Genomic DNA, 164,799 nt, shown 5'->3' on the forward strand with positions numbered 1-164,799 from the left:
TTTTTTGCTGATTCATCAGTTTAGATATTTTGTCACTCTCATTAATAAGCTTGTTGACTCTCCAGTTTTCGATTCGGTGCGTCAAAGTCCTAAAGACCCGACTTAGAAATATGGGAACATTACCTGTCGGGTCGATCTGATTCACTGGGTCTCCCAAGCAATACGCGTATGAGTTAAACCCACCATTTTCAAATGGACTCAAACTGTCTGGGCTGCCAAACCGCATCAACCATGGATAAAACGCTCGATAACCATTCCCCAACAAATAACTCCCCGTCACCGGATCCGGCCGTTCGCCGTTAAAACCCAGCAAACTGGCGAAGGCATTTTCGGGAGGACGATTGCCATACGGCGAATGGGCAATTAGCTGACGCTGTTGATTGGCATTAAGCGTGGCTAATACCGAGCGTTGTAGGTCGGTGGCTAACAAAGATGTAACTCGTGCACCACTCTCGCTTCGATTTTCCGCCAGTAACTGGTCGCCATGCTGGAAAATTGAATGATGCAGCGCATCCTCTATTTCGGTGGACAGGCGGCTTCTGCAGTAAAAAAGTTGACGCTCTGAACTACCTGGCAATGTGTGGCTGGTCAATCGATCCAGAGAATCATAGCCATAACTGCAGAGCACGGTTTGGGGTAGAAGTTGCATCGCACGTGCTCCGAGAGTTAACAGTACTGGCAGACAGTATTGGCGGTTTCGCGGAGGGTGGGAACTATCAGAACTGCTAGGGTTGCGATGTATTTGTGCTCACTGGAACTCTGTAGGAGCGAGCTTGCTCGCGAAGAACCAGAGGGCGCCGTTGGGCATCTGGTTTTACGCGTTATCGTTCACGACCTTCGCGGGCCAGCCTCGCTCCTACGGATTTGGCGTTGCCAGTATTGGTTGTGGCGATGCAAGACCTGTAGGAGCACGGCTTGCCGGCGATGGCGTCCTTGAGATCGCTATCGCGAGCAAGCTTTGCTCCTACGGGGTTGGGGTTGGCTTTACTCGGTCGGGTCGAGTTGGTCCAGCGCGCGGTTTACCGCCAGCTCGCCGAGCATGATGACTTGGGCGATGCCCAGCAGGGTGTTGCGATGCGTGCCTTCCAGAAAACCCGCCAGATCATTGGTCATCACACTGGCCGAGGCCAGCGATTCGCAGGCGTGGGCCAGCAGGGTTTCGGTATCGATGTCGGGGTTGATGGTGAACATAGTGGAGGGGGTGTGTGGCGTGGCCATGATGTTGGCTGCCGAATCGGTTTCTGGCGGGTTAGGCGTAGGCTTGAACATGGATGAAGCTCCTGGAATATAAATGAGGAGTCATCACCCTTCGCTACCAAACAAAGGGTGGTGGCCATACACAGGTTGGTAGACCGGTCCAGGAACCCGGCGCGTCCGAAGACGCCCTGCGCATGGCCACCATAAAAAACAGAGTTGAATTAGCCTCTGCAAAAAGTGGCACTGCGCACCTGAAAAAACCGGGCTACCAAACCCGATCGCTGTTTTTTTCAGCGACCGGCAAACGATAAAACCCAGCCCCAAGGCGCACAAGCCGGCGGATTCTGGCGTAACCGTAGGCAACGACGCAAGACACTGTAGCTTTCAGGAAGTAAATCTGACTCCCGTTAAACAAGCGCTTCCACACGGGCTTTTCAGCGAGCACAAAACCTATGTACAACACCCATCAAATGTGGAGCGGGCTTGCTCGCGAAAGCGGTGTGTCAGGCAATATATGAGTCGACTGACATTCCCTCTTCGCGAGCAAGCCCGCTCCCACATTTGTTTTGTGTTGGCCCGTAGATCTTCACCTACAGGTCTGCGCGTCTTGAATAGGTTATTGCCAGAAGCCCACACGAGGCAAAGGCGATGCCGACCACCGCCAACCCCTGCCAGCCAAAGTATCCGGCAGCGCTTGAACCGAGTGCCGAACCCAGCGCCCCACCGGTGAAGTAAGTCACCATAAACACCGTGTTAAGTCGGCTCACTGCATCGGGCGCCAGGGCCAGGATGCGTGCCTGGTTGGCCAGTTGATTGGCGCGGTTGCCGATGTCCAGCGCCGTGGCGCAGATCAGGATCAGCCACCAGAACCCCGCCGCACCGCCCAGGTATAAGGCCACAAAGGCCAACAATACCGCGCCGGTCCCCAGGTAGCTGAGCTTGATGCCGTAGTGCAGGGTCAGCCGTCCGAGCCAGGACGCGGCGAAAATCCCGGCAATCGCCGAGAGCCCGAACAAGCCGGCTTGACCGCTGGAATACAGATACGGCTCCAGCGCCAGTAGCGACGCCATCGAACCCCAGAACACGTTCAACGCGCCGAAGATCAGCCCGCCAGTCAATGAGGAGCGACGCAAGGTTGGGTGATCGCGGACCAGTTTCCACAGCGATTTCATCAGCTCGAAGTAGGGCAGGGTGCTGGACGGCGCGGTCGCCGGCATGCGCATCAGGATCGCCAAAAACAACAACACATTCATGGCGGCTGCGGCGAAGAACATCCCGCGCCAGCCGATCCAGGTACTGACCGCGCCACTCAATGCTCGCGCGAGCAAACCGCCGGCGGACAGGCCGCTGACCATCATGCCCAGCACGCTGCCGCGCTGGTCCGGGTGTGCGAGGGCGGTGGCGGCGGGAATGATGATTTGCGCACTGACCCCGGACAGGCCCAGCACCACGCTGGCCAACAGCAGCAATGAATAGCTCGGCGCGATGGCGGAGGCGATCAGGCTGAGGAAATTAAGGCTCAGCATGCCGAGGATCAGCGAGCGCCGGGTGAGCCGGTCACCCAGCGGCACGAATAGCAAGAGGCCTAGGGCGTAGCCGAGCTGAGTCAGCATGGCGATCTGGCCGACATGGGCGCCGGAGATGCCGAACGTGGCGCCAATCAGCGGCAGCATGGTCTGGTTGTAGTAGATGGTGGCGACGGAAAAGCCGCAACAAATGGCCAGTGTCACCGCGACGCTGGCGGGCAACCCGGTTTTGCTGTCAGGCATCGGAAATTTCCCCGGTTAAAAGACGTAAGAGTCGCTGTTGTAGTTTGTAGAAGGGAGAAGGGTCAAAGCACAAAATAGCAGGCCTGCTTGAGCTGATCTCACATGTGATTTTTGGGTTGTATCGGCCGGCCCCTTCGCGAGCAAGCCCGCTCCCACAGTAAAACCGCGTTCACCTGTGGGAGTGGGCTTGCTCGCGAAGGGGCCGGTGGCTTCCATGCGGATGTCGGTCGCCAGTGGGTGATGCTCAGGCAATGCCAGCAACATCGGGTCGTCCAGCACCTGAAAACTTAGCAGGTCGGGATCGTCATCGGTCGGCGGTTCACTGACCAGTGCGATATCCAGACTACGCTGACGCAGGCCTTCGAGTTGTTCGCTGGAGTGGAGGTTGTATCGACAAGGTCGAGCAAATCAAACGTATCGCCGCCGCCCACGGTGTCGATATCAAAGCGGCTGCGTTGCAGTTCTCATTGGCTAACCCGGCGGTTGCGGCGGTGATTACGGCCACCTTCTGGCAGGCGATGCGTGACGCGAAGCCGGTATCCGAGCGCGCCCCGTTGCCAATCATTGGAGCTTGAACATGAAAATCGATCTGAGTGGAAAACTGGCGATTGTCAGCGGCAGCACTGCTGGCATTGGTCTGGGCATCAGCAAGGCGTTGGCCGAATCCGGCGCTACGGTGGTGGTGATCGGTCGCGAGACGGCCAAGGTCGAGCAGGCACTGGCGAGCATCCGCCAGCAAGTGCCCGGCGCTCAACTGCGAGGGCTGACGGCTGACCTGGGTACGGCTGAAGGTGCACAGAAGCTGTTCGCCGCCGAACCCCGCGCTGACGTCCTGGTAAACAACCTCGGGATCTACAACGATGTGGACTTCTTTGACACCCCGGACAGCGAGTGGACGCGTTTCTATGAAGTCAACGTGATCTCCGGTGTACGCCTGGCCCGGCATTACGTGCCGGACATGGTCAAGCAGGGCTGGGGCCGGGTGATTTTCCTGTCTTCGGAATCCGGTGTGGCGATTCCCGCCGAGATGATCAACTACGGCGTGACTAAAAGCGCCAACCTGGCGGTGTCCCATGGTTTGGCCAAACGTCTGGCGGGCACCGGGGTAACGGTCAATTCGATCCTGCCGGGCCCGACCCTGACCGACGGGGTGGAGGCAATGCTCAAGGATGCGATCGCTGCCTCTGGCCGCAGCGTGCGCGAAGAAGCCGACGCCTTCGTGCGCAAGGCGCGGCCCACTTCGATCATTCAGCGCGTGGCGGATGTCGAGGAAGTGGCGAATCTGGTGGCGTACATCGCTTCGCCGCTGTCCTCGGCCACCACTGGCGCAGCTTTGCGGGTCGACGGCGGTGTCGTCGACAGCCTGGCAATCTGAACATTTATCAGGGTGGGCTTGAGGCGTTGCGGGCCAACTACCCAGCCTGACAGACACCACAATTCCCCTGTGGGAGCGGGCTTGCTCGCGAAGGCGGAGTGTCAGGCGCCATCATTGCCGACTGGAAGTCCGCTTTCGCGAGCAAGCCCGCTCCCACATTGGATCGTCGTTGTTATGGAGATCGTGTCATGTCTGGGTAATCAAACTCTGCCGACAATCCAGCACCAGCCGCGCTCCACCCAATTCACTCGTACCCACCTCCAGCGTAAACCCATGCAAGCTGACAATCGCCGCAACGATCGACAGCCCCAGCCCGAAACCGCTTTTCAGATTACCCGCCTCGGCGCGATAGAAGCGCTGGAACACCGCCACCCGTTCAGACTCGGGAATACCTGGGCCTGAGTCGAGCACTTCGATGCGGGTATGTCCGTCCTCGTTAACCCCACGCAAAATCACCTGGCCACCGGGCGGGGTGAATTTGATCGAGTTGCTCAACAGATTCGCCACCGCTTCAAACAGCAAGGCGCGATCGCCATTGAGCGACGGCAATGTCGCCGGCAATTGCAGTTCGAACGCCAGCCCGTCGTCTTCCGCCAGCGGCAGATAAAACTCGTGCAGTTCCTGCAGCAACGATATCGGGTCGAGTTGCACAAAACCGGAACGACGCTGACGGTCCTCCAGTTCGGAGATCCGCAGCAACCCACGAAAACGCGCCATCAGCGTGTCGGCCTCGGCCAGCACAAAGTCCAATTGCGCAGCTTGCGCGGAGCCTTCGCCGGCCTGTTGTTGCATGCGGTAAAGCTGCGCGCGCAAGCGGGTCAGCGGGGTACGCAAGTCATGGGCGATGTTGTCGCACACCCCTTTGACCTCATGCATCAGGCGTTCGATGCGTTCGAGCATGGCGTTGACGATGGCGGCGAGCATGTCGAGTTCATCGCGGCGGCTGGACAGCGGCAGGCGCCTGGTCAGGTCGCCGGCGACGATGGCTTCGGCGCTGGCCTGAATCCCGCGAATGCGCCGCAGCGGTCGGCGGCGTAGCAGGTGCCAGCCGACGATGCCCGGCAGGATGGTCAAGGTCACGCCCCAGAACAAGGCGTGGAGGATGATCCGGGTCACGGCGAACAACGAACCGTTGTCCCGTACCAGCACCAGCCAGCGGCCATCTTTGGTCTGGGTGGCCACGGCGTCACAGCTGTCAGCGGGCAAGGTCGGGTCGTCGGATTCGGTGCAGTCGCTGAGCATGTGAATCTTGCCGTCCAGCGGCAGGCCTTCGGGGATGTGGCGCAGGGCACCGTTGAGGTAACGATGCTCGGCATCGAACAGGCCATAGGCGTCGATGCCGCGAATGTCGAAGGTCATGCTGACGGCGAGGGCGTCCACCAGCTGTTCGCCCTGAAAGCGCGAAAACAGATGCTGACGTTGCATCAGCGAATGTTTGGCCAGGTTGTCCAGATAATCGGACACCTCGTAATACATGACCCCCATAAGAATGCCGCTCCAGGCCACGAATAAGGCGCTGTAGAGTGCCAGCAGGCGACTGCTGGAAGAGCGCCAGCCTTTAGACGGGTTCGGCAATGACATAACCCGAGCCTCGCACCGTCCGAATCAGTGGAACATTGCCAGGTGGATCAATTTTCTTGCGCAGGCGGCCGATGTGCACGTCGATCAGGTTGGTGCCAGGGTCGAAGTGATAACCCCAGACCTCTTCGAAAATCATCATCCGCGACAGGATCTGCCCGGTGTTGCGCATCAGGAATTCCAGCAGCTTGTATTCGGTAGGTAGCAGCGTGAGCAACTGACCGTCGCGGCTGGCTTCGTGGCTGATCAGGTTCAGCTCCAGACCCGCCACCCGCAGCGTGGTGGCCTGGGCGGTCCCGGTGGTCTGCCGACGCAGCAGGACTTCGACCCGGGCGGCCATTTCATCGGTGGCGAAGGGTTTGGTCAGGTAATCGTCGCCGCCGGCACGCAATCCGCGCACACGCTCATCAACGTCGGAAAGGGCGCTGATCATCAGGATCGGCGTGGCCACGCCCATGGTCCGCAACGTGGTGACGATCGCCAGGCCGTCGAGCTCGGGCAACATGCGGTCAAGGGTGATCAGGTCATAGTTGCCGCTGACCGCACGCTCCAGTCCCTCGCGCCCATTGTTGACCCAATCGACGTCGAGGCCGTGGCTGCTTAATTCGGCGACGATTTCCCTGGCGGTCACAGCGTCGTCTTCAATGGTCAAGATGCGGGTCATAGGGCGGGCCTGATTAGGTGTTCACAACGATAGGCGGCATTTTGCCAAGAAACGCTTGCAGGCTTTCTAAATAAAAGTTCATGGACTTTTCGAACACCAGTCAATGCAGAAAACCCGCTGAGCATAGCCTTACGTTGCATATTGCATGGAACTGGGAAGTTCAATCTTTATAAATGGCTGACCTACAACGCTTTATTCAAACCCCGCGACTGGCACGCTGACTGCAACTGTTTATTCGAAGAGTTGTAACACCGCCTTTCTGCCTGGAGCGACATAACAATGAATACATCCTCTGATGGTTTCTATCCCGCCATAGATGAGTCGACCACGCTCTCTGGCGTGTCGTGGGGCGCGATCTTCGCCGGTGCCGCGGCTGCGGCGGCGTTGTCGCTGATTCTGATACTGCTTGGATTCGGCCTTGGTTTTTCCGCGGTGTCGCCGTGGGCCAATGAAGGCATAAGCGCCAAGGGGCTGGGCATTACGACGATCGTCTGGCTGGCCTTCACACAAATCGTGGCGTCCGGGGTCGGTGGCTACATCGCCGGTCGGCTGCGGGTGAAATGGACCTATATGCATGGCGATGAAGTCTACTTTCGCGACACCGCCCACGGCTTTCTGGCCTGGTGCGTGGCGACGTTGGTGACGGCCACATTGATAGCCGGTTCAGTCAGCAGTCTGGTCAGCGGGGGTGTACAGGCCGGGGCGCAGGTAGCCGGTGGTGCCGCCAATGCCCTGACCCAGGTCGCGGGCAAGGCTGCTGCCAATACCGACAGTGATCAGTACGGCTACTACATCGACAGCCTGTTTCGCAGTGACCGTCCGGATGCCATCAATGATGATGCTGCCCGAGGCACCGTGACGCGTATCTTTGCCCGCTCCTTGAGCGATGGTCAGTTGGCTGCTGAAGACCGTACTTACATTGCACAACTGGTCGCGCAGCGGACCAACATGACCCAGGCCGACGCGGAACGTCGTGTCGATGAAGTCTATGCCCGCACGCAAAAAGCCGTGGCCGACGCCAAACTGGCAGCACAACAAGCTGCCGACAAGGCCGCCAAAATCGCCGCCTGGACCACGTTGTGGATGTTCGTTGCACTGTTGTTCGGTGCGTTCTTCGCCAGCCTCGCCGCAACCTACGGCGGCCGTCGTCGGGATGCCGTGGTGTATCTGGAAACCGACACTTACGTGACCACCGCACCTGTTCGCTAACCCAGGAGAATCATCATGCGTTCATTACTGCTGTTATTTCTCGGTGTACCGATCCCGATCATTATCCTGATCGCGCTGTTTATGCACTGATACTTGCGGGGCTTGTGCCTGCGCCGCTTCTGCCTTTGGTAGAAGCGGCATTTTTAAGTGTGGGATTTTTTTTTACATTGATATTGCCTGTTCTGGCCTCTTCGCGAGCAAGCCCGCTCCCACATTACATTTTCAGCGAACACAAAATCTGTGCTCGACAAAGATCCAATGTGGGAGCGGGCTTGCTCGCGAAGAGGCCAGATCAGGCGCAGCAAAAACTGTCAGTCAATCGGAGTGTCTACAAACTCCTCGAGCCCCTCTGCATAGTTGGTGAATGCAGCGATCCGTGGAAACTGCGCATTCGACACCTGATCCGGTACCACGAAGTTGGTAAAGCTCCATGCCACGGCCAAGGTGATCCCAGCCTGGTCAATCGCTCCCTCAGTTCTCAACGGTTGCTTCTCCAGCTCCCGCTCCAGCGCGATATACGCTGCGACCAATTGCCCTTCGACCCGATCAACCCAAGGTTGGTATTGAATCTCCTCCGGCCGCAAGTTGCGCTCGTAATAAAGCTGCACCGACTTTTCGCACGCCGCCAACGCCAGGCCAATCAGACGCAATGAACGCAGGCGTTGCTCGATACCGGTGGGCATCAAACTGCGTTCCGGGCCGGACAGCGTTTCCAGGTAATCGATGATCAAGGTTGAATCCATCAACACTTCACCGTCATCCAGCACCAGCGTGGGCGCCTTGACCACCGGGTTTATCTGCTGGAACTGTTCGAAGGTCCTGAACACCGACACCGATTCGTGCTCAAGCTCGATGCCCAGGCGTTTGGCAGAAATGGCGACGCGTCGTACAAAGGGTGAATCCAGCATACCGATCAGCTTCATTTAACCGCTCCTTGAATTTCCATTTCGGGAGGGGACAACCTTAGCTGAGCCTTCGGGACCTGCAAACGGGGCTCCACTGCGCAGCCGTCTGTCTTCTATATACCTCCACTCGATTGAATTTCTTGCTATAAACGCACTCCGATTACCGCCTGGATGCCTGCCATAGAGCATTTTCGAGGCCTTGTCGGACAAATTCGCTGTCTTTTCAGTTGCTGAGGCCTCAAGTCGGCCTTAGACTGCCGCCCCTCGTAAATTGAGTGCCGGGTGGCGCTTGGAACAAACTGCGCCTTTCCGATGGCCTGCCCAGGTCCGCCGGAACGCTCCCTAATTCGCCTTAATGCACGTTTTTTATAGAGATATCAATGACAAAGGACAAGTTGCTGGCCATGCCGGCGGATGACTACATGAATGCCGAGCAACACGCTTTTTTCTCCGAGCTGTTGCAGAACATGAAAGTCGAAACCCATGCGCGCATCGAACAGAACCGCATCGCCATTGAAAGCCTGGACACCCCGGCTGACCCGGCTGACGCGGCTTCCGTCGAAGAAGAGCGCACCTGGCTGGTGAACGCGATCGATCGCGACCAGCGCATGCTGCCTCAGTTGGAACAAGCCCTGGAACGCATTAAAGAAGACAGCTTTGGCTGGTGTGACGACAGCGGCGAGGCCATCGGCCTCAAGCGCCTGCTGATCAGCCCGACCACCAAGTACTGCATCGAAGCTCAAGAACGTCACGAGCAGATCGACAAGCACCAGCGTCAGGCCTGATTCCGTAGCGCGCCCATCGCGGGCAAGCCCGCTCCCACAGGATCATTGTGAACCTTGTGGGAGCGGGCTTGCCCGCGATGCTTTTTGTCGTCCAGGAAATCTTCTGTTGATCTGCTGCAACGCCCTCGACTAAAGCACCATAGATAATGGCTTTACAGTGGCGTTGAATGCGAAGACAACAATTAGAAGATTTGCGGGGTGACGAAGATGATAAGAGACGGGTCTATGGCTGTGCCTGCGCCAGTGCTGTTGCCAAAAAACCGCTGGCTGACGCCTACGCTGCAAAGCATCGCCCTGACGCTATTGCTGTGTGGCATGGCACTCGGGAGCTGGTCGCTTTATGTTGGCCTGCCGCTGGCTGTGTTGATTGTCTGGCTGCCTCGCCTGCGCTCACGCACGATCCCCGATGCCGCTCCTGTCGATACGTCTGGCGCCATCTCTGCGTTGACTCGCGATCTTTCCTACACCACCAGTCATAACGCATTGTCTGCCGCTGGCGTGGCCTTTTCGGTCAAACAGCTGGCCGACAAACTTCAATCGCAACTTGGCGCTGCGGCACAAATCGTCAGCAACGCCGAAGTGATGATCGTTACCGAACAAGCCACCTCGACCCTCAGTCGCGAGGCGCTGAGTGCTGCGAGCGAGGCGCATCAGAGCGGCGCGGCAGGTCACACCGAGTTGATCGAGTCGATCGCGCGGATGCATCAGCTCAGCGAACGGGCCAACAGCAGCCGTGAACTGATCGAAGCCCTGAGCCTGCGCAGCGACGATATCCAGCGTGTGACCCTGGTGATCCAATCCATTGCCAGCCAGACCAATCTATTGGCCTTGAACGCGGCGATCGAAGCGGCGCGGGCCGGGGAACACGGTCGCGGCTTTGCGGTGGTGGCCGACGAGGTTCGCGGTCTCGCCGCACGCACGGCGACCGCGACCGGCGAAGTCGGGGAGATGGTGGCCGATATCCGGCAACGCACTGCACAAGTGGTGGAACAGATCCGCCAGCTGTCCAGTGACCTCGACACCGGCGTCGAGCAGGTCGAGCACACCGGTCAGCATCTGGAAAACATCGCCCGTCTGGCGGGCAGCGTCGAACGTCAGGTCGGGGAAATTGCCCGCGGTGCCGAGACCAATCGTGAACAACTCGACAGCCTGTTTCACGCCATCGAACAGATGCGCAGTGACCTGGCCGTCAGCGATCAACAGACCCGGCACCTGGCCGAAGCTGCGGTGCAGATGGAAGGCCAGGCGGAAACTATCAGCGAACGTCTGGCGGAAGTCGGGCTGGACGACTATCACCAGCGGATTTATGACTTGGCCCGCGAGGGCGCGAGTCAGATCGCGGCGCGTTTTGAAGCGGATGTTGACGCTGGCCGTGTCAGTCTCGACGATCTGTTCGACCGCAATTACCAAACGATTCCCGACACCAGTCCGGCCAAGTACCAGACGCGGTTCGACCGCTACACCGATCAGGTTTTGCCGGCGATCCAGGAACCGATGCTGCCGCGTCATGAAGGGTTGGTGTTTGCGATTGCCTGTACTCAGCAGGGGTATGTGCCGACCCACAACAAAGTCTTCAGCCAGCCGCTGACCGGTGATGTGCAGGTCGATGCTCTGCAAAACCGCACCAAACGCAAGTTCGCCGACCGCACCGGGATTCGCTGTGGCAGTCATCAGCAGGCGGTGCTGTTGCAGACCTATACCCGTGACACTGGGGAGCTGATGCATGATCTTTCGGTGCCGATTTTAGTGAAGGGGCGGCATTGGGGTGGGTTGCGGTTGGGGTATAGGCCGCAGAAGCCTCGCTAGCAGTGGATTTGGATTGGATTGCATTGGCGTACTGATAGTTCCTACGCTCTGCGTGGGAACGATCAGAATAGCCGACCTGATTTTTGCGGATGTACTCGTTCCCCTGTAGGAGCGAGCCTGCTCGCGAAATACATCCGGCCAACTCGATCCTTCAGACAGGGCGCGTTATCGTTGACGTCCATCGTCGGAACGCCGCCCGGAGCCGGCTCGCTCCTACAGGGTATCGAATGCATCTGAAAAATCTGGTCGGTTGTCAGGCCGCCTCGCTTTTGCTTTTCGCGGTAGACGCCCCCGAACCCGCAGATTGTTACAACTTTGGCAACGGAGCTCTACAAAGTCGTTATTGTTTCCGCCCATCGTGACTCATTACCATATCTACATAGTTAGGTTGCTAACGGAGTTCGAAGAGCAACATGCAAAGCAAAGTGGATGTGGCTGTGATGATTGGTAGCGGTGTGCCCGCCAGTTTGCGAGCCTTGGGCCAGAGCGTGTGCTGGGTGGTGCTGCTGAACGGCGAGCGCCGGGGCACGGCATTCTCCAGTCGCCATGAAGCGGAGGAGTGCAGGGCTGCCTGGGTGGCGCAATTGAACGTCGAAACGCCAGACAGCCTGCATTGAACGAGGTCAGTGCATCTGGTGCATGCGCAGGTTCAGGTCGTCGACCACCCGCGCCCAGTCGGCATCTTCACGTAGTTGTTCTTTCAGGAAACCTGCCTGTTGCGGCGTCCAGAACGCGGCATCGATGAGTTTCTTGTCGTCGGGCAGCGGTGAATGATTGGCAATGAAATCGTCGATAGCTTTCTGGTTGGAGTCCAGGCCGAGCTGGTCGAACAAACCTTTCAAGTCGTGGGTTGGTGATTCCATTTTCATCTCCTGGCAGGGGTGAATCGAGTTCGAGGTCTGAATTACGGCTCCAATACTTCTGAGAGAGCCGCGCGTCAGGAGTTCGAAATCAATATTCAAACGCAGAAGTGAGCATAGACCGCAAACCTGACTATCAGGCTTTCAATGCACCGCCATCGACAGCCGCCTTGAGCTCCTTCGCGGATTCCTGGGCGGCGAGGGCGGCAACGTCCGATGTCTTGAACCAGCGGTCTTTCTCGACCTGGTGATAGGTCACGGTTTTGAGCGGTGGCTTGGCGCGCATGACAATCACGGCCTGGTACTCGCCGTCGACCTCTCTGGCTTCGCCCCGGATAAAAAATTCGCCAATATCAAATTCCGTCACGTAGCAGCCTTCTCTTGGAAAATATTGTTATGTTCAGCGACGCCCCACATTGGCGAGGCGCGTTTGACTGGTCGGGCAGTATGGCAGTAGTTGCTTGCCGGCGGCTGAGTTAAGTCGCCGGCATGACGAATCGTTACATGAATGAGTGAGGCGCGTTGAGTCAAATCCGAGACTCAAGCAAGCGGGCGAGGGCGCAGGCTTCGTTATGATCGCCGCGGAAACCTCTTACATGCCCTGTGGAAATTTCTTTGATATGGAAGAACGCATTGCCGGCCAGTATCACCTGAAACCTCAGAAAAACGGGGACCTGAGGCTGAAGTTCAGGGCATTTCAACATCTTCGGATGTGGAACCGATGAAGGTGCCAGAGGGTGAGCGAAGTGAGTCAGCGTGCACATATGAAGTCCTTTTCGTTGTTTTACCGACGTATGCACGTCGGTATGGGTAGTCTAGGCGAGCATGGCTGCTCTAGAATCACCCTCACTGGTGGGTGATCGATGATTATCTAAAGCAATTTTTGGCTGGCGATCTGTCAGAAAAGTGATTTTTTTTAAGAGTTTTTTCCCTGAAGTTGATAGTCCGTACTTTCTCTGGCCGTAAGAAGGGTGTTTTCCTTCAACCTTTGACGAATGCCAGGCAAGACGAGGCGAGTGGCGTCCAGTAGTCTGCTCAAACCTCGTGATGGATGAGTCCTCTGCTCGTTCAGGATCTCGACCCGGGTTTATTTGGCTTCACCTTCGGCATTGCCGCTTTTTTCGGCTGTGCGCTTTTTATGCGTGCGGCATCATTTTCAGATGTGGGGATGGTTCCTTGGCAGTAAGTAATCTCGATATGCATGCTTTGTTCGTGTTGGGTGATTTGCGCGCAAAGCTGGTTAAACAATTCCAGTCACGTTTCGTTTACATCACCGAGCAGAACGCCGAAGGCATCTACATCGCCGAAATCGACACAGAATCGGCGCTGGTGGTGGACGACAAACCGGGGCTCAAACTCAAGGTCGGCGATCATTTCAGCGCCTCGGTCTTGCCCAGTCGCGAAGGTGGCAAGCTGGAAATCCGGTTCCGCGAAATCAAACTGACGGTCTACGGCCTGGGCGACTATGCCTTTGTGACCACCGCCGACGGCGAGGCCATCGTGTTCAAGGAAGGCCACAGCGCGGTGACGGTGTTCGCCGCCCACCAGCAGTTGCAGGAAGGCCTGACCAAGACGCTCAAAGCCGTGACGGGCAAGGCCGCCAAATGGCGCAAAGGCGAACTGGTGACGTTCAAGGCCAGCGAGTAATGAGCCTGCCCCGCGCCGATTTCCACCAACAGAACCAGGCCAGCGCTCAGGCCCAAGCCCGGCAATTTTTGAGCAGAAGGCTGTTCTGCGAGGAGCCTGGCTAAATTGGGTGGCGTCACAGATCTACACTTTGCGCCCGGCGGAACACGCCAGCATGGTCAGAAGAGAGCTTGGGCGTTTGCAGGAAATTTCCGAAAATTAATCCAGATCCCTCGAAAGCAGGAACCTCTACTACAGTCAGATGACTGAAGTTTCAGAGGCTTTGCGGTCTTCTGCCAAGCCATCCTGCTATTGCTGTGAACAGCACGAGGTGCAAAAGCATGAAAGCTTTTCGACGGTTGCTGGCTGCTGTCCTGGCCACTTGCGGTTTGTTGGCGTCACCCGCTGCGGTGCTTGCCGCCCAGACGCCGATCCATTTCGCCGATCTCAATTGGGAAAGCGGCAGCCTGATCACCGACATCTTGCGGATTATCGTCGAGAAGGGCTACGGGCTGCCGACCGACACGTTGCCGGGCACCACCATCACTCTGGAAACTGCACTGGCCAACAATGACATTCAGGTCATTGGCGAAGAGTGGGCCGGTCGCAGCCCTGTCTGGGTCAAGGCTGAAGCCGAAGGCAAGGTCGTCAGTCTCGGCGATACGGTCAAGGGCGCCACCGAAGGCTGGTGGGTGCCGGAATACGTGATCAAGGGCGACCCGGCCAAGGGCATCAAACCGCTGGCCCCGGACCTGCGCAGTGTCAGCGACTTGCCCAAATACAAGGACGTGTTCAAGGACCCGGAAGCGCCGAACAAGGGGCGTTTCCTCAACAGCCCCATCGGCTGGACTTCGGAAGTGGTCAACAAGCAGAAGCTCAAGGCATACGGACTGGACGACAGCTACGTGAATTTCCGCAGCGGTTCGGGTGCGGCGCTGGACGCCGAGATCAGCTCGTCGATTCGCCGGGGCAAACCGGTGCTGTTCTATTACTGGTCGCCCACACCGTTGCTCGGTCGCTTCAAACTGATTCAGCTGGAAGAACCGCCCTTCGACGCGCAAGCGTGGAAAACCCTGACCGACGCCGACAATCCGAATCCGAAACCCACCCGCTCGCTGGCCTCCAAGCTATCCATTGGCGTGTCCGCACCGTTCCAGAAGCAGTATCCACAGATTGTCGATTTCTTCACCAAGGTCGATTTCCCCATTGATCCGTTGAACCGGGCGTTGGCGCAAATGAGCGAAAACACACCGCGCCGCGTCAGGCAGCGGAGGCGTTCATGAAGGCGCACCCGGATGTGTGGAAGGCTTGGGTGCCCAAGGATGTGGCGGACAAGGTGTCTGCCGGTATGTAATTGGATGGACTCGCCCAAGCCAAGGCGTCAATGCGCCACGGTGGCAGTCTAAACAGCCAACGACAGCGAGGGCGAGTCCATGAAAAGCATACTTCGATTGATCAATCCGTGTCTTCTTCCGATTTGTCGGCCTGGGCACTGGTGGCCAAGGAAACCAAGCCTGAGCGATTTCCCAATGCCCGCAAGTTTGCCGCGTACTTTGGCATGGTGCCTGACCAGTACAGCAGCGGGCAGACGGTCCGGCTGGGGGACATGACCAAGCGAGGCGATGTGTATTTACGCAGCCTGATGATCCAGGGAGCCCATGCGGTGCTGCAACAACTACGACCTGATTCCCAGCAACCCGATGACCGCCGCTTGTTGCGCTGGATGAGCCGGCTGGGCCGTAAGGAGGCTGCGGTCAGGCTAGCCAACCGCAACCTGCGAATCGTCTGGGTGCTTCTCCAGAATGACCAGACTTATCGTCGCCAGGCTGGTGATGGCCAGCAAGCGACGATGAGCCACTGAGCGACAGAGTTCTGCCACCGAGGTACTAACTGTCCGGCCCTTTGCTGAAAAAAATTGACCCCAGGTAAGACCGGCGTGGATTGATGCCTTAGCTCCTACTGGCCTTCGAGGCCTGACTGTAATCGGCATACCACGAGCTCTTCCAATTTTGGCCAGAAGCCGAAGACGGCTTCCTCGAATAGGCCTAATACATAGATGCAACGGGGCGGCGGTTTTTCAAAAGCGGGTAGACAGTGGGGGCGAGTCCATACATAGGAGCTGGCTTGTCGGATCGCCGCACTGCAGCGAAAGCGGTTTGTCAGGCGACATCAATGCAAGATGAACGACCGTCTTCGCTGCGGTGCGGCGATCCGACAAGCCAGCTCCTACAGAGAAGTGGACTGGTTCAGAACCGCGTCTGTACCGCCAGCTCGAAGGTGCGCGGTGTGCCCAGGTAATACGCCGGCGATACATGGGCAAACTCGGCATACACTTCATTGGTCAGGTTACGTACCCTGCCAGTTATGGTGGTGTGCCGGTCGACCTTGTAACTGAGAAACGAGCCGAAAAGCGTGTACGACGGCACGGTCATGGTGTTGGCGCTGTCGGCGAACACCGACGCCACGTAGCGTGCATCCACACCCCTTGCCATTGCGGCGCGAAATCATAGGTCAACCACAGATTACCGACCCGATCCGGCACGTTGGTCGGCGTGTTGCCCTTGCGGGAAACCACTTGGCCGGCCGCATTCTTTCGGTGAATTCGTCGTACTGGGCATCGACCCAGGCAAAGTTGCCTTCGACCAAAAGCTTGTCGGTGATCCGCAGCGAACTGGCCACTTCGATGCCTTTGGAGCTTTGCTGACCCACCGGAATGCTCAGGGTCGGGTCCTGCGGGTCGGTCACCGCAAAGTCCTTGCGCTCAATGGTGTACGCCGCCACCGTCGCCGCACCACGACCGTCCAGATAATCGAACTTGCTACCGATCTCCCATTGCTTGCCCGTGGACACGTCGAAGTCTTGCGTGCCATTGGGCTGCTCGGCGGCGGTGCTGTATTGCGCGTAGACATTCGCCGAGGGAATGAACTGATAAGTCAGACCGACCCGCCCGGTCACCGGCTCCCAACTGCGCTTGAGGTGCCGCGGATTGCTGGCGGTCACGACGCGGTGGTTGGTCACGTCCAGATCGATGTCGTCATAGCGCAGGCCGGTGAGTAGCGACAGTTTGTCGGTGAGGGCCAGGCGGTTCTCGACGAACAGGGCCTTGGTGGTGACCTCGTTGGTCTTGTCGCTGACGAAACCCTGTTGTGTACCCGGAATGTCGTAGAAGTGGCCTGGCTGATAGTTATCCGGATCGACAGTGCTGGCGCCTTTGACATTCAGTGGCGAGTTGGTGGTCTGGTTGACCTTGTACTCGAAACCGCCGGACCAGGTGGTCGCAAGCCCCAGCAGCGTGTTGTCGTGGCGCAGTTCGAACTGGTTGCCGTTCTGCTCGCCCTGATGCCGCACCTGATACGCCGTGGATCGGTTCACCGCCGTGTTGTCGGCGTTGTACTGATAGGTTTCCAGGTTGCGGTAATCGCGCTGGCTGTCGAGGTGGTAAAGCATGTTGCGCAGGGTGGTGCTGTCGTTGATCCGGTAGTCGATGATCGAGCGCACCCAGATCGTCCGTTGCTCGTAGCGGCCGTCCTCGACGTTGTAGTTGTTGAAGCGGTTGTGTTTGTCGATTTCCAATTCGCCGGCCTTGGGATTTAAAACCGGCGTGGCCCAGTAGGGGCTGTCTTCGTGTTCGTCCTGGTATTCCAGGGCCAGGGTGTGGGACAGGTTCGGTGTCAGGTCGCTGAGCAACGAGAACGCTACGCTCCAGGCATCGCGTTGCTGGCGGTCGATGTAGCCGTTGCCGGCATTGTGGCTGACGTCGAGGCGCGCGTAGTGCTGCACGTCCGAACTGGCGTCGCTGAGTGCGTGATTCAAGCCGAAGGCGGTTTCGGTGGTGTCGTAGGTGCCGTAGCTGACCCGGCCTTCAAGCGCCTGCTCTTCACGAGTCGCCAGTTTGGTCACGTAGTTCAGCGAACCGCCCACGGAGCCGGCGCCATTGATCAGCGACGAAGGACCGCCGACCAGTTCCACCCGATCATAAATCCACGCATCCACTGGCCGGGCGAGACCGCCGGACACATTGACGCCGTTGAACATCTGGGTGATCTGGCTGCTGGTGAAGCCCCGATAGGAGACGAAACCACCAAAGCCGGGCGGCGCGCTGGCATTCACGCCGGGCAAGGTGTTGGCGGCGTCCTGGAAGTTCTGTGCGCCGTGGCGCTCGATGTCGTTGCGGTTGGCGATGGCCACCGAGGCCGGAGTTTCCCGCACGCTCAACCCCAGGCGCGAGGCCATGCCGCTGGACTGGTCGAGGCTCAGGCCGGGTTCTGCGTTTTGTTCGCCATCAATGGTGATCGGGGCCAGATCGATTGTGGATTGCGCCCATGTATTAACGGACAGGCAGCCGAACAGGCTTGCCAGTAGAGGAAAGTGTTTCATCAATGAATCCTGAATTCTTGGTTAGCAAGCAGCGCACACGCAAACGCCTCGCGTTGGCGAAGTGAGCTGATCGTTGAGGCAAAGAGATTCAGGCGAGCGGCGGCGCGCGCGGATTGGCCGAGGGCCAGGTAAAGCGGGCAGGAAGGTCGGCACTGGCGATCGGCGCCAGTGGCGGGCTGTGTTGCTCGGGGAGGTTTGCCAGGGTCAGGCTGGAATTGAAGGCCGGGCCCATGCCCCCGGTGGAGCACAGCGGACAGCCGAAGGCCTTGGACAGCGTCGGCAGTTGTTCTTCGGAGGAGTTGGTCGAGACCGGTGCCTGGGTGGCGGGGTCGACCGTACAGAACTGACCGCCGATGCCATTGAGCTGCATCCCGACCATTTGCCCGTGACCGATGCTGCAGGCGAACACATTGAGCAGAACGCAGCAATAGAGCGTCCAGGCCAGCAGTGAGCGATCGGTGCGGGAGAATTTCATGGGGCGGCACTTTACTCCTCCGCCGACCGGTCGTGCACTTCAAAAAATGCCGACTAGGATGATTCTGTCCAAATCTCTTTCAAGGATCTTCAACCATGACCTTTGCGTTGGCTCAATGGCTGGTGACGATATTTGCAGCGATCAGTTTGGTGCACGTGTATTGGGCGTTAGGGGGTGAATGGGCGGCGGTCGCGGCCGTGCCGCAGGTGCCGATGGAGGACGGTGCACAGTTGCAGCCAGCCTTTGAGCCGCAAGGCTGGATCACCTTGCTGGTGGCTGCAGCTTTGCTGATGATTGCCCTGTTGGTGTGTTTGCGGGTCGGCTGGTGGCTGCCGCAGGTGCAGCATTGGGTGCTGCAATGGGTGATCAGTGCGATTGCGATACTGTTGTTCGCCCGGGCGATCGGGGATTCGGAGCTGGTGGGGTTTTTCAAGGAGGTCAAAGGCTCCAGGTTTGCCCGACTGGATACCTGGGTTTATTCGCCGTTGTGTGTGGCGTTGGGGCGGATTATTAGCAGTGGCTTGGGTGTGAAACTGACCTCCAGTTGTAGGAGCGAGCATGCTCGCGATGGTCGTCAACGATAACGCTGGCAGCCTGACACCCCGCGGTGTTCTGTCGTCCATCTCGCTCCTACAGGTTCTCCGTCCTCCGGCTGCTGACTTCAGCCGGCACATCGTCCCCGGCCATGCGCTTGCGGAACAGCGCCGCCCGTGCCAGCAGCAGCGTGGTCACCGGCACGGTGATTGCCAGCAAAATCGGAATCAGCCACGCATGCAACACCGGCGCGGACTTGAGTGCCGAAAAGTAGATGATCGAGGCCAGCGCCACGCACCAGGCACCCAAGGTCGAGGCCAGGGCCGGCGGATGCATGCGCTGGAAATAATCCTTCATCCGCACCAGGCCGATGGCGCCAATCAGCGCAAACAGACTGCTGGACACCAGCAGAATCGCCACCGGGATCTCCACCCACAACGACAGTTCAGCATTCATTCGATCACCTCGCCGCGCAGCAGGAATTTCGCCAGTGCAAACGAGCCGACGAAGCCGAACAGCGCGATCAGCAGCGCCGCCTCGAAGTAGGTATCACTGGCATAGCGAATGCCCAAGGCCAGCATCATCAGCATCGCAATGATGTACAGGTAGTCCAGCGCCAGCACCCGGTCCTGGCCGAAGGCCCCCTGAACAGGCGGATCAGCGTCAGGATCATCGCCACGGAAAACAGGAACAGGCTCAGCACAATCGCATTCGACAGCAAGGCGCTCATTCGAATATCTCCATCAACGGGCGCTCGTACGTCGCCTTGAAGTGCTCAATGAAGAGCATCTCGTCATCCAGATCGAAGACGTGCAGCAACAGAATGCTGCGATCCAGTGCCAGTTCCGACCAGACCGTGCCGGGCACTACCGTGCAGATCATTGACAGCGTCGCCAGGCCGTTGGCATTGCGCAGGTCCAGCGGCACCTTGATGAACTGCGAGCGCGGCGGGCGGCGGTCGGCGTTGAGCACGCCCCAGGCCACGGCGAGGTTGGACGCCAGCACATCACGACCGACCACCAGGAACAGGCGCAGGATCACCCCCGGCCGACGAATACGGATCGGCAACGGGCGCAACTTGCGCATCATCAACGGCGCGCAGAAACCCAGTGCGGCGCCCAGCAGCAGGTTGCCGGGGCTCATTGACAGGTTCAGCACCAGCCACAACAACCACAGGGCCAGCGACAGCCACGGCGCAGGAAACAGACGCTTCATGGTTGCACCTCCAGCAGCGCGGCCCTGGCTTCGGGGCTCGGCACCGCCCGGGTGCCGAGCACGGCCATTACGTATTGCTGCGGGTTGTTCAAGGCATCGGCGGCTGCCTGGGTGTAGCGCAACAGCGGTTCGGCCTTGAAGGTCAGCGCAATGCTCAAGCCCAGCAGTGCAAAGATCGGCACGCATTCCAGTCGACGCAGTACCGGCGACGGCCGTTCTGCCGGCGTCCAGAAACGCTGGATGCCCAGGCGCGAAAACGCGACCAGCGAGGCCAGACCGGAAAGAATCAGCAGCGCCAACAGACCCCACGCCGCGTTCGAAATCGGCGCTTCACTGCCATTGCCAAGACCCAGCGGATTGAGCAGGGCGCTGAGCAGACCGAGTTTGCCAATGAACCCGGAGAGCGGCGGCATGCCTATGATCAGCAGTGCGCAGGCAATGAAGCTCAAGCCGAGGAAGGCCATGGTCCAGGGAATCACCTGGCCGACCACGGCTTTCTGATCGTCGTCGAGGTTGACGCCCTTGGCCGGATGCAACGATTCCAGCGGCCGCGGCAACATCTCGTTTCATCCTCCAGCGGGACTTCGTTGGCCGAGCGCGAACGTTCGATCAACTCGGCCAGCAGGAACAGCGCGCTCAAGGCCAGGGTCGAACTGACCAGGTAGAACAGCGCCGCGCCAATCAGGTTTGGCTGGGCGAAACCGATGGCTGACAGCAGAATCCCCGCCGACACCAGAATGCTCAGGCTGGCCATGCGTTCCAGGCGCTGCGCGGCGAGTATCGCCACGGCCGCGCAGACGATGGTCGCCATGCCGCCGTAGATCAGCCAGTCGCCGCCGAAATACGCCGATGCCCCGGCCTGACCGGAGAACAGCAGGGTCCACAGGCGCAGCAAGGTATAGATGCCGACCTTGGTCATGATCGCAAACATCGCCGCCACCGGTGCGCTCGCCGAGGAGTACGCCGGCACCAGCCAGAAGTTCAGCGGCCACATCCCGGCCTTGGCCAGGAACGCGACCGCCAGAATCCCCGCGCCGGCATGTAGCAGCCCGCGGTCAGCTTCCGGCACCAAAGGGATTTTCAGCGCCAGGTCGGCCATGTTCAGGGTGCCGGTGACGCCGTAGATCAGCGCCGCGCCGATCAGGAACAGGGTCGAGGCCAGCAGGTTGATCGAGATGTAATGCAGCCCTGACGACACCCGCGCCCGGCCCGAACCGTGCAGCATCAGTCCATAGGAGGCGGCCAGCAGCACTTCGAAGAATACGAACAGGTTGAACAGGTCAGCAGTCAGGAATGCGCCATACAAGCCCATCAACTGAATCTGGAACAGCGCATGAAAACTAGAGCCGGCACTGTCCCAGCGCGCCATGGCGAACAGCAGGGCGCTGACGCCGATGATCCCGGTCAGCACCAGCATCAGCGCCGACAGGCGATCGACCACCAGCACCAGGCCGAACGGCACTTGCCAGTTGCCCGGCAGGTAAACGCCAATGGAGCCGGGCACGCCGGTGGTTTGCGTCCATTGCAGGAGTAGAATGGAGATACCCAGCCCCAGCAGGCTGGAGAACAGGTTGATCCTGGCTTTGAGTGGGCGATGTTTCTCACCGAGCATCAGCATGATGGCGGCGGTCAGCAGCGGCAGCAGGATGGGAGCCGCGATCAGGTGCGTCATCGCATTCATTCTTTAGGCTCCCGGCCATCCACATGGTCGGTGCCGGTCAGGCCCCGGGAGGCCAGCAATACCACCAGGAACAGCGCGGTCATGGCGAAGCTGATGACGATCGCGGTCAGCACCAGCGCTTGCGGCAACGGGTCGGTGTAATGCAGAAGATCCTGCGGCACGCCGTCCTTGATGATCGGCTCCTTGCCGATAAACAGGCTGCCCATGCTGAAGATGAACAGATTGACGCCATACGACAGCAGGCACAGGCCATGACCACCTGAAACGTCCGCGGGCGCAGGATCAGCCAGACACCGGACGCGGCCAGGACGCCGATGGCGATTGCGATGACTTCTTCCATCAGACGGCCTCCTTCATGGCGACGGGTTTGGCTGGGCAGCGGTCTTGTGGCCCCGCACCGATTGGTGGGCGAGGGCGGTGAGGATCAGCAGCGTCGAACCGACCACCACTGCGTACACGCCAATGTCAAAGAACAGTGCGCTGGCGAGGTGAATGTCGCCCAACAGCGGTAGGTCGAAATGCCAGGTGTGGGTGGTCAGGAACGGATAGCCGACCGCCATCGCGCCCAGGCCAGTGACCGTGGCGAACAGCAGGCCGGTGCTCATCCAGCGCAACGGTCGCAGGCTCATTTGCGCCTCGACCCACTGGGTGCCCGCCACCATGTATTGCAGGATGAACGCCACCGACATCACCAAGCCCGCGACAAAACCGCCGCCCGGTTGGTTGTGCCCGCGCATGAACAGGTAGAACGACACCACGAAGGCAATCGGCAACAGCAGGCGCACCAGCACCGCCGGGACCATCATGAAGCCGAGTGCGGTGTCGCTGGCGTGACGCGGGTTGACCAGATCGGTGACCACGTCGGGCGCGAGCAAACGCTGCTGGGACGGTAGTTGCAGGCTTTCTTTGGGTGGGCGGAAACGGCGCAGCAGGGCGAACACGGTCAGGGCCACAGCCACCAGCACGGTGATTTCGCCGAGGGTGTCGAAGCCGCGGAAGTCCACCAGCATCACGTTGACCACGTTGCTGCCGCCGCCCTCGGGCAAAGCGCGACTGAGGTAGAACGAGGAAATGTCGTTCGGCGTCTGGCGCGTCAGCATGGCATATGCCAGCAACGCCATGCCGCCGCCGACCACGGTGGACAGCAGCAAGTCGCGGATACGCCGGATTCGCGCCTTGCGCAAGCTGCTCGGCAAGGGAACAACCTCTTCGATCCGTCGTGGCAGCCAGCGCAGGCCCAGCAGGATCAGCACCGTGGTCACCACTTCGACCACCAGTTGCGTCAGGGCCAGGTCCGGCGCCGAAAACCAGACGAAGGTCACGCAGGTCATCAGGCCGCAGACGCTGACCATGGTCAGGGCGGCGAGACGGTGATACTTGGCCTGCCAGGCAGCGCCGAGGGCACAGGCAATCGCCAGCAGCCACAGGATGACGAACACGATCGAACCCGGAATCTTCGGCCGGTCGCCCCAGTGCAGGCTGCTGTGGAGCATCGGGATCAACCCGGCCAGCACAGCGGCGAGCACCATCAGGAACAGTTGGGTCTGCAGGCGCCGGGTGCTGACCCGCCGCTCCAGGCGACGGGCCAGACGCATCTTGATCATTAAAGCGCGCTCGAACAGACGCTTGCCGTTGAACCGGCCAATCAGCGGTGGGTAGAGGAAACGCCCGCGCTTGAACTGATTGCGCAGCAGCAGATACAGCACGATGCCTCCGGACATGGCGATCAGGCTCATGATCATCGGCGCGTTCAAGCCATGCCAGATCGCCAGGCTGTATTCCGGCAGGGTTCCGCCCACCACCGGCAGCGCGGCAGCGGCAAGCAGCGGGCCGACTACTTGCGCCGGGAAGATCCCGACCACCAGGCAGGTGAACACCAGTAACTCGACTGGCGCGCGCATCCAGCGCGGCGGTTCGTGCGGGGTATGGGGCAGGTCGGTGGCGGTCGGGCCGAAGAACACGTCTACGGTGAAGCGCAAGGAATAGGCGACGCTGAAGGTCCCGGCGATGGTCGCGACGATCGGCAGCGTGGTTTCGATCCAGGCACTGGCGTTGATAAACACGGTTTCGGCGAAGAACATTTCTTTCGACAGGAAGCCGTTAAGCAGCGGCACGCCGGCCATGGAGGCGCTGGCGACCATGGCCAGGGTGGCGGTGAATGGAATGAGTTTGATCAGACCGCTGAGTTTGCGGATGTCGCGGGTGCCGCTTTCGTGGTCGATGATGCCGGCGGCCATGAACAGCGAGGCCTTGAACGTGGCGTGGTTGAGGATGTGGAACACTGCCGCTACGGCAGCCAGCGGGCTGTTCAGGCCCAGCAGCAGGGTGATCAGCCCCAGGTGGCTGATGGTCGAGTAGGCCAGCAGGCCCTTGAGGTCGTTCTGGAACATCGCGCAATAGGCGCCGAGTAACAGGGTGCAAGCCCCGGCGCCACTGACGATGTAGAACCATTCTTCGCTGCCGGACAGCGACGGCCACAGCCGTGCAAGTAGAAAGACCCCAGCCTTGACCATGGTCGCCGAATGCAGATAGGCCGAGACCGGTGTCGGCGCGGCCATGGCGTGGGGCAGCCAGAAATGGAAGGGGAATTGCGCACTTTTGCTCAGGGCGCCGATCAGGATCAGGGGTAACAGGATGGGGTAGAGGGCATGTGCGCGAATCAGATCGCCGGCGGCCAGGACCTTGTCCAGGTCATAGCTGCCGACCACATGGCCAAGCAACATGACCCCCGCCAGCAGGCATAAGCCGCCGGCACCGGTGACCATCAGCGCCATGTAGGCGCCACGCCGCGCATCGGCGCGATGGTGCCAATAGCCGATCAACAGGAATGAGAAGAGGCTGGTCAGCTCCCAGAAAAACACGATCTGGATCAGGTTGCCGGAAATCACCAGCCCGAGCATGGCGCCCATGAAGGCCAGGAAAAACGCGAAGAAACGCGGTACCGGATCGTCCGGCGACATGTAGTAGCGGGCGTACAGCGAAACCAGTGTGCCGATGCCCAGCACCAGCATCGAGAACAGCCAGGCGAAACCGTCCATGCGCAGGACGAAGTTCAAGCCCAGGCTTGGCAGCCAGAAGTATTCTTCGCGGATCACGCCGCCATGGGCGATTTGTGGGTACAGGAGGGCGACCTGGACGGTGCCAATCAGGGCAACGAGGCCAGCGAGCAGGGATTCGGTATTACGCGCGTTGTGTGGCAGTAGCGCTGCCAGACAGCTGCCTATAAAAGGCAGAAGCAGTAGAACTATCAGGGACATAGGCTTCTAATCTGCGGAGGTTTGTGAAGCATCATACGTGCCAGCTCCCGGATCACCAAACGCCAAGCTGTCGCAGAATCCTACAAGGTAGACGGAAAATCCTTGTTTAACATTGTTTCAAAGAAAGAGGTTGGCAGGTCCGGCCCCTTCGCGGGCAAGCCTCGCTCCTACAGAGGTACGCATATCCCTGTAGGAGCGAGGCTTGCCCGCGAAGGCGATCTATCAGGCGCAACAAATGCTGCGGCTTATCTTTGTGTTTCCCGCTCCAACTCTTCCTCAGCCGCAGCACCCTTACCCTTACCCTTGGTCTTCAACTCACTGACAATCACCGCCGCCACAATCAACCCCGCACCGACCAGTGCAATCGCCGGCAACCGCTCCCCGGCGATCCGCCCGACAATCCCCGCCCACACCGGCTCGCCGGCATAGATCAAGGTCGCCCTAGTTGGCGAAACACTCTTCTGCGCCCAGTTCATCGCCACCTGAATCGCCGCACTCGCCGCGCCCAGCCCCAGAGCGCTGCACAGCAGCAACCAGGAGAACTCCGGAATCCGTTCCTGGGTCGGTACCACCATCAGGAACGACAGCAACGACGTGACGGCCAATTGCACCACCGTCACCCGCTTCACATCGACCTGGCCGGCAAAGTTGCTGATCAGAATGATCTCTGCGGCAATGGCGATGGCGCTGATCAACGTGGCGATTTCACCGGGGCTGAAATTCAATGCCGCGCCGGAAGGCCCCGACAGCAGCATCAGCCCGGTAAACGCCAGCATGATCCCGATGCTTGGCATCAACCCAGGGCGACGCCCCAGCACCAGCCATTGCAGCAACGGCACGAAGGGCACGTACAACGCGGTGATGAACGCCGACTGGCTGCTGGGAATGCTTTGCAAACCGACGGTCTGCAAGCCGTAGCCGAGCATGATCGCCACGCCGATAAAGGCGCCGGCCTTGAGTTCGAACAGGGTCATTTCCCGCAGGCTGCGCCAGGAAAACAGGGCAACGATGGTCGCGGCGGCGGCAAAGCGCAGGCCGACGAAAAACATCGGTCCGCTGACAGTCATCGCATGCTGCACCAACAAGAAGGTCCCGCCCCAGACCACGGTGATCAGCACCAGCACACACTCAGCCTTGCTGAGCCGCAGGAAACGGGAGGAAGCCTGGGAGGAGTTCACCGACGTCATGATCTTGCACACTATTTGAGGGGGACGCACAATGCGCCGGAAGTTGGGCAGTATACTGCGCAATACCACCAAGTGAGCAATATAGTGCACAAAGATTCCACGCAACGGGCTTCGGTCCTGCAGCACGTCAGCCAGAACGTCCGTCGTCTGCGCCATGCCGCCGACATGAGCCAGACCGCCCTGGCGGAAAAATCCGGCGTCAGCCGCCGCATGCTGGTGGCCATCGAGGCCGGCGAAAAGAACGTCAGCCTGACCACTCTCGATCGTGTGGCCGAGGCTCTGGACGTGGCATTCAGCGACCTGATCCAGGCCCCTGACGTGCGCGACCATAGCCGCATCAATGAACTGGCCTGGGCCGGGACGATTCCCGGCAGTAAAGCTGTGTTGCTGGCCAAGGCCAACGCCAGCCGTGAAGTCGAGCTCTGGGAATGGCGCCTGGAACCTGGCGAGCACTACCCGTCGGAGCCGGATGCCGATGGCTGGAGCGAACAGTTCTACGTCTTCGAAGGTTGCCTGACGCTGATGGTCGGCGATGTACCGCACCGCATCAGCGCCGGCGAGTTCTTCATGTTCGCCAGCAACCAGCCCCATTCCTATCGAAATGAGGGCCGGTGGCGGTGCGGTTTGTGCGTAATGTGGTGATCTGAACTGTTGGCTAATCAACAGCGGAGAAACACTTTGCTGTTCCCAAGATGTAAGTGTTTCTTGAAGTACTGTCTAAGCTACTGAAATTAAACGAATTTAATAACAGGCACGACTCCTGCAAACGCACTGGGTATTCATCCCCAAAGCTTTCGGAGTGCCGTTTGATGGCCCGTGAAATTCGTCTCAACGCTTTTGACATGAACTGCGTCGGCCACCAGTCGCCGGGGCTGTGGGCGCATCCGCGGGATCGCTCCTGGCAATACAAGGATCTGGAGTACTGGACCGACCTGGCGAAAATCCTTGAGCGTGGCAAGTTCGACGGGTTGTTCATTGCCGATGTGCTGGGCATCTACGACGTCTACAACGGCAACGGTGATGCGGCGATTCGTCAGGCGGCTCAGGTGCCGGTCAACGATCCGCTGCAACTTATCCCGCCGATGGCGCTGGTTACCGAGCATTTGGGTTTTGGCCTGACCGCGTCGCTGTCGTTCGAGCACCCGTATCCGTTCGCCCGACGCCTGTCGACCCTCGACCATCTGACCAAGGGCCGCGCCGGCTGGAACATTGTCACTTCTTATCTGGAGAGCGGCGCGAAAAATCTCGGGCAGAAGAACCAGACCGAGCACGACGCTCGATATGACTTCGCCGAAGAGTATCTGGAAGTTTGCTACAAGCTGTGGGAAGGCAGTTGGGAAGAGGGCGCCATTCTGCGCGACCGTGAGCGTCGGGTGTTCAGCGACCCGAGCAAGATCCACGAGATCCAGCACGTCGGCAAACATTTTCAGGTGCCGGGCATTCACCTCTGCGAACCTTCGCCGCAACGCACCCCGGTGCTGTATCAGGCCGGCGCATCGAGTCGCGGCAAGCAGTTCGCGGCAGAGCATGCCGAATGCGTGTTCGTCGCCGCGCCATCGAAAGTGCTGCTGAAGAAAACCGTCGCCGATATCCGTCGTCGCGCGGCGGAGGCCGGGCGCGATCCGTCGAAGATTCTGATCTTCAACCTGCAAACGGTGATCCTCGGCGAAACCGACGCCAAGGCCAAGGCCAAGTTCGAGGAATACAAAACCTGGGTCAGCTATGAAGGCGCCATGGCGTTGATTTCCGGCTGGACCGGCATCGATTTCAGTCAGTTCAAACCGGATGAACCGCTCAAGCATGTGCACACCAACGCCATCCAATCGGCGGTGGAGGCGTTCTCCACGGCGGATCCGAACAAGGTCTGGACGCCCAACGAACTGGCGGACTGGGTGGGTATAGGTGGGTTTGGCCCGCTGTTTGTCGGCAGCCCGGAAACCGTCGCCGATCTGTTGCAGGAATGGGTCGATGAGACCGATGTGGATGGCTTCAACCTGGCGTACGCACTGACCCACGAAACATTCATCGATGCCGTGGAATTGCTGGTGCCGGAGTTGCAAAAGCGTGGCGTGTACAAGACCGAGTATGCACCGGGGACGTTGCGCGAGAAGTTGTTTGGCGAAGGGCCGCGCTTGCCGCAGATTCATCCGGCAGCCGGTTATCGCGACTTGGCGGGGTTGCGGCAGCAGGAGAAGAGGTGGTGTCAGTCTGAACGATTTATATCCAGCACATACTTCCACAGGAGGTCGGAGTCGTACACAAATACTGGGCTCGACAAAGATCCAATGTGGGAGCGGGCTTGCTCGCGAATGGGCCGTCACATTCAACATCTTCATTGACTGTTACACCGCCTTCGCGAGCAAGCCCGCTCCCACAGGGGCATTGGTGTTTTAGCAATTGCGTTAACCCTTTGGCCGGCGGACCCCGCACGCTTTTGCCCATGAACAGGAGGTCACCCATGAGCGTGCACGAACTCAAACGTCCGCCGATTGCGGACACCACCCAGTGGCGGGTCAATGCTCCCCAGGCGCTGGAGCAATTGCGTCATTGGGCGCAGGTCAGTCCATTGCAGCCGGCATTGCGCCACAAGCGTCACGGGCAATGGTTTGTCTGGCGCTGGATCGATGCCTTGCGTGATGTCGAGCGTCTGGCTGACGGCTTGCGGCAGCAGGGTTTCACTGAAGATTCGCGCCTGGCCGTCAGCGGTGCCTTCGAGCCGAACCTGTTGCTGCTGGCCCTGGCCGCACTGCAGCTGGGCGGTGAACTACTGGCCGTCGCGGACAACCTCGACGCGCCAGCGTTGCATACCGTGCTGTGGCGTAGCGGTCCTACCCATGCCTTTGTGCAGGGTCGGCAGACGCAGCAACTCTGGCTCAACCACGGCCAGTCACTGCTCGACTTCACCGAGCTGCTCGGCCCCACGGAGCCTCCGCAACGCCTGCGGCTGGGACTCTGGGGCGCGCAGCTGTGGAGCGAGGAGGGCACGCAGTGGCAGGGCGGCCTTACGGTGTTGTTGGAGCATTGGCTGAGCAGCGGGCAAACCCTGGCCTTCCCGGAGAGTCCAGGCAGCGCCAGTCGCGATCGCGGTGAAGTGGCACCTTCGGGCCTGCTGCTCTCCGCCGAACGCCTTCATCTGTTGGCGACGGAAATCGACAGCCGTCTCGCCGCGCCGGGAACCTGGCGCCGACGTCTCTGCGACTGGGCGATTGCGGCGCTCAAGTAAACATCACAGGCCTACGTCTTCGACCTTGGCCGGGTAGTATGATCGGGCAGCGCCGAAACGCTGCATGAGCGTGGTTATCTGCACGTTTTTCAATTAGGCAAACAGTGATCAGTGAGAACGGCATGAGTGAAATCCAAAGCGGACAGGCGACCGACGCCATCCGTCACGCGGACATCCTGATTGTCGGTGGCGGCCTCAGCGGCACGATGCTGGCGGCGCAATTGTTACGCCTGCCGGGCCGGCGCTCGGTGCTGGTGATCGAACCCCGCGCCGAGCTTGGCCGGGGCGAGGCCTACAGCGCCGTGGAGTTGGGCCATACGCTCAACGGCAACGCGGCGCGCATGAGCGTCGATCCGGACAACGCCGACGACCTGACCCAATGGTTGACCGACTACATCGCGGCGGGTGGCTGGCCGGAGTCGGATGAACAACACGTGCCGATCAGTGAGTTGTTCCCGCCACGGGGAATTTTCGGCTTGTACGTGCAGCAGCGTCTGGCGCAAGCGCAGGCGGTGGGCGCGCTGAACGGTTCGACGGTCGAGCACGTGCGGGCCGAGGTGGTGGATCTGCAGACCGATGACGATTCGGTGCGCCTGACATTGAGTGACGGTCAACGCTTGCAGGGTGATTTTGCTGTGCTCGCCACCGGTATGTTTCCCGCGGCGCGCACACCGCAAACCGAATCCAGCGGCTTGAACGCCGCGGCGCTTGATCCATGGGATGTGGCGGCCATGCAGCAACTTGATCCGCAGTCCACGGTGCTGATCATCGGTTCGGGCCTGACCATGGTTGATGCCGTGGTGTCGCTGGAGCAGGCCGGGCATCGCGGGCCGATCGAGGTGTTTTCCCGTCACGGCCTGTTGCCTCATGTACGGCGGCAGCCGCCGGCCTGGGCGGATTTTCTCGCCGAGGATCACAGCATTCGTACACCGCGACAACTGGTGCGCGAACTGCGTCGGCATTGCCGAGACGCCATCGCCCAGGGTATTGACTGGCAGGCGCCGCTGGACACGGTGCGGGCGCACATCGCTCGCTTGTGGAGTCAGGCCACGGACGTGCAACGCCGCCAGTTTGTACGGCATGTGCGACCGTGGTGGGAGAGTCATCACCACCGTTCGCCGCCGTTGAGTGCCGAGCTGGTGGCGCGCTTGCACGGGGAGGGGCGGTTGCGGATTCAGGCGGCGTCGTTCAAAGGGCTTGAGCCTTCGGTCAACGGTGAGGTGAGTATCCGCATTCGGCGTCGCGGTGAGGCGCAAACCACCGTTGTCAGCGGCGCGGCTTTGATCAACTCCAGCGGTATTGAGTATGACTGGCGCCGGGTTGCCCGGCCGTTGCCACAGCGGTTGTTGGCGCACGGGTTGATCAAACCCGGGCACTTGGCGTTGGGGATTGCGGCCGAGGTTGACGGTGCGGTGCTGGATGCTGATGGGCGGGCGGCCAGTCGGCTGTTTGCCATGGGACCGCCGTTGCGGGGGATGTGGTGGGAGAGTACAGCTGTCACTGATGTGGCGAGTCAGGCCAAGGCGCTAGCCGTGCGAGTGGCAACATCGTTGACCCTGTAGGAGCTGTCGAGCCTGCGAGGCTGCGATCGGCTGCGCAGCAGTCGTAAAACCTGCAGCCGCAGTTCCTGAAACACCGCATCATCCGATTTCACGACCGCTTCGCGCTCCTGACGATCAATGCCGACAGTGTTCACGTTCAGCGTGGCCGGTTGGCTGACTTTTACCGCCGCAACGATGTTCAACGGGGCGTACTGTTGTTCAGCCAGCGTTGCTTGATCTGTTCCAGGAGGCCATCACGGGTCATCTCGTCCAGCGCTTTTTGCCAGCGTGCGACCTGGCGCGCATCGGTCTGCAGGGAAAACGCGATGTAGCTGCCTTGCTGCATCAGCGGCATCTGGTAGTGCAGCTGGCTGGGGGCCAAACCTTCTTCACGGGCCAGTGTGGCGATGGACAACGTGTCCGACACCACGAAGTCGGTACGGCCCATGCGCGCCAGGCGCATCATCTGTTCGGGCGAGCCGACGCCGTACAGGTTGGTCAGACCCTGCTGCTGCAAGTAGCTGTAGACCAGCCATTTACGCGGCACGACAATCCGGCCCAGACTGCCGGCTTCGAGCAAATTGTGGACCGGTGGCCGGGAGCTGTCGGCGGAGTACAGCGCGGTTTCCACTTCCAGCAACGGCCCGACCCACTGGTAGCGCCCATCGCGCTCGGCGGTGCGCAATACGGTAAAGACCCCGGTGGCCGGTTCAGTACTGGCCACGTGCAAGGCACGCAGTAAAGGCAGTTGTTGCAGGTTCACGTGATCGCCGGTGCGCTCGGCCAGCGCCCGCACCACATCCACGCCGAATCCCACCAGTTGGCCACCTTGCTGGAAATGCAGGGGCGGATGGTTGTCGGTGAGCATGTTCAGATCGGCCGCGGGCGCATTCAGCGTCAGGAAATACAGCAGGCAACCGGCGATGCGCTTCATGAATCGTCCTTGATGTAATGAAGCGCAAATCTTAGTACGGGCACTGTGCCACTGTCCCGGACTATCTCCGGGGCTTTTGTGTCAGAGATGAGGATTTATGGGGATGTCAGGCTGTTGCGGAAAACTGTGTCTGGATCGGCTTTTGCGTATCCCGACGGGATTCCTGTACAGACGGATACCAAACCCTGGAAAAATGCTCACACCTGTGCATCGAGCATTTCCACCGGGTAGGAAAACACGTAGCCCTCGCTGCGCACGGTCTTGATATAGGTTGCCTCCCGGGAATCATCCTTCAACCGTTGGCGCAGGCGGCTCACCAGCAAGTCTATGGAGCGGTCGAACAGGTCGGCGTCGCGCCCCTGGGTCAGGTTGAGTAGCTGGTCACGGCTCAATACCCGTTGCGGGTGATCGAGGAACACCCGCAGCAAGCGGTATTCGGCGCCGCTGAGGGCCACCAGGGTGCCGTCTTCGTCGAGCAAGTGACGGGCTGTGGTGTCCAGGCGCCAGCGGCCGAAGCCGAGCATGCGGCCACTTTCGGTGATCAGCAGGTTGGGCGGCAGCATCCGGGTGCGGCGCAGCACCGCGTTGATCCGCGCCAGTAGTTCACGGGCGGCGAAAGGTTTGGTCAGGTAGTCGTCGGCGCCCATTTCCAGGCCAAGGATGCGGTCGGTTTCGTCATTGCGCGCGGTGAGCATCAGGATCGGCGTGGCCTTGTGCTTGCCCGAGCGCAATTCGCGGCACAGCACCAGACCGTCGTCGCCGGGCAGCATGATGTCCAGCACGATCAGGTCTACTTGGTTGGCATCCAGAAAACTGCGCATTTGCCGGCCGTCGGCGACTACGGTGGTGCGCAGGCCGTTTTTCTTCAGGTAGTTGCCGACCAGCTCACGAATCTCGCGGTCGTCATCGACGATCAGGATGTGGTTGACGTGGTCCACTGGTCGATCCTCTTGTTATTCGCGTTCGATCGTTCCCACGCTCTGCGTGGGAATGCCTCAAGGGACGCTCCGCGTTCCAGCTCTAGAAAGGGACGCAGAGCGTCCCGGGCTGCATTCCCACGCGGAGCGTGGGAACGATCATAACAACCCTTCAGTGTGCTATCAGGCCACCACTCGATAACACGGCACATACGCCGCGCCACCCGGCAGTTTCATCCGGTGTTGGGCGACGAAGGCCTTGAGCAGTTGATCCAGCGGTTGCATGACCGCCGCATCGCCACGGATCTGGTAAGGCCCGTGCTGTTCGATCAGGCGGATGCCCTTGTCCTTGACGTTGCCGGCGACGATGCCGGAGAACGCGCGGCGCAGGTTGGCGGCCAATTCGTGGGGCGGCAGGTCGCGGCTCAGTTTCAGGTTGGCCATGTTTTCGTGGGTCGGGTCGAAAGGGCGCTGGAAGCCTTCGTCGATTTTCAGCAGCCAGTTGAAGTGGAACGCGTCGTTGCGCTCGCGGCGGAACTGTTTGACCGCCTTGAGGCCCACGGTCATTTGCCGTGCTACTTCCGCCGGATCGTCGATGATGATCTGGTAATGCTTCTTCGCCCCTTCACCCAGGGTGGCGCCGACGAAAGCGTCGAGTTGCTCCAGGTACGGCGCGGCATGTTTCGGGCCGGTGAGGACGACTGGGAAGGGCAGACCCTCGTTGTCCGGGTGCATCAGGATGCCGAGCAGGTACAGGAACTCTTCAGCCGTACCGGCGCCGCCCGGGAAGATGATGATGCCGTGGCCGACACGGACGAAGGCTTCCAGGCGTTTTTCGATGTCCGGCAGGATCACCAGTTCGTTGACGATCGGGTTCGGCGCCTCGGCGGCGATGATTCCCGGTTCAGTCAAACCGAGGTAACGGCCGCCATGGATACGCTGTTTGGCGTGGGCGATGGTGGCGCCTTTCATCGGGCCCTTCATCACACCGGGGCCGCAACCGGTGCAGACGTCCAGGCTGCGCAGGCCCAGTTCGTGGCCGACTTTCTTGGTGTATTTGTATTCTTCGGTATTGATCGAGTGGCCGCCCCAGCACACCACGATCCTGGGCTCGACGCCGGGGCGCAGGGTGCGGGCGTTGCGCAGCAGGTGGAACACGTAATCGCTGATGCCCTGGGAAGTGCTCAAGTCGATGCGTTGGCTGTCGAGTTCGTTTTCGGTATAGACGATGTCGCGCAGGGCGCTGAACAGCATTTCACGGGTGCTGGCGATCATTTCGCCATCGACGAAAGCGTCAGCCGGGGCGTTCAGCAGTTCCAGGCGTACGCCGCGGTCTTGTTGGTGAATGCGGATTTCGAAGTCCTTGTAGGCTTCGAGGATGGTCTTGGCGTTATCGACGTGGGCGCCGGTGTTGAGGATGGCCAGGGCGCATTGGCGGAAGATGTCGTAGGTGCTGCCGGATCCGGCTTCGCTCAGTTGCTGGACTTCCCGTTGGGAGAGTGTTTCCAGGCTGCCTTTCGGGCTGACCGAAGCGTTGATTACTTGTCGTTGGGTCATTCAAAGATCCTTAAAACGATGTCATTCCACAGTAACAACGAATGACATCCGAATAGTGTGTATCCAGGAAAGAAGATGGCACTAATTACGCGGTCTCGCCATGTCCCCATTTGACGATGAAAAGTTGAAAAGCAGCCCCAGCATAGCTAAATCCTTCGCAGAGGCGATAATGCCCGCACTCTTTTTACCAGCGATTGAAGGAAACCCGACGTAATGTTCGAAATCCAGCCGATGAACGCCCAGACCTATCGGCAACAGACACGGCGCAGCACGCTGATGATTGCGCTGATTTTCCTGGCGCTGGCGATGGTGCTTTCCACCTCCGCGGTGGCGTTGTTCGGTGAGCCTGGCGCAGACAATTTGCGCTTCAACATCGGCGGCGTGTTTGCCGCGGTACTGGTGATGGCGGCGCTGATGCGCAAGCTGTTCTGGACGCAGGCGTGGATGGCGCCGGCGGTCTATAGCTGGCAGCTCAAGCGCAGCCTGATGAGCGTCACCAACGTCATGCACCACGTCACCGCCGCCGTAGAAGCGGGCGATCCGAGCGCCATGAAGCTGTTGCGCTTCTATCACCTGGGGTTGAGCCAAATGCACCAATTGGACGGGAACTCCAGCGACCACGGGCAATTACGCCGGGAAATGGAGCAACACGAGGTGCGGATGCAAGCGCTGGGCATCGACACCGAGCAGACGCGACTGGATCCGGCGTGGCTGGAAGCGGTGAAGCAAACGCGGACCTGAGCCGTCTCAAACCCGCAGTCGTAGCGTCTCGAAGAGTTTCCTGTCTTCCTTTTTCGCCGAACGGGCATGGCGTCGAATGACCTGCAACAGGCAATCGGTGAAGCAAAGCGCCGCGTTGCTCAGGGCACCATTGCGGCGTGTCACGATGCTCAGCTGCCGGGAATCGAATTGTTCGGTCAGGTCCAAGGAAACCACGCGGCCGAGGAAGGGCGGGGCAATGCTGACGATGGAAGGCCCCCAGGTGCACATGTCAGCGCGCTCGACCATCATCTGCAAAATAGCCAGTGAGTGAGCCCGCACGATTCGGTTCTCATCGATCTGCGCGCCGTGTTTCCAGAACAGCTCCTGCATCAAGCCATCGTGGCCGTCCGGCGCATAGTTCAGGGTCCAGTTCTGCTCAAGCAGTTCATGGATCGAGCGCGCATGCTGTTGCGCATGGCCCTCGCGGACCAGCACCGAGGTCTGGTAATCGAGCAAGGTTTCGCAGGCAAATTCCTGGGTCGACTGCGCCGGATGCAGTTGGCCGATCGCGAAATCCATGCTGCCGTCGCGCAACAACGGTTGAGCCACGGCCATCAGGCTTTCGTAAAGCTCCAGTCTGATTTGCGGCATCCGTTCGCGAAACGCCAACACCACTTCGGGCAGGAAGGTCAGGGCGATCCACGGCGTAATCCCGACACACAGCCGGCCTTGAGCCTTGCCGCGCATGTGATCGAGTTCGGTCTGAGCATGTTCGAGTTGCTTGATCACCAGCCGGGCGTGGGTCAGCAAGACTTTTCCGTATTCAGTGAAACTCAGGCCGCTGGGCGTGCGGGTGAACAACGGCAACTGCTGACTGGTTTCCAGCTCCCGCAACGCCTTGGTCACCGCCGCCTGGGAAATCTCCAGTGAACGGGCGGCGGCGCGGATGCTGCCCGTCTCGGCGCTGGCAATCAGTGCTTGTAATTGATGCAGTTTCATCTGCTTACCCTTCAGACAACCATTGGTTGTCATCATAACCAAACTGGGGCTCCCCAGCCCATGCTTGCGTTACCTAAGATCGGTCCCACAGTGCTGTCGCAAGCGCTGCGTCCCTATCGAAGGAGAACAACAATGGATGCCAGCCACGTGCTGCCAGGTATTGCAGCGATACAAGATGAAATGATCGCGTTACGTCAGCGTATTCACGCGCATCCCGAGTTGGGTTTCGAAGAGTTCGTCACCAGTCAGCGGGTTGCCGAGTGTCTGCTGCAGTGGGGTTATGAGGTCAGCACCGGCGTGGGCAAGACGGGGGTGGTCGCCACTCTGAAGAATGGCGAGGGTCGGTCTATCGGCTTGCGTGCAGACATGGATGCGCTGCCGATTCAGGAATCCACCGAATTGCCTTACGCCAGCCGGATCGACGGGGTCATGCATGCCTGCGGCCACGACGGTCACACGGCAACCTTGCTGACGGCCGCCAGGCATCTGGCCCACACCCGGGCGTTCAACGGTACGCTTGCGCTGATTTTCCAACCGGCTGAAGAAGGTTTGGGCGGCGCCCGTAAAATGCTGGAGGAAGGACTGCTCGAACGCTTTCCCTGCGATGCGATTTTCGCCATGCACAACGTTCCGGGTTATCCCGTCGGACATCTGGGCTTCTACAGCGGGCCGTTCATGGCGTCGGCCGACACGGTGAACATCAAGGTCATCGGCAAGGGAGGGCATGGCGCAGTGCCGCACAAGGCTATTGACCCGGTGGTGGTGTGCGCTTCGATCGTGATCGCCCTGCAAAGCATCGTCTCGCGCAACGTCAGCCCGCAGGACATGGCGATTATCACCGTGGGCTCCATTCATGCCGGTAGCGCCTCGAATGTCATTGCATCCAGCGCCGACATGAGCCTGAGCGTGCGTGCACTGACGCCTGAGGTTCGCCGGTTGCTGGAAGTCCGGATTACCGAACTGGTAAACGCCCAAGCCGCGAGTTTTGGTGCCCAGGCACAGATTGATTATCAGCATTGTCATCCGGTGTTGATCAATGACCCCGAGTCGACCGCGTTCGCCCGGGAAGTCGCCCGGGATTGGTTGGGAGAGGACCGGTTGATTGATGACTTGCGCCCCTTCACCGCGAGTGAGGACTTCGCCTTCATCCTTGAGAAATGCCCCGGCAGCTATCTGGTGATCGGCAATGGCGACGGCGATACCGGTTGCCAGCTGCACAACCCCGGCTACGACTTCAATGATGCTTGCCTGCCGATCGGGGCGAGTTACTGGGTCAAGCTGGTGGAAAGTTTTCTGCGTTGAGACGCCGCAATGTCGAGCGTCAATCTGTACAAAAATCGTCTGCGACCTGGAGAGGAAAATAATGAACAAGATAATTGCGGCGGTTTCACTGGTGTTCCTGACGGCATCGGGCATCGCTGGAGCGGCCGACTGGTCCGGTAAGGTCTTGAGGTTGGGTGTAGACCCCACCTATCCACCTCTGGAATACAAAAACCAGGACGGCACGCTGACCGGCTTCGGGGTCGACATCGCCGAGGCACTCTGCGCCGAGTTGCACGCCCGCTGCGTTTGGGTCGAAAGCAGCTGGGACGGAATGATCCCGGCGCTGCTGGCACGCAAGTTCGACGCCGTGGCGTCGTCGATGACCGTCACGCCCAAGCGCCAGGAGCAGATTGCCTTCACCGACAAGGTGTCCAACGCCCCGGCACGTCTGGTCGTCAAGCGTGGGTCGGGTCTGCAGCCGACCCTTGAATCACTCAAAGGCAAACGCGTTGGCGTGGAACAGGGTTCGACGCAGGAGGCCTATGCCAAAGCGGTGTGGGGCTCCAAAGGCGTGGACATTCTGTCCTACCAGAATCAGGACCAGGTGTACGCCGACCTGGTGGTGGGGCGACTTGATGCCTCCGTGCAGGGCTCCATCCAGGCCAGTTACGGGTTCCTGAACACGGCACAGGGCAAGGATTATGAGTTCGCGGGCGCGACCCTGGATGATCCGCAGTTTTTCGGCGTGGGTGATGGCATTGGCTTGCGCAAAAAAGATGTCGAGTTGCGCGAGGACTTGAACAAAGCCCTGGCGACGATTCTCGCCAATGGCACTTACGAGCGGATCAACAAAAAGTACTTCGATTTCGACGTCTACGGCGCGAAATAACACCCCCCTGCTTCCTGTAGGAGCGAAGCTTGCTCGCGAAGGTCGTGAACGATAACGCGTAAAAACCAGATGCTCCGCGGCGCCCATTGGTTTTTCGCGAGCAAGCTTCGCTCCTACAGTTTACCGATCTGCATCCCCCCTTCACCTCACCCAATAAGAACAAGGAGAGTGAAATGCTTCTGGAAGGCTTTGGCCCGCAAATTTTGCTGGGCACACTGGCCACAATCAAACTGGCGCTCTGGTCGTTGCTGATCGCTGTTCTGGCAGGACTGATCGGCGCCAGTTCCAAGCTGTCCTCCAACCGCGTGTTGCGGACGATGGCCACGGCTTACACCACCATTATTCGCAGCATGCCGGACCTGGTGATCATGCTGCTGCTGTTCTTCAGCCTGCAGATGTTGCTCAACCGCGTGACCGACTGGCTGGGCATCGGGCAAATCGATATCGACCCGTTACTGGCCGGTGTGGTGACGCTGGCGTTCATTTACGGGGCCTATTTTACCGAGACATTCCGCGGGGCCTTCCAGGCAGTCCCTGCAGGTCAGGTCGAGGCGGCGAGGGCCTATGGCATGACCCGCGGGCAAACCTTTCGCAAAGTCCTCTTCCCGCAAATGTTGCGTCATGCGCTGCCGGGCATCGGCAACAACTGGCAGGTGTTGATCAAGTCCACAGCGCTGGTCTCGATCATCGGCCTGACCGATGTGGTCAAGGCCACGCAGGACGCGGGCAAGGGCTCGATGCAGTTCTTTTACTTCACGCTGGTCGGCGGCCTGATCTACCTGGCGATTACCACTGTGTCCAACGTCGTATTGATGTGGCTTGCGCACCGCTACTCGGTCGGTGTCAGGAAGGCGGCGCTATGACCAGCATTATCGAGGACTACTGGCAGGCTTACCTGTGGAGTGACGGGCCACATTTTTCCGGGTTGGCGGTGACGTTGTGGCTGCTGATTCTTTCGGTGGTGATCGGCTTTCTGCTCGCAGTGCCGCTGTCGATTGCCCGGGTCAGTCGCAATCCGCTGATTCGATTGCCGGTCTGGTTTTACACCTACGTGTTTCGCGGCACGCCTTTGTACATCCAGTTGCTGTTCTTCTACACCGGCGTCTACAGTTTGCATGTGGTTCGGTCACAGGACTTTCTCAACGCGTTTTTCCGTGACGGGTTCAACTGCACGGTGCTGGCGTTCGGGCTCAACACCTGTGCCTACATGACCGAAATCTTTGCCGGCGCCATCCGGGCGACACCCCATGGCGAAATCGAGGCCGCCAAAGCCTACGGGATGGGCCGTTTTAGCCTCTATCGCCGAATCGTCTTGCCGTCGGCGTTGCGTCGGGCCCTGCCGTTTTTCAGTAATGAAGTGATTTTGATGCTGCATTCCACTTCGGTGGCCTTTACCGCCACGGTCCCCGATTTGCTGAAGATTGCACGGGACGTCAATTCGGCGACCTACGCGTCCTTCAGCGCATTCGGGATCGCCGGGGTGTTGTATGCCGGCAGCGCCTTTTTACTGATCTGGCTGTTTCGCCGTGGCGAACTGCATTGGCTGGCCTACCTCAAACCCCGCACGCATTGACCCCACCGGACTTGCTCGAATGTATAAATTGATCGTTGAAGATGTACACAAGAACTATGGCAGCCATGAAGTCTTGAAAGGTGTATCGCTCAAGGCTCGCGCCGGTGATGTGATCAGCATTATCGGATCCTCGGGGTCAGGGAAAAGTACCTTCCTGCGCTGCATCAACTATCTCGAACAGCCATCGGCCGGGCGCATTGTCGTCAATGCCGAAGAACTGCTGACACGCCGCAATTCACGCGGCGAACTGTGTGTGGCCGATCCCGGGCAATTACGGGTCATGCGCAGCAAGCTGTCGATGGTGTTCCAGCACTTCAATCTGTGGAGTCACATGACGGTGCTGGAAAACATCATCGAGTGCCCAATGAGTGTGCTTGGAATCAGTCGGGCGCAGGCTACGGAGCGGGCCCGTCATTACCTTGCCAAGGTTGGTCTGCCAGCCAAGGTCGAAGGGCAATACCCGGTCCATTTGTCCGGCGGCCAGCAACAACGGGTGGCCATCGCGCGGGCGCTGGCCATGGAGCCGCAGGTGATGCTGTTCGACGAACCGACCTCCGCGCTCGACCCGGAGCTGGTCGGCGAGGTGCTCAAAGTCATGCAGCAACTGGCCGAGGAGGGCAGGACCATGGTGGTGGTCACCCACGAAATGGCGTTTGCCCGGCAGGTGTCGAACCACGTCATCTTTTTGCATCAGGGCCGGGTGGAAGAACAGGGGGGGCCGGCCAGCGTGCTGGAAAGTCCGCGTAGCGAGCGGTTGCAGCAGTTTCTGGCGGGGAGCCTCAAATAACGCAAAGCACTGGCCCGGTTGACGGTACGACCTTATGATTACTTATTGCGAAAATCACCCATTCGGGTGGTTAAAGTGGCGAGCGGGACAGTTCGCCCTGTCATAAGAATCTCAGGGAGCGTCATGGGGCATTACGACCGTATCGAAAAAAACCGGCCAGCCATCGCCAGGCTCAAGGTGCGCGCGGCAGTGACGCTGCTGGTTGCCGTGTGCCTGTCGATGGCGGTGATCGTCACCTGGGAAGTCTGGAGTTCGCGTCAGTACCATCTGCATGACAAGGAAGTGGCGATGTCCAACCTTGCGCAGACCCTGGCTTCGCAGGCGCAGGCGTCGATCAAGCAGGCGGATACGCTGCTGTTTGGCCTGGTCGATCGCCTGGAAAACGACGGCGTTGCAGACGGCCGGCTCAATCGCTTGCAGCGCTTGCTCGGCGCCCAGCGTAGTGAGCTGAGCCAGATCCATGGCCTGTTCGTGTATGACGAAAAAGGGCAGTGGATCGCCAACTCCAATGGCGCCGAAGTAGGCGTCGCCAACAATTCCGACCGCGAATACTTCATCTTCCACCGCGATCATCCTGATCGCGGGCCGCACATCGGTCCGTCGATCAAGAGTCGTTCCAGCGGCGAATGGATCATGACCGTGTCGCGGCGAGTCAATTACCCCGATGGCCGTTTTGCCGGCGTGGCGCTGGCGACAATCTATCTCTCGCACTTCCTGCAGTTGTACGACAGCATCGACATGGGCAGTAATGGTGTAATCAACCTGATCGCCGACAATGCCAGCATTGTTGTGCGGCGCCCGTTCAATGAAGCGGACATCGGCGCCAGTCTGCTCAAGAGCCCGCTGTTTACCCAGTTGCTGCCCAAAGCCAGCGCGGGCACGGCCACCATCCGGTCGATGATCGATGGCGTCGAGCGGGTGGTGGGTTATCGCCGGGTCGAGGGCTATCCGCTGATTGTCTTTGCCGCGTTGAACAAGGACGAAGTGCTGGCTGGCTGGCGCAAGGAGTCGATGCTCAGTGCGTTTATCGTTGCGTTGTTGCTCGGGATCCTGGGCGTGCTCGGTTATCGCCTGATCAAGTTGATGAAGCAGCAGAACCGCATCCAGGTCGAGTTGCTCGGGTCCCAGGAAAGGCTTCTTGAACTTAATCGCAACCTGGAGCTACTGGCGCTGGAAGACGCGCTGACCGGGCTGGCCAATCGTCGCCAGTTCGATCTGTTCATCCACGCGGAAATGGGTCGCGCCCGGCGCAACCAGACCGGTCTCGCACTGTTGATGATCGATGTCGATCATTTCAAGGCGTTCAACGATCAGTACGGCCATCTGGCCGGCGATCAGTGCCTGCGCAGTCTCGCGGCCATCATCACCGACTACATCAAACGTCCCGGTGACCTGGCCGCGCGCTTTGGTGGCGAGGAGTTTTCCGTGGTGCTGCCCGGCACCGACTATGTGGGGGCGTTTCTGGTGGCGGAGAACATACGTCGCGCGGTGCAGGCGGCGGGCCTTGCGCACAGTGAAAGTCCAGCAGGTACGATCACGGTCAGCGTGGGCGTGTGCGGTTACGATCCGGCGTCACAAACCCGCACCGAGGATTTGATTGGTGCTGTCGACAAGGCGTTGTACGTGGCCAAGGCCAGCGGCCGCAACATGAGTGTGATTGCCAATTGAGAGCATGTTTTCAATCCTCAAACGACTACGAAGGTGTCACCTCCTGTAGGAGCTGGCTTGCCAGCGAAAATGACCTGCCTTGTACCGGGTTCGCGGACGCCTTCGCCAGCAAGCCGGCTCCTACAAGGTTGGCGCAGTCAATCAGGGAGTTCGGCGCAGTTTCCACTGGCGCAATAATCGAAGATAGACCAGTCCATTGATCACCAGCACCACGCTGCCCAAACCTAGCTGAATCGCGGGCGTCAGTCCGGCCGGATAAATCACCGGCCACACATAATGTTCGATGAAGCCCTCGCCGTAGACGCTTTGTCCGGCAGCATGGCGCATCAGGTTTTCCCAGCGTGTCAACGGGCAGGGCAGGTGGAACAGCTCCACCGCCACACCCCAGACGGCGGCGGGCAGGTGCCACCAGATCAGGTGGCGCCATTTCAGCACCAGCAACCCGCCAAACAACACAAACACAATGAACGACAGGTGAAACAGCATCAGCCCATCGGCGGCGATTTGGTAAAGCATGTCGACTCCCGCAGGCGTCAAGCGAATCACTCCATGGTACTCGGGCGTTTGCGTGGCGCTCTATCGATTGTTCAGTGCGTCGAGTACCGTCTTCAAGCGCATCACCAGGGCCTCGCTGCTGCGTTGCATCGGCGCGCGCAGTTCATCGCCGATCAGGCCTTCGAGGGCCAGTGCGGTTTTTACCGGGGCGGGATTGGGTTCGATGAACAGGCTTTGAATCAGCGGCAGCAGCTCGAAGAATGTCCTGCGGCCGGCGGCCAACTGGTTGTCGCGGATCTGCTGGTACAGCGTGACAAAAAGCTCTGGATGCACATGGGCCGACGCCGCGATCGCACCCTTGGCACCCAGGCACAAAGCGCTGAAGATCTGGTTGTCTTCACCGCACAGCACATCAACCAAACCGCTGGAAAGCAGCGCGAGGGTGTTGGTCAGGTTGCCGCCGCAGTCCTTGATCGCGACGATGCGCTCGTGGGTGACAATGTTGAGCAGGGTCGCCTGTTCGAAGGCAACGCCGGTGCGGTAGGGGATGTCGTAGAGAATCAGCGGAACGCTGGAGGCATCGGCAACGGTTTTGAAAAACGCTTCGAGCCCCGCCTGGGAAGGGCGGATGTAATACGGCGGCGGCACCAGCAAACCCGCGAGTGGGCGCTTGAGAATTTCGCTCTGGAACTGCAGCAGTTCGTTCAGATTGTTACCGGCCAGGCCCATGACCACGCGCTGTGCCGGCACAAGTTCGAGCACGGCGTCGAGCACCGCCAGTTGCTCATGTTTGTTCATGGCTGCCGGTTCGCCGGTGGTGCCGCAGACAATCAGGCCGTCGACGCCTTTTTCCAGCAGATGGCTGACCAGCCGGCGCAGGCCGACGAAATCGATGGCGCCATTGTAGAACGGCGTGACGAGGGGAACCCAGATACCTTGAAATGATGACATGCACTTTCTCCTGAAGGTTGACCGATTTCGTCACCGTCAGAAGCGTAGAAGGAAGCAAGCAAGGGGAGTGTAGTCCGTAGCGCTCAATGTCCTGTCAGCTCATCTGACGGGACAGCGCGCCCCGGTCACATGAGCGACTGTTTCTTCGATTTGAGGGCGCGCGCAACGCAACCGTGTGCCTTGGCAATCAAGCCAATGACGACAATGTTGAGGTTGGAGGTTGCGGACATGTTTGCTTACACCCTGAATGAGGCGCCAGTTTTAAAAGCTGGCGCGGTATTTGTCAATCGCGAATCATCGACTCCAATTCATGAAGGGCCGCACCTTGAAGGAAAATGCAGCGCCCTCGTGTTACTGCTACGCAGGCGAAACAAGCAACCAGCCGATGAATGGCAATGTGCGCAAGATTGTTCAAGCCATTGGCGTCGACTGCTGGCAAAGTCTCGGGTCTTTCCCCCGGTTGTAGAGCGTTATGTCCAATTCACACTTGCCGCGCAGTGCATTCCTGCGCGGCGCCGCGGCGATCATGCCGCTGTCCCTGGCGACCGCGCCTTGGGGCTTGCTGGCCGGTTCCATGGCCATCGAAGCCAACCTCACGCCCCTGCAAGGCCAGGGCTTGTCGAGCATCGTGTTTGCCGGGGCCGCGCAACTGGTGGCCATCGGCATGCTCAAGGCGGGGCGGGAATCTTTTCGATCCTGCTGACCACGTTGTTGCTGACGTCTCAGCATTTGCTCTACGGGATGAGCCTGCGTTCGGTGATCTCGCCATTGCCGGGGCGCTGGCGTGCGGGCCTGGGCTTTCTGCTCACCGATGAGTTGTTCGCCCTGACCAGCCAGCACGACAAGCAACAATTCGATCGCTGGTATGCGCTGGGCGTGGGCCTGACGTTTTACGTCGCCTGGAACCTCTTTACCCTGGCCGGGATCGTGCTCGGCAGCAGCATTCCGGGCCTTGAGCACCTGGGGTTGGACTTCTCCATCGCGGCCACCTTCATCGCCCTGATCACCCCGGTGGTGCGCAATGTGCCGACCGTGGTGTGTGTCGCGGTGTCGTTGTTCTGCTCGGTGCTGTTCAGCTATTGGCAATGGGGTTCGGCGCTGGTGTTGTCGGGATTGGCGGGCATGACTGCCGGTTTTATCTGCAACAAATTCTGGGGTGTACGCACATGATGGTCTGGGCTGTGATTATCGGCATGGGCGTGTTGGTGTTCCTCAATCGCTATGTCTTTTTGGAACCGCGACTGCCGGTGCGCTTGAGCAGCAATGCCCGGCAGTTCCTCGGTTTTGCCGTTCCCGGCATGTTGACCGCTATCTGCGGGCCGATTGTGTTCATGCCCGAGAAGCAGCTGAATCTGCAGTGGGATAACCCGTACTTGATCAGCTCGCTGGTGGCGGTCGGCCTGGTGGTGTACACCCGCAACACCTTGCTCAGCATGCTGTTGAGCATGGGGTTTTTCTTTTTGTTGCGCTGGTGGCTGTGAGCCGGGCACGGGATATTGTTCTACGCTTAAAGTTGATGACTGATCCCTTCAGGAAGAGAGGTGAACATGGCCAATGAACCCAAACGTCCGGACCCGGATGAAGATGTGGATGAGCCTACGGAAGAAGAGCTTGAGGAGCAGAAGCGTTCGATACCGGACTGGAAGCATCCTGATGATGGTAAGGAACTGTCGGAGCCTGACCGTAAGTTTTGAGGGTTGTAGAGTGAATATCCATTCCTGCGGTAACGGCTACTAATGGTTCCGCTCTTACAGCGGGTCACTTGGAAGAGCCCCAAGTAACCAAGGGCTTTTGCCCCTTTCGTTCGGCCCTTCGCCAAGGCTCAGGGTACCCTCGCTCCGGTCCTGCTCCGTGGGCCCGCCGCGATGGGCCATCCTTGGCCCAGCGCGGCTAACCCGGCATCCATGCCGGGTTGCCCACTGCGCAGAACCTGCACTCGGCCTCTCGAGGGGGCAAGAAAATCAAAAGCCAGATCAAAAGCACGCGAGGCGGCCTGACAGCCGACCTGTCTTTTGCATGTGCACCCAATCCCCTGTAGGAGCGAGCCTGCTCGCGATGGACGTCAACGATAACGCGCCCTGTCTGAATGATCGCGTTGTCTGGGCGTTTTTCGCGAGCAGGCTCGCTCCTACAGTGGAGCGAATACATCCAAAAAATCAGGTCGGCTATCAGGCCGCGTCGCGTGCTTTTGATTTGGCTTTTGATCTTGATCTGCCCCGTCGGAAGGCCGAGCGCACGGCCATGGATGGCCGATCGCGGCGGGCACACGGAGCAGGACCGGAGCGAGGGTATGCCGAGCCTAGGCGAGGCACCGTACGTCAGGGGCGAGAGCGTTTGGTTACTTGGGGCCGGGCGGCGTTCCGTTTTTCCAAGTGACCCGCTGTAAGAGCGGAACCGCCAGCCGCCGTTACCGAAGAACGGATATGTACCAACCCAACCCAACCCGAATCAGGTCACCTATTCCACGATCTCAGAAAAATCAGGATGAGCCGCCCGATAACCCAACGTCCTATCGATCCAGGCATTCAATTCGTTGACCATCACCGGCGGTTTCCCCGGATAGCCTTCAAGTGTCGAGCTCAGAAGGTTGTCGATATTGGGGACTGATCGCAGGTTTCGGGTATTGATGTATTGCCCGATAAAAGAGTCGAGTTGGTAGTGTTCTGTCTTTGTAAGATAGACACATGCCAGCTTCACGACTTGATTCTTCGTAAAATCGTCGCGCAAATTAGTTCTCTGCAAGGCTTGGTATTTTTGGGATGTTTTTCGTCGTTGACTCTTTGGTCAACTTGGTGGCGCCAATGGAATTGCGGCGCGCATGCTAGCCGTAGTCATTCAAAATGTATCTATGACCAGAGGATTGTCGGACAAGCGGTTATGCACAAATCGTATGTATTATATAAGTGTTAATCAGTTGAAACAGTGATTGTAACAATTCCAGACAACGCTTTGTTACATACGACGGTCGCCCTGTCGATATTGCCAGTTCAGGTAATCTCTTCAATCAACTCGGGCCCTTGGTTCCTGGCATTGCCAACCGCTTTATCGACCCTATACCACTCAAACACATCGCTGTCCTCACCCTGCAAAAGAACCATTTGCTCGGCACGCTCTTTGGGCGTGGCCGGGTCCAGCCATTCCCGCGCCAGTTCTGCCGACAACACCACCGGTCGCCGGTCATGAATGTCCACCATGCCGCCCGCGCTGTCGGCGGTGATGATGACGAAGCCGTCATCGTCCCGAGGCATGGCGCTACCAATTGGAAATTGCCCGATCGCCGCACATAAAACCGGCCCCCGGTCACGCCGTCGAATCAGCCAGGGTTGCCGCGTGCCGTCCCCGGCATCGAGCCATTCGAACCAGTTGTCGACCGGGCAGATCGTGCGGTGTGGCCAGATCGCCCGGAAGAACGGGCCATGGGCAACTTGTTCAACTCGCGCATTGATCGGCGCCGCCCGATCTTTCGCCCAGTGCGGTCGCCAGCTCCAGCGCTGCAAATCGGCATGCAGACCGTCGTCCTCCAGGTGCAACAGCGCAAGTTGCGTGGTCGGCGCGGCGTTGTAGTGCGCCAGTGGCTGATCGCCGACGTGGTTGATCAACGCGTCGGGGATGCTCAGAACCGCGACAAAGTCGTGAATGCCCCGGTATTGCGATAGACGTCCGCACATGACCGAATCCTCCGTAGGTGATTCAGCATAGATGTTTCGACGATTGGGCTTCACGCAAAACTTGTAGGAGCGAGCCTGCTCGCGATGATCTCGATAACGCCGCTGGGTGTCAGATTTCCAGCGTTATCGTTGACGACCATCGCCAGCAGGCTTGCTCCTACAGGGTTTGCGGCGATTTGGATGTACGGTGGAAAACAGTCTGTTGGGCCGCTGTTGTTGGGCCAACACTGCGCGGGGCGGGTCATTAGCTTATGCATAAATAGAATTTAAATGGCTGCTTGTAAGAGCGTTATGGTCTATCTCATTCATCCCCCTAGCCCAAAAAAGGAGCCCCCGATGAACCTGTCCCGATTCGTGCGAAGTCTGTTGACCGCTTCCCTGTTTGCCGCGCCGCTGGCGCATGCCGCCGACCCCGTCGTCCTGCACGTCGGTGACCAGAACTACTACAACATTCGCGCTTCGGTCGAAGCTTCGGGTGTGCTGAAGGGCGCGCCCTACACCGTCGACTGGAAGCACTTCCAGGCCGCCGCGCCGCTGGCCGAAGCCCTGAACACCGGTGCGCTGGACCTGGGTTTCCTCGGTGATTCAGGGTTTCTGTTCCTCGCCGCCAAACAGGCGCCGGTCAAGCTGATCGGCGTATCGCGGCAGAACCCGGACACCATCGCCTTGCTGGTGCCCAAGGACTCGCCGGTGAAAACCATCGCTGATCTCAAGGGCAAGAAAGTTGCCTACTGGCCCGGTGCCTGGAGCCAGCAACTGACCTTGCGCGCCCTGGAAAAAGCCGATCTGCCGGAAGACTACGTCGACTTCATCAAACTAATGCCGATCGATGCCGCCGCCGCGTTGCCACAAGGCAGCATCGACGCGTTCCCGGTCTGGGAACCGTACATTTCCCAGCAGATCCTGTTCTCCGGTGCGCGGCCGATTCTTACCGCCAAGAACCTGATGCCCGGTTTGAGTGCCATCGCTGCGTCGAGCCCGTCGATCGACAACAAGCGCGAAGCCATCGCCGATTTTCTCGAGCGTCTGAAAAAGGCCCGGGCCTGGGTCGACAACCACACCGACGAATACGCTGATCTGTGGGCGAAGAAGGCCAACCTCGATCAGGACGTCTCCCGTCATTGGTTGCGCCAGGCCCACATGACCGTCGGCCCGGTGGATGCGCAGGCGGCCAAGGATTTGCAGAGCACCGCGGACTTCCTGTTCAAGGTCAAGGCGCTGCCGACTGAACTGGCGACTGCACCGATCATCGACAGCTCGTTCCAGCAGGCGCTGGCGAACTGAGTGCGCCCCCTGTAGGAGCGAGCCTGCTCGCGATGCACGACAGAACACCGCGGGGTGTCAGGCTGCCAGTGTTATCGTTGACGACCATCGCGAGCGTGCTCGCTCCTACAGGTAAGATGTCTGCTTCGTAGAGGTCTGGCCCAAGGCAAAACATGAAACAGTTGGTCAAGGTTCTATCGGCGTTTGCCATGACAGTCAGTCTGCTGGGCTGTATTGCCGCTCCCATCGAAATGACGCCGCAGACTGAACAACGTCTGCAAATGCAACCACCGATCCGCTTCCTGCTGACATTCGATGACGGCCCCAGCGCGTCGAGTTTCTGGAACCCCACCGAAACCGTGCTCGACAGCCTGGCGCGCAATCCATTGCTGCCGGACATCAAGGTCGTGTTCTTCGTCCAGACCCGGGCCACACGTGCCGGCAACAGTGATATTGGCCGGGGGATCATGCACCGCGAGCGGGATGCCGGGCATATTCTGGGCTTCCACACGGCGACGCCGTCGCACACCAATCATCGTTCCCTCGATCCGCAGGAACTCGAAGTGTCGCTCACCAACGGCAGTGCCGACATCGCCGCGATCACCGGTGCGCCACCGACGTTGCTGCGCCCGCCATTCTGGAATTACGACAAACGCACCTTCGCCGCTTATCAGCAACATGGCCTGCACGTGTTGCTGACAGACCTGAGCGCCAATGACGGCAAGATCTGGGGCTTCAACGCCAGCCCCCGGCGCCGGGCGCACTTTTTGCGTTCGATGTCCGAAGTACGCGAGCGCATCGCCCGTGGCGAGCTGCCGGTGGTCGATGGGGTGATTCCAGTGGTGGTGACCTTCCATGACCTGAACCGCTACACCGCCCGGCATACCCGCGAGTACCTGCAAATCCTCCTCGACAGCGCCCGGGCGACCGGGGTGAAAACCGCCGAGCAACCGTTTTACGACGACACCGCTGCACTGCAACGGGCGGCGATGGCGCGTACCGTGCGCGACAGTTCACAGCCAGTTGAATTGCCAGGTTTCTGGAACTGGATCTGGGGCGGGAACTCCCACTGATGAAATCCGCACCTTGTAGGAGCGAGCTCGCTCGCGAAAGACCTGAGAGCGCCACTGGGCATCTGGTGTCACGCGTTATCGTTCACGACCATCGCGAGCGAGCTCGCTCCCACAGGGAAACCGGGGCTGCAACTCTTCAATCATCCGCAAACAATGGTTCAACCCCGGCGAAACATCACCCACCCTTCGACTGAGAATGATCGGCGAGGTCGCGTTGTCTTCCAGCAGCGGGGTGAAACCGATGTCGTCGCGGTGCAGCAGTTGCACCGAGGCCGGCACCAGCGTGACCCCGATCCCGGCGCCCACCAGACCGATCGCCGTTTGCAGTTCGTTAGTCCATTGCGCCACGTGGATGCTCACGCCATAGGACTCGAACAGTCCTATCACATGGTCGGCGTAGCTGGGGCGCGGGTTGCCGGGGTACAGCACAAAAGGTTCTTTGGCCAGGTCACGCAGGCTGATAGGGCCGGCCAGCAAAGGGTGGCCGGCGGGCAGGGCGGCAACCAGGCGATCTTCGGTCAGCACGGTCTGGATGATGGCCGGGTCGTCGATGCGGATACGGCCGAAGCCGATGTCGATCCGCCCGGCCTTGAGCGCCTGCACCTGTTGCAGGGTGGTCATTTCCGAAAGCCCCAATTCCAGCTCCAATGGCTCGCCACTGCGCAATCTGCGGATCAGCTCCGGTAGCACGCCATACAGCGTCGATGGCGCAAAACCAATGCCCAGCCAGGTTTTTTCCCCAAGGCCGATGCGCCGCGTGTTGTCGCATACCTTGTTCAGTTGCTCGAGCAGGGCGATGGAGTGTTCATGGAAAAACCGCCCGGCGTCGGTCAGCTTCAGCGGCCGCCCGCGCTCCAGCAGCATCACCCCAGTTCGTCCTCCAGTTGCTGGATCTGCCGGCTCAGGGGCGGTTGAGCGATGTGCAGCAGTTCGGCGGCGCGGGTGAAGTTGAGGGTTTGAGCCAGTACCTGGAAATAACGCAGGTGACGCAGTTCCATGGAGCCTCCGGACATCAGTCAGTTGCATACCTTTAAGGTATCAAGTCAGACCAATTCTATATTGGCGTCGGGAAAAAAGCCGTACGAGAATCGATTCCAGAACTCCAAGAACCTGATGGGTATCGAAATGCTTGCAACAGCCATTGAATCGATCGAGACGATCATCGTCGATCTGCCGACCATCCGTCCGCACAAGCTGGCGATGCACACCATGCAGAACCAGACCCTGGTGATCATTCGCGTGCGTTGCGCCGATGGCATCGAAGGCATCGGCGAATCCACCACCATCGGTGGCCTGGCTTATGGCAATGAAAGCCCAGACAGCATCAAGACCAACATCGACACGCACTTCGCGCCGCTGTTGATCGGCCAGGACAGCAGCAACGTCAACGCGGCGATGTTGCGCCTGGAACGCAGCATCCGTGGCAACACCTTCGCCAAGTCCGGTATCGAAACCGCATTGCTCGATGCCCAGGGCAAGCGCCTCGGCGTGCCGGTCAGCGAGTTGCTCGGTGGTCGTGTACGGGATGCGCTGCCGGTGGCCTGGACCCTGGCCAGTGGCGACACCGAAAAGGACATCGCCGAAGCGGAAAAAATGCTCGACCTGCGCCGCCACCGCATCTTCAAACTGAAAATCGGTGCCGGCGAGGTCAACCGCGACCTGGCCCACGTGATTGCGATCAAGAAAGCCCTGGGTGACCGCGCCAGCGTTCGGGTCGATGTCAATCAGGCCTGGGACGAAGCGACCGCGCTGCGCGCCTGCCGGATCCTCGGTACAAACGGCATCGACCTGATCGAACAGCCGATTTCGCGCAATAACCGCGCCGGCATGGCGCGCCTGAATGCCATGAGCCCGGCGCCGATCATGGCCGACGAGTCCATCGAGTGCGTGGAAGATGCGTTCAACCTGGCCCGCGAAGGCGCGGCGTCAGTGTTCGCCCTGAAGATCGCCAAGAACGGCGGCCCGCGCGCCGTGCTGCGCACTGCCTCCATCGCCGAAGCGGCGGGTATCGCCCTGTACGGCGGCACCATGCTTGAAGGTGGCGTGGGCACCATGGCGTCGGCTCATGCCTTTATTACCCTGAACAAACTGGCGTGGGACACCGAGCTGTTCGGCCCGCTGCTGCTGACCGAAGACGTCCTCAGCGAACCGCTGGTTTATCGCGATTTCGAACTGCACGTGCCGAAAACACCGGGTCTGGGCCTGAGCCTGGATGAAGAACGCCTGGCGTTTTTCCGTCGCGATAAGACATCCACTGCCATTCATCAAGCCTGAGGAGAGCATTATGCTGTTCCACGTAAAGATGACCGTGAATTTGCCGGTCGACATGAACCCCGAACGCGCCGCGCAGCTCAAGGCCGACGAAAAAGCCCTGGCCCAGCGCCTGCAAGAGCAAGGCAAGTGGCGTCACCTGTGGCGCATCGCCGGCCTGTATGCCAACTACAGCGTGTTCGATGTCGACAGTGTTCAGGAACTGCACGACCTGCTGATGCAATTACCGCTGTATCCGTACATGGCGATCGAAGTCACGGCGATGTGCCGGCATCCTTCTTCTATCCGCGACGATGACCGCTGAACCCAGCCTGTTCAGCTCGATACGCCAATAATTACAAGATGAGGAACCCATAAAATGAACGTCAAGATTTCCCACACTGCCGAAGTCCAGAAATTTCTCGAAGAAGCCAGCGGCCTGCACAACGACGCCGGCAATCCACGTACCAAAGCCCTGGTCTACCGCATCCTGCGTGATTCGGTGAACATCATCGAAGACCTCGCCGTGACCCCGGAAGAGTTCTGGAAAGCGGTCAACTATCTCAACGTGCTGGGTGCGCGTCAGGAGGCTGGGTTGGTGGTGGCCGGGCTGGGTCTGGAACATTACCTGGACCTGCTGATGGACGCCGAAGACGAACAGGCTGGTAAATCCGGCGGCACGCCACGCACCATCGAAGGCCCGCTCTACGTGGCCGGTGCTCCGCTGTCGCAAGGCGAAGCGCGTCTGGATGACGGCGTCGATCCGGGTGTGACCCTGTTCATGCAAGGCCAGGTGTTCAACACCTCTGGCGAACCATTGGCCGGCGCGGTGGTGGACGTGTGGCACGCCAACACTGGCGGCACCTACTCGTACTTCGATGCTTCTCAGTCGGAATTCAACTTGCGCCGCCGTATCGTCACCGATGCTGAAGGCCGCTACCGTTTCCGCAGCATCGTGCCGTCGGGCTATGGCTGCCCACCGGACGGTCCGACCCAGCAACTGCTCGATCAACTGGGCCGTCACGGCCAGCGTCCGGCGCACGTGCACTTCTTCATTTCCGCGCCGGATCATCGTCACCTGACTACCCAGATCAACCTCGATGGCGAAAAGTACCTGCACGACGATTTTGCCTACGCCACCCGTGACGAGCTGATCGCCAAGATCACCTTCAGCGACGATCAGGCGCGTGCAGCGCAGTACGGTGTCAGCGGTCGTTTTGCTGAAATCGAGTTCGACTTCACCTTGCAGTCGACTGCCCAGCCTGAAGAGCAGCAGCGGCACGAACGGGTTCGCGCACTCGAGGACTGATCACATCTGCCCCCTGTAGGAGCGAGCCTGCTCGCGATGGACGTTAACGATGACGCTGGGTGCCTGATTCCCCGCGTCGCCCTCAAGTCCATCGCGAGCAGGCTCGCTCCTACAGGTTTCATTGAGAATGCTCCACATGTCAGTCTGCTGACACACCGCCATCAGTACTGAATTAGAATGACCCGACGCAAACCATAAGCACAAACTATAAAAAGAATGAGATTAACCCGATGATGCAAGCGCAACTGCTGAGTCAGCGCAGCACGATTTTCGACCAAGCCGACCCGTATGCGGTGTCGGGCTACGTCAATCAGCATGTCGGTAACCATTGCATCCTCATGCCCCGTGCCGGGCATCCGCTGGCCAGTCTCAATCATCGCAAGTTCGCCAGCCTCGACCTGTGCCGCATCAGCTATGGCGGCAGCGTTCGCGTCACCTCCGGCGCGCTGGAAACCATCTATCACCTTCAAGTGCTGCTGCGCGGCAATTGCCTGTGGCGTGGTCACGGTCAGGAACATTACTTCGCTCCCGGTGAGTTGCTGTTGATCAATCCCGACGATCCGGTGGACCTGACGTACTCCGACGATTGCGAAAAATTCATCCTCAAAGTCCCCACGACGCTGCTTGAGTCCGTCTGCGACGAGCAGCGCTGGCGCTATCCGGGCAGGGCGTGCGGTTTCTGGAGAACCGCTATCAGCTCAATGAACTGGAAGGTTTCGTCAACCTGCTGGCGATGATTTGCCAGGAGGCCGAAGCCACCGAACAAATTCCCCGGGTGCAGGAGCACTACGCGCAGATTATCGTCAGCAAAATGCTCAGCCTGATGAAGACCAACGTCAGCCGCCTCGAACTCGGCTCGCAGACCGCCACGTTCGAAGCGATCGCCGACTACATTGCCAAAAATCTCAAGCAGAACATCGACAGCGAAGAACTGGCGCGCCAGGCGCACATGAGCTTGCGTTCATTGTATGGCCTGTTCGAACGCAACGCCGATACCACGCCGAAAAACTATATCCGCCAGAAACGCCTGGAACGCATCAACGCCTGCCTGAGCGATCCGACCTGCAACGTGCGTAACGTCACTGAAGTGGCAATGGATTATGGCTTCCTGCATTTGGGACGGTTCTCCGACAGCTACCGCAAGCAGTTTGGTGAATTGCCTTCCGACACCCTCAAACGCCGGCACTGATCCCACAAACACTACCCTCTGTAGGAGCGAGGCTTGCGCGCGAAGAGGCCGGCACATTCACCATTGATGTTGCCTGACACGACGCCTTCGCGGGCAAGCCTCGCTCCTACAGGGGATCGTTGGCGTCCACGCCCCCTTGCACAAAATGGATAAAGGTCTGCACCCCGCGGATAGTCCACTCCATTGCCCCGTCCTAGCATGAGCCTTGCCTGAACAATAACAATGGAGGCGGCGGCCATGACCCTGCGACCTGAATACCTTCACTCCCTGCTTGAAGACGATCACGAGCAGGGCATCTATCGCTGCAAGCGCGAGATGTTCACCGACCCGCGCCTGTTCGACCTGGAGATGAAACACATCTTCGAAGGCAACTGGCTGTATCTGGCCCACGAGAGCCAGATCCCCAACATCAATGATTTCTACACCACCACCATGGGGCGCCAGTCGATCTTCATCGCGCGCAACAAGGACGGTGTGCTGAACGCTTTTATCAACGCCTGCAGCCATCGCGGCGCGACCCTGTGCCGGCACAAGTCCGGCAACAAAAGTTCCTATACCTGCCCGTTCCACGGCTGGACCTTCAACAACTCCGGTAAGCTGCTCAAGGTCAAAGACCCGGCCAACGCGGGCTACCCGTCGAGCTTCAACTGCGAAGGCTCCCACGACCTGACCAAAGTGGCGCGTTTCGAGTCCTATCGTGGCTTCCTGTTCGGTAGCCTGAACGCCGATGTGCTGCCATTGGTTGAACACCTGGGCGAGTCGGCGAAGATCATCGACATGATCGTCGACCAGTCCAAGGATGGCCTGGAAGTGCTGCGCGGTTCTTCCAGCTACATCTACGAAGGCAACTGGAAACTCACCGCCGAAAACGGCGCCGACGGTTACCACGTCAGCTCCGTGCACTGGAACTACGCCGCTACCCAGAATCAACGCAAGCAGCGCGAAGCGGGTGACACCAATCCGACCATGAGCGCCGGCAGCTGGGCCAAGCAGGGCGGTGGTTTCTATTCCTTCGACAAGGGCCACATGCTGCTCTGGACCCGTTGGGCCAACCCTGAAGACCGTCCGCTGTACGAACGTCGCGACGAGCTGGCGCAGGACTTCGGCAAGGCTCGCACCGACTGGATGCTCGAAAACTCGCGCAACCTGTGCCTGTACCCGAACGTGTACCTGATGGACCAGTTCAGCTCGCAGATCCGCATCGCCCGGCCGATCTCGGTCGACCGTACGGAAATCACCATCTACTGCATCGCCCCCAAAGGCGAAAGCGACCATGCGCGTTCCAGCCGGATCCGCCAGTACGAGGATTTCTTCAACGTCAGCGGCATGGCCACCCCGGACGATCTGGAAGAGTTTCGCTCCTGTCAGACCAGCTATCAGGGCAGCGTCACCACCTGGAACGACATGTCCCGCGGTGCCGAGCACTGGATCGAAGGCGCCGACGAGGCTGCAAAAGAAATTGACCTGCATCCGCTGCTCAGCGGCATGCGCACCGAAGACGAAGGCCTGTTCGTGCTGCAACACAAATACTGGCAGCAGACCATGCTCAAGGCCCTGGCCTTTGAGCAGTCGAAGTTGATCGCCGTGGAGGACGTGCAATGACCATTTCTTTTGATACCGTGCGCGACTTTCTCTACCGCGAAGCCCGTTATCTGGACGACCGGCAATGGGATGAATGGCTGGAGCTGTACGCCCCTGACGCGACGTTCTGGACGCCGTCCTGGGATGACAACGACGAATTGACCGAGGACCCGCAGCGGGAAATCTCGCTGATCTGGTACGGCAACCGCACTGGGCTGGAAGACCGCATCTTCCGCATCAAGACCGATCGCTCCAGCGCGAGCATTCCGGACACCCGCACCTCTCACAACATCAGCAATATCGAACTGCTGGAGCAAGCCGACGGCTTGTGCAAGGTGCGCTTCAACTGGCACACCCTGAGCTTTCGCTACAAGACCGTCGACAGCTACTTCGGCAGCAGTTTCTACACCCTCGACGTGCGCGGTGAAAACACGCAGATCTTGGCCAAGAAAGTGATCCTGAAGAACGATTACGTTCGCCAGGTCATCGATGTTTACCACTTGTGAGGCTGGCGTCATGACCCATTCCATCGCGTTCAATTTTGAAGACGGCGTCACCCGGTTCATCGACGCCAATGCCGGCGAAACCGTGGCCGATGCTGCGTACCGCCAGGGCATCAATATTCCGCTGGACTGCCGCGACGGCGCCTGCGGCACCTGCAAGTGTTTCGCCGAGGCCGGCACCTACGATCTGGGCGAGGAGTACATCGAAGATGCCCTCAGCCCTGAAGAGGCCAAGCAAGGGTTTGTCCTGACTTGCCAGATGCGTGCGCAGAGCGATTGCGTGGTGCGGGTGCCGACGTCCTCTGAAGTCTGCCGTACCCGTCAGGCCAGTTACGATGCGACCATCAGCGCCGTGCGCCAGTTGTCCGACAGCACCATTTCGCTGTCGATCAAGGGCGAGGCGTTGAGCAAACTGGCGTTCCTGCCCGGGCAATATGTGAACCTGGGAATTCCCGGCAGCGAACAGACTCGTGCCTACTCGTTCAGCTCGTTGCAGCGCGATGGCGAAGTGAGTTTCCTGATCCGCAACGTGCCTGGCGGCTTGATGAGCAGCTTCCTCACCGGCATGGCCAAGGCCGGTGACAGCATGAGCCTGGCAGGGCCGTTGGGCAGTTTTTACCTGCGTGATATCCGTCGTCCGCTGTTGCTGCTGGCCGGTGGTACCGGGCTGGCGCCGTTCACCGCGATGCTGGAGAAAATCGCCGAGCAAGGCAGTGATCATCCGCTGCATTTGATCTACGGCGTGACCCATGATTTCGACCTGGTGGAACTCGATCGCCTCGAAGGCTTCGCCGCGCGCATCCCCAACTTCAGCTACAGCGCCTGCGTGGCCAGCCCCGACAGCCGGCACCCGCTCAAGGGCTACGTGACCCAGCACATCGAGCCCAAGCATTTGAATGATGGCGACGTCGACGTCTACCTGTGCGGCCCACCGCCAATGGTTGAAGCGGTCAGCAAGTACATCAGCAAGCAAGGCATCAAGCCTGCGAACTTCTACTACGAAAAATTTGCCGCCAGCGCGGCGTAAATAGCGAAGTGATAGCGAGGGCGTACTCGAATACCGCCCTCGGCAAAAATTCCCTGTAGGAGCGAGCCTGCTCGCGATGTTCTTCAGAGCGCCGCGTGTATTCAGAAAACACGCGTCATCGTTAACGACCATCGCGAGCAGGCTCGCTCCTACAGGTTTATGGGCATCCGTCGTCACGAGGTACACATGAACAGATTTCACGGAAAAGTCGCGCTGATCACCGGAGCCGCCCAAGGAATCGGCCGGCGCGTTGCCGAGCGCATGGCCGCTGAAGGGGCGAAGTTGATTCTTGTCGATCGCTCCGAACTGGTGTTCGAGGTGCAGAAGGAATTGGGCCAGGGTAGCCAGGTCCTGGCGCTAACCGCTGACCTTGAGCAGTACGAAGAGTGCAGCCGGGTGATGCAAACCGCCGTCGAGCACTTCGGTCGGCTCGATGTGCTGGTCAATAACGTCGGCGGCACGATCTGGGCCAAGCCGTTCGAGCATTACGAGGCGTCGCAGATCGAAGCCGAAGTTCGCCGTTCGCTGTTCCCGACGTTGTGGTGCTGCCACGCCGCGTTGCCATTCATGCTGGAGCAGGGCAGTGGCGCGATCGTCAACGTGTCGTCCATCGCCACTCGCAGTGTCAATCGCGTGCCGTACGGCGCGGCGAAGGGCGGCGTGAATGCACTGACAGCTTGCCTGGCCTTCGAAACCGCCGGTCGTGGCGTGCGGGTCAATGCCACCGCGCCCGGTGGCACCGAAGCGCCGCCGCGGGTCATTCCGCGCAACAGCGCCGAGCAGAGCGCACAAGAGAAAGTCTGGTATCAGCAGATCGTCGACCAGACGCTCGACAGCAGTTTGATGAAGCGTTACGGCACGCTGGATGAGCAAGCAGGCGCTATTCTGTTTCTGGCCAGTGACGAAGCGTCTTACATCACCGGCATGGTCATGCCGGTCGGTGGCGGCGATCAGGGCTGAGGCCTCGGGACTACAAGCGACGCTGGAATGCTCTGACGATCCTGAGCGTGGCGTCGCTGGTGTTCAGGTTCTGCACCGCATCCAGCGGATACCAGATGCAATCGAAGATTTCGTTTTGTGGCCGCGCTTGATCCAGATTAATCACGGAGGCCTCGTAGACGTGGTGACGGGTACCCCCCGTTTCCAGCTCCATCAGGTACAGCATGTCATCAACCTCAAGCCCGGTTTCTTCCAGCAGCTCGCGCGTGGCGGCGCCTGCCGTGGTTTCACCGGGCTCGACCTTGCCACCGGGCAATGTCCAGCGGCATCTCGGTTTGCGCACCAGGAGAATGTGCCGGTCCTGCTCGCAAATGACGGTTGCGCGTACTTTCATGTCTTATCCGATTGCTGTCTGTCATAAATCCTTAATAAAACTGCAATATTCGCGCCGGGCTGATTTCGCCAGTATTTGGCTGTTTGGAGCTGTTGAAATGCCTGAAAGTGCAATCGAATGCCGAAATTCTGACACGATGTCTGGTCGGCATTTTGGCGAAGGGTGGGTGTAAGGTAGGACGCTAGTTTTGGATATCATCCCGGAGGGAGGTGACCATGAGTGTTCCGATGCTGAATAAAATGCACATGAACGGTTATGACGTACTCAGCGTGAACAGCGGACCATGGCGGGTCTGCACCAAAGGTGATCGGCTTGGGTCATTTGGTAGTCGAGAAGAAGCCCTGGCGTTTGCGGCATCTCTTCCTGGCTATAAGGCGCGGTCGAGCAAGCAGACGCGCAGTCAGTAACCCGATCGTTGTTGTAGGAGCAAGCTTGCTCGCGATGGACGCCAACGATAACGCGTGCTGTTTCAAGGAGCGCGTTGTCCATGCGTTTTTCGCGAGCGAGCTCGCTCCTACACATACACAAAGCCGCTAGTACCCACCGCCGCCACTGGAGTGGGAGGGTTCTCTGGCCTTTTGCTGGGCGTTACTCCATTCGGCGCAGGTCATGAAACTCTTGTGATCGACCTTTGCGCGGCTGTCGAAGCTGACCGCGTAAGTTTGCTGATGGCCGGGCTGAGTCAATTTGTAGTCAAAACAAGTGCCGGCTTCGACAGTGCGGTCGCTTACCGCCAACGGCGGGCCGCCGATTTGCTGGACTTGCTCCTTGCTCATGCCGGTCTCGACCTTGGCCACCAGCGGCTGGTCACGAAAGACATGCGAGTCGGTGCTGCAGCCTGCCAGCGCCGTCAATGTCATGACGAATATGGACAGAGACTTGTTCATGGCCGCGCTCCTGTTTACTCAGCTTTGTTTCGGCTGATGACCTTGGCTTTCACTTCTTCGGCATAGCCCAGCAACCGTTCTTCATCGCCCTGGAACAAGTCGCACAACCTCTGCACGGCTTGTGCATCGACATCATTTCCGCCCTGGCGCAGTTGTTGCGCTATGCGCAGAAGTTCTACCGCCGACCACCGCAGATCCGACGCAAGCCCTTGCAGGTCGCGCCGAAGCGTTTGTTCCGATTCGTTAAGCCACATGATGACCTCCTGTAACACTGCAGCTACGAAATTTTAGACCCATTTGCGCAGCGGGGCGTTGTGTTCGTCTGATCCGTTGCCACTTCCTTTGGTCGGGAAATTTGCGCGATCTGGAAAATTCGCTGTCGTAGTGAAGTACAGATTTTTCGCCAGGGCAGGGGGAGTTCAAAATGACCACAACCGATGACTTCAGAGCGCGTGCCCATGAGCTGAATGCCGATCTGGATGCGGCCACCAGCGAAATGATGAAACTCATTAGCGAACACCAGCTCAGCGGGCCGGAATGGGAGCGGGTCAGCCAATGGCAGCATGAAGCCTACGAACGGTGGACGGCCTATTTGAACGAACGGTGACCTCCGGAACCCGGTGACAACAACGCCAGTCGCTGACGTCCGGTGAAATCCATGGATGTCCGGGCGGCGACAGGCTACATTTTATTTTTTCAGGATTAAGGACGCTTCATGCAGAGTCGGATGTTGATGGGGGGAGTGGTATTGGCGTTGCTGACGGGGTGTTCGCTCCCCGCTTCATTAGTGCCAGGCGAGCCGAATGTCAGCAAGCACAGTGAAAAACCACCAAAAGAATTGGCCGCATGCGTATTGCCCGCGTGGCAGAAAGAGATATCCAACACGACTCAAACGTCGATTTCCAACGGCTACCGGCTCACCGCGCCCAGCATCATCACGGCCGATGAAATTCTGGACATTGTGAAGTGGAAGGAAGGCAGCCAGGTTTCGCTGTACCAAGGGCCGCCTTGGGCAAAGTCAGGGGCAATGCGCAAGGCGGTGCGGGACTGCCTGTAGCATTCAGTCGCCGATTTCGGTGACCTGGATGAGCTGATCGTCACTCGTCTGTGTACTCCCGGTGCCTTTCTTTTCCCGGCGATCATTCATCCAGTCTTCCAACTTCGCGCCGAATTCCGCCGGGGCTTTGCGCCCGACCCTTCGGGCGATGTCCAGAATGGTCTGCTGGGCCAGGGCCTCTTCCATGCGTTTCTGCGCATTCAGCATCGCAGCATGGATCGAGCACAGCCCGTCCAGCGCCCATTCCGGTGTCTGGCCTTCAAACAACGCGCAACGCCCGCGAATATCCCGACATTCGAAAATTGCCTTGCGCCCGTCGATAGCGTTGACGATATCCAGCAGGGTGATTTCGTCCGCCGGCCGGGCCAGCTTGAAGCCACCGCGCACGCCCTCGGTGGCCACCACCAGTTTTGCCTTGGCCAGTTTGGTGAAGATTTTCGCCAGATAATCCAGAGGCACGCCTTGCAGCTCGGCAAGGTCGCGCACGCTTGCTTCGCGGGTGTCGCCGCAATTGCCCACCAGGAAAGTCAGGCAGTGAAGGCCGTACTCGACGCCTGCGCTGTAAAGAGCCATTTGAATCTCCGACTAATGTTGTCGCAAATAATAGCAGCTGGCCGTTAGCTGGACAACGATAGGTCCTGCTTTTTCATTTCTCAAGAAGGCCTTTGACGAAAAGGGTTTGATGCTTGTTTTCAAGGGTATCGATTTGATCGATGGCAACCATTGAAAAAAATCCGTTGCGGTACATAACTCGGATCAATATAGTCGCCGTTGTCAGGTCGACAGCGAGTAGCGCTTTCCAAAAGAAAGTCGCGCCACTGGCCCCTAAACAAAATTCAATGCCTCGTTCTTCCCTGGAGTTAAAAATGAAACAGCACATCTTGGTAATCGGCGCAGGTTTTGGTGGCATGTGGACCGCTTTGAGCGCCACGCGTCTGTTCGACATTCACGCTCACAATGACTTTGACGTGACGGTGCTGGCTCCTCAGGCGGAGCTGCGGGTACGCCCGCGCTTTTATGAGCCGAACGCCCACCAACTGGCCGCTCCAATCGGCGAGCTGTTGGATGCGGTCGGCGTGAACTTCATCAAGGGCGCCGCCGAGACCATCGACGTTGCGCAAAAACGTGTTGGCTACATTGATGCTTCGGGCAACAAGCAAGTCGTCATCTACGACAAACTCGTTCTGGCCACTGGCAGCCGCCTTGCACTGCCTGACACCCCGGGTGTGTCTGAACATGCCTTTGACGTCGATCAGATCGAACAAGCCGTGCGCCTGGAAAACCACCTCAAATCCCTGGCCAGCCAGCCAGAAAGCCAGGCCCGTAATACCGTAGTGGTTGCCGGTGGTGGCTTCACCGGGATCGAAACGGCGACTGAGATGCCGACCCGTCTACGCGCCATCCTGGGTGATCGCGTGGACTTCAACGTGATCATCGTTGATCGCGGCGACAAGGTGGGAGGTTCCATGGGCCCTGAAATCGCGGAAAAAATCGCTGAAGCCAGTATCGAAACCGGCGTGAAATGGCACTTGAAAGCCTCGGTTGTCGCCGTCGATGAAAACGGTGTGACCTTGTCCGATGGTCAGCGTATCGATGCCAAAACCGTGGTCTGGACCACTGGGGTTCGCGCCAGTTCGCTGACCGAGCAGATCCCCGCAGAGCGCGATCGCATGGGCCGCCTGCATGTTGATGCGCACATGAAAGTGATCGGTCAGGACGACATCTTCGCCACCGGCGACGTTGCTTATGCGGCCTGCGATGACATCGGTAACTACGCGCTGATGACCTGCCAGCACGCCATTGTGTTGGGCCGTCATGCCGGTAACAACGTGGCTGCGCAGATACTCGGTGTGGAGCCGACGCCGTACAGCCAGCCTAAATACGTCACCTGCCTGGATCTGGGCGCGTGGGGTGCGGTCTACACCGAAGGGTGGGATCGCCAGGTCAAGCTGATCAAGCAGGAGGGCAAGGAGCTCAAGACGCAGATCAACACTGTGTGGATTTATCCGCCGGCAGATCGTGACGCTGCGTGGGCTGCTGCGGATCCGTTGATTCCGATTGCCTAAGTTGGTTGAGTAAGCGTATCCCGCCTGGGTGTTTCTGGGCGGGATTTTTTTGTTTTGGGTACATATCCATTTCTACGGTAACGGCGACTTATGGTTCCGCCCTGACGGCGGGTCACTTGGAACAGCGCCAAGTAACCAAACGCTCTATCCCCTGACGTACGGCCCTTCGCTTAGGCTCAGGGTTCCCTCGCTCCGGTCCTGCTCCGTGGGCCCGCCGCGATCGGCCATCCATGGCCGTGCGCGGCTAACCCGGCATCCATGCCGGGTTGCCCACTGCGCAGAACCTCCACTCGGCCTTCCGACGGGGCACGGCAGATCAAAAGCCAGAGCAAAAGCGAGGCGGCCTTAAAGCCGACCTGATTTTTGCGGGTGCTCATTCCCCTGTAGGAGCGATGCTTGCTCGCGAAAAACGTCCAGACAACGCGATCATCCAGAAAGGGCGCGTTATCGTTGACGTCCTTCGCGAGCAAGCATCGCTCCTACGGGGGATCACGGCATCTGTCAAAGTCAGGTCGGCTGTCAGGCCGCCTCGCTTTGGTTTTTGATCCTGGCGCCCCGTTAAACCACGATGGCCGAACGCAGGCATTGCTCCGTGGGTAACCCGGCAGGACGCCGGGTTAGCCGCGCTGGGCCAAGGATGGCCCATCGCGGCGGCCCACGGAGCAATGCCGGAGTGAGGGCATGCCGAGCCCAAGCGAGGCACCGAGTGGTGGGGCAAGAGCCCTTGGTTACTTGGGGCTTTTCCAAGTGACTCGCTGTAAGAGCGAAACCGCCAGTAGCCGTTACCGCAGCAATGGATATGTACACCACTCAAAGTCCAGCTCGCGTGACCCAAAGCCTTTGCTAGCAGGCGCAGGCACAGGCGGAAAAAAGGCCACCGCAACCCGACGTTGCGGCGACCCGAGGGTGACACATAACAAGCGATCCACTGGCATGGACCGCAAAAAATCAATGCGCCCCAGCAGCCTTGTTCAAATCACTCTCAGCCCATTCGGTATAAACGCAGGCATCAGCAGTAGCCCAGCGTACCCGCACCGGATCACCCGCCTTGAGCGGCATTCCAGCGGCGGACAACGCCTTGACCGTCATCGAAGTACCACCGGTAGTCACCACACTGCAGGTCTGACTTTCCCCAAGAAACAACACCTCCACAACCTTGGCCGAGACTTCATTCCAGCCAGCGGCCAGCGGTTCCTGAGCTGCTTGCTCGACACTCAGTGCCAAAGCTTTTTCCGGACGCACCATCAGCAGCACATCCTGATCAGTGTGTAGCCCGGCAGTCAGGCGAATCGACAGCGCCTGCCCCTCAAACGCAGCCACCGCATTGCCCTGGGCCTTGAGCTTGAGGAAGTTCGAGTTGCCCAGGAACGAAGCGACAAAGGCATTCGGCGGGTTCTGGTACAGGTCGTAGCCGCTGCCCAAACCGACAATCTTGCCGTGGCTGAAGATTGCAATGCGCTGGGACAAGCGCATGGCTTCTTCCTGGTCGTGGGTCACGTAGACGATGGTGATGCCCAGGCGCCGATGCAGTTGACGCAGTTCATCCTGCAAGTCTTCACGCAGTTTTTTGTCCAGCGCGCCGAGGGGTTCGTCCATCAGCAGAATACGTGGCTCATAGACCAGCGCCCGGGCGATGGCCACACGCTGTTGCTGGCCGCCGGAGAGTTGTGAAGGGCGGCGATGGGCAAATTGCTCAAGCTGAACCAGCTTGAGCATCGCATCGACCCGGCGTTCGCGCTCAGCGCTGGCGAGTTTGCGAATCTGCAACGGGAAGGCGATGTTGTCGCGCACAGAAAGGTGCGGAAACAGCGAGTAGCGCTGAAACACCATGCCGATATCGCGCTTGTGCGGCGGCACATTGACCAGCGACTGGCCGTTGACCAGGATCTCGCCGCTGCTCGGGGTTTCGAAGCCGGCGAGCATCGACAGGGTGGTGCTTTTGCCGGAGCCGCTGGAGCCGAGGAAGGTCAGGAATTCACCGTCCTTGATGTCCAGCGAAATGTCGTCCACGGCGGCAAAATCGCCGTAGTACTTGTTCAGGTTGCGCAGGCTCACCAGCGGTTGGTCGTTCTGTTGAGCGGAATCTTTGATCACTGCACTCATGTTGTACTCCTGGGCGCTCAGGCGCTGATTTCGTTGCGCCGGCGCAAGGCTGCGGCGATGACCATGACCAAAATCGAGAGGCCGATCAGCAGCGTCGAAGCGACGGCGATCACGGGCGTCAGATCCTGGCGCAGAGTGGTCCACATTTTCACGGGAAGGGTTTGCAGGGTCGGGCTGGCCATCATCACGCTCAGCACCACTTCATCCCAAGACACGAGGAAGGCGAAGAGGGCGCCGGCGACCATGCCCGGACGAATTGCCGGAAAGGTCACCTTGAACACCGCTTGCAGTCGTGACGCGCCGCAGATCACCGCCGCGTCTTCGATCGACTGATCGAACAGCTTCAGCGAGTTGATGATCGAGATGATGGTGAATGGCAACGCAACAATCACATGGCTGACCACGAACGCGAACATCGTCCCGGTGTACCCCAGCTTGAGAAACAGCGCATACACCGCTACCGCGATGATCACCAGCGGCACGATCATCGGCAGGGTGAACAGACCGTAAAGCATTTCCCGGCCAGGGAAGCGGCCGCGTACCAGTGCAAAAGCGGTCGGCAGGCCCAACGCCACGGCGAAGATCGTGGTTAGCACCGCGACCTTGAGGCTGGCCATGGCCGCGTTCATCCAGTCGGCGTTGGAGAAGAACTGGACGTACCATTTCATCGTCCAGCCCGGTGGCGGGAACACCAGCCATTGCGACGATCCGAATGAAAGCAGCACGATGAACACGATCGGCAGCAGCAGGAACAGACCGATCAGCCCGGTGGTGGCATACAGGCCCAAGCGCATCCGGCGGCTCATGGCATTGGGGGTCAGGAGCATGACGGCTTACCTCGCGTTGCTGGCGCCAACCGGGGATTCCGGCTGGAGCTTCAGGTAGAAGTAGAACAACACCAGGGTAATGACGATCAGCAATGCGGCACCGGCGCTCGCCAGTCCCCAGTTGAGGAACGACTGCACCTGCTGAATGATGAATTCGGGCAGCATCATGTTCTGCGCCCCGCCCAGCAGGGCCGGGGTGACGTAGTAACCGAGGGACATCACGAACACCATCAACCCGCCGGAGAACAGCCCCGGCCGACACAGCGGCAGGAACACCCGGAAGAAGTTGGTCCACGGGCTGGCGCCGCAGATCGAACCTGCCTGTAGGATCATCGGGTCGATCGCCTGCATGGTCGCCTGCAACGGCAGCACGATGAACGGGATCATGATGTAGCTCATGCCGATCACCACGCCGGTGAGGTTATGCACCATTTCCAGCGGCTGATCGATGATGCCCATGGCCATCAGCGCCTTGTTGATCACCCCGGAAGCTTGCAACAGCACCAGCCAGGAATAGGTGCGGGCCAGGAGGCTGGTCCACATCGACAGCAGCACGATGCTCAGAATCCATCGACCCCAGCCGCGCGGCACCAGGGTGATCGCCCACGCCAGCGGAAAGCCCAGCAGCAGGCTGAACACCGTCACCAGGCCGGCTACCGAGAAGGTGTTGAGCAAGACCCGCGCGTAGGCCGAGTTGGCGAACAGTTGCTCGTAGTTGCCCAGGCCAGGCACAGGCTCCAGCACGCCGCGAAGCAGTAGACCAATCAGCGGTGCCAGGAAAAACAGGCCGAGGAACAGCAGGGCAGGGATCAGGTTGCTCGAACCACGCCAGCGCTGTGCCAGCGTCGGCGAGTTCGTCATCGCAGCGGCCTTGACGGAGGCCGAACCGGCAGCGCCAATGGCGCTCCCGGTGGCCGAGGATTGACGAGGCGCGGTTGCCGTCATTTTCATTTGACCAGCCATTCGTTCCACCGTGTCGCGATGGCCGGACCGTTCTTGGCCCAGTACGCGAAGTCGAGAGTGATTTGATCCTTGGCGTAGGCAGTCGGCAGGTTAGGCGCCAGCACCGAATCCAGGCGCGCCACGCTGTCGACGTTGACCGGGGCGTAGGCGGTCAGGTTGGAGAAGTCGGCCTGTCCCTTGGCGCTGCTGGCATTGGCCAGGAACTTCATCGCCGCGTCCTTGTTCTTCGAGCCTTTTGGAATGACCAGAATGTCGGCCATGACCAGGTTCTGTTTCCAGCTCACACCGACGGGGCACCGTCTTCTTGCAGGGCGTGAATCCGGCCGTTCCAGAACTGACCCATGCTCGCTTCACCGGAGGCCAGCAGCTGTTGCGACTGGGCACCGCCGCCCCACCAGACAATGTCTTTCTTGATGGTGTCGAGTTTCTTGAAGGCGCGGTCCAGGTCCAGCGGATAGAGCTTGTCGGCGGCTACGCCATCGGCCAGCAGCGCCAGTTCCAGCACGCCAGGGCTTGGCCATTTGTAGAGGGCGCGTTTGCCGGGGTAGGTCTTGGTGTCGAACAACGCGGACCAATCCTGAGGTTTGCTGGCGCCGAGCTTGCTTTCGTTGTAGCCGAGGACGAAGGAGAAGAAGAACGAGCCGACACCGTGATCGGAGACAAACCGTGGGTCGATCTTGTCGCGCTCGATCACCTTGAAATCGAGAGGCTCGAGCAAGCCTTCGGAAGCGGCGCGCAAGGCGAAATCGGCTTCGACGTCGACCACGTCCCACTGCACGTTGCCGCTTTCGACCATGGCCTTGAGTTTGCCGTAGTCGGTCGGGCCGTCCTGAACCACGGTGATGCCGCTGGATTTGCTGAACGGATCGGCCCAGGCCTGCTTCTGCGCATCCTGAGTGCTACCGCCCCAGCTGACGAAGTTGACGCTTTCGGCTGCCATCAACGCCTGGCTGGTCACGCTGAGCAGACCCGCAAACAGCACTGCGGATACACGTTTGTTCAACACCATTTTCACGCCCTCATTGTTGTGTTTATGAGCGGGGCTTTCAGTGCCCGCCTATCGGGAGCAGTAGGTCCATCGAGTCGCTGTGACTGTCCGGTCTATGGAATATCATATTATGGTATTCCAAACTTTCTGCAAGCACTTTGCCTTACCGGCTATCAGGCGAAACTGGTTTTTTTGAGCCTTCAACATTCCCCTGTAGGAGTGAGCCTGCTCGCGATGGGGCCCTGTCAGGCGATATCAGTGTCGACTGTCATGTGGCTATCGCGAGCAGGCTCACTCCTACAGGGGGAATTTCCATTTACCCGGTAAACGGGATGCTCTCCACGACTTCCAGGTCATACCCGGTCAATCCCGCATATTTCAGCGGTGGCCCCAGATGCCGCAGCTTGCCGACGCCGAGGTTTTGCAGGATCTGCGCGCCGGTCCCCACTTCTGAATAGATCCGCGATTGCGAACGACTGAATTGCCGTGGTGGTTGAGTCAATTGCGGTACACGTTCCAGCAGCGCTTGCGAGGATTCGTGATTGGCCAGCACCACCACCACGCCGCGACCTTCTTCGGCGACACGCTGCAACGCGGCCCACAATGTCCAGTTGGACGGGCCGCTATATTCGGCACCCACCAGATCGCGCAGCGGATCGATCACATGCACCCGCACCAGCGTCGCTTCATCGCGGCGCAGGTCGCCCATGACCATTGCCATGTGGACACCGCCCTCGATGCGATCCTCAAAGGTGATCAGACGAAAGGTGCCATGCACCGTAGGCAGCTCACGTTCGCCGATGCGTACGACGGTGTGTTCGGTGCTCAGGCGATAGTGAATCAGGTCGGCAATGGTGCCGATCTTGATTCCGTGCTTGCGCGCGAACACTTCCAGATCCGGGCGACGGGCCATGGTGCCGTCGTCGTTCATGACTTCGACGATCACTGACGCCGGGGTGAAGCCGGCCAGGCGTGCCAGATCGCAACCGGCCTCGGTATGACCGGCGCGGGTCAGTACGCCGCCTTCCTTGGCGCGCAATGGAAAGATGTGGCCCGGTTGCACAATATCGGCAGGGCCGGCCCCATGAGCGACGGCGGCAGCCACGGTGCGCGCCCGGTCGGCGGCGGAGATGCCGGTGGTCACACCGATGGCCGCCTCGATCGACACAGTGAACGCGGTGCTGAACACGCTACCGTTGCTCGGCACCATTTGCTCCAGACCGAGGCGCTGGCAATGTTCGTCAGTCAAGGTAAGGCAGATCAGGCCGCGGGCTTCCCGGGCCATGAAGCTGATGGCTTGGGCGCTGCAACAATCAGCCGCCAGCAGCAGATCGCCTTCGTTTTCCCGGTCCTCGTCATCTACCAGGAGTACCATTTTGCCGAGGCGATAATCTTCGATGATTTCTTCGATGGTGTTGAAGGCCATGCTGGATTCTCAGTGTTTGATGGAATTGTATTGTGGTATACCATAATACAAAATCAGCAAAGAGGTCACTATGAAGGCTTACTGGATTGCTCACGTGGATGTCACCGACCCCGATCAATACAGCCAATACACGCAGCGGGCGCCGGCGGCCTTCGCGTTGTACGGCGGGCGAATGCTGGCTCGGGGTGGGCGTTGCGAGGCGCTGGAAGGCGGGCCTGCGGCGCAGCGCAATGTGGTGATTGAGTTCGACTCGTATGAGCAGGCGCTGGCGTGTTATCGGTCAGAGGAATATCAGGAAGCCAAACGCCACCGAGATGGAGCGGGGCAGGCGCAGATCGTCATCGTCGAGGGTGTGGCGCCAGCCTGATGGACCGCTACCCGTTACCTGTAGGAGCGAGCCTGCTCGCGATGGAGGCCAACGATAACGCGGGCCGTCAGATGCCCCGCGGTGCCCTGAAGCCCATCGCGAGCAGGCTGTTGTGGCTCAATGATTTTGGACCATGATGTAGGAGTATCGACCTAAGGAAGCATCATGGGATATCGGGTTGTTAACGCCGAGGAAAAAGCAGAAGCCATTCGCTTGGTTGTCGAGATGAAATGCTCCATACCTCAAGCCTGTGAGCTTACGGGAGTGGGCCCCACAGCTTTACGCCGGTGGGTTCTGCACTGGCGCCGGGAACATGCGGGGCTCATGCAGCTCCCCCGGCCCCAGGATCAGGATCTGATCGAGTCATTGCAGGCAAAGTTGGCGCTGCTCGAGGCCGAGAACCAAGTGTTAAAAAAGCAATTGCCCTCTCATCTGAAGGTTCTGTTCAGTCGAACCAAGTGATTGATGGCGTTAGAGGGGCAATGTCGATTCGACGTATGTGCTCGGTCTTGGGCTTACCTCGCAGTAGCTTTTACGCGAAACGTAAGCCTACGCCGCCTCGTGTTATCGACAAGAATCTTGAGCTGAAAATTCGGGAGCTGCATAAGGAACATCGTGCAGCGCTGGGTGCTCGCGGCTTATCCAAGGAGCTGAGAAAAGATGGTGTTTCTATCGGGCGTTATCGAATGCGCTCCTTGATAAGCGCCCTTGGGCTTACCAGGCGCCGGCCCCGTTATGTCCACTATCGGCGCTCCACTAAACCTGAAGTGACGGCACCGAACATACTTGATCGTCGGTTCAACCCGATTCAGCCGAACACACTCTGGGCAGGCGACATCACCTACATCAAGGTGAAAGAAAGTTGGCTGTATCTGGCAGTAGTGATGGATCTTTTTTCACGCAGAATCGTGGGATGGGCTTGCTCACGAACGGCCGACACGGATCTGTCTATTAAAGCACTGGAGCTGGCAGTTGCGCTGCGTCGCCCAATGCCCCAGCTGTTATTCCACTCAGATCAAGGGTGCCAATACACCTCTAATCGATTTACGACATGCCTGGAGGAAAAACGGATCGTCCATAGTGTGAGTCGGCGGGGTAATTGCTGGGACAATGCTGTAGTTGAGCGTTATTTCAGAACGTTGAAGCATGACTGGATGCCCGAAAACGGGTATCAAAACCATTTCGAGGCGGAGAAGGACGTGATGGATTTTATATCCCATTACAACCATCGCCGTTGTCACACCGCTTCGAATAATCTGCCGCCTGCTTTGTTTGAGCAGCAGGCGGCCTAAAAACTCCTACAGAATGGTCCAAAAAACTGGACCGCTACAGGCTCGCTCCTACAGGGGGTCTGCGCTTTAGCGAATGAAGTGAATCTTCCCGCTGTCATCATTGCCAATGTAAATGCCATACACCCCGGCCTGGCGTTCCTCTATATAACGCTCAAGAATCTGCCGGATCGCCGGGTAATAGATGCTGTCCCAAGGAATGTCCTCGGGCGCGAAGAATTTGTAGTCGAGGGTTTCCGGTCCGAACTGGCCGGTGATTTCCAGGGCGATGGCGCGGAAGATGATGTACACCTCGCTGATCTTCGGCACGCTGAAGATCGAGTAGGGCGAGAGGATTTCCCCGCGTACGCCGCTTTCTTCCCAGACTTCACGCAACGCCGCCTGTTCGGTGGTTTCGCCGGCTTCCATGAAGCCCGCCGGCAGCGTCCAGGTGCCGGGACGCGGCGGGATCGCGCGCTGGCACAGCAAATACTTGCCGTCCTGCTCGATGATGCAGCCGGCAATGATTTTCGGATTGACGTAGTGGATGTAACCGCAGTCGCGGCACATCAGGCGCTCGTGCGTATCGCCCGGCGGTAGCTGTGACTTGAGGTCATTGCTGCCGCACTTTGGACAAAAGCTCGGGCGGGTCATGATCAACGTCCTATGCGTGGCTCTTTAAGAGCGATGGGCTGGGTGATCTCGGGAATCGCCCCTGTCTCTTCCTGCTTGCGCTTGAGATAATCAAGGGCGACGGCGGCGGCGGCGCGGACGTGGTCGACGCAAGCCTGGTGTGCTGCAAGCGGATCACCGCTCTTGATCGCCTCGACCATGCGTTCCATTTCCTGGTTGCTCGCGCCACGGCGGTTTTCCTGGGACACCGAGGTCGCGCGCAAGTAGCTGATCCGTGCCTGCAACTGACGCAGCTGAGTGGCCGCGACGTGGTTGCCGGAGCCTTCGAGCAGGACGTCGTAGAAACCTTGCACCGAATCGATGACTTGCTGCAGTTCACCTTCCTTGAGCGCCTGGCGGTTTTCCTCGAGGGCTTTTTCCAGGGCTTTGATGTCCTTGGCCTTGGCACGCAGGGTGAACAACTGGACGATCAGGCCTTCGAGCACGCAACGCAGTTCGTAGATGTCGACGGCATCGGCCAGGGTGATGATGGCGACTCGCGGGCCCTTGGCGTCGGCGAACTCCACCAGACCTTCGGACTCCAGGTGACGCAAGGCTTCGCGTACCGATGTGCGGCTCACGCCAAGACGCTCGCACAGATCGCGCTCGACCAGACGGTCTCCCGGCATAAGCTGGAAGTTCATGATGGCGCTTCGCAGTTTATCCAGCACGATTTCGCGCAGGGTAACGGGGTTGCGATTGACCTTGAAGCTGTCGTCGAGTGGCAGGCGTTTCATGGGGTACGCTCTAAAGGTGGCTGGGTTAACTGGAGGCCTCGGCATCGGCTTCGGCGAAGGCTTCACGGGCCAGGCGGAAGCTGTCCACGGCCGCGGGAACGCCACAATAAATGCCGACCTGAAGCAGAATTTCGCGTATTTGCTCACGACTCAAGCCGTTACGCAAGGCGCCGCGCACATGCAGCTTGAGTTCGTGCGGGCGGTTGAGGGCCGAGATCATGGCCAGGTTGATCATGCTGCGTTCCTTGAGCGACAAACCTTCACGCCCCCAGACATGGCCCCAGCAATACTCGGTGACCATCTCCTGCAATGGGCGGGTGAAGTCGTCGGCGTTCTCGATGGAACGGTTCACATAAGCTTCGCCCAGCACCTGGGTACGAATCTTCAAGCCCTTTTCGTACTTTTCATTACTCATGAATCCTCCTCTCACCACGATCCCCTGTAGGAGCGAGCATGCTCGCGATGGTGGGTAACAATAACGCGGGCCTTCTGGATGAACGCGGCGCTCTCTAGTCCATCGCGAGCATGCTCGCTCCTACAGGGGAGGGCTGTGTGAATCTGTCAGGCCAGGGTGGGCAGGGGCCCAGCTTGCCTTTGTGATAGATCATCGGCGTCACTGGTTGTGCGGGCAGGATCAGGTTCTTCACCGCACCGACGATGATGGCGTGATCCCCGCCATCGTATTCGCGCCATAGTTCACACTCGATGATTGCCGTGGCCTTGGCCAGAATCGGGTTGCCCAACTCGCTCAGGTGCCAGTCGATGCCCTTGGCTTTGTCCTTGCCCTTGCCGGCGAAAGCATAGGCTTCGGCCGTCTGGTCGGCGGACAGCAGGTGGATTGCGAACTGCTTGCTGTCGCGCAACACCGGGTAGGTGTCGGAGCCATAGTTGGGGCAGAACAGCACCAGTGCCGGATCAATCGACAGTGCACTGAAAGCGCTGGCGGTGATGCCGACGATGCCGCCTTCCGGGTCCAGGGTGGTGACCACCGTGACGCCGGACGGGAACGAGCTCATGACGTCTTTGTAAATGCCGGGTTCGATCATTTCGCAGGACTCCTAGCGCATCACAAATGGATCAGGCATTGGCGCCTGGGAGAGGTTGATCCACACCGTTTTCAGCTCGGTGTAGGCCAGCACCGAATCGATGCCGCTTTCGCGTCCATAGCCACTGTTCTTGAAGCCACCGATGGGCGCCATGGCCGAAACGGCGCGGTAGGTGTTGACCCAGATGATCCCCGAGCGCACGTCCCGGGCCAGGCGATGGGCGCGGCCCAGGTCGCGGGTCCAGATACCGGCGGCGAGGCCGAACTGCGAGTCGTTGGCGATGGCCAGTGCTTCGGCTTCGTCCTTGAAACGGATGACCGAGGCCACCGGGCCGAACACTTCTTCCTGCATGATCTTCATCGAGTTGCGGTCGCACTCGAACAGCGTCGGTTCGTAGAACCAGCCGTCTCCCAGATTCTGCGGACGCTTGCCACCCAGACGCAGGCGCGCGCCTTCAGCAATGGCGTCGGCGACCAGACCTTCGACCACCGCCAGTTGCTGCGCGGTGGCCATCGGGCCCATTTCGCTGCTGTCTTCCTGCGGGTTGCCGATGCGGATGCGCTGGGCGCGTTCCACCAGGCGCCCGACGAATTCGTCGTAGATTTCGTCCTGCACCAACAGACGCGAGCCGGACACGCAGCTCTGCCCGGAGGCGGCATAGATTCCGGCGATGGCGCCGTTGATCGCACTGTCGAGGTCGGCATCGGCGAAAATGATGTTCGGGGATTTGCCGCCCAGTTCCAGCGACAGCTTGGCGAAGTTCTCGGCGCTGCTGCGCACCACATGCCGCGCAGTGGCCGCACCGCCGGTGAAGGCGATTTTGCGCACCAGCGGATGGCGGGTCAGGGCGGCGCCGGTGCTTGGACCGTAACCGGTGACGACGTTGACCACGCCCGGAGGAATACCGGCTTCGAGTGCCAGGCGCGCCAGTTCGAGAATGGTCGCCGAAGCGTGCTCGGAAGGCTTGATCACGATGGTATTGCCTGCCGCCAGCGCGGGGGCCAGTTTGATCGCGGTCAGGTACAGCGGGCTGTTCCACGGAATGATCGCCGCAACCACGCCCATGGCTTCATGCACGGTGTAGGCAAACAGGTCCGGCTTGTCCAACGGTAAGGTGCCGCCTTCGAGCTTGTCCGCCAGGCCCGCGGTGTAGTGGAAAAACTCCGGCAGATACCCGACCTGACCGCGGGTCTCGCGGATCAGCTTGCCGTTGTCGCGGCTTTCCAGCTGCGCCAGTTGTTCCTTGTTTTCGGCGATCAGATCGCCCAGGCGCCGCAGCAGTTTGCCGCGAGCGGTGGCGGTCAGCCCGCGCCAGGCCGGGCTGTCGAATGCAGTCTGCGCAGCCTGTACGGCGCGCTCGACGTCGGCTTCATCGGCATCGGGCAGTTCAGCCCAGGCTTGGGCCAGGGCCGGGTTCAGGCTTTCGAAGGTTTTGCCCGAGAGGGCATCGACCCATTCGCCGCCGATGCACATCTGGAAGCGTGCGAGTGTCATGCAACGATCCCCTTTGTATGGTTTTGTCGGGAGTGCGCAGTGTCGAGAAACTCCAGCAACAGCTGGTTGACCAGGCGCGGCGATTCTACGGGCATCATATGCCGCTGCTCGGCGAGTACGGCAACCGTCGCGCCGGGAATGCATTTGGCCAATTGCTCGGCCATGTCCGGGGTCGACCCCGGGTCCAGTTCGCCGGTGGCGACCAGCGTCGGCACCCGGATATTGGCCAGGTCATCGGCGCGGTACATGTCCTGGGTGGCGAACAGCTCATAAGTAGTCAGGTAACCCTGCGGATCGTTTTGCGCAAGCGTCTGGCGCAGCGCGGCGATCTGTGCCGGATTGGCCGCCTGGTACTCGCGGCTGAACCAGCGCGACAGCGCCGCTTCGGCGTTGGCATCCGGGCCGTGTTCGGCGGCCTGACTGGTGCGGGCGATAACGCCGGCGCGCTGTTCAGCGGTGCGATTGAACACGCTGTTGAGCACCACCAGACTCTGCAAGCGTTGCGGGTAGTGCAGGGCGAATGCCCGCGCCACCAGCCCGCCCATGGAAAAACCGATCACTGCCGCCTTGGGCAATTGCAGATGATCGAGCAACTCCAGCAACTGATCGGCGTAACCGAGCAGGGGAGTGCCGCTTTCCGGGCGCGGGCTGGCGCCATGACCGAGCATGTCATAGGCAATCACGCGGTACTTCGTGGCCAGACCAACGATCTGGCCGCCCCACATTTCTTTATTCAGGCCCACGCCGTGGATCAAGACCACGGGCTGGCCTTGGCCGGTCGCCAGGTAACTGGTTCCAGCCGGGGTGCTTTCAGCGGTGAGCCGAATCATGGAGCGCTCCTGCATTACCTTTTTGTTGTAGTTGCCCGAACCGGTCTTACTGGGCTTTTTCGGCCGCCAGCTCTTCCAGGTCGATGTAACGATTGCCGATGCGTGGGTGCAGGCGGCCGCCATCGGCGCAACCCAGGACCACCACGATTTCGTCGGCACGGGGTGCGTCTTCGATCTTCATTTCCAGGGTGATGTAGTGCGAACGCAGGCCTTCGTCGTCCTTGTGCATCATCGGAATCTGAATCGAGGTACCCGGGCCGCCGCGCTTGTTGGTGAAACTCAGGTAGCTCTTGGCCTTGACCGCTTCGCGGTAGTGGTTGCCGAAGCGCAGGGTGTGGATCACAGCGGAGGCGTGTTCGATTTCGCCATCGGCGCCGACCACGGCAGCCTTGCCATAAGCCTCGATTTTTCGGCGCCGCCGATGATGCCCACCAGGCGTTCAACCATCAGTGCGCCGAGGTCAGAGCAGTTCTCGCGGATTTGCGGTTTCAGGTCTTCGACAAAGCCGTTGCCTACCCAAGGGTTTTTCATCACCACCGCCAGCCCGACCATGGTCACGGGTTTATCGGTGGCCTTGCCGCCTTCGATGAAGGTTTGTTCGACATAGCTGACGATCTTGCGGATTTCGAAACTCATGAGCTGCTCCGTATCAGGGGTAAGAAGTGTCTGTGCGTATGATGGTATACCATAATATCGGTTGCGCAAGAGCCTTGAATGAGTTTCTGCCCGCAAGGCGATGAAGTGGAGGCTGAACCCTGTAGGAGCGAGCCTGCTCGCGATGCACGCATGGACGACACGGGCTGTCTGGTACCCCGCGTTATCGTTGACGTCCATCGCGAGCAGGCTCGCTCCTACAGATTGATGTGTGGTTTGTCCGTTAGGCGATATCTACTGGCTTACTAGCGTTAGCCGGTAACTTGCAGGCGCGCTAGAGTCAGGGTCACGTTCCTGGCTAACCCGGATAACCTCCATGACTCGCCCACGTTTCTTGCCTGACAACTTCACCCTGGCCCTGATCGGCGTGGTGCTTATCGCCAGTTTGTTGCCCGCCAGCGGGCAGGTGGCGGTGGGCTTCGGCTGGCTGACCAACATCGCCATTGCCCTGCTGTTTTTCCTGCACGGCGCCAAGCTGTCGCGCGAGTCGATCATCGCCGGCGCCGGTCACTGGCGCCTGCATTTGCTGGTGTTCGGCCTGACCTTCGTGCTGTTCCCGCTGCTCGGTCTGGCGCTCAAGCCGGTGCTGTCGCCGATGATCGGCGCTGACCTGTACATGGGCATGCTCTACCTCTGCGCACTGCCCGCCACGGTGCAGTCGGCGATTGCCTTTACTTCTCTGGCACGAGGCAACATTCCGGCAGCGATTTGCAGTGCGGCGGCGTCCAGTCTGTTCGGGATTTTCCTCACGCCGTTGCTGGTCACCATGCTGTTGAATGTCCACGGCGATGGCGGTTCGACCGTTGATGCCATCGTGAAAATCAGCGTGCAGTTGTTGCTGCCCTTCATTGCCGGGCAAATCGCCCGGCGCTGGATCGGCGCCTGGGTGGGGCGCAACAAGAGCTGGCTGAAGTTCGTTGATCAGGGCTCGATTCTGCTGGTGGTCTACGGCGCGTTCAGCGAAGCGGTGAACGAGGGCATCTGGCATCAGATTCCGCTACGTGATCTGGCGGGGCTGGTGGTGGCCTGCTGCGTGGTACTAGGCTTGGTGCTGGTGGCCGCCACCGTGCTGGGCAAAGCCTTTGGCTTCAATCAGCAAGATCGCATTACCATCCTGTTTTGTGGTTCGAAGAAAAGCCTGGCCACCGGCGTACCGATGGCCCAGGTGCTGTTCGCCGGCAGCACCATCGGCGTGTTGATCCTGCCGCTGATGCTGTTCCACCAGATTCAGCTGATGGTCTGTGCGGTGCTGGCGCAGCGCTACGCAAATCGCCAGGAGTCAGTGGCCGAACTGATGGGGCAGGTCGACCCCTGAAGCAGAAACTCTGTAGGAGCGAGCTTGCTCGCGATGGTCGTCAACGATAACACTGGCCGTCTGGCACCCCGCGGTGCTTGTGCCTCCATCGCGAGCAGGCTCGCTCCTACAGATCAATAAACCTGCGGCACGATGATTTGCGGCGGCGTCGGATTGCGCGAGTAGTCTTCCTGGCGCACGCGCTCCGGCAGCTGGATCACCGGTAGCTCCACTTCTTCGTAGGGCATTTGCCCAAGCAGGTGATGGATGCAGTTGAGTCGGGCCTTTTTCTTGTCGTCAGCCTGCACGACCCACCACGGCGCTTCGGCGATATGGGTACGTTCAAGCATGATTTCCTTAGCCTTGGTGTAGGCCTCCCAGCGCCGGCGGGACTCCAGGTCCATGGGGCTGAGTTTCCATTGTTTGAGCGGGTCATGGATGCGGCTGAGAAAACGCAGGTGCTGTTCCTGGTCCGAGATCGAGAACCAATATTTGATCAACTGGATGCCGGAGCGCGCGAGCATCCGCTCGAATTCCGGCACGGTGCGGAAGAACTCTTCGTACTGGTCCTCGTTACAGAACCCCATGACTTGTTCGACGCCGGCGCGGTTGTACCAGCTACGGTCAAACAGGACGATTTCACCCGCGGCCGGCAGGTGCGATACATAGCGCTGGAAGTACCACTGGGTGCGTTCGCGGTCATTGGGAGCGGGCAGGGCGGCCACCCGGCAGACCCGTGGATTGAGCCGCTGAGTGATGCGTTTGATCACCCCGCCTTTACCCGCTGCGTCGCGCCCTTCGAACAGGATCACCACCTTGTGCCCGGTTTTCACCACCCAACTCTGCAGCTTCACCAGTTCACCTTGCAGGCGGAACAGCTCGCTGAAGTAGCGGCGTCTTTCCTGCTTTTCACTGCTGTCATCGAGGTGTACATCGAACAGGGCTTCAAGGTCGTGCCCGTCCTCCATCAGCTCTAGCTCGAGCTCTTCGTCACTGTGATCGAGCAGTTCGCGATGGATGCGTTGCATCAGGGTGTCGTTGGTCAACAGCATGGTCAGAACTCCCGATGAAGTTGGAGGCGTCAATGCTAGGCCTGTGCGTATGACGACGTGGTGACGAACAGATGATGGCGAAATTAATCTGGCTGTCATCGTGATGTCACCAACCCCATGGCAGGATCGTCGCAAACCGCTTTAAGCGCCCCGCGGAACTCCGTCCGCGCACTGATGAAATTGCCAGGAATCCCTACGATGAAAGGTGACGCCTCTCTGTTTGCGGCCATTGACCTGGGCTCGAACGCGTTTCGCCTGATGATTGGCCAGTCAGTCAAACGCAACCGACAGTTCATGATCCAGGAAGTGAAAACCTTGCGCGAACCCGTGCGTCTGGCGGAGGGGTTTCACGGTGGGGCACTGGACGAATTGGCGCTGGATCGGGGATGGCAGGCACTGGCGCGATTCGGCAAGAAATTGCGCGGTTTCGAAGCCGGGCGAGTGCGGGCGGTAGCCACCAGTGCCGTGCGTGAAGCGGACAATGCTCAACTGTTTCTGGCCAGCGCGGAACGCCACCTGGGATTTCGAATTGACGTCATCTCAGGGCAAGAAGAAGCCCATCTGGTCTACGCCGGTGTTGCCCATACGATCGCGGGTTCAGAAAGCATGCGGCTGGTGGTAGATATCGGCGGCGGTTCAACCGAGTTGATTCTGGGGCGCGGCGCTCAGCCCCTTGTCACCGAGAGTATTGCCATCGGCAGCGGCACCTTTGGTGCGCGCTACTTTGCCGGCGGAGGCATCACCGCCCAGGCGCTGCTCGAAGCCGAGCGCGTTGCCACGCTGGAGTTCGACAAGGTTGCCCGTCGTTATCGCGCCCAGGGCTGGCAGCAGACCATTGGCTCTTCCGGCACTGCGCGCATGCTGGCCAAAATTCTCGATGCCAACGGCCTGAATGACCGTGGTCAACGCGGCATTACCTACAGCGGCCTGTTGCGTTTGTCGCTGCGCCTGCTTGAAGTCGGGCATGTCAAAAAGCTCCGGCTGACGGGGCTGCAAGCCCATCGCCTGAGCAGCTTGCCGGGCGGTCTGGTGCTGATGCTGGCGGCGTTCAAGGTCTTCGGCATCACCCACATGACGCCTTCGGAACCGGGTTTGAGGTTTGGCGTTTTGCATGGCCTGATGTCCCGGCATTGATCACATCCGAACGCAAAACTGTAGGAGCCGGCTTGCTGGCGAAGGCGGCGTAACAGGCACGGCAGGGTTGACTGGGCTGTCGTCTTCGCCAGCAAGCCGGCTCCTACAGTTACGTGTATTTTTCTGGGCCTTGCGTAGGGTCGCACTCGCTTCTACGCGGCTTCCAGATTTTTTATCAGCCACTCACTGAAACTTCGCGCGTTGTTCTCACTGTCTCGATGGGTCAGCAAGGCCCAATTCGGGCCGCGGATCGTCTGTTCCACCAAAGGTTGCAGCAAGCCATTGGCGCGGGCCTGACGACTCAGCAGCTGGCTGATCAGGGCGATCCCGAGTCCCGCGCACGCGGCGTCCAGCAGCAGGCCGGGGTCGGAGAAGTTCAGCCCCTGATCCTGCTGGCCGACATCGATGCCAGCCTCCACCGCCCAATGACTCCAATCCATTTCCCGTTCGCCGTGCAGAGTGGTGCGCTGTTGCTGTGGCTGCGTCAACAGGTCCGGGTGACAGGCGGGGTAGAGGCGGTCCGCGTACAGCACTTTGAAACTGCATTCAGCCTGGGAGCTGATGTCATCGCGCACGGCAATGTCGATGGTCTGAGTGGCCATGTCCGGGACTTCATCGGTGCTGTAAATCCACAGATCGACCTGCGGATGCAGGCGACGAAAATCCCCCAGGCGCGGCAGCAGCCAGTGGCGGGCGAATGCCGGGGTGGTGTTGAGCACCAGTTGATTGGGTTTCTGGTACTGCCCGAGACGACGAATGCCCACGGACAGTTGCTGCAGCATTGCCTGGGTGGTGCTTAGCAGGTCGTGGCCGGCATCGGTCAGGCTGACGCTGCGCCCGCTGCGAAAAAACAGCGGTTGTTCAAGGTAGGCCTCAAGGCTGCGGATCTGCTGACTGATGGCCGACTGGGTGAGGTGCAGTTCGGCGGCAGCCTTGTGGAAACTGCCCAGTCGAGCAGCTGCTTCAAAGCCGCGAAGGGTGCTTAGCGGCGGCCAGTGTTTAAGCATGCTGATAAGTTCCTCTAATCACTTCTCTGCAAAATCCATCGTTTGTTTGCCCTTTTTTACAGCCGTAGCATGCATGCCATAACCAACAAGGCAGTTTTTGTTGAACACAATGGCTTAACTGAAAGGGCTTTTTATCATGCCGCACAATGAAAATCTAAACACCGGTTGGATGATGCCCGCCGAATGGGTCCGTCACGCCGCGACCTGGATGGTCTGGCCGCACAACCAGGCGCTCTGGGAGTCGGGCTGGCGCGTGACATTGGCGCAGGTACAAGAAGATTTTGCTGGCGTGGCCAACGCCATTGCCCGTTTCGAACCGGTGAAAATGGTCGTTGACCCATCGGCCGTGGCCAGTGCCAAAGCGTTGTGCGGCGCCAACATCGAACTGATCGAGTTGCCGGTGAACGACAGCTGGTGCCGCGATTCCGGTCCGAGTTTCGTCTGCCACCCGCAACAAGGCCTGGCCGGGGTGAGCTGGCGCTTCAATGCCTGGGGCGGCAAGTCGGCCCACGATCTGGATGAAGGCCTGGCGCGCCGCGCACTCAATCACTTGGGCCTGCCGTGTTTTGGCACGCACCTGAGCAATGAAGGCGGGGCGATTCATGTCGATGGCGAAGGCACGCTGATCACCACCGAGTCGGTCCTGCTCAACCCCAATCGCAACCCGGCATGAACAAGGCCGAGATGGAGGAGATCTTTGCCCGTCTGCTGGGCGTGAATAAAACCATCTGGCTGCCGGGCGATCCGGACTATGTCACCGGCGATATGACCGATGGCCACGTCGATGGCGTCTGCGCATTCGCCCGTCCCGGCGTGTTGCTGGTGGACGCCACCCACGACCGGCAATCGGTGTATGCCGAAGTAGCCCGGGAGAACCGGCGTGCCCTGGAGCTGGCAACCGACGCTAAGGGTCGCAAGTTCGAACTGATGGAACTGTATGAAGCCAGTGATGCCGTGGACCCTGAAGCCGAAGTGTTCTGCGCGTCCTACACCAACTTCTACATCGTCAACGACGCGATCATCATGCCGGCCTATGGCATTGCGGCCGACCAGGCAGCGGCCAAAGTATTGGCTCAGGCGTTCCCGGGGCGCGAAGTAGTGCCGGTGCGGATCAACAACCTGGCCCATGGCGGTGGCGGGGTGCATTGCATTACCCAGCAACAGCCGGCCTGGCCAGTGGAGGGTTGATGCCATGACCTTGTTGACCATTGCTGTCACCCAGATGCCTTGCACCTGGGACCTGCAACACAACCTCGATCAGGCCGAGCAACTGGTGCGTGAGGCGGCGGCCAAAGGCGCCCAAGTCATCCTGTTGCAGGAGCTGTTCGCCACGCCGTATTTCTGTATCGAACAAAGTCACCAGCACCTGGCGCTGGCCGAGGAGTTTCGCGACAGCCCTGTGCTCCAGCGCTTTGCCGCGCTGGCCAGGGAGTTAGGTGTGGTGTTGCCGCTGAGCTGGTTCGAGAAGGCCGGTAACGCCTATTTCAATTCCTTGTGCGTGGCCGATGCCGATGGACGCTTGTTGGGCGTGTATCGCAAAACCCATATCCCCAACGCCATCGGTTATCAGGAGAAAGAATACTTCAGCCCCGGCGACACCGGTTTCCGTGTCTGGGACACGGCGTTCGGGCGCATCGGCGTGGGCATCTGCTGGGATCAGTGGTTCCCCGAGACGGCCCGTTGCCTGGCCTTGATGGGCGCCGAAGTGCTGTTGTTTCCCACCGCCATCGGCTCTGAACCTGGCTGCGCAACCCTGGATTCCCGTGACCACTGGCAAATGACCATGCGCGGTCACGCGGCGGCCAACATCCTGCCGGTGGTAGCGTCCAATCGCGTCGGCCGGGAAGCGGCGACCCTTGATCCGACCTTGCAGATGAGCTTCTACGGCTCGTCTTTCATCTGTAACCACAAGGGCAAATTGCTCGCCGAGGCCGACCGTGACAGCACTGGCGTGCTGGTGCATAGCCTCGATCTGGCCGCCATGCGCGAAGAACGCCTGAGCTGGGGGATCTACCGCGACCGCCGTCCGGAGATGTACGGAGCGCTGTTGAGCCAGGACGGTCGCCAGATCAATGCACGCTGGAATTCCAAAGGGGTCTGACATGCGTACTTTCAACAAGCTGTTGCCCGGCGTCCTGGGATTGGCCATTAGCTGCGCGGTGCCAGCGCTGCACGCCGAAGAGAAGACCCTGCGGCTGTACAACTGGGCCGATTATTTTGCCGAGGACACCCTGAGTCGGTTCACCGCCGAAACCGGGATCAAGGTGATCTACGACGTCATGGATGGCAGTGAGACGCTGGAAGCCAAGATGCTGGCGGGTGGCAGCGGTTATGACCTGATTTTCCCCGGCGACACCGTGGCCGAGCGCCTGGTGCGCGCCGGCAGCCTGCAGCCGCTGGACCGCTCCAAACTCACCGAGCTGGCTGACATCGAACCCGGCCTGCAAAAGCTGCGCAGGCAATATGAGCATTCGAGCCAGGCCACCGTCCCCTACACCTGGGGCACCATCGGCGTGACCTATAACGAGGAGCAGATCAAGCAGCGCGTGCCGGATGCCCCGGTCAACAGCCTGGATATGTTGTTCAAGCCGGAACTGGCGGCGCGGTTTGCCGATTGCGGCATTTCGATGATCGACTCACCGGACGAAGTGCTGGCAGTGGTGCTCAACTATCTCGGTCGCGAACCACGCAGCGCCAAGCCTGAAGACCTGAAGGCGGCAAGTGAATTGCTGGCCAGACTGCGACCGTACATTCGCAAGTTTCAGTCACAACCGGTGACCGACCTGGTGAACGGCAATCTGTGCCTGTCCCTCGGTTACAGCGGCGACATGACCCAGGCGCAACGCACGTCGGATTCCGCCGGCAAGAAAACCACGTTCCAGTACCGCATTCCCACGGAGGGCACCACGGTCTGGATGGACACCATGGCGATCCCGGTCGACGCCAAACATCCGGAGTACGCCTATGCGTTCATCAACTTCGTCATGCGCCCACAGAACATGGCCGCCATCAGCAACTTCACCGGCTACCCCACGTCGAATGCCAAGGCGCGTCCGAGCGTCGATGCATCGATGCGCGACAACCCGGACATCTACATCAATGAAGCCACCTATGCTCGATTGATCCCGGGCAAGGACATTCCCCAGGCCGACATGCGCGCGCGCATGCGCACCTGGACCAAATTCAAGACGGCCACCGGCCAGTAAACACTGACCCTGTAGGAGCGAAGCTTGCTCGCGAAAGCGGTGTGTCAGTCGACATACACATTGACTGACCCGCCGCTTTCGCGAGCAAGCTTCGCTCCCACAGGTTCGGCGTTGTTGGCCGGGCTTTGTTAATTTTCAGGAACAAGTACATGTCGACGCGTCGCGAATTCATCAAACAGGTATCGGTTGTTGCCGGTATGGGAGCTGCTTTCATGGGCCTTGGCCTGAGCCCGTCGTTAGTGCTGGCAGCCAGCGAAGGCCGTTGGTACATGCCGGATGAAGGCGACAAGCATGAACAGGCCTTCATCGCCTTTGGCGCACAGGACGCCATTTGGGAAGACTTCACCCCAGACGTGCAGGCGGCCCTTGGCCGGATCGCACGGACCATCGCCGGCTATGAACCGCTCACCGTATTCTGTCGCGAGAGCGAGCGGGGTCTGGCCGAAGAGCATTGCGGCACGACCAATATCACCTATGTCATCAGCGAACTCGACGACATCTGGATGCGTGATATCGGCGCCAATTTTGTCGTCGATGGCAAAGGTGAACTCGGCGCCGTGGATTTCAACTTCAACGGCTGGGGCAACAAACAGCAGCACAGCGAGGATGCGCAAGTGGCGGCTTTGGTTGCCCGCCGCGAAGAGGCGAGTTACCTGCGCAGTGAGTTGGTGGGCGAGGGCGGTGGTATCGAAGTGGATGGTCACGGCACCGGGATCATGACCGAAAGCAGCTGGATCAATCGCAACCGCAACCCGGACTGGAGCAAGGCTGAGGTCGAGCAAGAGCTCAAGGCCCGCCTGGGCCTGCGCAAAATCATCTGGCTGCCGGGCATCAAAGGCAAGGACATCACCGACGCCCACGTCGATTTCTATGCCCGTTTCGTCAGGCCGGGGGTGATCATCGCCAACCTCGACAACGACCCCGAGTCCTACGATAACAAGGTCACCCGTGCCCATCTGGAGATTCTCAAGAACGCCACGGATGCCGATGGCCGCAAGCTGGAAGTGCACACCGTGTCGCCGCCTCTGAACCCGCGCAAGAGCAAGTTCAACCGCGATAACAAGGACTTCGCCGCTGGCTACATCAACTACTTCGTGATCAACGGGGCGATCGTTGCGCCTGAATTCGGTGACAAGGCAGCAGATCGCAAAGCCTTTGATCTGCTGTCTGAACTTTACCCCGATCGTGAGGTGGTGCAGCTCAACATCGACGCCATCGCTGCCGGTGGCGGCGGCATTCATTGCGTGACCGGTCACCAGCCGCTGGTATAGCCGAGGGCGCTGTGCGGCATCAGCGGGGCGTCTGGTAAACTGCGCCGCTTTACCTCCTCAAACAAGAGTCCCCCATGGCAAACCAAGACATCACCTTCACTCCCGATCCCGACCAGGACTCCATCTCCTCCGACGTCGCCGGTTTCAACGGCATCCTGATGTCCACCCAGATCCCGACCCGCGCCGACGGCAGCCTGGAACTGGGCGACATCACCCTGCAGAGCGAGTGCACCCTGCAAGCGCTCAAGGTCGCACTGGAGCGGGCGGGCAGCTCCATGGACCGTGTCATGCACCTGACCATCTACCTCACCGACATGGCCGACCGCGCAGCGTTCAACGAAGTCTACAAACGCTTCTTCGCCAAACCATGGCCGGTTCGCGCCGCAGTGGGCGTGGCATCGCTGGCAGTCGAAGGCATGCGCGTGGAAGTCGTTGCAATGGCGGCCAAGGCCTGACTCCATCGAAACGCACACACACAACCCTGTAGGAGCTGGCTTGCCAGCGAAAGCGGCGTGTCAGTCAATGTTGATGTCGGCTGACACGCCGCCTTCGCTGGCAAGCCAGCTCCTACAAGGGCGTTTTGGTCTAGCGGGAGATGATCCCGTGATCGATCGCGTATTTGACCAGCGCCGCCGGTTTGTCGATGTTGAGCTTGCGGCGGATGCTCAGGCGATGGGTTTCCACCGTGCGTACACTGATGTCCAGTTCCCGGGCCATTTCCTTGTTGTTCAGCCCCTGGGCCATTTTGTACAGCACCTGGCTCTCGCGGGGTGTCAGTTCGTTGTCGGTGCTTTTATCAGCGATGAGCCGCTGGGCGATTTCGGCACTGTAGAAGGTGCCGCCGCTGGTGATGGCTTCGATGGCCGCAATGATTTCCCGTGACGGGGCATTCTTCAGCACATAGCCGCTGGCACCGGATCGGACCGATTCACTCACGTATTCGTAGTTATCGTACATGCTCAGCACCAGCACCTTGAGCGAGGGGTACCGGCTGCGCAGCACGCGGGTCAACTCCAGGCCGTTGATGTCCGGCAGACTGATGTCGACCAGCAACAGGTCTGGCTGGCAACGCCCGACCATCTCGATCGCATCGGCACCGTTTTCGGCTTCGCCCACCACTTCCAGGGGCGCCATGACGGCCAGCAATGCCTTGATTCCATCGCGGACCAGGGAGTGATCGTCGACCAGAGCGACGCGGATCGGGGAAGGCAGGTTCATCGGGGCATTCACTCTTGTTGTCAGGTCAGCGTTTGCCGCCAGGCAGTTTCATCGGCAGCAGAACGTCCAGTTCACTTCGTCCCGGCATTGATACCAGGTCGAACCGGCCGCCGAAATGTTCGACACGTTCACGGATATTACGCAAGCCAATACCGGTGTGACGACGTTCGACCTGGGCGACGTTGAAACCGACGCCGTCATCGACCACCGTCAGGCGTACGTTTTCTTCAGAACCGTGCAGGGTGATGGAGACGTTTTTGGCATGGGCGTGTCGTTCGATATTGGTCAGCCCTTCCTGCACGATGCGAAACAATGACACCGCTGCACCATCGACCAAATGGCAATCGAATTCGTTGTCGTTGTAGGTCACCGTGAGTCCGCTGCGTTGCTCGAATTCTGCGGCCAGCTGGCCGATGGCTGCTTGCAGGCCGAGGGTGTCGAGCAAGGATGAGCGCAAGTCGTGGGACAGGCTGCGCACCTCGCCGATCGCTTCACCCAGGCGTTCGGTTGCGTCTCTTAAAATGCCCAGGCCCTTGTCCTGGCCATTCTCCAATACATGGCTGGCCAGTTCGAACTGGAACTTGATCGAGACCAGCACCTGGCTGATGCCGTCATGCAACTCACGCGAAACCCGTGACCGCTCTTCCTCTTGCAGGCTGACGATGCGTTGGGTCAGGCGCTGCAGTTTTTTGTCCGCCAGGCGATGCTCGCTGACATTCAGGGTCATGCCGGTGGCGAAGACAAACAGCACCGCAACGAGGGCAACCACGGCTATCGCCATCATGGTCTTGCGGATGCCCATGGCGACTTCGGCACGGGCCTGCTGGGTGGCGCGTTCGACGTCCTCAAGATAGATGCCGGTACCGAGCATCCAGCCCCAACGGTCCAGCATCACCACATAGGCGAGCTTGTCGGTCACCTGGCCGGAGGAGGGTTTGTTCCAGGCGTAGCGTTGAAAGCCCTCGCCCGACTGCGCACTTTTGAGCAAGGCCTGAATCACCGGCAGGCCGTGCGGGTCTTTCATGTCCCACAGGTATTGACCCACCAGCTCCGACTGCCGCGCGTGCATCAGGCTGCGGCCTTCGTGGTCGTAGACGAAGAAATAACCGTTGATGCCAAAGCTGAGCTTGCGCAGTTCTTCCAGCACTTGTTGCTGGGCGTGCGCGTCACCGTGGCCGTCGTCGTACAGCGGCTCGATCAGGCTTTTGGCCATTTCGACGTAGTTTTTAAGTTCTGCGCGCTTGCTCGCCAGAATGCTGTCTTCGATCAGTTGCGCCTGTTGATCACCCAGTTGGCGGTTCAGGGAAATCACCAGCGCGCAGATGACGGCAATGGCCAACACCAGCGGCAGAATCCCGAGCGCGACGATCTTGTGTTTGAGCTGCATGTCTACTCCTGCCCGCGCGAAGGGTTGGCATCATATGCCAAAGATACGCCCTGTAGGAGCGAGCTTGCTCGCGAAGGTATTCCAAGCGCTGAGTGGCGTCGGCTGTACCATTTTCGCGAGCAGGCTCGCTCCTACAAGGGACGTACGTGGTATCTACGTAGAACTACGTAGAGGTCACGTACGTAGTAACGCGGATTTATTTGTGGACGCCATGCGCGGATATTGGGCCAGCTCCGCACAGCGGACACAATTATAAAAATTACCGCCGCAGTCACAGGCTGTCGGCAGGAGATCCTCTATGCCCCGTCTGGCTAAACACCTCGCCTGGTTTGCCGTGGCTGTCCTGGGAGCGTTTGCGCTGAGTGTCGTGGCCCTGCGCCGCGGCGAAGCGATCAACGCCCTCTGGATCGTAGTCGCAGCAGTCGCTATCTACCTTGTTGCCTACCGCTACTACAGCCTGTTCATCGCCAATAAAGTGATGCAGCTCGACCCCAATCGAGCGACCCCGGCTGTGCTTAACAACGATGGTCTGGACTACGTACCGACCAACAAACACGTGCTTTTCGGTCACCACTTCGCGGCCATCGCCGGCGCGGGGCCGCTAGTCGGCCCGGTTCTGGCAGCACAGATGGGCTACCTGCCCGGCACGCTGTGGCTGATCGCCGGCGTGGTGCTGGCCGGTGCCGTGCAGGACTTCATGGTCCTGTTCATGTCCACCCGCCGCAACGGCCGTTCCCTCGGTGACATGGTCCGTGAAGAAATGGGCCGCATCCCCGGCACCATCGCGCTGTTTGGCTGCTTCCTGATCATGATCATCATCCTTGCGGTGCTGGCACTGATCGTCGTCAAAGCCCTGGCCGAAAGCCCGTGGGGGATTTTCACGGTGATGGCGACCATCCCGATCGCGATGTTCATGGGCATTTACATGCGCTACATCCGTCCGGGTCGCATCGGTGAAATCTCGGTCATCGGCGTCTTGCTGCTGCTGGGTTCTATCTGGCTCGGCGGGCAGATTGCTGCCGATCCGGTATGGGCCAAGGCCTTTACCTTCACCGGTCTGCAGATCACCTGGATGCTGATCGGCTACGGTTTCGTCGCAGCGGTACTGCCGGTGTGGCTGATCCTGGCGCCGCGTGACTACCTCTCGACCTTCCTGAAAATCGGCACCATCGTCGCTTTGGCGATCGGCATTCTGGTGACCATGCCCGAGCTGAAAATGCCGGCCCTGACCCAGTTCATCGATGGCACCGGCCCGGTATGGAAGGGCGGTATGTTCCCGTTCCTGTTCATCACCATTGCCTGTGGCGCGGTATCGGGTTTCCATGCGCTGATCGCCTCTGGCACCACGCCGAAGTTGCTGGCCAGCGAAGGCCACGCCCGCTACATCGGTTACGGCGGCATGCTGATGGAATCCTTCGTCGCGATCATGGCGATGGTCGCTGCGTCGGTGATCGATCCGGGCGTGTACTTCGCCATGAACAGCCCTGCGGCCGTGGTCGGCGGTGATGCTATTGCCGTCGCACAAACCGTCAGCAGCTGGGGCTTTGCAATCACCCCGGAAGCGCTGCAAGCGGTGGCCCATGACATCGGCGAAACCACCATCCTGGCCCGCGCCGGCGGTGCACCGACCCTGGCGGTCGGTATCGCGCAGATCCTGCACCACGTTCTGCCGGGTGAAAACACCATGGCGTTCTGGTACCACTTTGCGATCCTGTTCGAAGCGCTGTTCATCCTGACCGCAGTCGACGCCGGTACCCGTGCCGGACGTTTCATGCTGCAGGACTTGCTTGGCTCCTTCGTGCCGGCGCTGAAACGCACCGAATCCTGGACCGCCAACCTGATCGCGACCGCGGGCTGCGTGGCGATGTGGGGTTACCTGCTGTACCAGGGCGTGATCGATCCGCTAGGTGGCATTAACACCCTGTGGCCACTGTTCGGTATCTCCAACCAGATGCTGGCCGGTATCGCGCTGATGCTCAGCACGGTCGTGCTGATCAAAATGAAACGCCAGCAATACATCTGGGTGACCTTGCTGCCCGCCGTCTGGCTGCTGATCTGCACCACCACCGCGGGCTTCATCAAGCTGTTCGATGCCAACCCGGCGATCGGCTTCCTGGCCCTGGCCAAGAAGTACAGCGATGCTCTGGCCAACGGTCAGGTGCTTGCACCGGCGAAGAGCATCGATCAGATGCAGCACGTGATCTACAACGCCTACACCAACGCCACGCTGACTGCTTTGTTCCTGTTCGTGGTGTTCAGCATCCTGTTCTTCGCGCTCAAGGTCGGCATCGCCGCCTGGGGCACCAAGGAACGCACGGATAAAGAAGCGCCATTTCAGGCATTGCCAGAAGCTTGATCGAGGATATGCAGCATGTTCAATGACCTGAGTCGCCTCGGTAAATACCTCGGTCAGGCCGCGCGCCTGATGGTGGGGATGCCCGACTACGACAACTATGTCGAGCACATGCAAAGCAAGCATCCGGACAAGCCGGTGATGGACTATGAGGCGTTCTTTCGTGAACGCCAGGAAGCCCGTTATGGCAGCAAGGCTGGACCGAAGTGTTGTTGATTGAATAAAAAAACCCGGCTGAAAAGGCCGGGTTTTTTATTGATTGAACACTTCTGCAAGGCCATTGATTCAAGCCGTTCGGCGATCCGTATCATCAACACATTTACCGCGGTTTCAGCCACACCGTGAGCCGCAGCAAGTCGCGCCCCGCGCGCGCACCACGGCCACCATCGCCTTTCACCGCGACACCTGGGGCTCGAATCTGTATGCACAGACCAACTGGTGGGCGCCGATTTATCCGATCACCGCGGGGCGGACCTTCGCCTTGTATCCGCATCTGTGGCAGCAGCCACTACTCAATTCCAGCGCGGAGTTCGACATGCGCGCGATTCTGCAGCGCTCCCATCGAGACGGTCGCAACGCGGTGGATGCCGATGAAGCCATTCCGCATCTGCTGGAGGTGATTGATCCGGGGCAGGGCGTTGCCGTCGATATCGCACCGGGCAGCCTGATTGCGTTTTCCGGGGCCCACGCCCATGCAGGTGTTGGCAACAGCACCGGGCTGACGCGCATCTCCTTCGAAACCCGCTCTGTTCTGATCGAAGATCTAAGGGGCGGGTTGGGCGCACCCAACGTGGACGGGCGTGCACCGTGGATGACGCCGGGTTTGTTTCGGCGGATGAGCGATGCCAGGCGCTTGAACGAGATTCTGGGGTGCGGGTTTATTCAGCCTTACCTTCGGCCCTGAGGTTGTGATCGTTCCCACGCTCCGCGTGGGAATGCCGCCGGGGACGCTCCGCGTTCCGCTGACGACGCAAGGCTTGAGTCCTGCGCAATGGTGACGCGGAGCGTCACGGGATGCATTCCCACGCGGAGCGTGGGAACGATCAAAATGTTCGATCAAACCGGGATAGCCGTTTGGCAGGCGTATCGGTATGCTCAGCGCACTGTCCAGACGCCAATGATTAACAACCACAGTGATGCCATGAGCCAATCAGACACGCGTGCGAATGTTCTAGCGCTTTATCCGGAAGACTCCCGCGAGGCGGCAGCGCTGCTCAAGCAAGCCATACCCCTGATGGTTCGTCACAACATCCCGCCCAATCCGGTGCATTACGCGCTGTGGTACACCTACAGCAAAGGTCAGGAACCGGAGCTCAATCGTCGTCTGGACCGGGTAGTCAGAGACTTCGACGGTTGCCCGCCGGAGTCCGCGACGAGGCTTTTTCGCGAGTACATCATTCGTGACGAGCTGGAAGACGCTCGCGCGGAACAGCAACAGGTCATCGGTCTGGTCGATGGCATGGAGCGAGATGTCTCGCGCAGTGTGAAAGGCAGTGTCAATTTCCAGCACCGTCTCGGGCAGTGCCTGGAAATGCTTGAGGAGCCGGTCAGCGAGCGCTTGCCGGGCATCTTGAACGAGCTGCAACAGAGCACGCGGCTGATGCAGAGTCAGCAGGAACACTTCCTTTCCCAGCTGCACTCGGCGCAAATCGAGATCAAAACCCTGCGCGACAAACTGGAGCGTGCGCAACAGGCTGCGACGCTGGATGGCTTGACCGAACTCCTCAATCGGACGGCCTTCACACGTTTGCTGGAGCAGGCGTTGGGCAAGGGTTCGCGCAATGTCGCGCTGGTAATGCTGGATATCGATCACTTCAAGCAATTCAACGATCAATACGGGCATCCGCTGGGCGACCGGGTGCTGCAGCATGTCGGTCAGGTGTTGCGCGGAGCGCTGGCGGACAATGCCTTTGCCGGGCGTTATGGCGGCGAGGAGTTTTGCGTGGTGCTTGAAGACTGTGCTGACCTCGACAGTGCCTGCGCCTTCGCCGAGCAGTTGCGTTTGAAGGTCCAGTCGTTGCGGATCAAAGCCCGGGGGACCGACACCGTGCTGGACACCATCACTGCGTCCTTTGGTGTGGCCTTCGTTCAACCGGGCGACAACCTGGAAAGCCTGCTGACCCGTGCTGATGACGGGTTGTATCAGGCCAAGCGCGATGGGCGTAACCAGGTGTGCGCCATTCACAAAGCTGCGGAGCACCAGCGGTAAGCCGCGCAGGCACACATGCCGCCTGCAACCTGTAGGAGCGAGCTTGCTCGCGATGGACGTTAACGATAACGCGCCCTGTCTGAATGACCGCGTTAGCCAAAGTTTTTCGCGAGCGAGCTCGCTCCTACAGGGGTTTATTGACCATCCACGCTACGCGGCACTCCGATAGGATTAAGGTCACGCAGCACTTCAGGCAGCAACCCATCCGGAAAGCCCTGGTAAGTCACCGGCCGCAGAAAACGCTCGATGGAGGTCATGCCCACCGAGGTGAAACGGCTGTCCGACGACGCCGGGAACGGTCCGCCGTGAATGGTGGCGAAGGACACTTCCTGTGGATGGGCGAAAGCATTGACCACAATCCGCCCGGTGCGCCGCTCCAGAACCGGCAGCAAACGTCGCGCCAGTTCCATATCCTCCTCCTCAAGATGCAGTGTCGCGCTGAGCTGGCCGCGCAACGCCCGGGCGACCGCGAACATTTCGGCCTCATCCTTGACCTTCACCAGCAGTGCCGCCGGCCCGAACATTTCATGAGCCAGTGCCGTCTCGGCGAGGAAGCAATGGCCGTCGACTTCAAGCAACGCTGATCGACCATCAAGGTCGGCATGGGCTACCGCGCCAACGGCAACAAGGTTTGCACCCACGCTTTGCAGGTGGTCGAGGCCACTGAGGTAAGCTCCGTGTATCCCCGGCGTCAGCATCGGACGCGCCGGTGCGTCGGTCACACGCTTGACCATGGCGGCGCGCAACGCCTCGAAACCGGCACCTTCGAGCGCGATAAGGATCGCCGGTTTGAGGCAGGCCTGGCCGACATTGACCAGCATGCGCTCGACGAATCCATCACCGATCTGCGCCCCGCGCGCGGCGAGCGCCTGGGGCAGGATGAACGTAGGGTTGACGCTGGTCATCTCGGTAAACACCGGGATCGGGTCCGGGCGCAGTTGCGCGCGGCGATACAGTGCCATGCCGCCCTGTTCGGAGCCTGTGAAGGTCACGGACTTGATCAGCGGGTGGTCGACCAGGGCTTCGCCGATTGCGTTGCCGCCACCGCGTACCATCGAGAACACTCCTTCCGGCAAGCCGCTGTCCTGCACGGCCTGGCGGATGGCGCGGGCCTGGATTTCCGAGGAGCCAGGATGAGCGTTATGAGCCTTGACGATGACCGTCGCGCCCGCCGCCAATGCCGAGGCGGTATCACCGCCGGCGACTGAATAGCTGATGGGGAAATTGCTCGCGCCGAAAACAGCCACCGGACCAATGGCGATTTTCTGCAGGCGGTGATCCATGCGCGGTCGTGGCTGGCGATGGGGCTGTGCCGGATCAATGGCCAGTTGCAGAAAACGTCCTTTGCGAACCACGTCGGCAAACTGGCGGAACTGGGTGGCAGCCTTGGCCGCTTCGCCCTGAAGCTGGGCTTCGGGCAGACCGGTTTCCAGCGCCGTCCGCGCCGCCAGTTCCTTGCTTACGGCATCGAGATTGTCGGCGATGCGCTCAAGGAACGCCGAACGCTCGGCGAGTGAGGTATGGCTGTAATGGTCGAATGCCTCATCGGCGAGGTTCGCCGCCTTGTCGACATCCGCGACGCCACCGAAGGCGAAATCAGGTTCGATAAATTGATTGGTAGCGGGGTTGAGCGCCTTCATCATTCCTTCGCTGGCAGGTACTTCGCTGGCGCCGATCAGGAGGTTTCCGGTCAGTTTCATTTCGCGTCTCCCGAGTTGCCACGGCTCGATTGCTTCAGGGTGGCGATGAGTTCAGCGGTTGTTGCGATGGCGTGTGCGAAAGTCGGACCGTTCAGTTCATGGGCGGCGTGCATCATTTCCGGCTTGAATGCGGCGGTGGCGTCGCGCACCAGGGTGACGTGATAGCCCAGTTCCTGTGCGTAACGGGCGGTGGCCTCGATGCAGGTATTGGCCAGCAGGCCGACGATGATCACGTGGGTGATGCCGTTCTGCTTGAGGCGAAAGTCCAGATCGGTGTTGGCAAAGCCACTCGAGCCCCAATGCTCGGAAACGACAATGTCACCGTCCTTTGGCGCGAAATCGGGGTGCCATTCGCCACCCCATTCGCCTCGAGCGAAGTGATGCATGTGCTGGATCTTGCACTGTGAAGGGCTTGGGTGATCCCAGTTTTCGTAGTCGCCTTTTTCCCAGCGACGGTGCGGTACGATGACCACTGGAATGTCGAGGGCGCGAACGGTGCGGTCGAGGGTTCGCAGGTTGTCGAGCAGTCCGTTTTGCTCGGCGATCGGCTTGATCAAGGGAAAGACCTTGCCGCCTTCGGACAGGAAATCGTTGTAGGGATCGACCAGCAGGTAGGCGGTGCGATCAAGCGGGTAGGCAGCGTTGGACATGACGAATTCTCCAGAAATGTTGGCTGACCTGTGCCGTGGACTTGCCCTGGCATGGTGTTGGTATGATAATCATAGTTACTATGAAAGAGGCAAGCCTGCATGGCAGTAAAAAAGAGTAGTCCTGAAACCTTGTGCCCGATTGCACGGGCCGAGGACGTCGTCGGAGACCGATGGACGGTGTTGGTGCTGCGCGAATTGTTCATGCGCAATCATCGTTACGACGAGATTCAGGCGCAGACCGGAGGCACGCCGCAGATGGTCGCGGCACGCCTGAAAAGTCTGGAGGCGGATGGGATGGTCGAGCGCCGCGCCTACAACGAGCGGCCGCTGCGCTACGAGTACCACCTGAGCGCCAAAGGCGAGGCGTTTTATTCGGTGGTGCTTGCGCTGCGCGCGTGGGGGGAAACCTGGTGCAAATCGGCGGAGGAGGGGTTGGCGGTGCGTTATACCCACCAGACCTGTGGGCACCTCGCCGGACTTGGACCGCTTTGTGAACATTGCGGCGAGGTGTTGCGTCGTGAAGAGTTGATCAGTGAGCCTTCAGAGGCTTATGCCCAGGAGCGATTGGCGCGTCGCGAGGCTTTCAAGGGTAAATCTGAGTGAAAACCCACTCCCCTGTAGGAGCGAGCCGGCTCCGGGCGGCGTTCCGACGATGGACGCCAACGATAACGCGCCCTGCCTGAATGATCGCGGTGTCCCGACGTTTTTCGCGAGCGGGCTCGCTCCTACAGGGGTAGGTTTGAGCTCATAACTATTCGTTCGAGTAATAGTGACAATCACCGATCACAAGTTTTGCTGCATGCGGCAAACAAGGAAAATCGCGCCCAACTAAAACCCTTTCCAGGAACCGGCGCGATGAACATTCATACCCGACTGGCTTTTGCCGCATCCTTGCTGTTGTCGGGCTGTGCCTCCACGCCAAACGACCCGACACTGACTTTGCAGACGAAAAAGGCTCCCGCCGACTTTGCGCATTGCGTTTTACCTAAACTGCAGGAAGATTCGCTGCACGCGACCCTATCGGAAACCCAACGCAGTTACCGGATCGTGGTTTCAAGCAAAGTCGCTGCAAACGATGTGCTCGAAGCCTACAAGGCGTCGGACGGCGGCAAGGTGTTCTTGTACGAGCGCACACTTCTGGCATCGACCTTCGGGCCTTCGCAACTCGAACGCGCTGCCCAGGAATGCCTGTAATCGACGAACAACGTGTAGCAGCTGTCGAGCCCCAGCGAGGCTGCGACCGGCTTCTGCGAACAGAACGATCAGGCGATCCGCAGCCTGCTCGATCAGTCGGTGCAACTGCGCGATCAGGCCGGGTCGCTTAGCCAGCAACTGACGCAATTCAGGGATTGAAATTGACCGCCTCTGTAGGAGCGATGCTTGCTCGCGATGGACGTCAACGATAACGCCTGCTGTCTGAATGACCGCGTTGTCTGGACGTTTTTCGCGAGCAAGCATCGCTCCTAAAGGTTTAGCGCCTTCAGGTCTGCCAGCCGTTGATCACCGACGTCAAAATCTGCTTCGCCAACTCAGGCTTGTCCACCGCACGGGCGATGACCATGGCCCCTGCAATTGATGCAATGACCTGCTGCGCTTGCTGAAGTTTTCCTCCTGTGTTGCGCCTTCTACCAAGGGCATCAGTATTTCAATCAAGCGCTCGACGCCCTGGGTGAAAGACTGACTGACGCTTCCGCCAGTGCGGGCTACATCGACCGCCAGCGCCGGGATCGGGCAACCCTCGGTCCAGTTGTCCAGGTGCTTTTGGGTCAGATAACGCCCCACCATTTCCGGAATCGATTTGGCGTCTTGCCAGTTTCGTAGAGTGGTTTCGAACGTTCGGGTGACGGCCTCCGACGCCAGCTGTTCCTTGCCGCCGGGAAACTGCCCGTAAAACCCGCCGTGGGTCAGTCCGACCGAACGTGATAGCTCGCCGATCCCGATCCCGTCGATGCCTTTTTCGCGGTACAGCCGGGACGCAGCCGTGAGGATGGCTTCTTTATTGGCTGCCGCCTTTTCTTTCGTGACTTTCATCAGATGCTCCTGTGGCCAGGTAAAGCCGGTCGTCGCCGAGAAGCTTGTAATGATTATGGTCGTAATATATTGTCGGCGCAATACATGATGATCGTCATTAATAGATGACTTCCCCTAAACCGTCTGGCGGACACTACCCATGGATCAGTCACTCAAAGCTTTTCGTTATCCGATTGCCGCATTGGCGCTCACGATGCTCACCGCTTGCGAACGTGCGCCCGTAGCCGCCAATGCTCCGGCGCGCCGCACGTCACGGTGGCAAAGGTTATCGAGCAGCCCATCACTGAGTGGGATGAGGTCACCGCGCGACTTGAAGCTCCGGAAACCGTCGAGGTTCGCCCGCGTGTGTCGGGGCAGATCGAACAGGTCGCCTTTACCGATGGCGCGCTGGTGAAGAAGGGCGATCTGTTGTTCCAGATCGATCCACGGCCGTTCGAACACGAAGTGCATCGTTTCGAAGCCCAGCTGCAACAAGCCCGGGCCACGCTGGTTCGCACCACCAATGAAGCGCAACGCGGGCAGCGCTTGCTCGGCAGCAACGCGATTTCCGCCGAGCTCGCCGACACCCGCACGACCACCGCGCAAGAAGCCAAGGCCGGCGTCGATGCCATCCAGGCGCAGCTCGATCTGGCACGCCTGAACCTGAGCTTCACCCGCGTCACCGCGCCGATCACCGGCCGAGTCAGCCGCGCTGAAATCACCGCCGGCAACATCGTCACCGCCGACACCACGGCGCTGACCAGCGTGGTCTCCACCGACAAGGTCTACGCCTACTTCGATGCCGACGAGCGCCTGTTCCTCAAATACAACCAGCTCTCACGCCAGGGCCAGCGCGGCCAGACCACGCCTGTGTACATGGGCCTGTCGAACGAGGAGGGCAACAGTCACCTGGGGCAGATGAACTTCGTCGACAACCGGGTCAATCCCAAGACCGGCACCATTCGCGGCCGCGCGGTGTTCGACAACGCCGACGGCCAATACACCCCGGGTTTGTATGCGCGCTTGAAACTGGTGGGCAGCGCCGGCTATGCCGGTCTGCTAATCAAGGACGAAGCGGTGGCACCGATCTGGGCAAGAAGTTCGTGCTAGTGGTCGATCAGGACAACAAGGCGGTGTACCGCAGCGTCGATCTGGGACCGAAGCTTGAAGGCCTGCGCATCGTGCGCAGTGGCCTGCAGAAAGAGGACCGCATCGTCATCAATGGTCTGCAACGGGTCCGTCCCGGCGCCGTGGTCGCCCGCAGGATGCACCCATGGCCGATCCGGATACCGTCGCGACTCTGACCCGCCAGCGGCAGGCGATCGAGGCCGGCAATCAACCGGCAATCCAGGCCCCGGCCTCCGTGAAATCACCCGCGCTGGTGAAAACGGATGCTGCGATTACACCTCGCGGATAAGGGAGCACCGACATGAAATTCTCTCAGTTCTTTATCACGCGACCGATATTCGCAGCAGTGCTGTCGCTGCTGATCCTGATCGCCGGCGCCATCTCGCTGTTCCAACTGCCGATCAGCGAATACCCCGAAGTGGTTCCACCCACCGTAGTGGTTCACGCCAACTATCCGGGGGCCAACCCCAAGGTCATCGGCGAGACCGTGGCCGCGCCGCTGGAACAGGCGATCACTGGCGTCGAAAACATGTTGTACATGTCTTCGCAGTCGACGGCGGATGGCCGCTTGACCCTCACCGTGACCTTCGCTTTGGGCACCGATCTGGATAACGCTCAGGTCCAGGTTCAAAACCGTGTGACCCGCACCGAGCCCAAACTGCCGGAAGAAGTCACGCGCATCGGCATCACCGTCGACAAGGCTTCACCCGAGCTGACGATGGTTGTGCACTTGACCTCGCCTGAAAAGCGCTACGACATGCTGTACCTGTCCAATTACGCGATCCTCAACGTCAAGGATGAGCTGACTCGCCTGAACGGTATCGGGGACGTAAAGATGTTCGGCATCGGCGACTACTCGCTGCGTATCTGGCTCGATCCGAACAAGACCGCTTCACGCAACCTGACCGCGACAGATGTAGTCAACGCGGTGCGTGAACAGAACCGTCAGGTCGCAGCCGGGCAATTGGGTTCGCCCCTGCGCCCAATGCCACCAGCTTTCAGATGTCGATCAACTCCCAGGGTCGCCTGGTCAGCGAAGAAGAGTTTGAAAACGTGATCGTGCGCAGTGGCCCGGACGGCGAGATCACTCGCCTCAAAGACATTGCCCGGATTGAACTGGGTTCTAATCAATACGCCTTGCGCGCCTTGCTCAACAACCAGGAAGCGGTGGCGATGCCGATCTTCCAGCGCCCCGGCTCCAATGCGATCGACGTCTCCGACCAGGTAAGAGAGACGATGGCCAGGCTCAAGAAGAACTTCCCGCAAGGCATGGATTACGAGATCGTCTACGACCCGACCATCTTCGTTCGCAGTTCGATTGAAGCGGTGGTGCACACGCTGTTCGAAGCACTGATTCTGGTAGTGCTGGTGGTGATCCTGTTCCTGCAAACCTGGCGCGCCTCGATCATTCCGTTGGTGGCGGTGCCGGTGTCGCTGATCGGTACGTTTGCCGTGATGCACCTGTTCGGCTTCTCGCTGAATGCCTTGTCGCTGTTCGGTCTGGTACTGGCGATCGGCATCGTCGTCGACGATGCGATCGTGGTGGTGGAGAACGTCGAGCGAAACATCGAATCCGGACTGGAGCCGGTCGAGGCGACCAAGAAAGCCATGGGCGAGGTGACCGGCCCGATCATCGCCACGGCGTTGGTGCTGTGTGCGGTGTTCGTGCCGGCGGCGTTCATCTCCGGCCTGACAGGACAGTTCTATAAACAGTTCGCGTTAACCATTGCCATCTCCACGGTGATCTCGGCATTCAACTCCCTGACCTTGTCGCCAGCTTTGGCGGCGGTGTTGCTCAAGGCCCATGGCGCGCCAAAAGATCGTTTCTCCAAAGTGCTTGATCGCATGCTGGGCGGCTGGCTGTTCAAGCCGTTCAACCGTTTCTTCGAAAAGGCCAGCCATGGCTATGTGGTTGGCGTGGGCAAGATCATTCGGGGCAGCAGCGTGGCCTTGCTGGTCTATGCCGGGCTGATCGCCATGACCTACATAGGCTTCAGCACCACGCCGACCGGCTTCGTGCCGACCCAGGACAAAAAGTACCTGGTGACCTTTGCCCAGTTGCCGGATGCCGCGAGTCTTGATCGCACCGAATCGGTGATCCGCCGCATGAGCACCATCGCCATGAACGAGCCGGGTTTCGACAGCGCCGTGGCATTCCCCGGGCTGTCGATTAACGGCTTCACCAACAGCCCGAACGCCGGCATTGCCTTCATCGGCTTGCGCCCATTCGACGAGCGCAAAGACCCAAGCCTGTCCGCCGGGGCAATTTCCGCCTCGCTCAACGCTAAGTTCGGTGGCATTCAGGACGCCTACATTGCCGTGTTCCCGCCACCACCGGTGCAGGGCCTGGGAACCATCGGCGGCTTCCGTCTGCAGATCGAAGACCGGGGCAACCTGGGGTATGACGAGCTTTATAAAGAGACGATGAACATCATCGACAAGAGTCGCAGCGTGCCGGAACTGACCCACCTGTTTACCAGCTACACCGTTAACGTGCCGCAGGTCGAAGCCGCTATTGACCGGGAAAAAGCCAAGACTCACGGCGTGAAGATCAACGATATTTTCGACACTTTGCAGGTGTACCTGGGCTCGCTTTATGCCAACGACTTCAACCGTTTTGGCCGGACCTATCAGGTCAATGTGCAGGCCGAGCAACAGTTCCGCCAGGAGCCGGAGCAGATCGGTCAGTTGAAGGTGCGCAATGACCGCGGCGAGATGATTCCGCTGGCGACCTTCGTCAAGGTCAGCCCGACGTCAGGCCCTGATCGGGTCTCGCACTACAACGGTTTCCTCACTGCAGAAATCAACGGCAGCGCAGCCCCCGGCTATAGCTCTGGCCAGGCCCAGGCCGCCATTGAAAAACTGCTGAAAGAGGAACTGCCCAACGGCATGACCTACGAGTGGACCGATCTTACCTACCAGCAAATTCTGTCCGGCAATACTGCGTTGCTGGTGTTCCCGCTCTGCGTGCTGTTGGCTTTCCTGGTGCTGGCGGCGTTGTACGAGAGTTGGAGCCTGCCGCTGGCGGTGATCCTGATCGTACCGATGACCCTGTTGTCGGCGATTGCCGGGGTGATCATTTCCAAGGGCGACAACAACATCTTCACCCAGATCGGCCTGATCGTTCTGGTCGGCCTGGCCTGCAAAAACGCGATCCTGATCGTCGAGTTCGCCAAGGACAAACAGGACCAGGGCCTGTCGCCGCTGGACGCCGTACTGGAGGCTTGCCGCATGCGTCTGCGGCCGATCCTGATGACCTCGTTCGCTTTCATCATGGGCGTGATCCCGCTGGTGACGTCCAGCGGCGCAGGTTCCGAGATGCGCCGGGCCATGGGCGTGGCGGTGTTCTCCGGGATGCTCGGCGTGACCTTCTTCGGCCTGCTGCTGACACCGGTGTTCTTCGTTCTGATTCGCCGCTATATCGAACGCAAGCATGCTCGCAAGCAAACCCACGCGCTGAACCTGGAGGTGCAACCATGAACGCTCTGAAGCTCTTTTTACCCAGCCTTCTGGTGACCGCGCTGGCCGCCTGCACGGTGGGGCCGGACTACAAGACACCGGACACCGCGCCTGCGCATATCACCTCGATTCAGTCAGCCAAGTACGATCAGTCGCGATTCGAAACGGTGTGGTGGCAGCAATTCGACGACCCCACGCTGAACCAATTGGTCAGCAAATCCCTTCAGGGCAACCGCGATCTGCGCGTGGCGTTTGCCCGCTGGAAAGCCGCACGGGCTATTCGCGACGACATCAGCAACGACAACCTGCCGGTGGTCACCAGTCGCGTCAGCAGTCTGCAAGGTAAATCGCAGGTACCGGGCCTGACCGAGAGTCGGGTGAATACCGAGCGCTATGATCTGGGGCTGGACATGGCTTGGGAAATCGACCTGTTCGGACGTATTCAGCGTGCGCTTGAGTCGAGCGACGCCCGGGAAGGCGCGGCGGCGGCGGATCTGTATCAGCTGCGGGTGACGATGATTGCAGAGTTGGTCGATGCCTATGGGCAACTGCGAGGTGCACAACTGCGGGAAAAAATCGCCCTGGCCAACCTGAAGAATCAGAACGATTCACGCAGCGTGACGGTTAGTCTGCGCGATGCCGGCGTTGGCAACGAACTCGATGTAGTGCGCGCCGACGCGCGTCTGGCCGCTGTCGAAGCGAGCGTGCCGCAACTGCAAGCGGAACAGGTCCGGCAGAAAAACCGCATTGCTACTTTGCTCGGTGAGCGTGCGGACCAATTGAGCGTGTCATTGAGCCCGGCGGACCTGCCGGCCATCGCCAAGGCGCTGCCAATCGGTGATCCTGCCGAACTGCTGCGCCGGCGCCCCGATGTGTTGGCGGCGGAACGCAGACTCGCCGCCGCTACAGCGGACGTCGGCGTGGCCACCGCCGACCTGTTTCCCCGGGTCAGCCTGAGCGGTTTCCTTGGCTTCACCGCCGGACGCGGTTCGCAAATCGGCTCCGCCGCAGCCAGAGCCTGGAGCCTTGGCCCGAGCATTACCTGGGCAGCGTTTGATCTGGGTAGCGTGCGAGCACGCATTCGTGGCGCGGATGCAGACGCCGAAGGCGCCTTGGCCACCTATGAACAGCAAGTGCTGCTGGCGTTGGAAGAGTCGGAGAATGCGTTTAGTGATTATGGGAAACGGCAGCAGAGGTTGCTGTCGTTGATCAAGCAAAGTGAGTCGAGCAGGGCGGCGGCTGATCTGGCGGGTATCCAATACAAGGCAGGATCGGTTGATTATCTGGTGTTGCTCGATGCCGAGCGGGAGCGGTTGAATGCGGAGGATGCGCAGGCCCAAGGTGAAATCGATCAATACCGGGGCATCGTCGCAATCTATAAGGCGTTGGGAGGAGGGTGGGACAGCGGTGGCAACAAGGTTGCGGCCAGGAACTGAGGCCGAACGATACATTGATTTAATGTAGGAGCGAGCATGCTCGCGAAAACCAACGGGCGCCGCTGGGCATCTGGTTTTGCGCGTTATCGTTCAATATCTTCGCGAGCGAGCTCGCTCCTACAATCTGTTTTAAACGTCTTTTGCAGTGCGTGTTTAAGCGCCCTCAAGATCATTTCCTGAAAGCCACAAAACCTTGCGCCGTTGCCTACCGTTACGCCAGAATCCGCCGGCTTGTGCGCCTTGGGGCCGCTCGGTAACTTGATTCGTGTCACTGCCCATCAGTGATCGGGTTTCGCAGCCTGGTAATCTCTAGACGCACAACGTCTCCCATCCGTGAGCAGACTCTTCGTTAGGTCTGTCACTCATGTCATGGCGGCTGTGCGTGGGAGACCTTAGGGTCTGCCGGGTTCCTAGAGTCCTGGTCTGCGAACCCGCGTACAGTTGCCACCTTATTTTCGTTTCGCAGCGAATGGTGGCAGCTCCATCTCTCTAGGAGTTTACAATATTTACCGTGGACCCAGAACTCACGACCGAATCCCTGATGGTTTATCTGGTCGAAACGCTGGCCTCGGTCGATGTGATGGTTCATCAGTTGGTGGATCTTCTGGACGGTGGATCGCGCAATGCGCTGCTGGGGATTTCCAACAGTGTGATGCTGGCGGAGATCACAGCGAATCGGGTGCTGGATCAGATTGATCCTGTTGAGTAGGTAAAAGGGACATCCATTAGTCTGTTTGGAAATCGGCTAATGGGTGTCCTCGTTGCTCCACGCTCCAGCGGTCTGTAGGAATCGGCTTCGTTGCGTTGCAGAAATTTCCTAATCGCACCAGATGTCCCAGCCGTTGGGATTGCTGGAGGTAAGCGTTCCGCCGTCTTATTCGTCGTCGCTCCAATTTTCGCTCTGCTCAGTGCATTTGCCGCGAGGAGAGGGAGGGGCAATTTGATCAGATGACAATAAGGACGTCGCAAATGAAAGCATCTCTGCACCCTTTGTATACCAACGAAGTCTCACCAGAATTTCTCCGCAGTCTGGACAACTTGCTCGATGCCAAGACGGCGGGGATCGCCACTACAGCAGGCCACGAGAGTATTCATCTGGCGCTGATCGGTAGTCGCCTGCGCAATGGCGACGAGATCATTCATACATTGCAAGGCGGTGTCTTGTACGTGGTGGGTGAAGGTGTACCCCTGGCAGATGATTTTCTGCCCTCCAACGAGGGAGGCGAAAACCAATGACCAATGGGTATTTCATTGGCCTGCATGACAGAGCGAAAAGGGGACGCGAAAAGGTGCGAAAAGTGCGAAAAGGGGACGAATCTATTTATTCTTTGGAGCAAAGAAATAAATCCGTGCCCATTTTTCTGTCTCCATTTTTCCACATTTTTTAAAATAAATTTGTTGGGAGGAGGGTGGGACAGCGGTGGCAACAAGGTTGCGGCCAAGAACTGAGGTCTGACGATTTCAAGGGCCTGTCGGAGAGGTTGGCTGCCAACTATTGGGTCGCGTTGCCGCTTTCTGTAGGAGCGAGCCTGCTCGCGAAAAACCAACAGACGCCGCTGGGTATCTGGTTTTACGCGTGATCGTTCAAGACCGCAATTAATTGTATGAGGATGTTTGCAATCTCTATGTATCGCAATAAATCGATGTACCCTCCCGGCTACTTTTATTTATTGTAATACATAAGGATTTTTATGCCCGTCACCGCAATCGGAGCACAGCCGGTCCCGCAATTCCCCGAAGTACACAACAATTTTTCATCCAGTAGATTGTCCAGTGGGCTTGGCGGTACGAGTAACATACCGGAAGAAATTACTCCCTTAGTAGCACCACTAAAACAAACAGGCGGCATGCTCAACAGGAACCACATAGATTGGTTCAAAGCGGTGATGGCAAATGATGTTGAAATGATCAAGAGGCTGATCAAGAACGGCGCAAATGTCAATGAGAAAGGTCCTAATGGTCTAACTGCTCTAGTGCATGTTCTGTTTGGAAACCTTGATGGGGAGCCAAATTTCGAACTGGCCTTGGAGTTGTTTCAAGCAGAAAATCTAAAGATAAATAAAAGTAATGCTGGGCAATTTTTCAGTACATTGCTGGTGTTAAAGCAATATCAAGACAGAAAAAATCTCCTTGAACAGTATAAAAAAATAATCGGGAGAGAGCCGGGTCTTAATAAACATATCGAAAAAGTCAATTCGGAGCTCGATGTTGTTAGCGAGTTCTACACGACAAAGGAGACGGAGAAATGGCAAGCCGCCTCCGGTAACGTTATTAATCAACCTCAACTAACCGAGATACAAAAAAACTGGTTTTATGCTATTCAAAATTTGGACTTGCACACAATAAGTAAACTGATTCAATTCCCGCATAATGTCAACCTGGCGGATCACCTTGGTCGCACAGCCTTGTGGTTTGCCGCATATAGAGGGGATGTTGCACTTCTTGAAATTTTGCTCGCTTCTGATGGGCTCACTATCAATAAGGAAACCGCTGGCGAGTTTTACATCGAGTTGTCAGTATTACGAGACTGTTTAAACTCTGGAAATATTGAGAAGGAAGAAATCCGTAAGGCGCTAAAAAAGCTGACTACCGAACCCTATCCGAGTGTTATTGGTCCATTTCTTACAAAGGTGGGTGGAGTATCCCCCTCCAATACTTCCATGATCAATCGATTCGCAGGCGCTTTCATCGGAGCATTTTGTGCAAGTTCTCTGGGTGGGGCAATGCGCGCATTTAGGAGCTGAGTGGGGGACGGATCTATTTTCGATACCCGATGCTGCAATCCAACCCAATGCGGACTGGGTCACCCCAGTCCGCACAACAGAATCAGCTCTGACAAAACCGGATCGGGTTCCCGAACGGGTCGTAGACTTCAAGGACTTTCCCTAACCCTGCTCAACAATATCCGGTCGTCCGTATCCGTAGCGCTTGCCATGTAATTCGCATCCGGAAACCCATAGAGCCACTGAAAATGGCTTCGCCCGGGTTTTCATGCGCAAAGCACTTCAGGTTCGATAATCAATGGCGCACACAACTTGCGATGGAAGGGCATAGATTGTGGTTGTCTCAATCGCTTGTTGATTTCCGGTGAGCCAGATCGGAAATCGCTGCGACTACATTTATCACCATCTCTGCGACCGCGATCTCTCCGTTTAATCTCAGAGTTGGTTTAGTAAGTTGCTTGAGCCACAGCTCATGTCTAGGTCTGCTTCGACCCGCTCGACTGCCAACTTCATAGCTTTCAGCCCATGCTAGAAATTTCTGGTGGTTCGCGTACATATCGCCGCCAAGTAAAATTCGCTGGCCATACCGTTGTGATTCGCGTGATCTCAAGCGCTCTATTCGGAGTGGTGTCGGGGTGTCAATGAATACCACCAGATCAGCGCTTTGAATCACCTCAGCCCCCCAGTCATCTAATGATCCGGACAGTACACAGGGGAGATCGCCTAGCGCTCGTTTCAAAAGACCAAGTCTTTCTTCAGGTGTGCGTGATTTTTCAAAGGGGGGATCCGTCGGGTACCAATAGTAATCATCGACATCAAAATGTGGCACGCGAAGGCTGTCCGCCAATGCTGCTCCTAATGTGCTCACTCCAGCCCCCGAAGCTCCGCTGATATAAATCCGTTTGCTCACCGCTTGATCTCCTGTCTTGCGAAATAATCAGCCTCAATCTGGAAGCTAGAAATCTACCTCGTAGATACCTCGCGCCGCGCGCATGGTCACAGGTTGCGTGACCGGCCTTATGTCACTCAGCTCCCAGGCGAGCCAGCCATCCTCAAAATTACTTGCACAGGCCGCTTGCATGTCAGCGAGGACGAACGGGCGAACAGCTTTCACGCGCACGATTGCGACGACAATACCGTCATTGTCTTCGTCACCATCGGTGTGAAGAAATCGTCCATTTTCGACAATTAGCAGATCCTCGGAAGGATCCAGGTCTGGATGCCAACGACGAACTTCGAGGGTTTTTTCCCCAGAAGCGATTCGACCTCCATTGGGCCGTACAATCGATAAAACCTTGATGATGCTCTCCTGAAAGTTAGACGCCTGGAAAATGGTCGGCTCGACCGGATTCCAATTATTTTGGCCGAGTTTGCTTGACTGAACGGGGTTAATCGCCGGCTATCGGTCCAGCAGAGGGGCCAGCAGTGCACGCATGCCGCGCCAGTGCGAACCCTCCCAGTAAATCCGTTGGCAGCCGTCGCAGCGCAGGAAGCGCGAATAGAGGGCGCCAACGAGTGGCGGCACTTGCGGCCGGGCCAGTTCCGGGCTGATCTCGTGCAGCGGCAGGTTGCAATGAAGGCACAGGCTGAATGGCCGCGCGCTACGCGCCAGATCGAGGCGTTCGTACAATTCGCGCAGCTGCAGCGACGGTTTCAGGGCATGCACGTAACAGCCGTGGCTGATGATCCGCCGCTTAAGCAGATCGCGGTCGCGGGTTAGCACGATGCGTCCTTGCTGCGCAGCGATCTCGGCGATCTCGCCATCCTCGAAGCCATTGTCGTAGAGGGTGTCGAAGCCGCTCATGCGCAGCAGGCTGGCCAGCCCGCCAAGGTGCACATCAGCAACGAAGCGCAGCACCCGCAGAGGTTGCGCACGAATCTTTAGCAGCGGGCTGATGTCCAGCGCTTCGAACTTGGGATACACCGCCAGCCGGTCACTGTCGAAGATCACCCGCTCCAAGCCCACCGACTCGCCGTTGAGCAGCACCAGCTCGACCTCGGTGTGCGGTATCCCGAGCGCCTCGATCATGTGCTTGACCGTCGCCCCTCGCGCGCACTCGCAAGTGAAGGACTGCCGCCGCCGTTCGGCCGGCAGGAAATCGTTGAGCTCCTCGTAGAAGCGGAAGGTTGCACTGGTCATGCTGAACAGTATGGCAGGGGCTGCAGGATGAGCGAGTCTAGTTCCTTGGATAGGTCAGGCTACGACAGGATGGTTGGATCGTTAAGAAGTAGCTTCGGCTTGAATGAAGCCGGGCGGTTCAAAGCCCTCCGCCGAAGCGATACTGCCAAATGATTCCAATGGCATCGTATTCACTGCCCGTGCGGGTATGCCCGCCTTTACTCGCATTCAGCTTTAGTGAATGGTTGCGGTTCAACGGCAGCGTGAGGGTGCCTCCGTAGCGTGTATTTTCCTGAAAGTCGTGGTTACCGACCCCATCGACTGAGCTACTCCCGCCAGCGAAGTAGGTCGTATCCAGCGCAGCCCAAATACCATTGCTAAAGGCATAGATAAGATGCCCTTGTACCTGGTAAATCGGGTTCTGGGAAAGTGTGTGGTTGCCAAGGAACTCGTCATTGTCGGTGTAAAAGGTTCCCGCGCCGGATAGTTCCAGGGTCACTGGCCCCAGGCGCTTGGAAATCCCGAGTTCAGGCTTGAATGACCAGCGGTTGTTACCAAGATTGACCAGTCTTGTAGCGTCGTATTGGCCAAGTGGCGCCGTGATTGCCAGGCTGGTGCCGATAATCACATCCTGTTGATAGCTGGGGAATTCAGCCAGGGACATCGCCGGGGCGCCATATAAGTTGACCGAGAACCGGAATCTTGGATCGATCAACCCAGTGACATTACGCTCCTTGGGTTCACCGGCGAACAGAGCAGAGCCCGACAATTTTGCCTCAGGCACGATGATATCGAACTTCCCCGAGCGGCCCCAGACGTCCAGGGATCTGGCAAAGGCAAACACGACAGTCTTTATATTGAGCTTGGCATCCTGGAGCGGGATTGAGGGGTTGGCCGTCACGCTGCCATGGAGATCGCTATAGCCCATGAGCAGGAAATTGATTCCGACCGGCGTATTGGCGTAGGACCTGGGTTCGAGATCCTCTGCGACTGCACCGGGGGCTACTATGATGAGCGAAGCGGATGCGAACCGAACCAGCCTGACGACGCAGAGTTTGTGTTTCATCCACATTCGCTCGCTTCCTGTCAGGCCCCCGGAGTTCTATGTATTGTTGTAGCGCATCTGCATGCGTTTGCACCTTCAGCTGCCACCAGTACTGTGTGGCAGCACTTGCTGATTGGTTGGATACTCCTGGCCGATCAGTGCCTGGACATACTGTTAATAGCGGTACGCTTTCGGCGTTGGAGATCTCAGTCGACATGCAGGCAAAAGTAAGCGCAGGCCCGAGCGCTAATACAGTCGGGCCTGCCGGCTACAGTCAGCCATCACTTTAGATCCCAATCAAACGCCCGGTTGTTAGCGCTTGATCAAAGAAATCTTCGTTCCTTCGATGCTGACCCCGGCCATTAACCCTTCCTGGTCAACGATGAACGCGTACGCGTCGTCTTTGAGCGTCGAGCTGGACAGATTCTTCGCGATCCCTTCATCAACCACAACAACCGTGGGTCCTACACCGATTTCCCAACCCTTGGTTTGAGTTATGTATTTCACAGCTTTGTCGGTCATCAGAAAAACGACATAGCCATACGCCTGGGCACCTGCCTGAAGCCCCCACGACCCGCCGACGGAGTTGTAATAATTTTCTACCTTGTTGCCCTTCATTAATACGCCTTCGCCATAGCTGCCGCCGAATACAAGGCCTGCCTTGATGATTTTCGGGAAGACAAGCACCGCCTTGGCTTTGTGCGAGATGGTTTCAGCAAATGGAGTGGCCTTGTAGAGAATCTGCAACGTTTGTTTAGCGTCGGCATGTAGATCCTCGGCGGTGGCCGCTGTTGCAGTGTTCAGGAAACTGGCCGATGCCAATGATGCAACCGTGAGGAGGATCGATAGGTAGAACCGCATTGTTTGAGTCATTTTCCGTACTCCGATAAGGGAGCATTGGATGAGAGCAGCGGTCAGCCTCTGCCGAAACAGGCACCTGACCCACTGAAATTTATCCGGCGCACCCTGAAGTGTGTGCAAGCTTCGCTCTCGAGTGATGCAGACCTGAGGCTTTGATCGGTCGCGATGCCATCATTTGTTGTGACCCGTGTGTAAGTGCCGAGTTCGTCGTCAATGCCGTTTTTGGCCGTTTTCTGCCTGATGGATTGTGCAGCTGCGGCCCTCCATAACGCGCAAGGACAGTTGTCCGAGGTGGCAAAGCTGCAAGTGAAGCGGAAACTGTTCTGCTCTCCGGATAGACGGGGAGGGTTTCATCTTCATAAAGCGTATTTACGACCCCGGTGGTCTCAAGAAGTCGGGATATCCGGCGTAAAGAAGTAGGCAAGGCCGAGGATCAGGTAGACGGCAAGCAATTGCACCCCCTTGAGCCAGTCCGAGCGTCCATCGCCCGCTACCTGGCCGGTGATCAGCACTGCCAGCAGCATGCTCAGCACCAGGCCGTTGGAAAATGCCAGGTCCATGGGAACGGCACTGATGAAGTAGCTCGCCAGCACCAGGATGGGCGCAACGAACAAGGCCACTTGGACACTGGAGCCGATGGCGACGGCGAGCGCCAGATCCATGCGATTTTTCATGGCAGCCGTGATTGCTGTGGCATGTTCTGCGGCGTTCCCAAGAATCGCGACGACAAATACCCCCACGAACAGGTTGCTGAGGCCTAGCTGGCGAGCACTCGGTTCGATAGTGGCCACCAGGATTTCACTGATCCATGCGATCAGGCCGGTCGCAATGGTCAGGACGAGTAATGCCTTGCCAATCGACCAAGGTGGAAGTGGGTGCGAGTCGTGTTGAACGCCGGGATCGCCGGAAAAGCGGCTCTTGTGCGTCACCAGTGAGTAGACGAGAAAAAGCCCGTAAACCAGCAGCAGGACCAGTGAGATATATAAGCTCAGCGCCTGGAGCCCGTGGGGTGCGCGTACAGCGATTACAGCGTTGTAGGCGGCAGGGATTACCAGCGCAATGGCCGCCAGCGTCAATAGTGTCGCCTGAGAGCGGGCGGCTGTGGCGTTGTAGTGCTGTTCCTGATGACGCAGCCCGCCAGCTAGCATGGCCGCGCCCAGTACAAGCAGGATATTGCCAACGATAGAGCCGGCGATGGACGCTTTCACCACATCGTACAATCCGGCCCGCATCGCGCTCAGGGCGATGATCAGCTCAGTGGCGTTGCCGAAGGTTGCATTGAGCAGGCCACCCACTCCTTCGCCGGAACGCTCCGCCAATTGCTCGGTTGCTTTGCCGAGCCATCCTGCCAACGGGATGATCGCTAGCGATGCTGCCAGGAACACTAATAGATGACGTTCAGGTGTGAGGAACTCCATGAGGATTGCAATTGGAATGAAGACCAGCATCCAGATAAGCATCGAAGCTTTCCCCGCATAAATACGAACGGATCTTTAAGTATGAAAACCCGATCAGGATGGTTCTGCATATGTCTTCCGTCAAAGAACATGCTTAGGCCAATTTGAGCTGAACGATATTCCAAATTAGCAGACCCGATGTCTGCGCCCATCCATCAATACCACTAGCATTGTTTAACTATTGACTAAGCTTTCAGTCGTTGAGGACTTGCAATAGATGCATCGAACCAACTTCCCGCGGCGTAATACGAGAGTCAGTTCGGTAATGCGTGCCACTCGAAAGGTCATGCAGTGCAGTAACGACCCTTCCCGGTTGGCCAGCTTCTAGTTTAGCGATGTCAATTCGGTAAGGAGATTCAAATGGTCGATTCCGTAGGCAAGATTGACAAAGATTACCAGCCCGAAAAACAAACCCTTGTCACAGCCTCCAGCGACAAGCTGAAAGTCGGTTCACTTATTGCCTTGGTCATAGGCTCGATGGTCGGCGGTGGTATTTTCTCATTGCCACAGAACGTGGCCGCGAGTGCCAGTGCTGGTGCGACGCTGATTGGCTGGTTGATTACCGGCGTAGGCATGCTGATGCTGGCGTTCGTCTTCCAGACCCTCGCCAATCGCAAGCCGAAACTCGACGGCGGGGTATATGCCTACGCCAAGGCTGGGTTTGGCGACTACATGGGTTTCTCGTCGGCTTGGGGCTACTGGATTAGCGCGTGGATCGGCAACGTCAGCTACATGGTGCTGCTGTTCAGCACCCTTGGCTTCTTTTTCCCGGTCTTTGGCGAAGGCAACACACTGCCTGCCGTGCTCTGCGCGTCGGTGCTGCTCTGGCTGCTGCACTTTCTGGTGCTGCGCGGAATCCAGGGAGCCGCGTTCATCAACGTCCTTACTACCATTGCCAAGATGGTGCCGTTGGCGCTGTTTATCGTCATCGCCGGCATCGCCTTCAAGATGGATGTGTTCACATCGGACTTCTGGGGCGCCGGCAACAGCGATCTGGGCACGGTGATGAACCAGGTGAAAAAAATGATGCTGGTCACCGTCTGGGTGTTCATTGGCATCGAAGGCGCCAGCATCTTTTCTGCTCGCGCGCAGAAGCGCAGCGATGTGGGTAAGGCCACGGTGTTCGGTTTTGTCGCCGTGCTCCTGCTGCTAGTGTTGGTCAATGTCCTGTCACAAGGCGTCATGGCTCAGGCACAACTGGCGGGATTGAAAAATCCATCCATGGCGGGTGTGCTGGAACACGTAGTAGGGCACTGGGGCGCTGTGCTGATCAGTATCGGCCTGATCGTTTCGCTGGCCGGTGCGCTGCTGTCCTGGACGTTGCTCTGCGCGGAAATCCTCTTCGCCAGCGCCCGTGATCACACCATGCCGGCATTCTTGCGCAAGGAAAATGGCAACGCGGTGCCGGCCAACGCGCTGTGGCTGTCAAACGGTCTCATCCAGCTTTTCCTGGTTGTCACCCTATTTAACAGTTCCACCTACCTAAGCCTGCTTTACCTGGCGACCTCGATGATTCTGGTGCCGTACTTCTGGTCCGCCGCCTATGCCTTGCTGTTGGCCTGGCGTCACGAAACCTATGAGCAGGCCCCTGGCGAACGTGGCAAGGATCTGCTGATCGCGCTGATCGCCGTGCTCTACGCGATCTGGCTGGTCTACGCAGCGGGTGTGCAATACCTGCTGCTATCGGCACTGCTTTATGCGCCAGGAGCGATTCTGTTCGCCAAGGCCAAGCGAGAGTTGGGCCAGCCGGTGTTTACCTCCGTCGAGAAGGTCATTTTCCTGATCGTGGTCATTGGCGCGGCGACGGCGGGATACGGACTCTATAGTGGGTTCCTGAAACTCTGAGCGAAGACCGTTCATAGTGGGCGGAACAATACGCCGGCCATGAAGTTGTTCACCACTGCAATGTAAATTGCAGTGGTGAACCAATTGGGACCGAAAGAAAGTCGATAACTTCTGATCCAGGCCTTTGCTTGCCAGCCTGCGCTGTTAACGTGAGGTCTTGACCTTAAGTACTTCGGTGTAAATGACGTTGATCGTCTGACCCACCTGAAGCTTCTTCATCCGGACCTGGAGGTCCGGGTTTTCGACCTTTAGAACGGTCACCTTTCCTTCTGGAGGAAGCAAGGTCACTTCATGCTTCTTCAAGTCGATGTGAGTGATCTTGGAAGTGACCTTGACGCGACGAAACGCCTCACCGCCTGGATTAGGATTGTCCTTGGTGGCGCGGATGGTCCTCGATTCATTGCTGACGCCAGGCTCTTTGTCGACATTGGTATCAAGCACGTAGGCGACTGAGCGAATAACCTGAATATCAACGTTGTCACCAACTTTCAAGTTGTGCAGAGCCTTGGCTTTGTCCGTGAGCTGGAGTTGCACCGGGCTTTTGTCAGGGCCTTCTATGGTGACCTGATAATTCGCCGGATCAACGGCAAGTACGCGCGAAATGAGGTGACCTTCCATGGCATGACTGCCCAACGGTACTTCCGCTGCGCTGGCCGTAAGGCCGGCAGTGGACATGATTGAGGCTAGAGCGACAACGTAGGCAAGGGAGCGGATCGGTTTCATAGGCCTGCTTTTCCATGTTGTGGTTGACGAACAGCACGACGGTTCTCGGGTAAGAGCGCCGTGCATACGCCAAAGCGTAGTCATTGTTTGCCAACGCGCCCGACCACAGTTTCTCCTCTTGCCTGTCAGCATCATCTGCCTGAAGCAGGGCGCTTTGATCTGTTACGACGCAATTCATCGGAAATGACTAAACTATTTGGTTAGTCCTCCCCCTAAGGAGATTTCCATGAGTGCCGCCACCCTGTCCGAACTCGATGCCGCTCTGCCAGGTTTGGCTCGCAAGATCCGTGTGCTGGAAGCGCTGGCTTGGCCGGATGGAGTTGAGGAAGTCTTCCTGGCGAATTGGCGCAGCGGGCATGCAAAATTGCCCGAAGTCGAGCTGCGTCGCCGTGAGCACAGCGCCGACATCGCTGCCCTGCAAACCTTTATCCGCCATTGCGACGAGGGGCATCCGGCCGGCAACTACCTCGCCATGACAGCGCGTAGCTATGTCACAGCCGCCCGCATGCTGGGGGCGATTGGCACTCCCGCCTTTACTCAATATTCGTCAGCGCTGTACCGGCGCCCGGATTTCTATTACCCGAGCCAGAACCTGCGCATGTTGGACGCGGCCCATTTCTTCCTCAAGACCACCGATGCCCTTCTGGGGGAGCGCGGATTCCACCGTGTCAGGCTGAGATCCCGGCTGAAGCCTTCGCCGCCTGGATGCAACCAGAATTGGACCGCTTCTTCGGCGCGGGCCGGGTCACTGTCATGCTTGATCCGACCCTGGCCGCCAAGGCCATCGCCGGGGCGAGCCGTATCCGCCTGCGTGCCAGCGCTCTGTTCTCGGAACTGGACAAGAGTCAGTTATTGCAGCACGAGGCCTTCGTGCATGTCGCCACGGCACAAAACGGTGCGCTCCAACCCAACCTCAAAAGCCTGGGCCTGGGGGCGCCACGCACGACCCAGACTCAGGAGGGCATTGCCACCTTGGCCGAACTGTTCACCGGCAGCATGGACATCAATCGCTTGCGTCGCCTCGCCCTGCGCGTACTCGCGGTCCAGCAAGCGCTAGATGGCGCCGATTTCATCCAGGTATTCGAAGGTTTTTTTGCTGCCGGTCAGTCACAAGAGGAGTCCTTCCGCTCAACCCAACGGGTTTTCCGCGGCGCCGACCTGCATGGCGGTTCGGCGTTCACCAAGGATGCCGCTTACCTGACCGGTTTGCTCGGCGTGCATACCCTGCTGCGCATCGCGATCCGCGATAACCGACCGGAATTGGTGGGTCATCTGTTTGCGGGACGCCTCAGTCTGGGTGATACCGTACGCCTGGCTCCCCTTTTCGAGTCCGGCTGGCTCCAGGGACCGGTCCATCTTCCGGCCTGGGCCAGCGATCTGCGTCTGCTCGCCGCCAACCTGGCCTTCTCTGCCTTTATCTCCCGGATCAAGCTGGATGTGCTCGATCTGGAGGTGTTCATGGCATTCGCAGACGAGCACGAAACCGATGCCAGCGCCATGTGATCACGGTACCTGCGAAAACCTGTGTGAGCGCTAGCGGTGTACGGACCCCGACCTTGCTTGTAGGACAATGAGACAACCGCCACTGACCTGAGGTCGTTAGAAAAATTTAATCTCGTAGCCGAATCGTGATGCTGCGCTGACAATATGCTGCCCCATGATCTGACGCGCCGCCTCAGCATCCCGGTCGATGAAAGCCTGCACGAGCTCTTCATGCTCCCCGCGCGCCGCATGCGGAATATTGCTGAACACCGGGCCTCGCCGCGCAAAATTCATCGTGATCAGTGCCCGCATCGGCTCGAGCACCGTGCGAATCATCGTCTCGAGATAGTCGTTGCCTGACGCTGCGGCCACGGCCCGGTGAAAGTCGAGGTCAGCGTTGACAGTATCCAGAGTCGGTTCGCCTTCGTATTGCATTCGCAGGACCGCTGCCTGAATCGTTTTCAGCTTTTGCGCCGTCATATGCGACGCCGTCAGCGCGGCGGCCTGGCTTTCCAATACGGCCCGCACTTCGAACATGTTGCGGATCGTGTTATCACCGTCCAGCAACGGCGCACTCTCGCGCGGTGGTAGAGGCTCCAGCGATTGAGTTGCGGGCGAGACGAATACGCCCACGCCCTGGCGTGACTGGATCAGCCCCTGGGCTCGAAGCGTCGCGATCCCCTCCCGTACGACGTTCCTGCTGACGCCGAAGTTTTGCGCCAGAAACTGTTCGGTGGGCAAGCGGTCTCCCGGCCGCAGCCGTCCGGAGGCAATCTCGTCGCTCAACGAGCGGGCGATGTGCTCGGCAAGATGAGGTCGCCGCGCTACGGGTTGCACATTCATTTCACTCATGCTCGCTCACCTCTCTCACTTGTCTTCTTAATCTACATCAGAAGACTTGTTCCCGTCAGTTAAAACTGAATTTCAATATCAGCATCAATAATTAAATCTAATAAATTCAATATGTTGAGTCATAAGCAGGCATACGCTTGCGGAATAGCATCGGTTGTTCTGTTGAAGGACAACAGGACGTCATGTACGTTGTTCTCAACCTGACACGGGCGAAATCCGCAAAACGCCGCGTCACCTTTGCAACCTTCTTGAGGCGCAGTCTTATGAAAATTGCCAGCATTGAAACCATTCCGCTTCGGATTCCCTTCACGACGGGTGGTCGGTCCGCCGGTGGGGTCTGGGGGCCAAAAGACCTGCAGATGGTCGATTCCCTTGTGGTTAAAGTCACCACTGATGACGGTATCGTCGGCTGGGGCGAAACCTTTGGCTTCACCGCGATACCTGCAGTGAAAATCGTGATCGACACGATCCTTGCGCCCGAATTGATCGGCTGTGATGTCACGCGTCGCGAGAAGTTGCAGGGCGATCTGCAGAAGAAGTTTCACGTCTTCGGTCGCAGTGGTGCGTTCATCTATGGCTTGTCGGCGATCGACATCGCGCTGTGGGATATCGCTGGCAAAGCGGCCGGTAAACCGATCTACCAGCTGCTTGGCGGCAGTGAGGCCACTTCACTTGCGGCGTATGCAAGCCTGATTCGCTATGCCGACCCCGAACTTATCCGGGTCAATGTGCAGCGCGCGGTCAACAGCGGTTTCCGACACCTCAAGCTGCACGAGGTTGATATCGAAGTCATCCGCGCCGCGTGTGAAGCCGCGGGCCCCGGCGTGGAAATCACGCTCGACGTCAACGCACCGTGGACAGTACGCGAAGCGCTCGATATGACCGAGAAGCTTCGCCCGCTGAATCTGCGCTGGATCGAAGAACCGGTGTGGCCGCCGGAAAACTATTCGGGTCTGGCGACGGTACGCAGGCAAGGCGGCATTCCGGTTGCGGCCGGCGAGAACGCGTCGACGCTGATGGACTTCCAGCATCTGCTTGAAGCCGGCGCGGTCGATTTCATTCAGCCCAGCCCTGCAAAAATGGGCGGCATCACCGAACTGCAAAAAGTCTATGCGTTGGCGAATGCCCATGGCGTCACGGTGATGGTCCACGCCTTTTATGACGGTCCCGGCCTGCTGGCCGCCGTGCAGGGTAGTGCCGCCCTGGGTGGTGCGAAATCCCTGGTCGAATGGCGCTATTTCGATCTCGAAGCGCAGCTCTATGGCGACGCGATCATTCCGCGTAACGGACGCATCGACGTACCGCAAGGACCGGGGCTGGGAATCGAACCGGATCCGGACGTCATTCGCGACTACCGCTTCAAGCCCTGACCAAACAAGCCGCTTGCACCGTTGATCGAAGCCGACGCAACAGTCGTCGTGTCGGCCTCGATCAGCCATGACGACATTCTTGATAAAAACAAATACGAGGATTGATGACATGTTAGACAGGATCGTAGGACCAATCTTGCCCGTCGCATTTGTGATCGTGCTTGGCTATATCGCCGGCAAGCGCGGACGGCTTACCCATTCTGACAGCCTGCTGATCAGCCGACTGGTGCTCGGCTGGATATTCCCGGCGCTGCTTTTTGTCGGGATGGCGAGCACGCCTCGTGAACAGCTCTTCGACTTCAAATTCATCGTGGCCACGTTCATCGGCATCATGGGCATGTACACGATAGCGCTCGTGATTGGCTGGTTGCGCTTTCGCGACCTCAAGATTGCAACGCTCAAGGGTTTCGTCAACGGCTATCCTGATGCCGCCTTCATGGGTATTCCTATCCTTGGCGCGATGTTCGGAGCGGGCAGTATCTATTCGGTGCTCGTGCTGAACCTCGTCGCGAGCCTGGTGATGATCCCGGTGACGACCATGTTGCTCACCATCGCCGATGGCAAAGGCAGCGGCACCCAGGCGTTCGTGTCGAGCCTGTCGGGTGCGGTACGCCGCCCGCTGATGTGGGCTCCAGCCCTGGGCATTCTTCTCTCCCTGCTGCAGGTCAAGCTTCCTCCCCTTGCTGCGGAGTCACTCAATCTTCTCGGCAAGGCGACGCCTGGTGTTTCCCTGCTGTGCCTGGGATTGATCATGTCGTCGGAGAAGCTGAAAATGTCGGGGGAGGTGTGGACCAACCTTGGGCTCAAGCTGTTCATTCACCCTGTGTTGATGTTCGCGGCCACTGTCGTGCTGGGCACGCATGGACTGTACGCACAACAGATGATCCTGCTTTGCGCACTTCCGTCGGCGACGATCCCGGCGATGTTTGCGAACCAGACAGGCGCCTACCAGAGTGAAGCCGCGACATCCATACTGGTCAGTACCGTGCTGTCGATCGTGACGTTTTCTGCCGCGATCTACCTGATTGATGGAGGACTTGCCGCCGCCTGACCGTGGGTGCCCGCAATGGACGGATGGCGTGGAATGAGGCACTCGTGTCGCAATACCACGCATGGGCTTCTGTCGTATCAATTGATTGGCACACGCTAAAGAGGTGATCAGTCATGAAAGGTTTTTTGGTGATTTTCTTCACCCAGCAGAACCGTCGCCATCACGGAAAAATGCTCGGTGACTGGCTGGTTGATCTGGCCAAGGAAATGGGATTGCGCGGGGCTACCCTGGCAACCGGTATCGAAGGCTTCGGGCATTCCGGGAAACTGCATTCCTCACATTTTTTTGAGCTGGCTGATCAACCCACCGAGATCCGCCTGGCCATGACCGAAGAAGAATCTGTGCGCTTGTTTGAGCGACTTGAGGTCGAAGACATTTCCTTGTTTTACATTAAGACACCGGTTGAATTCGGAGATGTCGGCAGGCAAGCCAGTCGTCCTGTTGACCAGTAGCATGCGCCCACTGCGCTGCCAATAAGCGTGTGCTGATCGTTCCCACGCTCTGCGTGGGAATGCATCCTGTGACGCTGCGCGTCACCATTGCGCAAGACTCAAGCCTTGCGTCAAGAGCGGAACGCGGAGCGTCCCTGGCGGCATTCCCACGCAGAGCGTGGGAACGATCAGGTCAAGAGCGCGTGCGCGTATCTATAAATCAGGTCGGCTGTCAGGCCGCCTCGCGGCTGCTTTTGCTGTTGATCTTCTTGCCCCTCGAGAGGCCGAGCGCAGGTTCTGCGCAGTGGGCAACCCGGCATGGATGCCGGGTTAGCCGCGCCCGGCCAAGGATGGCCGATCGCGGCGGGCCCACGGAGCAGGACCGGAGCGAGGGCATGCCGAGCATTAGCGAGGTACCGAACGAAAGGGGCAAGAGCGCTTGGTTACTTGGCGCTTTTCCAAGTGACTCGCTGTAAGAGCGAAACCGCCAGCCGCCGTTACCGCAGCAATGGATATTCACCCAATCCAATCCAAATATGCGATCACAGTCCCCCAACCTAAACGGAACAGCATTACGCCGTCGGGATGCCTTCGTGGAAGACTCCCGTCAGCGGGCTGTGCTGCCGATCAGCGTGTTGCCGTCACCGTTGCCGGTGCCGAGACCTTCACGGACACTGTCGCCGGTGCCGACACCGCGCCCTTGGCATCGTTGACTTGATAGGTAAAGTTCGCAGTGAACGTCCCAGCGACTGTGGCCGGTGGTGTGTAGATCACCTGCACACCGTCGGTGCTGACCGTGCCCTGGCCTGCGCCCGGTTGCGTCAGCCCCACCACTTTAAGTGGCACATTACCGTCAGGGTCGGTGTCGTTGGCCAGGACTTTGATGGTCAGCGGTTTGCCGTTTTTGCTGGTGGCGCTATCGGGTTTGGCGATCGGATTTTTGTTTTCGCTACCGCCGGTGCGGAAGGTCGGCAGCGCCGCAGAGTTCACGTAGGTGACGCCGTCCCAGCCGGGCAGGGGCGTTGGCATCAACTGGAACTGACCCGGATGCTCGATATCCCAGCGCAGCAGCATTGATGTGTCCTCGTGCTGGGTGTTGTGGCAGTGCTCCATGTAGGTCCCGGCAAACTCGCGGAAGTGGATCGCCATTTCCACATCCACCGAACTGTCGATGCCTTCGCCGATGCGATACACGTCCTTGCGCGCCCATTTTTCCCATTCCGGCGGCGCCTTGCCGTCGCGGCTGAGGACGATCCCTTCCTCGAAATGCACGTGTACCGGATGGTTCCAGCCGTTGCCTCCGTTCTTGATTTTCCACACTTCCAGAGTGCCGTCGCCGCTGTAGCCGGCATCGGTTGGGCCGTTGGCCAATTGCGGGGCGGCACTGAGCCGCCGTGCGTCCATGCTGTAGCCAAAACCACCTTCGGACTTGATGGTCCAGGGTTCTTCGTCAGTGCCGTCGGAGCGACCGAAAATGAACTCACGATGCCGCGCCAGTTTCAGTTTGGCCTGCACCGTCGGGTCGTCACGGTTGAAGGTCAGCGGGATCATGATTTTGCCCGCCGCCTTGCCCGGTTTCGCGGGCTCGTAATCGGCCGGGTTCATGCTCACATCCGTGCCGCTGTAAGGCTGCACAACCAACTGCAGGAACTTGCCCACTACGGGGTCGCCCTTGTCCCATTCCAGCCCTTTGCTGCCCATCTTGAGCACCGCTTTGTACTTCCCGGACAGCACGTCGGCCAGTTTCAGCTCAATCTTCTCCGGACCCCTGCCGCCCTGATGCTCCATCAGGTTGACGAAGTACAGCTTGTCGCCGGTATTGATCCCGTTTTTCGCGAAGTTGACGATGATGTCATAACGCTCGGCGATACCTTGGGTGGGCAGGATGGCGTTGTGGTCCTGTTTGTCGCCGTCGTCGTCCATGTCCATGCTGCCGTCGAACGGCACGGCGTGTTCCATGAGGTTGCCGTCGTTGCCGATCATGTGGAACGGCACGCGGGCATAAGACACGCCCGAACCTGCCGGCCCGGGGAATTCGCCGCCGTTTCCGACGATTTCACGTACCAGCGCGATCCTGAAGTAGCGCGATACCGAGCCATTAAGGATGCGGAAACGATAGCTGCGCGCGCGCACTTTCAGTTTTGGCTGGTACTGCCAGTTGACCAGGATCTGATCGCCGAGGAAGCCGTCGGTGTTGAACGGGTTGAACCACAGTTGGCCGTTCTTATCCCAGGCCTTGTCGGCCACCATCAGGTTGACGTCATAGTCGCGGTTGCCCCACGGCAGCGCCGAACCGCTGGGCAGGCGCAGGTTGACGCCATCTTCCAGCGCTTCGTTGCCACGATCCAGCGCGCTGTAGTAGTTCATCATCACCGCGTTGCCCTTGTAGACATTCTGCGCGGTGAAATCGAGCATATGGTCGTGGAACCAGTGGGTGCTCATGGTTTCACGCCAGTCGCCGCGGATCTTGATGCTGCCGTTCTGGCAGGTTTTCAGGCCTGGTGTGGTGTCGTTGACGAACAGGGTTTCGCCCGGGGCGCAGGGGAACGCTGCGCGAGGATCTTCAGCCTTGGTGTTGATGGTGTCGTAACCGGCCAGTTGCATTGGCCAGCGATAGTCGTAGTACTGCCCGGGAAAGAAAAACGCATTGGTATAGCCGTCGCTTTCGGCCGGGTTATGGCCGTTGTGTTCGTGGGTGCTGATGGTGTGCAGGCCGAAACCCATGTTGGCCGACGGGTCGATCGGCAGGGCGTTGTAGTGACGCATCAGCACCGGTTGGCCGTAACGCACCATCAGCAGTTTTGCCGGAAAGGTGCCGTCGAAGGTCCATAGCGCTTTGTGGTTCTGAATCGGCATGTTGGGGTGAAATCGGGTGTCGATGCCTTTGGTGGTGCCCGTTGTGGTCGGGATGTCCGAGGTCTGGTAGTAGAGCCCGCCAGGCCCGAACTCACCGGCGGCGTAGTTGTGCATTTGTCGGCGGTCGCGCATGCCGCCGTTGAGTTTGGCACCCGCTTGCACGGTTTTGAAGGCGACCTGCGGGTAGAACTCGTTCCAGCGTTGATGCGACCAGCCTTTTCCTGGCGGACGACCTTCGGCCGACGAACCTACCGGATGGCGGTTGAGGAAGGCTTCGATCTGCGCTTTCCACGGGTTGCGGTCCAGCACGTTGGAGTACTGCGACGGAAATGGGTAAAGCCCGGGCTGGCGCATGAAGGCTTCCAGTGCCGAACTCGACGGGCCGCTGCGAGCGATGTTGTCCGGGTCCTGCTGTGGCGCCGGGCCGGCAAGGGGCACAGGGAATGTCAGTGTCGGCGCGGGCAGGGTCGGGTCGAGTTTTTCCGTGCCGAATTCCTCGAACAGCAGCAGTTGCTGGGTAAAGGGTTGCGCCCCGAACAATGGGCTGGGCTTGCCGTTGGTGGGGATTTTGAACGAGGTTTGCAGACTTGGCGGTAGCACGTTTTCGGCGCGCGGGGTGTTGCGGTCGCCATACGCGCCGTTGGGCAGGGCAATCGCGCCCTGGTTGGTCGGCGGCATTGTTTTCAAGGCGTCCAGCGCGGCCTTCGGGTCGGCCGGGGGATTGCTATACGCCGAGGGGTCCGTCGGTGGCGGATAGCTGACATCGTCGAGCGGCGCGGCATTGGCGGTGCTCAGGGTAAGGAGCATCGCACAGGGCAGGCTGGACCTGCGCAGCAAGTCGATGGAATTGCATGGTGGTGTCGCACGTTTCATTTTTCACCCCTCGCGTGATGCCCCGCCGTCTCCAGGTGCGGGACGACAGCTGTTGCGGGTACTAGGACTAGTCAGCGGCCGGTAGATGGAAATTAGTTGGTGACCAGTAACTCCGGGCCGAGGTAGTCATTTATGTGGTCGATATCGTCGTCACCCAGACTGCCTACCGAAGAGGCCAGGCGCAGACGCGACATCAAATAGCGCAACTTGGCCTCGAACAGATCGTGGCGCGCCACGAAGAGCAGCTCTTCGGCATTGAGGACGTCCGAGTTGGTGCTGGTGCCTCCTTCCTTGAAGCCCTTGCGTGTCGAAGTCAGTGAGCGTTCGTTGGACTCCACGGCCCGCTCCAGTGCGTGAATACGTTTTGCGCCGCTCTGTACGCCGGCATACTCGCGGGTGGTTCCGGAGATAACTTCCTGTCGCGTGGCGTCGAGTTCGTCCAGGGCCTTGAAACTATTGGCACTGGCTTGGCGTGTCAGCGCGCTGGTACCGCCACCGTTGTACAGCGGGAGATTGACTTCCAGCCCGATTGAGCCGTAGCGGTTGCGTTGATTCAGCTCGGAAATTGATTGGCTCTCGCCCGCGGTGTAGCCGGCAACGAAATCCAGTGTCGGCCAGTGACCAGCCTTGGCGCGCTTCACTTCTTCTTCAGCGAGGTTGCTGCTATGACGGCGCGCAAGGATCAGCGGGCTATCGGTCTGAGCCTTGATCAACCAGTCCTGCAGGTTGCTCGGTAACAGCGGTGGCGTATCGAAGCTCGGACGCAAGGTGGTCAGCGATTCGGGGGTTTCTCCGATGTATTCCTCAAGCTTGCGGCGCGCATTGATCAGGTTGTCCTGCGCTTCGATCAGCTCGGCTTCGGCAAGGTCGCGGCGAGCGACCGACTCGTCGATGTCGGTGACGGTGCCGGCCCCCAGATCCATGCGCCGTTTCGCCGACGCGAGTTGCTCATCGAAGGCGCTCAGCTTGGACTTGGCCAGGACGATGGTTTCGCTGGCCAAAAGCACGTCGAAATAGCTTTCGGCCAGGCGCACCGCGGCGTCCTGACTCTTGGCATCGAACACCGCGACGCTGTAGTCGGCACGCTGTTTACCCTGGCGGTACTCGGCCATTTTCTGTTTGTTGAACAGCGGCTGGCGCAAGCGCACGTTAGCGCCCTTGGAGTCGTAGTCCAGATCCCTTTCGATGCCGCTCTGGCGCTGGGTGCCATTGACCTTGTTGTCGTAGGCCGAGGCATTGATCTGCGGTAGCAAACCCGCCATGCCGATGGCGCGGTTTTCCTCGCCGGCCTCCTTTTCATGCACGGCGGCGCGGTAGACAGGGCCTTGGTACTGCAACAGATCCCAGGCTTGTTTGAGGTCCATGGCGCTGGCCGGCAGGCTCAGCCCCAGCAGGCAGAAAAACAGGCAATGACGGTCCATTTTCATTGCTCCTTGAATGAGCTGTCTACACGGTCGAGCATCGGTTTGAGCAGATAGCTCAGCATGTTGCGCTCGCCGGTCTTGATGGTGACGCTGGCGGGCATGCCCGGCGAATGTGATTGCTGTCAAGCAGGTTCATGCCTTCGGGCGTGACTTCCACCTGAGCCAGATAGAACGGTTGCTTGCTTTCCTCGTCCATCAGGCGGTCGGCGGAGATGGTCTTCACGCGGCCGGGGATGTTTGGCGTCTGGGCATGGTTGAAGGCCGGAAAGGAAATGTCCACGGCCAGGCCCGGGACCATTTTGTCGATGGCCTGCACGGGAATCATCGCGTCGACCTGCAGCGGTTCGTTGACCGGAACGATTTCCATGATCTTGAAGCCCGGCTGAATGATCCCGCCGACGGTGGCGATGCTCAGGGACTGGATCATGCCATCGATGGGCGATCGAATGACCGTGTGGGTTACTTCATAGTCCAGCGCGCGCAAGCGGTCGGCCAGGGTGGTGTTTTCCTTGGCGGTGTCGGTCAGTTGCGATTCGACTTCCTTCAGGTAATCGTGCTGGCGCTGCAGGATACGCAGCTTGATTTCGGTGGTCTGGCTACGCACGCGAGCGATGTTGTTGAGGTTCTCGGCCTGGTTGGCGGCGAGGTCGGCATTGCTGCGTTCCAGCTCAAGCAGGCGGTTGCGCGGCACATAGCCTTCGGCCGCCAGCACGCGGGTGCCTTGTAGTTCCTGGTTGAGGAAGTTGATCTGCGAGGCGCGGGCGCTATAGACCTGTTGCAGGCCCTTGAGCTGCACCGCCGACGCCGCCAGGTTTTCCTGCAGGATGCTGATTTCGCCAGCGAGACCGGCGCGCCGGGTGTCCAGCAGGCGCTGTTGCAGATCCATGGCGGCCACCAGGCGCTGGTCATCCCCGAAGCGCTTGAGCAGCTCGGGATCGAAGTTCACCACAGCGCGGTCGTCACGTTCCGCTTCCAGGCGGTTTTCCACCGTCTTGCTGACGATGTACTGGGCGCTGACCGCACCCTGTTCGGCAACGGCACGCAACGAGTCGAGGCGGACCAACACCTGGCCTTTTGTCACGACATCGCCTTCGCGAATGAGAATGGCCTCCACAGTGCCGCCGCTGAGATGCTGCACGGCTTTGCGATTGCTGGTGACTTTGACCGTGCCTGTCGCTACCACGCCGGCATCCAGCGGCGCCAGCCACGACCACAGAAGGAAGCCGCCGAAGCCGGCGAGCACCAGCCACACGCCCCAGCGCGCGGGTTTACCGACGTCCAGATCTACCACGCTCTTGGGATCGGCTTGAATCATCTCGGTGTGTTGACTCGTTTGCATGATCGGTCACTCCCGCGCTTTGACAGAGGCCAGCGGAGTCGGCGCGCCTGCAGGCATCACACTGGCCTTGCGCAGCGCGGTGAATACTTCGTCGCGCGTGCCGAGCATCTGCACGCCGCCGTCGCGCAGCATCAGCACCTTATCGACGGCGCAGAGCACGTTAGGACGGTGGGAAATCAGAATGACGGTGGCGCCGCGGCCCTTGAGTTCGGCCAGCGCATCGACCAGGGCCTTTTCGCCGACGTCGTCGAGGTTGGCGTTCGGCTCGTCCAGCACGATCAGATTGGGTTCGCCATACAGCGCGCGGGCCAAGGCGATGCGTTGCTTCTGGCCACCGGAAAGCGGGCTGCCATCGGTGCTCAGACGGGTGTCATAACCTTGCGCAAAACGCAGGATCATCTCGTGCACTCCAGTGCTCTTGGCGGCGCGGATGACCGCGTCGCTGTCCACTTCGCCAAAGCGCGCAATGTTGTCGGCGATACTGCCCTCGAACAGCTCCACGTCCTGTGGCAGGTAGCCGAGCCAAGGGCCAAGTTCGCCCTTGTTCCAGGTGAATATGTCTGCGCTGTCCAGGCGCACCTTGCCGGCCTGTGCCGGCCAGACGCCAACCAGCAGGCGGGCGAGGGTGGATTTGCCCGAGGCGGATGGGCCGATAACGCCAAGGCTTTCGCCGGGCGAGAGGTTGAAGCTCACCCGCGCAGAATCGTGTTGTTGGTGCCGGGGGCGCCGGCAAACACATTCTCCACCGCCAGCATGCCCAGTGGCCGCTGCAGCGACATGCTCGGTGGTCGGCGCGGATAGTCGTGCAGCATCTCGTTGAGTCGGCCCCAGGCCGACCGGCAGCCCAGCAGTTGCTTCCACGACGCGATGACCTGTTCCACCGGGCCCAGCGCACGGCCGGTGAGGATCGAGCAGGCAATCATCATCCCGGGGTGATCTTGCCTTCGATCGCCAGCAGCGCGCCGGCGCCGAGGATCAGCGACTGCAAAGTGATACGCACGAAACGCCCGGTGCTGCTGATGATGGCGGCGCGGTCGGAGGCCAGGGTTTGCATTTCCAGAATGCGCAAATGGCTTTGGTACCAGCGCTTGCTGATCGACGGCAGCATGCCCATGGCCTCGATGACTTCGGCGTTGCGCAGGTTGTTGTTGGCGTAGGTGGCGGAGGAGAGGGCGGCATGATTGGCTTCGGCCAGCGGCTTCTGCGTCGCCTTCTCGGTGAGCCAGGCCAGGCCCATCAGAATCAGCGAGCCGATCAGGGTGAGCAGTCCGAGCAGCGGGTGGATCAGATAGGCGACCAGCAGGTAGATCGGCGTCCACGGCGCATCGAAGAAAGCGAACAGGGCATTGCCGGTGAGGAACTGACGAACCTGTGCGAGATCTTGCAGGGCCTGAGCCGGGTTACCTCCGGCGCGACTCAGGTTGCGCTCGAATGCCGCGGTGAAGATGCGCCGGTTGAGATCCATGTCGAGGCAATTGCCGACCCGGATCAGCACGCGGGTGCGAACCAGTTCCAGCGTGGACATCAGCAGGAACAGCCCAATCACCAACAAGGTCAACATCGTCAACGTTGTGACGTTACGACTGACCAGGGCCCGATCATAGACCTGCAGCATGTAAACGGCTGGCGTCAACATCATGACGTTGATGACGCCGCTGAACCCTGCCAGCGAGTAAAAACTGCGGCGTAGGCGAAAGATCGCATCGGCCAGTTCTGAGCGGGTGCTCGGCTGCTTGTGCATTTGGGGCCTCCCTCTTCGAAAAACCGGTCGCTTTTGCGGCGCACCAGTAACAGTCGATGTGACAGCGAGTTGACACGCAGGCCGGGTCGCTCTTTTGGCGAACCTTGCGAAAACCTCTGCGGTGCTTCCACATGCAGCAGCGTAGTTGCGTTTGTTTTCTGGCGCGGCCAGTTTCAAATAACATTTTGCTCTATAGCTGCGCTTAATTTTCTATATATCTTTTAAAAACAGCTAGTTGAGACGGCTAAATGCCGGTCGTCAGTTTTAGCGGCGAAATATTGACAGCCTTTTGCTATGGAACTTTAGTCTTGGTGGGGGGTCGCCCGCCGCAAGCCAGCCATCGCTTTGGCACATGCAAGGCACGTGATTTTCCGAAGGAGCAACACATGTCGATCATTACGTTCTTTTGCACACTGACGGAGCTGTTCAGGAAGTTCGCCTTCGCTTCCTGTTTCCATGGCCCACCCAAGGCTCGGATTCGCTCTGCCTAACCGCTTAGCGAAATTCATTCCGCGAATTCCAGGCGCACATCCCCGGTAACGGCTTTGCCTTTCCCGTGCCTGCTCTCGCCAAAAAAATGAACCAACAAACTGCGCAAGTCAGCACCTGACTGGGCGCGGGAGGATTTTATCGTCCCGCGCCTGACCCCCCCAGCTAGATCGAGGCAATCGAAAATGGCCAATTTCAGCAAGTCGGACCTGGAGTTCATCCTCAAACAAATCTTTATCGCAGAAGCGCACGCCCATGGCGCCAGCCTCATTGATTTGCTACCCAACAGTCAGGTGCCATTCGGCCTGCGTACCGTCGATGGCAGCTACAACAACCTGGTCGCCGGACAAAGCGAGTTTGGCGCTGCGGACAATTCCTTCCTGCGCCTGCTTGATGCCCAGTATCGAGCGGCATATGCCGCGCCAGGGAATGTGACCGACCCGCAGCCACGGATTATCAGCAACCTGATCGTCGACCAGACCGCCAATAACCCGGCTGCGGTTGCGGCGAACGGTGGTGCCGACCCGGTGATCAGCCCCGGTCAGGATGGCGTGTTCGGCACGGCCGACGACAAGGAAGTTTCTTCATTCCCAACAAGTCGGCGGACGCCGGTCTGACTGCCGGCTTCAACTCGTGGATGACCTTCTTCGGCCAGTTCTTCGACCACGGCCTCGACCTGGTCACCAAGAGCAGCACCGACGTCGTATTCATTCCGTTGCAGCCGGACGATCCGTTGTTCGTACCGGGCAGCCCGACTAACTTCATGGTGCTGCCACGAGCAGTGCATACCCCCGGCGCGGACGGAATACTCGCACTGCCGATGATGGCCAGCTCAACACCACCTCGCCGTTTGTAGACCAAAGCCAGACCTACAGCTCGCACCCCTCGCATCAGGTGTTCCTGCGCGAGTATGTCCTCAACGCGGCAGGTGACCCGATTGCAACGGGGCGCTTGATTACCAACCGCGATCTCGGCGCCGATGGCAAGTTCGGCACCGCCGATGATGGCTCCGGTGAAAATGGCGGCATGGCGACCTGGGCGGTGGTCAAGGCCCAGGCCCGTGACATTCTCGGCATCAACCTGACCGACGCCGATGTGCACAACGTGCCGCTGCTGGCAACTGATGCGTATGGCAACTTCATCCGGGGGCCGGGTGGCATGCCGCAGGTGGTGATGCGCGTCAGTAACGGTGCTGACGGCATCGCCGGGACGGCTGATGACGTCACTCAACTGGTCGAAGGCAACCGGGCAGCTCCCATCAGTCTGGCCAGCGCCGTCAGCACCGGGCATGGTTTCCTCGACGACATCGCCCACAATGCCGCACCGGTTGTCGTCGGTGGGGTTCTGCAGGCCGATGGTGACACCCTTGTCGGCAATTCGCAGCCCGTTGGCGCGGGCGGCAACAACCTGACCTATGACAACGAACTGCTCGACGCCCACTACATTGCTGGCGACGGCCGGGCGAACGAGAACATCGGCCTGACCACCGTGCACCATGTGTTCCACTCCGAGCACAACCGCCTGGTCCAGCAATCCAAGGACACCATTCTTGCCGCCGGCGATCTGGCCTTCCTCAATGAGTGGCTGGTGGATGACGTGGCCGCGATACCGACTACACCGGCCGCAATCGCGGCGCTGGTGTGGGACGGCGAACGCCTGTTCCAGGCTGCCAAGTTCGGTACCGAGATGCAGTACCAGCATCTGGTGTTCGAGGAGTTCGCGCGGACCGTTCAGCCGCAAGTCGACGAATTCCTTGCCCCCAACGGTTATGACACCTCGATCAACCCGGCAATCCTCGCTGAGTTCGCCCACGTGGTGTACCGCTTCGGTCACTCGATGTTGACCGAGACCGTCGATCGCTTCGACCCCCAGTTCAATCCGCTCCTCACTGACCCGAACAACCCGGACTCGCAACTCGGTCTGATCGCAGCCTTCCTCAACCCGTTGGCATTCGCTGGCAGCGGGGCTACTGCGGACGAAGCGGCAGGGGCGATCATTCGCGGTGTGACCCGCCAGCTTGGCAACGAGATCGACGAGTTCGTCACCGAAGCGTTGCGCAACAACCTGCTGGGTCTGCCGCTCGATTTGCCGGCCCTGAACTTGGCGCGCGGTCGCGACACTGGCATCCCCACCTTGAATGAGGCGCGGCGTGAGTTCTACGCGGCGACGGGTGATAGTCAGCTCAAGCCGTACATCAGCTGGGCCGACCTGGCCAACAACCTCAAGCACCCCGAATCCCTGGTCAACTTCATCGCGGCCTTCGGCACCCACGGAGCATTGACTGCGGCCGATGTGGATACGCTGGTCGAGATGCGTGCGGTCGCCGCTGCCCTGGTGTTCGGCGGCAGCGCGGTGATCAACGCCGGCACTGCCAGTGAGCGAACCTTTACCGCCACAGAAGCGGATCGCCTGGCATTCCTCAACAGTACGGGCATCTACGCCATGGTCAATGGCGTCACCACCACCGGTGTGGACGATATCGACTTCTGGGTCGGTGGCCTCGCCGAGAAGAAAATGCCGTTCGGCGGGATGCTTGGCTCGTCGTTCAACTTCGTGTTTGAAACCCAACTGGAGGCGTTGCAGAACGGCGACCGCTTCTACTATCTGTCGCGTACCGCGGGCCTGAACTTCGGCACGGAGCTTGAGAACAACTCCTTTGCCAAGCTGATCATGCTCAACACGGATGTCACCCACCTGTCGAACACCGTGTTCCTGACGCCGACTTTCACCCTCGAAGTGAATCAGGCCAATCAGTTCACCGGTCTTGGCGCGGACGGCACTGCCGACCCGACAGGCGGCATCATGATCAACGGCGTGGAGATCGTGAAGCTGGTGATTCGCGACAACCCCGACACACCGGGTGCAGACAGCAATTATCTGCAGTACACCGGTGAAGACCATGTCGTGCTGGGCGGCACCGCCGGCAATGACATCATCATCTCCGGTGACGGCGATGACACCGTTTACGGCGACGGCGGCAACGACCGTCTGGAAGGCGGTGCCGGGAATGATGCGGTACTGGGTGGAGCAGGCGATGACATCATTACCGACTCGTTCGGCGACAACCGTCTGGAAGGTAATGCCGGTAACGACGTGATCATCGCCGGTAGCATGCTTGCTCTAGGCAACCTGATTCTGGGTGGCGATGGCCAGGACTTCATCGTCACCACAGAGGACATCACCACGACCTTCGGCGGTCAGGGTGACGACTTCATCCTCGGTGCCAAGACCAACCTGCCACCGACCGGCAACGAAGGCGATGACTGGATCGAGAAGGGCACCCAGGACGGTGCGCCTGGCGATAACGCCGCTCCGTTGCTCACCGACGATGTGATCGGCAACGACATCTTTGTCGGTGGCGGTGGCTTCGACGAAATGATCGGCGAGGGTGGCGATGACATCTTTGTCGGCAGCGATGCCCAGGACAAGATGGACGGCATGTCCGGTTTCGACTGGGTGACCTACAAAAATGACAAGGTCGGCGTGACCGTTGACCTGAGCCTGGCCGCGCTGGCCCAACCGCACGGCAATGCGCCAAACCAGAACGCCGGGGTGTTCAATCCGGTCGGCGCCTCGCCGGCCTCGATCCTCGACCGTTTTGCCGAGGTCGAAGGCGTGTCCGGGTCGAAATTCGCCGATGTACTCAAAGGCGATGATGTCGATGCCGTCACTATCGTCAACCACGGTGGTGCCACGGGCAGTGCGCTGACTAATGTGGCGTTGATCCGCGGACTGGCGCAGTTTCTGGCCGATGCCGGGTTGCCGACTACCGGTTTTGCCACAGGCAACATCCTCCTCGGTGGCAATGGCAGTGACCTGATCGAAGGCCGCGGTGGCGATGACCTGATCGACGGGGACAAATGGCTCAACGTCAGAATCGCGGTTTATGCCCCCGGTGACGTTAACCATACCGGCCCCGAGATCGCCAGCTTCGACAGCATGGTCGACATGATTCCGTTCATGCTGGACCGCACCTATAACCCGGGTCAGCTCAAGGCCGTGCGGGAAATCCTGCCCGGCACCTCGACGGGCGGGGCGGCCTTCGACACCGCGATTTTCTCCGGGCTTCAGTCCGAGTACACGGTGACCCAGGACACCCGTGGCACGGTCAATGTGGCGGACGATGTCTGGACGGTAACGGATACCGTAGCAGGGCGCGACGGCACCGATACCTGCTGCATATCGAACGCCTGCAGTTCGCCGATACCCAGCGAGTGCTGGTGGAAGGGCTCAATGCACAACCGGTTGGCAGACCGACCGTCACGGATGGAAACGGCGGAGCGATAACGGTCGGCGACATGCTGACTGTCAGCGTGGCCGGAGTGAGCGATGCCGACAACGTCGGCGGTACTCTCAACAACTCCTCGGTGTCCTACTACTGGCAGTTCGAGGCAAATCCAGGCAGCGGCGTGTTCGAAGACATCATCCTGTTACCTGCCGGTGACCTGGCGTTCCAGAGTGCCGACGGCACCTCGTTCAAGGTCTCCCCGGATCTTGCCGGGTTGTCGTTGCGGGTCAAGGCGATCTACCAGGATGCTCATGGCACGACTGAAATGGTGTTCTCGCAGCCGACTACCGTGGTGGTTCCCGGCGCTCCGGTTGTGCCAACGGCGCCGGTACCTGTCGTCGATGCTACCGCGGGTGGCGCGGGCCTGCACATGGTCCGCTCTGACCTCAACTTCATCCTTGATCAGATCAAGATTGCCGAGGCTGATGCGGCCGGTCAGGACATCCTCTCGCTGATCCCGAATATCCGCGCGCCGTTGGGTTTGCGTGCGGTCGACGGGTCGAACAACAACCTGATGAACCTCAACGGCAACAACCACACCGAGTATGGTGCCGCCGATAACACCTTCCCGCGTTTGACCGATCCGGTGTTCAATCCGGCTCAATCGGGAACGACGTATGCGTCGAACAGCGGCACTGTGATTGACTCGCAGCCGCGCACCATCAGTAATTTGATCGTCGACCAGACGTCGAACAACCCGGCGGCTTATGCCACGGCTTACAACCCGGGTGCGAACGGTCATCTCGACTTCGGCGTGGTGGGTGCGGGCAACGACGACGTGCTCAAGGATGGCGTACAGATAGTCGCCAGCCCGGGATGGATGGTCAGTTCGGTACTGCCGACGACCACAATGTGTACCTGTTCGAGAACACCGCGGCGGATGCGGGGTTGTCCGCGCCGTTCAACGCCTGGATGACCTTCTTCGGGCAGTTCTTCGATCATGGTCTGGACCTGGTCACCAAAGGTGGTTCGGGCACCGTCTTCATCCCGCTGCAACCGGATGATCCGCTGTATGTGCCAGGCGGCCACGCCAACTTCATGGTGCTGACCCGCGCGACCAACCAGCCAGGGGCCGATGGCATTCTCGGCACGGCCGATGACATTCATGAGCATACCAACACCACCACGCCGTTCGTGGACCAGAACCAGACCTACAGCTCGCACCCTTCGCACCAGGTGTTCCTGCGCGGTTATTTGCTGACTAACGACGGACCCATCGCGACCGGCAGGCTGATCACTAACCGTGACCTGGGGGCGGATGGCAAGTACGGTACTGCAGACGACACCGAAATCGGTGGTATGGCGACCTGGAAGGTGGTCAAGGCGCAAGCCAACAACGTTCTGGGTATCCACCTTACCGATGCTGACGTCGATAATGCCCCGCTGTTGGCGACCGATGCCTATGGCAATTTCATCAAGGGCCGAACGGCTTCCCGATGGTCGTGATGAAGGGGGCTGACGGTCTTGGCGGCACGGCGGATGACTTCCTCAAGGAAGGCAATCCGCTTGCCCCCATTGACCTGACCAATGCTGTGCGCACCGGTCACCAGTTCCTCGTCGACATCAACAACAATGCAGTGCCGGTGTTCAGCGGTGGCGTGCTTGTTCCTGACGCGGATAACGTTGCGGGCAACGCAGTGCCGTTCAATCCGCTGACCGGGGCCAACCTGGCCTACGACAACGAACTGCTCGATGCGCACTACATCGCTGGCGACGGCCGGGTCAACGAGAACATCGGCCTGACTGCGGTGCATGCGATCTTCCACGCCGAGCACAATCGGCTGGTCGCGCAGACCAAGGACACTGTGCTCGATTCGGGTGATGTGGCCTTCCTCAACGAGTGGCTGCTCAATCCGGTAAGCGCGTTGCCAGTCAACCAGGCTCAGATCGATGCGCTGGTGTGGAATGGCGAGCGCTTGTTCCAGGCTGCCAAGTTCGGCACCGAGATGCAGTATCAGCACCTGGTGTTCGAGGAGTTTGCGCGGACCATCCAGCCACGGGTCGACCTGTTCTTCGCACCGACCCAGGTCTATGACGTCGACCTTGATGCCTCGATCGTCGCCGAGTTCGCCCACACCGTGTACCGGTTTGGCCACTCGATGCTGACCGAGACCGTCGATCGCTTCGACGTCAATTTCCACGTGGTGGGCGATCCGCACAGCACTGATCCCAATCAGCAAATGGGCTTGATCGCGGCGTTCCTCAACCCGTTGGCGTATGCCGCCAGTGGTGTGACGCCAGAGGATGCAACCAGTGCGATCATACGCGGGGTGACTCGCCAGGCCGGTAACGAAATCGACGAGTTCGTCACCGAGGCGCTGCGCAATAACCTGCTCGGCCTGCCGCTCGACCTGCCGGCGCTCAACATTGCCCGTGGCCGCGACGTGGGGATTCCCTCGCTCAACGCGATCCGCCGCGACATCTACAGCCAGACCGGTGATACCCAACTCAAGCCGTACAACAGCTGGGTCGACCTGGTGCAGCACCTCAAACATCCAGAGTCGTTGATCAACTTCATCGCGGCCTATGGCACGCATAGCTCGATTACTGCAGCAACCACGATGGCAGGCAAACGCGACGCAGCCATGGCGCTGGTCTTCGGTGGTACGGGTGCGCCATCTGACCGCCTGGACTTCCTCAACGGCAGCGGTGCCTGGGCCAACGTAACGCAGGCCGGCAAGGATGGGGTGCTGGGGACTGCCGACGATCTGAAGGGTGTGACGATCACGGGTGTCGATGCCATCGATCTATGGATCGGCGGCCTGGCAGAAGAGAAAACTCCGTTCGGCGGCATGCTCGGCACGACCTTCAACTTCGTGTTCGAGAACCAGCTGGAGAAACTGCAGGATGGCGATCGCTTCTACTATCTGGAGCGTACCTCTGGCCTGTCGATGAATGCCGAGCTGGAAAGCAACTCGTTTGCCAAGTTGATCATGGCCAACACCTCAGCCACGCACTTGCCTGGCCTGGTGTTCTCGGACCCGGGGTTCTATTTGGAAAGGGACCAGAGCAAGCAGTACAACGATGGCCTGGGTAGCGCTGATCCGCTCGACGGTAACGGCCATCAGGTGGTGTTCCGCGACAACCCGCTGACCGCGGGGCCGGACGCCAATTACGTCAAGTACACGGGTGAAGAGCACATCGTGCTGGGCGGCACCAACAACGCAGACATCCTCATCGCCGGTGATGGCGATGACACGGTCTGGGGTGATGGCGGCAACGATCACATCGAAGGCGGTAACGGCAACGACCAACTGCGCGGTGGCGCCGGCGACGACATTATCACCGACCTGGGCGGCGACGATAACATCCAGGGTGGCGACGGCAACGACGTGCTGCACGGTGGCAATGGCATCAACCTGATCATTGGCGGCTTCGGCAATGACTTCATCGTGACCGGTGAGGACGCCTCCGAAGCCATTGGTGGCCAGGGCAACGACTTCATCCTGGGCAGCAAAGCCAACGAACAGGACATGGGTAACGAAGGCGACGACTGGATCGAGAAGGGCACGTCCGACGGTGCACCTGGCGACAACTTCGACCCGCTCGGCAACGACCCGGTGATCGGCAACGATGTGTTCATCGGCGGTAACGAGAACGATAAGTTCAACGGTGAAGGCGGCGACGACATCATGGTCGGCAGTCTCGGCTTCGGTGACCGTTATATCGGCGGCTCCGGCTATGACTGGGCGACCTTCAAGGACCTCGCCCAGGGCGTGACCATCGATTACAGCGACCGCTTTTTCGATGTACCGCCGGTACCGGGTTCGGGTGCCTCGGCGCTGGTGCGTTTCGACATCATGGAAGGTCTGTCGGGTTCGTCCCACGGTGACTTCCTGCGCGGTGATAACGAAGATGCGACATCGCTACCCACCGCGGGTGCAACCGGCAGTGTGCTGACCAACATCAGCCTGATCAACGGTCTGGCGGGCTTGCTGCCAGCCGGAGCGACGTTCTTCGACGGCGGCAACATCATCCTCGGTGGCAGCGGCAGCGACCTGATCGAAGGTCGCGGTGGTGACGACATCATCGATGGTGACAAGTGGCTGAACGTACGCATCAGCGTACGGGCGAACGCTGATGGCACTGGCCCGGAAATCGCCACGTTCGACAGCATGGAGCCGATGGTGCAGGCGATGTTGAACGGTACTTACAACCCAGGCCAACTGGTCATCGTGCGGGAGATTCTGACCGGCAATGACAAGTACGACACCGCGCTGTTCTCCGGTAATGCGTCGGAATATAGCGTCGTTGTCGATGGCAATACTGTCATCGTGACCGACCTGGTGGCGGGGCGTGATGGCGTCGATCGCCTGACGGGCATCGAGCGTCTGCAGTTCGCTGACCAGGCGCAGTCGTCCGGAGTGGGCACCGCCCAAAACGCCGGCCCAGTGGGTCATCTGGCGATCCTCGATGATGCCACCGGTGCGCGTGACGATACGCCGGTCGCCGGCCAACTGCTGCGCGTCAGCGATCGGGCGGTACACGACGCGGACAACGCAAGTGTGGCCAATCCGACCGGCGCGGTTACCGGTGGGGTGGCTTACTACTGGCAGGTCGAAAACATTGCTGGCTCGGGCGTTTATGAAGACATCACCTTTGTCGCCGCCGGCGAGGTATCGCGGGCGATCGGCACCACCTACCGGGTGGCGGACGATGTGGCGGGTCTGAACATCCGCGTCCGGGCGGTGTATCAGGATGCCAAGGGCACGCTGGAGATCGTCGACTCGTCGGGGAACAGCGCACCGACAGCAGGGCCGACCGTAACCGGTCTTTTGGCGCAGAACCAAGTGTTGACCGCTAACACATCGAGCATCATCGACCTTGATGGCCTCAGCAATCCGCAGTTCACCTACCAGTGGCAGGCGACCAACGGGGTTAGCTTCGTCAACATCGCCGGAGCCACCGGTAGCACGTTCACGCTGGGTCAGGCTCAGGTCGGCAATCAGGTGCGCGTGGTGGTCAGTTACGTGGATGACTTCGGTGTGGCCGAAAGCATTGCGTCTAACCCCTCGGACCCGGTGGCCAACGTCAACGATGCACCGACAGGCGCGTTGCTGATCAGCGATACGACACCGGAGCAAGGGCAGGTGCTGACCGCGCTGTCTGCCGCGATTGCCGATGCGGATGGACTGGGCACCTTCAGCTACCAATGGCAGCAAGGTGTCGGCACTTCCTTCACCGACATCAGCGGCGCGACCGCTGTGACCTTCACCCCTGGTTCGGCGCAGAACAATCTGCAACTGCGGGTGATCGTGCGCTATACCGATGGCTTCGGCACGCTGGAGTCAGTGACCTCTGCGGCGACGGCGGCGGTTGTGATACCGCCTGGCGTGGTGCTTACGGGGAACGCTGCGGCGAACATCCTCACGGGCGGCGCGGGTAACGATGTGCTCAGTGGCCTGGGCGGGAACGATACGCTCAATGGCCTGGGCGGTATTGACCAGCTGTTTGGCGGCACTGGCAATGACATTCTCAACGGCGGGGACGACAACGACATCCTCAATGGCGAGGACGGCAACGACATCCTCAACGGTGGGCTCGGCGCGGATGCCATGAATGGCGGTGCCGGCAACGACACCTTTGTGGTCGACAACGTCGGTGACACCGTCATCGAGGCGGTGGGTGGTGGTACCGATCTGGTGCAAACCAGTCTGACTAGCTACGTGCTCGGTGCCAACGTCGAGAACCTGACCTATACCGGTGCCGGTAACTTCACCGGTACCGGTAATGCCCTGGATAACATCATCACCGGCGGGGTCGGTAATGACGTCCTCAACGGCGGTGCCGGCAACGACACCCTCAACGGCGGGCTCGGCGCGGATGCCATGAATGGCGGTGCCGGCAACGACACCTTTGTGGTCGACAACGTCGGTGACACCGTCATCGAGGCGGTGGGTGGTGGTACCGATCTGGTGCAAACCAGTCTGACTAACTACGTGCTCGGTGCCAACGTCGAGAACCTGACCTATACCGGTGCCGGTAACTTCACCGGTACCGGTAATGCGCTGGACAACGTCATCACCGGCGGGATCGGCAACGACGTGCTCAATGGCGGGGACGGCAACGACACCCTCAACGGTGGGCTCGGCGCGGATGCCATGAATGGCGGTGCCGGCAACGACACCTTTGTGGTCGACAACGTCGGTGACACCGTCATCGAGGCGGTGGGTGGTGGTACTGATCTGGTGCAAACCAGTCTGACTAACTACCTGCTCGCTGCCAACGTCGAGAACCTGACCTATACCGGTGCCGGTAACTTCACCGGTACCGGTAATGCGCTGGCCAACACCATCACCGGCGGGGGCGGTAACGACGTCCTCAATGGCGGTGCGGGTGCTGACCAGTTGGTGGGGGGAGCCGGCAACGACACCTACGTCGTCGATGTAGCCGCGGACGTGGTGGTCGAGGCGGCGGGTGGCGGTACGGATACCGTACAGACGTCGCTGGCCAGCTACACCCTGGGTGCTAATCTCGAGAACCTGACCTATACCGGCGCCGGTAACTTCACCGGTACCGGTAATGCGCTGGCCAACATCCTCACCGGCGGGGTCGGTAACGACGTCCTCACTGGCGGGGACGGCAACGACACCCTCAACGGTGGGCTGGGCGCGGATGTCATGAATGGCGGTGCCGGCAACGACACCTTTGTGGTCGACAACGTCGGTGACACCGTCATCGAGGCGGTGGGAGGTGGTACCGATCTGGTGCAAACCAGTCTGACTAACTACCTGCTCGGTGCCAACGTCGAGAACCTGACCTATACCGGTGCCGGTAACTTCACCGGTACCGGTAATGCGCTGGCCAACACCATCACCGGCGGGGTCGGTAACGACGTCCTCAATGGCGGTGCGGGTGCTGACCGGTTGGTGGGGGGAGCCGGCAACGACACCTACGTCGTCGATGTAGCTGCGGACGTGGTGGTCGAGGCGGCGGGTGGTGGTACGGATACCGTGCAGACGTCGCTGACCAGCTACACGCTGGCTGCTAATGTCGAGAATCTGACCTACACCGGAGTTGGCAACTTTGTCGGCAACGGCAACGTGGTGAACAACGCCATCACCGGCGGGGCAGGTAATGACACTCTCAGTGGTGACAGCGGCGATGACATCCTCACCGGCGGCGCCGGTAATGACACGCTCAATGGTGACGCCGGTGACGACCAACTGCTGGGTGGCATTGGCATCGATACCCTGAACGGCGGCACTGGCGATGACAGCCTCGACGGCGGCGACGGGAACGATACATTGATTGGTGGCATAGGCAACGACACGCTGCTCGGCGGGCTGGGTAATGACAGCCTGGATGGCGGTACCGGCAACGATCTGCTCCAGGGTGGCGATGGCAACGACACGCTGCTCGGTGGTATCGGTAACGACACATTGTTGGGTGGCATCGGCAATGACCAAATCGATGGCGGTGTTGGCAACGACACGGTCACCGGCGGTGCCGGCAACGACATAATGAATGCCAGCAATGGCAACGATGTGTTCCTGTTCGCAGCGGGCTTCGGGACCGATCAGATCATCAGCTTCGATGCGAACGCGGCGGGAGGCCAGGATCGGCTCGATATTACCGCGTTCAACATCACAGCTGCGACCTTTGCCGGTAGCGTCACCATCGCCGATGTCGGTGCGGATACCTTGGTCAGCATCGGAGCAGACTCCATTCGCCTGGTAGGTGTAGCCGACGCAACAACCGTCACTGCCACAGACTTCATTCTGGCCACTTGAGGTCCTGGTCAGTACTGTCGCAAGAACGTGAAAAGCGAAGGGGAGGGCATGGATGCCCTCCCTTTTTTTATAAGCCGGGTCGTTTGTTCGAAGTCGGTTGCAGCTGCGTACGGTAATCCGACAAGCCAGCTCCAGAGGCGTGAAATCCGTTGGAGCTGCCGCAGCAGGCTGCGATCGTTTGACCTTTTGCTTTTCTACTCAGGCGGATCAATCCGATCTAAAGCCCGGTTCACTGCCAGCTCACCGAATGTGATGACTTGGGCAATCCCCAGCAGCGTATTGCGACTCGTCCCCTCCGTACGATCCGCTAGATCCATGGTCATGACATTGGCGGAAGCTAGCGACTCGCAGGCGTGGGCCAGGAGGGTTTGGGTATCGAGTTCCGGGTTGACGATGAACATGGTGCAAAGCTTGCGTGGCGTGGCCTGGATGTCGGCAGCCGAGGGATGCGGTCGGGGTCGTAAGGATTACTTGAATCGATGGATTCGGAAGATGTTCCCGGATCGGTTTCCGGGGGATTCGGCGTTGGCTTGAACATGGATGAAACTCCTTATGAGATGAAGGGAGCCATCACCCTCGCTACCAAACGAAGGGTGGTGGCCATACGAAGGTTGGTAGACCGGCCACAAGGCAAACCGGCGCACCCGAAGGCGCCCTGCGCATGGCCACCATTAATACAGGTGTCGTAAAAAGCACCTGCAAAGGTGACGCTATGCGCCTTGTATATAGCCAGGCTACCAAACCCGATCGCTGTTTTCTCAGCGACCGGCAAACGATAAAACCCAGCGCTAAGGCGCACAAGCCGGCGGATTCTGGCGTAACCGTAGGCAACGACGCAAGGCGCTGTGGCTTTCATCAAGTAACCGGGCGGGCTTTTAAACACGCAGGAACTTGCTCGTAAAAAGCACATTGAATAAAGGCGGTAGAACCCCACTCCCGAACGGTTTAACGCGGTCAGAAGACAGCTTTCGACACAATTGTAAAAATTCTTACAGACCCTACACACCGCAAATCCAGACGTCTCCTACGCACTTTCGCCTTTCAATTCGGCTCAGCTTCTTGAAAGCTTTCAAGCGCTTGAACGAGGGTGGAAATGACACCTCCTCGAATGTCCCAAGGAGGTCCAGACGTGAACACCCAAGTACCCGTTTTCTTCGACCACAGCCGCCACAAACTCCAGGTCGAGGATCTAGACGCCCACCTCGACGTCCTCGCCTTCGACGGCACGGAACACCTGAGCCAACCCTACGTCTACCACATCGAATTCACCAGCACCGAACAGGACCTGGCCGCCGAACAACTGCTCGGTAGGCAAGCCACATTCAGCCTGCACGCCATGCCGTCAAACCTGCCGGTGTTCTCTTGGGCCCCGACGCCCGAGGTCAAACCGCTGCGCACCCTGCATGGCGTGATCACCGGTTTGCAACGACTCTCCGGCTCCCGCGACGAAGCCCGCTATAAAGTCACCCTGCAACCGCGACTGGCCCTGCTCGACCGTGGCCGGCAATACCGCATTTACCAGCACCAATCGGTGCCGGCGATCGTCGAGCAGGTCCTGCGCAGCCGCCACGGTTTCGAGTATCAGGACTTCGTCTTCAATCTGAATCGCCAATACCCCCGACGCGAACAGGTGATGCAGTACGGCGAAAGCGACCTGGCCTTCATCAGCCGCCTGCTGGCCGAAGTCGGCATCTGGTACCGCTTCACCAACCATGAACGCCTGCCGATCGACGTCGTGCATTTCTGTGACGGCCAGCGCGGCTACCAGTTCGACGTCGAACTGCCGTTGCGCCCACCGGCCGGCCTGGGCAGCGGCGAAGATGGCGTGTGGGCCTTGCAAACCCGCCATCAGGTGGTGGAAAAACACGTCAACGTCCGCGCCTATCACCACCGTGACGCCGAAGCCTATCTCGACGCCGATGTCGACCAGACCCGCGGCGCGAAAACCACCTACGGCGAGGCCTACCACTACGCTGAACCCTACACCGTGCTCGGTGGCGCCTACGCTCAGCACGAAGACCTGCAAAGCGAAAGCGGGTACTTTTACGCGCGCTTGCGCCACGACCATTACCTCAACCAGCAGACCCAACTCAGCGGCGTGAGCAGCAGCGCCACCCTCGCGCCGGGCCAGGTGCTGACCATCACCGACGGCGCGCCCCAGGCCTTTACGCCACGTTGCACGCTCATCGGCCTGACCACTAGCGCCGCCCGCGACGCCAGCTTCGAATGCCGCTTTGAGGCCATGCCGTACTCGGAAACCCTGTGCTTTCGTCCAGACATCCCGCCCAAACCCCAAATCGCCGGCACCGTCCCGGCCCGGGTCACCAGCGGCGAAGCCCACGACAAATACGCCGAGATCGACGTCGAAGGCCGCTACAAGGTCAACTTCCTGTTCGACCGCGACCCCTGGGAACTCGGCGAAGAAAGCCTGTGGCTGCGCCTGGCCCGCCCTTACGCTGGCGACACATACGGCCTGCACCTGCCACTGATCTGCGGCACCGAAGTGGCCATCGCCTTCGAACAAGGCGACCCGGACCGCCCCTACATCGCCCACGCCCTGCACGACAGCGAACACCCGGACCACGTGACCCTGCGCAGGCGCGACTACACCCGCAACGTGCTGCGCACCCCTGCCAATAACAAGCTGCGCATGGAAGACAAGCGGGGGAGGAGCACGTCAAGCTCAGTACTGAGTATGGGAAGAGCCAGCTGAATCTTGGGCATTTGGTGGATGCGAAGAAGCAGAAGCGCGGCGAAGGCTTTGAGCTGCGGACGGATGAGTGGGGAGTATCCGTGGCGGCAAGGGGCTGTTCATCAGCGCCGATGGACAGGCCAAGGCGCAAGGGCCCGTGCTGGACATGAGTGCCGCCGTGGACCGCTTGCAACAGGCCGGCGAACAACTGCAAAAACTCTCGGTCGATGCACAGGCCGCCAACGCCGATCCGGCGGATGTGCCGGCACAAATACAACTGCTGCGCCAGGAGCTGGAGCAACTCAAGTCTTCCGTCTTGCTGCTCAGCGCCCCGCAGGGCATCGCCCTCACCAGCGGCAAGCATCTGCAACTGGCGGCGCAAAACAACCTGATGCTCAACGCTGGCGGTGAAGCGGATATCAGCGTGGTCAAGCGCCTGTTCATCGGCGTGGGCCAGGGCTTGAGTCTGTTTGTGCGCAAGCTGGGGATCAAGCTGATCGCTAATCAGGGACCGGTGCAGATTCAGGCGCAGAACGACAAGCTTGAACTGTTTGCCCGGCACGGTCTGGACATCACCAGCACCGAAGATGAAATCCGTATTACCGCGAAAAAGAAAATCACCCTCAATGGCGGTGGTAGCTACATGACGCTGGATGAGTGCGGCATCGAGGAGGGCACGCTGGGGGACTACAAGGTCAAATCCGCGGATTTCGAATACAGCGGCCCGGCCAGCATGAAGGCCGCACATCCGGACTACCCGCAGAGCCAGTCCAAACAAACGCTGCGATTCAGCGTTTTGCAAGCACCCAATGCCAATCGCCAGAGCTGGACGGGCATGCCCTACACGCTCTACGCCGACGGTGCAGAGCTCAAAAAAGGCGTGCTGGACGCGTCCGGGCAACTGCTGATCGATCATCAAGTCGTCACGCGCGGTTACCAGTTAGTCATGGCCAACGGCGTGACCTACCAGATCCCGGTGCCCACCGACTACCGCAATGCCGAACAGGCGCATTTGGCCAATCGTGGCTTTCATAACCACCGCTCAAAAACCAAAGCTGAAGTGAATCAACCCAATTCGCACACCGATCACCGAGTGCTGTACGCGGCGGTGTTGGAAGGAATCAGCGATCAGGAAGGGAAAACACCATGAGCCAATACGAAATCGTGACGCCAGTCGCACTCCAGCACACCCAAGAGGTGACTTGTACGCCGCCCTGGTACGTGCAGGACACCGAATACCCTCCTGCAAAGGCCACGTATGAACCTTTGATCAACGGAGAAGAAGCCTTCCGGGCCGTGCACTTGGCCATCGCGCAAGCGAAGGCTTCTGTAGACATCATCTGCTGGGGCTTTCAACCCTCGATGTATTTCATCCGCGACGGCATATCGCCTTGCATCGGTGAACTGCTATTGGCCATGTCTCGCGAAGGGGTCAAGGTTCGGGTGCTGGGTTGGGAGATGCCATTTAACACCGCAGGCAAAGCCGGAGAAGCCAATCTACCCGGTAAAGGTCCTTTCCGATTCTACGACCGGGAGATGCAACCCTCCACGGATGACCAATATGCCTACGACCGTTATTGGTTTGCCAACTGTGCGGTGGCCGATTACATGGCCGCCGGGCTTCAAGAGGCTCGCGGCACACCCGTGTTCGTCAGTCGCGGTTTCAGTTTGTTTGAAAGGGCCGAAATCGCCTATCAGGCGATGTACAGGAGTCGCGACCCGCAGATCAGCGCCAGTACCGAGTTCATCCTCACCGCAACAGCGACCCATCATCAAAAAACAGTGCTCGTCGATTATGAACTGCCGGACCGTGCCGTCGGCTTTGTCATGGGCCACAACATGCTTGACGAGTACTGGGACACCGATACCCATTCGGCGCTGAATCGCGGCAAGGACACCAAGCCCGCACCCAATCGTGGCTCCCGTGGCGACACCCCGCGTCAGGACATTTCCAGCCGCGTCAGCGGGCCGATTCTGGAACACCTGCACGACAACTTCGCCAAGGCCTGGCACAAGGAAACTGGCGAGGACCTGTTCGACTTGCGCCAGGCCAAAGCAGTCGGGTCGCAATTGCAATGCGCCCCTGAGGCTACGAAACAACTCGCGCAGATCCTGCGAACTCAGGCCCAGGAAGGCATATGCGATATCGAGCAGCTTTACCTGCAAGCCGCCAACAACGCGACCCAGTTCATCTACATCGAGAACCAGTACTTTCGCTGGCCGCCCCTGGCCGAGTTAATCAAGGCCGTCGCCGCCGGTCAGACCAAGGCCGGGCGCGACCCGCAATACATGGCAACTTGCACCTGTTCGTCGTCACCAATGCCAGCGATGGCGGCATAGGCTCTGGCACCGTGAATACTCAACGCATGCTCGAAAGCCTCGGGCGAGGCGAGACCATGCCTGCAATCACCAGGTTACGGCGTATTGAAAAGGCAAAAGCTGAGGCCGCCGCATTGGAATCCGATCCAAGCGAGCCTTTTGAGCAGCACGCCTTAGTCATGCTGACGAACCTCACCGATGCATTGGGCGCAACCGATCTCAGCGACAGGGCCAAGGAAGAAAAGCGGCTTAAAGCCTGGGGTAACGATTGGCGGCAACACGTTCTGAAGAACCAAATCGAGGCAATTGAAAAGGAGCTTTTGGTTCCTCATGAGTTTACCGGGCTGAAAGTCCATGTGTGCTCGCTGGTCGCCCCTGACTCGCCCGCTGGCAAAGAATGGATGGAGGTGTACATCCACTCCAAGCTGATGATCGTCGACGATGTGTTCACCACCCACGGCTCGGCCAACATCAACACCCGCAGCATGCAGGTGGATAGCGAACTGAATATTGCTCATGAGTGGGCGAGTGTGACGCAGGCGTTAAGGCGGCGGTTGTGGGGCTGCATACGAATGGGATGGGTGTGCAGGATGACCCGGAAAAAGCATTTGAAGCCTGGGATGAAATCATCAAGCGGAACAAAGACTTTCGATTAAAACAAATGACTCCCTACGCCCCCCTCGTGGAGTTCTATTACGGCCAATCCAAGCTGTCGGACCTCGACTGATGCGTCGGGTTTTGCTGCTGTCCTGCTTGGTGCTGGTCGCTTGCGATACCAGTAATCCTGCTTCTAATCCAACCAAGGAAACGCCCTTGAACCCTTTAAATGAAGTCAAGGCCAAGATGGCTTTCAACTGTGCGTACGAGAAGATTCCCACGGCCTCCGCCGAGGCTGAATTGCTGTTTCATTACGCACGTTGGCTGCAAAAGAATAACCAGCTCAAACAGGACAAGACTGTCGATGCAGAGATTGAACGTCTGTACCGCATCGCCAGTGAGAACGGCCACTACAAGGCCAACATCAATCTTCAGAACGGTGCCATGCGCGGGTATTTCAGAGTCCGTGGTGAAGAGCATTTGCGCATGAGTGAGCAACTGATCAATGGGGGCGTGGCGACGGGATATTACTTTGTCGGCGTCTTCCTGGAACACGGCGCGGCCGGATTGGAGCAGGATCGCTTAATGGCCCTGCGTTATTACCGAAAAGCCGCTGATGAAGGTAGTGCACTCGCTCAAGCCTATGTCGCTGACAAGTTGGCACCGATCAACATTGCCCCGGATATTGCCCGGAAAATGCGACGTTGCGCTGCTGGACAAGGGAATGGCAACGCTGCCGGAGCATTAGGTGTCGATCTTTCGACAGATGGGGAATATCAGGAAGCCGTTGAAGCCTTCCAGCTCGGAGTAGCGGCCGGCGACAGCACCTCGGCTTCTTTTCTGAGCCATGGTTTCCGTGGACCTGAGCCGGACGATCGGCTGTATTACTTGGGTCAGCAGGAAGACCTCGAGCGCGCCGAGCGCTACGAAAAAATATGGAAAAAACTCTCAGGCTACTCCTACGCCAACCCCAAAGTCCCCGAAATCAACGAGATCGTCCCTTTACCCCCCGCCAAGCTACCCGTTTGGGATGGCAAGCTCCAATGGGTCGAAGAACGCCTGGCGAATGTCCCTCCTGAAAAACCCAGCGAAGCGCTGATTCGTCAACTGGCCAAGGCCAAAGGCCTCGAACCCGCCACCGGCCGGGCCATGCCGGGCTCAGCGGCCTTCATACAGACCCACTACCTGCACAGACCAACCTGCAACAGCGGCCAACCCTGCACGCATACCGGCTACTGGCAGGCGGAAAGTATCGCCGGCCAACCTTGGACCAGCCTGCAAAAGGCGAGCCCAGGCGTTTCGAGAAGGGCGAGATCATGCCGACCCTGAACGTTCGGCATCGTCACGAACGATTCCTGCTCGCCGACCGAGTAACCATCGAAGAAGAAAACGTTGAGTGGAGTCTGTTTGGTGAGGCCTGACGCTCCCCTCGTCGAGGTCCATTGGCGAATCCAAGCTGTCGGAGCTCGACTGATGCGCCGGCTCTTGCTGCTGTCATGCCTACTGCTAATCGCTTGCGATACCAGTAATCCTTCTTCTGATTCGACCAGGGAATCGCCCTTGAACCCTTTAAATGAAGTCAAGGCCAAGATGGCTTTCAACTGTGCGTACGAGAAGATTCCCACGGCCTCCGCCGAGGCTGAATTGCTGTTTCATTACGCACGTTGGCTGCAAAAGAATAACCAGCTCAAACAGGACAAGACTGTCGACGCAGAGATTGAACGTCTGTACCGCATCGCCAGTGAGAACGGCCACTACAAGGCCAACATCAATCTGCAGAACGGTGCCATGCGCGGGTATTTCAGAGTCCGTGGTGAAGAGCATTTGCGCATGAGTGAGCAACTGATCAATGGGGGCGTGGCGACGGGATATTACTTTGTCGGCATCTTCCTGGAGCGTGGTGCGGCTGGGTTGCAGCAGGATCGTATAATGGCTCTGCGTTACTACCGAAAAGCCGCTGATGTAGGTAGTGCGCTAGCTCAAGCCTATGTCGCCGATAAGTTGGCGCCGATCGACATTGCTCCGGGCGCGGCCCGGCAAATGCGCCGCTGCGCAGCAGAACAGGGTGTTGGTAAAGCTGCTATCGATCTGGGTATCCATCTTAAAAACAGGGGGCAATACAAAGAGGCGCTGGAAATATTTCAAATGGGAGTCGCTGCTGGAGATGAAAGCGCTGCTGGTCGTTTAGATGATGGGTTCCGTGGGCCGAAACCTACTGACAAACTGCACTACCTTGACCAACCTGAAGACCTCGAACGCGCTGATCGCTACCAAAAAATCTGGAAGATTCTCTCGGGCTACTCCTACGCCAACCCCAGAGTCCCCGAAATCAACGAGATCGTCCCTTTACCCCCCGCCAAGCTACCCGCTTGGGACGGCAAGCTCCAATGGGTCGAAGAACGCCTGGCCAATGTCCCACCCGAAAAACCCAGCGAAGCGCTGATTCGTCAACTGGCCAAGGCCAAAGTCCTCGATCCCGCCACTGGCCGAGCCATGCCAGGCTCTCCAGCCTTCATACAAACCCACTACCTGCACAGACCAACCTGCAACAGCGGCCAAGCCTGCACGCATACCGGTTACTGGCTGGCGGAAAGTATCGCCGGCCAATATGGGTCGAGCTTGCAAAAAGGCGAGCCACGGCATTTCAAAAAGGGCGAAATCATGCCGACCCTGAACGTTCGGCACAGTCACAAACGATTTCTGCTCGCCGACCGAGTATCCATCGAAGAAGAAAACGTTGAATGGGTCTATTTGGTGAAGCTTAAGAATTGTTTGATCTTGGCGTTCAGCACGCTGCTGATCGCGTTTGAGCATCGTCCGTAATCAAGAACATGCCAGCACTCGAAAAGGCAGGAAAAAAGCGGGTCAAGCAATCTCGTAACCCTGCGACGACGCATCAATGGAACCGCCAATTCTGGCAACTGAAGGAAGCAACACAATGAGAACGTATGGAAATGACGATATAAAGGTAACGTTTGGTTCAACCAAGCAAGGTGCTGAAGCTAAGGGTGGAAGCATTGTTAAGTTAGACGACAAAGGCAACTTCGTTGAAGCTCACTCTTATGGCAACTTCGTGGAAAGAGTTAAGGGCGGCTTGAAAGTCACTCGTCCAGACGGGGCAACGATAACCATGATTGACGGTGGTATGACCATCAGAAATCTTGTGCCCAAATCAGTAGGCGTCAGGGATTTGTGCGAGATCAAGTCATTTACAGTGCGAACTGTGGGTCAGGTGCGGATTTGTCGCACAGATTTCGTTGATGGTGGTCATGTCGAAGTTACGTATTCACAAGACAACCAGGTGCTAGCAGTCGCCGGCCAAAACATTGCGAAAACACTCACCAAAGACGACGAAATTATCGTCAGCCAAGGTGTTTCAGCCAGTGGTCATGTGCAATGAATTGAGGGACCTCAAAGATCGCCGCCTGCGGCAGCTCCAAGGTGGATTCAATCGGTAGATGTAGCAAAGACCCCTGATCTATTACACGCAAAACCAGGCGAGGGTGCTGGCTGCGCAGCGAACCCTCGTCCCGGTAAGGCGTAAATACACGGAACACACGCAGTGATCGGGACCAGCCTGGACATCTACACTGCGCAGCTAGAAGTGCGCAGTGCCTGACGCGACGGCTGGCAGGCTTGCCGACAGGGGTACGCTCTGTGTGACTTTGGCCATCTGGGTGATTTCCACCTGCAACTTATCCTTGCCAAGCAGGGAGTCGGCCAGCTTCTGCGAAAACGGCCAGTAGTTCAGTTCGGCAGTCAAGGTGAGCGGCCCGACGGCGTCGGCTGGCACCAGGAAAGAGAAATTCCCAATCTCGTAGCCCTTGGGCAGGATGCGGTTATCCGAGAGAACTTGCGTGGCATTCCAGACCTCGACGTCCAACGGATTGCCGTCCTTATCGCCTATGTGCACTTTGAAATTTCGCGTGTTGTCCTCGGTCTTGCCGTCCTTGATCGAGCCCAGCCGATAGAGCTCGTGACCATTGGCATCCAGCACCCGGAAATCGATCCACATCTCCCGTCCCTCCGGAAAGCCGGTCGGCAGCTTGTGCCCGGCGCCGACATTGGCAACTTTCACGGCTACCGAGGTGTATTGCCCTGGAATGATGGTTGCCGGAAGTTGCTGGAACGTTATTTCCCCCGCACGCGCGAGCATGTCGCGCGCGCGTTGCGCGCCCCCCTCCTGTCCGAGATGCTTGAGTATCATAGCGTTGCCTCCGCTGAACCAATGCGAGGCGACCTGCTCGCGGTCTGGCCCCATGATCGCGGCCTTACCCGCAAACCCCGGCATATGGCAGCTCTGGCAGGTTGTATCGTTAAAGCTGTAGGAGCTCTCCTGCCATTCGTCATAGGTTCGCTCGACCGCCACACTGCTGAACGGGTGCGTGACGTTGTGGCAAGTGCCGCAAAAGTCCGAGCGCGTGTGCAGAGGGGAATATACGGTGTCGTGATAGGGCGAAACGGCATCTTTGCGCGGGCCGAACTTGGTCGGCTTGCCGTGCGCTCGAGGGCTCAGGACATAGGCGCCGTTATCGAGGCCCGTGCGGGCACTGATGTTGTGGCAGGTCTCGCAATCGACCCCGGGCATCGGATGATTTTTCGCACTGTCTTCAACTGAGGAGCGGTTGACCTCCGAATTGATCTGCCCGGTCGTGAGACCGATCGGGGTATGGCAGCCGGTGCAGAAGTTATCGACTTTCCCATCGGTGGCCGAACTCGCACGCTTGAGCAAGGCCCGGTAGATGGGTTCATCCCAGGCTTGGGACATCATTGACGAGCGCCACTGCTTGTAGATCTCCGTATGGCAAGCGCCACATACCTGGGAATTGTCGAAGTCTTTTACATTCAAAATCAGGTTGCCGGGGGTATTGGCCCGATGAGGAAAGAACGGCATCGCGCCATTCACATGCATGAGCTTGGAGCGTGCCGGCTCCAGCCACTTCTCATTAGCCTGATTGTCATTGTCCGAAGGTTCGTCGGCCGCCACCAGCGTGACCGTCAGCAGGCAGACTAAAAAGCATAAAACACGGCGAACGAAAGGTCTGAGCACCAGGTTGTGGTTCATAAGGGTTCCCCCAAGACGGTTGCAGAGGACGAGCGCAGCACTTCCATTGAATCGACGGAGGTACTTCATGCTGCATGCCAATGGTGATAGGTACAGCTCCGCGACTCCCCACCTTTCATGAACGGGAGAAACTCACTCGGTAATTGCGTTGCAAAGACTGTGACAAAATGTGTCCAAAGACCTGAGGTCCAGCAATCATTGGTCAGAGGCTGAAATTTTGTACTGATTGAGACGCGAACACTGCTGGGGGAACCGCACCCAATGTTGGGGGTTCACTCCGAAATCGGGGCACAAAAGGGGGCGAGCTGTTTTCGTTGGTAGCTGACTGCCTACGCTGGCAGCGCACGGTTACGTATTGGTTCGTGATCAAAGCACAAGCACACCCTGCGCCCCCTTTTCTGACTGAAAGCACAATACATCCTGCTGAAAAACCGGATAATGGCGGCCAATCGTTTAGCTCGTTATTCTGGTAATCCCGCATGGAAATCAAGGTCAATTTTCTCGACAACCTTCGACTTGAAGCCAAGTTCGATGACTTCACGGTGGTGGCCGATCAGCCTATCCGCTACAAGGGCGATGGCTCGGCACCGGGTCCGTTCGATTACTTTCTGGCTTCGTCGGCCTTGTGTGCGGCTTACTTTGTGAAGTTGTACTGCGAAACACGCAATATCCCCACGGACAACATCCGCCTGTCGCAGAACAACATTGTTGACCCGGAAAACCGCTACAACCAGATTTTCAAGATTCAGGTCGAGTTGCCGGCCGATATCTCCGACAAAGACCGCCAGGGCATCTTGCGTTCCATCGACCGTTGTACGGTGAAGAAGGTGGTGCAAGCCGGGCCTGAGTTTGTGATCGAGGAAGTGGAAAATCTCGATGCCGATGCCCAGGCATTGCTGATGCCTGCTTCTAATTCAGGGGCGGCTGCGGGGGCGAGCACCTATATTGCCGGCAAGGATCTGCCGCTGGAGCAAACCATCGCCAACATGTCGGGGATTTTGGCCGACTTGGGCATGAAGATTGAAATCGCTTCGTGGCGCAATATCGTTCCCAATGTGTGGTCGCTGCATATCCGCGATGCGCACTCGCCGATGTGCTTTACCAATGGCAAAGGCGCGACCAAAGAAGGCGCATTGGCGTCGGCGTTGGGCGAATTTATCGAGCGGCTCAATTGCAACTTCTTCTACAACGATCAGTTCTGGGGCGAAGACATCGCCACCGCGGCGTTTGTGCATTACCCGAACGAGCGCTGGTTCCAGCCTGGCCGCAAAGATGCGCTGCCGGCGGAAATTCTCGACGAATACTGTCTGAAGATTTACAACCGCGATGGCGAGCTGCGTGGCTCGCATTTGTTCGATACCAACTCCGGGAATGAAGAGCGCGGCATCTGTTCGCTGCCGTATGTGCGCCAGTCGGATGGCGAGGTGGTGTATTTCCCGTCCAACCTGATCGAAAACCTGTACCTCAGCAACGGCATGAGTGCCGGCAACACGCTGGCTGAAGCGCAGGTGCAATGCCTGTCGGAAATCTTCGAGCGCGCGGTAAAACGCGAAATCATCGAAGGTGAATTCGCACTACCCGATGTGCCGGCGCAAGTGCTGGCGAAATACCCGGGGATTCTGGCCGGTATTGAGGCTTTGGAAGCGCAGGGCTTCCCGGTGCTGGTCAAGGATGCGTCGCTGGGCGGCGAGTTCCCGGTGATGTGCGTCACCTTGATGAACCCGCGCACCGGCGGTGTGTTCGCCTCGTTCGGCGCGCACCCAAGTCTTGAAGTGGCGCTGGAGCGCAGCCTGACGGAATTGCTGCAGGGCCGCAGCTTTGAAGGCCTGAATGATTTGCCTCAGCCCACCTTTGAAGGTCACGCGGTAACGGAGCCGAATAACTTCGTCGAGCACTTTATCGACTCCAGCGGTGTGGTGTCGTGGCGTTTCTTCAGCTCCAGGTCGGATTACGAGTTTGTGGAATGGGATTTCTCGGGCCAGGGCGAAAACTCCAATGCCGAGGAAGCCGCGACCTTGTTCGGCATTCTCCAAAACATGGGCAAAGAAGTGTACATGGCGGTGTATGAGCATATCGGCGCAACCGCCTGCCGCATCCTGGTGCCGGACTACTCGGAGATCTATCCGGTGGACGACCTGATCTGGGATAACACCAATAAGGCACTGTTCTTCCGCGCCGATATCCTGAACCTGCATCGCCTGGACGAAGCCGAGCTGAAGGCCCTGGTTGAGCGTCTGGTAGAAAGCGAGCTGGACGACTACACCGATATCACCACCTTGATCGGCATCGAATTTGACGACAATACAGCGTGGGGTCAGTTGACGATCCTGGAGTTGAAGCTGCTGATCTGGCTCGCCTTGCAGCAATTTGAAGAGGCGAAAGAGGCGGTGGAAATGTTCATGCAGTACAACGACAACACAGTCGAACGTGGGTTGTTTTACCAGGCTGTGAATGTGGTGCTGGAGATGGAGCTGGACGAAGACCTGGAGCTGGCAGACTACGAAGCCAATTTCCGCCGGATGTTTGGCAACGAACGCATGGACGCAGCGATCGGCTCTGTGAACGGCAGCGTGCGCTTCTACGGTTTGACGCCGACGAGTATGAAACTGGAAGGGCTCGACAGGCATCTGCGCCTGATCGACAGCTACAAAAAGCTGCACACGGTGCGGGCCAATGTGGCGGGTTTATCCAGTTAATAACACCACTGTAGGAGCTGGCTTGCCAGCGATGGTCGCTAACGATTACACGTATTGATTGGTCAACCGTGTCGTTTTTGAGTCCTTCGCTGGCAAGCCGAGCTCCTACAAGGGGCTGCGCTTGCTGCGATTATTTTGGGGGCGTCAGGTTCGCGACTACGCTAAAGCTATGCTGGTCGTTATCAATTGTGCCCCACTGTTTGCGCTGCGTCCCCGGAGCGCCCAATGCCGCCCATCACCATGCGCCTGGTGGCGCTGTTTGTTCTTTGCCTGACTTTAGAGGTGCCAGCCCAGACCGGCGCCTGCCCGGCTGGCGAGAAACAAGTGTGCCTGGACGGCTGCATCTGTTTGCCAGACCTGGGACAGATGCCTGATGGCATCTACCAGATCGCGGCACCTGCCCTGGCTCTGTGGCTGACCCAAGCCCGCGCTGAAGCAGCCAGCGCTGACCTCCAACCCATTCCACCGCACATCCGGGAGCAACTGCTGCGCTGGTACGACCCCAGCGTCCTTGATGCCGCGCAGTACAAAGTCAGCGACAACGGCCAACTCAGCGCCGCCACTGCCATGCTGCAAAACCCTGATGTCGGTGCCGTGACGCTGATCGACATCATCCTCTTCCGGGACGCTCAAACCGCAGAACAGAACATCGCGCTCTGGGCTCACGAACTAAAGCATGTGCAGCAGTTTCAGGAATGGGGGGTAGAAGGATTTGCGCTGCGGTACACACAAGACTTCGATGCTGTGGAGGCGCCGGCTTATGCCATACAGGCTGAGGTCAGACGGTCGACGCGGGAAAGGACGGACTAGGCGGTATCTGTTGGAGTCAGCTACATTCATTCCATTTTCAGGACGAGGATGAATCATGCGGATGTGGATAAGGGCGACGGCTCGTCCCATCAGCCAAATGCTGATTGCAATTGGTATTAGCCTTATCGCAATCGTAACCAATGCGCAGGCTCAAGCCACACCTCAAGTCACTCAAGAGATAAAGGGCTTGCTGGACTTTGTTGAACACAGTGAGTGTCTGTTTGTGCGTAACGGGAGCGAATTCCAAGGCCCCCGGGCTCGTGCGCATCTGGAGAAGAAACTGAGTTATCTCGAAGGCAAGAACATGGTGAGCAGCGCAGAAGACTTCATTGATCTTGCTGCCACTAAAAGCAGCATGAGTGGCCGCGCCTATGAAGTGCGATGTCCAGAAGGCGTTCAACCGGCAAGCACCTGGCTAAAGAGGGAACTACAGAGGCAGCGGCAGCTTCATTGAGTTTGACTCAAGTCGAATAATGTTCCGGATGGCGCTGGTATTTTTGACTTGCATCATGTGGAGCGCTGTTTTTTAGTTTTCGCTGGACTGCGGTTAGCGAATCACCTGCCTCCTTGACAGCAGATCTGATCTCATCCCTCGACACTCCAAATTTATCAGCCCAAAACTCAAGCTCGAAGCTGTCTTTGATGTTGATTCTGATCTCGTCGGTACCGCAAGTGAGCTTTGGCTGCTCCATAGGACTCTCCATGTCTTGCTGATTATGTCTGGACAGAATAATCGGATCTGACAGGCGATGTTGTTTTTTTGTGAAAAAAACGTGAATCACCCGTTAGGGTTGGTATCCGTCCAGACGCTGGCTTGGCGATCGTTTGGCCAGTCACAATTTTCCTCAGCGAATAGAAAGCAAACGCTGCTCAGCACTAATGCAACTTGTCATGGTCAATAAATCCCGCACGACCGTCAGCGGTCGTACTGCTCGGACCCGACCAGATCCGCATCGAAATTTTAATCAAGGAAAGTGAAAGCATGCCCGCCGCAATGTAATCAGCAACTGCCTCCACGTCGCTCCGTGAATCATGTGGCTCCGTGAATCATGTGACTCCCTGAATCGGCACTCGCCGTACGTTTACCCCCCTCAATCCAATCGAAGATTTAAAGCATGCACCTACGCAAAATTGCAGTTGGGCTGTCGGCCCTTGTTTTGCTCTCGACTGGGGCGCAAGCCCGCAGTCTGCTGGATTTCATCAAACCACCCACACAGCATCAGGAACATACGTCCCGCTCGGGCTCGATCAGCCAGAGCGCGGCCCTGGACCTCTATTCAAACAAACAGAGACAGGCATCGTTCGACAGCTGCGCAGATCTGTTCCCCGCAGCCAAACCGATCAACATGGCCACCGTACCTGCAACGATGAACCCCCTGGCCCTGTGCTCCGACAACTTCGCGGTGCTGTACTCGCAAACCAGCAAGACGCCGCTGGTGGTGGTCGAACGCCTTACTGGAGCCCAGCTGCAGGATGCCAAAGGGGAGGAGCGCACCAATCAGTTCTACCCGGACCCACGCATTCCCAAGAGTGGGCGGGCAGAGTTGAGCGACTACCGTAGCCAACATCCGGCCGTGGACCGTGGCCATCAATCCCCGGCAGCCGATGCACCGACCCCCAATGCAATGGCCCAGTCCTTTGCGCTTTCGAACATGGTGCCGCAAGACCCAACCAACAATCGCAAGATCTGGAGCAAGGTCGAGTCAGACGTCAGAAAATTTGCACAACGAGCGGATGGCAATGTTTATGTCTTTACCGGTCCGCTCTTTGATCCAGGCCACACCACCATCGGCGACAACAAGGTCTGGGTGCCGACCCGCCTGTTCAAGCTGGTTTACGACGCATCGTCCAAGCGTGCCTGGGCCTACGTACTACCCAACGCTGAAACCCGTATCGAGAAACCAATGGACTATGACGCTTTCGTGAAGAGTACCGGGCTCAAATTGTTGGGCAATCTACCGGTCACAGGTTCCGTAGGGCGCACTTGATAACTTGATGAGTTGCCCCCCCAAAAAAAAGGCTGGATGCAACCTTTGGGGGGGGAAATTCACAGCTTATAGCCAATCTGCCGCAACAGGTTCTTGCGCCACAGGATGTCTTCGTCGCCTTCAATGTCATTGGGACAGAAGCCATCCACTACGCCCAGGATTGCTCGCCCTTGTTCCGTCTCGGCGAGAATCACCTCAGTTGGATTGGCCGTTGCACAAAAAATACGGCATACCTCTGGAACCATTTTAATGGTGTTCAATACGTTCAGCGGATAGAAACCGTCGCCCAGGAAAATGATGAAGCTATGGCCTGCGGCGATGGCTTTCGCATTCTTCTGTGCAAGTTCAATCATTGAGGTATCGGTGCCAGACCATCGCACCAGGCATTTGCCGGAGGCCTCACAAAAGGCCACGCCAAACTGGATGCCTGGCACGGCATTGACCAACGCTTCGTGGATGTCCTCGACGGACTTGATGAAGTGCGTCTGACCCAAAATGAAGTTCGTCACATCCGGCTTATCGATTTTCAACGTGATGAGTTGCATCTCAAACACCTCCTTTCACGATGTTGCTATCAGAGACTGGCAACCAATCAAGCATAGCTACTCAACTGATTGCCATCAGTGGTTCTTTATTACTCCAACAGCGAAGCTTTCTTGAGCAGATCGTAGAGCCCTTCAGGTACTAGCGGTGATTCAGCGGTGAAGCTGGAACTGGAGCACCACATGGCTCTGAACGATGCTCCGTCGCTTTCATGGCCCTCCATCCAAGGTTTCTCATAGACGTCTGCGTCGTCAAACCTTGCATCGTAGACCTGGACGATCTCGTGCCCTGGCTTGCCCGCGTAGGTGAAAATACTTTCCAAAGTTCCAATCAGTCGGACATCGCTGATCGAAAGGCCCAGTTCTTCCTGCACTTCCCGGACGATGGCATCGACACTCCTTTCGCCGAATTCAATGCCGCCGCCAATAGGGCGAAAGAGCGTCTGTTTTCCAACGGCGTCGTAGAATTGATTGACCAGTATTTTCCCGTGATGATGAAAGATGCACAGAGCGAGAGGGCGGATGGATTGTTCTGGCATGAGTAAAATTCCCTTTTGACTTGATGGCACAAAGGGTACTGCATTGCTCAGGCGTCAGGGCTAGTCGCGGCAAAATGGATTAGGATCATCGAAGGCTGGAATGGAACATCTCGACTAAAGGACGCGACATTTATGGAAATTCCCTTTTCTCAAATCAGCGAGCGTTTGAACAATCGCCGATTTACGGTAGCGAACAATGCCCAAGGGCTATCCGGTGCAGGCACAGTATTTCATTACCATGTCGTGGAAGATGCCATTTCGGGCACTTACCAAGGCGGCCGGATCCGCACGGGTCATCAAGTCGGGCGCGTGACAGGCCCCGATACCATCGAGCTTCTTTACCAGTGCTTGACTACGGATGGCGAGATGCTTGCCGGCTGGTCGCGTGGCACGGTAGGCGTTGATCACGCAGGACGTACCACGCTGACCTTCGTATGGGGTTGGTTGTCGGGCGCGACTGGAGGCGGGGAGTCGAGCTACGTCGAGCTTGTCGCGTAGTGGTATGGGTTTTTTGAAGATTGCGCGTACAGCTACGCGCAAATCTCAGTCGAACAAGAGTCACCTGCTATCCGGGTTTTGATGGAAAGGAAATAGTGACAGGGCCCAGCAGGGAGGCATTACCGGCAGTGGGCGAGGGGCTTCCATTAGCGTTCATCGGCTACCCGTACAAGCAACCCATAGACACCCGCTAAATCCCGAAAGGATACTCATGCGACAAAACGACCGCGAAAATCTTGAACAACCTACGAATCAGGCCAGCATTGAGCAGTTGCACCGTGATGTAGCCGCTCTGGCCGAAGAAATGCGCAGCCCGGCCCCGACGGCGGCCCGTGCTTTTCTGTTGCCTTTCAGCATCGGTGCCGCCTTCGCCCTTACAACCTTTATCGTCGTCGCTTTTATAGGCCGACTAATCTGATCACCCGTTCCCCATCCAAGAACCCGAGTTACCCCCCTCGCCAAAAGCGAGTGCATGAAGTTGGAGTCTTTGGGACCTTTCGTCCGCCAGGATCAAAAGAGCAGCGTCTGTGTATCGCTGTGTATCCGGACCCCGTGTACGCAGACTCGCTTACAAATGCCCCTCGATCCGGATACATCCGGGATACACGTGTGCAGTCAAATAGCCCTGCCTTAGCGAGAAAGCAAACGCCCTCGCACCACGGCTTATCGCCCTTGTGGCATGACCCTAGCGGACTGACCTTAGTTGCTTGGCCGCACACAGTATCCGGAGTAATAACCATGTCCCGTATGTCGAACAAATCCCGCATTGGCCTGATCGCAGTTGCACTGGCTGGCAGCATGAACCTCGCGTCCACCGTCTTTGCCGCTGAAGCGATGCCTCAGGGCGACCAACTGGCCTCGGCCGAAAAAACCGGCGAAGGCAAGTGTGGCGAAGGCAAGTGCGGTGCCGGCGAAACTGGCGCCAAAGTGACCAAGGCCGGTGAAGGCAAGTGCGGTGAAGGCAAATGCGGCGATGCTTCCTTCGCCCGTACCGACACCGACCACGACGGCCGCGTTTCGCTGAAAGAACTGCTGGCCGTGGCCCCTCAGGGCGCCGAAGAATTCAAGAAGATGGACACCAACGGCGATGGCTTCCTCTCCGAAGGCGAGGTCTACAAATACCGCACCAACCAGTACACCTCCAACGGCAAGAAAGTACCGACCGAGTTGTTCACCAAAATGAGCAAAGCTCAGGACTGATAGTTTTGCGTAAATCCAACCTCCCCAGGTTCGTAACCGGGGAGGTTTTTTTTTGAAGGTGAAAAACGGCGTAACAATGCTTGGGTTGAATTGTTATGTAACCAAAGCATAGAAGTTGATTGTTTTCGAATTAATTACTTATTTCACCAATGCGCGAAGCAGTCCGAGGTCAAGACATGGAATTCGACAATGAGGCGACGGATAACACAGCAAAATCAAAACGGTGGTTAGGCCTATGTGTACTGATGCTGCCCGTATTACTGGTAACCGTAGATAACACTGTACTTGGATTCGCGCTGCCGAAGATCGCCGAAGCGCTACGTCCAAGTGCTAGTGAACAGTTGTGGATGATCGATGCCTACTCGCTGGTACTGGCGGGATTGCTGATTTCGATGGGCAGCTTGGGAGATCGAATCGGTCATCGTAAGTTGATGCTCATTGGGTCTTCCGGGTTTGTCATCGTGTCGGTACTAACCGCGTATTGCGAAACCTCTACGCAGCTGATTGCCGGGCGAGCTTGCATGGGGATCTTCGGTGCGATGTTGATGCCTTCAACGTTGGCGTTGATCCGTTCGGTGTTTGAGGATCGTGAAGAGCGCAGGCTAGCTGTCGCGATCTGGGCTACGACTTTGACGGTGGGTTCAGCGCTTGGCCCTTTGGTGGGCGGAGTGTTGCTGGAGTTCTTCAGTTGGGGGGCGATTTTTCTGTTGGCGGTACCTGTGTTGTTACCGCTTCTGATAATGGGGCCGCTGTTGTTGCCCGAGTCCGAGCCAGATTCTTCGGGGCTGCTGGATCCGGTAAGCGTTTTGCAATCAATGGTGGCTCTTGGCGCCATTGTCTTTGGCATCAAGCATGGCGCCGCTGAAAGTGTCGATGGGATTGCATTGACATCGCTAGCAGTGGGCGCAATCACTGGCGGGATGTTCGTGCGTCGGCAATCACGACTGGCTGTACCGCTGATGGACCTGAGTCTATTTCGCAGCGGTACCTTTTGCGGATCGGTCTTGATCAATCTGATGAGTCTCGCGTTCCTCGTAGGCTTCGTGTACTTCACCACTCAGTTCTTGCAGATCGTTCTGCAAATGTCGCCCTTGAGTGCCAGTCTCGTCCTCGTGCCAGGTCAGATTTTGGCAATTGTCGTTGGGATGGCGATCGTCCCTGTCGCACAGCGTGTAAATGTGCACGTGCTGATACCCATTCTCCTGGCGTTCACTGGCGCAGCGTTTTTGCTGGTCGCCAGCATGGGCAGCAGCTTGACCGTTCTGGTGATCGCTTTTGCCTTGCTCAACATCGGCGTGGGTGCAATTGCGACGATATCCACTGATGTGATTTTGTCGGCCGCGCCACCGGAGAAGGCGGGTGCGGCGTCGGCCATCAGCGAAACGGCTTATGAAGTGGGTGTGGTTCTGGGCACGACTGTGCTCGGCGGTCTTGTCACTGCGTATTATCGCGGCGCGTTGCAGCTTCCTGATTTTCTGAGCGAAATGCAGGCTAAGTTGGCGAGTGAGACGTTATCGGGTGCCCTTCATGTGGCAACGGATTTGTCAGGTGATCAAGCGAGCGAATTGATGGCCCAGGCGGGAAGGGCTTTCGAGGGTGGGATCGGTTTGGCTTCGTGGGTGACGTTCGGCCTGGCAATCATGGCGATCTTGATTGCCAGGTCCACGCTGCGGGCTCCTTAGCGTTAAATCTATTCAATCACTCAAAAGCGCTGCGATACGCAAAAAGCCCAGGCAAACCACCTGTCATCACAAACAGCAGATTGCTTCCTGCCGGGTAATCGCCCCGGCGTACGGCGGCCAGCAAGCCGGCGAATGCTTTGCCGCCGTAGACCGGATCGGTGAGCAAACCTTCATGGGAGGCCAGCAGGCGCACAGCCTCCAGCATGGCTTCGGTCGGTGCTCCGTAGGCCTCGCCGCGTTGGCTGCCATCGACGCTGATCGCGCTGTCGGGCAGGGTTGCGGACGGGTCGAGGAGCTTCAAGGTTTGCCGGGTTTTTTCCAGGGTTGTGGCTGATGCCTGTTCCTCGGTTGCCAATACCGAGTAGCCGACGATTTGCGTAGATGACCGGGCCAGGGTTACGCCGGCGAGCAATCCCGAATGGGTTCCGGCGCTGCCATTGGGAACGAAGATCCCGTCGAATTGTATCCCCAGCGCGTCGGCCTGGCGCAGGATCTCGGCGGCGCAGGCAGCATAGCCCAGACTGCCGCGGGGGCTGGAGCCGCCCAGGGGCATGACGAAGGGTTTCTTGCCTTGATGTTTGAGCTTCTCGAGCAGCTCGGCGGCGTAGACATCCGGTGCGGCGCCGGGGGCCAGGCGATGGATCGTCGCGCCAAACAGGGCGTCGAGCACGACGTTGCCGTTGTGGCAGAAGTCGTCATCGGTGCGCACGGCTGACGGGGTCAGAATGAGTTCGCAGGCAAGACCCTGGCGGGCGGCGGTGGCGGCGGTCAGCCGGGCGTGGTTGGATTGAAATCCTCCCCAGGTCACCAAGGTGTCGGCGCCCTCGGCCAGTGCTTCGCCGAGGAGAAATTCCAGTTTGCGCAGTTTGTTGCCACCGCCGCCGAGGCCGGTCAGGTCATCGCGTTTGACGTAGAGGTTGCAGCCGTTCAGTTCGGGCAACTGGCTAAGTCGGGAGAGTTTCTGGATCGGTGTCGGGCCTTCGAGCAAGGTCGCCCGAGGGTAGGCGGCCAGTGCGGCGTCAAGATGGGTCAAGTCGTGGGGCATGAAGGATCACTCTAGGCGTGAAAGAACGGAGTGGATCAATCACTGTAGGAAGCCTCGGTTTGAAGATATACCGCTCTTGCGGAATTACTGTTGATACACCGTGTAATCAAATGAAACGATCAGATCGTTCCCACGCTCTGGTGGGAACGGCTCAACGGACGCTCTGCGTTCGGGTTTTGATTTGGGACGCGGAGCGTCCCGGGCTGCATTCCCACGCAGAGCGTGGGAACGATCATCGACACAGGGCGCGCGATTGGCCTTGCTCCTGCAGGTCCGTGTTTGGCTCAATGTTTGTTTTTAACATATCTTTTAAACAGATAACACTTGCCTGTTTAATTCGCTTCTTGAGATATAGCCATCGCGCGTAGAGTCGGCCCAACTGAAGAACAGAAGGGCCGATGATGAACAACGCAAAGCCAACGATAGCCACTACCGTGCATCCACCCGCCAGCCCATGGCGCGGCATCGTGGCCGGTTTTTCGGCGAGCCTTGTAGGAATCGGTCTCGCGCGGTTTGCCTATACACCGCTGTTGCCGGCGATTGTCGGCGCTCACTGGTTCGACCCTTCCAAGGCGGCCTACCTCGGCGCAGCGAACCTTGCGGGTTATCTGGCCGGGGCCATTTTCGGGCGTTCACTGGCGGCGAAAACTTCAACGAGATTTACCCTCAGGGCGATGATGCTGCTCGCCAGCATCGCGTTTTTCGCCTGCGCGTATCCCGTTTCCTTCGCGTGGTTCTTTGGCTGGCGATTTCTTTCGGGCGTAGCCGGTGGAGCGCTGATGGTGTTGGCCGCGCCCACGGTTCTGGCTCATGTACCGGCATCGCGTCGGGGCTTGGCTGGTGGTGTGATTTTCATGGGAGTGGGGGTCGGGATTGCGGCTTCCGGGACGCTGGTGCCGTTGCTGCTGCAACAGGGCCTTGCGCAAACGTGGCTGGGACTGGGGGTGATTGCGCTGTTATTGACCGCCATTGCCTGGCGCGGATGGCCGAGCGAAAACACCCCGGTCGCCAGCGTCACCCAGCACCGTCGCCCGGCGCCCAACGGCACCCTCAGGGCGTTGTATGTCGAGTACGCGCTCAACGCCGCCGGTTGGGTGCCGCACATGATTTTTCTGGTGGATTTCGTCGCCCGGGGCCTGGGCCAAGGACTGCAAACGGGCGCGCAGTATTGGGTGTTGTTCGGCATTGGCGCCACTGTCGGCCCGCTGCTCGCGGGTGTGTTGGCTGACCGGGTTGGCTTCGGTCGGGCGTTGCGGGTGTCGTTCATCATTGAAGCGGTCAGCGTCGCGGTGCCAGCCCTTGGGCTCGGAACCATTTGGCTGATGGCATCCAGCGTGATCGTCGGGGCCTTTGTCACCGGCACCGTGCCATTGGTACTGGGCCGGCTTCAGGAAATTCTCGCCAGACATCCCGCCCAACAGACTGCCGCCTGGCAAACCGCTACGGTGGGTTTCGCCCTGTTTCAAGCGGTCGCCGCCTATGGTCTGTCGTTCCTGTTTTCCTGCAGCGGCGGCAACTACCACTTGCTGTTCATCATCGGCACGGCGGCCATGTTGATTGCCTTTGTCATCGATGTAGTGGCGGCGTTGCGAAGCTCCCAACTGCCCGAAGTCATTTAACGTTCGCCAGCGGAGCACTTGTCCACGTGAATTATACCGACCGCAATCTTCCCTATTGGCGTCGCAACCTGGCCGTTTGTGTGTTCGGCTCCTTCACCACGCTGGTGAGCCTGAGCATGCTGCTGCCGTTCCTGCCGCTCTATGTGCAACAACTGGGAGTCACTGCCCAGGCGGATGTCGTGCAGTGGTCGGCCGTGGCTTTCGGTGCGACGTTTTTTGGCACGGCGATCACCGCGCCGCTGTGGGGCCGATTGGCGGATCGTTACGGCCGCAAACCGATGCTGATCCGCGCGGCCATCGGCATGGCGATTGTGATGTCGCTGATCGGGTTGGCGCGCAACGTTACCGATCTGGTGGTGCTGCGCCTGATCGCCGGGCTTATCGGTGGTTACGCCTCGGCGTCGATTGTGATGATCGGCTCCCAGGTGCCACGGGAAAAAGCCGGTTGGGCGCTGGGCATACTGTCGACCGGGGCATTGTCCGGCAATCTGATCGGGCCGCTGGTGGGGGGATTCCTGCCGCAGTGGGTGGGCATTCGTGGCACTTTTTTTGTCGGTGGGGCGATGATCGCGGTGGCGGCGATTACCACCATCGTGCTGATTCGCGAGGATTTCGATCGCGCAACGGATGGATCCCGGCGCAGTAAAACAGCTCAAGTCGAGGGCGTCAGTTCACGCTGGCCGATCATCGCTGCGCTGCTGATGACGGCGATGATGGTGCTGTTGGCCAACATGTCGATCGAGCCGATCATCACCGTCTACATCGGTCACCTTGGCGTGGCCTTCGATGATCAGGCGCGGATCGCCGGCGTGGTAATGGCCTGTTCGGCGCTGGGCAGCATATTGACTGCCGCCAGACTGGGTGCGCTGGCCGATCGCGTCGGCAGTTGGAACGTGATCATCGGTTGTCTGGTGTTGACAGGCATCGTCATGGTGCCCCAGGCATTCGTCACGCAGTGGTGGCAACTGGCGGTGTTGCGCGGCTTGATGGGAATGACCATCGCCGGGTTGCTGCCAGCCATCGCCAAGCTGATCCGGCATTCGGTCGAAGAGCACAACACCGGTAAAATCCTTGGCTATCTGCAATCAGCGCAGTTTTCCGGGCAGGTGATCGGGCCATTGATCGGTGGCCAGATCGGCGCGCATTTTGGTTTGCACCCTGTGTTTCTGGTGACCGGCGCGTTGTTGGTGCTGAGTGCCGGGATCAACGGCTGGGTGAAAAGTCGCTTTTATGCCGCGCCAGTAGTGGCGGATTGCACTACAGCGCCACGCTAGCAAGAACCGGGGCAGAAACCGCATCCAGGCGCACGCTGTGCAGAAACGTCGACAGCGCACTGGAGTAATAGCCGTCGATGCGCCGCACAAACACAGTCTCCACTTGCGCTAATTCCGCCGGCAGATCATGCACCGCGACCAGCCCCTCGCGGGCAGCGGTGGCGACCACGCCTCTGGGCAGCAGCGTGACCCCGACCCCGGCCGACACGCAGGCAATGATGGCTTCGATCGAGCCGAACTCCAGCGGCTCGGGGGCGACGATGCCCAAGCTGGTCAGCAGCGTGTCGAGGCGCTGGCGATAAGAGCAGCCGATGCGAAACACCACGGTCTTCAGGTTCTCTACCCGGCGATATCTGCAAGGTGGCGCAGGGCAGGAGAGGTGACCAACACCAGTTCTTCGCGAAACGCTTGTTCGCTGTGCAGCTCCGGGTGATTGA

The 164,799-nt window shown here is 59.0% G+C and carries 128 protein-coding genes and 30 pseudogenes; 88 read left to right on the forward strand and 70 right to left on the reverse strand.

All coding sequences use genetic code 11. From position 1 onward, the window contains the following. From CES87_RS21125 to CES87_RS21140, 4 genes and pseudogenes are all read right to left on the reverse strand, one after another. A partial coding sequence (locus CES87_RS21125) for an RHS repeat-associated core domain-containing protein (RefSeq protein WP_141239470.1) occupies positions 1–649 on the reverse strand: 649 nt, incomplete at its 3' end. 335 nt (positions 650–984) lie between these two features. Further along, positions 985–1,269, reverse strand: coding sequence for a DUF6124 family protein (locus CES87_RS21130; RefSeq protein ID WP_128607635.1), 285 nt, complete (start codon positions 1,267–1,269; stop codon positions 985–987). 518 nt (positions 1,270–1,787) lie between these two features. Next, positions 1,788–2,966: an MFS transporter gene (locus CES87_RS21135; RefSeq protein ID WP_128607636.1), complete on the reverse strand. Its 1,179-nt coding sequence runs from the start codon at positions 2,964–2,966 to the stop codon at positions 1,788–1,790. Between the two features lie 228 nt (positions 2,967–3,194). Continuing rightward, positions 3,195–3,356: pseudogene (locus tag CES87_RS21140) on the reverse strand (LysR substrate-binding domain-containing protein); the annotation flags it as partial. Here CES87_RS21140 and CES87_RS21145 point away from each other — a divergent pair. Next, positions 3,344–3,541 (forward strand): annotated as a pseudogene (locus CES87_RS21145) (aldo/keto reductase); the annotation flags it as partial. The pseudogenes CES87_RS21140 and CES87_RS21145 sit on opposite strands and share 13 nt — an antisense overlap. 2 nt (positions 3,542–3,543) lie before the next feature. Further along, positions 3,544–4,341 (forward strand): SDR family NAD(P)-dependent oxidoreductase, encoded by a 798-nt coding sequence (locus CES87_RS21150; RefSeq protein WP_128607637.1) that lies wholly within the window; start codon positions 3,544–3,546, stop codon positions 4,339–4,341. Between the two features lie 186 nt (positions 4,342–4,527). Here the strand turns inward: CES87_RS21150 and CES87_RS21160 are convergent, their stop codons facing one another. Continuing rightward, a complete protein-coding gene (locus CES87_RS21160) occupies positions 4,528–5,922 on the reverse strand; it encodes a HAMP domain-containing sensor histidine kinase (RefSeq protein WP_128607638.1) in 1,395 nt (464 codons plus the stop codon). Then, positions 5,900–6,583 (reverse strand): response regulator transcription factor, encoded by a 684-nt coding sequence (locus CES87_RS21165; RefSeq protein ID WP_128607639.1) that lies wholly within the window; start codon positions 6,581–6,583, stop codon positions 5,900–5,902. Before CES87_RS21165 ends, CES87_RS21160 begins: the two co-directional genes overlap by 23 nt. Before the next feature lie 279 nt (positions 6,584–6,862). On the opposite strand from CES87_RS21165, the gene CES87_RS21170 reads away from it, so the two are divergent. Next, on the forward strand, positions 6,863–7,792 hold the full coding sequence (locus CES87_RS21170) for a hypothetical protein (RefSeq protein WP_128607640.1): 930 nt from the start codon (positions 6,863–6,865) through the stop codon (positions 7,790–7,792). A gap of 311 nt (positions 7,793–8,103) precedes the next feature. Here CES87_RS21170 and CES87_RS21175 read toward each other — a convergent pair whose 3' ends face one another. Beyond that, positions 8,104–8,715, reverse strand: a complete 612-nt coding sequence (locus tag CES87_RS21175; protein ID WP_128607641.1) for a glutathione S-transferase — start codon at positions 8,713–8,715, stop codon at positions 8,104–8,106. Between the two features lie 362 nt (positions 8,716–9,077). Between CES87_RS21175 and CES87_RS21180 the strand changes: the two genes are divergently transcribed. From CES87_RS21180 to CES87_RS21190, 3 genes are all read left to right on the forward strand, one after another. Further along, positions 9,078–9,482 carry a TraR/DksA C4-type zinc finger protein gene (locus CES87_RS21180; protein ID WP_128607642.1) on the forward strand — a complete coding sequence of 135 codons (405 nt, stop codon included), beginning with the start codon at positions 9,078–9,080 and terminating at the stop codon, positions 9,480–9,482. A 582-nt stretch (positions 9,483–10,064) separates the two neighbouring features. Next, positions 10,065–11,288 carry a methyl-accepting chemotaxis protein gene (locus CES87_RS21185; RefSeq protein WP_371858245.1) on the forward strand — a complete coding sequence of 408 codons (1,224 nt, stop codon included), beginning with the start codon at positions 10,065–10,067 and terminating at the stop codon, positions 11,286–11,288. A gap of 413 nt (positions 11,289–11,701) precedes the next feature. Continuing rightward, positions 11,702–11,905, forward strand: a complete 204-nt coding sequence (locus tag CES87_RS21190) for a hypothetical protein (RefSeq protein WP_128607643.1) — start codon at positions 11,702–11,704, stop codon at positions 11,903–11,905. Between the two features lie 6 nt (positions 11,906–11,911). Here the strand turns inward: CES87_RS21190 and CES87_RS21195 are convergent, their stop codons facing one another. Together CES87_RS21195 and CES87_RS21200 are read right to left on the reverse strand one after the other, a co-directional pair. After that, complete coding sequence (locus CES87_RS21195) at positions 11,912–12,151, reverse strand: DUF2789 domain-containing protein (RefSeq protein ID WP_128607644.1); 240 nt, start codon at positions 12,149–12,151, stop codon at positions 11,912–11,914. A gap of 133 nt (positions 12,152–12,284) precedes the next feature. Next, positions 12,285–12,515 carry a hypothetical protein gene (locus CES87_RS21200; protein ID WP_128607645.1) on the reverse strand — a complete coding sequence of 77 codons (231 nt, stop codon included), beginning with the start codon at positions 12,513–12,515 and terminating at the stop codon, positions 12,285–12,287. Between the two features lie 684 nt (positions 12,516–13,199). Between CES87_RS21200 and CES87_RS33440 the strand changes: the two genes are divergently transcribed. The 5 genes and pseudogenes from CES87_RS33440 to CES87_RS21225 all read left to right on the forward strand — a co-directional run. Further along, positions 13,200–13,334, forward strand: coding sequence for a hypothetical protein (locus CES87_RS33440; RefSeq protein ID WP_256591020.1), 135 nt, complete (start codon positions 13,200–13,202; stop codon positions 13,332–13,334). A gap of 11 nt (positions 13,335–13,345) precedes the next feature. Further along, positions 13,346–13,795, forward strand: a complete 450-nt coding sequence (locus CES87_RS21210; RefSeq protein ID WP_178081461.1) for a hypothetical protein — start codon at positions 13,346–13,348, stop codon at positions 13,793–13,795. Beyond that, positions 13,795–13,997: pseudogene (locus CES87_RS33445) on the forward strand (hypothetical protein). The gene CES87_RS21210 and the pseudogene CES87_RS33445 overlap by 1 nt, the downstream one beginning before the upstream one ends. 118 nt (positions 13,998–14,115) lie before the next feature. Beyond that, a pseudogene (locus CES87_RS21220) lies at positions 14,116–15,128 on the forward strand (ABC transporter substrate-binding protein). A 129-nt stretch (positions 15,129–15,257) separates the two neighbouring features. After that, positions 15,258–15,635, forward strand: a pseudogene (locus CES87_RS21225) (transposase); the annotation flags it as partial. Positions 15,636–16,020: 385 nt separating this feature from the next. On the opposite strand, the pseudogene CES87_RS21230 reads toward CES87_RS21225, so the two are convergent. Further along, positions 16,021–18,151 (reverse strand): annotated as a pseudogene (locus tag CES87_RS21230) (TonB-dependent receptor). 88 nt (positions 18,152–18,239) lie between these two features. Further along, the gene (locus CES87_RS21235) at positions 18,240–18,626 is read right to left on the reverse strand and encodes a DUF2946 domain-containing protein (protein ID WP_128607648.1); all 387 of its coding nucleotides are present in this window, start codon (positions 18,624–18,626) and stop codon (positions 18,240–18,242) included. Positions 18,627–18,721: 95 nt separating this feature from the next. Between CES87_RS21235 and CES87_RS21240 the strand changes: the two are divergent. Further along, positions 18,722–19,157 (forward strand): annotated as a pseudogene (locus CES87_RS21240) (DUF3995 domain-containing protein). 99 nt (positions 19,158–19,256) lie between these two features. On the opposite strand, the gene CES87_RS21245 reads toward CES87_RS21240, so the two are convergent. The 7 genes and pseudogenes from CES87_RS21245 to CES87_RS21275 form a co-directional block, all read right to left on the reverse strand. Beyond that, entirely contained in the window at positions 19,257–19,616 is a 360-nt protein-coding gene (locus CES87_RS21245; protein ID WP_128607649.1) for a Na+/H+ antiporter subunit G, read from the reverse strand. Next, a pseudogene (locus CES87_RS21250) lies at positions 19,613–19,890 on the reverse strand (K+/H+ antiporter subunit F). The gene CES87_RS21245 and the pseudogene CES87_RS21250 overlap by 4 nt, the downstream one beginning before the upstream one ends. Continuing rightward, positions 19,887–20,375, reverse strand: a complete 489-nt coding sequence (locus CES87_RS21255) for a Na+/H+ antiporter subunit E (RefSeq protein ID WP_128607650.1) — start codon at positions 20,373–20,375, stop codon at positions 19,887–19,889. Before CES87_RS21255 ends, CES87_RS21250 begins: the two are co-directional and overlap by 4 nt. Beyond that, positions 20,372–22,056 (reverse strand): annotated as a pseudogene (locus tag CES87_RS21260) (monovalent cation/H+ antiporter subunit D). The gene CES87_RS21255 and the pseudogene CES87_RS21260 overlap by 4 nt, the downstream one beginning before the upstream one ends. Beyond that, positions 22,053–22,396: pseudogene (locus CES87_RS21265) on the reverse strand (Na+/H+ antiporter subunit C). The pseudogenes CES87_RS21260 and CES87_RS21265 overlap by 4 nt, the downstream one beginning before the upstream one ends. A 13-nt stretch (positions 22,397–22,409) precedes the next feature. Beyond that, positions 22,410–25,313 (reverse strand): monovalent cation/H+ antiporter subunit A, encoded by a 2,904-nt coding sequence (locus CES87_RS21270; protein ID WP_128607651.1) that lies wholly within the window; start codon positions 25,311–25,313, stop codon positions 22,410–22,412. A gap of 245 nt (positions 25,314–25,558) precedes the next feature. Continuing rightward, positions 25,559–26,590 carry a DMT family transporter gene (locus CES87_RS21275; protein WP_128607652.1) on the reverse strand — a complete coding sequence of 344 codons (1,032 nt, stop codon included), beginning with the start codon at positions 26,588–26,590 and terminating at the stop codon, positions 25,559–25,561. On the opposite strand from CES87_RS21275, the pseudogene CES87_RS21280 reads away from it, so the two are divergent. From CES87_RS21280 to CES87_RS21295, 4 genes and pseudogenes are all read left to right on the forward strand, one after another. Further along, positions 26,585–27,147, forward strand: a pseudogene (locus CES87_RS21280) (helix-turn-helix domain-containing protein). The gene CES87_RS21275 and the pseudogene CES87_RS21280 sit on opposite strands and share 6 nt — an antisense overlap. Positions 27,148–27,309: 162 nt before the next feature. Beyond that, a pseudogene (locus CES87_RS21285) lies at positions 27,310–28,692 on the forward strand (LLM class flavin-dependent oxidoreductase); the annotation flags it as partial. Positions 28,693–28,958: 266 nt separating this feature from the next. Next, entirely contained in the window at positions 28,959–29,723 is a 765-nt protein-coding gene (locus CES87_RS21290) for an AMP-binding protein (RefSeq protein WP_128607653.1), read from the forward strand. A gap of 122 nt (positions 29,724–29,845) precedes the next feature. After that, positions 29,846–31,285 carry an FAD/NAD(P)-binding protein gene (locus CES87_RS21295; protein WP_128607654.1) on the forward strand — a complete coding sequence of 480 codons (1,440 nt, stop codon included), beginning with the start codon at positions 29,846–29,848 and terminating at the stop codon, positions 31,283–31,285. A gap of 178 nt (positions 31,286–31,463) precedes the next feature. Here the strand turns inward: CES87_RS21295 and CES87_RS21300 are convergent, their stop codons facing one another. From CES87_RS21300 to ppnN, 3 genes are all read right to left on the reverse strand, one after another. Further along, complete coding sequence (locus tag CES87_RS21300; RefSeq protein WP_128607655.1) at positions 31,464–32,198, reverse strand: ABC transporter substrate-binding protein; 735 nt, start codon at positions 32,196–32,198, stop codon at positions 31,464–31,466. A gap of 197 nt (positions 32,199–32,395) precedes the next feature. Beyond that, entirely contained in the window at positions 32,396–33,136 is a 741-nt protein-coding gene (locus tag CES87_RS21305) for a response regulator (protein ID WP_128607656.1), read from the reverse strand. A 162-nt stretch (positions 33,137–33,298) separates the two neighbouring features. Beyond that, complete coding sequence (gene ppnN / locus CES87_RS21315; protein WP_128607658.1) at positions 33,299–34,672, reverse strand: nucleotide 5'-monophosphate nucleosidase PpnN; 1,374 nt, start codon at positions 34,670–34,672, stop codon at positions 33,299–33,301. A gap of 213 nt (positions 34,673–34,885) precedes the next feature. On the opposite strand from ppnN, the gene CES87_RS21320 reads away from it, so the two are divergent. Then, on the forward strand, positions 34,886–35,413 hold the full coding sequence (locus CES87_RS21320) for a DUF3087 family protein (RefSeq protein ID WP_128607659.1): 528 nt from the start codon (positions 34,886–34,888) through the stop codon (positions 35,411–35,413). 6 nt (positions 35,414–35,419) lie between these two features. Here CES87_RS21320 and CES87_RS21325 read toward each other — a convergent pair whose 3' ends face one another. Continuing rightward, positions 35,420–36,373, reverse strand: coding sequence for a LysR family transcriptional regulator (locus tag CES87_RS21325; protein ID WP_128607660.1), 954 nt, complete (start codon positions 36,371–36,373; stop codon positions 35,420–35,422). Between the two features lie 132 nt (positions 36,374–36,505). Between CES87_RS21325 and CES87_RS21330 the strand changes: the two genes are divergently transcribed. From CES87_RS21330 to CES87_RS21355, 6 genes are all read left to right on the forward strand, one after another. Further along, a complete protein-coding gene (locus CES87_RS21330; RefSeq protein ID WP_128607661.1) occupies positions 36,506–37,675 on the forward strand; it encodes a M20 aminoacylase family protein in 1,170 nt (389 codons plus the stop codon). 61 nt (positions 37,676–37,736) lie between these two features. Continuing rightward, positions 37,737–38,525 (forward strand): ABC transporter substrate-binding protein, encoded by a 789-nt coding sequence (locus CES87_RS21335; RefSeq protein WP_128607662.1) that lies wholly within the window; start codon positions 37,737–37,739, stop codon positions 38,523–38,525. A gap of 173 nt (positions 38,526–38,698) precedes the next feature. Further along, entirely contained in the window at positions 38,699–39,388 is a 690-nt protein-coding gene (locus CES87_RS21340) for an ABC transporter permease (RefSeq protein WP_128607663.1), read from the forward strand. Next, on the forward strand, positions 39,385–40,098 hold the full coding sequence (locus CES87_RS21345) for an ABC transporter permease (RefSeq protein WP_128607664.1): 714 nt from the start codon (positions 39,385–39,387) through the stop codon (positions 40,096–40,098). The genes CES87_RS21340 and CES87_RS21345 overlap by 4 nt, the downstream gene beginning before the upstream one ends. Positions 40,099–40,117: 19 nt before the next feature. Beyond that, positions 40,118–40,885, forward strand: coding sequence for an ABC transporter ATP-binding protein (locus CES87_RS21350; protein ID WP_128607665.1), 768 nt, complete (start codon positions 40,118–40,120; stop codon positions 40,883–40,885). A 123-nt stretch (positions 40,886–41,008) separates the two neighbouring features. Further along, positions 41,009–42,553, forward strand: coding sequence for a sensor domain-containing diguanylate cyclase (locus tag CES87_RS21355; protein WP_128607666.1), 1,545 nt, complete (start codon positions 41,009–41,011; stop codon positions 42,551–42,553). Between the two features lie 141 nt (positions 42,554–42,694). On the opposite strand, the gene CES87_RS21360 is transcribed toward CES87_RS21355, so the two are convergent. Together CES87_RS21360 and dapA are read right to left on the reverse strand one after the other, a co-directional pair. Next, on the reverse strand, positions 42,695–43,069 hold the full coding sequence (locus CES87_RS21360) for a DUF2784 domain-containing protein (RefSeq protein WP_128607667.1): 375 nt from the start codon (positions 43,067–43,069) through the stop codon (positions 42,695–42,697). Positions 43,070–43,129: 60 nt separating this feature from the next. Next, positions 43,130–43,999, reverse strand: a complete 870-nt coding sequence (dapA, locus tag CES87_RS21365; RefSeq protein WP_128607668.1) for a 4-hydroxy-tetrahydrodipicolinate synthase — start codon at positions 43,997–43,999, stop codon at positions 43,130–43,132. A gap of 472 nt (positions 44,000–44,471) precedes the next feature. On the opposite strand from dapA, the pseudogene CES87_RS21370 reads away from it, so the two are divergent. The 3 genes and pseudogenes from CES87_RS21370 (at position 44,472) to CES87_RS32415 (ending at position 45,693) form a co-directional block, all read left to right on the forward strand. Further along, positions 44,472–45,169, forward strand: a pseudogene (locus CES87_RS21370) (AzlC family ABC transporter permease). Then, a complete protein-coding gene (locus CES87_RS21375; RefSeq protein WP_178081465.1) occupies positions 45,169–45,480 on the forward strand; it encodes an AzlD domain-containing protein in 312 nt (103 codons plus the stop codon). The pseudogene CES87_RS21370 and the gene CES87_RS21375 overlap by 1 nt, the downstream one beginning before the upstream one ends. Before the next feature lie 66 nt (positions 45,481–45,546). After that, positions 45,547–45,693: a hypothetical protein gene (locus CES87_RS32415; protein ID WP_178081462.1), complete on the forward strand. Its 147-nt coding sequence runs from the start codon at positions 45,547–45,549 to the stop codon at positions 45,691–45,693. A 763-nt stretch (positions 45,694–46,456) separates the two neighbouring features. Here CES87_RS32415 and CES87_RS21385 read toward each other — a convergent pair. Beyond that, positions 46,457–46,726 carry a hypothetical protein gene (locus CES87_RS21385; RefSeq protein ID WP_128607671.1) on the reverse strand — a complete coding sequence of 90 codons (270 nt, stop codon included), beginning with the start codon at positions 46,724–46,726 and terminating at the stop codon, positions 46,457–46,459. A gap of 260 nt (positions 46,727–46,986) precedes the next feature. Further along, positions 46,987–47,667, reverse strand: a complete 681-nt coding sequence (locus CES87_RS21390; protein ID WP_128607672.1) for an SOS response-associated peptidase — start codon at positions 47,665–47,667, stop codon at positions 46,987–46,989. 336 nt (positions 47,668–48,003) lie between these two features. Here CES87_RS21390 and CES87_RS21400 point away from each other — a divergent pair, with 336 nt between their 5' ends. Both CES87_RS21400 and CES87_RS21410 read left to right on the forward strand, forming a co-directional pair. Continuing rightward, on the forward strand, positions 48,004–48,951 hold the full coding sequence (locus tag CES87_RS21400; protein ID WP_128607674.1) for an ABC transporter substrate-binding protein: 948 nt from the start codon (positions 48,004–48,006) through the stop codon (positions 48,949–48,951). 152 nt (positions 48,952–49,103) lie between these two features. Continuing rightward, complete coding sequence (locus CES87_RS21410) at positions 49,104–50,003, forward strand: polysaccharide deacetylase family protein (RefSeq protein ID WP_128607675.1); 900 nt, start codon at positions 49,104–49,106, stop codon at positions 50,001–50,003. Between the two features lie 75 nt (positions 50,004–50,078). Here the strand turns inward: CES87_RS21410 and CES87_RS21415 are convergent. Then, positions 50,079–51,001: pseudogene (locus CES87_RS21415) on the reverse strand (LysR family transcriptional regulator). A 127-nt stretch (positions 51,002–51,128) separates the two neighbouring features. Between CES87_RS21415 and CES87_RS21420 the strand changes: the two are divergent. The 8 genes and pseudogenes from CES87_RS21420 to CES87_RS21455 all read left to right on the forward strand — a co-directional run bounded on the left by CES87_RS21420 (position 51,129) and on the right by CES87_RS21455 (position 58,822). Beyond that, the gene (locus CES87_RS21420) at positions 51,129–52,277 is read left to right on the forward strand and encodes a muconate cycloisomerase family protein (RefSeq protein ID WP_178081466.1); all 1,149 of its coding nucleotides are present in this window, start codon (positions 51,129–51,131) and stop codon (positions 52,275–52,277) included. A 10-nt stretch (positions 52,278–52,287) separates the two neighbouring features. Next, positions 52,288–52,578 (forward strand): muconolactone Delta-isomerase, encoded by a 291-nt coding sequence (catC, locus tag CES87_RS21425; RefSeq protein ID WP_128607676.1) that lies wholly within the window; start codon positions 52,288–52,290, stop codon positions 52,576–52,578. 54 nt (positions 52,579–52,632) lie between these two features. Next, entirely contained in the window at positions 52,633–53,562 is a 930-nt protein-coding gene (gene catA, locus CES87_RS21430) for a catechol 1,2-dioxygenase (RefSeq protein ID WP_128607677.1), read from the forward strand. 230 nt (positions 53,563–53,792) lie between these two features. After that, positions 53,793–54,751, forward strand: a pseudogene (locus CES87_RS21435) (AraC family transcriptional regulator). Positions 54,752–54,988: 237 nt separating this feature from the next. Continuing rightward, positions 54,989–56,353 carry a benzoate 1,2-dioxygenase large subunit gene (benA, locus tag CES87_RS21440; RefSeq protein ID WP_128607678.1) on the forward strand — a complete coding sequence of 455 codons (1,365 nt, stop codon included), beginning with the start codon at positions 54,989–54,991 and terminating at the stop codon, positions 56,351–56,353. Continuing rightward, positions 56,350–56,838, forward strand: coding sequence for a benzoate 1,2-dioxygenase small subunit (gene benB / locus CES87_RS21445; protein WP_128607679.1), 489 nt, complete (start codon positions 56,350–56,352; stop codon positions 56,836–56,838). The genes benA and benB overlap by 4 nt, the downstream gene beginning before the upstream one ends. A gap of 10 nt (positions 56,839–56,848) precedes the next feature. Continuing rightward, positions 56,849–57,862, forward strand: coding sequence for a benzoate 1,2-dioxygenase electron transfer component BenC (gene benC, locus CES87_RS21450; protein WP_128607680.1), 1,014 nt, complete (start codon positions 56,849–56,851; stop codon positions 57,860–57,862). A gap of 186 nt (positions 57,863–58,048) precedes the next feature. Next, positions 58,049–58,822, forward strand: a complete 774-nt coding sequence (locus CES87_RS21455) for a 1,6-dihydroxycyclohexa-2,4-diene-1-carboxylate dehydrogenase (protein WP_128607681.1) — start codon at positions 58,049–58,051, stop codon at positions 58,820–58,822. A 10-nt stretch (positions 58,823–58,832) separates the two neighbouring features. Here CES87_RS21455 and CES87_RS21460 read toward each other — a convergent pair whose 3' ends face one another. After that, complete coding sequence (locus tag CES87_RS21460) at positions 58,833–59,195, reverse strand: NUDIX hydrolase (protein ID WP_128607682.1); 363 nt, start codon at positions 59,193–59,195, stop codon at positions 58,833–58,835. A 215-nt stretch (positions 59,196–59,410) separates the two neighbouring features. Here CES87_RS21460 and CES87_RS21465 point away from each other — a divergent pair, with 215 nt between their 5' ends. After that, positions 59,411–59,602 (forward strand): SPOR domain-containing protein, encoded by a 192-nt coding sequence (locus CES87_RS21465; RefSeq protein ID WP_128607683.1) that lies wholly within the window; start codon positions 59,411–59,413, stop codon positions 59,600–59,602. A 126-nt stretch (positions 59,603–59,728) separates the two neighbouring features. On the opposite strand, the gene osmE is transcribed toward CES87_RS21465, so the two are convergent. Further along, positions 59,729–60,082, reverse strand: coding sequence for an osmotically-inducible lipoprotein OsmE (gene osmE, locus CES87_RS21470; protein WP_128607684.1), 354 nt, complete (start codon positions 60,080–60,082; stop codon positions 59,729–59,731). A gap of 14 nt (positions 60,083–60,096) precedes the next feature. Beyond that, positions 60,097–60,336 (reverse strand): hypothetical protein, encoded by a 240-nt coding sequence (locus CES87_RS21475; protein ID WP_128607685.1) that lies wholly within the window; start codon positions 60,334–60,336, stop codon positions 60,097–60,099. 170 nt (positions 60,337–60,506) lie between these two features. On the opposite strand from CES87_RS21475, the gene CES87_RS21480 reads away from it, so the two are divergent. Continuing rightward, entirely contained in the window at positions 60,507–60,689 is a 183-nt protein-coding gene (locus tag CES87_RS21480) for a hypothetical protein (protein ID WP_128607686.1), read from the forward strand. Positions 60,690–60,797: 108 nt separating this feature from the next. Continuing rightward, positions 60,798–61,139, forward strand: a complete 342-nt coding sequence (locus CES87_RS21485; RefSeq protein ID WP_128607687.1) for a hypothetical protein — start codon at positions 60,798–60,800, stop codon at positions 61,137–61,139. Between the two features lie 3 nt (positions 61,140–61,142). Here CES87_RS21485 and CES87_RS21490 read toward each other — a convergent pair whose 3' ends face one another. Then, entirely contained in the window at positions 61,143–61,712 is a 570-nt protein-coding gene (locus tag CES87_RS21490; protein WP_128607688.1) for an Rrf2 family transcriptional regulator, read from the reverse strand. A gap of 293 nt (positions 61,713–62,005) precedes the next feature. On the opposite strand from CES87_RS21490, the gene CES87_RS21495 reads away from it, so the two are divergent. Continuing rightward, positions 62,006–63,205, forward strand: coding sequence for an NAD(P)/FAD-dependent oxidoreductase (locus tag CES87_RS21495; protein ID WP_128607689.1), 1,200 nt, complete (start codon positions 62,006–62,008; stop codon positions 63,203–63,205). A gap of 948 nt (positions 63,206–64,153) precedes the next feature. Here CES87_RS21495 and CES87_RS21510 read toward each other — a convergent pair. From CES87_RS21510 to ribBA, 5 genes and pseudogenes are all read right to left on the reverse strand, one after another. Next, entirely contained in the window at positions 64,154–65,308 is a 1,155-nt protein-coding gene (locus CES87_RS21510; RefSeq protein WP_128607691.1) for an ABC transporter ATP-binding protein, read from the reverse strand. A gap of 17 nt (positions 65,309–65,325) precedes the next feature. Continuing rightward, positions 65,326–66,135 carry an ABC transporter permease gene (locus tag CES87_RS21515; protein ID WP_128607692.1) on the reverse strand — a complete coding sequence of 270 codons (810 nt, stop codon included), beginning with the start codon at positions 66,133–66,135 and terminating at the stop codon, positions 65,326–65,328. Positions 66,136–66,141: 6 nt separating this feature from the next. Continuing rightward, complete coding sequence (locus CES87_RS21520; protein WP_178081463.1) at positions 66,142–67,086, reverse strand: ABC transporter permease; 945 nt, start codon at positions 67,084–67,086, stop codon at positions 66,142–66,144. After that, positions 67,083–68,107: pseudogene (locus tag CES87_RS21525) on the reverse strand (ABC transporter substrate-binding protein). The gene CES87_RS21520 and the pseudogene CES87_RS21525 overlap by 4 nt, the downstream one beginning before the upstream one ends. A 295-nt stretch (positions 68,108–68,402) precedes the next feature. Further along, the gene (ribBA, locus tag CES87_RS21530; RefSeq protein ID WP_128607694.1) at positions 68,403–69,512 is read right to left on the reverse strand and encodes a bifunctional 3,4-dihydroxy-2-butanone-4-phosphate synthase/GTP cyclohydrolase II; all 1,110 of its coding nucleotides are present in this window, start codon (positions 69,510–69,512) and stop codon (positions 68,403–68,405) included. A 70-nt stretch (positions 69,513–69,582) separates the two neighbouring features. On the opposite strand from ribBA, the gene CES87_RS21535 reads away from it, so the two are divergent. The 3 genes from CES87_RS21535 to CES87_RS21545 all read left to right on the forward strand — a co-directional run bounded on the left by CES87_RS21535 (position 69,583) and on the right by CES87_RS21545 (position 71,171). Further along, entirely contained in the window at positions 69,583–69,879 is a 297-nt protein-coding gene (locus CES87_RS21535) for a DUF1330 domain-containing protein (protein ID WP_128607695.1), read from the forward strand. A gap of 165 nt (positions 69,880–70,044) precedes the next feature. Beyond that, positions 70,045–70,341, forward strand: coding sequence for a transposase (locus CES87_RS21540; protein WP_128605044.1), 297 nt, complete (start codon positions 70,045–70,047; stop codon positions 70,339–70,341). A 20-nt stretch (positions 70,342–70,361) separates the two neighbouring features. After that, complete coding sequence (locus tag CES87_RS21545; protein ID WP_128605045.1) at positions 70,362–71,171, forward strand: IS3 family transposase; 810 nt, start codon at positions 70,362–70,364, stop codon at positions 71,169–71,171. 66 nt (positions 71,172–71,237) lie between these two features. Here the strand turns inward: CES87_RS21545 and CES87_RS21550 are convergent, their stop codons facing one another. From CES87_RS21550 to CES87_RS21580, 7 genes and pseudogenes are all read right to left on the reverse strand, one after another. Further along, complete coding sequence (locus CES87_RS21550) at positions 71,238–71,801, reverse strand: NUDIX hydrolase (protein WP_128607696.1); 564 nt, start codon at positions 71,799–71,801, stop codon at positions 71,238–71,240. A gap of 2 nt (positions 71,802–71,803) precedes the next feature. Next, positions 71,804–72,556, reverse strand: a complete 753-nt coding sequence (locus tag CES87_RS21555) for a GntR family transcriptional regulator (protein ID WP_128607697.1) — start codon at positions 72,554–72,556, stop codon at positions 71,804–71,806. Between the two features lie 25 nt (positions 72,557–72,581). Further along, the gene (locus CES87_RS21560) at positions 72,582–72,971 is read right to left on the reverse strand and encodes a carboxymuconolactone decarboxylase family protein (protein WP_008059553.1); all 390 of its coding nucleotides are present in this window, start codon (positions 72,969–72,971) and stop codon (positions 72,582–72,584) included. Positions 72,972–73,065: 94 nt separating this feature from the next. Beyond that, positions 73,066–73,602, reverse strand: a complete 537-nt coding sequence (locus CES87_RS21565; protein WP_256591022.1) for a flavin reductase family protein — start codon at positions 73,600–73,602, stop codon at positions 73,066–73,068. Positions 73,603–73,614: 12 nt separating this feature from the next. Further along, a complete protein-coding gene (locus tag CES87_RS21570) occupies positions 73,615–75,096 on the reverse strand; it encodes an aldehyde dehydrogenase (protein ID WP_128607698.1) in 1,482 nt (493 codons plus the stop codon). Next, positions 75,093–75,926 carry an alpha/beta fold hydrolase gene (locus tag CES87_RS21575; protein WP_128607699.1) on the reverse strand — a complete coding sequence of 278 codons (834 nt, stop codon included), beginning with the start codon at positions 75,924–75,926 and terminating at the stop codon, positions 75,093–75,095. Before CES87_RS21575 ends, CES87_RS21570 begins: the two co-directional genes overlap by 4 nt. A 46-nt stretch (positions 75,927–75,972) precedes the next feature. Further along, a pseudogene (locus CES87_RS21580) lies at positions 75,973–76,562 on the reverse strand (amino acid synthesis family protein). Between the two features lie 334 nt (positions 76,563–76,896). Between CES87_RS21580 and CES87_RS21585 the strand changes: the two are divergent. After that, entirely contained in the window at positions 76,897–77,895 is a 999-nt protein-coding gene (locus CES87_RS21585; protein WP_128607700.1) for a bile acid:sodium symporter family protein, read from the forward strand. A gap of 113 nt (positions 77,896–78,008) precedes the next feature. On the opposite strand, the gene ppk2 is transcribed toward CES87_RS21585, so the two are convergent. Beyond that, on the reverse strand, positions 78,009–78,926 hold the full coding sequence (ppk2, locus tag CES87_RS21590) for a polyphosphate kinase 2 (protein WP_128607701.1): 918 nt from the start codon (positions 78,924–78,926) through the stop codon (positions 78,009–78,011). 198 nt (positions 78,927–79,124) lie between these two features. Between ppk2 and CES87_RS21595 the strand changes: the two genes are divergently transcribed. After that, entirely contained in the window at positions 79,125–80,060 is a 936-nt protein-coding gene (locus tag CES87_RS21595) for a Ppx/GppA family phosphatase (RefSeq protein WP_128607702.1), read from the forward strand. A gap of 152 nt (positions 80,061–80,212) precedes the next feature. Here the strand turns inward: CES87_RS21595 and CES87_RS21600 are convergent, their stop codons facing one another. Next, positions 80,213–81,067, reverse strand: coding sequence for a LysR substrate-binding domain-containing protein (locus CES87_RS21600; protein WP_128607703.1), 855 nt, complete (start codon positions 81,065–81,067; stop codon positions 80,213–80,215). Positions 81,068–81,203: 136 nt separating this feature from the next. Between CES87_RS21600 and CES87_RS21605 the strand changes: the two are divergent. The 5 genes and pseudogenes from CES87_RS21605 to CES87_RS21625 all read left to right on the forward strand — a co-directional run bounded on the left by CES87_RS21605 (position 81,204) and on the right by CES87_RS21625 (position 85,999). Then, positions 81,204–82,255, forward strand: a pseudogene (locus CES87_RS21605) (agmatine/peptidylarginine deiminase). A 4-nt stretch (positions 82,256–82,259) separates the two neighbouring features. Continuing rightward, a complete protein-coding gene (gene aguB / locus CES87_RS21610; protein WP_128607704.1) occupies positions 82,260–83,168 on the forward strand; it encodes an N-carbamoylputrescine amidase in 909 nt (302 codons plus the stop codon). Between the two features lies 1 nt (position 83,169). Then, positions 83,170–84,273 (forward strand): extracellular solute-binding protein, encoded by a 1,104-nt coding sequence (locus tag CES87_RS21615; RefSeq protein WP_128607705.1) that lies wholly within the window; start codon positions 83,170–83,172, stop codon positions 84,271–84,273. Between the two features lie 149 nt (positions 84,274–84,422). Continuing rightward, positions 84,423–85,544 carry an agmatine/peptidylarginine deiminase gene (locus tag CES87_RS21620; protein ID WP_128607706.1) on the forward strand — a complete coding sequence of 374 codons (1,122 nt, stop codon included), beginning with the start codon at positions 84,423–84,425 and terminating at the stop codon, positions 85,542–85,544. A gap of 74 nt (positions 85,545–85,618) precedes the next feature. Beyond that, the gene (locus tag CES87_RS21625; protein ID WP_128607707.1) at positions 85,619–85,999 is read left to right on the forward strand and encodes a RidA family protein; all 381 of its coding nucleotides are present in this window, start codon (positions 85,619–85,621) and stop codon (positions 85,997–85,999) included. Between the two features lie 130 nt (positions 86,000–86,129). On the opposite strand, the gene CES87_RS21630 is transcribed toward CES87_RS21625, so the two are convergent. Both CES87_RS21630 and CES87_RS21635 read right to left on the reverse strand, forming a co-directional pair. Next, positions 86,130–86,762, reverse strand: coding sequence for a response regulator transcription factor (locus tag CES87_RS21630; RefSeq protein ID WP_128607708.1), 633 nt, complete (start codon positions 86,760–86,762; stop codon positions 86,130–86,132). Positions 86,763–86,787: 25 nt separating this feature from the next. Beyond that, a complete protein-coding gene (locus CES87_RS21635; RefSeq protein ID WP_128607709.1) occupies positions 86,788–88,149 on the reverse strand; it encodes a cache domain-containing protein in 1,362 nt (453 codons plus the stop codon). A 298-nt stretch (positions 88,150–88,447) separates the two neighbouring features. On the opposite strand from CES87_RS21635, the gene CES87_RS21640 reads away from it, so the two are divergent. From CES87_RS21640 to CES87_RS21655, 4 genes and pseudogenes are all read left to right on the forward strand, one after another. Then, the gene (locus CES87_RS21640) at positions 88,448–90,505 is read left to right on the forward strand and encodes a carbon starvation CstA family protein (RefSeq protein ID WP_128607710.1); all 2,058 of its coding nucleotides are present in this window, start codon (positions 88,448–88,450) and stop codon (positions 90,503–90,505) included. Between the two features lie 15 nt (positions 90,506–90,520). After that, positions 90,521–90,718, forward strand: a complete 198-nt coding sequence (locus CES87_RS21645) for a YbdD/YjiX family protein (protein ID WP_008051268.1) — start codon at positions 90,521–90,523, stop codon at positions 90,716–90,718. A 109-nt stretch (positions 90,719–90,827) separates the two neighbouring features. Continuing rightward, positions 90,828–91,406 (forward strand): annotated as a pseudogene (locus CES87_RS21650) (hypothetical protein); the annotation flags it as partial. 237 nt (positions 91,407–91,643) lie between these two features. Further along, positions 91,644–92,711, forward strand: a complete 1,068-nt coding sequence (locus tag CES87_RS21655; RefSeq protein ID WP_256591023.1) for a GGDEF domain-containing protein — start codon at positions 91,644–91,646, stop codon at positions 92,709–92,711. 134 nt (positions 92,712–92,845) lie between these two features. Here the strand turns inward: CES87_RS21655 and CES87_RS21660 are convergent, their stop codons facing one another. Further along, entirely contained in the window at positions 92,846–94,411 is a 1,566-nt protein-coding gene (locus CES87_RS21660; RefSeq protein ID WP_128607711.1) for an aldehyde dehydrogenase (NADP(+)), read from the reverse strand. Then, on the reverse strand, positions 94,408–95,061 hold the full coding sequence (locus tag CES87_RS21665) for an isochorismatase family cysteine hydrolase (protein ID WP_128607712.1): 654 nt from the start codon (positions 95,059–95,061) through the stop codon (positions 94,408–94,410). Before CES87_RS21665 ends, CES87_RS21660 begins: the two co-directional genes overlap by 4 nt. Positions 95,062–95,160: 99 nt before the next feature. Between CES87_RS21665 and CES87_RS21670 the strand changes: the two genes are divergently transcribed. Then, the gene (locus CES87_RS21670) at positions 95,161–95,664 is read left to right on the forward strand and encodes a helix-turn-helix domain-containing protein (protein WP_128607713.1); all 504 of its coding nucleotides are present in this window, start codon (positions 95,161–95,163) and stop codon (positions 95,662–95,664) included. Between the two features lie 252 nt (positions 95,665–95,916). After that, a complete protein-coding gene (locus tag CES87_RS21675) occupies positions 95,917–96,255 on the forward strand; it encodes a hypothetical protein (protein ID WP_128607714.1) in 339 nt (112 codons plus the stop codon). A 286-nt stretch (positions 96,256–96,541) separates the two neighbouring features. On the opposite strand, the pseudogene CES87_RS21680 reads toward CES87_RS21675, so the two are convergent. Continuing rightward, positions 96,542–97,092: pseudogene (locus CES87_RS21680) on the reverse strand (TetR/AcrR family transcriptional regulator). Positions 97,093–97,231: 139 nt separating this feature from the next. Between CES87_RS21680 and mexE the strand changes: the two are divergent. From mexE to CES87_RS21710, 6 genes and pseudogenes are all read left to right on the forward strand, one after another. Then, a pseudogene (mexE, locus tag CES87_RS21685) lies at positions 97,232–98,488 on the forward strand (multidrug efflux RND transporter periplasmic adaptor subunit MexE). A 12-nt stretch (positions 98,489–98,500) separates the two neighbouring features. Next, a pseudogene (locus tag CES87_RS21690) lies at positions 98,501–101,679 on the forward strand (efflux RND transporter permease subunit). Continuing rightward, the gene (locus tag CES87_RS21695) at positions 101,676–103,094 is read left to right on the forward strand and encodes an efflux transporter outer membrane subunit (RefSeq protein ID WP_128607715.1); all 1,419 of its coding nucleotides are present in this window, start codon (positions 101,676–101,678) and stop codon (positions 103,092–103,094) included. Before CES87_RS21690 ends, CES87_RS21695 begins: the two are co-directional and overlap by 4 nt. A 499-nt stretch (positions 103,095–103,593) precedes the next feature. Beyond that, a pseudogene (locus CES87_RS21700) lies at positions 103,594–103,803 on the forward strand (DUF6124 family protein); the annotation flags it as partial. A gap of 260 nt (positions 103,804–104,063) precedes the next feature. Then, complete coding sequence (locus CES87_RS21705; protein ID WP_128607716.1) at positions 104,064–104,330, forward strand: hypothetical protein; 267 nt, start codon at positions 104,064–104,066, stop codon at positions 104,328–104,330. Positions 104,331–104,785: 455 nt separating this feature from the next. Beyond that, positions 104,786–105,838 (forward strand): ankyrin repeat domain-containing protein, encoded by a 1,053-nt coding sequence (locus tag CES87_RS21710; protein WP_128607717.1) that lies wholly within the window; start codon positions 104,786–104,788, stop codon positions 105,836–105,838. Positions 105,839–105,920: 82 nt separating this feature from the next. Here the strand turns inward: CES87_RS21710 and CES87_RS21715 are convergent. The 7 genes and pseudogenes from CES87_RS21715 to cax form a co-directional block, all read right to left on the reverse strand. Then, a pseudogene (locus tag CES87_RS21715) lies at positions 105,921–106,036 on the reverse strand (glyoxalase superfamily protein); the annotation flags it as partial. 124 nt (positions 106,037–106,160) lie between these two features. Further along, positions 106,161–106,727, reverse strand: coding sequence for an adenylate kinase (locus CES87_RS21720; RefSeq protein WP_128607718.1), 567 nt, complete (start codon positions 106,725–106,727; stop codon positions 106,161–106,163). A gap of 45 nt (positions 106,728–106,772) precedes the next feature. Further along, complete coding sequence (locus CES87_RS21725) at positions 106,773–107,210, reverse strand: ASCH domain-containing protein (RefSeq protein WP_322784196.1); 438 nt, start codon at positions 107,208–107,210, stop codon at positions 106,773–106,775. 6 nt (positions 107,211–107,216) lie between these two features. Next, a complete protein-coding gene (locus tag CES87_RS21730) occupies positions 107,217–107,957 on the reverse strand; it encodes a Mut7-C RNAse domain-containing protein (RefSeq protein WP_128607719.1) in 741 nt (246 codons plus the stop codon). A gap of 118 nt (positions 107,958–108,075) precedes the next feature. Beyond that, the gene (locus CES87_RS21735) at positions 108,076–109,002 is read right to left on the reverse strand and encodes a transporter (protein WP_256591024.1); all 927 of its coding nucleotides are present in this window, start codon (positions 109,000–109,002) and stop codon (positions 108,076–108,078) included. 291 nt (positions 109,003–109,293) lie between these two features. Further along, positions 109,294–109,854 carry a YSC84-related protein gene (locus CES87_RS21740; protein ID WP_128607721.1) on the reverse strand — a complete coding sequence of 187 codons (561 nt, stop codon included), beginning with the start codon at positions 109,852–109,854 and terminating at the stop codon, positions 109,294–109,296. 374 nt (positions 109,855–110,228) lie between these two features. Next, positions 110,229–111,302 (reverse strand): calcium/proton exchanger, encoded by a 1,074-nt coding sequence (cax, locus tag CES87_RS21745; protein WP_128607722.1) that lies wholly within the window; start codon positions 111,300–111,302, stop codon positions 110,229–110,231. Between the two features lie 357 nt (positions 111,303–111,659). Here cax and arcD point away from each other — a divergent pair, with 357 nt between their 5' ends. Continuing rightward, positions 111,660–113,144 (forward strand): arginine-ornithine antiporter, encoded by a 1,485-nt coding sequence (arcD, locus tag CES87_RS21750; RefSeq protein WP_128607723.1) that lies wholly within the window; start codon positions 111,660–111,662, stop codon positions 113,142–113,144. Between the two features lie 144 nt (positions 113,145–113,288). On the opposite strand, the gene CES87_RS21755 is transcribed toward arcD, so the two are convergent. Then, the gene (locus CES87_RS21755) at positions 113,289–113,867 is read right to left on the reverse strand and encodes a hypothetical protein (protein WP_128607724.1); all 579 of its coding nucleotides are present in this window, start codon (positions 113,865–113,867) and stop codon (positions 113,289–113,291) included. A 226-nt stretch (positions 113,868–114,093) separates the two neighbouring features. Here CES87_RS21755 and CES87_RS21760 point away from each other — a divergent pair. After that, a pseudogene (locus CES87_RS21760) lies at positions 114,094–115,370 on the forward strand (flavohemoglobin expression-modulating QEGLA motif protein). 96 nt (positions 115,371–115,466) lie between these two features. Here the strand turns inward: CES87_RS21760 and CES87_RS21765 are convergent. Continuing rightward, positions 115,467–116,201: a FadR/GntR family transcriptional regulator gene (locus tag CES87_RS21765; protein WP_128607725.1), complete on the reverse strand. Its 735-nt coding sequence runs from the start codon at positions 116,199–116,201 to the stop codon at positions 115,467–115,469. Between the two features lie 182 nt (positions 116,202–116,383). On the opposite strand from CES87_RS21765, the gene CES87_RS21770 reads away from it, so the two are divergent. From CES87_RS21770 to CES87_RS21780, 3 genes are all read left to right on the forward strand, one after another. Continuing rightward, positions 116,384–117,571: a mandelate racemase/muconate lactonizing enzyme family protein gene (locus CES87_RS21770; RefSeq protein WP_256591025.1), complete on the forward strand. Its 1,188-nt coding sequence runs from the start codon at positions 116,384–116,386 to the stop codon at positions 117,569–117,571. A gap of 109 nt (positions 117,572–117,680) precedes the next feature. Further along, positions 117,681–118,622 carry an AEC family transporter gene (locus CES87_RS21775; RefSeq protein WP_128607726.1) on the forward strand — a complete coding sequence of 314 codons (942 nt, stop codon included), beginning with the start codon at positions 117,681–117,683 and terminating at the stop codon, positions 118,620–118,622. A 113-nt stretch (positions 118,623–118,735) separates the two neighbouring features. Next, positions 118,736–119,074 carry a DUF190 domain-containing protein gene (locus CES87_RS21780; RefSeq protein WP_128607727.1) on the forward strand — a complete coding sequence of 113 codons (339 nt, stop codon included), beginning with the start codon at positions 118,736–118,738 and terminating at the stop codon, positions 119,072–119,074. A 606-nt stretch (positions 119,075–119,680) separates the two neighbouring features. On the opposite strand, the gene CES87_RS21785 is transcribed toward CES87_RS21780, so the two are convergent. The 4 genes and pseudogenes from CES87_RS21785 to CES87_RS21800 form a co-directional block, all read right to left on the reverse strand. Beyond that, on the reverse strand, positions 119,681–122,716 hold the full coding sequence (locus tag CES87_RS21785; protein ID WP_371858246.1) for an Ig-like domain-containing protein: 3,036 nt from the start codon (positions 122,714–122,716) through the stop codon (positions 119,681–119,683). A gap of 158 nt (positions 122,717–122,874) precedes the next feature. Beyond that, a complete protein-coding gene (locus tag CES87_RS21790; protein WP_128607728.1) occupies positions 122,875–124,203 on the reverse strand; it encodes a TolC family outer membrane protein in 1,329 nt (442 codons plus the stop codon). Positions 124,204–124,205: 2 nt separating this feature from the next. Further along, a pseudogene (locus CES87_RS21795) lies at positions 124,206–125,545 on the reverse strand (HlyD family type I secretion periplasmic adaptor subunit). Positions 125,546–125,551: 6 nt separating this feature from the next. Continuing rightward, positions 125,552–127,286, reverse strand: a pseudogene (locus CES87_RS21800) (type I secretion system permease/ATPase). A gap of 674 nt (positions 127,287–127,960) precedes the next feature. On the opposite strand from CES87_RS21800, the gene CES87_RS34465 reads away from it, so the two are divergent. The 6 genes from CES87_RS34465 to CES87_RS34490 all read left to right on the forward strand — a co-directional run bounded on the left by CES87_RS34465 (position 127,961) and on the right by CES87_RS34490 (position 139,796). Further along, positions 127,961–128,392, forward strand: a complete 432-nt coding sequence (locus CES87_RS34465) for a peroxidase family protein (RefSeq protein WP_371858239.1) — start codon at positions 127,961–127,963, stop codon at positions 128,390–128,392. 20 nt (positions 128,393–128,412) lie between these two features. After that, positions 128,413–128,631: a hypothetical protein gene (locus CES87_RS34470; protein WP_371858240.1), complete on the forward strand. Its 219-nt coding sequence runs from the start codon at positions 128,413–128,415 to the stop codon at positions 128,629–128,631. Between the two features lie 95 nt (positions 128,632–128,726). Then, positions 128,727–132,062, forward strand: a complete 3,336-nt coding sequence (locus CES87_RS34475; protein ID WP_371858241.1) for a peroxidase family protein — start codon at positions 128,727–128,729, stop codon at positions 132,060–132,062. A gap of 11 nt (positions 132,063–132,073) precedes the next feature. After that, positions 132,074–132,979 carry a hypothetical protein gene (locus tag CES87_RS34480; RefSeq protein ID WP_371858242.1) on the forward strand — a complete coding sequence of 302 codons (906 nt, stop codon included), beginning with the start codon at positions 132,074–132,076 and terminating at the stop codon, positions 132,977–132,979. Continuing rightward, positions 132,916–133,509: a peroxidase family protein gene (locus tag CES87_RS34485; protein WP_371858243.1), complete on the forward strand. Its 594-nt coding sequence runs from the start codon at positions 132,916–132,918 to the stop codon at positions 133,507–133,509. The genes CES87_RS34480 and CES87_RS34485 overlap by 64 nt, the downstream gene beginning before the upstream one ends. Next, positions 133,509–139,796, forward strand: a complete 6,288-nt coding sequence (locus tag CES87_RS34490) for a peroxidase family protein (RefSeq protein ID WP_371858247.1) — start codon at positions 133,509–133,511, stop codon at positions 139,794–139,796. The genes CES87_RS34485 and CES87_RS34490 overlap by 1 nt, the downstream gene beginning before the upstream one ends. A gap of 194 nt (positions 139,797–139,990) precedes the next feature. Here the strand turns inward: CES87_RS34490 and CES87_RS21810 are convergent. Continuing rightward, positions 139,991–140,334, reverse strand: a pseudogene (locus CES87_RS21810) (DUF6124 family protein). 570 nt (positions 140,335–140,904) lie between these two features. Here CES87_RS21810 and CES87_RS21815 point away from each other — a divergent pair. The 5 genes and pseudogenes from CES87_RS21815 (at position 140,905) to CES87_RS21835 (ending at position 148,804) form a co-directional block, all read left to right on the forward strand. Beyond that, positions 140,905–143,638: pseudogene (locus CES87_RS21815) on the forward strand (type VI secretion system Vgr family protein). After that, a pseudogene (locus CES87_RS34085) lies at positions 143,635–145,534 on the forward strand (phosphatidylserine/phosphatidylglycerophosphate/cardiolipin synthase family protein). Before CES87_RS21815 ends, CES87_RS34085 begins: the two co-directional pseudogenes overlap by 4 nt. Before the next feature lie 86 nt (positions 145,535–145,620). Continuing rightward, on the forward strand, positions 145,621–146,733 hold the full coding sequence (locus CES87_RS21825; RefSeq protein ID WP_256591028.1) for a sel1 repeat family protein: 1,113 nt from the start codon (positions 145,621–145,623) through the stop codon (positions 146,731–146,733). Positions 146,734–146,964: 231 nt separating this feature from the next. Then, positions 146,965–148,227: a DUF6396 domain-containing protein gene (locus CES87_RS21830; protein ID WP_322784195.1), complete on the forward strand. Its 1,263-nt coding sequence runs from the start codon at positions 146,965–146,967 to the stop codon at positions 148,225–148,227. Between the two features lie 76 nt (positions 148,228–148,303). After that, positions 148,304–148,804, forward strand: a complete 501-nt coding sequence (locus CES87_RS21835) for a hypothetical protein (protein WP_128607730.1) — start codon at positions 148,304–148,306, stop codon at positions 148,802–148,804. Positions 148,805–149,002: 198 nt separating this feature from the next. On the opposite strand, the gene CES87_RS21840 is transcribed toward CES87_RS21835, so the two are convergent. Further along, a complete protein-coding gene (locus tag CES87_RS21840; protein ID WP_128607731.1) occupies positions 149,003–150,469 on the reverse strand; it encodes a multiheme c-type cytochrome in 1,467 nt (488 codons plus the stop codon). A gap of 479 nt (positions 150,470–150,948) precedes the next feature. On the opposite strand from CES87_RS21840, the gene CES87_RS21845 reads away from it, so the two are divergent. The 3 genes from CES87_RS21845 (at position 150,949) to CES87_RS21855 (ending at position 154,429) form a co-directional block, all read left to right on the forward strand. Beyond that, positions 150,949–153,165 (forward strand): OsmC domain/YcaO domain-containing protein, encoded by a 2,217-nt coding sequence (locus CES87_RS21845; RefSeq protein WP_128607732.1) that lies wholly within the window; start codon positions 150,949–150,951, stop codon positions 153,163–153,165. A 225-nt stretch (positions 153,166–153,390) separates the two neighbouring features. Further along, positions 153,391–153,975 carry a DUF4157 domain-containing protein gene (locus tag CES87_RS21850; RefSeq protein WP_128607733.1) on the forward strand — a complete coding sequence of 195 codons (585 nt, stop codon included), beginning with the start codon at positions 153,391–153,393 and terminating at the stop codon, positions 153,973–153,975. A gap of 55 nt (positions 153,976–154,030) precedes the next feature. Then, positions 154,031–154,429, forward strand: a complete 399-nt coding sequence (locus CES87_RS21855; RefSeq protein ID WP_128607734.1) for a DUF5329 domain-containing protein — start codon at positions 154,031–154,033, stop codon at positions 154,427–154,429. 7 nt (positions 154,430–154,436) lie between these two features. Here the strand turns inward: CES87_RS21855 and CES87_RS21860 are convergent, their stop codons facing one another. Next, complete coding sequence (locus CES87_RS21860) at positions 154,437–154,667, reverse strand: DUF3606 domain-containing protein (RefSeq protein WP_128607735.1); 231 nt, start codon at positions 154,665–154,667, stop codon at positions 154,437–154,439. A 423-nt stretch (positions 154,668–155,090) separates the two neighbouring features. On the opposite strand from CES87_RS21860, the gene CES87_RS21865 reads away from it, so the two are divergent. Further along, positions 155,091–155,963: a DNA/RNA non-specific endonuclease gene (locus tag CES87_RS21865; protein ID WP_128607736.1), complete on the forward strand. Its 873-nt coding sequence runs from the start codon at positions 155,091–155,093 to the stop codon at positions 155,961–155,963. A gap of 59 nt (positions 155,964–156,022) precedes the next feature. On the opposite strand, the gene CES87_RS21870 is transcribed toward CES87_RS21865, so the two are convergent. Beyond that, complete coding sequence (locus tag CES87_RS21870; RefSeq protein ID WP_128607737.1) at positions 156,023–156,508, reverse strand: adenosine-specific kinase; 486 nt, start codon at positions 156,506–156,508, stop codon at positions 156,023–156,025. Positions 156,509–156,597: 89 nt separating this feature from the next. Then, complete coding sequence (locus CES87_RS21875; protein ID WP_128607738.1) at positions 156,598–157,044, reverse strand: NUDIX hydrolase; 447 nt, start codon at positions 157,042–157,044, stop codon at positions 156,598–156,600. A gap of 132 nt (positions 157,045–157,176) precedes the next feature. On the opposite strand from CES87_RS21875, the gene CES87_RS21880 reads away from it, so the two are divergent. From CES87_RS21880 to CES87_RS21895, 4 genes are all read left to right on the forward strand, one after another. Further along, the gene (locus CES87_RS21880) at positions 157,177–157,542 is read left to right on the forward strand and encodes a hypothetical protein (protein WP_128607739.1); all 366 of its coding nucleotides are present in this window, start codon (positions 157,177–157,179) and stop codon (positions 157,540–157,542) included. A 211-nt stretch (positions 157,543–157,753) separates the two neighbouring features. Then, positions 157,754–157,960: a hypothetical protein gene (locus tag CES87_RS21885; protein ID WP_128607740.1), complete on the forward strand. Its 207-nt coding sequence runs from the start codon at positions 157,754–157,756 to the stop codon at positions 157,958–157,960. 320 nt (positions 157,961–158,280) lie between these two features. Then, complete coding sequence (locus CES87_RS21890) at positions 158,281–158,742, forward strand: hypothetical protein (protein WP_128607741.1); 462 nt, start codon at positions 158,281–158,283, stop codon at positions 158,740–158,742. Positions 158,743–158,918: 176 nt separating this feature from the next. After that, positions 158,919–160,424: an MFS transporter gene (locus CES87_RS21895; protein WP_128607742.1), complete on the forward strand. Its 1,506-nt coding sequence runs from the start codon at positions 158,919–158,921 to the stop codon at positions 160,422–160,424. Positions 160,425–160,440: 16 nt separating this feature from the next. On the opposite strand, the gene CES87_RS21900 is transcribed toward CES87_RS21895, so the two are convergent. After that, positions 160,441–161,469, reverse strand: coding sequence for a D-cysteine desulfhydrase family protein (locus tag CES87_RS21900; RefSeq protein WP_128607743.1), 1,029 nt, complete (start codon positions 161,467–161,469; stop codon positions 160,441–160,443). Between the two features lie 398 nt (positions 161,470–161,867). On the opposite strand from CES87_RS21900, the gene CES87_RS21905 reads away from it, so the two are divergent. Together CES87_RS21905 and CES87_RS21910 are read left to right on the forward strand one after the other, a co-directional pair. Then, positions 161,868–163,088, forward strand: coding sequence for a YbfB/YjiJ family MFS transporter (locus tag CES87_RS21905; RefSeq protein WP_178081464.1), 1,221 nt, complete (start codon positions 161,868–161,870; stop codon positions 163,086–163,088). Positions 163,089–163,114: 26 nt separating this feature from the next. After that, entirely contained in the window at positions 163,115–164,362 is a 1,248-nt protein-coding gene (locus CES87_RS21910; RefSeq protein WP_128607744.1) for an MFS transporter, read from the forward strand. On the opposite strand, the gene CES87_RS21915 is transcribed toward CES87_RS21910, so the two are convergent. Beyond that, positions 164,346–164,684 (reverse strand): LysR substrate-binding domain-containing protein, encoded by a 339-nt coding sequence (locus CES87_RS21915; RefSeq protein ID WP_371858244.1) that lies wholly within the window; start codon positions 164,682–164,684, stop codon positions 164,346–164,348. The genes CES87_RS21910 and CES87_RS21915 overlap by 17 nt on opposite strands. Positions 164,685–164,799: the final 115 nt, after the last annotated feature.

Source organism: Pseudomonas sp. ERMR1:02 (genome assembly GCF_002277815.1).
Lineage (GTDB): Bacteria > Pseudomonadota > Gammaproteobacteria > Pseudomonadales > Pseudomonadaceae > Aquipseudomonas.

Coding starts and splice junctions, on each gene's coding strand:
- CES87_RS21130 (WP_128607635.1), bottom strand. CDS start 1,269: ATGTTCAAGCCTACGCCTAACCCGCCAGAAACCGATTCGGCAGCCAAC.
- CES87_RS21135 (WP_128607636.1), bottom strand. CDS start 2,966: ATGCCTGACAGCAAAACCGGGTTGCCCGCCAGCGTCGCGGTGACACTG.
- CES87_RS21150 (WP_128607637.1), top strand. CDS start 3,544: ATGAAAATCGATCTGAGTGGAAAACTGGCGATTGTCAGCGGCAGCACT.
- CES87_RS21160 (WP_128607638.1), bottom strand. CDS start 5,922: ATGTCATTGCCGAACCCGTCTAAAGGCTGGCGCTCTTCCAGCAGTCGC.
- CES87_RS21165 (WP_128607639.1), bottom strand. CDS start 6,583: ATGACCCGCATCTTGACCATTGAAGACGACGCTGTGACCGCCAGGGAA.
- CES87_RS21170 (WP_128607640.1), top strand. CDS start 6,863: ATGAATACATCCTCTGATGGTTTCTATCCCGCCATAGATGAGTCGACC.
- CES87_RS21175 (WP_128607641.1), bottom strand. CDS start 8,715: ATGAAGCTGATCGGTATGCTGGATTCACCCTTTGTACGACGCGTCGCC.
- CES87_RS21180 (WP_128607642.1), top strand. CDS start 9,078: ATGACAAAGGACAAGTTGCTGGCCATGCCGGCGGATGACTACATGAAT.
- CES87_RS21185 (WP_371858245.1), top strand. CDS start 10,065: ATGATCGTTACCGAACAAGCCACCTCGACCCTCAGTCGCGAGGCGCTG.
- CES87_RS21190 (WP_128607643.1), top strand. CDS start 11,702: ATGCAAAGCAAAGTGGATGTGGCTGTGATGATTGGTAGCGGTGTGCCC.
- CES87_RS21195 (WP_128607644.1), bottom strand. CDS start 12,151: ATGGAATCACCAACCCACGACTTGAAAGGTTTGTTCGACCAGCTCGGC.
- CES87_RS33440 (WP_256591020.1), top strand. CDS start 13,200: ATGAGTCCTCTGCTCGTTCAGGATCTCGACCCGGGTTTATTTGGCTTC.
- CES87_RS21210 (WP_178081461.1), top strand. CDS start 13,346: ATGCATGCTTTGTTCGTGTTGGGTGATTTGCGCGCAAAGCTGGTTAAA.
- CES87_RS21235 (WP_128607648.1), bottom strand. CDS start 18,626: ATGAAATTCTCCCGCACCGATCGCTCACTGCTGGCCTGGACGCTCTAT.
- CES87_RS21245 (WP_128607649.1), bottom strand. CDS start 19,616: ATGAATGCTGAACTGTCGTTGTGGGTGGAGATCCCGGTGGCGATTCTG.
- CES87_RS21255 (WP_128607650.1), bottom strand. CDS start 20,375: ATGAAGCGTCTGTTTCCTGCGCCGTGGCTGTCGCTGGCCCTGTGGTTG.
- CES87_RS21270 (WP_128607651.1), bottom strand. CDS start 25,313: ATGTCCCTGATAGTTCTACTGCTTCTGCCTTTTATAGGCAGCTGTCTG.
- CES87_RS21290 (WP_128607653.1), top strand. CDS start 28,959: ATGAGCGTGCACGAACTCAAACGTCCGCCGATTGCGGACACCACCCAG.
- CES87_RS21295 (WP_128607654.1), top strand. CDS start 29,846: ATGAGTGAAATCCAAAGCGGACAGGCGACCGACGCCATCCGTCACGCG.
- CES87_RS21300 (WP_128607655.1), bottom strand. CDS start 32,198: ATGAAGCGCATCGCCGGTTGCCTGCTGTATTTCCTGACGCTGAATGCG.
- ppnN (WP_128607658.1), bottom strand. CDS start 34,672: ATGACCCAACGACAAGTAATCAACGCTTCGGTCAGCCCGAAAGGCAGC.
- CES87_RS21320 (WP_128607659.1), top strand. CDS start 34,886: ATGTTCGAAATCCAGCCGATGAACGCCCAGACCTATCGGCAACAGACA.
- CES87_RS21325 (WP_128607660.1), bottom strand. CDS start 36,373: ATGAAACTGCATCAATTACAAGCACTGATTGCCAGCGCCGAGACGGGC.
- CES87_RS21330 (WP_128607661.1), top strand. CDS start 36,506: ATGGATGCCAGCCACGTGCTGCCAGGTATTGCAGCGATACAAGATGAA.
- CES87_RS21335 (WP_128607662.1), top strand. CDS start 37,737: ATGAACAAGATAATTGCGGCGGTTTCACTGGTGTTCCTGACGGCATCG.
- CES87_RS21340 (WP_128607663.1), top strand. CDS start 38,699: ATGCTTCTGGAAGGCTTTGGCCCGCAAATTTTGCTGGGCACACTGGCC.
- CES87_RS21345 (WP_128607664.1), top strand. CDS start 39,385: ATGACCAGCATTATCGAGGACTACTGGCAGGCTTACCTGTGGAGTGAC.
- CES87_RS21350 (WP_128607665.1), top strand. CDS start 40,118: ATGTATAAATTGATCGTTGAAGATGTACACAAGAACTATGGCAGCCAT.
- CES87_RS21355 (WP_128607666.1), top strand. CDS start 41,009: ATGGGGCATTACGACCGTATCGAAAAAAACCGGCCAGCCATCGCCAGG.
- CES87_RS21360 (WP_128607667.1), bottom strand. CDS start 43,069: ATGCTTTACCAAATCGCCGCCGATGGGCTGATGCTGTTTCACCTGTCG.
- dapA (WP_128607668.1), bottom strand. CDS start 43,999: ATGTCATCATTTCAAGGTATCTGGGTTCCCCTCGTCACGCCGTTCTAC.
- CES87_RS21375 (WP_178081465.1), top strand. CDS start 45,169: ATGGTCTGGGCTGTGATTATCGGCATGGGCGTGTTGGTGTTCCTCAAT.
- CES87_RS32415 (WP_178081462.1), top strand. CDS start 45,547: ATGGCCAATGAACCCAAACGTCCGGACCCGGATGAAGATGTGGATGAG.
- CES87_RS21390 (WP_128607672.1), bottom strand. CDS start 47,667: ATGTGCGGACGTCTATCGCAATACCGGGGCATTCACGACTTTGTCGCG.
- CES87_RS21400 (WP_128607674.1), top strand. CDS start 48,004: ATGAACCTGTCCCGATTCGTGCGAAGTCTGTTGACCGCTTCCCTGTTT.
- CES87_RS21410 (WP_128607675.1), top strand. CDS start 49,104: ATGAAACAGTTGGTCAAGGTTCTATCGGCGTTTGCCATGACAGTCAGT.
- CES87_RS21420 (WP_178081466.1), top strand. CDS start 51,129: ATGCTTGCAACAGCCATTGAATCGATCGAGACGATCATCGTCGATCTG.
- catC (WP_128607676.1), top strand. CDS start 52,288: ATGCTGTTCCACGTAAAGATGACCGTGAATTTGCCGGTCGACATGAAC.
- catA (WP_128607677.1), top strand. CDS start 52,633: ATGAACGTCAAGATTTCCCACACTGCCGAAGTCCAGAAATTTCTCGAA.
- benA (WP_128607678.1), top strand. CDS start 54,989: ATGACCCTGCGACCTGAATACCTTCACTCCCTGCTTGAAGACGATCAC.
- benB (WP_128607679.1), top strand. CDS start 56,350: ATGACCATTTCTTTTGATACCGTGCGCGACTTTCTCTACCGCGAAGCC.
- benC (WP_128607680.1), top strand. CDS start 56,849: ATGACCCATTCCATCGCGTTCAATTTTGAAGACGGCGTCACCCGGTTC.
- CES87_RS21455 (WP_128607681.1), top strand. CDS start 58,049: ATGAACAGATTTCACGGAAAAGTCGCGCTGATCACCGGAGCCGCCCAA.
- CES87_RS21460 (WP_128607682.1), bottom strand. CDS start 59,195: ATGAAAGTACGCGCAACCGTCATTTGCGAGCAGGACCGGCACATTCTC.
- CES87_RS21465 (WP_128607683.1), top strand. CDS start 59,411: ATGAGTGTTCCGATGCTGAATAAAATGCACATGAACGGTTATGACGTA.
- osmE (WP_128607684.1), bottom strand. CDS start 60,082: ATGAACAAGTCTCTGTCCATATTCGTCATGACATTGACGGCGCTGGCA.
- CES87_RS21475 (WP_128607685.1), bottom strand. CDS start 60,336: ATGTGGCTTAACGAATCGGAACAAACGCTTCGGCGCGACCTGCAAGGG.
- CES87_RS21480 (WP_128607686.1), top strand. CDS start 60,507: ATGACCACAACCGATGACTTCAGAGCGCGTGCCCATGAGCTGAATGCC.
- CES87_RS21485 (WP_128607687.1), top strand. CDS start 60,798: ATGCAGAGTCGGATGTTGATGGGGGGAGTGGTATTGGCGTTGCTGACG.
- CES87_RS21490 (WP_128607688.1), bottom strand. CDS start 61,712: ATGGCTCTTTACAGCGCAGGCGTCGAGTACGGCCTTCACTGCCTGACT.
- CES87_RS21495 (WP_128607689.1), top strand. CDS start 62,006: ATGAAACAGCACATCTTGGTAATCGGCGCAGGTTTTGGTGGCATGTGG.
- CES87_RS21510 (WP_128607691.1), bottom strand. CDS start 65,308: ATGAGTGCAGTGATCAAAGATTCCGCTCAACAGAACGACCAACCGCTG.
- CES87_RS21515 (WP_128607692.1), bottom strand. CDS start 66,135: ATGCTCCTGACCCCCAATGCCATGAGCCGCCGGATGCGCTTGGGCCTG.
- CES87_RS21520 (WP_178081463.1), bottom strand. CDS start 67,086: ATGAAAATGACGGCAACCGCGCCTCGTCAATCCTCGGCCACCGGGAGC.
- ribBA (WP_128607694.1), bottom strand. CDS start 69,512: ATGGCCTTCAACACCATCGAAGAAATCATCGAAGATTATCGCCTCGGC.
- CES87_RS21535 (WP_128607695.1), top strand. CDS start 69,583: ATGAAGGCTTACTGGATTGCTCACGTGGATGTCACCGACCCCGATCAA.
- CES87_RS21540 (WP_128605044.1), top strand. CDS start 70,045: ATGGGATATCGGGTTGTTAACGCCGAGGAAAAAGCAGAAGCCATTCGC.
- CES87_RS21545 (WP_128605045.1), top strand. CDS start 70,362: ATGTCGATTCGACGTATGTGCTCGGTCTTGGGCTTACCTCGCAGTAGC.
- CES87_RS21550 (WP_128607696.1), bottom strand. CDS start 71,801: ATGACCCGCCCGAGCTTTTGTCCAAAGTGCGGCAGCAATGACCTCAAG.
- CES87_RS21555 (WP_128607697.1), bottom strand. CDS start 72,556: ATGAAACGCCTGCCACTCGACGACAGCTTCAAGGTCAATCGCAACCCC.
- CES87_RS21560 (WP_008059553.1), bottom strand. CDS start 72,971: ATGAGTAATGAAAAGTACGAAAAGGGCTTGAAGATTCGTACCCAGGTG.
- CES87_RS21565 (WP_256591022.1), bottom strand. CDS start 73,602: ATGATCGAACCCGGCATTTACAAAGACGTCATGAGCTCGTTCCCGTCC.
- CES87_RS21570 (WP_128607698.1), bottom strand. CDS start 75,096: ATGACACTCGCACGCTTCCAGATGTGCATCGGCGGCGAATGGGTCGAT.
- CES87_RS21575 (WP_128607699.1), bottom strand. CDS start 75,926: ATGATTCGGCTCACCGCTGAAAGCACCCCGGCTGGAACCAGTTACCTG.
- CES87_RS21585 (WP_128607700.1), top strand. CDS start 76,897: ATGACTCGCCCACGTTTCTTGCCTGACAACTTCACCCTGGCCCTGATC.
- ppk2 (WP_128607701.1), bottom strand. CDS start 78,926: ATGCTGTTGACCAACGACACCCTGATGCAACGCATCCATCGCGAACTG.
- CES87_RS21595 (WP_128607702.1), top strand. CDS start 79,125: ATGAAAGGTGACGCCTCTCTGTTTGCGGCCATTGACCTGGGCTCGAAC.
- CES87_RS21600 (WP_128607703.1), bottom strand. CDS start 81,067: ATGCTTAAACACTGGCCGCCGCTAAGCACCCTTCGCGGCTTTGAAGCA.
- aguB (WP_128607704.1), top strand. CDS start 82,260: ATGACCTTGTTGACCATTGCTGTCACCCAGATGCCTTGCACCTGGGAC.
- CES87_RS21615 (WP_128607705.1), top strand. CDS start 83,170: ATGCGTACTTTCAACAAGCTGTTGCCCGGCGTCCTGGGATTGGCCATT.
- CES87_RS21620 (WP_128607706.1), top strand. CDS start 84,423: ATGTCGACGCGTCGCGAATTCATCAAACAGGTATCGGTTGTTGCCGGT.
- CES87_RS21625 (WP_128607707.1), top strand. CDS start 85,619: ATGGCAAACCAAGACATCACCTTCACTCCCGATCCCGACCAGGACTCC.
- CES87_RS21630 (WP_128607708.1), bottom strand. CDS start 86,762: ATGAACCTGCCTTCCCCGATCCGCGTCGCTCTGGTCGACGATCACTCC.
- CES87_RS21635 (WP_128607709.1), bottom strand. CDS start 88,149: ATGCAGCTCAAACACAAGATCGTCGCGCTCGGGATTCTGCCGCTGGTG.
- CES87_RS21640 (WP_128607710.1), top strand. CDS start 88,448: ATGCCCCGTCTGGCTAAACACCTCGCCTGGTTTGCCGTGGCTGTCCTG.
- CES87_RS21645 (WP_008051268.1), top strand. CDS start 90,521: ATGTTCAATGACCTGAGTCGCCTCGGTAAATACCTCGGTCAGGCCGCG.
- CES87_RS21655 (WP_256591023.1), top strand. CDS start 91,644: ATGAGCCAATCAGACACGCGTGCGAATGTTCTAGCGCTTTATCCGGAA.
- CES87_RS21660 (WP_128607711.1), bottom strand. CDS start 94,411: ATGAAACTGACCGGAAACCTCCTGATCGGCGCCAGCGAAGTACCTGCC.
- CES87_RS21665 (WP_128607712.1), bottom strand. CDS start 95,061: ATGTCCAACGCTGCCTACCCGCTTGATCGCACCGCCTACCTGCTGGTC.
- CES87_RS21670 (WP_128607713.1), top strand. CDS start 95,161: ATGGCAGTAAAAAAGAGTAGTCCTGAAACCTTGTGCCCGATTGCACGG.
- CES87_RS21675 (WP_128607714.1), top strand. CDS start 95,917: ATGAACATTCATACCCGACTGGCTTTTGCCGCATCCTTGCTGTTGTCG.
- CES87_RS21695 (WP_128607715.1), top strand. CDS start 101,676: ATGAACGCTCTGAAGCTCTTTTTACCCAGCCTTCTGGTGACCGCGCTG.
- CES87_RS21705 (WP_128607716.1), top strand. CDS start 104,064: ATGAAAGCATCTCTGCACCCTTTGTATACCAACGAAGTCTCACCAGAA.
- CES87_RS21710 (WP_128607717.1), top strand. CDS start 104,786: ATGCCCGTCACCGCAATCGGAGCACAGCCGGTCCCGCAATTCCCCGAA.
- CES87_RS21730 (WP_128607719.1), bottom strand. CDS start 107,957: ATGACCAGTGCAACCTTCCGCTTCTACGAGGAGCTCAACGATTTCCTG.
- CES87_RS21735 (WP_256591024.1), bottom strand. CDS start 109,002: ATGAAACACAAACTCTGCGTCGTCAGGCTGGTTCGGTTCGCATCCGCT.
- CES87_RS21740 (WP_128607721.1), bottom strand. CDS start 109,854: ATGACTCAAACAATGCGGTTCTACCTATCGATCCTCCTCACGGTTGCA.
- cax (WP_128607722.1), bottom strand. CDS start 111,302: ATGCTTATCTGGATGCTGGTCTTCATTCCAATTGCAATCCTCATGGAG.
- arcD (WP_128607723.1), top strand. CDS start 111,660: ATGGTCGATTCCGTAGGCAAGATTGACAAAGATTACCAGCCCGAAAAA.
- CES87_RS21755 (WP_128607724.1), bottom strand. CDS start 113,867: ATGAAACCGATCCGCTCCCTTGCCTACGTTGTCGCTCTAGCCTCAATC.
- CES87_RS21765 (WP_128607725.1), bottom strand. CDS start 116,201: ATGAGTGAAATGAATGTGCAACCCGTAGCGCGGCGACCTCATCTTGCC.
- CES87_RS21770 (WP_256591025.1), top strand. CDS start 116,384: ATGTACGTTGTTCTCAACCTGACACGGGCGAAATCCGCAAAACGCCGC.
- CES87_RS21775 (WP_128607726.1), top strand. CDS start 117,681: ATGTTAGACAGGATCGTAGGACCAATCTTGCCCGTCGCATTTGTGATC.
- CES87_RS21780 (WP_128607727.1), top strand. CDS start 118,736: ATGAAAGGTTTTTTGGTGATTTTCTTCACCCAGCAGAACCGTCGCCAT.
- CES87_RS21785 (WP_371858246.1), bottom strand. CDS start 122,716: ATGCTCCTTACCCTGAGCACCGCCAATGCCGCGCCGCTCGACGATGTC.
- CES87_RS21790 (WP_128607728.1), bottom strand. CDS start 124,203: ATGGACCGTCATTGCCTGTTTTTCTGCCTGCTGGGGCTGAGCCTGCCG.
- CES87_RS34465 (WP_371858239.1), top strand. CDS start 127,961: ATGGCCAATTTCAGCAAGTCGGACCTGGAGTTCATCCTCAAACAAATC.
- CES87_RS34470 (WP_371858240.1), top strand. CDS start 128,413: ATGACCTTCTTCGGCCAGTTCTTCGACCACGGCCTCGACCTGGTCACC.
- CES87_RS34480 (WP_371858242.1), top strand. CDS start 132,074: ATGCTGACTGTCAGCGTGGCCGGAGTGAGCGATGCCGACAACGTCGGC.
- CES87_RS34490 (WP_371858247.1), top strand. CDS start 133,509: ATGAAGGGGGCTGACGGTCTTGGCGGCACGGCGGATGACTTCCTCAAG.
- CES87_RS21835 (WP_128607730.1), top strand. CDS start 148,304: ATGGAACCGCCAATTCTGGCAACTGAAGGAAGCAACACAATGAGAACG.
- CES87_RS21840 (WP_128607731.1), bottom strand. CDS start 150,469: ATGAACCACAACCTGGTGCTCAGACCTTTCGTTCGCCGTGTTTTATGC.
- CES87_RS21845 (WP_128607732.1), top strand. CDS start 150,949: ATGGAAATCAAGGTCAATTTTCTCGACAACCTTCGACTTGAAGCCAAG.
- CES87_RS21850 (WP_128607733.1), top strand. CDS start 153,391: ATGCCGCCCATCACCATGCGCCTGGTGGCGCTGTTTGTTCTTTGCCTG.
- CES87_RS21855 (WP_128607734.1), top strand. CDS start 154,031: ATGCGGATGTGGATAAGGGCGACGGCTCGTCCCATCAGCCAAATGCTG.
- CES87_RS21860 (WP_128607735.1), bottom strand. CDS start 154,667: ATGGAGCAGCCAAAGCTCACTTGCGGTACCGACGAGATCAGAATCAAC.
- CES87_RS21865 (WP_128607736.1), top strand. CDS start 155,091: ATGCACCTACGCAAAATTGCAGTTGGGCTGTCGGCCCTTGTTTTGCTC.
- CES87_RS21870 (WP_128607737.1), bottom strand. CDS start 156,508: ATGCAACTCATCACGTTGAAAATCGATAAGCCGGATGTGACGAACTTC.
- CES87_RS21875 (WP_128607738.1), bottom strand. CDS start 157,044: ATGCCAGAACAATCCATCCGCCCTCTCGCTCTGTGCATCTTTCATCAT.
- CES87_RS21880 (WP_128607739.1), top strand. CDS start 157,177: ATGGAAATTCCCTTTTCTCAAATCAGCGAGCGTTTGAACAATCGCCGA.
- CES87_RS21885 (WP_128607740.1), top strand. CDS start 157,754: ATGCGACAAAACGACCGCGAAAATCTTGAACAACCTACGAATCAGGCC.
- CES87_RS21890 (WP_128607741.1), top strand. CDS start 158,281: ATGTCCCGTATGTCGAACAAATCCCGCATTGGCCTGATCGCAGTTGCA.
- CES87_RS21895 (WP_128607742.1), top strand. CDS start 158,919: ATGGAATTCGACAATGAGGCGACGGATAACACAGCAAAATCAAAACGG.
- CES87_RS21900 (WP_128607743.1), bottom strand. CDS start 161,469: ATGCCCCACGACTTGACCCATCTTGACGCCGCACTGGCCGCCTACCCT.
- CES87_RS21905 (WP_178081464.1), top strand. CDS start 161,868: ATGATGAACAACGCAAAGCCAACGATAGCCACTACCGTGCATCCACCC.